Source organism: Oceanicola sp. 502str15 (assembly GCF_024105635.1).
Classification (GTDB): Bacteria; Pseudomonadota; Alphaproteobacteria; order Rhodobacterales; family Rhodobacteraceae; genus Vannielia.
Genome location: NZ_WYDQ01000001.1, coordinates 1,509,737 through 1,734,765, shown reverse-complemented (window position 1 = coordinate 1,734,765; position 225,029 = coordinate 1,509,737). Strand labels below are relative to the sequence as shown.

The 225,029-nt window shown below is 66.8% G+C and carries 200 protein-coding genes, 1 tRNA gene and 1 pseudogene (2 of these 202 running past the window's edge); 111 read left to right on the top strand and 91 right to left on the bottom strand.

Annotated features, from left to right (window positions below; all coding sequences use genetic code 11):
* Both GTH22_RS08310 and GTH22_RS08305 read left to right on the top strand, forming a co-directional pair.
* Nucleotides 1-2,546, top strand: the 3' portion of a protein-coding gene (locus GTH22_RS08310; RefSeq protein ID WP_252944678.1) for an ATP-binding protein. The gene continues 160 nt to the left of window position 1, outside the view; 2,546 of the gene's 2,706 nt are visible here — the last part of the coding sequence; its start codon lies beyond the left edge, outside the window; its stop codon occupies nt 2,544-2,546.
* A 98-nt stretch (nt 2,547-2,644) separates the two neighbouring features.
* Nucleotides 2,645-3,886 (top strand): FliM/FliN family flagellar motor switch protein, encoded by a 1,242-nt coding sequence (locus GTH22_RS08305; protein ID WP_252944676.1) that lies wholly within the window; start codon nt 2,645-2,647, stop codon nt 3,884-3,886.
* A 24-nt stretch (nt 3,887-3,910) separates the two neighbouring features.
* On the opposite strand, the gene GTH22_RS08300 is transcribed toward GTH22_RS08305, so the two are convergent.
* Nucleotides 3,911-4,336: a TIGR01244 family sulfur transferase gene (locus tag GTH22_RS08300; RefSeq protein ID WP_252944675.1), complete on the bottom strand. Its 426-nt coding sequence runs from the start codon at nt 4,334-4,336 to the stop codon at nt 3,911-3,913.
* A gap of 135 nt (nt 4,337-4,471) precedes the next feature.
* Between GTH22_RS08300 and GTH22_RS08295 the strand changes: the two genes are divergently transcribed.
* Together GTH22_RS08295 and GTH22_RS08290 are read left to right on the top strand one after the other, a co-directional pair.
* The gene (locus GTH22_RS08295) at nt 4,472-4,789 is read left to right on the top strand and encodes a TraR/DksA C4-type zinc finger protein (protein ID WP_252944673.1); all 318 of its coding nucleotides are present in this window, start codon (nt 4,472-4,474) and stop codon (nt 4,787-4,789) included.
* Nucleotides 4,790-4,883: 94 nt separating this feature from the next.
* A complete protein-coding gene (locus GTH22_RS08290; RefSeq protein ID WP_252944671.1) occupies nt 4,884-6,752 on the top strand; it encodes an enoyl-CoA hydratase-related protein in 1,869 nt (622 codons plus the stop codon).
* 18 nt (nt 6,753-6,770) lie between these two features.
* Here the strand turns inward: GTH22_RS08290 and GTH22_RS08285 are convergent, their stop codons facing one another.
* Entirely contained in the window at nt 6,771-7,013 is a 243-nt protein-coding gene (locus GTH22_RS08285) for a hypothetical protein (RefSeq protein ID WP_252944669.1), read from the bottom strand.
* A 102-nt stretch (nt 7,014-7,115) separates the two neighbouring features.
* Here GTH22_RS08285 and GTH22_RS08280 point away from each other — a divergent pair, with 102 nt between their 5' ends.
* Entirely contained in the window at nt 7,116-7,382 is a 267-nt protein-coding gene (locus GTH22_RS08280) for a DUF2312 domain-containing protein (RefSeq protein ID WP_252944667.1), read from the top strand.
* A 72-nt stretch (nt 7,383-7,454) separates the two neighbouring features.
* On the opposite strand, the gene GTH22_RS08275 is transcribed toward GTH22_RS08280, so the two are convergent.
* A complete protein-coding gene (locus tag GTH22_RS08275) occupies nt 7,455-8,519 on the bottom strand; it encodes a Hint domain-containing protein (RefSeq protein WP_252944665.1) in 1,065 nt (354 codons plus the stop codon).
* Between the two features lie 108 nt (nt 8,520-8,627).
* Nucleotides 8,628-9,506 (bottom strand): hypothetical protein, encoded by an 879-nt coding sequence (locus GTH22_RS08270; RefSeq protein ID WP_252944663.1) that lies wholly within the window; start codon nt 9,504-9,506, stop codon nt 8,628-8,630.
* Between the two features lie 132 nt (nt 9,507-9,638).
* Between GTH22_RS08270 and GTH22_RS08265 the strand changes: the two genes are divergently transcribed.
* Both GTH22_RS08265 and GTH22_RS08260 read left to right on the top strand, forming a co-directional pair.
* Complete coding sequence (locus GTH22_RS08265) at nt 9,639-11,300, top strand: iron ABC transporter permease (RefSeq protein ID WP_252944661.1); 1,662 nt, start codon at nt 9,639-9,641, stop codon at nt 11,298-11,300.
* 44 nt (nt 11,301-11,344) lie between these two features.
* Nucleotides 11,345-11,420 (top strand) — tRNA-Thr (locus GTH22_RS08260).
* Nucleotides 11,421-11,641: 221 nt separating this feature from the next.
* On the opposite strand, the gene drt3b is transcribed toward GTH22_RS08260, so the two are convergent.
* The 12 genes from drt3b to GTH22_RS08200 all read right to left on the bottom strand — a co-directional run bounded on the left by drt3b (nt 11,642) and on the right by GTH22_RS08200 (nt 26,168).
* Nucleotides 11,642-13,606 carry an antiviral reverse transcriptase Drt3b gene (gene drt3b, locus GTH22_RS08255; RefSeq protein ID WP_252944659.1) on the bottom strand — a complete coding sequence of 655 codons (1,965 nt, stop codon included), beginning with the start codon at nt 13,604-13,606 and terminating at the stop codon, nt 11,642-11,644.
* Entirely contained in the window at nt 13,599-14,906 is a 1,308-nt protein-coding gene (drt3a, locus tag GTH22_RS08250; RefSeq protein ID WP_252944657.1) for an antiviral reverse transcriptase Drt3a, read from the bottom strand. The genes drt3b and drt3a overlap by 8 nt, the downstream gene beginning before the upstream one ends.
* A 60-nt stretch (nt 14,907-14,966) precedes the next feature.
* Nucleotides 14,967-15,731, bottom strand: a complete 765-nt coding sequence (locus GTH22_RS08245) for a hypothetical protein (protein ID WP_252944656.1) — start codon at nt 15,729-15,731, stop codon at nt 14,967-14,969.
* Between the two features lie 651 nt (nt 15,732-16,382).
* Nucleotides 16,383-17,033: a recombinase family protein gene (locus GTH22_RS08240; protein ID WP_252944654.1), complete on the bottom strand. Its 651-nt coding sequence runs from the start codon at nt 17,031-17,033 to the stop codon at nt 16,383-16,385.
* A gap of 351 nt (nt 17,034-17,384) precedes the next feature.
* Nucleotides 17,385-17,990: a hypothetical protein gene (locus GTH22_RS08235; RefSeq protein ID WP_252944652.1), complete on the bottom strand. Its 606-nt coding sequence runs from the start codon at nt 17,988-17,990 to the stop codon at nt 17,385-17,387.
* A gap of 486 nt (nt 17,991-18,476) precedes the next feature.
* On the bottom strand, nt 18,477-19,679 hold the full coding sequence (locus GTH22_RS08230; protein ID WP_252944650.1) for a site-specific integrase: 1,203 nt from the start codon (nt 19,677-19,679) through the stop codon (nt 18,477-18,479).
* 534 nt (nt 19,680-20,213) lie between these two features.
* Entirely contained in the window at nt 20,214-20,375 is a 162-nt protein-coding gene (locus tag GTH22_RS08225) for a hypothetical protein (RefSeq protein ID WP_252944648.1), read from the bottom strand.
* Nucleotides 20,376-20,389: 14 nt separating this feature from the next.
* Nucleotides 20,390-21,739: an amidase gene (locus tag GTH22_RS08220; RefSeq protein ID WP_252944646.1), complete on the bottom strand. Its 1,350-nt coding sequence runs from the start codon at nt 21,737-21,739 to the stop codon at nt 20,390-20,392.
* Entirely contained in the window at nt 21,729-23,147 is a 1,419-nt protein-coding gene (locus tag GTH22_RS08215; RefSeq protein ID WP_252944644.1) for a TRAP transporter large permease subunit, read from the bottom strand. The genes GTH22_RS08220 and GTH22_RS08215 overlap by 11 nt, the downstream gene beginning before the upstream one ends.
* On the bottom strand, nt 23,144-23,728 hold the full coding sequence (locus tag GTH22_RS08210; RefSeq protein WP_252944642.1) for a TRAP transporter small permease subunit: 585 nt from the start codon (nt 23,726-23,728) through the stop codon (nt 23,144-23,146). Before GTH22_RS08210 ends, GTH22_RS08215 begins: the two co-directional genes overlap by 4 nt.
* Nucleotides 23,729-23,799: 71 nt before the next feature.
* Entirely contained in the window at nt 23,800-24,924 is a 1,125-nt protein-coding gene (locus GTH22_RS08205; protein ID WP_252944641.1) for a TRAP transporter substrate-binding protein, read from the bottom strand.
* 344 nt (nt 24,925-25,268) lie between these two features.
* The gene (locus GTH22_RS08200) at nt 25,269-26,168 is read right to left on the bottom strand and encodes a LysR family transcriptional regulator (protein ID WP_252944639.1); all 900 of its coding nucleotides are present in this window, start codon (nt 26,166-26,168) and stop codon (nt 25,269-25,271) included.
* A 102-nt stretch (nt 26,169-26,270) separates the two neighbouring features.
* On the opposite strand from GTH22_RS08200, the gene GTH22_RS08195 reads away from it, so the two are divergent.
* From GTH22_RS08195 to GTH22_RS08165, 7 genes are read left to right on the top strand one after another with little or no spacing between them, the layout of a single operon-like run.
* On the top strand, nt 26,271-27,245 hold the full coding sequence (locus GTH22_RS08195) for an ABC transporter permease (protein ID WP_252944637.1): 975 nt from the start codon (nt 26,271-26,273) through the stop codon (nt 27,243-27,245).
* Complete coding sequence (locus GTH22_RS08190) at nt 27,242-28,174, top strand: ABC transporter permease (protein WP_252944635.1); 933 nt, start codon at nt 27,242-27,244, stop codon at nt 28,172-28,174. The genes GTH22_RS08195 and GTH22_RS08190 overlap by 4 nt, the downstream gene beginning before the upstream one ends.
* The gene (locus tag GTH22_RS08185; protein ID WP_252944634.1) at nt 28,171-29,148 is read left to right on the top strand and encodes an ABC transporter ATP-binding protein; all 978 of its coding nucleotides are present in this window, start codon (nt 28,171-28,173) and stop codon (nt 29,146-29,148) included. The genes GTH22_RS08190 and GTH22_RS08185 overlap by 4 nt, the downstream gene beginning before the upstream one ends.
* Nucleotides 29,145-30,170 (top strand): ABC transporter ATP-binding protein, encoded by a 1,026-nt coding sequence (locus GTH22_RS08180; RefSeq protein ID WP_252944632.1) that lies wholly within the window; start codon nt 29,145-29,147, stop codon nt 30,168-30,170. Before GTH22_RS08185 ends, GTH22_RS08180 begins: the two co-directional genes overlap by 4 nt.
* Nucleotides 30,167-31,738, top strand: a complete 1,572-nt coding sequence (locus tag GTH22_RS08175) for an ABC transporter substrate-binding protein (protein ID WP_252944630.1) — start codon at nt 30,167-30,169, stop codon at nt 31,736-31,738. The genes GTH22_RS08180 and GTH22_RS08175 overlap by 4 nt, the downstream gene beginning before the upstream one ends.
* Before the next feature lie 14 nt (nt 31,739-31,752).
* Nucleotides 31,753-33,594, top strand: a complete 1,842-nt coding sequence (locus tag GTH22_RS08170) for a CocE/NonD family hydrolase (RefSeq protein ID WP_252944628.1) — start codon at nt 31,753-31,755, stop codon at nt 33,592-33,594.
* Complete coding sequence (locus tag GTH22_RS08165) at nt 33,594-34,604, top strand: CapA family protein (protein ID WP_252944626.1); 1,011 nt, start codon at nt 33,594-33,596, stop codon at nt 34,602-34,604. The genes GTH22_RS08170 and GTH22_RS08165 overlap by 1 nt, the downstream gene beginning before the upstream one ends.
* A gap of 14 nt (nt 34,605-34,618) precedes the next feature.
* Here the strand turns inward: GTH22_RS08165 and GTH22_RS08160 are convergent, their stop codons facing one another.
* From GTH22_RS08160 to GTH22_RS08130, 7 genes are all read right to left on the bottom strand, one after another.
* A complete protein-coding gene (locus GTH22_RS08160) occupies nt 34,619-35,005 on the bottom strand; it encodes a RidA family protein (RefSeq protein WP_252944625.1) in 387 nt (128 codons plus the stop codon).
* 78 nt (nt 35,006-35,083) lie between these two features.
* A complete protein-coding gene (locus tag GTH22_RS08155; RefSeq protein ID WP_252944623.1) occupies nt 35,084-35,887 on the bottom strand; it encodes a creatininase family protein in 804 nt (267 codons plus the stop codon).
* A gap of 55 nt (nt 35,888-35,942) precedes the next feature.
* On the bottom strand, nt 35,943-37,631 hold the full coding sequence (locus GTH22_RS08150; RefSeq protein ID WP_252944621.1) for an ABC transporter permease subunit: 1,689 nt from the start codon (nt 37,629-37,631) through the stop codon (nt 35,943-35,945).
* Entirely contained in the window at nt 37,628-38,671 is a 1,044-nt protein-coding gene (locus tag GTH22_RS08145) for a PotD/PotF family extracellular solute-binding protein (RefSeq protein WP_252944619.1), read from the bottom strand. The genes GTH22_RS08150 and GTH22_RS08145 overlap by 4 nt, the downstream gene beginning before the upstream one ends.
* A gap of 15 nt (nt 38,672-38,686) precedes the next feature.
* Nucleotides 38,687-39,715, bottom strand: coding sequence for an ABC transporter ATP-binding protein (locus GTH22_RS08140; protein WP_252944617.1), 1,029 nt, complete (start codon nt 39,713-39,715; stop codon nt 38,687-38,689).
* A 535-nt stretch (nt 39,716-40,250) separates the two neighbouring features.
* The gene (locus GTH22_RS08135; RefSeq protein WP_252944615.1) at nt 40,251-41,246 is read right to left on the bottom strand and encodes a LysR family transcriptional regulator; all 996 of its coding nucleotides are present in this window, start codon (nt 41,244-41,246) and stop codon (nt 40,251-40,253) included.
* Nucleotides 41,247-41,477: 231 nt separating this feature from the next.
* Nucleotides 41,478-43,211 carry a thiamine pyrophosphate-requiring protein gene (locus GTH22_RS08130; RefSeq protein ID WP_252944613.1) on the bottom strand — a complete coding sequence of 578 codons (1,734 nt, stop codon included), beginning with the start codon at nt 43,209-43,211 and terminating at the stop codon, nt 41,478-41,480.
* Nucleotides 43,212-43,319: 108 nt separating this feature from the next.
* On the opposite strand from GTH22_RS08130, the gene GTH22_RS08125 reads away from it, so the two are divergent.
* Both GTH22_RS08125 and GTH22_RS08120 read left to right on the top strand, forming a co-directional pair.
* On the top strand, nt 43,320-44,054 hold the full coding sequence (locus GTH22_RS08125; protein WP_252944611.1) for an IclR family transcriptional regulator: 735 nt from the start codon (nt 43,320-43,322) through the stop codon (nt 44,052-44,054).
* Between the two features lie 33 nt (nt 44,055-44,087).
* The gene (locus GTH22_RS08120) at nt 44,088-44,630 is read left to right on the top strand and encodes a 2,4'-dihydroxyacetophenone dioxygenase family protein (RefSeq protein ID WP_252944609.1); all 543 of its coding nucleotides are present in this window, start codon (nt 44,088-44,090) and stop codon (nt 44,628-44,630) included.
* A gap of 2 nt (nt 44,631-44,632) precedes the next feature.
* Here the strand turns inward: GTH22_RS08120 and GTH22_RS08115 are convergent, their stop codons facing one another.
* The 7 genes from GTH22_RS08115 to GTH22_RS08085 form a co-directional block, all read right to left on the bottom strand.
* Nucleotides 44,633-45,400 carry an SDR family oxidoreductase gene (locus tag GTH22_RS08115; RefSeq protein ID WP_252944607.1) on the bottom strand — a complete coding sequence of 256 codons (768 nt, stop codon included), beginning with the start codon at nt 45,398-45,400 and terminating at the stop codon, nt 44,633-44,635.
* A gap of 10 nt (nt 45,401-45,410) precedes the next feature.
* Nucleotides 45,411-46,862, bottom strand: a complete 1,452-nt coding sequence (locus tag GTH22_RS08110) for an aldehyde dehydrogenase (protein ID WP_252944605.1) — start codon at nt 46,860-46,862, stop codon at nt 45,411-45,413.
* A 12-nt stretch (nt 46,863-46,874) separates the two neighbouring features.
* Nucleotides 46,875-47,585, bottom strand: a complete 711-nt coding sequence (locus GTH22_RS08105; protein WP_252944603.1) for an ABC transporter ATP-binding protein — start codon at nt 47,583-47,585, stop codon at nt 46,875-46,877.
* The gene (locus GTH22_RS08100) at nt 47,578-48,306 is read right to left on the bottom strand and encodes an ABC transporter ATP-binding protein (RefSeq protein ID WP_252944601.1); all 729 of its coding nucleotides are present in this window, start codon (nt 48,304-48,306) and stop codon (nt 47,578-47,580) included. Before GTH22_RS08100 ends, GTH22_RS08105 begins: the two co-directional genes overlap by 8 nt.
* Nucleotides 48,303-49,217, bottom strand: coding sequence for a branched-chain amino acid ABC transporter permease (locus tag GTH22_RS08095; protein ID WP_252944599.1), 915 nt, complete (start codon nt 49,215-49,217; stop codon nt 48,303-48,305). The genes GTH22_RS08100 and GTH22_RS08095 overlap by 4 nt, the downstream gene beginning before the upstream one ends.
* 2 nt (nt 49,218-49,219) lie before the next feature.
* A complete protein-coding gene (locus tag GTH22_RS08090) occupies nt 49,220-50,083 on the bottom strand; it encodes a branched-chain amino acid ABC transporter permease (RefSeq protein WP_252944597.1) in 864 nt (287 codons plus the stop codon).
* An 89-nt stretch (nt 50,084-50,172) separates the two neighbouring features.
* Nucleotides 50,173-51,411 carry an amino acid ABC transporter substrate-binding protein gene (locus GTH22_RS08085; protein ID WP_252944595.1) on the bottom strand — a complete coding sequence of 413 codons (1,239 nt, stop codon included), beginning with the start codon at nt 51,409-51,411 and terminating at the stop codon, nt 50,173-50,175.
* A gap of 196 nt (nt 51,412-51,607) precedes the next feature.
* Here GTH22_RS08085 and GTH22_RS08080 point away from each other — a divergent pair, with 196 nt between their 5' ends.
* Nucleotides 51,608-52,465 (top strand): helix-turn-helix domain-containing protein, encoded by an 858-nt coding sequence (locus GTH22_RS08080; protein ID WP_252944593.1) that lies wholly within the window; start codon nt 51,608-51,610, stop codon nt 52,463-52,465.
* Nucleotides 52,466-52,533: 68 nt separating this feature from the next.
* On the opposite strand, the gene GTH22_RS08075 is transcribed toward GTH22_RS08080, so the two are convergent.
* The 8 genes from GTH22_RS08075 to GTH22_RS08040 all read right to left on the bottom strand — a co-directional run bounded on the left by GTH22_RS08075 (nt 52,534) and on the right by GTH22_RS08040 (nt 65,462).
* Nucleotides 52,534-54,378, bottom strand: coding sequence for an acetyl-CoA hydrolase/transferase C-terminal domain-containing protein (locus GTH22_RS08075; RefSeq protein ID WP_252944591.1), 1,845 nt, complete (start codon nt 54,376-54,378; stop codon nt 52,534-52,536).
* Nucleotides 54,371-56,446 carry a 3-hydroxyacyl-CoA dehydrogenase NAD-binding domain-containing protein gene (locus GTH22_RS08070; RefSeq protein WP_252944590.1) on the bottom strand — a complete coding sequence of 692 codons (2,076 nt, stop codon included), beginning with the start codon at nt 56,444-56,446 and terminating at the stop codon, nt 54,371-54,373. The genes GTH22_RS08075 and GTH22_RS08070 overlap by 8 nt, the downstream gene beginning before the upstream one ends.
* On the bottom strand, nt 56,443-57,741 hold the full coding sequence (locus GTH22_RS08065) for an acetyl-CoA C-acetyltransferase (RefSeq protein ID WP_252944588.1): 1,299 nt from the start codon (nt 57,739-57,741) through the stop codon (nt 56,443-56,445). The genes GTH22_RS08070 and GTH22_RS08065 overlap by 4 nt, the downstream gene beginning before the upstream one ends.
* Nucleotides 57,738-59,987, bottom strand: coding sequence for an acyl-CoA dehydrogenase (locus tag GTH22_RS08060; RefSeq protein WP_252944586.1), 2,250 nt, complete (start codon nt 59,985-59,987; stop codon nt 57,738-57,740). Before GTH22_RS08060 ends, GTH22_RS08065 begins: the two co-directional genes overlap by 4 nt.
* Nucleotides 59,988-60,069: 82 nt before the next feature.
* The gene (locus GTH22_RS08055) at nt 60,070-61,143 is read right to left on the bottom strand and encodes a PHB depolymerase family esterase (protein ID WP_252944584.1); all 1,074 of its coding nucleotides are present in this window, start codon (nt 61,141-61,143) and stop codon (nt 60,070-60,072) included.
* A 30-nt stretch (nt 61,144-61,173) separates the two neighbouring features.
* Nucleotides 61,174-61,590, bottom strand: coding sequence for a CopG family transcriptional regulator (locus GTH22_RS08050; protein ID WP_252944583.1), 417 nt, complete (start codon nt 61,588-61,590; stop codon nt 61,174-61,176).
* 126 nt (nt 61,591-61,716) lie between these two features.
* Nucleotides 61,717-64,107 (bottom strand): 1-deoxy-D-xylulose-5-phosphate synthase N-terminal domain-containing protein, encoded by a 2,391-nt coding sequence (locus GTH22_RS08045; RefSeq protein WP_252944581.1) that lies wholly within the window; start codon nt 64,105-64,107, stop codon nt 61,717-61,719.
* A 326-nt stretch (nt 64,108-64,433) separates the two neighbouring features.
* Entirely contained in the window at nt 64,434-65,462 is a 1,029-nt protein-coding gene (locus GTH22_RS08040; RefSeq protein WP_252944579.1) for a substrate-binding domain-containing protein, read from the bottom strand.
* Nucleotides 65,463-65,624: 162 nt separating this feature from the next.
* Between GTH22_RS08040 and GTH22_RS08035 the strand changes: the two genes are divergently transcribed.
* The 15 genes from GTH22_RS08035 (at nt 65,625) to GTH22_RS07965 (ending at nt 82,205) form a co-directional block, all read left to right on the top strand.
* On the top strand, nt 65,625-66,647 hold the full coding sequence (locus tag GTH22_RS08035; protein WP_252944577.1) for a sterol desaturase family protein: 1,023 nt from the start codon (nt 65,625-65,627) through the stop codon (nt 66,645-66,647).
* Nucleotides 66,648-66,679: 32 nt separating this feature from the next.
* The gene (locus GTH22_RS08030; RefSeq protein ID WP_252944575.1) at nt 66,680-66,991 is read left to right on the top strand and encodes a MocE family 2Fe-2S type ferredoxin; all 312 of its coding nucleotides are present in this window, start codon (nt 66,680-66,682) and stop codon (nt 66,989-66,991) included.
* 228 nt (nt 66,992-67,219) lie between these two features.
* Entirely contained in the window at nt 67,220-69,142 is a 1,923-nt protein-coding gene (gene iolC, locus GTH22_RS08025; protein WP_252944573.1) for a 5-dehydro-2-deoxygluconokinase, read from the top strand.
* Between the two features lie 149 nt (nt 69,143-69,291).
* On the top strand, nt 69,292-70,098 hold the full coding sequence (iolB, locus tag GTH22_RS08020) for a 5-deoxy-glucuronate isomerase (protein WP_252944571.1): 807 nt from the start codon (nt 69,292-69,294) through the stop codon (nt 70,096-70,098).
* A gap of 76 nt (nt 70,099-70,174) precedes the next feature.
* Nucleotides 70,175-71,533 (top strand): aminotransferase, encoded by a 1,359-nt coding sequence (locus tag GTH22_RS08015; RefSeq protein ID WP_252944569.1) that lies wholly within the window; start codon nt 70,175-70,177, stop codon nt 71,531-71,533.
* The gene (locus tag GTH22_RS08010) at nt 71,530-72,438 is read left to right on the top strand and encodes an AEC family transporter (protein WP_252944567.1); all 909 of its coding nucleotides are present in this window, start codon (nt 71,530-71,532) and stop codon (nt 72,436-72,438) included. The genes GTH22_RS08015 and GTH22_RS08010 overlap by 4 nt, the downstream gene beginning before the upstream one ends.
* Nucleotides 72,439-72,502: 64 nt before the next feature.
* A complete protein-coding gene (locus GTH22_RS08005; protein ID WP_252944565.1) occupies nt 72,503-73,822 on the top strand; it encodes an aspartate aminotransferase family protein in 1,320 nt (439 codons plus the stop codon).
* Nucleotides 73,823-73,928: 106 nt separating this feature from the next.
* Nucleotides 73,929-74,600: an HAD family phosphatase gene (locus GTH22_RS08000; protein ID WP_252944564.1), complete on the top strand. Its 672-nt coding sequence runs from the start codon at nt 73,929-73,931 to the stop codon at nt 74,598-74,600.
* A 12-nt stretch (nt 74,601-74,612) separates the two neighbouring features.
* On the top strand, nt 74,613-75,569 hold the full coding sequence (locus tag GTH22_RS07995; RefSeq protein WP_252944562.1) for a sugar-binding transcriptional regulator: 957 nt from the start codon (nt 74,613-74,615) through the stop codon (nt 75,567-75,569).
* Nucleotides 75,570-75,731: 162 nt separating this feature from the next.
* Complete coding sequence (locus GTH22_RS07990) at nt 75,732-77,036, top strand: sugar ABC transporter substrate-binding protein (RefSeq protein WP_252944560.1); 1,305 nt, start codon at nt 75,732-75,734, stop codon at nt 77,034-77,036.
* A gap of 197 nt (nt 77,037-77,233) precedes the next feature.
* The gene (locus GTH22_RS07985) at nt 77,234-78,100 is read left to right on the top strand and encodes a carbohydrate ABC transporter permease (RefSeq protein ID WP_252944558.1); all 867 of its coding nucleotides are present in this window, start codon (nt 77,234-77,236) and stop codon (nt 78,098-78,100) included.
* A gap of 15 nt (nt 78,101-78,115) precedes the next feature.
* Nucleotides 78,116-78,946 (top strand): carbohydrate ABC transporter permease, encoded by an 831-nt coding sequence (locus GTH22_RS07980; RefSeq protein WP_252944556.1) that lies wholly within the window; start codon nt 78,116-78,118, stop codon nt 78,944-78,946.
* A gap of 12 nt (nt 78,947-78,958) precedes the next feature.
* On the top strand, nt 78,959-79,972 hold the full coding sequence (locus GTH22_RS07975) for an ABC transporter ATP-binding protein (protein WP_252944555.1): 1,014 nt from the start codon (nt 78,959-78,961) through the stop codon (nt 79,970-79,972).
* Nucleotides 79,969-80,736: an L-iditol 2-dehydrogenase gene (locus GTH22_RS07970; RefSeq protein WP_252944553.1), complete on the top strand. Its 768-nt coding sequence runs from the start codon at nt 79,969-79,971 to the stop codon at nt 80,734-80,736. The genes GTH22_RS07975 and GTH22_RS07970 overlap by 4 nt, the downstream gene beginning before the upstream one ends.
* Entirely contained in the window at nt 80,736-82,205 is a 1,470-nt protein-coding gene (locus tag GTH22_RS07965) for a mannitol dehydrogenase family protein (RefSeq protein ID WP_252944551.1), read from the top strand. The genes GTH22_RS07970 and GTH22_RS07965 overlap by 1 nt, the downstream gene beginning before the upstream one ends.
* 12 nt (nt 82,206-82,217) lie before the next feature.
* On the opposite strand, the gene GTH22_RS07960 is transcribed toward GTH22_RS07965, so the two are convergent.
* Genes GTH22_RS07960 through GTH22_RS07950 form a run of 3 tightly spaced genes read right to left on the bottom strand, consistent with a single transcriptional unit; the run spans nt 82,218 to nt 85,307 of the window.
* The gene (locus GTH22_RS07960) at nt 82,218-83,249 is read right to left on the bottom strand and encodes an ABC transporter substrate-binding protein (protein WP_252944550.1); all 1,032 of its coding nucleotides are present in this window, start codon (nt 83,247-83,249) and stop codon (nt 82,218-82,220) included.
* On the bottom strand, nt 83,246-84,643 hold the full coding sequence (locus tag GTH22_RS07955) for a sensor histidine kinase (RefSeq protein ID WP_252944548.1): 1,398 nt from the start codon (nt 84,641-84,643) through the stop codon (nt 83,246-83,248). Before GTH22_RS07955 ends, GTH22_RS07960 begins: the two co-directional genes overlap by 4 nt.
* On the bottom strand, nt 84,636-85,307 hold the full coding sequence (locus tag GTH22_RS07950; protein WP_252944546.1) for a response regulator transcription factor: 672 nt from the start codon (nt 85,305-85,307) through the stop codon (nt 84,636-84,638). The genes GTH22_RS07955 and GTH22_RS07950 overlap by 8 nt, the downstream gene beginning before the upstream one ends.
* 200 nt (nt 85,308-85,507) lie before the next feature.
* Between GTH22_RS07950 and GTH22_RS07945 the strand changes: the two genes are divergently transcribed.
* The 3 genes and pseudogenes from GTH22_RS07945 to GTH22_RS07935 all read left to right on the top strand — a co-directional run bounded on the left by GTH22_RS07945 (nt 85,508) and on the right by GTH22_RS07935 (nt 88,651).
* Nucleotides 85,508-86,500: a tripartite tricarboxylate transporter substrate binding protein gene (locus GTH22_RS07945; protein ID WP_252944544.1), complete on the top strand. Its 993-nt coding sequence runs from the start codon at nt 85,508-85,510 to the stop codon at nt 86,498-86,500.
* Nucleotides 86,501-86,560: 60 nt separating this feature from the next.
* Nucleotides 86,561-86,983: pseudogene (locus GTH22_RS07940) on the top strand (tripartite tricarboxylate transporter TctB family protein); the annotation flags it as partial.
* Nucleotides 86,984-87,115: 132 nt separating this feature from the next.
* Nucleotides 87,116-88,651: a tripartite tricarboxylate transporter permease gene (locus GTH22_RS07935; RefSeq protein ID WP_252944542.1), complete on the top strand. Its 1,536-nt coding sequence runs from the start codon at nt 87,116-87,118 to the stop codon at nt 88,649-88,651.
* An 86-nt stretch (nt 88,652-88,737) separates the two neighbouring features.
* Here the strand turns inward: GTH22_RS07935 and GTH22_RS07930 are convergent, their stop codons facing one another.
* From GTH22_RS07930 to GTH22_RS07905, 6 genes are all read right to left on the bottom strand, one after another.
* Nucleotides 88,738-90,444 (bottom strand): hypothetical protein, encoded by a 1,707-nt coding sequence (locus tag GTH22_RS07930; protein WP_252944540.1) that lies wholly within the window; start codon nt 90,442-90,444, stop codon nt 88,738-88,740.
* Nucleotides 90,441-90,857, bottom strand: a complete 417-nt coding sequence (locus GTH22_RS07925) for a biopolymer transporter ExbD (RefSeq protein WP_252944538.1) — start codon at nt 90,855-90,857, stop codon at nt 90,441-90,443. Before GTH22_RS07925 ends, GTH22_RS07930 begins: the two co-directional genes overlap by 4 nt.
* 55 nt (nt 90,858-90,912) lie before the next feature.
* Nucleotides 90,913-91,467: a biopolymer transporter ExbD gene (locus tag GTH22_RS07920; RefSeq protein ID WP_252944536.1), complete on the bottom strand. Its 555-nt coding sequence runs from the start codon at nt 91,465-91,467 to the stop codon at nt 90,913-90,915.
* 12 nt (nt 91,468-91,479) lie between these two features.
* Nucleotides 91,480-92,130 (bottom strand): MotA/TolQ/ExbB proton channel family protein, encoded by a 651-nt coding sequence (locus tag GTH22_RS07915; RefSeq protein ID WP_252944535.1) that lies wholly within the window; start codon nt 92,128-92,130, stop codon nt 91,480-91,482.
* Between the two features lie 34 nt (nt 92,131-92,164).
* Nucleotides 92,165-92,539, bottom strand: a complete 375-nt coding sequence (locus tag GTH22_RS07910) for a hypothetical protein (protein ID WP_252944533.1) — start codon at nt 92,537-92,539, stop codon at nt 92,165-92,167.
* A gap of 281 nt (nt 92,540-92,820) precedes the next feature.
* Nucleotides 92,821-93,321, bottom strand: a complete 501-nt coding sequence (locus tag GTH22_RS07905; protein WP_252944532.1) for a hypothetical protein — start codon at nt 93,319-93,321, stop codon at nt 92,821-92,823.
* A gap of 112 nt (nt 93,322-93,433) precedes the next feature.
* On the opposite strand from GTH22_RS07905, the gene GTH22_RS07900 reads away from it, so the two are divergent.
* The 19 genes from GTH22_RS07900 (at nt 93,434) to GTH22_RS07810 (ending at nt 114,703) form a co-directional block, all read left to right on the top strand.
* Nucleotides 93,434-93,868: a DUF1036 domain-containing protein gene (locus GTH22_RS07900; RefSeq protein ID WP_252944529.1), complete on the top strand. Its 435-nt coding sequence runs from the start codon at nt 93,434-93,436 to the stop codon at nt 93,866-93,868.
* A gap of 156 nt (nt 93,869-94,024) precedes the next feature.
* Nucleotides 94,025-96,115, top strand: a complete 2,091-nt coding sequence (locus tag GTH22_RS07895; RefSeq protein WP_252944527.1) for a caspase domain-containing protein — start codon at nt 94,025-94,027, stop codon at nt 96,113-96,115.
* 32 nt (nt 96,116-96,147) lie between these two features.
* Complete coding sequence (locus GTH22_RS07890; RefSeq protein ID WP_252944526.1) at nt 96,148-97,755, top strand: caspase family protein; 1,608 nt, start codon at nt 96,148-96,150, stop codon at nt 97,753-97,755.
* 50 nt (nt 97,756-97,805) lie between these two features.
* Nucleotides 97,806-100,202, top strand: coding sequence for a peptidoglycan DD-metalloendopeptidase family protein (locus tag GTH22_RS07885; protein ID WP_252944524.1), 2,397 nt, complete (start codon nt 97,806-97,808; stop codon nt 100,200-100,202).
* A gap of 298 nt (nt 100,203-100,500) precedes the next feature.
* A complete protein-coding gene (locus tag GTH22_RS07880; protein WP_252944522.1) occupies nt 100,501-101,886 on the top strand; it encodes a bifunctional enoyl-CoA hydratase/phosphate acetyltransferase in 1,386 nt (461 codons plus the stop codon).
* Entirely contained in the window at nt 101,883-103,028 is a 1,146-nt protein-coding gene (locus GTH22_RS07875) for an acetate/propionate family kinase (RefSeq protein WP_252944520.1), read from the top strand. Before GTH22_RS07880 ends, GTH22_RS07875 begins: the two co-directional genes overlap by 4 nt.
* Nucleotides 103,029-103,157: 129 nt before the next feature.
* Nucleotides 103,158-103,457, top strand: coding sequence for a PAAR domain-containing protein (locus GTH22_RS07870; RefSeq protein ID WP_252944518.1), 300 nt, complete (start codon nt 103,158-103,160; stop codon nt 103,455-103,457).
* Between the two features lie 39 nt (nt 103,458-103,496).
* On the top strand, nt 103,497-104,504 hold the full coding sequence (dusA, locus tag GTH22_RS07865) for a tRNA dihydrouridine(20/20a) synthase DusA (RefSeq protein WP_252944516.1): 1,008 nt from the start codon (nt 103,497-103,499) through the stop codon (nt 104,502-104,504).
* Nucleotides 104,505-104,596: 92 nt separating this feature from the next.
* Nucleotides 104,597-105,652: a tRNA preQ1(34) S-adenosylmethionine ribosyltransferase-isomerase QueA gene (queA, locus tag GTH22_RS07860; protein WP_252944514.1), complete on the top strand. Its 1,056-nt coding sequence runs from the start codon at nt 104,597-104,599 to the stop codon at nt 105,650-105,652.
* Between the two features lie 81 nt (nt 105,653-105,733).
* Nucleotides 105,734-106,990, top strand: a complete 1,257-nt coding sequence (locus tag GTH22_RS07855) for an MFS transporter (RefSeq protein ID WP_252944512.1) — start codon at nt 105,734-105,736, stop codon at nt 106,988-106,990.
* Nucleotides 106,991-107,050: 60 nt separating this feature from the next.
* Nucleotides 107,051-107,647: a DUF924 family protein gene (locus tag GTH22_RS07850; RefSeq protein WP_252944510.1), complete on the top strand. Its 597-nt coding sequence runs from the start codon at nt 107,051-107,053 to the stop codon at nt 107,645-107,647.
* Nucleotides 107,648-107,768: 121 nt separating this feature from the next.
* Nucleotides 107,769-109,163: a dihydrolipoyl dehydrogenase gene (gene lpdA / locus GTH22_RS07845; RefSeq protein WP_252944508.1), complete on the top strand. Its 1,395-nt coding sequence runs from the start codon at nt 107,769-107,771 to the stop codon at nt 109,161-109,163.
* Between the two features lie 335 nt (nt 109,164-109,498).
* On the top strand, nt 109,499-110,707 hold the full coding sequence (gene pcaF, locus GTH22_RS07840) for a 3-oxoadipyl-CoA thiolase (RefSeq protein ID WP_252944506.1): 1,209 nt from the start codon (nt 109,499-109,501) through the stop codon (nt 110,705-110,707).
* Nucleotides 110,707-111,069 carry a hypothetical protein gene (locus tag GTH22_RS07835; RefSeq protein ID WP_252944504.1) on the top strand — a complete coding sequence of 121 codons (363 nt, stop codon included), beginning with the start codon at nt 110,707-110,709 and terminating at the stop codon, nt 111,067-111,069. Before pcaF ends, GTH22_RS07835 begins: the two co-directional genes overlap by 1 nt.
* Before the next feature lie 13 nt (nt 111,070-111,082).
* Nucleotides 111,083-112,069 (top strand): 1,2-phenylacetyl-CoA epoxidase subunit PaaA, encoded by a 987-nt coding sequence (paaA, locus tag GTH22_RS07830; RefSeq protein ID WP_252944502.1) that lies wholly within the window; start codon nt 111,083-111,085, stop codon nt 112,067-112,069.
* Between the two features lie 55 nt (nt 112,070-112,124).
* Nucleotides 112,125-112,409 carry a 1,2-phenylacetyl-CoA epoxidase subunit PaaB gene (gene paaB, locus GTH22_RS07825; RefSeq protein ID WP_252944500.1) on the top strand — a complete coding sequence of 95 codons (285 nt, stop codon included), beginning with the start codon at nt 112,125-112,127 and terminating at the stop codon, nt 112,407-112,409.
* Entirely contained in the window at nt 112,409-113,170 is a 762-nt protein-coding gene (paaC, locus tag GTH22_RS07820) for a 1,2-phenylacetyl-CoA epoxidase subunit PaaC (RefSeq protein WP_252944498.1), read from the top strand. The genes paaB and paaC overlap by 1 nt, the downstream gene beginning before the upstream one ends.
* A gap of 2 nt (nt 113,171-113,172) precedes the next feature.
* A complete protein-coding gene (gene paaD / locus GTH22_RS07815; RefSeq protein ID WP_252947606.1) occupies nt 113,173-113,640 on the top strand; it encodes a 1,2-phenylacetyl-CoA epoxidase subunit PaaD in 468 nt (155 codons plus the stop codon).
* Between the two features lies 1 nt (nt 113,641).
* Complete coding sequence (locus tag GTH22_RS07810; RefSeq protein ID WP_252944496.1) at nt 113,642-114,703, top strand: 2Fe-2S iron-sulfur cluster-binding protein; 1,062 nt, start codon at nt 113,642-113,644, stop codon at nt 114,701-114,703.
* Nucleotides 114,704-114,778: 75 nt separating this feature from the next.
* Here the strand turns inward: GTH22_RS07810 and GTH22_RS07805 are convergent, their stop codons facing one another.
* Together GTH22_RS07805 and GTH22_RS07800 are read right to left on the bottom strand one after the other, a co-directional pair.
* Entirely contained in the window at nt 114,779-116,092 is a 1,314-nt protein-coding gene (locus GTH22_RS07805) for a cytochrome-c peroxidase (protein WP_252944494.1), read from the bottom strand.
* Nucleotides 116,085-116,672: a DUF6151 family protein gene (locus GTH22_RS07800; protein ID WP_252944492.1), complete on the bottom strand. Its 588-nt coding sequence runs from the start codon at nt 116,670-116,672 to the stop codon at nt 116,085-116,087. The genes GTH22_RS07805 and GTH22_RS07800 overlap by 8 nt, the downstream gene beginning before the upstream one ends.
* A 227-nt stretch (nt 116,673-116,899) precedes the next feature.
* Between GTH22_RS07800 and ftsW the strand changes: the two genes are divergently transcribed.
* From ftsW to recN, 16 genes are all read left to right on the top strand, one after another.
* The gene (ftsW, locus tag GTH22_RS07795) at nt 116,900-118,066 is read left to right on the top strand and encodes a putative lipid II flippase FtsW (RefSeq protein ID WP_252944490.1); all 1,167 of its coding nucleotides are present in this window, start codon (nt 116,900-116,902) and stop codon (nt 118,064-118,066) included.
* A gap of 76 nt (nt 118,067-118,142) precedes the next feature.
* Entirely contained in the window at nt 118,143-119,252 is a 1,110-nt protein-coding gene (locus GTH22_RS07790) for a UDP-N-acetylglucosamine--N-acetylmuramyl-(pentapeptide) pyrophosphoryl-undecaprenol N-acetylglucosamine transferase (protein ID WP_252944488.1), read from the top strand.
* Nucleotides 119,253-119,317: 65 nt separating this feature from the next.
* Nucleotides 119,318-120,715: a UDP-N-acetylmuramate--L-alanine ligase gene (gene murC, locus GTH22_RS07785; protein ID WP_252947605.1), complete on the top strand. Its 1,398-nt coding sequence runs from the start codon at nt 119,318-119,320 to the stop codon at nt 120,713-120,715.
* 23 nt (nt 120,716-120,738) lie between these two features.
* Complete coding sequence (locus GTH22_RS07780) at nt 120,739-120,963, top strand: hypothetical protein (protein ID WP_252944486.1); 225 nt, start codon at nt 120,739-120,741, stop codon at nt 120,961-120,963.
* A complete protein-coding gene (locus GTH22_RS07775) occupies nt 120,960-121,400 on the top strand; it encodes a hypothetical protein (RefSeq protein ID WP_252944485.1) in 441 nt (146 codons plus the stop codon). The genes GTH22_RS07780 and GTH22_RS07775 overlap by 4 nt, the downstream gene beginning before the upstream one ends.
* Before the next feature lie 105 nt (nt 121,401-121,505).
* Nucleotides 121,506-121,751, top strand: a complete 246-nt coding sequence (locus GTH22_RS07770) for a DUF2484 family protein (protein ID WP_252944483.1) — start codon at nt 121,506-121,508, stop codon at nt 121,749-121,751.
* Entirely contained in the window at nt 121,748-122,017 is a 270-nt protein-coding gene (locus GTH22_RS07765) for a DUF2484 family protein (RefSeq protein WP_252944481.1), read from the top strand. Before GTH22_RS07770 ends, GTH22_RS07765 begins: the two co-directional genes overlap by 4 nt.
* 57 nt (nt 122,018-122,074) lie before the next feature.
* Complete coding sequence (locus GTH22_RS07760; protein ID WP_252944479.1) at nt 122,075-122,344, top strand: hypothetical protein; 270 nt, start codon at nt 122,075-122,077, stop codon at nt 122,342-122,344.
* Between the two features lie 87 nt (nt 122,345-122,431).
* Nucleotides 122,432-123,370 (top strand): UDP-N-acetylmuramate dehydrogenase, encoded by a 939-nt coding sequence (murB, locus tag GTH22_RS07755; protein WP_252944478.1) that lies wholly within the window; start codon nt 122,432-122,434, stop codon nt 123,368-123,370.
* Nucleotides 123,371-123,471: 101 nt separating this feature from the next.
* Nucleotides 123,472-124,389 (top strand): D-alanine--D-alanine ligase, encoded by a 918-nt coding sequence (locus tag GTH22_RS07750; protein ID WP_252944477.1) that lies wholly within the window; start codon nt 123,472-123,474, stop codon nt 124,387-124,389.
* A complete protein-coding gene (locus GTH22_RS07745; RefSeq protein ID WP_252944475.1) occupies nt 124,377-125,279 on the top strand; it encodes a cell division protein FtsQ/DivIB in 903 nt (300 codons plus the stop codon). Before GTH22_RS07750 ends, GTH22_RS07745 begins: the two co-directional genes overlap by 13 nt.
* Entirely contained in the window at nt 125,279-126,613 is a 1,335-nt protein-coding gene (gene ftsA / locus GTH22_RS07740) for a cell division protein FtsA (protein WP_252944473.1), read from the top strand. The genes GTH22_RS07745 and ftsA overlap by 1 nt, the downstream gene beginning before the upstream one ends.
* A 202-nt stretch (nt 126,614-126,815) precedes the next feature.
* Nucleotides 126,816-128,531, top strand: coding sequence for a cell division protein FtsZ (gene ftsZ / locus GTH22_RS07735; protein WP_252944471.1), 1,716 nt, complete (start codon nt 126,816-126,818; stop codon nt 128,529-128,531).
* Nucleotides 128,532-128,772: 241 nt separating this feature from the next.
* Nucleotides 128,773-129,705: a UDP-3-O-acyl-N-acetylglucosamine deacetylase gene (lpxC, locus tag GTH22_RS07730; RefSeq protein ID WP_252944469.1), complete on the top strand. Its 933-nt coding sequence runs from the start codon at nt 128,773-128,775 to the stop codon at nt 129,703-129,705.
* A gap of 154 nt (nt 129,706-129,859) precedes the next feature.
* Nucleotides 129,860-130,702: an outer membrane protein assembly factor BamD gene (locus tag GTH22_RS07725; protein WP_371928328.1), complete on the top strand. Its 843-nt coding sequence runs from the start codon at nt 129,860-129,862 to the stop codon at nt 130,700-130,702.
* A gap of 51 nt (nt 130,703-130,753) precedes the next feature.
* Nucleotides 130,754-132,397 carry a DNA repair protein RecN gene (gene recN, locus GTH22_RS07720; RefSeq protein ID WP_252944465.1) on the top strand — a complete coding sequence of 548 codons (1,644 nt, stop codon included), beginning with the start codon at nt 130,754-130,756 and terminating at the stop codon, nt 132,395-132,397.
* Nucleotides 132,398-132,436: 39 nt separating this feature from the next.
* Here recN and GTH22_RS07715 read toward each other — a convergent pair whose 3' ends face one another.
* The 4 genes from GTH22_RS07715 to GTH22_RS07700 all read right to left on the bottom strand — a co-directional run bounded on the left by GTH22_RS07715 (nt 132,437) and on the right by GTH22_RS07700 (nt 135,142).
* Nucleotides 132,437-132,733 carry a hypothetical protein gene (locus tag GTH22_RS07715; protein WP_252944463.1) on the bottom strand — a complete coding sequence of 99 codons (297 nt, stop codon included), beginning with the start codon at nt 132,731-132,733 and terminating at the stop codon, nt 132,437-132,439.
* Between the two features lie 145 nt (nt 132,734-132,878).
* Nucleotides 132,879-133,166 (bottom strand): hypothetical protein, encoded by a 288-nt coding sequence (locus tag GTH22_RS07710; protein WP_252944461.1) that lies wholly within the window; start codon nt 133,164-133,166, stop codon nt 132,879-132,881.
* Nucleotides 133,167-133,322: 156 nt separating this feature from the next.
* Entirely contained in the window at nt 133,323-133,619 is a 297-nt protein-coding gene (locus tag GTH22_RS07705; RefSeq protein WP_252944460.1) for a hypothetical protein, read from the bottom strand.
* Nucleotides 133,620-133,726: 107 nt separating this feature from the next.
* Complete coding sequence (locus GTH22_RS07700) at nt 133,727-135,142, bottom strand: FAD-binding oxidoreductase (protein WP_252944458.1); 1,416 nt, start codon at nt 135,140-135,142, stop codon at nt 133,727-133,729.
* A gap of 196 nt (nt 135,143-135,338) precedes the next feature.
* On the opposite strand from GTH22_RS07700, the gene GTH22_RS07695 reads away from it, so the two are divergent.
* The gene (locus GTH22_RS07695) at nt 135,339-136,958 is read left to right on the top strand and encodes a chloride channel protein (protein WP_252947604.1); all 1,620 of its coding nucleotides are present in this window, start codon (nt 135,339-135,341) and stop codon (nt 136,956-136,958) included.
* A 96-nt stretch (nt 136,959-137,054) separates the two neighbouring features.
* Here the strand turns inward: GTH22_RS07695 and GTH22_RS07690 are convergent, their stop codons facing one another.
* Genes GTH22_RS07690 through ccmI form a run of 3 tightly spaced genes read right to left on the bottom strand, consistent with a single transcriptional unit; the run spans nt 137,055 to nt 138,978 of the window.
* Nucleotides 137,055-137,291 (bottom strand): DUF1289 domain-containing protein, encoded by a 237-nt coding sequence (locus tag GTH22_RS07690; protein WP_371928327.1) that lies wholly within the window; start codon nt 137,289-137,291, stop codon nt 137,055-137,057.
* Nucleotides 137,291-137,761, bottom strand: a complete 471-nt coding sequence (gene ruvX / locus GTH22_RS07685; protein ID WP_252944456.1) for a Holliday junction resolvase RuvX — start codon at nt 137,759-137,761, stop codon at nt 137,291-137,293. The genes GTH22_RS07690 and ruvX overlap by 1 nt, the downstream gene beginning before the upstream one ends.
* Entirely contained in the window at nt 137,758-138,978 is a 1,221-nt protein-coding gene (gene ccmI / locus GTH22_RS07680) for a c-type cytochrome biogenesis protein CcmI (protein ID WP_252944455.1), read from the bottom strand. Before ccmI ends, ruvX begins: the two co-directional genes overlap by 4 nt.
* A 214-nt stretch (nt 138,979-139,192) precedes the next feature.
* Here ccmI and GTH22_RS07675 point away from each other — a divergent pair, with 214 nt between their 5' ends.
* The 5 genes from GTH22_RS07675 to GTH22_RS07655 all read left to right on the top strand — a co-directional run bounded on the left by GTH22_RS07675 (nt 139,193) and on the right by GTH22_RS07655 (nt 145,100).
* Nucleotides 139,193-140,437, top strand: coding sequence for a sarcosine oxidase subunit beta family protein (locus tag GTH22_RS07675; RefSeq protein ID WP_252944454.1), 1,245 nt, complete (start codon nt 139,193-139,195; stop codon nt 140,435-140,437).
* Between the two features lie 130 nt (nt 140,438-140,567).
* Nucleotides 140,568-140,909 (top strand): hypothetical protein, encoded by a 342-nt coding sequence (locus GTH22_RS07670; protein WP_252944452.1) that lies wholly within the window; start codon nt 140,568-140,570, stop codon nt 140,907-140,909.
* A gap of 291 nt (nt 140,910-141,200) precedes the next feature.
* Entirely contained in the window at nt 141,201-141,518 is a 318-nt protein-coding gene (locus GTH22_RS07665; RefSeq protein WP_252944450.1) for a sarcosine oxidase subunit delta, read from the top strand.
* On the top strand, nt 141,515-144,526 hold the full coding sequence (locus GTH22_RS07660) for a sarcosine oxidase subunit alpha family protein (protein ID WP_252944448.1): 3,012 nt from the start codon (nt 141,515-141,517) through the stop codon (nt 144,524-144,526). Before GTH22_RS07665 ends, GTH22_RS07660 begins: the two co-directional genes overlap by 4 nt.
* On the top strand, nt 144,519-145,100 hold the full coding sequence (locus GTH22_RS07655; protein ID WP_252944446.1) for a sarcosine oxidase subunit gamma: 582 nt from the start codon (nt 144,519-144,521) through the stop codon (nt 145,098-145,100). The genes GTH22_RS07660 and GTH22_RS07655 overlap by 8 nt, the downstream gene beginning before the upstream one ends.
* On the opposite strand, the gene GTH22_RS07650 is transcribed toward GTH22_RS07655, so the two are convergent.
* The 3 genes from GTH22_RS07650 to GTH22_RS07640 are packed head-to-tail and all read right to left on the bottom strand — an operon-like array spanning nt 145,076 to nt 148,409.
* Entirely contained in the window at nt 145,076-145,903 is an 828-nt protein-coding gene (locus tag GTH22_RS07650; RefSeq protein WP_252944444.1) for a hypothetical protein, read from the bottom strand. The genes GTH22_RS07655 and GTH22_RS07650 overlap by 25 nt on opposite strands.
* Nucleotides 145,900-146,892, bottom strand: a complete 993-nt coding sequence (locus GTH22_RS07645; protein ID WP_252944442.1) for a glycosyltransferase family 2 protein — start codon at nt 146,890-146,892, stop codon at nt 145,900-145,902. Before GTH22_RS07645 ends, GTH22_RS07650 begins: the two co-directional genes overlap by 4 nt.
* Entirely contained in the window at nt 146,892-148,409 is a 1,518-nt protein-coding gene (locus GTH22_RS07640; RefSeq protein WP_252944440.1) for a glycosyltransferase family 2 protein, read from the bottom strand. The genes GTH22_RS07645 and GTH22_RS07640 overlap by 1 nt, the downstream gene beginning before the upstream one ends.
* A gap of 278 nt (nt 148,410-148,687) precedes the next feature.
* Between GTH22_RS07640 and GTH22_RS07635 the strand changes: the two genes are divergently transcribed.
* The 3 genes from GTH22_RS07635 (at nt 148,688) to GTH22_RS07625 (ending at nt 150,084) form a co-directional block, all read left to right on the top strand.
* A complete protein-coding gene (locus GTH22_RS07635; protein WP_252944438.1) occupies nt 148,688-149,287 on the top strand; it encodes a superoxide dismutase in 600 nt (199 codons plus the stop codon).
* 138 nt (nt 149,288-149,425) lie between these two features.
* Complete coding sequence (locus GTH22_RS07630; protein ID WP_252944436.1) at nt 149,426-149,632, top strand: hypothetical protein; 207 nt, start codon at nt 149,426-149,428, stop codon at nt 149,630-149,632.
* Complete coding sequence (locus tag GTH22_RS07625; protein ID WP_252944434.1) at nt 149,629-150,084, top strand: host attachment family protein; 456 nt, start codon at nt 149,629-149,631, stop codon at nt 150,082-150,084. Before GTH22_RS07630 ends, GTH22_RS07625 begins: the two co-directional genes overlap by 4 nt.
* On the opposite strand, the gene GTH22_RS07620 is transcribed toward GTH22_RS07625, so the two are convergent.
* A complete protein-coding gene (locus GTH22_RS07620; RefSeq protein ID WP_252944432.1) occupies nt 150,081-150,629 on the bottom strand; it encodes a TIGR00730 family Rossman fold protein in 549 nt (182 codons plus the stop codon). The genes GTH22_RS07625 and GTH22_RS07620 overlap by 4 nt on opposite strands.
* A 149-nt stretch (nt 150,630-150,778) precedes the next feature.
* On the opposite strand from GTH22_RS07620, the gene GTH22_RS22080 reads away from it, so the two are divergent.
* Together GTH22_RS22080 and GTH22_RS07610 are read left to right on the top strand one after the other, a co-directional pair.
* Nucleotides 150,779-152,512, top strand: a complete 1,734-nt coding sequence (locus tag GTH22_RS22080) for a LysM peptidoglycan-binding domain-containing protein (RefSeq protein WP_256471564.1) — start codon at nt 150,779-150,781, stop codon at nt 152,510-152,512.
* Between the two features lie 77 nt (nt 152,513-152,589).
* Entirely contained in the window at nt 152,590-154,392 is a 1,803-nt protein-coding gene (locus tag GTH22_RS07610) for an ABC transporter ATP-binding protein/permease (protein WP_252944431.1), read from the top strand.
* 61 nt (nt 154,393-154,453) lie between these two features.
* Here GTH22_RS07610 and GTH22_RS07605 read toward each other — a convergent pair whose 3' ends face one another.
* Nucleotides 154,454-158,269, bottom strand: a complete 3,816-nt coding sequence (locus GTH22_RS07605) for an efflux RND transporter permease subunit (RefSeq protein ID WP_252944429.1) — start codon at nt 158,267-158,269, stop codon at nt 154,454-154,456.
* The gene (locus GTH22_RS07600; RefSeq protein WP_252944426.1) at nt 158,266-159,519 is read right to left on the bottom strand and encodes an efflux RND transporter periplasmic adaptor subunit; all 1,254 of its coding nucleotides are present in this window, start codon (nt 159,517-159,519) and stop codon (nt 158,266-158,268) included. The genes GTH22_RS07605 and GTH22_RS07600 overlap by 4 nt, the downstream gene beginning before the upstream one ends.
* A 290-nt stretch (nt 159,520-159,809) precedes the next feature.
* Here GTH22_RS07600 and GTH22_RS07595 point away from each other — a divergent pair, with 290 nt between their 5' ends.
* From GTH22_RS07595 to prfB, 6 genes are all read left to right on the top strand, one after another.
* Entirely contained in the window at nt 159,810-160,463 is a 654-nt protein-coding gene (locus GTH22_RS07595) for a hypothetical protein (RefSeq protein WP_252944425.1), read from the top strand.
* Between the two features lie 68 nt (nt 160,464-160,531).
* Nucleotides 160,532-161,860 carry a PQQ-binding-like beta-propeller repeat protein gene (locus GTH22_RS07590; RefSeq protein WP_252944424.1) on the top strand — a complete coding sequence of 443 codons (1,329 nt, stop codon included), beginning with the start codon at nt 160,532-160,534 and terminating at the stop codon, nt 161,858-161,860.
* Nucleotides 161,861-161,911: 51 nt separating this feature from the next.
* Nucleotides 161,912-163,369: a ribosome biogenesis GTPase Der gene (gene der / locus GTH22_RS07585; RefSeq protein WP_252944422.1), complete on the top strand. Its 1,458-nt coding sequence runs from the start codon at nt 161,912-161,914 to the stop codon at nt 163,367-163,369.
* Between the two features lie 207 nt (nt 163,370-163,576).
* Complete coding sequence (locus GTH22_RS07580) at nt 163,577-164,806, top strand: N-acetylmuramoyl-L-alanine amidase (RefSeq protein WP_252944420.1); 1,230 nt, start codon at nt 163,577-163,579, stop codon at nt 164,804-164,806.
* A 156-nt stretch (nt 164,807-164,962) separates the two neighbouring features.
* Complete coding sequence (locus tag GTH22_RS07575) at nt 164,963-167,482, top strand: PBP1A family penicillin-binding protein (protein WP_252944418.1); 2,520 nt, start codon at nt 164,963-164,965, stop codon at nt 167,480-167,482.
* A gap of 276 nt (nt 167,483-167,758) precedes the next feature.
* Nucleotides 167,759-168,883, top strand: a complete 1,125-nt coding sequence (gene prfB / locus GTH22_RS07570; protein WP_252944416.1) for a peptide chain release factor 2 — start codon at nt 167,759-167,761, stop codon at nt 168,881-168,883.
* Between the two features lie 2 nt (nt 168,884-168,885).
* Here the strand turns inward: prfB and GTH22_RS07565 are convergent, their stop codons facing one another.
* The 5 genes from GTH22_RS07565 to GTH22_RS07545 form a co-directional block, all read right to left on the bottom strand.
* Nucleotides 168,886-169,842 carry an AEC family transporter gene (locus GTH22_RS07565; protein ID WP_252944414.1) on the bottom strand — a complete coding sequence of 319 codons (957 nt, stop codon included), beginning with the start codon at nt 169,840-169,842 and terminating at the stop codon, nt 168,886-168,888.
* A 357-nt stretch (nt 169,843-170,199) separates the two neighbouring features.
* The gene (locus GTH22_RS07560; RefSeq protein WP_252944412.1) at nt 170,200-170,748 is read right to left on the bottom strand and encodes a polymer-forming cytoskeletal protein; all 549 of its coding nucleotides are present in this window, start codon (nt 170,746-170,748) and stop codon (nt 170,200-170,202) included.
* Entirely contained in the window at nt 170,738-172,036 is a 1,299-nt protein-coding gene (locus GTH22_RS07555) for a DUF5930 domain-containing protein (protein ID WP_371928326.1), read from the bottom strand. The genes GTH22_RS07560 and GTH22_RS07555 overlap by 11 nt, the downstream gene beginning before the upstream one ends.
* A 272-nt stretch (nt 172,037-172,308) precedes the next feature.
* A complete protein-coding gene (locus tag GTH22_RS07550) occupies nt 172,309-173,115 on the bottom strand; it encodes a ferritin-like domain-containing protein (RefSeq protein WP_252944408.1) in 807 nt (268 codons plus the stop codon).
* Between the two features lie 235 nt (nt 173,116-173,350).
* On the bottom strand, nt 173,351-173,812 hold the full coding sequence (locus GTH22_RS07545) for a peroxiredoxin (RefSeq protein WP_252947601.1): 462 nt from the start codon (nt 173,810-173,812) through the stop codon (nt 173,351-173,353).
* A gap of 104 nt (nt 173,813-173,916) precedes the next feature.
* Between GTH22_RS07545 and GTH22_RS07540 the strand changes: the two genes are divergently transcribed.
* Nucleotides 173,917-177,687 (top strand): AsmA-like C-terminal region-containing protein, encoded by a 3,771-nt coding sequence (locus tag GTH22_RS07540; protein ID WP_252944406.1) that lies wholly within the window; start codon nt 173,917-173,919, stop codon nt 177,685-177,687.
* Between the two features lie 81 nt (nt 177,688-177,768).
* On the opposite strand, the gene GTH22_RS07535 is transcribed toward GTH22_RS07540, so the two are convergent.
* The 3 genes from GTH22_RS07535 to cobT all read right to left on the bottom strand — a co-directional run bounded on the left by GTH22_RS07535 (nt 177,769) and on the right by cobT (nt 182,155).
* Nucleotides 177,769-178,110: a DUF427 domain-containing protein gene (locus GTH22_RS07535; protein ID WP_252944403.1), complete on the bottom strand. Its 342-nt coding sequence runs from the start codon at nt 178,108-178,110 to the stop codon at nt 177,769-177,771.
* 95 nt (nt 178,111-178,205) lie between these two features.
* The gene (locus GTH22_RS07530; RefSeq protein ID WP_252944402.1) at nt 178,206-180,005 is read right to left on the bottom strand and encodes an aminopeptidase P family protein; all 1,800 of its coding nucleotides are present in this window, start codon (nt 180,003-180,005) and stop codon (nt 178,206-178,208) included.
* Between the two features lie 275 nt (nt 180,006-180,280).
* Nucleotides 180,281-182,155 carry a cobaltochelatase subunit CobT gene (cobT, locus tag GTH22_RS07525; RefSeq protein ID WP_252944400.1) on the bottom strand — a complete coding sequence of 625 codons (1,875 nt, stop codon included), beginning with the start codon at nt 182,153-182,155 and terminating at the stop codon, nt 180,281-180,283.
* A 157-nt stretch (nt 182,156-182,312) separates the two neighbouring features.
* On the opposite strand from cobT, the gene GTH22_RS07520 reads away from it, so the two are divergent.
* The gene (locus GTH22_RS07520; RefSeq protein ID WP_252944398.1) at nt 182,313-182,897 is read left to right on the top strand and encodes an NADPH-dependent FMN reductase; all 585 of its coding nucleotides are present in this window, start codon (nt 182,313-182,315) and stop codon (nt 182,895-182,897) included.
* Between the two features lie 135 nt (nt 182,898-183,032).
* On the opposite strand, the gene GTH22_RS07515 is transcribed toward GTH22_RS07520, so the two are convergent.
* The 4 genes from GTH22_RS07515 to cobS form a co-directional block, all read right to left on the bottom strand.
* A complete protein-coding gene (locus GTH22_RS07515) occupies nt 183,033-183,410 on the bottom strand; it encodes a hypothetical protein (protein WP_252944397.1) in 378 nt (125 codons plus the stop codon).
* A gap of 24 nt (nt 183,411-183,434) precedes the next feature.
* Entirely contained in the window at nt 183,435-183,809 is a 375-nt protein-coding gene (locus tag GTH22_RS07510) for a hypothetical protein (protein ID WP_252944395.1), read from the bottom strand.
* Between the two features lie 119 nt (nt 183,810-183,928).
* A complete protein-coding gene (locus GTH22_RS07505; protein ID WP_252944393.1) occupies nt 183,929-184,207 on the bottom strand; it encodes a hypothetical protein in 279 nt (92 codons plus the stop codon).
* Entirely contained in the window at nt 184,204-185,175 is a 972-nt protein-coding gene (gene cobS / locus GTH22_RS07500; RefSeq protein ID WP_252944392.1) for a cobaltochelatase subunit CobS, read from the bottom strand. Before cobS ends, GTH22_RS07505 begins: the two co-directional genes overlap by 4 nt.
* 264 nt (nt 185,176-185,439) lie before the next feature.
* Between cobS and GTH22_RS07495 the strand changes: the two genes are divergently transcribed.
* Nucleotides 185,440-185,943, top strand: a complete 504-nt coding sequence (locus GTH22_RS07495; RefSeq protein WP_252944390.1) for a hypothetical protein — start codon at nt 185,440-185,442, stop codon at nt 185,941-185,943.
* A gap of 36 nt (nt 185,944-185,979) precedes the next feature.
* Here GTH22_RS07495 and GTH22_RS07490 read toward each other — a convergent pair whose 3' ends face one another.
* A complete protein-coding gene (locus GTH22_RS07490) occupies nt 185,980-186,615 on the bottom strand; it encodes a DnaJ domain-containing protein (RefSeq protein ID WP_252944388.1) in 636 nt (211 codons plus the stop codon).
* A 91-nt stretch (nt 186,616-186,706) separates the two neighbouring features.
* Between GTH22_RS07490 and GTH22_RS07485 the strand changes: the two genes are divergently transcribed.
* From GTH22_RS07485 to GTH22_RS07475, 3 genes are all read left to right on the top strand, one after another.
* The gene (locus tag GTH22_RS07485; RefSeq protein ID WP_252944386.1) at nt 186,707-186,952 is read left to right on the top strand and encodes a BolA family transcriptional regulator; all 246 of its coding nucleotides are present in this window, start codon (nt 186,707-186,709) and stop codon (nt 186,950-186,952) included.
* A 99-nt stretch (nt 186,953-187,051) separates the two neighbouring features.
* On the top strand, nt 187,052-187,333 hold the full coding sequence (locus GTH22_RS07480; protein WP_252944384.1) for a CopG family ribbon-helix-helix protein: 282 nt from the start codon (nt 187,052-187,054) through the stop codon (nt 187,331-187,333).
* Nucleotides 187,330-187,611, top strand: a complete 282-nt coding sequence (locus tag GTH22_RS07475) for a type II toxin-antitoxin system RelE/ParE family toxin (protein WP_252944382.1) — start codon at nt 187,330-187,332, stop codon at nt 187,609-187,611. Before GTH22_RS07480 ends, GTH22_RS07475 begins: the two co-directional genes overlap by 4 nt.
* 73 nt (nt 187,612-187,684) lie before the next feature.
* Here the strand turns inward: GTH22_RS07475 and GTH22_RS07470 are convergent, their stop codons facing one another.
* Nucleotides 187,685-188,170, bottom strand: coding sequence for a DUF4177 domain-containing protein (locus GTH22_RS07470; RefSeq protein WP_252944380.1), 486 nt, complete (start codon nt 188,168-188,170; stop codon nt 187,685-187,687).
* 232 nt (nt 188,171-188,402) lie between these two features.
* On the bottom strand, nt 188,403-189,914 hold the full coding sequence (gene gatB / locus GTH22_RS07465) for an Asp-tRNA(Asn)/Glu-tRNA(Gln) amidotransferase subunit GatB (protein WP_252944378.1): 1,512 nt from the start codon (nt 189,912-189,914) through the stop codon (nt 188,403-188,405).
* A gap of 250 nt (nt 189,915-190,164) precedes the next feature.
* Between gatB and GTH22_RS07460 the strand changes: the two genes are divergently transcribed.
* Entirely contained in the window at nt 190,165-190,893 is a 729-nt protein-coding gene (locus tag GTH22_RS07460; RefSeq protein ID WP_252944376.1) for a transglycosylase SLT domain-containing protein, read from the top strand.
* A 30-nt stretch (nt 190,894-190,923) separates the two neighbouring features.
* Here the strand turns inward: GTH22_RS07460 and pepN are convergent, their stop codons facing one another.
* Complete coding sequence (gene pepN / locus GTH22_RS07455) at nt 190,924-193,464, bottom strand: aminopeptidase N (protein WP_252944374.1); 2,541 nt, start codon at nt 193,462-193,464, stop codon at nt 190,924-190,926.
* A gap of 192 nt (nt 193,465-193,656) precedes the next feature.
* Here pepN and GTH22_RS22075 point away from each other — a divergent pair, with 192 nt between their 5' ends.
* Nucleotides 193,657-193,788 carry a hypothetical protein gene (locus GTH22_RS22075; protein WP_256471563.1) on the top strand — a complete coding sequence of 44 codons (132 nt, stop codon included), beginning with the start codon at nt 193,657-193,659 and terminating at the stop codon, nt 193,786-193,788.
* A 122-nt stretch (nt 193,789-193,910) separates the two neighbouring features.
* On the top strand, nt 193,911-196,088 hold the full coding sequence (locus GTH22_RS07450) for a malate synthase G (protein ID WP_252944373.1): 2,178 nt from the start codon (nt 193,911-193,913) through the stop codon (nt 196,086-196,088).
* Nucleotides 196,089-196,180: 92 nt separating this feature from the next.
* Here the strand turns inward: GTH22_RS07450 and GTH22_RS07445 are convergent, their stop codons facing one another.
* Both GTH22_RS07445 and GTH22_RS07440 read right to left on the bottom strand, forming a co-directional pair.
* Complete coding sequence (locus GTH22_RS07445) at nt 196,181-196,618, bottom strand: hypothetical protein (protein WP_252944371.1); 438 nt, start codon at nt 196,616-196,618, stop codon at nt 196,181-196,183.
* Between the two features lie 299 nt (nt 196,619-196,917).
* Nucleotides 196,918-197,295 carry a hypothetical protein gene (locus GTH22_RS07440; RefSeq protein ID WP_252944370.1) on the bottom strand — a complete coding sequence of 126 codons (378 nt, stop codon included), beginning with the start codon at nt 197,293-197,295 and terminating at the stop codon, nt 196,918-196,920.
* Nucleotides 197,296-197,890: 595 nt separating this feature from the next.
* Between GTH22_RS07440 and GTH22_RS07435 the strand changes: the two genes are divergently transcribed.
* The 6 genes from GTH22_RS07435 to GTH22_RS07410 all read left to right on the top strand — a co-directional run bounded on the left by GTH22_RS07435 (nt 197,891) and on the right by GTH22_RS07410 (nt 205,012).
* Entirely contained in the window at nt 197,891-198,670 is a 780-nt protein-coding gene (locus GTH22_RS07435; RefSeq protein WP_252944368.1) for a gamma-glutamyl-gamma-aminobutyrate hydrolase family protein, read from the top strand.
* Between the two features lie 173 nt (nt 198,671-198,843).
* Nucleotides 198,844-200,415 (top strand): Re/Si-specific NAD(P)(+) transhydrogenase subunit alpha, encoded by a 1,572-nt coding sequence (locus tag GTH22_RS07430; RefSeq protein WP_252944367.1) that lies wholly within the window; start codon nt 198,844-198,846, stop codon nt 200,413-200,415.
* Nucleotides 200,416-200,428: 13 nt separating this feature from the next.
* A complete protein-coding gene (locus GTH22_RS07425) occupies nt 200,429-201,856 on the top strand; it encodes an NAD(P)(+) transhydrogenase (Re/Si-specific) subunit beta (RefSeq protein WP_252944365.1) in 1,428 nt (475 codons plus the stop codon).
* Nucleotides 201,857-202,021: 165 nt separating this feature from the next.
* Entirely contained in the window at nt 202,022-202,609 is a 588-nt protein-coding gene (locus tag GTH22_RS07420; RefSeq protein ID WP_252944363.1) for an outer membrane beta-barrel protein, read from the top strand.
* Between the two features lie 10 nt (nt 202,610-202,619).
* Complete coding sequence (locus GTH22_RS07415) at nt 202,620-204,026, top strand: class I adenylate-forming enzyme family protein (RefSeq protein WP_252944361.1); 1,407 nt, start codon at nt 202,620-202,622, stop codon at nt 204,024-204,026.
* A gap of 110 nt (nt 204,027-204,136) precedes the next feature.
* Complete coding sequence (locus GTH22_RS07410) at nt 204,137-205,012, top strand: esterase family protein (RefSeq protein ID WP_252944359.1); 876 nt, start codon at nt 204,137-204,139, stop codon at nt 205,010-205,012.
* A gap of 44 nt (nt 205,013-205,056) precedes the next feature.
* Here GTH22_RS07410 and GTH22_RS07405 read toward each other — a convergent pair whose 3' ends face one another.
* Complete coding sequence (locus tag GTH22_RS07405; RefSeq protein WP_252944357.1) at nt 205,057-205,566, bottom strand: pyridoxamine 5'-phosphate oxidase family protein; 510 nt, start codon at nt 205,564-205,566, stop codon at nt 205,057-205,059.
* A 129-nt stretch (nt 205,567-205,695) separates the two neighbouring features.
* Between GTH22_RS07405 and GTH22_RS07400 the strand changes: the two genes are divergently transcribed.
* From GTH22_RS07400 to GTH22_RS07385, 4 genes are all read left to right on the top strand, one after another.
* A complete protein-coding gene (locus GTH22_RS07400; RefSeq protein WP_252944356.1) occupies nt 205,696-205,878 on the top strand; it encodes a hypothetical protein in 183 nt (60 codons plus the stop codon).
* A gap of 131 nt (nt 205,879-206,009) precedes the next feature.
* A complete protein-coding gene (locus tag GTH22_RS07395; protein ID WP_252944355.1) occupies nt 206,010-206,648 on the top strand; it encodes a helix-hairpin-helix domain-containing protein in 639 nt (212 codons plus the stop codon).
* 228 nt (nt 206,649-206,876) lie between these two features.
* Complete coding sequence (locus tag GTH22_RS07390) at nt 206,877-208,052, top strand: type III PLP-dependent enzyme (RefSeq protein WP_252944353.1); 1,176 nt, start codon at nt 206,877-206,879, stop codon at nt 208,050-208,052.
* A 295-nt stretch (nt 208,053-208,347) separates the two neighbouring features.
* Nucleotides 208,348-209,634, top strand: coding sequence for a DUF3422 family protein (locus tag GTH22_RS07385; protein WP_252944351.1), 1,287 nt, complete (start codon nt 208,348-208,350; stop codon nt 209,632-209,634).
* Here GTH22_RS07385 and GTH22_RS07380 read toward each other — a convergent pair.
* The 4 genes from GTH22_RS07380 to GTH22_RS07365 all read right to left on the bottom strand — a co-directional run bounded on the left by GTH22_RS07380 (nt 209,582) and on the right by GTH22_RS07365 (nt 214,550).
* Nucleotides 209,582-210,658 (bottom strand): YeeE/YedE thiosulfate transporter family protein, encoded by a 1,077-nt coding sequence (locus tag GTH22_RS07380; RefSeq protein ID WP_252944349.1) that lies wholly within the window; start codon nt 210,656-210,658, stop codon nt 209,582-209,584. The genes GTH22_RS07385 and GTH22_RS07380 overlap by 53 nt on opposite strands.
* Before the next feature lie 88 nt (nt 210,659-210,746).
* Nucleotides 210,747-211,760, bottom strand: a complete 1,014-nt coding sequence (locus GTH22_RS07375) for an ABC transporter permease (RefSeq protein ID WP_252944347.1) — start codon at nt 211,758-211,760, stop codon at nt 210,747-210,749.
* Entirely contained in the window at nt 211,753-212,760 is a 1,008-nt protein-coding gene (locus GTH22_RS07370) for an ABC transporter permease (protein WP_252944345.1), read from the bottom strand. Before GTH22_RS07370 ends, GTH22_RS07375 begins: the two co-directional genes overlap by 8 nt.
* A 71-nt stretch (nt 212,761-212,831) precedes the next feature.
* A complete protein-coding gene (locus tag GTH22_RS07365; RefSeq protein WP_252944343.1) occupies nt 212,832-214,550 on the bottom strand; it encodes a peptide ABC transporter substrate-binding protein in 1,719 nt (572 codons plus the stop codon).
* A gap of 406 nt (nt 214,551-214,956) precedes the next feature.
* On the opposite strand from GTH22_RS07365, the gene argE reads away from it, so the two are divergent.
* Both argE and GTH22_RS07355 read left to right on the top strand, forming a co-directional pair.
* Nucleotides 214,957-216,120, top strand: a complete 1,164-nt coding sequence (gene argE / locus GTH22_RS07360; protein ID WP_252944341.1) for an acetylornithine deacetylase — start codon at nt 214,957-214,959, stop codon at nt 216,118-216,120.
* Nucleotides 216,121-216,126: 6 nt separating this feature from the next.
* Nucleotides 216,127-217,290: an amidohydrolase gene (locus GTH22_RS07355; protein WP_252944339.1), complete on the top strand. Its 1,164-nt coding sequence runs from the start codon at nt 216,127-216,129 to the stop codon at nt 217,288-217,290.
* Between the two features lie 514 nt (nt 217,291-217,804).
* Here GTH22_RS07355 and GTH22_RS07350 read toward each other — a convergent pair.
* The 3 genes from GTH22_RS07350 to gap (GTH22_RS07340) form a co-directional block, all read right to left on the bottom strand.
* Complete coding sequence (locus GTH22_RS07350) at nt 217,805-217,963, bottom strand: hypothetical protein (RefSeq protein ID WP_252944337.1); 159 nt, start codon at nt 217,961-217,963, stop codon at nt 217,805-217,807.
* Between the two features lie 138 nt (nt 217,964-218,101).
* Nucleotides 218,102-218,731, bottom strand: coding sequence for a MarC family protein (locus GTH22_RS07345; protein WP_252947600.1), 630 nt, complete (start codon nt 218,729-218,731; stop codon nt 218,102-218,104).
* A gap of 111 nt (nt 218,732-218,842) precedes the next feature.
* On the bottom strand, nt 218,843-219,844 hold the full coding sequence (gene gap, locus GTH22_RS07340) for a type I glyceraldehyde-3-phosphate dehydrogenase (RefSeq protein ID WP_252944336.1): 1,002 nt from the start codon (nt 219,842-219,844) through the stop codon (nt 218,843-218,845).
* A 329-nt stretch (nt 219,845-220,173) separates the two neighbouring features.
* Between gap (GTH22_RS07340) and GTH22_RS07335 the strand changes: the two genes are divergently transcribed.
* Nucleotides 220,174-220,632 carry a hypothetical protein gene (locus tag GTH22_RS07335; RefSeq protein ID WP_252944334.1) on the top strand — a complete coding sequence of 153 codons (459 nt, stop codon included), beginning with the start codon at nt 220,174-220,176 and terminating at the stop codon, nt 220,630-220,632.
* A gap of 93 nt (nt 220,633-220,725) precedes the next feature.
* Here GTH22_RS07335 and GTH22_RS07330 read toward each other — a convergent pair whose 3' ends face one another.
* Both GTH22_RS07330 and gap (GTH22_RS07325) read right to left on the bottom strand, forming a co-directional pair.
* On the bottom strand, nt 220,726-220,869 hold the full coding sequence (locus GTH22_RS07330) for a glyceraldehyde-3-phosphate dehydrogenase (RefSeq protein WP_252944332.1): 144 nt from the start codon (nt 220,867-220,869) through the stop codon (nt 220,726-220,728).
* 95 nt (nt 220,870-220,964) lie between these two features.
* Nucleotides 220,965-221,963, bottom strand: a complete 999-nt coding sequence (gap, locus tag GTH22_RS07325; protein ID WP_252944330.1) for a type I glyceraldehyde-3-phosphate dehydrogenase — start codon at nt 221,961-221,963, stop codon at nt 220,965-220,967.
* A gap of 197 nt (nt 221,964-222,160) precedes the next feature.
* Between gap (GTH22_RS07325) and GTH22_RS07320 the strand changes: the two genes are divergently transcribed.
* A complete protein-coding gene (locus GTH22_RS07320; RefSeq protein WP_252944328.1) occupies nt 222,161-223,114 on the top strand; it encodes a DUF808 domain-containing protein in 954 nt (317 codons plus the stop codon).
* Nucleotides 223,115-223,163: 49 nt separating this feature from the next.
* Nucleotides 223,164-223,529 (top strand): DoxX family protein, encoded by a 366-nt coding sequence (locus GTH22_RS07315; RefSeq protein WP_252944326.1) that lies wholly within the window; start codon nt 223,164-223,166, stop codon nt 223,527-223,529.
* Between the two features lie 80 nt (nt 223,530-223,609).
* Here the strand turns inward: GTH22_RS07315 and tkt are convergent, their stop codons facing one another.
* Nucleotides 223,610-225,029, bottom strand: partial view of a transketolase gene (gene tkt / locus GTH22_RS07310; RefSeq protein ID WP_252944324.1) — the 3' portion only. It continues 596 nt past the right edge of the window; 1,420 of the gene's 2,016 nt are visible here — the last part of the coding sequence; the start codon falls outside the window, past its right edge; its stop codon occupies nt 223,610-223,612.

Here is a 225,029-nt window from a genome sequence, read left to right as displayed (position 1 = left end):
CCTTCTACGGCGCGGTGGGCTACGCCGCCCGCTCGGGGCTGGAGTACCTGACGATCTACCTCGGCCCGACGCTGGTGCTCACCGGCTGGTGGCTGGTGCTGCGCAAGCTGGTGCGGGTGGGGCGGACCCAGCGGATCACCTCGATTGCCGACCTCATCTCGAACCGCTACGGCAAGTCGAACGCGCTGGGCGTGCTGGTGACGCTGCTCGCGGTGATCGGCACCACGCCCTATATTGCGTTGCAACTTCAGTCGGTTACGCTCTCGCTCGATGTCTTTGCCCAGGCCTCCGGCTCGGGCCAGCCGGAGCTTTCGGCGCGCAATGCGCTCTGGGTTGCGGGCGGGCTGGCGCTGTTCACCATCCTGTTCGGCACCCGCAACCTCGATGCCAACGAGCGCCACCACGGGGTTGTCACCGCCATCGCGGTGGAGGCGGTCGTGAAGTTGGTCGCGCTGCTGGCGGTGGGGATCTTCGTGGTCTGGGGCCTTGCGGGAGGCGTGGGCGACATGCTGGCGCGGATCGACGCCTCGCCCATGGCCGAATGGCCGCTGGTGCCGAGCCGCTGGGCCGGGCTGATCTTTTTGAGTGCGGCCGCGATTCTGTGCCTGCCGCGGATGTTCCAGGTGCTGGTGGTCGAAAACTCGGACGAGGCGCATCTGGCCACCGCCTCCTGGGCCTTTCCGCTTTACCTGATGCTGATGTCGCTCTTCGTGGTGCCGATCGCGGTGATGGGCATCGACCGCCTGCCGCCCGGCTCCAACCCCGACCTCTTCGTGCTCACCCTGCCGCTGGCCGAGGGGAGGGGCGGGCTGGCGGTGCTGGCCTTTCTGGGCGGGTTGTCGAGCGCGACGAGCATGGTGATCGTCGCTGCCATCGCGCTGTCCACCATGGTGTCCAACCACATCGTCATGCCGCTCTGGCTGCGCCGCCAGCAGGTGGGCGCGGCGACGGTGGCGGGCGATGTGCGCGCCGTGGTGCTGACGGCGCGGCGGATCAGCATCGGCGGGGTGCTGCTGCTGGGATACTTCTATTACCGGCTCTCGGGCGGCTCGGAGGCGCTGGCCGCCATCGGCCTGATTTCCTTTGCCGGGGTGGCGCAGGTGCTGCCGGCGCTGCTGGGCGGACTGTTCTGGCGCGGGGCCACGCGGCGGGGCGCGATGGCGGGGCTGGTCATCGGCTTTGCGCTCTGGGCCTGGACGCTGTTCCTGCCGAGCTTCGGCACCGGCGGCCCGATCGGCGCGGCGGTTCTGGCCGAGGGCCCCTTCGGGCTTGGCTGGCTGCGGCCGCGGGCGCTGTTCGGGATCGAGGGGATGGACCCGCTGGTGCATTCGCTGTTCTGGTCGGTGGGGCTGAACACGCTGGCGTTTCTGGGCGTGTCGCTCACCAGCTTTCCGGGCCCGCTGGAGCGGTTGCAGAGCGCGCAGGTGGTCAATGTCTTTGCCCATACGGTGGGCGCGCGGGGCTGGGCGCGGGGGAGCGCGGAGGCCGAGGATCTGCTGATGATGTCGCAGCGGATCCTGGGGGCAACCGAGGCGCAGGCGGTGTTTCGGCGGGAGGCGGAAGATCAGGGGCGGGCCGGGCAACTGCCTGAGATCACGCCCGATTTTCTGGGCCGAATCGAGAAGGAGCTGGCCGGGTCGGTGGGCGCGGCAACGGCCCATGCCATGGTGGGGCAGCTCGCGGGCGGCTCCTCGGTGCTGGTGGAAGACCTGATGCGGGTGGCCGACGAGGCGCAGCAGATCCTGGAATACTCATCGCAGCTGGAGCAGAAGTCCGACGAGCTGACCCACACCGCCCGCCAGCTGCGCGAGGCCAACGAGAAGCTGACCCAGCTCTCGATCCAGAAGGACGCCTTCCTGAGCCAGATCAGCCACGAGCTGCGCACCCCGATGACCTCGATTCGCGCCTTCAGCGAACTGCTGAAGGGGGGCGATCTGGGCGAGGAGGAGCAGGTGCGCTTTGCCGGGATCATCCACGAGGAGGCGCGGCGGCTGACCCGGCTGCTGAACGATCTGCTCGATCTCGGCGTCATCGAGAACGCGCAGGTGAGCCTGAACCTCGCCCCGGCGCGGCTCGGCTCGCTGATCGACCGGGCGGTGGCCTCGGCGGCGCCCGACGGCGGGGGGATGCGGATCTTTCGCCAGCCCGAGAGCGAGGCCCGCCAGATCGTGACCGATGGCGACCGGCTGGTGCAGGTCTTCATCAACCTCATCGCCAACGCCGGAAAATATTGCGACGCGCCCGCCCCGGAGCTGCGCATCGAGGTGGCGGAGACGCCGGGGGAGAACGGCGACTGGCTGACGGTGGACTTCATCGACAACGGCAGCGGGATCGAGGAGCGCAGCCGCGAGATCATCTTCGAGAAATTCGCAAGGCTGACAGACACTTCGGCGGCGGGGGGCGCGGGGCTGGGGCTGGCGATCTGCCGCGAGATCATGGCGCGGCTGGGCGGCACGGTCGAATACCTGCCGGGGCGGGGCGGCGCGGCCTTCCGGGCGCGACTGCCGGTGGCCGGGCAGGCGGGAAGCGCGGGCCGCGCGGCCTGAGGGCGGCGCGCGGCGGGCGCGCGACAAAGGCAAGCCGGGGTTAACCAATTTCAAACCTCGGCGTGGCACAAACGGCTCGAACCCGCCCCCTGTGGGATATGCCCGATGGAGCCATGACCGACACCTCACGAGACTTCGTGCTGCGCCGGAAGCTTGACGCTGCCGCGCCCGACCCGGCCCTCGCCGTGGCCGGGCTTCCTGCGGTTGAGAAGGCGCTCGGGCTGGTGATGGCGCGGGTGTCGGACAAGCTGCTGCACCTCGTGGTTGCCGCGGAGGGCAGCGGGCAGGCGACGCGCTCGCTGGCCGAACTGCTGGACGAGCTGCCCGAAAACGGACTTTACGCCCTGCTCGAAGGCCCCGAGGAAGCGCAGGGGGTGATGGTGCTCGACAATGCGCTGATGGGCGCGCTGATCGAGCAGCAGACGGCGGGCAAGCTCGCCACCGGCACCCCGACCGCGCGCAAACCCACCCGCACCGATGCCGCCCTCTGCGCCGACTGGATCGACGGGGTGCTGGGTGCGGTGGAGGAGATCTTTGCCGAGGCGGCGGAGGCGAGCTGGCTCTCGGGCTTCGGGTTTTCGTGCCACCTGGCGGATGCCCGCCCGCTGGGGCTTATGCTGGAGGACGAGCCCTACAGGGTGCTGGAATTTGCGCTCGACCTCGGATCGGGCGCGCGCAAGGGCACGGGCAAGCTGATCCTGCCGGCGCTGGGGCGCGCGCCGGAAGGGCGGCCGGCGGCCAGCGGCGAGGCGGGGGCGGCGCCGAGCCTTGACGAGAAGGTGGCCTGGGAGCGGCGGCTGGAATCGCAGGTGATGGATGCGGAGGTGACGCTGCTGGCGGTGCTGCACCGCTGCGACCGGAGCATCGGCGAGGTGCTGGGATTCGCCCCCGGCGACCTGCTGGCGCTGCCCGAGGGCGTGGTTGGCAAGCTGCGGCTGGAAACGGCGGATGGTACGGCGATCTCGCGGGGTCGGCTTGGCCAGAGCGCGGGCGTGCGGGCGGTGCGGCTGACGGACGGGCAGGAGGAGGCCGAGCCCATGCCCGAGGTCGACCCGATGGGTGCGGCCATGATGTCGGTGGGCGATGAGGCGGGCGGGCTGCCCGACCTGCCTGCGATGCCGGAGTCCGAAGAGCTGCCAGAATTGCCCGACCTGCCGGAGCTGGACGGGCTGAGCAGCGGGATGGAGGGGCTTCCCGACCTGGACGGGCTCGGCGGCAACGCCTCGGACGACGACGAGCTGCCCGAGCTGCCGGAGTTGCCCGGCGGCGGAGGCGTGGGCGAAGACGGGCTGCCCGCGCTGCCGGATCTGCCCGACCTGGAGGGGCTGACCGGCACGTGAGGCCGCGCCGGGGCGCGCGGCGGATCAGCCCTCGTGCAGCGCCTCGAGACGGGGCGCAAGCGCGGCGAGGTCATAGCCGGCGCGCGCGGCGGTGGCGATCAGCTCGTCGGGCGGGGTGCTGGCGGCGGCGCCCAGCATCCAGAGCACGGTGCAGCGAGTGCCGGACTGGCAATAGGCCAGCACCGGGCCGGGCGAGGACTCGATGGCCTCGCGCTGGCTGGCCACCACCTCGGGCGTCATCGAGGAATGCACCACCGGGTTGACCACGAAAACCAACCCCGCCGCCTCGACCGCCGCGCCGATGTCGGCCGCCTGCAAGCCAGGGGGCACCTCGCCGTCGGGGCGGTTGCAGATGACGGTGGCAAACCCGGCCTCGGCCAGCGCCTGCACCTCCTCGGGCGAAATCTGCGGCGACACCGAGAGCTTGGGGGTGAGCTGGCGAGGGGGCATGGGCTGTCCTTTTTGCGCGGTTTGTTTCTGGCCGAGGGAACCAACCGGCCTGACCGATTGATATACCTCAAGGTGCCCTGCCTGCCAGCCGATTAGGGTGAGACAGGGCACAAGGAGAAGAAGGACATCCTGAAAATGAGCGAGATCGACACCAGAAAAGCGGCGCTGGAGACGCGCCTGGGCGAGCTGAGCGCGCGGTTGCACGACATCCAGGGCGAGCTGGTGAGCCACAACAGCGCCGACTGGGAAGAGCTGGCCACCGAGCGCGAAACCGACGAGGTGCTGGAGGGCCGCGGGGTGCAGGGGCAGGCGGAAATCGCGGCGATCCGCGCCGCGCTGGCCCGGATCGAGGCCGGGGACTACGGCTTTTGCACCCAATGCGGCGGCGAGATCTCGCAGCAGCGGCTCGACCTGTTGCCCCAGACCCCCTTTTGCAAGAGCTGCGCGACCTGAGCGCGCGCCCAACTGCTTGTCATTCCACCCCGGCACGGGTTTGATGCGGCAGGCCGCAGGGCAGGCGGCCGGGTGAAAAAAGAGGGGTGGGGCAATGGCATCTCCGGTCAAGCTCAACGTGTTGGACGGGGTGGCGCGCATCGTGATCGACGCGCCGCCGGTCAACGCGCAGTCGATCGCCGTGCGCCGCGGCCTGTGGGAAGCGGTGCGCATGGCCGAGGCCGACCCCAAAGTGGTGGCGCTGGCGATTCTGGGCGCGGGGCGCAACTTTTCGGCCGGAGCGGAGATTTCGGAATTCGAGGGGCCGGGGCAGGAGCCGTGGTTCGGCACGGTCTACAACCGGATCGAGGCCTGCACCAAGCCGGTGGTCGCGGGCATTGCGGGCGCGGCGCTGGGCGGCGGGCTGGAGCTGGCGCTGGCCTGCCACTTCCGGCTGGCCGCGCCGGGTGCGCGGCTGGGGCTGCCGGAAGTGACGCTGGGGCTGGTGCCCGGTGCGGGCGGCACCCAGCGCACCCCGCGCCTGATCGGCGCGGAGGCGGCGCTGCGGGTGATGCTGACCGGCCAGCCGATGAGCGCGAAATCGGCCGAGAAGCTGGGGCTGGTGGATGGCGTGGTGGAGGGCGATCTGGCCGAGACCACGCTGGCGCTGGCCCGCGAGCTGGGGCAGGGCGGCAGCGGGGGCGCACCGCGCCGAAGCCGCGATGCGCGCGCCGGACTGGAAGATCCGCAGGTGTTCGAGGCCGCGATCGCGCGCGCCCGCGCCGAGCTGAAGGCCGACCCGGCCCGCGCCCGGCTGGAGGCGCCGCATCGGGTGATCGACTGCATCGAGGGCGCGCTGCTGCTGCCCTTCGACACCGGGCTGGCCTATGAGCTGGACGCCTTCGAGGAGCTGCGCGAGAGCCGCCAGTCGGCGGCGCTGCGCCATGTGTTCTTTGCCGAACGCAGCGCCGCGCGGCCTGCGCGGCTGGGCGCCAACCGCCCCGAGGCGCCGGGCCGGATCGGGGTGGTGGGCGGCGGTGCGCCGGGCGCGGCGCTTGCGGCGGCGGCGGCCGGGGCCGGGCTGGATGTGCGGCTGATGGAGCAGGACGAGGCCCACCTCGAGGCGGCGCGGGCGCGGGTGGAGGCGCTGCTGGCGGGCGAGGGGCGGACCCCCGAAGCGGTTGGCGCGGCGATGGCGCGGATCGCGGGCACCGGCGACGAGGGGCTGGAGGGCTGCGACCTCGTGGTCGAGACCCTACCCGACGAAAGTGGGCTGAAGGGCGACCTGCTGGCGCGGCTCTCGGAGCTTTTGGGCGCGGGGCCGGTGTTGGCGACGCTGGCGCGCAGCCCCGACCTGTCGGAGCTGGCGCGGCCGCTGGAGCATCCGGCGCGCTTCATCGGGCTGCGCTTTTTCGGCCCGGTGCATCGCGCGGGGCTGCTGGAAGTGGGCGGCACGGAGGGGGCCGGTGCCGAGGCGCTGGGCTGCGGATTGGGGCTGGCGAAGGCGCTCGGGATGCAGGGCGTGCTGGCCGAACCGCCGGTGGCCGCGCTGGTGTCCGGCGCCGGAAAGGCCGCGGCGGAGGAGCAGGTGGCGCGCGGCGAGGCCAGCCGCGAGGAGATCAACGCGGCCTGGGCCGGGTTTGGCATGGGGCGGGCCTTTGCCGGGGTCGGGCTGGCCGATGTGGCGGGCTGGAAGCGGGCCGCGCTGATCCGCCCGGGCTGCCTTGCGATGGCCAACGCCGGGGCGCTGATGCTGGCGCAGGGCGCGGTGGCAGAGGCCGCGACGCTGGATGTGGCGATGATCGCCTGCGGGGCCTTTCCGCGCGAGGGCGGCGGGCCGATGCATTGGGCCGAGGCGGAGGGGCTGGCGAAGGTGGAGGCGGAGCTTTTGGCGCGGGCCGAGAGCCACGGGGCCGCGCTTTGGGAGCCTGCGCCGCAGTTCGCCGAGCTGGTGAAGAACGGGCAGGGCTGGGGCGACCTCTGAGGGCCGCGGGCGCTCCGCCTAGCCGAGCAGCAAGCCGATGACCACCAGCGCGAGGCCGATGGCCGAGACCCCGAGGGCGGCCATGTTCCATGCGCCCATCTTCTGCATGTGGGCGACCATGGCGTCGTTGTCGAGGCCGGCGTTGCGGGCCTTCATCACCGAGCGGACGCAGGCGAGGATGCCGAGCACCCCGGCCAGCGCGAGCGCGGCGCCGGGCCAGACGAGCAGGGAGAGGTCGAGGGCGGCTGTGGTTTCTTCCATGGGCGGGCAGGTACACCGCGCGGTGGGGCTTTTCAAGCCGCGCCGGCGCGGCTACTCAGGGCGCCAAGTCAAAGAACGAGACCGAGGCAGAAGGAGAGACAGATGAGCGATATGGACGAAGGCGGCGCCCCGAGCACCTACCGCGTGGCGGCTGACGAACTGCGGCAGTTCGTCGAGCGGTTCGAGCGGCTGGAAGCCGAGAAGAAGGACATTGCCGACCAGCAGAAAGAGGTGATGGCCGAGGCGAAGGGCCGGGGCTACGACACCAAGGTGATGCGCAAGGTGATTGCGCTGCGCAAGCGCGAGCCCGATGACATTGCCGAGGAAGAAGCCGTGCTCGACATGTACAAGCAGGCGCTTGGCATGTGAGCGGCCTGCCGATCGGCTGACACGACTGCGCCGCCTCCGGGCGGCGTTTTCATGTCCGCAGGCCGCGGCGGATCAGGCGGCGATGAAGCCCGGCGCCGCGCCGCGGGGCTGGGCGGGCAGCTCGACATCCCACATCAGCGCCGCCAGCATCCGGGCCTCGAAGTAGCGCAGCGCCGGCCGGGCGAGGTGCAGCGACACCTCTCCCCCCATCTCGCGCAGCCCGATGCTGCCCGGCAGGCCGGGGAAGACCGAGGCGATCTCGCGCTGCATGGCGCTGCCGAGGCGGGCGCGGGTTATATCTCCGAAATAGAGGCTTTCGCAGGCCAGCCCCTCGGCCTCGATCACCTCGTGCTGGGGCAGGAGAAAGTGGGCATAGGCGATTTCATGGACATCGACGAGGTCGATCCCCGGCAGGCCGACCAGCGCGCGGGCGGGCGCGAAGACCTCGGGCGCGCCGAAGTGCAGCTCTGCCAGCGGGTCGGCCAGCAGGACGCGGTGCTGCTGTGACAGGGTGAGCGGCGCGGCATTGCCGCAGGCCCCGGCGGCAAAGCGCACCGGCGCAGCATCGGCCCGGCCCGGCACGAGGCTCTGCCCGATCCAGATGACCGGCTGCGGCCCGTGATCGTGGGTGAGCACCTTCTGCCCGGCGCGCAGCCGCTCCACCGGCACGAGGCCGTCGGAGGTGGCAATGCGGGTGCCGAAGCCGAAGCATATATAGCCGTATTCCTGCGTGAGGTTCTGATCGACGGTGTAGAAGGCGGGCTGGGCGAGGGGATCGTAATTGGCCCAGTACCACCCCTCGAGGTCGAAATCGGGGGCCCAGATCACCTGCGCCGGGTCGCCGTTGGCATCGACCCCCTGAAAGGCCACCACGCCGCTGTCGGTTCCGATCAGGTCGGAGCGGATCACCACCGCGTCCTCCAGCGTGGTGGTGCCGTTGCTGGTGGTATAGGTCAGGTCGTACATGTCGCCGACCGAGAACTGGAACGGCGAGCTGTCGCCCGAATTGGCCGTGATCGACAGGTCGGTGACGCTGCTTGGCGGATTGTCGATTGTGGAGCTGCCCGGCGCACTGTTGATATTGGGGCCGGTCGATGTGGCGAACTCGTTGTCTACAGCATGGATGGTGGGCGGCATCCCGGGTCTCCGGTCGTTTCGGACCGAATGTGCCGCCCAGAGCCGAAGACTTGGTTAACGTCTGCTCCGATTTCTCTAAAATCTTAGGCTTTTGCGGCCCGCCCCGGCTCAGGGCTCGATGAAGGTGATGCCCTCGATCATGCGGATGCGCTCGAGATCCTCGATGTAGAGCGCGGTGAGCGCCTCGACGGTGGCCTCGTTCCAGCCCGGCAGGTCCATCTCGACCTCGACCGCTTCGGGGCGGGCGTATTTGTCGAGAAAGGCGGTGACGACGCGCTGGCGCTGCTGCGAGGTCTTGATCGGGTGGGTCGCGAGGTAGCTCTCCATCCGCTGCACCCCTTCATCGGACATGATGGTGGCCAGAAAGTCGTTTTCGCCGGCGATCGGCATGGTGGCGGGCATCGCGGCCATGTCGCGCAGGATGTCGGGCCAGATCAGGGGGGTATCCTCGTTGCACCAGGCCACGAGGCGGGCTTCGGGCAGGGCGGCGCGGATGGCGGCGAGGGTATCGGACCAGCGCAGGTCGGCCGGGGTGACACCGGCAAGGAAGCCAGCGAAATCTTCCTCTTCCCGGCAGCGGGCGAAGAGATCGGGGATGAAGGTGGCCGGGTTGGCGATGGCGATGTGAAACTCTGTGTCCGCCTCGGGAAAGAGGTTGCGGATCCACTGCACCTTTTCGCTCATCTGCGGATAGATCTGGTTGTCGGACAGGGCCGAGCGGGCGGCGCAGATGAACTGCTCGTTGGAAAACACCAGCCGTTCGGCGTGGTCTTCATCCATCACGGCGGCCAGCAGGTCTTCCTGCAGCTCGACGCTGGCGGGCTGACCCTTGAGCGCGTTGGTGGCCTCGCGCAGCACCCGACGGTAGCGGCCCGGCCCGGACACCATGGTGCCGATCCCCGCCAGCTCGCCCTTGTTCTTGAGCAGGCAGCGGAACAGCTTGTCGTCATCGGTGCAATGTGCGCCCAGGTGGTACACGACCTGCATTGGATCGTCCCCTTTTTACTCGTTTTGCCTCTTCGCCCCCAGCGTCGGGGCACATTATGGCGGTTTTGCACATAGATAAACCGCTTTCCACCGGCTGGGGAGGGGGTATTAACGGGGCATGACGGGGCGTTCATGACAGAGGCGAACACGGCAGCAGGCGCGCGGCAGGTCCGGCGGCGCTGGCGGGTCGACGGGTGGTCGGCCGGGGCGGTGGCGATTGCCGCGCTGGTGCTGATGCCGATTGCCGCGGTGGTGGTGATGGCGCTCACCCCGCGCGAGAACATCTGGCCCCATCTCGCCTCGACCGTGCTGCCGCGCTACCTCGAGAACACCGGCATTCTGATGGTCGGCGTGGCCGCGCTTTCGGCGGCGATGGGGGCGGGGGCGGCCTGGACGGTGGTGATGTATCGCTTTCCGGGGCGGCGCTGGCTGGAGTGGGCGCTGTTTCTGCCGCTGGCCGTGCCGGCCTATGTGGGCGCCTATGCGCTGGTGGACTTTCTGGAATATGCCGGCCCGGTGCAGACTGCGCTGCGCGAGCTGTTCGGCTGGAGTTCGGCGCGGGACTACTGGTTTCCGCAGATCCGCTCGCGCGGGGCGGCGGTGCTGGTGCTGTCGGCCTCGCTCTACCCCTATGTCTACCTCCTGGCGCGCGCCGCCTTCCGCGAGCAGCCCGGCGGCGCCTACGAGGTGGCGCGGGCGCTGGGGGCGGGGCCGGTGGCGCGGTTCTGGCGGGTCGGCCTGCCGCTGGCGCGGCCCGCCATCGCGGCGGCCACGGCGATCGTGATGATGGAGACGGTGAGCGACTTCGGCACGGTGGAGTTCTTCGCGGTGCAGACGCTGACCACGGGCATCTTCTCGGCCTGGCTGGAGGCGGGCAATGCGGGCGGCGCGGCGCAGCTGGCCTGCGTGATCCTCGTGCTGGTGCTGGTGCTGGTGGTGCTGGAGCGGGCCTCGCGCCGGAGGGCCAAGGTGCACCAGGGCGCGCGGGGCGTGCGCCCGGTGAGCCCCGAGGCGCTGGGCCCGGTGCGCCGCTGGCTGGCCTTCGGCCTCTGCATGGTGCCGTTTTCGCTGGGCTTCCTGCTGCCGGTGGGCGTGATGGCGCACCACGGGCTGGGCCCCAAGGCCGACTGGCTGGACCCCCGGCTGCTGGAGTCGCTGGGCAACACGCTGGTGGTGGGCGGCGTGGCCGCGGTGCTGACAGTGGGGGCGGGACTGTTCATGGTCTATGGCGTGCGCCTGTCGGGCCACGCGCTGCCACGCGCCCTGCTGCCGGTGACGACGCTGGGTTATGCCGCCCCCGGTGCGGTGCTGGGCGTGGGCGTGCTGCTGCCGCTCGCCGCCCTCGACCACCGGGTGGCCGACGGGGTGCTGGCGCTGACGGGCTGGGACCCGGGGCTGGTGCTGACCGGATCCTCGGCGGCGCTGGTCTTTGCCTACATGGTGCGCTTCTTCGCGATCGGGCAGGGGGCCGCGGATGCCGCCTTCGGACGGATCTCGCCCAACATTCCACTGGCCGCGCGCTCGCTCGGGCGCACCCGGCGCGGCGTGCTGGGGGCGGTCTACCTGCCGCTGATGCGGGCCTCGGTGGGCACCGCGCTGCTGCTGGTCTTCGTCGATTGCGTGAAGGAACTGCCGGCCACGCTGCTGCTGCGCCCGTTCAACTATTCGACCCTCGCGGTGCGGGTCTACGAGGAGGCCTCGCTGGAGCATCTCCCCCAGGCCGCCCCCGCCGCGCTGATGATCTGCGCCACCGGCCTCGCCGCCGTGGCGCTGCTGGCGCGGGCAAACCGCTAGGGGCTTGCACGAGTCGAAACGCCACGCTACGAGACGCCCCGAGTGCCCCTATAGCTCAGCTGGTAGAGCAACTGATTTGTAATCAGTGGGTCGGGAGTTCGAGTCTCTCTGGGGGCACCATGAAATCAATAGCTTAGCGGGTTATGCGCCGCTGCAATCGATTGCTAGGACGCATATAGGACGCAACTTTCGTTCCACGTTGGTCGTGAGGGAAGCGACGATGGAGAACGCGCTTATGTGTGTAGTATGCCTCCGCATCCGCTTTCACATCCGCTTCGGCTAAGCCGCAGGTGCAAGCACCGTTGGCGCTCTAGCACAAGAACTCCACCGCCACACGGATTCTACGACGAGAAGTACACTGGCGGCAACCGGCGAAAGAGGAGCTGAAACTTATCATCACTTGAGGTCCAGTTAGTATGCCGGAAGTGTTTGGTCAGTTCTTGGAAGTCCGCTTTCGACAGCTCTTGGCCACCTAACTTCTGGTTGAATGTAGACCACCTGATGTCGCTATCGAGCGCTGGGCAAGACAGGGCATCACAGAACAGAAGATAGTCCTCGCTGTCTACGACAGGATCACAATCTCCAGACCCAATGTAGTCTATCAACGCGACGACAAAAGCTTGTCGGCGGTCGGCCTCGCTAAGAGGATCGGAGGGGGCGACTTCAGTTGGGCTTGTGCTGTTGAGATAGTGTAGACCTGCCAGAGCTGCGAAGTAGCCGTGCTGGGTGCCCTTCATGACGTTGTCAATAAAGTTGCGCGCAGGCGACTGTAGGCAAAATGCCGTAGGGTCAACCATGAGGCCTAAAAGGAAGGTGTTCAAATTTTCCAACGAAACCGGGCCGCTCAAACCGTCATAGTTCGCGCCCAACAATTCACTGAGTTCATAGGCTAAATATGCGCGTGTTGCGAGCCGCTCCGACTGAGGCAGCTTATTCGACAGGCGTATTATGCCCTCCACAATAAAAGCCGCACGTATTAAAGGCGGGACTCGAAAATCCAGTGACAGTACATAGAATAACACCCTGATCAAAAGTTTTAGTCTATCAAGAAACTCGGTCCTCACTTCCTCGAGTTCCAAGCTGTCGCTCATATTTTCCTTCAGGCTTTTCAGCACTCTTTGTAGGGCGGTGAATACTTCAGAAAGTGATTTGAGTAGATCGCTTCGCTCGGAACCGCCCAAGTGACGAACTGCGTCAAGTGCCTTGCGGCCCAAGACCACTGATTCCGAGGGTGTTGCAGTCGCCTCTGTTGGTGGGACGAACTCTGACGTCAGTGACGTTACCAAGGACTCACATACGGACGTGACCTCATACTTGACTCTTGAGATACTAGTGATGAACGGGCGTTCTAAGTCTTGGCTCTTCTCCACATTGAGATAGAGCTTATATTCTTCGAGGACGTCTGAAAGAATATCCGTCAGGGTATCGCGATCGTCCATGTTGCGAGTAAAGATATGGAAATCATCTACGTACCTCCTTATTTCGTAGTGCCTGCCCGAAACAAGTTCCCTTTCCTCAGCCCGCCGCTCAACTTCTATGTCTACGGACTGAAGGATGACTTCAGCAAAGATCCTTGATACTTCCGGACCTACGACTATCCCGGCTGTCTCATTGTAGTTTGCCTTCTGCATAAGCTCGTCAAACCGCTGCTCAAAAGAATACTTACTACTATTGTCCTTTGAGAATCCCTTTTCCTTTCGTGCCCAAGTAATAGAGTGGCTATATATACTAGGGAAGCATCTTGAGATGTCCAATGTGCGCAAGAATCGGAATCGACTCTCGAGGCGAACCAGCTCGTTCGAAGTGAAGAATCTCTCAAGCAGCAGGTATTTTCGATACCCGAAGTAGGAGGGCGAATAGGGTGTAGTGATTCTATCCCCAACAGCTTGCTCCGGCAGGCCGAGTCTCCAGCGCTTGCGGACGTCAGATGTGCTGCCCTTGGTATATACTCGAATTGGCTCTGACGGAAAACGGATTGAGTAGGGGCTGCGCGTGCATGCTTGAACGATGGTTTGCTCAAAGTCAGGAAGAAACTCAGCGATGCGGAGTTGAGCATTAGGGTGAATAATTGCTAGCGTGTTTCTAGTGCGTGACGAGCGATTTATCTTGTAGAGAAATGGTCGAGTGTAATCACTGCGCTCTCGCCGGAGCTTCTTAAGCGCTAGCTTCTGTCCGTCGGAAAGTTCATCGATCCTGAGTTCTGATAGGAAGAGGTTCTCGTTGGTAAATCCGAGAGGTAACTCATATGGCAGTGTCTCGGTCAATAAGGCCCGCAGTAGAGAAAGTTTGTCGTCGATTTCAGTCATGGCCCCATACCTTGCAAATCTTTGCCACACGTGCCCTGCTGTACCGCTTCATAAGTCGCTTCCTAAAGCCTTGAGCAAAAGAGACCCTTGAGAGAGAATCGTAGGTTGCAGTCGGAAGTTTAGAGATGCCTTCCGCAAACTCACTGTTCTGACCGAACAACGCATTCTTCAACACGACATCCAATTCTACAAGCTCGGCTGCCAAGTGTTCCTCTTTTTTTCTCCTGTGTTTTGTGGACGGGTAAAAGCCACACCTCGCATAATTGTAGTGGATCCCCGTTCGGATTTTTTGCCTACGGCTACCTCGGGTGTGCTTTGTCTTAAACACAGATCGATTCACGCTTAGGTAGCTTAATCTGTCCAAGAGAATTTCTGCATCACCATCCTTTTTGAACGCGTGTAACGCATAGAAGAGTCGTGTTTTGCGCTTTGAAAGCTTGGCCCGGGAAATGGAAACGTTAAGCTCTCGGCTCTCGTAGCTCTTGACGTTCTCCAAGGTCCGAAAGTTGTATCCGAGATAGTTAAAGTGGCGATAAGACGTTGGTACATTCCGCGAGGTCTTTTGAGATGCAACGCTGCACTGCTCTGTCTTTTTGTTAAGCTCTAAGCCTAAGCTGGTGAGTTCTGCTTGTAAAATTTTCAGAACCGGGACATGCGGCAAAGAGAATACGAGAATATCGTCGGCGTATCGGAAAAATCGATGAATGCCTGGGGACTTCCGTATTTTCTTGTCAAAGTCGCGTAGAGTCATTTCTGCTATCACGGAGCTGAATGCCAATCCTCTGGGGGCAGTGCTTACTGGCAACCCTGTAGTGTCGTATACCGCTCTAAGCACATTTTTCAACTCAGTGCTTGTGCGTGTGTCGGCAAGGATCCTTTCGATATGCGGCTTCGCGTCTAAGCTTTCGTAGAAGGATTTTATGTCGCACCGAACTACATTGAAAGGAGATGCCTCGCTGCTTGCTTCTATGATGCCGCTGACGATTGCCTCTCTGTTTGGCAAGTATATGCCAAATCTCCGAACGAGCCGTCGGAATGTCGCTCTTAGGATTAGGTCGGTTTCGAAATCACCTGCAAAAAAGATGGTTTTGCCCGATTTGTCAAGTTTAGCTGAAATAGAGAGTGTCGGCTTTTCTGTCGTTGCGTTAGCAGCAGCAGACGATACTATAGTTTCAATGTCTGCTTCCAAATCTACGTGCCAGCGACCGGAGTCTCCTACCCTGACACAGTTTTTTAGAGCTTCGGTCGAATAAGGCGACGGTATCAATTTTCTGAACTCGACTGTTAGTAGAAGCAACATGGGCGGTAGGGTCTGACCCTGACGCGAGGACAGTAGATCAGGGAGTCGTTCAGCTAGCAACTATGTGTCAGTAACTACGCGCAGTCGTTGCAGTTGGTGCAAGGCTGAGCGGTACTGAGCCGTAACCACATTCACGCGGCTACGGCGACGAACGCTCTCCAGTACGCGAGTGCGCCTCAGGCGCGAGACCGCTGGATAGATCGGGTCATTGGCGTAGGGCTCAACTCGCCCAAAGTTCGCTAATGCGCTTGCTATGGTCTCAGCAATTCGGGCGTCCCCATCCGCGCAGACACCTATACGAGTTAGCAAGTCCATTACTTCAAGTGTGCTTTCCGGCGGCTCGCTAGGAAGGATGCGCGGTAGTGCTTCGTTGAAGTAGTCAGTGGCAGCGCTTTGGAGAACGGCGACCTTCTCTGCCAGCTCCTCTATGCCCGTGGCTGTGCGCCTCGGAGAGACCCTCCGCCTGCCAAGGCTATCTTCAATACCACGCTTTCCGAACGTAACTTCAAATCGGACGCGTTGCAGTGTCTTGGCGTAGGCCTTCAGCGTCACATCTCGCGCGAGCACAACCTTTACGCTGGGACTTTGAAACTCCACCGTATGCTCAGGCAATCTGACACGTTCCCCGCCGACATAAATTGTGCCACTCAGGCTGCTCATGGGCCTTGCAATCGCTTGCACGAAGTCAATGGCGTTTTCTGAGTCGAACTCCCAGTAGTACTCGATTTCGCGTAGAGAAAAATTCGGATGTTGAACGGGCGTGCTAGGAAGTTCCGAGAAGGCCCAGCAAACGCTATGATCGAGCTGTGCGGTCCAGAGGGCCATGAGGCGTGTGAAGTGCTCGCTGGCTGGTCGCCTCAACGCCTCACTGTATTTGAGGACACTGCCAGCGATCATGTTTGTGGACGGCACGAGGGGCGCTTCTTCACGGTACCAATGTTCGCGGGGAGACATGACCAATGTGGGGATATGGCGCAGCCTGATGCCGTTATCGCTCCTGACGGGCCGTGTTACTTGAGCTTGAATAAATCGGGTGATGTTGACCGTTGCATAAAATCGTAACTGTTTGTGTTCACTTCTCTGATCAACCGGGATGCTGCGCCGGGGAACCCAAGATATTCTGCCGCTTATTAGTGGCCTCTCCCCGGTGATACGATCATCCTCCTCTGTGCCGCTGTCGAAGTAGACTTCGGGGTGAAGTCGTCTTCCATCAACTAGTCCATGTCGAAAGAGCGGTATCTCTCGGTCGTCGTGGGTATGGAAGGGAAAATTTCTGAGCTGATTAAGGCCTTGAGTGACCTCTTGGATGGTGCCGGGTAGCTCCCAATTCCCGAAACTAACTTCTGCCCTGTCCACCATGCCGCTGGAGGGGGAGACCTGCAGGCCAGGTGTGAGTGGCCTAACGAAATCTTCTCGATGTCTTAGTGGGTACCGTGCCATTGGTAGTTGGGGGAGACCCTATAGTTGGGGGAGACCCTATGGTAAGGAACAAAAGCGCTGATAGGCCCGCTGAACTGATGTTGGGTGCCATTTGCCGCCATTTTCGGTGAGAACCTTGTCGAAATTGAGCCGATCTGCGATTTTTCTGATGGATAGGCCTTGATCCTTGAGTTCCGCGATTGCCGGGCCGATTTTCTGCGCCGCACGGTCTGCTTCCGCTGCATTCCGTGCCGCGAGCGCCCCGCAGGCCGTGCCCAGCGCTACGCCGCGTGCTTTGGCCGCTTTGAGGGCCTCCCGCGTCCGTTGGCTAATCCGGCGAGCTTCCTCTTCCGCCATTGCGGCGTAGACGTGGAGCATGAAACGGTCGGCGTTGGGCATGTCGGCGGCGCAGAAGGCGACACCGCTCTCTAATAGGCCCGAGATGAAGTGCACATTCCGGGCGAGGCGATCAAGTTTGGCGATAATGAGCTTTGCACCTGTGGCACGACATTGAGCGATCGCCCGGTTCAACTCTTCACGGTTGTTCTTCTTGCCGCTCTCGACCTCGACAAACTCTGCAAGAAGTTCGCCCGTGTTGGCCAGTAGGTGATTTTTCACGGCTGAGCGCTGGGCTTCAAGTCCGAGACCGCTTTTGCCCTGTCGATCAGTCGAAACGCGGATGTAGGAGATAAATCTAGGGTTTTCCATTCTTGTGCACCTATGAACGTTGGTTCGTGTGTGTACAGACCTGATAGCCTGATAACTTTGGTGCTAGGTTTCTTCTCCGGTTTTAGTATGTATGATACTCCACCGCATCATGTCAGGCGGCCTTGCGGTCAAGTGATTGATTTGGATGGAAATTTTTCCGCCGCTTGCAGTCGATTGCAAGGTTATGTGGTTCTAGGGGATAGGATTAATGTTTCTGAGTGGTTTGGCTGTCTTTTCAATTAGTTAGTCGGAAATCCGTTATACGCACTTTCCCTATAGAGCTAAGCTCCTGAACAGGAAGATCGCCAAACTTAACCTATCGCAAGCGAATTCAAGGAGGCCGTCTTTGTACTAGCGCAGCATTCGAAGTGATGCGGCTAGACCACATTTGCGTTTTACATTATTCAAAGTCGAGTCCCATTGACTGTCAGACTGACCTTCTGAAAGCGCTGGGAAAATCTCGACGTTGCCGAATGAGATGCGATTGTCAATGTCTTCCCCTATGAGGCCGATTGCAAACTCCTTCGGGCCTGCATAGCCGCCAAATCCATTTCGGGCGTTTACAGTGCCGCACACGAACCAGCGCCTGTTGGACGGGGCATAGTTAAACGCCATGTTTTCGAAGGTGGCGCTGTCTGGATCACGAAGCTGACTGCGAACTGACTCTTCTGCGGCTATCAGAACCGGTTCGGCGCGGGAAATACTACTGGCATAAACTGAGTCTAGGCTATGAGCGAAGTCTCTTTTAGTTGCCATGCGGGCGACAAGGGGGCGATCATCCCTGAAAGCTGCATCCAGTTCCGCCCTTGAGGTCCCCCCTATCGTGGCCATGTAGGCGATGGGTGCCCAGACTACGACGGCAAACAACAGGATTACTGGGCCACGTAGCTTGGCAAGGGTTAATCTCGGTTTAGCTGAGATTTCCGAAGATGTCGCCACCGGAGAATTGGATCGCATTTTTGGAACCTAAGGTTACGTTAACAGCCACTCAAAGTGAAACGGGAGATTGCAGCCAAAGTAGGGCGCGGGCCTGAAAAGGTTGGGGTGCCCGCCCACAATCCGTTATAAAGCCATCCGTTTACTGTCCCAAAATTTTCCAGACATTATGAGATGGGGGAGGGGGGGAATGCTTGCCTTATGACGAAATGGTTCCGTCGCGGTACCGCGTGGCCTTGAACTCATCCAGCGCGTCTCGACGATACCATACGGAGCGTCCGTGCTTTTCGTATCTTGGCGGCAACTGTTCGCTCCTACGGTTCTGTAGCCTGCTCACGCTCAAGCCAACGTAGGCTGCTGCTGCAACTTCGTTATAGAGACCGTCGTGAGTGATTTTTGGCGCTCGCCGACCTTTCTCGGGCAATGGCTTCTTCGGCTTACCTAGGCGTATTTTTCTGATGACTCTTCCGGTCTTGGGGTGACGACGTCGTGGCTGATCTTGCGTCATCATGTGTCTCCTGTATCGAAGAACACGCTCGCCGCGCGCCTTCCGGCTTGGGTGAGGGCCGTGTTCATCGTTGATTTCCGGGCATGAAGGTATCGCATGGTAGAGCGCATGTTGGCATGGCCGCCCACGGCCTGAGCCGTCGCCACGTCCGTTTCGCTGGCGATGTCTGACAAAACGTTGTGCCGGATGTCGTGCAACCGTAGTTCGGGTATGCCCGCTCGCTGGCGCACGAGGTCCCACGTCTTTTTAATGTCAGTCAGCGGTTTGCCGATACTTCTTCCGGGAAAAATGTGAGGGGTCTGAGCACGTTCTCTCAGCTCTAACAGCCAGTCGCGCAGATCTTCGGTTAGAGGTTGATCCCGGTCGCCTGTTTTCGCGCCGTAGAAGTGGACTAACCCACGTTCGAAATCCACATGGTCCCATTGGATATTGAACGCTTCACCACGCCGACAGGCAGTGAAGAACATGAAGACAATTGCGTTGAGCGCCGCTTCCCGACCGGGATGGTTCGCCCTTGCCCAATCGATCGCCTCCGCAACCCGGCGCATCTCTTCCGTTGAAAGGAGCCGCTCAACCAGCTTTTCCTTGTACTGCTTGATGCCGTTGGTTGGGTTGTCGCCCTTAGGATGCAAGCCGTTGTCTGCCGCCCAATTGTACAATCTTCCAACGAGCCCCAGTGTTCTGTTGGCCGCATATCTTGTTGCCTGCATGTCGCGCTGAAGCGCTTGCATGTCTTGCTTTGAAATCGACAGCAGGGGGCGGTTCCCGAAGCGGGGAAAGACATTGGCGCGTAAGATTTGCCAGTAGCTGGCTACAGTCGAAGGGCGGAGGTGAAGTTGCGCATGTTCTTCCATGAAACGCTCGCCAACTTCGCCAAGAGTAATGTTGCTGCGATTGCGACGGCGCACCTCCGACGGGTCGTTACCGTTGGCAACCTCTAGGAGCGTGCGCGCGGCAAGCCGACGTGCTGCTTGGATACTGAGGTCAGGGAAGTCGCCCAGCTTGTACTTTCGGCCACGAGAGAAAGTTGAGTTGTAGCGAAGCACGAAGGTCTTCTTACCCGCCGCGGACACCTTAATGTGCAGCTTGGGAACTTCGAGGTCGCGGATGTAGTACTCCCTGCCGACGACTGGCAGGGCCTCAATCGATCTTTTGCTTAGGCGAACCTCACCGTGTGGCGGTTCGAACCGCTTCGCACTCATCTCGCCTCCACCGTTTAGGACACGTATAGGACACACTCTGCCGGTAAATGGCGGTAAATTGCCATGGTGTTCTCCGGTAAATTGAAGGAATATTCGGTAAATAAGTCAACAGTTTGGCGGCTGTTTGGTAAATCACGGTGAAGTGCCGCGAAGGAGTTTGTAATCAGTGGGTCCGCGGTTCGAGTCCGTGTGGGGGCACCATTCAAACCTTCCAATGCAGGACTTCGATCTCTGTGTCTTCCGGGGCGGAGATTGTGAAGCTACTGATTTCTGCACGGGTATCCGGTGGCGGAGTTCCGGTAGCCGAAGGTTGTTGGCTTTTTCGGTGTGGTGTTCGTTGCGATCTGCCGGTCTTGTCGTACCGCTCTCTCCCGCTTGTCATGACCGCATTGCATTGATCGTCTGACTGCGCGCGGAACAGGTCTGGGAGTGGGCCAAGCTTCCTCTTGGCCACACCTGAGCCATGCTTAAACGCAGACAGCCGAGGTGCGCCATCTTAGGTCGACCGCCAAACCCTTGCGGCAAGCCGCGAGGCTAGTCGCGTCGGTTGAAGATGGTGGTGATGAAGTCGTAGGCGACGAGGGCCAGTGTCAGCAGGATGACCACGACGAGGTCCGGGCTGGGGACTTCGAAGGCGAGGATCGCGGCGAACGCGGCGAAAACCGCGAAGGCGAGGAAGGCGAGAATTGCGTTCATGTCCGTTCGTCCTTTCACGCACTCATTCGTTCATGGAGCCAGCGCGCCGAGCGCAGGAGGCGTCCGTCTTCTCCGCGCCGGGTCACCAGTTGCACGCCCATCGGCAGGCCGTTGGAGGCGGTCAGCAGGGGCAGGGTGACGGCGGGGGTGCCGCAGAGGGTCCAGAGGCCGTTGAAGATGGCATCTCCGGTCGAGGCGAGGCCCTCGGGGGCGGGGCCCGGAGCGGCGGGGCAGAGGATGGCGTCGCAGCGCGAGAAGATCTCGTCGAGGCCCGCGTTCAGGATGCCGGGCCAGTCGAGCGCGGCGAGGTAGTCGCGCGCGGGCAGGGCCGCGCCCTTGCGGATGGCCTCCAGCGTCGGCGCGCCGAGCCGGTCGGCGCCGTCGCGCTCGTAGCGATAGTAGTTGCGCGACATCTCGGCAAAGTTGATCCGCGCGCGCTGGTCGGCGGCCTCGTCGAAGAGCGAGGGCAGCTCCACCGCGAAGGCCTGCTCGCCCAGCTCCTCCTCGAGGGCCAGAAAGGCCTCCTTGAGGTCGTCATGCGCGCCTTCCCAGCCGGGCGGGCGGACCACGGCGAAGACCGGGGGCAGGGGCGGGGCAGAGAGGGCGGTGCGCTCCAGTGCCGGGTGGGGCGCGGGGCTTGTGGCGCTGTCGGCCGGGTCGTGGCCGAAGAGCACATCGGCCAGCAGCGCGGCGCCGGTGGGGTCGGTGGCGAAGACGCCGAGGGTGTCGAGCGTTTGGGACTGCATCAGCACGCCGCGCCGCGGGATCGCGCCGAACGTCGGCTTGAACCCGGTGATCCCGCAGAAGGAGGCGGGCCGGATCACGGAGCCGCCGGTCTGGGTGCCCACTGCCAGCGGCACCATCCCGTCGGCCACCGCCGCCGCCGAGCCCGAGGAGGAGCCGCCGGGCGTATGGGCGAGGTTGTGCGGGTTGCGGGTGCGGCCGGGGTGCATGAAGGCCAGTTCGGTCGAGACCGTCTTGCCCATGATGATCGCGCCCGCGGCCTTCAGCTTCTCGACGATCGCGGCGTCCTGCATCGGCACCCGGCCCGCGTCGAGCACGCAGCCGTTCTCTGTGGGCATGCGGGCGGTGTCGATCACGTCCTTGAGGGCCACCGGCAACCCGTGGAGCGGGCCTATGGGGCGGCCCGAGCGGCGCAGCGCGTCCATTGCCTTGGCCTGATGCCGGGCGAAACCGGGATCGAAGAAGGCCCATGCGCCGACCTCGGGTTCGCGCGCTTCGATCCGGGCGATGCAGGCCTCGACCAGCGTGATCGCGTCCAGCGCGCCAGTGGCCAGACGGTCCCTCAGCGCCAATGCGCCGAGGGCCATCAGGCTGGTGGGGTTTGCTCCGTCAGCGGCCATAGAACAGCTCCGGCAGGTAGAAGACGACCTGCGGGAAGACATACATCATGACCATCGCCACGAAGACGCAGAACAGGAAGGGCATGACGCCGGAGAAGATCTGCGTCAGCCGCACTTCCGGCGGGGCGATGCCCTTAAGGTAGTAGGCCGACATCGCCATGGGCGGCGTCAGGAAGCTGGTTTGCAGGTTGAGCGCCACGAGGATGCCGAAGAACAGCGGATCGACCTCGAAGATCGCCAGCAGGGGCAGGAAGATCGGCACGAAGATGATGATGATCTCCGACCATTCCAGCGGCCAGCCCAGCAGGAAGATGATGAGCTGCGCGAGGATCAGGAACATCAGCGGCGAGAGGTTGAGCGACTGGACGAACTCCGAGATGACCTGCTCGCCGCCGAGGTAGGAGAACACCGCCGAGAAGACGTAGGAGCCGACGAAGAGCCAGCAGACCATCGCTGTGGTGCGCACCGTCAGGTAGACGCTTTCGCGCAGGCGTTGCCATGTCATCGCGCGGTAGATGAAGGCGAGGAAGATGCCGCCGAGCGCGCCGATGGAGGCGGCTTCGGTGGGGGTGGCGAGGCCGAAGAGGATCGAGCCGAGCACGGCGAGGATCAGGAAGGCCAGTGGCAGGAACGATGTGAGGATCATCATCGAAAGCTGGCCGAGCGGCATGTCGGGCACCTCGTCGTCGGAGGGGCGGGGGGCGACCGAGGGTTGCAGGATGGAGCGGCCGATGACGTAGGTGAGGTAGAGCCCCACCAGAACGAGGCCGGGCAGCAGCGCCGCCGCGTAGAGCCGCACGATGGAAACGCCGGAGGCCGCCGCGTAGACGATCAGCATGATCGAGGGCGGGATCAGGATGCCGAGCGTGCCGCCGGCGCAGATGATGCCCGAGGCGAAGGAGGGGTTGTAGCGGGCCTTCAGCATTTGCGGCAGCGCCAGCAAGCCCATCAGCGTGACCACCGCGCCGACGATGCCGGTGGCGGTGGCGAAGAGGGCGCAGGTGATGAGCGCGGCCACGCCCATGGAGCCGGGCAGATCCTTGGAGGCGATGTTGAGCGTGGAGAACAGCCGGTCGACGATGTTGGCGCGCTCGACGATGTAGCCCATGAAGAGGAAGAGCGGCACGGCTGTGAGCACTTCGTTCGACATGACGGTGTAGGTCTGGTTCACGAAGAGGTCGAATATTCGGTTGTTTATGAACCCCTCGAACCAGGTCGACCAGGAGTCCCAGGTCGAGGCGGTCTCGTCCAATCTGTCGAAGCCGCGCCACTGCCGGCGGGCGTCGAAATAGGCGTAGTAGCCAAAGCCGATGCCCATGGCCATCAGGGTGAAGGCGATGGGGAAGCCGAGGAACACGAAGACGATGAACAGCCCCAGCATCAGCAGGGCGATTTGCGGGTCCGTCATGGATGTGCGTCCTTCTCGGCCTCGGCGGCCTTTTTCATCAGGAGGTCTTCGGTTTCGAAGACGTCTTCCTCTGGCTGAAGCCATTCGTTGGTGCGGATTGCCAGCAGGCAGCGGCAGACCTGTGCGATGCCCTGGATGAAGAGCAGGATGCCGGCCACGACGATCACGGTCTTGAATTGGTAGATCGGCACGCCGGCGGGGCTGTTGATGGAGACCTCGCCGTATTGCCAGGAGCGGGCGGCGTATTTCCAGCCCGAGATGATCAGGGCCAGAACGCCGGGAAAGAAGAACAGGAAGTAGAGCACGAGGTCGAGCTTGGCCTGGGTCTTGGGCTGCCAGAGCCGGTAGAGGAAATCACCCCGCACGTGCCCGCCGCGCGAGAGCGTGTAGGCGCCCGCCATCATGAACATGGTGCCATACATGATGAACGACACGTCCAGCGCCCAGGCGGTGGGCGCGTTCAGCACGTAGCGCACGAAGACTTCATACCCCGTGCCCACGGCCATCAGGATAATGAGCCAGGCAAAGGCCTTGCCGAACCATGCCGACAGGTTGTCGGCAAACCGAATGAACCCGATCAAGGTTTTCCCCTCCCCACAGTCGATTTCCCCGGCGCGGAGCCGCGCCGGGGAGTCTTTTCAGACCTGACGCCTCAGAGCGCCAGCTTGCCCGGGAAGTAGTGCTCGAACGCGAGGGCGTAGTCGGGCGCGTTCATCAGCTCGTAGTAGGCAACGCGTTCGACCCACTCGCGCTGGCTGTCGAGGCAGCGCTTCATGAACTCGTCCTGCTCCAGCTCGGGGATCAGCTCGTCCCAGGCGGCAAGCTGGGCGTCGAGGATCTCCTTGGAGGTGCGGCGCACGTTCACACCGGCTTCCTGAAGCTCGGCGAGGTCGGTCGAATACTGCCGCATGGCCTTGGCGGTGTTCGCCGTGGAGGCCGCTTCGACGGCGTATTTCATGATCGCCTGAAGGTCGGGGTCGAGGTCTTCGAGGAAGGTCTTGGAGAACAGGAACTCGAAGCTCTCGGAGGCCTGGTGATAGGACGACAGGTAGTAGTTCTGCGCCACGTCCTGCGCGCCGAAGCGACGGTCGGAGGTGGGGTTGTTGAACTCGAAGGCGTCGATCACGCCGCGCTCCATCGCCGGAACGATCTCGCCGCCGGGAAGCTGTGCCACCGACATGCCGAGCTTCTGCATCAGGTCCGCGGCAAGGCCCACCGTGCGATACTTGAAGCCTTGGAGGTCGGCCACGGTGTTGACCTCGCCCTTGAACCAGCCGAAGGGCTGGGCGAACATCGGGAAGCCCATGTAGCCCACGATATCGAGGCCCATGATATCCTGCGTCAGCTCGCGGTAGAGCTCGGCGCCGCCGCCCTCGTAGAACCAGCTCAGCATCGTGGTTGCCGAGCCGCCGAAGACCGGGCCGGTGCCGAAGAGCGAGGCGGCCTTGTTCTTGCCGTACCAATAGACCGGCACCGAATGCGCGGCGTCGAGCAGGCCGTCATTGACGGCGTCGAGCACCTGGAATGCGGCCACGACGGCGCCCGCAGGCAGCACGTCGACCTTGAGCCGTCCGCCCGACATTTCGTCGACGCGCATGGCGTAGTCCTTGGCGAATTCGTCCCAGATGTCGGACGCCGGCCAGGACGTCTGCATCTTCACGACGATGGGCGACTGGGCAAGAACGGCCGGGGCGGCCAGAACCGCGCCTGTTGCCGCGGTACCTGCCAGAGCGCTCTTCTTCAAAAACGAACGACGGTCATACTTTTGTGGTTTCATGTTGTCTCCTCCCTGAGAACACCCCCCGGAAGGCGCGACCTTATGGTTGCAGCAATCCGGCGTGTGCGCTTGTCATGTTAACTCATCGCGTCCACGTCTCAAGGAAAAGCTTTGCGGGGTGTTTGGGCGACATCTGGAGCGATGTCTGCGTGGCGATTGAGCCCGGGAGCGGACATGGCTCCTCTTCGGCCTCCCGCGCTTTGGTGGACCTATCCGGTGCGGGGAAGGGCGGGGGGCGGTGATCCGGTGTTGCGCGCTTTTGCCTGTGATGTGGCTCTCGGCCCGTTGGGACGGGTGCGAGATTTGCGAGAGATGTCATCGGGTGAGGCAGGGCGCAGGCGAGGTCAGCCGCTCGGGGCTGTCGCGGCTGAAATGCAGGCTTTCGCGAAGTCGTGGGCGAGCATGCTGCGGCGGGTGCGGCTGGGGAAGGCCACGGCGAACTCGTGTTCGATTCCGATGTCGAGCGGAAGGCCGACGAGGCCGGGCAGCTTGAGGCCGGTGAAAAGCCATTCGGGGACGATGGCGAGGCCAAAGCCCTGGGCCGCGAAACCGCAGGCGGATTCGACCGATTGGGTCTCGACGGAGACGAGGGCGGCGAGGCGCATTTCGCGGAAGCGGGCGTCGATCTGGTCTCTCCAGGGGCGGCCGCGCCCGAGCATGATGAGCGGTTCGCGCGCCACCTCCTTGAGGCTGAGGCCCGGCTTCTTTGCAAGCGGATGGGTCTCGGCCACCACGCCGACGAGGGGGGAGGTCATGATGGGGATGGTTTCGACGCCCACGGCCATGATCGGCAGCTTGGCGATGCCGATATCCACCTCGCGGGCGGCGACCAGCGCGATGATGCGCTCATAGGTGCCAAGAAGCACACTGATGCGGAGGTTTGGATGGCCCTCGACCAGCGTTTTCAGCGCGCGCGGCAGGTAGCTGGCGGAGAGGGAATGCGGCGCGGCGACCCGGATCACGCCACGGTCGAGGCTGCGGATGTCACGGGCCAGCGCGGTGACCCTGTCGAGCCCGTCGAAGGCGATCGTGGCCTCTTCGTAGAGGGTGAGCGCCGCCTCGGTGGGGCGGGTGCGGCCATGTTCGCGGACAAAGAGCGTGAGGCCGAGGGAGTCTTCCAGCTTGGCCATCTGCTGGCTGACCGCCGGTTGCGACAGGCCGATCTGGCGCGCGGCCGCGGTGAACCCGCCGGCCTGGATGACGGTGCAGAAGACTTCCAGGCCTCGGATGGTGGCAGAGCTCATGGACATAAGTCTGGCTTATGGCCCCGATGGTGACAACAATAAGATTGCGGCTTTCCGCTCCGGCAAGCGATCAATTCCCGAAACGACGAGAGGGGCCTTTTCATGGTCGTGTTCCTGCTGCGACGATTGATGCAGACTGCCGGCGTGCTGCTGGCCGTTTCGCTGGTCGTCTTTCTCGGCCTCTATGCCATCGGCAACCCGGCCGAGATCCTGCTGCCCGATGATGCGACCGCTGCGGAGCGGGAGGTGGCGATTAGGGCGCTGGGGCTCGATCGGCCGATCTGGGTGCAATACGGGGTATTCCTGAAGAACGCGCTGACCGGCGACCTCGGCACCTCCTTCGTTTACAACACGCCCTCCATCGAGCTTATCCTCCAGCGCTTTCCGGCGACCCTCGAGCTGGCCATCGCGGCGCTGCTCATCGCCATTGTCCTCGGGATTCCGCTGGGGCTCTATGCCGGGCTGAAGCCGGGCAGCCGCGCCGACCGGACCATCGTGACCGGCTCGATCCTTGGCTTTTCGCTGCCGAACTTCTGGCAGGGGCTGATGCTTATCCTCGTGTTCTCCATCGGGCTGGGCTGGCTGCCGTCGTCGGGGCGCGGTGAACTGGGCACGATCTTCGGGGTGCGGACCAGCTTTGCCACATGGGACGGGATCAGCCACCTGATCCTGCCGGCCACGAACCTTGCCCTGTTCAAGCTGGCGCTGGTGATCCGGCTGACCCGGGCGCAGGTGCGCGAGACCATGCCCCTGGATTTCGTGAAGTTTGCCCGTGCCAAGGGGCTTTCGCCCATGCGGATCGTGGGGCTGCACGTGGGCAAGACCATTGCCGCGCCGATCATCACCGTCATTGGCATGGAGCTGGGCTCGGTCATCGCCTTTGCCGTCATCACCGAGTCGATCTTTGCCTGGCCCGGCATGGGCAAGCTGATCATCGACTCGATCAACAAGCTCGACCGCCCGGTGGTGGCCGCCTACCTGCTGGTGATCACCTTCCTCTTCATCATGATCAACTTCGTGGTGGACGTGCTCTACACGGTGCTCGACCCGCGCGTGCGCCTGGGGGGGCGGACATGAGCGTTGTGGAGCCTGCATCCGCCCGCGAAGAGGTGGCCGCCGTTGCCGCTGCCAAGCCGCCGTCGCGCTGGCGCCCGGTCTGGCAGGAGTACCGCGAAAGCCCCGGTGCGGTGGTGGCGCTGGCGGTCTGCATGATCCTGCTGGCGCTCGCGGTGTTCGGTCAGTGGATTGCACCGCAGAACCCCTATGACCTGACCGAGATCAGCTTCTTCGACTCCCGCCTGCCGCCGCTCAGCACCACGCCGGAGGGCATTTTCTACCTGCTGGGCACCGACAACCAGGGCCGCGACATGCTGTCGGCCATGCTCTACGGGCTGCGCACCAGCCTCTTCGTGGGCGTGGCGTCGGGCATTCTCGCCATTGCGGTGGGGGTCTCGCTGGGGCTGGTTGCGGCCTACGCGGGTGGGGCGGTGGACGCGATGATCATGCGGGTGGTCGACTTCATGCTCGGCTTCCCGACGATCCTCGTGGCGCTGATGATGCTGGCGATCCTCGGGCAGGGGATCGAGAAGGTGATCCTTGCGCTGGTGCTGGTGCAATGGGCCTATTTCGCCCGCGCCGTGAGGGCCACGGCGCTCACCGAGCGCAGCAAGGAGTATATCGAGGCGGCACGGTCGCTGGGGCTGGGGCACACAAGGATCGTCTTTGGCCATCTTGCGCCCAACTGCATGCCCCCGGTCATCGTGATCGGCACGATGCAGGTGGCCAGCGCGATCTCGGCGGAGGCGACGCTGTCGTTTCTCGGCCTCGGTCTGCCGATCACCGAGCCCTCGCTGGGCCTGCTCATCTCCAACGGGTTCAACGTGATGCTGGCCGGGCTCTACTGGATCAGCGTCTTTCCGGGCCTGCTGCTGCTGACCCTGATCTTCGCGATCAACATCGTCGGCGACCGGCTGCGCGAAGTTCTGAACCCGAGGAATGCAAGATGACGGCGCTGCTCGAAGTGAAGGGCCTGAAGACCCACTTTTTCACCCGCGCCGGGGTGGCGAAGGCGGTGGATGGCGTGGATTTCACGCTGAACGAGGGCGAGGTGATGGGGCTGGTGGGCGAGAGCGGCTCGGGCAAGTCGGTCACCAGCTTTTCGATCCTCGGGCTGATCGACCCGCCGGGCAGGGTGGTGGAGGGGGAGATCCTGTTTCGGGGCGAGGAGCTGCGCACCGCTTCGGAGGCGCGGCTGCGCGCGCTGCGGGGCAAGGACATCGCGATGATCTTCCAGGACCCGATGATGACGCTCACGCCGGTGCTGCGGATCGAGACCCAGATGGTGGAGACGATCCTCGCCCATGAGAAGGTCAGCAAGAAGGCGGCGCGGGCGCGGGCGATCGACGTGCTGGGGCGCGTGGGCATCTCGGCGCCGGAAACCCGGATCGGGGCCTATCCGCACCAGTTTTCGGGCGGGATGCGGCAGCGGGTGGCCATTGCCATCGCGCTGCTGCACCAGCCCGCCCTGATCCTGGCCGACGAGCCGACCACCGCACTCGACGTGACGATCCAGGGCCAGATCATCTCGGAGATGCAGAAGCTGGTGGCCGAGACCGGTACGGCGATGATCTGGGTGAGCCACGATCTTGCGGTGGTCGAGACCATCGCCGACAGGGTGGCGGTGATGTACGCGGGCCGGATCGTGGAGAGCGGACCGGCGGGCGCGGTGATCGGCACGCCGTCGCACCCCTATACCGAGGGGCTGCTGAACTCGATCCCGAGCCGCACCACGCCGGGCCGGAAGCTCAACCAGATCCCCGGCATGGCGCCCTCGGTGGTGAGCCTGCCCGAGGGCTGCGCCTTCGCGCCGCGCTGCCGTTATGCCGCCGAGATCTGCCGGGCGGCACCGCCGCTCGCGGCGACCGGTCCCGAGCGCTGGGCGCGTTGCGCCCTGCCGCTGCGAGAAGGGGTGACGACATGAACGCGATGTCCCGAACGGCGCCGCATGTGCGGCTGGAACAGGTCGAGAAGGTCTTTCGGCGCAAGCCCGACTTTGCCGAGCGGCTGGCGATCTCGATGGGGTTGCATACCCCACGCGAGGTGCGGGCGGTCGATGGCTTTACCCTCGATATCGCCCATGGGGAGGCGGTGGGCCTCGTGGGAGAGTCGGGCTGCGGCAAGTCCACCCTCGGGCGGATCGTTGCGGGCGTGCACGACAAGACGGGCGGGCGGTTTTCGTTCGACGGCAAGGAGCAGGCCGAGTGGACGGCGGCCGATGCCAAGCGGGCAAGGCTCGACATCCAGATGATCTTTCAGGACCCGATGTCGTCGCTGAACCCGCGCAAGCGGGTGGGTGACATCATTGGCGAGGCGCCGGTGGTGCACGGGCTGATCTCGCGGCGCGAGCAGGAGGAGAAGGTGGCGGGGCTGATGCGCGAGGTCGGGTTGGACCCGGCCTATGCCCGCCGCTTTCCGCACCAGTTCTCGGGCGGGCAACGCCAGAGGATCGGCATTGCCCGGGCGCTGGCGGTCGAGCCGAAGTTTCTGGTCTGCGACGAGAGCGTGGCGGCGCTCGACGTGTCGATCCAGGCGCAGGTGCTGAACCTCTTCATGGATCTGCGCGAGACGCGCGGGCTTACCTATCTCTTCATCAGCCATGACCTCGGCGTGATCGAACACCTGACCGACCGGGTGGCGATCATGTATCTCGGGCGGCTGGTCGAGGTTGGCCCGACCGCCGAGATCTTCCGCCAGCCCGCGCATCCCTACACCAGCGCCCTGCTGGAGGAGGCGCCCCGGATCGGGCGGGGGCGGCGGGCCTACACGCCGCTGAAGGGCGAGATCCCGTCGCCGCTCAACCCGCCCTCGGGATGCCATTTTCACACCCGCTGCCCCCATGCCACGGACCTGTGCCGGCAGGTGGCCCCGGAACTTAAGGCAGTTGCCGCGAACAGGATCGCGGCCTGCCATCTCAACACGTCTGACATGGAGGCAAACGCATGAGACACCTGAAATCCCTGATCCTGGCCGCGGCCGTGGGGCTTGTGGCCCTTCCGGCCGCCGCCGAAACGCTGACGATCGGACGGGCCAACGAGCCGCAGTCGATCGACCCGCAGTTCTCGCGCACCGGCAACAACCAGATGACGGCGCTGCACATCTTCGACCGGCTGGTTCTGACCGATGCGAACGTGCGCTCGATGCCGGGCCTCGCGGTGTCGTGGACGAACGAGGATGACACGCATTGGCTGGTGAAGCTGCGCGAGGGGGTGACCTTCCACGACGGCTCGCCCTTTACCGCCGCCGACGTGGTCTACTCGCTCGAGCGCGCGCCCGACGTGCCGAACTCGCCCGCCTCCTTTGCCGGCTCGGTCTCGAACCTCGAGGCGATGGAAGTGGTCGACGACCTGACCATCCGGTTCACCACGAAGACCCCCGATCCGCTGTTCATCGAGAACATCGGCACCGTCTACATCCTGTCGAAGGCGGCGAGCGAGGGCATGGCCAACGAAGACTTCAACTCGGGCAAGGCTGCCATCGGCACAGGGCCCTACAAGTTCGTCTCCTGGTCGCCGGGCGACAACCTGGAGCTGGCGCGCAACGATGCCTATTGGGGCGAGGCGCCGGCCTATGAGAGCGTGAACATGCGGTTCATCTCCAACGACGCGGCCCGGGTGGCGGCGCTGCTTTCGGGCGCGGTCGACCTGATCGACCTGGTGCCGCCGGCGGACCTGCCCAACCTGCGCGCCAACGAGGATGTCACGGTTTACGACACCCCGACCGTGCGCCTGATCTACCTTGCGCTGAACCAGGCCGATGATGCGCCCCTGCTGACCGACACGGCGGGCAACGCGCTGGCGGAGAACCCGCTGAAGGACCCGAAGGTGCGGATGGCGATCTCGATGATGATCGACCGTCAGGCCATCATCGACCGGCTGTTCTACGGCGCGGGCGAAGCGGCCAGCCAGATCGTGCCCACGGGCGTGTTCGGCTTCAACGACCAGATTGGCGTGACCCCCTATGACCCGGAAGGCGCCAAGGCGCTGCTGGCCGAGGCGGGCTATCCCGAGGGCTTCGGCATCACCATCCACGGCTCGAACGACCGCTTCAGCCAGGACGCGGAGTTGGCGCAGGTGCTGGGCCAGTTCCTTGCCCGCGGCGGGTTGACGGTGAACGCGGTGGAGACCCTGCCGTATTCGGTGTTCTCCAAGGATGCAGGCAACAACGCCTATGGCGCCTTTGTCTTCTCCTACGGCAACTCCACCGGCGAGGCGTCGCGCGGGCTGCTCTCGGCGATCCACAGCTACAGCCCCGACCAGGATCTCGGCACGCTGAACCGCTTCCGCTACTCCAACCCCGCCTTCGACGAGGCCGTGGTGGCGGCAGCGCAGGTGTTCGGTGAGGCCGAGCGCGAGGCGGCGCTGGCCGATGCGATGGCGCTTGCGTTCAACGATACGCCCATCGTGCCGCTCTACTTCCAGGCTCTGAGCTGGGCGTCGAGCGCCAAGATCGACTACACGCCGCGCCGCGACGAACGCACGCTCGCCATGGGCGCGCGTCCTGCCACCAACTGAGAAGGGCGAGACCCATGCTGGGGACCATCGAGGATTGCGTTGTTCTGAAGGACGTGATGGTCCCCATGCGCGACGGGGTTCGCCTGGCGACGGATATCGTGCTGCCGGCCCGGGAGGGGCGCGCCCTTGCCGGGCCGTTCCCGACGCTGCTGCATCGCACGCCCTATGACAAGAACGGCACGCGGCTGTCGGAGGTTTCAGCGGCGGAGCCCACGCCGAAATCCAACCTCGAAGTGGCCAAGGTGCTGGCGCGGGCCGGGTTTGCCGTGATGAACCAGGATTGCCGGGGGCGCTATGGCTCGGAGGGGGTGTTCAAGAAATACATCGGGGAAGGCGAAGACGGCGCGGACTCGCTGGAGTGGGCGAGGGGGCAGGGGTGGTGCAACGGGCGGTTTGGCACCTTCGGCCTGTCGTACTCGGCCCATGTGCAGACGGCGCTGGCCTTGCAGGAGCCCGAGGGGCTGGAGGCGATGTTCATCGACTCGGGCGGGTTCTGGAACGCCTATCAGGGCGGGGTGCGCCGGGGCGGGGCGTTTGAGCTGAAGCAGGCGACCTGGGCACTCAAGCATGCCCGCCTCAGCCCGCGCGCCAGCGATCCGCTGGTGAAGGCGGCGCTTGAGGGCGAGGATGTGACCGAGTGGTTCAAGGCCATGCCGTGGCGGCGCGGGGTCTCTCCGGTGCGCCATGTGCCGGAATATGAGGAGTACCTTTTCGAGCAGTGGGAGCACGGCACCTTCGACGCGTTCTGGGCGCTGCCCGAACTCTATGCGGCGCCGCATTACCCGCGGCTGTCGCGGGTGCCGGTGTTTCTGGTCTGCGGCTGGTTCGACCCCTACGCCGAAACCATCCTCGAGCATTTCCGGGGCTGGCGCGCCCACGGGGGGCACGCCGAGGCGGTGATCGGCCCGTGGCTGCACGGCCGCCGCTCCGTCACCCACGGGGGCGATGTGGACTTCGGGCCCGGATCGGTGATCGACGGCCTGCTGGCGGAGGATTACGAGGCGCTGCGGGTGGACTGGTTTCGCCGCTGGCTGCTTGACGCGCCGGTCGGGGCCCGCCCGCCACTGGCGCATTGGTTTGCCATGGGGGGCGGGGCGGGGGAGCGGGATGCCGAGGGCCGGATGGGCCACGGCGGGGCGTGGCGCAAGGATGCCGCCTGGCCGCCCGAAGCCTCGCGGGAGATAGCGCTGTTGCTCACCGCGGAGGGCGGGCTGACGATGGGGTCTGCCTGCCCGGAAGGCGAGATGGTGCTGCGCACCGATCCGATGGACCCGGTGCCCTCCATCGGGGGCGCGGTCACCTCCGGGGAGCCGGTGATGGTGGGCGGGGCCTTCGACCAGGTGACTTCGCCCGCGATCTTCGGCGCGCGTGCGCCGTATCTTCCCTTGGCCGCCCGTCCCGATGTGCTGGTCTTCGCCACACCGCCCCTTGCGGAGCCGGTGGAGATTGCCGGGCCGGTGGTGCTCGAGATCGACCTCGTGACCGACGTGCCCGACATGGACCTCACGGCGAAGCTGATCGACTGGACGCCCCCCAGCGAGAGCGACCCCAAGGGCTTTGCCATGAACCTCACCGACGGCATCTTGCGGCTGCGCTACCGTGACGACTGGGCAAACCCGAGCCTGCTGGACCCGGGGCGGCGCTATGATGTGCGGGTGGAGCTGTTGCCGGTGGCCGCGCTCTTTGCAAAGGGGCACCGCATCCGGCTCGATATCTCGGGCTCCAACTTTCCGAAGTTCGATGTGAACCCGCAGACCGGCGAGCCGGAGGGGCGGGCGCGGGGCAGCCGTATCGCCCATTCGACGCTCTTTTTCGGCGGAGACCGCCCGGCGCGGCTGAAGATGCACCGGCTCTGATGCGGATCGTTCTTCTTGGGCAGGCGATCATCCACGCGCCGGTGGCATGGTCGGAGGAGCTGCGGGGGCTGGTGGCCGGAGCGGATGCGGTGGTGTGCAACTTCGAGGGAAGCCTGCCCGATGCGGGCTGCTGGCCGATGAAGTTGAAGACCGTGCACCCGATGCATGAGGGTGCTTTGGGGATGCTGCGGGATCTTGGCGTCACGCACCTCGCATTGGCCAACAACCATGCCTGGGACTTCGGGCATGCCGGGTTGCTCGCAACAAGGGCCAAGGCGCGGGCTGCCGGTTTTGCCGTGGCGGGCACCGGGCGGGATGGCGCGGAGGCCTGGTCTGCCGGGCGCGCGCAGGGGGTGGCGCTGGTGTCGGTCGATGCCGGGCCGACGCCGGATTGGGCGATTGCGGGCATGACCCCCGGCGTGGCTGCGCTCAGGCTGCGGCGGCGGATCGGGCTGCCTCAGGATGACATCGACCGGCTGACCGCCCTCGCGGAGGCCACGGGCGATTTGCGGCGCAGGGCATTGCGGGCGCAGGTGGGGTTTGATCCTGCGACGGATCGCCTGCCGCCCTTCGGGCTTGATCTGGAGGTGGCGCCGGAGCCGCTGGAAACCTTCGAGCCGGACCCCGAAGACATTGAGATGGCCCTGCGCGCCATCCGGGCGGCACGTGCGCAGGCCGAGCGCGTGATCGTGGCGCTGCATTACCACCACTGGTCGCCTGACTGGCTTTCACCGCCGGACTGGCTCGGGCCGGTTGCCGAAGCCTTTCTGCAGGCTGGGGCCGATGGGGTGGCCGGGACCGGGCCGCCCTGGGCCTTCGGGGTGGACGGCAGGCCGGAGGGGCTGATTGCCCCCTCTCTCGGCAATCTCGTCTTTCATACCCGCAGGGGCGAGCGCTACGACGCGATGGGATTGCCGGTGTGGAAAGGGGCGGCGGCGGTGCTGGAAGGGGGCGCGTGGCGAGGCGTTGAGGTTGCGGTTGCCCGGCCTGCCGGGACGCAAAGCCGTTAGGGCCTGCGCCCGGCTCAGAACACCGCCGTGGCCTCGATCTCCACGAGAAACTCCGGCCGGCTCAGCCCTGCCGCGACCACGAGGGTCGAGGCGGGTTTCTGGCGCAGGTCGGCAAGATACTCGTCGCGCACGGCCATGTAGGGGGCAAAATAGTCGTGGTGGGTGACGAAGGCGTTGAGGCGCACGACGTCGCTGAGGGTGAGCCCGCCCTCGCGGAGGATCGCGACGATGCTGTCCATGCAGATCCGGGCCTGCGCTTCGGCGTCGGCGGGCACCGTGCCGTCGGGGCCGATGCCGAGCTGGCCGGAGGCCACGAGGATGCCGCTGCCGGTGGCTTTGACGCCGTGGGCGTATCGGCCGAACGGGGGGTGGATGGTGCTGGGTGTCAGCGTGAGCTTCATTGTCGGGGGCCTTTGGAAAGCGGTGAAATCGTGAGCGGCGGAACCGGCGTGGGGGGAGGGGCAGGGCGGGTGCGGGTGTCAGCCCCATTCCGGCGGGTTGGCGACCTGGGAGAGCGGCACGCGGGCGATGTCTTCGAAGGCTTCGAGGAGGCGCGCGACGGCGTGATCCAGCGTGGCCTCGCCCTTCTCCGCCGTGGCGGCGGCGGCATTGCCGCAGGCGCCGGCGGGGTTCATGTCCTGCACCTGCCAGGCCGGCTTGATCGCGCCCTGGAGCGCCATGTTGCGGTAGTTTTCGTCCCAGTCCTGCGCGGTGGAGCGGAAATCGCGGGCCTTGTCCATGACCACGTTCTCCGGGTCGAGCGCCAGCATGACGGAGGTTTCCACGTCGCCGGCGTGGATGCCGTAGCGGCGTTCGGCGTCGGGGTAGAGCCCGTCGGGCATGCCGAAACCGGACCAGCTCATGCAGTAGACCAGCATGTCGCAGCGCACACGCAGCTCGCGGGCGACGATGTCCATCACGCTGATGTTGCCGCCGTGGCTGTTGAGCAGCACCATCTTGCGCACCCCGGCGCGGGCCACGCTCTGGCCGATCTCGAACCACATGGCGATGAGGGTTTCGGCGGTGTGGGTCAGGGTGCCGGGATAGCGCAGGTGCTCGTTGCTCTTGCCGACCGCCTGGAACGGCAGGAAGAGCACGGGGCTGTCCTCGGGCAGCCGGGCCGCGACACGTTCGACGATGCCCTTGCCGATGGTGGTATCGACCGAAACGGGCAGGTGCGGGCCGTGCTGCTCGGTGGCGCCCACGGGCAGCACCGCGATCAGGTTTTCATGGTCAAGCCTTGAGAAGGCCTCGCTCGTGTAGTCCGACCAGTAGTGTTTCAAGATATGTCTCCCGAGAGGGGCGCAAGGGGGCATGGCCCCGGGTGCGCCGTGATGTTCAGCGTGCGTAGAGCCGGTCGAGGCGCACCAGGCGGCCGACGATGGCGAGAGTTGCGATCGTGACGACGATCAGGATGGCCGAGATGGCATGTGCGGTGGGCTCGAGGGCGAAGGTGGCCTCGGAGTAGATCCGCACTGGCAGGGTCGTCATCCGGGCGGTGGTGAGGAAGCTGGTGACGGTCACCTCCCCGAAGCTCATCAGGAAGCCGACGATCCCGGCGGCGAAGAAGCCCGGCGCGAGCCCCGGCAGGATGATGAGCAGGAGCTTTCGGACCGGACCGGCGCCGAGGCTGCTTGCGGCCTCTTCCTGCGCCCGGTCCAGTTGCAGCACCGAGGCCGTCAGCAGGGTGATGACGAAGGGCAGCATGACCACGACGTGGATCGCCACCAGCCCGAGGAAGGGCGGGATCACGTAGTAGACCTGAAGCAGCTTGAGCATCCCCACGCCGACCGCGATGTGGGGCAGGGAGAGGGGCAGGAGCCAGAAGGCCATGAGCGCGGTGCGGCCCCGGAACGGGTAACGTGCGAGCGCGAAGGCGGCGGGCAGGGCGAGGACCATGGCGACCAGCGTGGCCACGACCGCGAGCTTGACCGAGACCATGAAGGCCGCCGTGTAGTTGCCGCCGAAGAGAACCGCCTCGTACCATTTGAGGGTGAAGCCGCGAAAGCCCGCCGCGGTGGCCAGCGGCACGTCGTTGAAGCTCTGGATGCAGACCAGCGCCAGCGGCAGCAGCAGGAGCGAAAGGCTGGCGGCGAGCAGCAGGCGCGACAGCACGGGCCCGGTGATTTCGGCCAGCAGGACGAACCAGCGGGGCAGGGCGATGGGGCGGCTGCGGCCGCCGTTGCTCCAGGGCATCAGCCGGTTGATCGCCAGGGTGCAGAGCGCGGCGAAGGCGAGGCCCACGATGGTCATGGTCAGCGCAAGGGCCGAGGCCATGGGGGCGTTGAGGTTGGAGATCGCCTCCTGCAGCACCAACATGCCGATGGTCCAGACCTTCTTGCCGCCCAGCAGGGTGGCCGAGACGTAGGCGGTGGTCGACATCAGGAAGACCATGATGATCCCGGCGCGCAGTCCGGGCAGGGAGAGCGGCAGGTCGACGGTGAGGAAGCGGGTGACGGGCGAGGCGCCGAGGCTCTGGGCGGCCTCGTGGACGCGCGGCGAGGTGCTTTGCATGGTGTCGTAGAGCGCCAGCACCATGAAGGGCATGAACACCTGCGCCAGCCCGACGGCGACGGCGCCGTGGGTGAAGAGCATGGTGCGCGCCTGGGGCAGGCCGAGGAAGTCGAGCGCGACGTTGATCAGCCCGTCGGGCGAGAGCAGCAGCATGATCCCCAGCGAGCGCACGACCACGTTGGTCAGCAGCGGGATCAGGATCACCCCGAAGGCGAGCGCGCGCCACTTGCCCGGCATCCGCGTGAGCCAGAAGGCCAGCGGATAGCCCAGCAGCGCAGAGATCACCGTGACCGCGGCGCCAAGAAGCACCGTTTCGAGGATGACCCCGAGGTAGAAGGTATCGCCGAGCACGAGCTTGAACTGTGCGAGCGAAGGCGGCTGGAACAGCGGGCCGAAAGGGTCGGGGACGGCGTGCATCGAGAGCAGCACCACCACGATCATCGGCGCCGCGAAGGCCAGCAGCAGCCAGAGTGTGACCGGCGCTGCAAGCGCCGGTCCCAGCCATTTGTTCATCCTGCGATTTCCCGATCGAACAGCGACTGCCAGGCCGCCCGGTTGGCGTTTATGTAATCCCAGTCGAAGTCGTTCATCTGCGCGACCTCCTCGGGGCCCATGACCTTGTCTTTCAGGTCATCGGGAATGGTCACATTGCTGACGGTGGGCGAGTAGTAGGTCTCGCGGGCGTAGGCCAGCATGCAGGGTTCGGAGAGGTGCAGGTTGATCCACTCCTCGGCGAGTTGCTGGTTCTGGGTGCCCTCGGTGATGCAGGCCACGTTCATCGCCATCGCGGTGCCCTCGGAGGGGGCGGCGATCTCGATGTTGGGGTTGCGGCTTTCCTGGTACTTGCGGGTGAAGCTGGAGAACTCCACCGACAGGTCGCAGATGCCCTGATCGAACATCTCGAAGAGCTGCGCCTGGCTCGACTGGATGGCGGCGAAGGGCTTCAGCTCGGCCACCTTGGCGATGACCTTGTCGAAGTCCTTCTCGGTCCAGCCGAAGGCCTTGGCCGTCATCATCAGGGCCGAGACGCCCTCGGCACCCAGACCCTGCGGCCAGGCGATGCGGCCTTTCCACTCGGGGTTCCACATGTCCTTCCAGGAGGTGATCGGCGCGCTGGCCTTGGTCTTGTCATAGACGATGGTGCAGGGGTTGAAGGCCACGCCGTAGCCGCCGAGCTTGGCCGCGTCGTAGAGGTTCTCGAACTGCGGCACGGCGGCGGTGGGGGCCTGCGTGACCTTGTCCTTCACCGCCTGCCGGCTCTCGTAGATGTTGAGGTAGAGGATGTCGAAGCTGGGGCGGCCACGCTCGGCATAGGCGCGGGCGCGGCGGTCGACGGTGCCGCCCAGCACATAGCTGACCTTGCAGCCGTATTTCTCGACCAGCGGCTTCTCGCAGTATTCCTTGACGAGGGCTTCCTGGGTGCCGCCCCAGATGCCGACGACCAGCTCGTCACCGGGTTTGGGTTGCGCGTTGGCGCTGCGGACAAAGTGGAACGGCCCGGCGAGGCCTGCGCCGATGACCAGCTTGCCGAAGGTACGTCTGGATAGTGCCATTGAGGTAGTCTCCTGTCAGATGAAGGTGGTCGCGCCGGGCAGCGCATTGATGCTGCACGTTGCGCCCACGGGGGGAGGGGGAAGGTCGGAAGGGGTAATGACGCGGATCGGACCGGCGGGTGTGATCACCTCGGTCTCGAAGGTTTCGCCAAGGTAGGCGACCGATTTTAGCTCGCCGCCGAGCGACAGCGGGCCGGTGGGCGTTTCAGCGAGGCGCAGGCGCGCGGCGCGCAAGACGAGGGCGGAGGCCCCCTCGGGCGCGCCCTCGCAGGTCAGCCCCGGCGCGGTGAAGACGCCGCCTGTGGCCGCGCCGTTCACCACGGTGCGGGCGCCCAGAAAGCTGGCGGTGAAGGCGGAGGCTGGCGTGTCGCAGAGCTGGCGCGGCGTGCCGATCTCGCGGATCAGCCCGCCCTCCATCACCGCGACCCGGTCGGACATGGCCAGCGCTTCCTGCTGGTCGTGGGTCACGAAGATCGTGGTGATGCCGAGGCGCTGTTGCAGCGAGCGGATCTCGTCGCGCATCTCGCCGCGCAGGTTGGCGTCGAGGTTGGAAAGCGGCTCGTCGAGGAGGAGCAGGTCGGGCTCGATCACCAGCGCCCGCGCCAGAGCGACGCGCTGCTGCTGCCCGCCCGACAGCTCGGAGGGGTAGCGATTGGCGAAGGCTTCGAGGCCGACGGTGGCCAGCGCCACCTGCGCCTTTTCGCGGCATGTTGCCCGCGGGAAGTTGCGCATCCGCAGGCCGAAGCCCACATTGTCGAGCGCGGTGAGGTGCGGGAACAGGGCGTAGGACTGGAACACCACGCCGATGTTGCGGCGGTGCGGGGGCTGGCGGGTGATGTCCTTGCCGTTGACCACCACGCTGCCCTCGGACGGGGGCACGAAGCCCGCGATCATCCGCAGGGTGGTGGATTTGCCGCAGCCCGAGGGGCCGAGCAGCGAGAGCAGCTCGCCCTTGGGGATCTCCAGCGTCAGCCGGTCCACGGCGCGGGTTTGGCCGTAGGTTGCGGTCAGGCCCGTGAGGGAGAGGTAGCTTTCAGTTTGCATGGGACGTGGTGTTCCTGAGGCAGGGGGATGTGCGGCGGGGCGGACAGGCGGCGCGGGCCTTGTGCAGGGCGGTCGCGCGGCGCGGGCTGTGTCGCCCGGCGGTGGCATGCGCCCGCCGGAGCGTGCGGGCCACGTGACGGCGCTTGGGCTGGTGGCGCGGAAACGGGGTTTCTCCAGCGGTGCCCGCGAATGCGCCAGTGTCGCCTATTTCATGGGCGTCGAGAAAACGGCTGTGGCGGCTGTGTGCAAGCGGGTTTGATTCGCTGAGGCCCGTCGCGGGACGCTCAATGCCTTGAATCCGGGCATGTTCCCGGCCGGAGATGCAGGGGGGTGCCTTCGCCGCGCCGAACGCGGCTGGCCGAAGGCCAGAAGGCATGCGGACCGGGGCGGGCTGTTGCAGAAGGGACGGGCGACGCGACATTCTTTTCTCACCGATCAGGTGCTCCGGGGAGGGGTCGGAGCGGTAGGGCAAGAATGCGCGCGGTCATCTGGCCCAACAACGCAGGCCAGCCTTATGTCGGGTATGGTCCGGGGCTTATACCTGCAGGGTGCGGGAGAGATAGTCGGGCGGAATTTCGGTTCCGGTGGTCTGCATGTGGCTGTCGAATCGCCGCGCCACGCCGCGCACCAGATCACGCAGCCACCGGTGCTGCTGCCCGTTCTGCATGCGCTCGTGCCAGAGCATGTGCACGTGCATCTCGTCGAACTCGGGGGGTGCGGCGCAGACATGGAGGTTTCCGCCGCCGAGCGTGTCGGCCACGTATTGCGCGTAGGGGGCGCCGGTGGTGAAGACGAGGTCGGTTTCCTGAAGCAGTTCGGGCACCTGCGCGTATTCGGGCACCGACATCATCACCCGGCGACGCAGCCCGACCTGGGTGAGCCTGCTGTCGATCGGGCTGTAGAGCGCATTGGTGATCGGCGTGGGCGAAACGTGGTCGCTTTCGAGATAATCCCGCATTGTGAGGCTCTTGTGGCGGGCAAGGGGGTGATCCTTGTTCATCAGGCAGGAAATGCTGCATTGGAGCAGGGGCGAGGAGCGGAGGCTGCCGCGCGGTGCGGGCCAGCTGGAGATGAGGAGGTCGACGCCGCGCTCCAGCTCCTTCGCCAGATCGGCATTCTCGTGGGGGGAGGAGAAATCCACCGCGAGGTCGGGCGCCTCACGCCGGATGCGGGCGCCGATTGCGGGCACGAGGAAGCCGCCGAAGCAGTTCACCACAAGGATGCGGACCCGCCCCTCGGCGCGGAACGGGTCGAACTGCTCCTGCGCGCCGATGAGCTTGTCCATCTTCTCCATCGCTTCGCCGAGAAGGGCCGCGATCTCTTCGCCGCGTACGGTCGGCACGAGGCGTTGCCCGGATCGCACCAGCAGGGGATCGTCGAAGATGGTTCTTGCGCGCTTGAGACTGGCGCTGACGGCGGGCTGGGTGTGGCCGAGCATCATCGCGACCCGGGAGACGTTCTGCTCGCGCAGGAGCAGAAGGGTGGTCCGCAGCAGGCGGACGTCGATCCCGTTGATCAGGTTCTCATCCATCTGACCGCCCCATGCCGGTGAATGTCGCGAGGATGCCGGGGCGCGTGCCGCCGGCCGTGGAGCCGCCCGGCGGGGCCTTTTCCGTGGGATCAGACTGAAGTGTGGCGGCATCTGCAAGCATTCGAGCATGCTTGTCATCCGGCGCCTTGCCGTCAAGGCGGTGTGTCGACGTGATGCCTGCGAGCGCACGCGTTGCGTGGCTCGGCGGCATGGGCCGTGCCGCCGGGTGCCTCAGTGGGGCGCAGCCCTTGCGATGGCGATGTTGAGCAGGACCTGTCGGCGCTCGGTGGTGGCCACCTCAATGGCGCGGTCCAGCGCGGCGGGAAGGTCGGGGCCGTTGGTGACGGTTTCGGTCCAGGCGCGGCTGGCTTCGGCGGTGCGGGTGAAGTCGGGGCTGGGGCGCAGCGAGGTCAGGGGCACCTCGTTGGAGGCGCGCGCGGCGCCGTCGGGGTAGAGGCCTTCGACCGAGTGGCGCACCGCGCCCCATTCCTCGTTGTTCAGGACGAGCACGATCACCGGCACGCCTTGGGCCTCGGCCACGAGATGGCAGGCGGTGGGGTTGGCGAACATGTAGCTGCCGTCGCCCATGGTGGCGAAGACCAGACGGTCGGGGCAGGCCATCTGGGCACCGATGGCGGCGGGAAGGCCCCAGCCAAGTCCGCCGGAATGGGGCTCCTGAAAGTAGCTGTCGGGCTGGTCGAGATCGAGCGGCATGAGCGGGCAGCCGAGTTCGTGGAAGACGGTGGCGCGGCGGCCGTGGGTTTCGGCCTGCGCCTTGATCGCGCGGCCGAGGCAGAGGCTGACCCACTCTTTGGTCATGGGCGCGCCGTCGCCTTTTTCGGCTGCTGCGACGGTGCTGTCGCGGCTGGAGCAGGCGGCCTGCGCGATGGTCTCGCGGCGGGCGGCGATGCGGTCGGGGTCCGGCTGTTGATTTGTCAGGGCGGCGTTGAGCGCGTCGATGACGCGGTCGGTCGGGCCGGCGAGGGTGATGTCTGCCGCGAAGTTGCGCACGGGCGTGCGGGTGAAGAGGGGGTCGGGTCCGGCGTGGATCACCGTGACGTCGTCGCGCAGGGAGACCTTGTCGGGAAACCAGGGTGCGAGCGCGTCGAGCACCAGCACCACATCCGCCTCGGCCAGCCATGGGCCGGGGTCGGCACCGACCTGACAGGGGTGGGACAGGGGCAGCGCCAGTTGATTGGACCAGTAGTGCGAGAGGGGCAGGGCGAAGGTTTCGCAGAGGGTCTGGAGGGCGGTAAAGCCTGCGGCGCTGCCTGCGCCCCGTTGCGCGATGATGAGCGGGTTTTCTGCGCGCGCCAGAGCCTCGGCCGCGCGGGCGAGGGCGGCGGGGTCGGGCGCGGCGATGACCGGGGCCATGCGGGAGGGGGCATCGAGCCCCTGGCGCGGGCAGGGCTCGCACAGCACTTCGCGGGGCAGGCTGAGGTAGACCGGGCCCCGGGGCGTCGACGTCGCGATGGCCCAGGCCCGGTCCATCAGCTCGGAGATCTGATCGGCAAAGCGCAGCTCGTAGTGCCACTTCGTCGTTTCCCGGATCAGAGACTCTTGGTCGAACATCTCCTGCCCCCAGCCGATCGGCACCGTGCGCGCGCCGAAGCGCGTGTGTTCGGTCACCGGCGTGCGGCCCGACATCAGGATCATCGGCACCTGATCGCACCATGCGTTGATTGCCGCCGTCGCACCGTTGGACAGGCCGACATTGGTGTGCAGCAAGACCGCCTGCGGGCGGCCCGTGACCTGCCAATAGCCATGGGCCATGGAAACGGCGGCGTGCTCGTGAGGCACGGTGACGGGCGTGGGGAGGTCGATGCCGGCGCGCCGGGCCTCGACCAGACCTTCGATGATCGGTGGGAAGTCGGTGCCGGAATTGGCGAAGACGTAATCGACGCCGAGCGCCTTGAGCTTGCCGAAGATTGCGCCACCGGCGGTGATAGAGGTGTCAGTCGTCATTCGGGGGGCCTTCTCCAGCGTGCAGGTCGTGCGGATAGTGAGATTCTAATTGCATATAATGAGGTCGTGCGGCAGTTTTGGTCAAGCCCGCAGCCGGAGACTTCGCCCATGGCCACCTCGCTCAACCTTTCAGTTCTGAAGGCTTTTGATGCGCTGGACCTGCTGGACGAAACGCGCCCGGAGCTGACCGTCGCCCTCGTGGCGCGCGAGTTGCGCCTGACCAACGCCACGGCGCACCGGTTCCTGACCACGCTCGAAATCGCGGGCGTGCTGAGCGTGGTGCGCCGGGGCGTCTATGCGCCGGGGCCGCGACTGTCGCGGTTGGGGCGGATGGCCGAGGAGCTCGCGCCCCTGCCGCCGGGTCTGCAATCGGTGCTCGACCGGCTTCAGCAGGAGCTGGGGGAGTCGGTGATGGCGTGCCGCTACACGCCGCGTGGGCCGCTCTGCGTGGCGGTGTCGCTCGCGCAGCGTCCGATCTCGGTTCAGATCAGGACGGGGACCACCTTGCCGATGACGCGCACCGCGCAGGGGCGGTTGTTTCTGGCCGGGCTGTCGCCGCGCGACCGGGCGCAATGGGCCTTGGCGCAGGGGGAGGCTGCCGCGGCCATGAAGGAATTGGAGCCGGAGCTGGAGCGTTTGCGGGCCGAGGGCTGCGCGGTGAACCGGGGCGACAACGAGCCGGACATTGCCGCCGTCTCGGTGCCGATCAGGGCAGGGGAGCGCACCGTGCTCACCCTCTCGGCCTTCGGCACGCTGAGCCGGTTCGAGGCGGGTTTTGTCGAGCGCGCGAAAGGGGTTCTGAAGGCGGCGGCCGCGGAACTGTCCGCCGAGGTCGCTGCGTGAGTGCGCCGGAGATACAGAAGGAGGAGCGTGGAAGTGACTGATGAGACAAAGACCGGGGGATCGGAATTCTGGCGCGATCTCAAACCCATAACCAAGGTCTTCCAGCCGGATGCCTCGCCCGAGGTCTATCTGCCCAATGTGGCGGATGACGACATGCGCTATTACGTGCCCTTCACCGAAACCGTGTTTTCCAAGCCGCTCTGGATCTCGCCCAGCAAGAACCAGTGGTGCGACATCCTGCTCGCCACCGGCCCGGGGCTGGTGAACCGGCACTACCACCCGCACGAGGTTTTTGCCTACACGATCTCGGGCAAGTGGGGCTATCTGGAGCACGACTGGATCGCCACGGCGGGGGACTTCGTTTACGAGACGCCGGGCGAGGGGCATACCCTTGTGGCCTACGAGCACGAAGACCCGATGAAGGTACACTTCAAGGTCACCGGGCCGCTGATCTGGCTGGACGAGGACGGGGAGCCGGATGGCTACTTCGACGTTCACCAGTACATCGCCATGTGCAAGGCGCACTATGAAGAGACAGGGATCGGGGCGACCTATATAGAGGGTCTCTTCCGCTAGGATCACACGGACATGCCGCCATCGGCCATGAGCAGATGGCCGGTGGTGAAGCCCGATTGCGCCGAGGCGAGATAGAGGATCGAGGCCGCGATTTCCTCGGGCGACCCATGGCGTCCCATCGGGATCATCTCGTTGAAGAATTCCGTGCCATCGCGCCCGATCTCGGCGCCCAGGCCATCCTCGACCCGTTGCTGGAAGCCATTGGAGATTGGCCCCGGCGCGATGGCGTTCACACGGATGCCGCGAGGGGCAAGGTCTTTGGCCAGAACGCGCATCAGGCCGGTGAGGGCGTGCTTGGCGGTGATGTAGGCATAGACCCCGGGATCGCCGCGGGTTGCCGCAACGCTGGAGGTCAGCACGATGCTACCGCCTTCCCGCATGTGGGGGACGCCGTGCTTTGCCAGCAGGAAGGCCCCGCGCACATGCACCGCCATGACGCTGTCGAAGATCTCGGTCGGGTAGTCCTGGATCGGGGCGACGGTGCCGAAGATGCCGGCGTTGGAGATCAGCACATCGAGCGCTCCGTATCGCTCCACCGTGCGGGCCACGGCGCGGCGGACCTGCGCCTCGTCGGAGACATCGGCCGCGAGGCAGAGAACCTCGCCGGCCGCCGCGCCGAAGGCTTCGGCGCAGGCGGTGTCGAGCGCGGCGAGGTCGAGATCGACCAGCGCCAGCCGCGCGCCATGGCTGTGCAGCAGGCGGGCGGCGGCCAGCCCGAGCGACCCGGCGCCGCCGGTGATGAGGCAGGTCTTGCCCTCGAGATCAAACACGGCGGCCTCCTCAGATCGGGTAGTGGGGTTGGCCGTCCTGCACCGTGATCCAGCGCAGGGTGGTGAACTCCTCTATCGCGGCCATGCCGCCGAAGCGTCCGTAGCCGGAGTCCTTGACCCCGCCGAAGGGCATTTGCGCCTCATCATGCACCGTGGGGCCGTTGATGTGGCAGATGCCGCTTTCGATCCGTTTGGCGACATTCATCGCGCGCACCGTGTCCTGCCCGAAGATGCTGGCGGACAGGCCGTATTCGGTGTCGTTGGCGACGCGAACGGCCTCGTCCACGCTGGCCACGCGGACCACGGAGGCGGTGGGGCCGAAGCTTTCCTCGGTGTAGATGCGCATCGACGGGGTGACGTGGTCGAGCAGGGTTGCTTCCATCAGGACGCCATCGGCATGGCCGCCGGCGAGGATGGTTGCGCCCTTGTCCTCGGCGTCGCGCACTAGGCCCATGATCCGGGTGACGGCGCCCTTGTCGACGACGCAGCCCAGCGAGCTGTTGCCCTCGCGCGGGTCGCCCAGGGTGAGGCTGCGCACCTTGGCGGCGAGCTTCTCGACAAAGGCATCGGCGACGGAGGACATCACCACCAGTCGCTCGGTCGACATGCAGATCTGGCCCTGGTTCATGTAGGCGCCGAAGGCGGCGGCGGCGACGGCGGCATCGAGGTCGGCATCGTCGAGCACGATCATCGGGGCCTTGCCGCCAAGCTCCAGCAGCGCGGGCTTGAGGTTTTCGGCGGCGAGCTTGGCGATGATCCGGCCAACGCGGGTGGAGCCGGTGAAGTTCACCCGGCGCACGGCGGAGTGACGGATCAGGGCCTCGACGATCTCGCTGGCGTTGTCGGGCGCGTTCGACAGCACGTTGAGCACGCCCTTGGGCAGGCCGGCTTCCTGCATCGCTTCGACGATCAGCGCATGGGTACGGGGCGAGAGTTCGGAGGATTTCATCACCACGGTATTGCCGCAGGCCAGCGGCATGGCGATGGAGCGCACGCCAAGGATGACCGGCGCGTTCCAGGGCGCCATCGACAGCACCACACCGGCGGGCTGGCGGATGGCCATGGCCATGGAGCCGGGTCGGTTGGAGGGGATGATCTCTCCCTTGATCATGGTGGTCATCGAGGCCGCCTCGCGCAGCATCCCCGCTGCCAGCATGACGTTGAACCCTGCCCAGGCGGCGGTGGCCCCCAGTTCTTCGGCCATGGCGCGGGCAATGTCGCCCCCGCGCGCCTCGAGATTGTCCGCCGCCGCCAGCAGAAGGCGGCGCCGTTCGCCGGGGCCGGTGCTGGACCACTCGGGAAAGGCGCGCGCGGCGGCATCGGCGGCGCGGTTGGCGTCCGCAACCGTCGCTGCGGCGGCTTCGGTTGCCACCCCGCCGGTCAGGGGGTTGTTGCGGGTGAAGGTGCGGCCATCCTCGGCCTGCACCTTCTCGCCCTCGATCAGTAGGTCCAAAACGCTCATGTGCTTCTCCATTTACATGTCGCCGCCCAGAAAGGCGTGCCTGACAGCCGCGTCGTTCATCAAGTCTTCCGAGGTGCCCGAGCCGGTGATCCGACCGGCCTCGAGCAGGTAGCCGCGATCCGCGTGGCGCAGGCTGATCTTCACGTTCTGCTCGACGATCAGGAGCCCCACGCCGGTTTTGCGCACCCGCGCCAGCGCCTTGAACATGTCGCCCACGACAATGGGAGCGAGGCCGAGGCTTGGTTCGTCCAGCAGGAGGAACTCGGGTTTGGACATCATCGCGCGGCCCACGGCGACCATCTGCTGTTCGCCGCCGGACATCGTGTGCACGAACTGCTTTCGCCGTTCGGCCAGCCGGGGGAAGATGTCGAAGACCTGCGCGAGGGTGTCCTCCTCGGCGGCGCGTGCGCGTGCGGGCGTCGCGCCGAGGCGCAGGTTTTCCTCGACCGACATGCGCCCGACGATGCCGCGCCCCTCGGGCACCAGCGCAATGCCGCGGTTGGTCACCGCGTGGGCCGGCACGCCTGTCACGGCCTCGCCGTTCAGCGCAACGGTGCCTTCGGCGGTCGGGACTATGCCGGCGATTGCTTTCAGCATCGAGGATTTGCCCGCGCCATTCGCGCCGAGGACAACGACGACCTCGCCCTTGGCGACGCAAAAGCTGACGCCATCCACCGCGAGGTGCTTGCCGTAGCGGACGGTTACGTCCTTCAGTTCAAGCATGGTCGTCCCCCAGGTAGGCCTTGATGACGGCCGGGTCTTGCAGCACCTCGGCCGAGGGGCCATCGGCGATCTTTTCGCCCGCGCTCATCACAATGCAGCGTGAGCAGAGCGCGCGCACCGCCTCCATGATGTGTTCGACCAGCAGCACGGTCATGCCCTCGCTCTGCAGGTGCCGGACGAGGTCGATGCCGATGCGCAGCTCGGAGGGATTGAGGCCCGCCAGCCATTCGTCGAGCAGCAGGAGGTCAGGCTCGGAGGCCAGTGCGCGGGCCATCTCGAGCCGTTTCTGGTCGATGTAGGTGAGGTTGCCCACCCGCTCGTCGCTGCGCCCGGCCAGCCCGACGAAGGCCAGCTTCTCTTCGGCCAGCGCCCGCGCCTCGCGGCCCCAGTGCCGTTTGTGGCCGAAGGCCAGCGACAGGAGCACGTTCTCGGCCACGCTCAGGGTGGGCAGGGGCCGCACGAGCTGAAATGTGCGGGCAACCCCGTGTTTTGCCACCTTGTGGGGCTTCATCCGAGTGATGTCGGTGTCGCCGATCCTCACTGTGCCGCCATCGCAGGGGAGGGCGCCCGAGATCATGTTGAGCACGGTTGTCTTGCCCGAGCCGTTCGGCCCCAGAAGGCCCACGACCTCGCCGGATTGCAGTTTGAACGACACGTCCCTGACCGCGACCAGCCCGCCGAAGCGCTTGTGCAGTCCGGCTATTTCAAGCGGTTTGCTCATGCCCGGCCTCCCTTTCGCAGATCTTCGATCTTGGCCAGAACGCCATTGGGCATGACGAAGACGATCAGGATGAAGAGCAGCCCGAGGATGATCGAGAAGTGGTCGGGGAAGCTGACGGAGAGCCATTCGAACAGCAGGAACAGCGGCACCGCGCCCACCAGCGGCCCCCAGAGCCGCATCGCCCCGCCCAGCAGTGCCATGATCAGCGTCATGAAGCTGACCGTCGGATTGAAGACGATGGAGGGCTCGATATAGGTCCAGCGCGGGGCCTGGATGGCCCCGACGAGGGTGATGATGGTGGAGGAGATGACGAAGAGCAGGAGCTTGATCCGGGTCACGTCGACACCGGTATGGGCGGCGACGACCTCGTCATCGCCGAGCGCCTTCAGCGCCAGCCCGATGCGAGAACGCCCGATGGCCCATGCGATGAGGAAGGTCGCCACTGCCAGAGCCAGAAGCTGCCAGTAGATGTGCCGTCCCTCGAAAGGCAGGAAGACGTAGCGGCCCATGGTGAAGGTCACGTTGACCTCCCACCAGCTCACGGTCTGGCGCACCAGTTCGGCCAGCCCGAAGGTGAAGATCACGAAGTAGACCCCCGCAAGGCGCAGGGTGGAGAGGCCGACCACCAGCGCCATGACCATGCCGATGCCCGCCGCGCAGAGCAGCACCAGCGGGTAGGGCATGGCCTCGCTGAGAACGGCGACGGTGTAGGCGCCGACCCCGAAGAAGGCGACCGTGGCCAGCGAGACATAGCGCGTGGGGCCGGAAAACAGCGCCCAGGCGGTGGCGAGCGTGACGTAGCCGGTCATGCCCAGAAGGACGCCGGTCCAGTATTCGGAGACGATCAGCGGTGCGAGAGCCAGAAGGACGAGCGCGAGACCCGCGAGGGCGAAACCATGCGAAGTCTTCATCGTCACGCCTTTCCGAAGAGGCCGTTGGGCCGCACCAGCAGCAGCACGAGGAACACCGTGTAGACGGCGGCCAGAGTCAGGCCGGGGTCGACATAGGCGGCAACGAAGGTTTCGACGAGGCCGAGGAGCAGCCCGGCGACGATGGCGCCCGGCACGCTGCCCTTGCCGCCGAGGATGACGACGATGAGGGCCTTCATGGTGAAGACGACCCCCGCGGTGGCGGTGAAGGTCTGGAACATCGAGACCACCACACCGCCGGTTGCGGCCATGGCGCCACCGATGGCGAAGGCGGTCCGGGCGGCGCGGTCGGTGTCGATGCCGAAGAGCGGCGCGCTCTGGGGCGCCAGCGCGACGGCGCGCAGGATCATGCCCCAGCGGGTGCGGAACAGGGTGATCACGAGCGCCCCGCCGATCACGAGGCTCAGGACGAGCGCCAGAAGCCGGTTGCCGGCGACCACCGTGCCCAACACGCTGACCGGCGTGTTGAGAAAGCTGTAGCTGGTGTAGCCGCCGCCGAAGAGCCACAGCAGCACACCCTGGATCACGAAGAGCAGCCCGAATGTGACGAGGATGCTGTCGACCTCCAGAGCGCCCTCGTCGGGCGCGCGCGCCACCAGCGGTTTCATCAGCACACGATAGACGGCATCGCTGACCAGATAGCCTGCGGGCACGAGGATCAGCAGCGCGACGATCGGGTTGACCGACAGGACGGTGAACAGGACGTAGGTGGCGAAACAGGCGGCGATGATCATGTCCCCGAACCCGAGGTTCATGATCCGCGCGATCCCGTACTGGATGGTCAGCCCCATGGCGACAAGCGCGTAGGTGCCGCCGAGCACGAGCCCGTTGACGACGTGTTCAAGCATGAATGCTCCGGGTTGCTTGAGTGAGGGGGGAGGCGGCGGAAGGGCCCGCCGCGCTCCGTTCGATGAGATATCTGGTCAGATGCGCGGGATCATTCCCAGCCCGGTTTGGGCAGCTTGACCGCAACGGTGCCTTCGCCGCCTTCAGGCGAGACTGCCACGAACTGGCCGTCCTGCCACTGACCGACCCAGTTGATCGCGCGCAACTGGTTGTTTTCCAGCCGGGTTTCTTCGCCCAGAACGGTCGAGAAGGTGCCGCTCGACAGTTCTGCGGCGATTGCCGCCTTGTCGAGGCCGACGCGCTCGATGGTCTGTTCGAGCATCTGGAGCGAGGCGTAGATCAGCACCGATCCCCAGAAGTCGGGTGCACGGCCCACGACCTCTTCGTGCTTGGCACGGTAGGCCGAGTTCAGCTCGTTTTCCGGGTCGATCCCGCCAAGGCTCATCACGCCTTCGACCGATCCGCCGGCGATGCCGGGATAGACCGGAAAGCCGGCGCCCACGCCGAGGTAGAACACCGGCGGGCTGTAGCTGGCCACCTTGGCCTGCTTGGTCAGCGCGAAGGTGTGGGGCGGGTAGCTGAAGGCCACGAAAGTATCGGCTTCGGAGCTTGCGGCCTCGTTCAGGATGGTGGCGAAGTCCGAGGTTTCGGGCGGGAAGCTCTTGTCATAGGTGACGTCGAAACCGGCGGCCTCGAAGCTGGGCCGGGCCGCCTTGACCAGGTCGATGCCGAAGCCGTCCGCGACCGAAACCATCGCGATCTTGTCGTTGATCCGGCCCGCTTCGCGCTCGGCCACGAGGATCTCGGTGAAGGCGGAGACGTAATCGACACTGCCGCCCATGAACCAGAAGCTGGTGTCCCAGCGCTCGACGAAGTCGGAGGCCTTGTCGGTCACGGCAGCGCCCGCGAGGTGGGGGTAGCCGAACCGTGCCATCAGCGGAGCGACGGCGAGGTTGAAGCCGGTGCCCCAGGGCGGAAGGATGATGTCGACCTTGTCCTGTGTGGCCAGACGCTCGACGGCGCGAACCACTTCTTCCGCCGAGGAGCGGTCGTCATAGGCGATGACTTCGATCGGAAGCTGGCTGCCGTCGGGCAGCTTCAGGCCCCCGGCGGCGTTCACCTCTTCGACCCAGAGTTCGTAGTTGGGGGTGACCGTCATGTCGGCGCCGCCAGCGTTGGGGCCGGACTTGGATATCGCGTATCCGATGGTCACCTTGTCGCGCTCCTGAGCCGCGACGCCATGCGCACCGGCTGCGATTGCCAGCGCCGCAAGGGCGCAAGTCGTCTGGCGCCGCGTCATGCGCGCCGCCTCGAAAAGCGATTTCTTCATTTTCTTCCTCCCAAAGGTTCACGGGGAATGCTGGCCATTTTGTCTCAAAGCGAGCCGATCTCCCGATCCCCGCCGTTCCACGGGCGGGGGGTGTGGTGAGCCTAAGCTGCGGCGATGTTCAGAATAATAGACATTTTGAGGATATAATTGTACTTTTGACGGGTCCGCTGACGACCAACTCGGGAAATCGCGCGCTTTGGAACGGCAAACCATTCAGGCAGAGCGCATCAAGAGTGCGCTGACCAAGACCGAGTTCGCCACTTCGGGCGGTCGGGCGACCTTCGTGATTCTGGAATCCGGACGCGGCGCGTTCATCTCTGACGAGGTCGAGCGGGACGTGGCCGGGCCTTGCCTGATCTGGTCGCCCACGGGCTGGTCGACCCGGATCACCCTGGCCGCAGGCACGCGGGGGTTCCTGATCCGGATGCCGGAACGCGCCCTCGGGCGGGCGCTGCCGACCGATGTGATCTCGGCCCATGTGCGCCAGGTGGTCAGCCGCCGGATCTTTCTGTCGGAGGTGACGCCCGCGATCATGCAGTCCTGCGTGGCGCTGTTCGACAAGATCGAGAGCGAGCTGCGCACCATGGCACCGGGCAGCGAAACCGTTCTGCACCATTGCGTTTCGCTTCTGATGATCGAGATCTGGCGCGCCGCCGCACCGCCCTTGCAGGCCAGCGAACCCCAGCCGCATCGCATCTCGGACAGCTTTCTCAACCTCGTGGAACTGCACCTGCAAAACCACTGGACCGTGGCGGAATATGCCCGGCGCATCGGCGTGTCGCGCGACCGTCTGAACGAGGCCGTGCGCCGCGCGATCGGCATACCGCCGCATCAGCACATGCAGCGCCGGTTGATGGAGGAAGCCAAGACGCTTTTGATCACGACCAACCTGCAGGTGGCCGAGGTTGGCTACAAGCTGGGTTTCAGCGATGCCGCCTATTTCACGCGCTTCTTTCGACGCCACGCGAGCCTTGCGCCGGCGCAGTTCCGGCGCACTTACATTCCGCTCTACCGCACCCGGACGAAGGAGGTTTCCTTTGCCGAGTGGCCATAGGGCGGGCGGCGTGGTGTGCGGGGCTGGAAGTGGAGGCAGGGGCCAGGGAGTGACCCGGCGTTTCGGCCTCAGGGGCTTTTCGACGCGCAGGTTCTGAGCGCACCGCGCAGGGCGCGGGCTTGCAGGGGCTCGGTCAGGCTTGGATCGGGCGCATAGCCCATCCGCGCCATTGCCTCGCCCTCCTGTGGGTGGCGCGGGGTGCGCAGGGAGGCCCAGAGGAGGGCGAGCAGGGCGGTTTTGGTTCCGGCCGCGTTCGACAGCTTCGACAGGGCCGGGAGCAGTTGCTTTTCGATTTCGGTGAAATCCGTGCCGAAGGGGAAGTCCGGCAGGACGGTGGCGCGGTGCGGGGCGAGCCAATTTGCAATCCCCTGAGGGGTGTTGTTGCGCTGCGCCTCGGGCACCTTGTAGCGCGGCGAGATCTTTCCGGCCTTGCGGGCCGCCTCCAACAGATCGTCCTGAAACCGGCTGTCGGCAATCGCGATCAGGCGCTTGATCACCTCCTCATCGCTTTGCCCGCGCAAGTGCGCCGCGCCGTATTCCGTCACCACGATATCGCGCATGTGGCGCGGAACGGTGGTGACGGGGAGCTGCCAGGTGATGTTGGAGGTCACCTTGCCGCCGCTCTGGCGGGTGGCTGGCAGGGTCAGGATGGCGTGGCCATCTTCCAGCGCAAAGGCCTGCTCGAAGAAGTTGAACTGCCCGCCCACGCCGCTGACGACCTGCCCGGGCTGGGCGGAATCCGACATCGCATCGCCCAGCAGGCTCACCTGCATGCCGCCGTTGACGAAGCGCGCATGGGTGCGGGCGGCGCGCTTGGCCGCCTCATCGCCATAGAGCGCGTTGGTAAAGCTGACGGGCATCATCGCGATCCTGGCACGCTGGTCGGGGGGCATGGCGCGCAGGCGCTCGTACATGTCGCGGGCGTCGACGAAGAAGCCGGCGTGGATGGCGGCGCCGCCGACCTCGCGCTTGATCACGCCCTCTTCGAACAGTGCAAGCATCCCGCCGACGAGCATTTCGGTAACGCCGTAGAGGCCTGCCTCGAAGGGGTCGGTTTCGGCGCCGGTGAGCGGGACGGGGGCCGTGGACCAGAGCGGGGCGAGGGTGCCACGGTCGCGCGCCAGAAGGGCATTGGCGACGGCATCGCCGATGGCGCCGATGCCGATTTGCAGGGTGCCGCCATCCTTGATCAGGCGGGAGACATGCAGGCCGATGGCGTGCTGGGCGTCGGAGACCGGGCGGCGGGGGGCGGAGAAGAGCTCGAACTGCGCGGGCGGTTCGAGGAGCATGTGCAGTGCGCCAGGCTCCAGAACCGCCGGGCCACCCATGAAGGGCAGGGCGTCGTTGACCTCGCCCACCGCGATGAAGTCCATCGTTCCATCGCGGCGAAACGCGAAGAGGTCGGCGGAGATATCGGTGTTGCAGGACAGGCTGAAGCGCTCACCGTCGCGGGCGAGGAGCTGGGCGAGCACATTGGGTTTTTGGGCGATCAGCACGTCGCGGGCGTGGGTGTAGTTGGCGGAGATGTAATGGCGCTGGGCGTAGTGATTGCCGAGCCACGTGCCGGCCTGAAAGAAGAACTCCGAGACCTCGATATTGTTAGGCAGCCCGTCGCCCTTGATCAACTCGGCGTAGTGGAGCGGCGGGTAGCGCCCGAAGAGCCTGTCGGCTGCGGGCTCCATGAAGCGGCGCTCCATGTCTGAGCCGGGGGTGGGGCGTTGCAGGGTGAGCGCGGTGAAGATCGACAGCTTCAGGCTCGGGTCCGCCACGGCCGCGCGGGTGAGCGCGTTGACCAGCGTGACCGGCTTGCCGAGGCCGAGGGGCAGCGCGAGGCGGATTTCGCCGCCGACCCGCTTATAGATGGCGCGGGCGATTGCATCCGCATCGGTGAAGGTGTCGGGCCCCTCAGCCAAGGGTCGACCAGCCCTCGTCAGGGGCGAAGCGCGGGCCGTGGGCCTGCTCGAGCGCCTTCAGCCGGTCGGTGATGTCGCTGGTGCCGCGGGCTTGGGCATAGTTCATCGGCCCGCCACGGAAGGGCGCGAAGCCGGTGGCGAAGATCATCGCGCCGTCAACCTGGTCCGCGCTCTCGGCCACGCCCTTGCGCAGCACCTCGACGCAGGCATTCAGCATCGGCAGGATGAGCCGGTCGGTCAGATCCTCGGGGGCATCTGAAAGGTCGGCATCGGGGTGAGGCGTACCGTCGGACCAGTCGTAGAAGCCCTGACCTGTCTTCTTGCCCAGCTCGCCTGCGTCGACCTTGGCGCGCAGGGTATCGGAGATCTCGGCCATCGGCGTGTCGAGACTGTCGCGCAGGGATTCCGCGACATGGAGGCCGATGTCGAGACCAACCTGATCGGCGAGCGTCACCGGCCCCATCGGCATGCCAAAGCGCAGGGCGGCACTGTCGATCACCTCCTTGGTAACGCCCTCATCCATCAGCACCATCGCCTCCATCAAATAGGGGGTGAGGGCGCGGTTGACGACGAAACCGGGGTATTCGGCCACGCGGGCGGGCAGCTTGCCGATGGCACCACAGAAGGCGGCGAGGCGGTTGGCGGTGGCGTCGTCGGTCGCGCTGCCACGCACCACTTCGACGAGGTCGACCTTGGAGACCGGGTTGAAGAAATGCAGCCCGGCGAAACGGGGTTTGTCGGGGGCGTGGGTGGCGAGGGAGTCGACCGAGAGGCTGGAGGTGTTGGAGGCGAGGATTGCGCCGGGTTTCATGCGGCCCTTCAGCCCGCCGTAGATTTTCTCCTTGAGGTCCAGTTTTTCCGGCGCGGCCTCGATGATCAGGTCGGCGCTGGCGATGCCATAGCCCTTCGGGTCGGGCATGAGGCGGTCGAGCGCGTCGCGGGTTTCGATGCGGCTGAGGTGCTTGTCCTTGCAGATCTCTGTGGCGTGCTTGAGGGCCTTGCCGAGCGGATCGGTTTCCACATCGCCGAGGGTCACGCGCTTGCCCTTGATCGCGGCCATGGCGGCGATTTCCGCGCCCATCGCGCCTGCGCCGATGACGTGGACATGGGCGATGCCATCCTCGCCGCGCCCCGCGTCCTTGAGCTTCTGTCGCAGGAAGAAGACGCGGCGGAGGTTCTTCGACGTCTCGCTATTTAGCAGTTCAGCGAAGGAGGCAATCTCGCCCTTCTGCATCTCGGCGCGGTCGTCGCCGTGCTCTTCCCAAAGGTCGATCAACGCGTGGGGGGCGGGGTAATGCGCCTTGGGGGCCTTTTTCTCGGTCTGGCTGCGCATCTGCCGGGCGACGAGGCTGCGGGCCTGGTCGAAACCGAGCGCGCGGGCCTTGAGGCCTTGGCTGTGTGGTTTCATCTCACCCTTCACGGCGGCCTGAACGGCGGCGGCGACGTGGCGCTCCTCGACCACCGCATCCACGATGCCGCGGGATCTGGCCTTCCTGGTGTGCGCCGTCTTGCCGGTGAGCATCAGGGTCATCGCCTCTGTGGGGTCGATGAGGGCGGGCAGGCGGAAAGTGCCGCCGAGGCCGGGGTGCAGGCCGAGTTGGACCTCGGGAAAGCCGAAGGAGGCGCCGGGGGTGGCGATGCGGGTGTCGCAGGCAAGCGCCAGCTCGAAGCCCGCGCCGAGAGCGGCACCATGGACGATGCAGATCGTCGGGCAGTTCAGCGCCTCGATCCGGTCTAGCACGTCATGGCCCTGTTTCAGCAGGTCCGCCGCGCCTTCGTCTGACATGGAGTTAAAGCTGGTGATATCGGCCCCGGCGGCGAAGCCCGAGAGCTTGGCGGAACGAATGATGAGGGCTTTGGGCAGGTTCGCTTCGGTGGCTGCGATGTGAGTTTCAAGCTCGCGGATCACCTCTTCGGAGATCGTGTTTGTACCGGTATCAGCCTTGTCGAGCGCGAGCCAGAGGATGCCATCACTGTCGCGTCCCGCGCGCCAGTTGCCCTCACGTGGGCCAGCGGCACCGAGTTCCAGCTTGGTTTCGCCGAGAAATTTCAAGACATGACCGGTCATTGCACCGCCTCCAGAAGCATCGCGCCGCCGAGGCCGCCGCCGATGCATTCGGTGGCGATGCCGCGCTTTGCCCCCCGTTCCTTCATTGCGTTGGCCAGATGCAGCACGATCCGGTTGCCGCTGGTCCCCACCGGGTGGCCGAGCGAGATGGCCCCGCCATCGACGTTGAGGCGGTCGCGGTCGATCCGCCCGAAGGCGGCGTCATAGCCGAGCACCTCGCGGCAGAACTCATCGTCGCCCCAGGCGGCGAGGCAGGAGAGTACCTGCGCGGCGAAGGCCTCGTTCAGCTCCCAGAGGTCGACGTCTTCGACCGAAAGCCCGTGGCGTTGGGCAATGGGGGTAGCCGAGAGCACCGGGCCGAGGCCCATGATCGAGGGGTCGAGCGCGGCCCATTCGCTGTCCTTGATCTCGGCCAGCGGCTCCAGACCGTGCGCCTCGACGGCCTGTTCGGAAGCGAGGATACACCAGCTCGCACCATCGGTGATCTGGCTGGAGTTGCCCGCCGTCACCTTGCCGTAGGGCTTCTCGAAGACCGGTTTCAGCTTGGCGAGCCCGGCCATGTCACTGTCGGGGCGCACGCCGTCGTCATGGTCGTAAACCGTGCCGTCGCGGTCGATTGCGGGCATCACCTCGTCGCTCAACCTGCCTTCCTTCTGCGCGGCGGCGAGGCGGTGGTGGCTCTGCATGGCGTAGGTGTCGGCAGTTTCTCGGGAGACGCCGAATCGATGGGCCAGCACCTCGGCGGTCTGGCCCATGTTGAGCTCGGTGATCGGGTCGGTCAGCCCGCGCTCCAGCCCGATGACGGGCTTGAAGAACTCGGGGCGGATGCCCGTCATCGCCTTGGCCTGATCGAGCGGGCCCTTTGCGGCGTTCATCCTGCCGAACCACTCGACGGCGGATTGGCGCAGGACCAGCGGTGCATGGCTGAGCGCCTCGGCCCCGCCTGCAAGGATCATCTGGTGGCTGCCATCGCGGATGTAGCGGTAGGCGGTGTCGATGCTCTGCATGCCCGAGCCGCAGTTGATCTGCATGGTGAAGGCCACCATCGCCTCGCCCAGTCCGAGGCGCAGCGCGGCAACGCGGGCAGGGTTCATCTCGTCGGCGATGACATTGACGCAGCCGAGGATCACCAGATCAAACGCCGTGCGGTCAAAGCTCTGGCGCGCCAGCAGCGGGCGGCCGCATTGCACCGCGAGATCGACGGGGGTGAAGGGGCCGGGGCCGCTGCGGGCCTTGATGAAGGGGGTGCGCGCGCCGTCCACGAGGAAGACGCGCTGGCTGTTGCGTGCGTTCATTCTGCGGCCTCTCTGGGGGCGGCGCTGGGCTGTTTACGGCTTGGGAAGAGCGCGGCGAGGGCTTCAGGGGTGAAGTCGTCCACCGCGACCACCTCCGCGACCAGGGCGTTCATTGCCTCGATCTCCTCTATCTCGGCGGCGCTCAGGATACCTGCCTCAAGCCCCTCCTGCGGGGTCTTCCGGGCATCGCGCAGGCGCTTCATCACCGGGGCCATCTCGACGACCTTGGCGTAGCATTGGTTCAGCACCTGCACGCCATCGCGGTTGCAGCCCTCGAAGACCCGCCCGGTGATCCGGTCGCGGCTGGCGGAGGGCTCGTAGATCAACTCGCTGACAGTTTCTGTAAGCCGGTCGGACGGGCTGCGGCGGGTGGCCCCGGGCAGGGTCAGCACCCGCAGCACCCAGGCGGCCCAGCGGGCGGGAAGGTTGGCGATGACCTCGTCGAGCGCGGTCTGGATGCGCTTGAAGGCCTCGGCGGCGGCGAACTCCACCACCGGCAGGTCCGCTTCCTGGCGTCCCTCGTCCTCCCAGCGTTTCAGTGCGGCGGAGAGAATGTACATTTCGGAAAGGATGTCGCCCATCCGGCCCGAGATCATCTCCTTGCGCTTCAGCGCGCCGCCGAGGGTGAGGAAGGCGAAATCGGCGGTGAGGGCGTAGGCGGCGGACCAGCGGGAAAGCTGGCGGTAGATCGGGGCTACGGCTCCTGCATCGGGGGCAGGGGCGAAGCGGCCGCCGGTGAGGGCACGGCCCCATGAGCGGAACAGGGTTTTGGTGGTGTGGCCGACATGGGCCCAGAAGCTCTTGTCGAAGGCCTCCAGCGATTTCTCAGGGTCCTCCTCCTGCAACGCGAGCATGTTGTCGAGCATATGGGGATGGGCGCGGATCGAGCCCTGCCCGAAGATGATCAACGAGCGGGTGACGATGTTGGCGCCCTCCACCGTGATGCCGATGGGCACGGCGCGGTAGAGCGGTTGGAGGTAGTTCGACGGCCCGTCGATCACCGCCTTGCCGGAGTGCACATCCATCGCGTGGTTCAGCGCGTCTCGCATCCGGTAGGTGGCGTGGGCCTTCATGATCGCCGAGATCACCGAAAGCGCCCGGCCCTCGTCGAGCCCGGCGCAGGTGAGGTGGCGGGCGGCGTCCATCGCGTAGGCATCGGCGGCGAGCGAGGCCATGGGCGACTGGATGCCACCGAACTTGCCGATCGGCAGGTTGAATTGCTGGCGGATGCGGGCATAGGCACCGGTCGTGTGGGCAGAGAGGGCGATTGCGGCGCAGCCCATGGAGGGCAGCGAGATCCCGCGCCCCGCCGCGAGGGCCGACATCAGCATCATCCAGCCCCGGCCTGCGTACTCCGGGCCGCCGATGATGTGGTCGAGCGGGATGAACACGTCCTTCCCGGTGGTCGGGCCGTTCATGAACATGGTGGAAGAGGGCAGGTGGCGGCGGCCGGTTTCGACGCCCTCCAGGTCGGTCGGCACGAGGGCGCAGGTGATGCCGATATCCTCGGTGTCGCCCAGCAGGCCCTCCGGGTCGCGCAGCTTGAAGGCGAGGCCCAGCACGGTGCAGACCGGGGCGAGGGTGATGTAGCGCTTGGCCCAGTTGAGGCGGATGCCGAGCACCTCCTCACCGTCCCACGCGCCCTTGCAGATCACGCCTTCGTCGATCATCGCGGAGGCGTCGGAGCCGGCCTCGGCACTGGTGAGGCCGAAGGCAGGCAACTCGCGGCCATCGGCGAGGCGGGGCAGCCAGTGTTCTTTCTGCTCATCGGTGCCGAACTGGTGGATCAGCTCGCCGGGGCCGAGGGAGTTGGGCACCATCACCGTGACCGCTGCGGCGACCGAGCGGGTGGAGATGAAGCGGATGATCTCGGAGTGGGCAAAGGCCGAAAAGCCGAGGCCGCCGTGGGACTTGGGAATGATCATGCCGAAGAACTTGTGCTGGCGCAGGAAGCTCCAGACCTCGGCGGGCAGATCGGCGTCCTCGTGATTGATCTGCCAGTCGTTGATCATGTGGCAGAGGTCGCGGCAGGGCCCGTCGAGGAAGGCCTGCTCTTCGGGGCTGAGCTTCGGGGGCGTCACGTCGAGGAGCTTCGACCAGTCGGGATTGCCCGAGAACAGCTCGGCCTCCCACCAGACCTCGCCGGCGGTCAGGGCCTCGCTTTCGGTCTGGGAGAGGGCGGGCAACGCCCCCTTGGCCCATTTGTGGATCGGTTTGGTCAAGAGCCGTGCGCGCAGTCCTGTCATGTAGACACCTCCACAGACCAAACGTGTGCCGGGCTGTCAGGGTTCCACGCGGCGCACGGAGGGGCAGGCGGGGCGGGCCAGTTCACGCCCCGGGGTCGAAGAAGAAGCGGACCATCTCAGCGCTGGCATCCGGCCCCTGCGCATCGGTGTAGGAGCCCTCGGGCTGGCCGCCCGACCAGGCATGGCCGAGGCCCTCGATCACCCAGTGCTCCAGGTAGGCGCGCCCGTCGGGGCCGCTGCAGGTGGTGGCGGTGTAGCTGCGGCCGTTCTCGGCGCCGCCATGGGTTGTCTCGACGCTTGGCGAGGGGCCGTTGCGCGCGGCGTCGCGCGCGATCATCTCGCCGTTGGAGGCATGCACGGTGCTGTCTGCCCCGCCATGAAAGACGATGGTGCGCAGGGCGGTCTGGCTGCGGGCTCCGGCGTGGCCCGAGGTCTGGCCTGCCATGGCGGAAAAGGCCGAGGCAACGTCCTTCGCTGCGCCGTAGGGCAGGCCGGAATGGGCGCCTGCGGCGGCGAAGACATCGGGGTAAGTCTGGCCGAGGATCACCGCCATCGCCGCCCCTGCCGAGAGGCCGGCCACGAAACAGCGGCTCGGGGGAACATCGTATTGCGCCATCGCCGAACGGGCGATGCCCGCGAGGATCTCCGGCTCGCCCCGGTCGCGGCGCTGGTCGTTCGGGCTGAACCAGTTCCAGCAGGTCTGCGCATTGGCGCCGCGCGATTGCTCGGGGTAGATCACGACGAAGCCGTCGCGCTCGGCCAGGGCATTCATGCCGGTGCCGATGGCGAAATCCTCGGGCGTCTGGGTGCAGCCGTGGAGCATCATCACGATGCCCGTGGCCCCCGCAGCGGCAGAGGCCGGTACATAGGTGCGATAGGCGCGGCTGCCGCTCTTGCCCTGATGGGTAGACGACAGGAACTGTGCCCCCTCGGCGAGGGTCGGGGGCTGCGCGGTGGCGCGGGCGCCGCCCGGGAGGGACTTTTGCAGCATGTCCATGAGGCCCCCGGTGGTGGCGCCGTTGGAGAGGGGCGTGGCGGAGGCGGCCAGCCCGTGCCGGGCGAGGGTGCGCTGCACGAGATCCTGCGCGGCGGTCAGCCGGTCGGCGCGTGCGGCGTCGTTCACCGGGCGCTTGGCGCCAGTGTTGAAATCAAACATCTGTGGTGTCCTTGGATAAGGTATGGCGGGTTAGCGTATGCGGTCTGCGAGGGCGTTCTTCACCTCGCGCGAGGCTTGCAGGGCGCCCAGCACGGTGATCGAGCCGATGGTGTCCAATGCGAGATCGGGCGTCACGTCGGGGTCGATGCGGGCGAGGCCGACGACCTTGACGTGAAGAACCTCGCCAACGTCGCGCAGCGCCTCGAGATCGGCGCGGGTGTAGTCGCGCAGGCCCAGCTCGAGGGTGTGGCGCTCGACCGAACTGCGGACCACGTCGGCATGGCTGTCGAGCTGGTTGCGGATCGCGGTGCGGATGAAATCGCTGCGGTTGGAATAGAAGCCTTCCTGCACCAGAAGGTCGATTCGCCCGAGATCGACATACCCGAGGTTGATCGTGATCTTTTCGCTATCTGGGGTCTTATCGCGCTGCGATCTGACGGCGTTCATTTCGATTCTCCATCCGTGTGGATGGTATATGGATGTTATGCGGCGTAGTTCAACCCCTGATGCACGTCACCCGCCGTCGCCTCACCCTTATCGCCCCACCGGGCCACCCATCCGGTGCCAATCCCCCTAAGCCCCGATCCGCAGGGAGTTCAGCGCGGCACCGGGGGATCTGTCTCCGACCGTCAGCTCACTGACCGAACGTGCAATCGCGGTGCGGTCGATCTGGAAATGGCGGGCGAGGTCGTCGATCGAGCCAGTCTGGCCGAAATGCTCGACGCCATGGGGCACCGTCTTGTGGCCCGCGACCGAGCCGAGCCAGGAGAGCGTGGCGGGGTGACCGTCGATCACCGTGACGAGGGTGCAATGGGAGGGCAGCGCGCCGAGCAGGCTTTCGACGTGCGACAGCGCCTTGGGCTTGCCGCGCGTGCGTTCGCGCTGGGCGGCGGTCCAGCCGGCGTTGAGGCGGTCGGCGGAGGTGACGGCCAGCACCGCGACGTCGCGGCGGTGCTCTCCGATCAGACCGGCGGCGGCGATGGCCTCGTCGGCAATTGCGCCCTGATAGGCGATCACGATGGCGCAGTTGGGCCCCGGCTTGCGCAGCCAGTAGGCGCCGTCGATCGCGCCCTGTCGAAAGTCGTCGTCGACCCGTTTGCCGGGCTGTTCGAGCGGCTTGGTGGTCAGCCGCAGGTAGACCGAGCCGCCGGTTTCGTCGCGCAGCCAGGTGCGCTCGTCGGGGTCGCCCTCGCCGTCACGCTGCATGTAGTCGAAGGCCCATTCCATGATCACGGCCAGCTCGTCGGCAAAGGCGGGCTCGAAGCTTGCCAGCCCGTCCTGCGCCATGCCCGTGAGCGGGGTGCCGATGGACTGATGCGCGCCGCCTTCAGGCGCGAGGGTGACGCCCGAGGGTGTGCCCGCGATCAGGAAGCGGGCGTCCTGGTAGCAGGCGTAGTTCAGCGCATCGAGACCACGGTGCACGAAGGGGTCATAGACCGTGCCGATGGGAATGAGCCGCTTGCCCCAGAGGCTGTGCGACAGTCCGGCGGCCCCCAGCAGCAGGAACAGGTTCATCTCGGCGATGCCCAGTTCGAGGTGCTGGCCCTCGGGGGCGAAGTTCCACTTTGCGGTGGAGGGGATGCGATGCTCGATGAAGGCGTCGCTCTCGGGCTTGCGGGCGAAGAGCTTGCGCCGGTTCACGAAGGCCCCGAGGCCGGTGGTGCCGGTCACGTCGGGGGAGGTGGTCATGATCCGGGCGGCAAGGTCTGTCCGGCCCTTTGCCAGCTCGTCGAGGATCTTGCCGAAGGCGGCCTGGGTCGAGATTTCGCGGTCGGTGGCAAACTCGATTGCGGGCACCGGCAGCTTGGCGTCGGCGTGGCGGCGGGTGCCCTTGGCGAAGAAGGGCACTTTGTCGAGAAAGCCTTGGAGGGCAGGTGCATCGGGGACGGCGGCGAAGGGCTCCCATTCCTGTCCTTCGGGCACGCCCATGTCGACCTGCCAGGCCGCCATCTGCGCCTTGGTCATCAGGCCGCCGTGGTTGTCCTTGTGGCCGGCGATTGGCGTGCCCCAGCCTTTGATCGTATAAGCCAGAAAACAGGTGGGCCGGTCGTGGTCGATGGCGGCGAAGGTTTCGGCCATGGTATGCACGCAGTTGCCGCCGAGGTTTTCCATCAGGTCGGCCAGCTCGTCATCGCTGCGCCGCTCCAGCAGCGCGGTGACATCGCCCTGATCGCCGAGATCGTCCATCAGCCGTTTGCGCCAGACCTCGCCGCCCATGTAGGTGAGCGCGGCGTATTCGGCGTTGGGGCAGGCGTCGATCCAGTCGCGCAGCTTGCTGCCGCCGGGCTCCTCGAAGGCGGCGCGTTGCAGGGTGCCGAACTTGACCTTCACCACGTCCCACCCGAAAGCGTCGAAGATCTTCTCGATCCGCGTGAACAGGCCCTCGCGCACGATCCCGTCGAGCGACTGGCGGTTGTAGTCGATGATCCACCAGGTGTTGCGCAGGTCGTTCTTCCAGCCCTCCTGCAAGACCTCGTAGATGTTGCCCTCATCCATCTCGGCATCCCCGACCAGCGCCACCATGCGCCCCGGGGTGATGTCGCCCCAGTCCTTGGCGGCGATGAAATCCTGCACCAGCGAGGCCAGCGCCGTGATCCCCACGCCAAGCCCGACCGAGCCGGTGGAAAAGTCGACATCGTCGACATCCTTGGTGCGGCTCGGGTAGCTCTGCACCCCGCCGAAGCCGCGGAAGTTCTCCATCCGCTCGCGGGTCTGGTTGCCCATCAGGTACTGCATCGCATGAAAGACCGGCGAGGCATGGGGTTTCACCGCCACCCTGTCCTCGGGGCGGAGCGCCGAGAAGTAGAGCGCGGTCATGATCGAGACCATGGAGGCGGAGGACGCCTGATGCCCGCCGACCTTGATGCCGTCCGCCTTGGGGCGGATGTGGTTGGCGTTGTGGATCATCCAGTGGGAGAGCCACAGCAGCCGCTGCTCGATGGTCTTGAGATGTGCGTTCGTCATGGGCGTCTTCCCTCCGGGTCGGGTGAGTGGCGTCGCGGGCGCGGTGAAGGTCAGCCGTCGTTCTGGTGGCAGCTGTAGCGTTGAGCGCAGATGCGCCACCGAGCTGGGCGCAGGGACCCCTCGAACCTTTCGGGAAGACGCCCGTCTTGGCAAGGTCGATCATGCCTTGCATGGATTTGCGCCCATAGACCGGGCCGATCATCATGGCCTCGGCGCGGGCCGCAAAAGGGGATCGCGGCGATGGTCGGCACGTCGGAGCCGCTCGATTGCCACCTTGTAGCAAGGAAAACGCGCCGTTGGCGTTCTGGCAGCCGCAGGGCAGGGGGTCAGATGTTTTCCGAGGTGTAGATTTCGAAAGCCAGGGCTAGCTGGCGGGCCCCGGCGTTGGGGCCGCCCTGCTTGGCCTCGATCATGGCATCCAAGGCGGCACGGGCAATGCGATCGAGCGGGTGGGAGATGACCATCTTCAGGGTGCCGTCGATCAGCGCGTCGCGGGTGGCCTCAAACAGCTCGTATCCGACCGCGACGAAGCCCTGGCGCTTGGGCACATCGCGCAGGGCGGCCAGCGCGCCGGTGATGCCACCGCCCGAAACGAAGAGGCCGCAGAGGTCGGGGTGGTCGTGAAACAGCCCCTCCACCATTTCGCGGGCCACGGCGGCGGATTCATGGGTGGCGCGGGGCTCGAGGATGGTGAAGGCGGTGTTGTGCTCGCGGAAATACGAGCGGAATCCGGCCTCGTTCAGCTCGTGGTTCCGGTAGCGGTGGTTGCCGATGAGCAGGCCGATCTCGCCGGGGCGGTGCACCATGCTGTCGAAGGCCCAGGCGGCGGTGCGCCCGACCGCGTAGCTGTCGAGCCCGACATAGCCCACGTTTGCGCGGGCGGTGAGCGGGGCGACGAGGGCGATGACCGGGGTGCCGCCTGCGGTGAGCGCATCAATCGCATCGGCCACCTTGGGGTGCTGCGCCGTGACGAGGGCGAGGGCATCGCAGCTCTTGCCGAGGGCGGCGAGCTGCGCGGCGATGTTGTCGGGGGAGAGGTCGTCGACATAGGTGAGGGTCAGCTCGACGGGGGCTTCCTGCCGGCGGGCGGCCTCCTGCCGCAGCGCCGCGCCGAGGTTGCGGTAGAAGGCGCGGCCCCCCTGTTGCAGCAGAACGCCGAGCCTGTGAGGCGCGCGCCCCTTTCGAACCGAGCGCTCCAGCGTGCCGACGCCGTAAAAGCCGATCTCTCCGGCGGTGGCCAGCACATGCTCGCGGGTGTGTTTGCGCACCGTCTCGGGCTGGTTCAGCACACGGTTCACGGTGGAGACCGACACATCGGCCGCCTTTGCGAGATCGGAGATTGTCTGGCGTTTCACGGGGGCAGCGTCCGTTTCATTTTGAATATACGCGTATCATTCTGGCACGATGTTAGCTCAAATTGAAACGAAATCCCGCGCCCTCCAGCGCCGGGATTGATCTGCCCTCGGGCGCGGTTCCACAACGGCCGCCATGGGAGGCCAGCCGGGGAGGGCGGCAAGATGGACGAGCTGGAGCTGGGGAGCAGGGACAAGCGGGGCAATTGGGCGCCCAATGCGCCGCTCCAACCGGCGCCGATCTGGCAGCGCCCGTTCAGCGCTCGCAAGGTGCTGGCCTGGATCCCCGATTACCTCTGGCCGTGGAACACCTTTCACCTCGCCACCGCGCTGCTCTGGGTGCTGGTGCTGATCCCGGCGTGGGACAGCCTCGCCCGCCTTTCGCTGGGCAACTACCTCTATCTCTACTCGCTGAACGCGCTGGGCATGTTCGCCTTTCTCGGCGGCTTCGAGTTTGTCTACTACGTGAAGCGCAAGCAGGAGAACCGCTTCAAATACAACGCGAAATTCCCTGCCGACCACCCCTCCGACGTGTTCTGGTTCAAGAGCCAGAACCTCGACAACTTCCTGCGCTCCTTCTTCGTGACGATCCCGCTCTGGACCGTGGTGGAGATCGTGATGCTCTGGGCCTATGCCAACACCTGGGCCGTCTGGTTGCCCTGGACGACCCACTGGCTCTGGCTCAGCGTGGTCATCCTGCTCGCCCCGGCTCTGCACGAAGCCTATTTCTTCTGCCTGCACCGGGCGATCCACTGGCCGCCGCTCTACCGGCACATCCATTCGGTGCACCACAACTCGATCAACCCGAGCCCGTGGTCTTCGCTCAGCATGCACCCGGGCGAGGGCTTTCCCTACATGGCCGAGGCCTGGATTCACCTGCTGATCCCCTCCAACCCGGTCTGCGCCTATTTCACCCTGCATGCGGTGGGCTTCGGCTCGGTCAACGGCCACCTCGGCTTCGAGAAGTTCGAGCTGACGGAGGGCGCCATGCTCGACAGCCACGCCTATGTTCATCACCTGCATCACAAGTATTTCGAGGTGAACTACGGCGGCGCGGGGCTGGTGCCGCTCGATAAGCTGTTCGGCACCTGGCACGACGGCAGCAAGGAGGCCGAGGCGCGGATGAAGGAGCGGTTTCGCCGCAAGAAGGAACGGCTGAAGGCAAGGCAGGCCGCCGCGGCGAAGTGAAACCACCCTGCATGACAAAAGGAGAGACAGCCATGGCCGACTGGGTCGACGCCTGCGCCATCGAGGACATCGAGGCCGAAGATGTCATTCGCTTCGATCACGGCGCGCGGACCTTCATCATCCTGCGCGATCACGACAACAACTACTATTGCACCGATGGGCTGTGCCCCCACGAAGAAGTGCATCTGGCCGGGGGGCTGGTGGTGGAGACGACGATCGAATGCCCCAAGCATGCCTCTGTCTTCGACGCCAGCACCGGAGAGGTCGAGACGCCGCCGGCCTGCGAGAATCTGAACACCTATGCCACCCGCATCGCGGACGGTCGGGTGTTCGTGCAGGTTTGAGGCCGCGCCGGGGGGCCGGAGGGGGTCTTGCAACCGGTGGCACAATTTGGTCGTGTCGGCCCGGAGGCCGTTTGCGCCCCATCTGCACTTTGATCGAACGAGAAAGACCACAGGACATGCTGAACGTTGGACAGCCGGGCGCGCGCCGCCGGGCCGCCGAGCCGGCCACCGCCACTTTCGCGAGCCCGGACGCCCTCGGGCAGAGCCTCAACCGGGTGAGGTGGGCCAATGTCTGACGCGCTTGACCTCATCACCATCGGGCGCTCGTCGGTCGATCTCTACGGCGCCCAGATCGGCGGGCGGCTCGAAGACATGGGCTCGTTCGACAAGTACATCGGCGGCTCCCCCACCAACATCGCCTGCGGCACCGCCCGGCTCGGCCTGAAATCTGCGGTCATCACGGCGGTCGGCGACGAGCACATGGGCCGCTTCGTTCGCGAGCAGCTCGAGCGCGAAGGGGTGAACACCGAGGGCGTCAAGACCGACCCCGAGCGGCTGACCGGGCTGGTGCTGCTGGGCATCCGCGACCAGGAGCAGTTTCCGCTTATCTTCTACCGCGAGAACTGCGCCGACATGGGGCTGACGGTGGAAGATATCGACCCCGCCTTCATCCGCCGCGCCCGCGCCGTCGTGGCCACCGGCACCCACCTCAGCCACCCGCAGGTGGAGGCGGCCACGATCAAGGCGCTCACCCTTGCCCGCGAGGGCGGCCAGAAGACGGCGCTCGACATCGACTATCGCCCCAACCTCTGGGGCGTGGCGGGCCACGGCGACGGCGAGAGCCGCTTTGTCGAGAGCGCGGCGGTGACGGCCAAGCTGCAATCGACGCTGCACCTGTTCGACCTGATCGTGGGCACCGAGGAGGAGTTTCACATCGCGGGCGGCAGGACCGACACCATCGCGGCCCTGCGCGCGGTACGGGCGGTGTCGGGTGCGGTGCTGGTGTGCAAGCGCGGCGCGGCGGGAGCGGTGGCCTTCACCGGCGCGATCCCCGACAGCCTCGACGCGGGCGAGGCGGGGCCGGGTTTTCCGATAGAGGTGTTCAACGTGCTCGGCGCGGGCGACGGCTTCATGTCGGGCCTGCTCAGGGGCTGGCTCGACGACGAAAGCTGGCCGGTGGCGCTGAAATACGCCAATGCCTGCGGGGCTTTCGCGGTGTCGCGCCACGGCTGCGCCCCGGCCTATCCGAGCTGGGAGGAGTTGCAGTTCTTCTTCGAGCGCGGGGTGAAGCGCCCCGATCTGCGCAACGACGCGGAGCTGGAGCAGGTGCATTGGGCGACCAACCGTGCGGGCGACTGGTCCGCGCTCAAGACCTTCGCCTTCGACCATCGCCAGCAGTTGGAAGAGATGGAGGGCTACACGCCCGAGAAGGGCGGGGCCTTCAAGGAGCTTTGCCTCGACGCGGCGTTGCAGGTGCAGGGCGGGCGGCCCGGCCATGGCATTCTGTGCGACAACCGCATCGGGCGTTCGGCGCTGCACCGCGCCTCGGGCAGCGGCCTCTGGATCGGGCGGCCCACTGAGCTGCCGGGATCGCGCCCGATCGAGTTCGAGCCGGACCTTGGCGAAGACCTCGGACGCCTGCGCGAATGGGCGCGGGAGAACGTGGTGAAGCTGCTGCTCTTCTGCCACCCCGACGATGACGCCAAAACCACCCGGACCCAGATCGAGCGCGCAAGGCGCCTGTTCACCGCGGCGCGGCGCAACACGCTCGAGTTCCTGCTCGAGATCATCCCCTCCAAGGTCGGCCCGGTGCAGGATGACACCTCGGCGCGGCTGATCCAGAGCGTCTACGATGCCGGCATCTACCCCGACTGGTGGAAGCTGGAGCCGTTCCGCACCGAAGAGGCCTGGCGCCTTGCGGTGGCGGCGATCGAGCGCAACGACAGCCACACCCGCGGCATCGTAGTTCTGGGGCTCGATGCACCCGAGGATGAGCTTGCGGCGAGCTTTGCGCTCGCCGCCCGGCAGCCGCTGGTCAAGGGCTTCGCCGTAGGGCGGACGATCTTTGGCGATGCGGCGCGAGGCTGGATGAAAGGTGAGCTGTCGGACGCGGCGGCGACCGCGCAGATGGCCGAGCGCTACGCCCGGCTCTGTACGATCTGGGAAGAGGCGCGGGCCGAAGCCCGGTTGAACTGGGAGGGGGCGCGATGAGCCGGGCGCGCAGGCACAGCGCGCTGCGCGGGTGCCGTGCCCCTGCGAAGCGCGCCCAAGCGCCCGCCACTACCCCGACGCCCCATCAAGAGCCCATCACCGACACCTGCGGCCAGTCCGGCCCGACCACCGCCTAGGGAGCGCCCTCCATGCCCGAACTTCTCAAAAAGCCCTTCGGCACCCGCGGCAAGGTCCACGCCATCACCCCCGAAACCGCCGGCTGGCGCTATGTCGGCTTTTCGCTCTACCGGCTCAAGGCGGGCGACAACGCAGCCGAGGTGACCGGCGCGCAGGAGGTCATCCTGGTGATGGTCGAAGGCAAGGCCCGGATCACCGGGGCCGGTCGGGACTGGGGGGTGCTCGGCGAGCGGATGGACGTGTTCGAAAAGACGCCGCCCCATTGCCTCTACCTGCCCAACGGCACCGAGTGGGAGGCCCGCGCCGAAACCGACTGCGTGCTCGCGGTCTGCGCCGCACCGGGGCAGGGCGGCCATGAGGCGCGGCGGATCGGGCCGGAGGGCATCACCCTCACCGAGCGCGGCAAGGGCACCAACACGCGCCACATCAACAACATTGCCATGGAGCACGAGGACTATGCCGACAGCCTGCTGGTGACGGAGGTCTTCACCCCGGCGGGCAACTGGTCGTCCTACCCGAGCCATCGCCACGACGAAGACGACTACCCGCGCATCACCTACCTCGAAGAGACCTACTATCACCGGCTGAACCCGGCCCAAGGCTTCGGCTTGCAGCGGGTCTATACCGACGATGGCCAGCTCGACGAAACCATGGCCGTGCGCGATGGCGACGTGGTGCTGGTACCGCGCGGGCACCATCCCTGCGGCGCGCCCTACGGCTTCGAGATGTACTACCTCAACGTCATGGCCGGCCCGCTGCGCAAATGGCGCTTCGTCGCCGCGCCCGAGGTGGAATGGATCATGGAGCGCGACGCCTGAATGGCCCCCGCGTCAGGCGATCCGGCGTGTGCGACCCCTCTGCCACCTCCGGGCCGGGAGGCGTATGCTCCGCGCCATGACTGATTCCCCCTCCACCGCCGACACCCACGACGCCGACCGTCACTTCCTGCACCCCTGGGAGGACGTGACCGCCATCGGCGAGACCCCCCGCACGGTTCTGACCGACAGTGAGGGCATCTACGTGACCGACAGCCACGGCAACCGGATGATCGACGGCCCCGGCGGCATGTGGTGCGTCAACGTGGGCCACGGGCGCGAGGAGATCGTGGAGGCCTGCGCCGATCAGATGCGCCGCCTGTCCTACTTCTCGCCCTGGTCGATGGCCTCCGACGTGGCCGCCGCGCTGGCCAAACGCCTCGCCGCGCTGGCACCGGGTGATCTGAACAACGTGTTCTTCACCACCGGCGGATCTACGGCGGTTGATAGCGCCCTGCGCTTTGCCTTCTTCTATAACAACTGCCTCGGGCGGCTCGAGAAAAAGCACATCATTTCAAGGGTAAACGCCTATCACGGCTCCACCTACCTGACCGCCTCCTGCTCGGGAAAGATGCGCGAGAAGGCCGAGATGGACATGATCGAGGATCACATCCATTTCCTCTCCTGCCCCAAGCCCAAGGACCGCCCCGAGGGGCAATCGCTGGAGGCTTTCGCCGCCGAAAAGGTGGCCGAGCTGGAGGCGATGATCCTCTCGGTCGGCCCCGACAAGGTCGCCGCCTTCATCGCCGAGCCGGTCATGGCCTCGGGCGGGGTGATCGTTCAGCCCGAGGGCTACCTCGCGGGCTGCGCCGAGGTCTGCGCCCGGCACGATGTGCTCTTCATTGCCGATGAGGTCGTCACCAGCTTCGGGCGGCTCGGGCATTACTTCGCCAGCGAGTCCGTCTTCGGCGTGCAGCCCGACATGCTGACCACCGCCAAGGGCCTCACCTCGGGCTACCAGCCGCTCGGCGCGCTCTTCATCTCCGACCGGCTCATTGCCGAGATCACGGCAGCCACCAACGAGGGCAAGGGCTTCACCTCGGGCTTCACCTATTCCGGCCACCCGGTCGCCTGCGCCGCCGCCATGGCCAACCTCGACATCTTCGAGCGCGACGGGCTGCTGGAGCACGTTCAGCGCATCGCGCCCCACTTCGAGGCCGCGCTGCGCTCGCTTTCCGATATCCCGGTGATCTCCGACATCCGGGTGAAGGGCCTGATGGCGGGGATCGAATGCGAGCTGGACCCGGCCAACCCCGATGAAGACCGCGACATGGCCTTCGCCGCCAAGGTCGATGCGATCTGCCAGCGTCACGGGCTGCTGCTGCGCCCGGTCTACAACGCCTGCGTCATGTCTCCGCCGCTCACCATCACCGAAAGCCAGATCGACGAGATGGTGCGCATCCTGCGCCTCGGCTTCGAAGAGGCACTCGCCGCGTGAGCTTTCTGCCGGTCCTGCTCAACCCGATCCTGCCGGTGTTTCTCATCCTCGGGCTGGGCTGGGGGCTGGGCCGTGCCGGCTGGATGACGGGGGATGACGCCCGCACCATCAACCGCTTCGCGATGACCGTGCTGGTGCCGGTGGTGGTGCTCAAGGTTCTCTGGCAGGCGCCGTTCCACACCTTCAGCCTGCCGCCCATCCTGCTCTACTTCCTGGCCGAGGTGATCCTCTTCGCGCTGGGCTACCAACTGGCACGACGGGTCTTCGGGGCCGGGCCGGGGGAGGGGGTGATCCTCGGCTATGCCGCCTGCTTCGCCAACAACGTCTTCTTCGGCCTGCCGATCGGCGTGCTGCTCTACGGCGTCGAAGGGGTGCTGCCGATCACCATGGTCGTGGTGCTCGACAGCACCATCACCTTCGGCGGCACCATGTTTGCGCTTCAGGCGATCCGCGAGGGCAAGGTCTCTCCCGGCAAGGTAGTGGCGATCATCGCCCGCTCGCCGGTGCTGCTGGCCATCGCGGCAGGCACCGTGCTGGGGCTGGCCGAGGTGCCGATGCCCGCCCCGGTGCAAACCTTCATGGATTTCAACGGCAGCGCCGCCGCGCCGGTAGCGCTCTTCTCCATGGGGGTGGTGCTGGCCGCCACCCGCTTTGGCTGGGATCCTGCGGTCGCGGCAATCACGGCGTTGAAACTGCTGGCCTTTCCCGCGCTGGTTTGGGCGCTGGTGGGGGGCTTCGGGCCGGGCTGGGAAGAGGGCCGCAAGTTCGCCTTTGCCGCCGCCGCGCCCACCGGCTCGATGGCCTTCGGCCTTGCGCTGCTCTACGATGTGCCCACCACGCGGCTGGCGCAGGTGATGGTCTGGACAGCCTTCCTCAGCCTCTTCGCCCTGGCCGTGCTGGCCTAGTCTTGACCTTGCCGAATGCCGGGCGCAGGCTCGCCGCGCAATTCTCACCCTTCAGGAGGCCGCCATGAACGTGCAATCCCCCAACGACCTCAGAGCCTTCTGGATGCCCTTCACGGCTAACCGCCAGTTCAAGGACAACCCGCGCATGTTCGTGGGCGCCAAGGACATGCACTACACCACCGCCGACGGGCGCGAGGTGCTCGATGGCACGGCGGGCCTGTGGTGCTGCAACGCGGGCCACGCCCGGCCCAAGATCGTGGAGGCGGTGCAGGCGCAGGTGGCCGAGCTCGATTATGCCCCCGCCTTCCAGATGGGCCACCCCAAGGCCTTCGAACTGGCCAACCGGCTGGTCGACATGGCGCCCGAGGGGATGGACCATGTGTTCTACACCAACTCCGGCTCCGAAAGCGTTGATACCGCGCTGAAAATCGCGCTGGCCTATCACCGGGTCCGGGGCGAGGGCACGCGCACCCGGCTGATCGGGCGCGAGCGCGGCTATCATGGCGTCGGCTTCGGCGGCATCTCGGTGGGCGGGATCGTCAACAACCGCAAGTTCTTCGGCGCGCTGCTGAACGGGGTCGATCACATGCCCCACACCCACCTGCCGGAGCAGAACAGCTATTCGCGCGGCGTGCCCGAGCATGGCGCCGAGCTGGCCGACGAGCTGGAGCGCATCGTGGCGCTGCACGGCCCCGAAACCATCGCCGCCGTGATCGTCGAGCCGCTGGCAGGCTCGACCGGGGTTATCCTGCCCGCCAAGGGCTACCTGGAACGGCTGCGGGCGATCACCGAAAAGCACGGCATCCTGCTGATCTTCGACGAGGTCATCACCGGCTTCGGCCGCCTCGGCGCGCCCTTCGGGGCCGATTACTTCGGCGTCACCCCCGACCTGATGACCACCGCCAAGGGCATCACCAACGGGGTGATCCCGATGGGCGCGGTGTTCTGCTCCGGCGCGATCCACGATGCCTTCATGCAGGGGCCGGACAACGCCATCGAGCTGTTCCACGGCTACACCTACTCGGGCCACCCCATCGCCGCCGCCGCCGGGCTGGCAACGCTGGAAACCTACCGCGAAGAGGGCCTCTTCGAGCGCGCCGCAGAGCTTGCGCCCTACTTCGAAGACATGTTGCACGGGCTGAAGGGCCTGCCCCATGTGATCGACATCCGCAACCTCGGCCTCGTCGGCGCCATCGAGCTGGAGCCGATCGCGGGCGCGCCCACCAAGCGGGCCTTCGAGGCGTTTCTGGCGGCCTATGACGCGGGGCTGCTCATTCGCACCACGGGCGACATCATCGCGCTCTCGCCGCCGCTCATCATCGACAAGGCGCAGATCGACCAGATCGGCGAAGTACTGGTCAAGGTGCTGAAGTCGCTCGCCTGACAGTGCCACCAACGCACCGTCATCCTCGGGCTCGACCCGAGGATCTCCTGGCCGCCGAGAGATCCTCGGGTCAGGCCCGAGGATGACGGCACCCAACGGAGACCCCATGCAACACATCGACCTGGTGATCTTCGATTGCGATGGCGTGCTGGCCGACAGCGAGGTGATCTCGGCCCGCGTGCTGGTCGAGGCGCTGGGCCATCACGGGCTGTCGGTGACGATGGAGCATGTGTTCCGCAACTTCGTCGGCCAGAGCTTTCCCAAGGTGGCGCAGAAGATCCGGCGCGACTTCGCGCTCGACCTGCCGGGCAGCTTCGAGGCCGAGTATCGCACCCGGCTGGTCGAGGAGTTCGCCGCCGGGCTGCGCGAGACCGAAGGGGTAAGCGCGATGCTCGAAAGCCTCGGGCGGCGCGCCTGCGTGGCCACCTCCTCCTCGCCCCAGCGGGTGGGGCGCACGCTGGCCCTGCTGAAGATGGAGCGGTTTTTTGAACGGGTGTTCACCGCCTCCGAGGTGCGCCATGGAAAGCCCGCGCCCGATCTCTTCCTCCATGCCGCCAAGCATCTGAACGTGCAGCCAAAATCCTGCCTCGTGATCGAAGACAGCAAGGCCGGTCTGCGCGCCGCACAGGCCGCCGAAATGGAGGTCTGGCGCTACACCGGGGCCGCCCATTTTGCCGGCTTCACCGCCGCCGATATCGACACGCCGCCCGGAATTCCCGCCTTTGACAACTGGTCCGCTTTCTATCAAATGGCCCCCGAGTTGAAAAAAGTCACTTAGCGGGGAGAGCACATGGCGCGGGCTGCGGGCGAGACGGCAAGGCTGGATGATGCCGCCCGTGCGGGCTGGCTCTACTACGTGGCCGGCAATACCCAGGACGAAATCGCCCGCAAGCTCGGCGTGTCGCGCCAGTCGGCGCAGCGGCTTGTCAGCCTTGCGGTGGCCGAAAAGCTGGTGAAGTTCCGGCTCGATCATCCCATCGCCCGCTGCATGGACCTTGCCGCCGCGCTGACCGAACGGTTCGATCTGCAATTCTGCGACGTGGTGCCCACCGACCCGGCCGCCCCCGAGCTGGCCACCGGCGTGGCGGCGGCAGGGGCGGCGGAGATGGAGCGCTGGCTGGCCGACCCGGAGCCGCGAGTGATCGGGCTGGGCACCGGGCGGATGCTGCGGGCCTGCGTCGAACAACTGCCCCGGATGGACTGCCCGCAGCACCACCTGGTCAGCCTCGTCGGCAACATGAGCCCGGATGGCTCGGCCACCGCCTACAACGTGGTGGTGCGCCTCGCCGAAAAGGTGAACTCGCGCCACAACCCGATGCCACTTATCGCGGTGGTGCGCTGCGCCGACGACCTCAAGCTGATGCATGCGCAGGAGCCGGTAGAGAACACGCTGGCGCTGGCGGCGCGGGCCGATGTGACCTTCGTGGGCGTCGGCCATATTGATGAAACCTCGCCGCTGGCGGTCGATGGCTTCATCAGTCAGGAGGAAAGCGCCGAGCTGATCGCGCAGGGCGCGGTGGGCGAGATGGTGGCCTGGGCCTTCGACGGCGAGGGCCGCCCGATCGAAGGGCTCACCAACGCGCGGGTTTCCTCGGCACCGCTCGACCCGGGCACCTCGCGGCGGGTCTGCGGGCTGGCGCTGGGGCACGCGAAACAGAAGGCGATTCTGGGTGCGCTGCGCGGAAAGCTGATCAACGCGCTCATCACCGATGAAGCCACCGCCGAGGCGGTTCTTTCGGTCGCCTGAACGGCAACCCTCTAAACTTTAAACAGAATTTTACGCTTTTCGGGCGGCGCGGCGCGCATTTGTGCAGCCGCAGGACGAGGGTATTGACAGAATCCTCGCGAAGGTGTGAGTATTTGCCCACTACGATAGCATTTGCCCGACAAGGGCATTGGGAGGACATCAATGACTTGCACGCTTCGCGCCCTTCTGGGCGCTACTGCCCTTTCCGTCGTCGGCGGAATGGCCGCCGCCGAAACCCTGACCATCGCCACCGTGAACAACGGCGACATGATCCGGATGCAGGGCTACACCGACGATTTCACCGCCAAGACCGGTCACGAAGTTGAGTGGGTGACGCTGGAAGAAAACGTTCTGCGCCAGCGCGTGACCACCGACATCTCCACCAAGGGCGGTCAGTTCGACATCATGACCATCGGCATGTACGAAACGCCGATCTGGGGCAAGCAGGGCTGGCTCGTGCCGCTCGACGACCTCAGCGCCGAGTATGACACCGACGACCTGCTGCCCGCCATGGCCGGTGGCCTCTCGGTCGACGGCACGCTCTATGCCGCGCCCTTCTACGGCGAAAGCTCCATGGTCATGTATCGCAAGGACCTGATGGAAGCCGCCGGCATGGAAATGCCTGAAGCTCCGACCTGGGACGACATCAAGGCCGCCGCCGAGGCGATGACCGACAAGGACGCCGAAGTCTACGGCATCTGCCTGCGCGGCAAGGCCGGCTGGGGCGAGAACATGGCCTTCCTCACCGCCATGTCCAACTCCTTCGGCGCCCGCTGGTTCGACGAAGACTGGAACCCGCAGTTCGACGGCGAAGCCTGGAAGGCAACGCTCGATTTCTACCTCGACCTGATGAACAACTACGGCCCTCCCGGTGCAGCCAACAACGGCTTCAACGAGAACCTCGCGCTGTTCCAGCAGGGCAAATGCGGCATGTGGATCGACGCCACCGTGGCGGCCTCCTTCGTGACCAACCCCGATGACTCCACCGTGGCCGACAGCGTGGGCTTTGCCCTTGCGCCCGACACCGGCAAGGGTCCGCGCGGCAACTGGCTCTGGGCCTGGGCCCTCGGCATCCCCGCCGGCACCCAGAAAGAGGACGCAGCCAAGCAGTTCATCGAATGGGCCACCTCGAAGGAGTACATCGAGATGGTCGCCGAGAAGGAAGGCTGGGCCAACGTTCCTCCGGGCGCACGCAAGTCGCTCTACGAGAACCCCGAGTACCAGAAGGTGCCCTTTGCCGAGATGACGCTGAAGAGCATCGAAACCGCCAACCCGAACCAGCCGACGGTTGATCCGGTTCCCTACATCGGCGTGCAGTTTGCCGCGATCCCCGAGTTCGCCGGCTTCGCCACCCAGGTCGGTCAGGAGTTCTCCGCAGCTCTGGCCGGTCAGCAGACCTCTGACGAGGCTCTTGCCAAGGCCCAGGACCTCGTGAACGAGGAAATGGAAGCCGCGGGCTACAAGTAAGCCTCGACAAGCGGGTCCTCCCGCGACCGCCGGGCGCCCTCTCCGACTGGGGCGCCCGGCACCTGGCCCCGGCTCGCGTGACATGACGCACGCTGGCCGTGGCCCCCTTCGGGCGAGGCGCTGCCCCCCGATCCCGACAGCTCGAACGAGCCTGCCGCGCCCAGAACGGCCCCGCGGCGACAGTGGAGGAGACACCAATGGCGACCCAGCATTCCCGCGCTGCAGCCCGGTTGATGAACGCACCCGCCGTCTTTGTGCTTCTGGTGTGGATGCTCATCCCGCTCTGCATGACGATCTACTTCTCCTTCATGGATTACCGCCCGCTGCGCGGCGTCGCCGATTGCTGCGTCGGCTTCCAGAACTACGAACGTTTCATCACCTCCTCGGCCTTCCTCTCCTCGGTGGCCACCACGCTTCTCATGGTGGGGGGGATCCTCCTCATCACCGTGATCGGAGGCGTGTTGCTGGCCCTGCTGCTCGACCAGCCGATCTGGGGGCAGGGGATCGTGCGAATCCTCGTCATCGCGCCCTTCTTCGTCATGCCCACCGTCTCGGCGCTGGTCTGGAAGAACATGTTCATGAACCCTGTGAACGGGCTCTTTGCCTACCTCTGGAAATTCTTCGGGGCGACCCCGATCGATTGGCTCTCCGAAATGCCGCTGTTCTCGATCATCTGGATCGTGAGCTGGCAATGGCTCCCCTTCGCCACGCTGATCCTGCTGACGGCGGTGCAATCGCTCAGCTCCGAGCAGCTCGAAGCCTCCGAGATGGACGGGGCGGGGGCGCTCAGCCGCTTCTACTACATCATCCTGCCGCACCTTGGCCGGGCAATCACCGTGGTGATCCTGATCCAGACGATCTTTCTGCTGTCGATCTTCGCGGAAATCTTCGTCACCACCAACGGCGCCTTCGGCACCCGGACGCTCACCTACCTGGTCTACCAGCGGGTTCTGGAAAGCCAGAACATCGGGCTCGGCTCCGCCGGCGGCATCCTCGCCGTCATCCTCGCCAACATCGTCGCGATCTTCCTGATGCGGATCGTCGGCAAGAACCTGGACAACTGAGGGAGGGCTGAAAACATGGCACGCGCCGTCACCACACAACGCAAGGTCATCGCCACTGCCGCCGCATGGACCATCGGCATCGCGATCTTCTTCCCGATCCTCTGGACGATCCTGACCAGCTTCAAGACAGAGGCCCAGGCCATTGCCGATCCGCCGATCTGGTTCGGCTTTGACTGGACGCTGGAGAACTACTCGGTGGTGCAGGAGCGCTCCAACTACTTCCGCTTCCTGATGAACTCGGTGATCATCGCCGTCGGCTCCACCGTGCTCGGCCTCGCCATCGCCATTCCCTCGGCATGGTCCATGGCCTTCGTGCCCGGCAAGCGCACCAAGGACGTGCTGATGTGGATGCTCTCCACCAAGATGCTTCCGGCCGTCGGCGTGCTCTTCCCGATCGTGCTGATCGCCCGGTTCCTCGACCTCTACGACACCCACATCCTGCTGATCGTGGTGCTGATGCTGATGAACCTGCCGATCATCATCTGGATGCTCTACACCTACTTCAAGGAAATCCCCGTCGATATCCTCGAAGCCGCGCGGATGGACGGCGCCTCGTTGAAGTCCGAAATCATCTACGTGCTCACCCCCATGGCGCTGCCCGGCATCGCCTCGACCATGCTGCTCAACATCATCCTGGCGTGGAACGAGGCCTTCTGGACGCTCAACCTCACCACCACCAAGGCCGCGCCGCTCACCGCCTTCATCGCCAGCTACTCCAGCCCCGAAGGGCTGTTCTACGCCAAGCTCAGCGCGGCCTCGACGATGGCGATTGCGCCCATCCTCATCATGGGCTGGTTCAGCCAGAAACAACTCGTGCGCGGCCTCACGTTCGGCGCGGTCAAATAAGGGACGGAAATCATGGGACGAATTACTCTGGACAAGGTCTCCAAGAGCTTTGGCGAGGTCAACGTGATCCCGCCGCTGGACCTGACCATCGAAGACGGCGAGTTCGTGGTGTTTGTCGGCCCCTCGGGCTGCGGCAAGTCCACCCTGCTGCGGCTGATCGCCGGGCTTGAGGATGTGTCGGGCGGCCAGATCCGCATCGACAGCCAGGACGCCACCCACACGCCCCCCGCCAAGCGCGGCCTGGCGATGGTGTTCCAGTCCTACGCGCTCTATCCGCATATGTCGGTGCGCAAGAACATCGCCTTCCCGCTGAAGATGGCCGGGATGGACCAGGCCGAGCAGGAAAAGCGCGTCGACTACGCCGCCAAGGTGCTCAACCTCGCCGACTACATCGACCGTCGCCCCGGCCAGCTTTCGGGCGGTCAGCGCCAGCGGGTTGCCATTGGCCGCGCCATCGTGCGCGAGCCCTCGGCCTTCCTCTTCGACGAGCCGCTCTCCAACCTCGACGCGGCGCTCAGGGTGAACATGCGGCTCGAAATCTCGGAGCTGCACAACAACCTGAAAACCACGATGATCTACGTCACCCACGACCAGGTTGAAGCCATGACCATGGCCGACAAGATCGTGGTGCTTCAGGCCGGTGTCATCGAGCAGGTCGGCTCGCCGCTGGAGCTGTATCAGACCCCGCGCAACCTCTTCGTCGCCGGCTTCATCGGCTCCCCGAAGATGAACTTCTTCGGCGGGGCAGAGGCCGCCAAGCATGATGCCGCAACCATCGGCGTGCGCCCCGAGCACCTCGATGTGAGCACCAGCGAAGGTCTGTGGAAGGCCAAGGTCGGCGTGGCCGAGCACCTCGGCTCCGACACCTTCCTCTACGTGCACCCCGAGGGCGTGGAGACACTGGAAGAAACCGTGACCGTGCGGGTCGACGGCGAAATGGCGCTGCGCCACGGCGACGAGGTCTGGCTCAGCCCGCAGGCTGGCAAGATCCACCGCTTCGACGGCGCCGGATTGCGCATCGGATGAACCGCCTCGCAGGCAAACGCGCCCTGATCACCGGGGCGGCCCGTGGCATCGGGCTGGCCTTCGCACGCCGCTACCGGGCCGAAGGGGCCGAGGTGGCGATTGGCGATGTCGATCTGGCGCGCGCGCAGGCGGCGGCGGCAGAGATCGGCGCGGTGGCGGTGCAGATGGATGTGACCCGTCAGGAGAGCATCGACGCCGCCATGGCCGAAACCGTCAAAGCCTTGGGCGGGCTGGATATTCTGGTGAACAATGCCGCCCTCTTCTCCGCCGCGCCACTGGTGGAGATCGAGCGCGCCGATTTTGACCGGCTGATGTCGGTCAATGTCGCGGGGGCGCTTTTCACCATGCAGGCGGCGGCGCGGCAGATGATCGCCCAAGGCTCGGGCGGCAAGATCATCAACATGGCCTCTCAGGCCGGGCGGCGCGGCGAAAGCCTCGTGGCGGTCTACTGCGCCACCAAGGCGGCGGTGATCTCGCTGACCCAATCGGCGGGGCTGAACCTGATCGCCCATGGCATCAACGTCAACGCCATCGCCCCCGGCGTGGTGGACGGCGAGCATTGGGACGGGGTGGATGCCTTCTTCGCCAAATACGAGGGCAAGGCCCCGGGCCAGAAAAAGCGCGAGGTGGGCGAGGCCGTGCCCTACGGACGCATGGGCACGGCGGCGGATCTTGAGGGCATGGCGGTGTTCCTTGCCTCGCAGGAGGCCGATTACATCGTTGCCCAAACCTACAATGTCGACGGCGGAAACTGGATGAGCTGATGCCCGTAAGTCTTTCTGATAAAACACTCGATACGCTGCCCGAGGGCATCGCCGTGCCGGAATACGACCGCGCCGCCCTGACCCCCGGCATCCTGCATATCGGGGTGGGCAACTTTCACCGCGCCCATATGGCATGGTATCTCGACCGGCTGTTCGGCGCGGGCGAGGGCCATGACTGGGCCATCGTCGGCGCCGGGATCAAGCAGTTCGACGCCGCCCGCCGCGAGGCGCTGAAGGCGCAGGACTGGCTGACAACCGTGGTCGAACTGGACCCGGCGGCACTGACCGCCCGCGTCACCGGCGCCATGGTGGACTTCTGCGAGATCGACGGCGCGGCGCTTGTGGCGCGCATGGTCGACCCTTCGATCCGCATCGTCTCGCTGACCATCACCGAAGGCGGCTACTTCGTGGATGCCGAAACCGGCGGCTTTGACAAATCGAACAATGAGATCGCCGCCGATGCAGAAAATCCGGATGATCCTGAAACTGTTTTTGGACTTCTCGTCAAAGGCTTGAAGGCCAGACGTGATGCAGGACTTGAACCCTTCACCGTGCTCTCCTGCGACAATCTCCCCGAGAACGGCCATGTCGCCAAGGCTGCCGTGGTGGGCATGGCCGAGCTGATCGACCCCGCGCTTGCCGCCTGGATCGCCGCCAATGTCGCCTTCCCCTCCGGCATGGTCGATTGCATCACCCCCGCCACCGGCCCGCGCGAGATTGCGCTGGTGCAGGACAGGTTCGGCGTGGCCGACAAGGCCCCCGTGGTCTGCGAGCCGTTCCGCCAGTGGGTGCTCGAGGACAACTTCCCGCAGGGCCGCCCGGCGCTGGAGAAGGTGGGGGTCGAGTTCGTGCCCGATGTCGCGCCCTACGAGACCATGAAGCTGCGCATCCTCAACGCGGGCCATGCCGCCATTGCCTACCCTTCGGCGCTGCTCGGCCATCACTTCGTGCATGAGGGCATGCAGGACCCCGACGTGGAGGCATGGCTGAAGGCGCTCATGCGCTCCGAGGTCATCCCGGTGCTGCCCGAGATCGCGGGCGTCGACTTCGACGCCTACCTCGAGAAATGCGTCGAGCGCTTCGCCAACCCCGAGGTGGGCGACACCATCGCCCGGCTCTGCCTCGATGGCTCCAACCGCCAGCCCAAGTTCGTGCTGCCGACTGTGCGCGAGGCGCTGGAGGCCGGCTCCGCCGTGCAGGGGCTTGCCCTCGAGGTCGCGCTCTGGTGCCGCTACTGCGCCGAGACCACCCGGGGCGAGATCACCCTGGAAGACGAGCGCGCCGGGGCCCTGCAGGCCGCCGCCCTCAAGGCGCAGACCGACCCCTCCGCCTTCCTCGCGCTCACCGACATCTTCGGCCGTTTGGGAGACGCCCCGCGCTTCGTCGAGGCTTTCGCCGCCGCGCTGGCCGATCTCGACGAGAAGGGCCCCCGCGCCGTGCTGCAGGAATATGTTGCCGCCCAGGCCTGAGCCGCGCCCGCCTCAGGGCAGCGGGGCGGGGTTGAAGCTTTCGGACCAGAACTGCAACAGCAGGGCGCGGCGGCCCGGGTCACGGGCCACCAGCAGCACCGGCGAGAGCGGGATGAACCGGCGGGCCGAGCTGGCCAGCCCCGACTGGTCGGCGCCCATGTCGGTCACCAGCCCCGCGCCGGCCAACAAGGCCTGTCCCTCCGGCCCGAGCAGGAAGTCGAGCAGCCGCGCCGCTGCCGCCGCCTGCGCCGCGCCCTTCGGGATCATGTAGCCGCGCGACAGGACCAGCGTGTAATCCTCCGGCAGGATCATGCCCACCTGCGGCGCGCCGGCGCTCGCCACGTAGGAGCCGAGCACGTTGTAGGCGATCAGGTAGCGCCCCTCCGCCACGCCCGCGATGATCTCGGCAGAGCAGCAGGTGGCCACCGCATCCACCCGGCTGAAGCTTTCCAGCAGCGCGCCGAATGTGGTGGCCTCGAGGCTGTCGGAATAGGCGAAAAGATAGCCCAGCCCGCTTTCGGCAATGTCGTAGGTGGCGATCCGGTTGCGATAGAGCTCGGGCCGGGCCCGCAGCGCGTCGAGCAGCGCAAAGCGCGAGCGCGGCACATCCTCGGCGGCCAGAAGCTCGGTGTTGTAGGCGATCACCGCGGGCTCGGTGGTGATGCCCCAGAGCTCGTCGCGCCAGCGCCGCGAGGCGGGCAGGGCGGCGGTGGCATCGGAGCGGTAGGGGGCGGCGCAGGCGGCATTCACCAGCCAGACCATCTGCTGCACGGCCGAGGACAGCACCGCATCGGCCTGCGCCCCGCCGCTGGCGCAGTCATCCCGGCTCAACTCGAAGAGGTCGTTCGAGCCCCATTGCTCGTAGCGTATCGTCAGCGCGGGGTTGAGCGCGGCGAACCGCTCCATCACCGGGCGGATGATGGTGATGTCGGTGGTGGAGCGCATGAGAAAATCGGTCTCGCCCGCGCCGAAGGTGGCGGTGGCCTCCTGCGCCGCGAGCGGGGCAGGGAGCATGGCAAGGGCCAGCAGAAGCGCCTTCATCATGTCTCCTCCTCCTCTGCAGGCAGCACCAGCGCGGCGCGGAAACCCTGCGCATTGCGCCCCATCTCAACCTTGCCGCCAAAGGCGCTGGCCACCTTCGCCACGATCGACAGGCCGATGCCGGTGCCCTGCTCATGGCTGTCGGCGGTGCGGTTGAAACGGTCTCCCAGCCGCGCAATCACCTCCGCCTCCGGGCCCGACCCGCTGTCCTGCACCCAGAGCACTGCGCGGCCGCCCTCCCGCGCCGCGCCGATCGCCACCGGCGGCGCGCCGTGTTTCAGCGCGTTGCCAAGCAGGTTCTGCGCCGCCTCCTGCAGCGAGAAGGCATCGGCCCGCACCAGAACCGGCGCGTCCCCGATCTCCAGCCGCAGCTCCGCCTCAGGGGCCAGCACCGCGTGGTCGTCGCGCTCCATCACCTCCAGCGCCACCTCGCGCAGGTCAACCGGGGTGCGCGGAACGCTGTCGGTCCGGTGCACCACGAGCGCGCGGCTCAAGAGCTGGTCGAGCAGGGTGCGCAGCGAGCGGGTGCGGGCCACAAGCCGGGCAAGGGCACGGCCGCGCGCCGCCTCGTCGGTCTCCTCCACCGCGCTCTCGCCATGCAGCTGGATCGCGGCGACCGGCGTGCGCAGCTGGTGCGCGGTGTCGGAAATCAGGGTGCGCATCGCCTCCACCTGCCCGTCGAGCCGCCCCATGAAGCGGTTCATCGCCCCCAGCATGACCCCCAGCTCGCGGGGCAGGGCATCGGCGGGCATCGGGGTCAGGTCGTAGGGGTCGCGCTGTGCGAGGTCAGCCACCAGCGCGTCGAGCGGGCGCAGCGCAGAGCGCACGACGAGCGCGGCGAGCAGGGTCAGCAGCAGGCCCGCGGCGGCCATCGGCAGCAGCGCGTCAAGCATCAGCCCGGTGGTCATCGCCCCGCGGGCCCGCAGCGTCTGGCCCACCACCACCTCGACCGAGCCCGCAAAGTCGCGCTCCACGAAGGCCCGGGTGACCCGAACGAACCGCGCCGCCTCGCCATCGAGCGTGTCATCGAAAAACCGCGCCTCGGCCCCTTCGCGGGTGGGCGGGGCAATGGCGCGGGCCGCGCCGAGGCCGGTGATGAGCCGCCCCTCGGGGCCGAGCACCGCATAATACACCCGGTCATCGGGAGCCTGCGCCAGCAGCTCGAAGGCCGAGACCGGCAGCTCCACCACCGGCGCGCCCTGCTGGATGCGGATCGATTCGGCAATGTCGCTGGCCGCGCCGAAGAGAATGCGGTCATAGGCCTGCCGCGCGGCGGCGCGGGTGTTCCACCAGATCGAGCCGGCCACCAGCAGCCCGCCCACCAGCAGGATCGCCAGCACCGTGCCGAGCACCCGCGCCGTCAGGCTGGGGCGGCGGAGGCCTCGGCGCTCAATCATCCAGACCGATCCGGTATCCCACCCCGCGCCGGGTGGAGATGCTCACACCCGAGCCCGCGAACTTCTTTCGCAGCCGCGCGATGTAGAGCTCGATCGCGTTCACCCCCACGTCGGCATCCTCGAAGCCGTAGAGCGAATCGTAGAGCCGCGCCTTGGAGAGATATCGCCCCGAATGGCGGATCAGCATGTCGAGCAGGGCGGCCTCGCGGCGAGTCAGGTCAAGTTGCTGGCCGCCGAGGCGCGCAGAGCGGTCACGCGGGGCGTAGCTGAGGGGGCCGAGGGTTATGGTCTCTTCCTTGCGGTCGGCCTCCCGGCGCACCAGCGCGCGCAGGCGTGCCTCGAGTTCGCGCTGGTCGAAGGGCTTGCCGAGGTAGTCATCCGCGCCCTGGTCGAGCGCGGCGATCCGGTCCTCGACCGAAGAGAGCGCGGTGAGCATGAGCACCGGCACCCGGTCGGCCTCGGCGCGCACCTCGCGCAGCAGCGCAAGGCCCGAGCCGTCGGGCAGGTTGATGTCGAGGATCATCGCATCGTAGCGCTGCACCGCGCGGCAATCGCGGGCGTCCGCCAGGGTGGGGGCGAGGTCGCAGACGATGCCCGAGCGCGCGAGGTGGTCCATCACCCCCTCCGCCAGATCGCCCGCATCCTCCACCATCAATATCCGCATCGCGCGCGCCTCCCCCCAGCGGCCTCCCCCGGGGCCGGCTCCGGCCCCTTTTTCCGCCCGGCGGCCCGCCTGACAGGTTCATGACAGGAACAAGGGTTACACATCCTCAACCCGCAGGGAAAGAACCGGGAGGTTCGGCCTGCGGGGCAAGTAGGACCGGCGCGTGGGAGTGCGCCGGCAACAACGTGAGGAGGATCACCATGAACACGTCTTTCATCCGCGCGGCCCTGGCCGTTGCGGCCCTTGGTGTCGCAGGCGCGGCCCACGCAGAGGGCCACGGCTTCAGCCCCGAGAACCCCGAGTGCATCGCCCCCGCCAACCCCGGTGGCGGCTGGGACTTCACCTGCCGTCAGGTTGGTAAATCCCTGCAGGATCAGGGTCTCATCGACAAGACCATGCAGGTCGTCAACCTCGCCGGTGGCGGTGGTGGCGTGGCCTACGCCGAAGTGGTCAACAAGCGTGGCGACGACAACGACCTGATCGTTGCCGCCTCTTCGGCCACCGCGACCCGTCTGGCGCAGGGCGCCTACCCGGGCAACACCATGGACCAGGTCCGCTGGCTCGCCTCGATCGGCGCCGACTACGGCGTGATCGCCGTGGCCGCCGACAGCGAGATCACCACGCTGCCCGCGCTGCTCGACGCCATCAAGGCCGACCCGACCAGCATTTCCGTTGCCGGTGGCTCCGCCGTCGGTGGCTGGGATCACCTCAAGGTGCTGATCGCCGCCAATGCCTATGGCATCGAGGATGTGCGCTCGGTCAAATACATCGCCTTCGACGGCGGCGGCGAGGCCGTGACCCAGCTTCTGGCCGGCTCCGTACAGGCCTTCACCGGCGACGTCTCCGAAGCCAAGGGCTTCGTGGAATCCGGCGACATTAAGGTGATCGCGGTTCTGGCCCCCGAGCGTCTGGGCGGCGACTTTGCCGACATGCCCACCGCCAAGGAGCAGGGTGTCGACGCCATCGGTGCCAACTGGCGCGGCTTCTACGCCCCCGCCGGCATGTCCGACGAGGCCTATGACGGCTGGGTGAGCAAGATCGCCGACCTCTACGCCTCCGACGAGTGGAAGGGCATCATGGAGGCCAACGGCCTCGCCCCGCTCGACCTTCAGGGCGCAGAGTTCCAGCAGTTCGTGTCGGACTCCGTGGCGCAGATCCAGTCGATCTCCAAGGAAATCGGCATCATCAAGTAAACTGTCACGGGTGGCGGGCAAGAAGCCTGCCACCCGTTTTCCATTCAGGGGGAGGTGGCCATGAGTGACCGCATATTTGGCGGGTTTGGCGTGTTGCTGGCGGTGTTCTACGCCTGGGCCGCGCTGCAGACCGAAGAGAGCTTCTTGAGCGATGCGGTGGGGCCAAAGGCCTTTCCCATCATCATCGCCGTGATCCTCGGCATTTCCTCGCTGGTCATTGCCCTGCGCCCCGACCCGGAGCCGGTCTGGCCCCCGCTCGCCCGCCTTGCCGAGATCGGCGCGGCCGTGGTGGTGATGGTGCTCTACGCGCAGTTCCTGCCCGAAATCGGCTTCATCATCGCCACCGCCCTGGCGGCCATGTACCTGACCTGGCGGCTGGGCTCGCCGATCCTGCAATCGGTTCTGATCGGGGCTCTGACCTCGCTCGCCATCTACTTCATCTTCCACGCCGTGCTGGGCCTGTCGCTCGCCCGTGGTCCGCTCGATGTCTACGTCGATGCGGTGGTCGACCCGGTGATCTCGGGCATCGGCAAATTCTTCGCGCTCTTTGGCGGAGGCGGGGCCGAAGAGGCCCTGCCGGATGCCAGTGACGCCATCGGAACGGGAGACTGACCCATGGATCTCTGGGCAAACCTTTATGGCGGCTTCGAAATCGCGCTCACCTGGCAGAACCTCGGCCTCGCGCTGCTGGGCTGCTTCCTCGGCACCATCATGGGCGCGCTGCCGGGCCTCGGCCCGTCCAACGGCGTGGCCATCCTGATCCCGCTGGCCTTCACCCTCGGTCTCGATGCGACCTCCTCGCTCATCCTGCTCACGGCGGTCTATTACGGGGCCATGTACGGCGGGCGGATCAGCTCGATCCTGCTGAACATCCCGGGCGACGAACCGGCAATGATGACCTGCCTCGACGGCTACCCTATGGCCAAGAAGGGGCAGGCCGGCGAGGCGCTGGCGCTCTCGGGCATCGCTTCGTTCGTCGGCGCCTTCCTCGCCACATGGGGCCTCATCCTGCTGGCGCCGCAACTGGTCAAGCTGGCGCTGCTCTTCGGCCCGGCCGAATATTTCGCCCTCTTCGCGCTGGCCTTCGCCACGCTCGGCGGGGTCTCCTCCACCAACCAGGCCAAATCCGCCTTCGCCGCCATGCTCGGCCTCGGCCTCGCGATGATCGGGGTCGATACGCAAACCGGCGTGCCGCGCCTGACCTTCGGCGAGGTGCACCTCTATGACGGGCTCGATTTCCTCGTCGCCATCGTCGGCCTCTTCGCGCTCTCCGAGGTCTTCGTCTTCCTCGAACACCGCCACGGCTCTGCGGATGCGGCGGAAGACAAGGTGAAGGTGGGGCGGATCATTCCGCCGATGGGCATGGTCATCAAGACCATCCCGACCATGCTGCGCACCTCCTTCCTCGGCTTCGTGGCCGGGGTGCTGCCGGGGGCAGGGGCCTCGCTTGGCTCCTTCATCAGCTACTCGATGGAAAAGAAGCTGGTCGACAAGGAAGGCACCTTCGGCACCGGCGATCCGCGCGGCGTGGCCGCGCCCGAGGCGGGCAACAACGCCGCCGCCGGTGGCGCGCTGGTGCCGATGCTGGCGCTCGGCGTGCCCGGCTCGGGCACGACCGCCGTGCTGCTGGCCGTGCTGCTTTCGCTCAACATCACGCCGGGGCCGCTGCTGTTCCAGAACAACCCCGATGTGGTCTGGGGCCTGATCGCCGCGCTCTTCATCGGCAACTTCATGTTGCTGGCGATGAACATCCCCATGGTCGGCCTCTTCACCCGCGTCCTGCTGGTGCCGCCGCGCATCCTGATGCCGGTGGTCGCCATGGTCAGCTTCGTCGGCATCTACGGCATCTCCGGCTCCTCCTTCGACCTGATGGTGATGATCGCCTTCGGGGTCGCCGGGTGGCTTCTGCGCAAGTTCGACGTGCCGCTGGTGCCGGTGATCCTCGGTACGTTGCTGGGCAACACCATGGAAAACAACCTGCGCCGCGCCGTGACCATCGACAACGGCGACTGGTGGACCCTGATCGACAGCCCGCTGGCCATCACTCTCTGGTCGATCGCGATTGCCGGCTTCATCCTGCCGGTCTTCGTCGGCAAGGTGGTGAAGGCGCGGATGGTCCGGCGCGACGAAGAGGGCTCGCTCTCTGACTGAAGGCACCGATGTCATCCTCGGGCCTGACCCGAGGATCTCCTGGCCGCAAGAGACCCTCGGGTCAGGCCCGAGGGTGACATCGGCGGCTACTCGACCGAAAAGGCGACCATCGAGAGGTCCGCGGTAATCCCGCGGGCCTCCAGCTCTGCTGCCAGCGCCTTGAAGAAGCTGGCCGCCTCGGTGCCATTGTCGCTCTGCACCACATCAAGCCGCGCCGGGGTGCCCACCGCCAGCAACAGCTGCTGCGTCACCACCGGCCCGGCGGTGAGGTTCATCGGGATCGAAAAGCTCGCCCCCGCCCGGGTGAACTGCAAGAACCCGTCGAGCGCCTGCACCGTGCCCTCATCGTCGATCAGCAGGAAGTGCACCACCTGGCCCGACACGTTGAGGATGCGCCCCTCAAGGTAGTCGCCCGAGGCGATCACCCGGTTCTCCATGTCGAAGTAGAGGTTGAACGCAGGGTAGGCCTTGGCCTCGCGGATGAAGGTGAGCGTGGCGCATTGGGCCTCGCTCACCGGCTTGAGGAACGTATTGGCAATCTCGCCCGTCTCGGCCTCCATCCCGGCGCGAAAGCCGTCGAGCGAGGCGGAGGTGGGGCCGAAGGCGTCCAATGTCAGCTGGGCGGTTTCCTCTCCCAGCGCAGGAAGGGCGGCAAAGCAGGGGCCGCCGTCATAGGTTTTCAGGTAGTCGAGGATGGCGGCGTAGCGGGTGCGGTCGGCCTCCGAGATGTCACTCTCCGGGGGGGCGGGCGCGGCGAGGCCGCCCTCGGTGGCGGGGCCGGGCAGCTCGCTGTCGCGCTCGGGGGGCGGGGCGGCAGCGGGCTCCTCCGCCTCCTCGGGCGCGGTGGGTGGCGCGGCGGTGGGCTCCGGCGCGACAGCGGCGAGGCGCTCGGGAGCCTCCGGTTCGGGCGTGGGGGCGAGGCGTTCGGGCACGGGCGGCGGGCTCGGCGCGGCAACGGTATCGGCCGGCGCCGCCTCGACCGGCTCTGCCGGGGCCTCCGGCATCGGGGCAGGGGTGGCGGCAAGGCGCTCTTCTCCGGTGTCGCGCACGGCCTGCTGCGCCTCCACCTCCTCTTCGCTGCGCAGCCGCTCGCGCCCCTCGTCCTGCCCTGCCACCACCCGGTCGTCGGCCACCCGCGCCGTGGTGGTCTCGGGCACCTCGTCGGGCACGCGCTCGGCACTGGCAATCTCCGCGCGGTTCACCTCTTCGGCCACCACCGGGGCGGCGGTGATCCGGGCCGGGGTCGCCTCGCGCGCCTCCTGCACCTCTTCGGCCCGGGCGGTCTGCGCGGTTTCGGCCTTCTCCGTCGGGGCCGCACCGGATTGCGCCGCGACCGGCGCGCCAGTGATGCGCGTGGCCCCCTCGCTCACCGGCTCTGCGGCGGTGGGGGCCGGGGTGGAGGTGGCGGAGTCGGGCGCAGGCGCGGGGGCCGGTGCCGGAGCAGGCGTCGCCTCGACCCGCTCTGCCGGGGCGGCGGTGGCGGCACGCTCGGGGGCCTCTGCCGGTGGTGTCGGGGCGGCAGGCTCGGGCGGGGCAGGGGCCTGCGCCGCCTCCACCGCCTCGGCCTCGGCACGGGTGGGCTGGGCGGCCTGGCTGGCCATCTCGATCATCTCCACCGTCACCTGCGTCTCCACCGGCGCCTCTTCGGGCGCAGGCTCGGGCAGGCGCTCGCGGGCATAGGTGAAGGCAGCCAGATGGGCGGCGACGGCCAGCAGCAGCGCCGCACCCCAGAGCACCACCTCGGTCTGGGCGCGCGGCTCGATGTATTGCACGGGGCCGTCGGCGTAGCTCATTCCGGCCCCCCCGCCTTCAGCGTCACCAGCTTCACGGTGCGGCCCGCGGGCAGCAGCACCTGCATCGCCCGCAGCAGCCTGTCGGCAGACATGTCCCGCGGGGCGAGGATGTAGACTGCATTCGGCTGGCCCTCGGGCGGCGGGGCCTTCAGCGCCTCCACCACCGCGGCCTCCTCCATCGGCGCCCCGTCCAGCGACCAGCCCCCCTCGGGCGCGATCAGCAGCAGCGGGCGGGGGAGGCGCTCGAGCGGGAGGTCCTGGGTTTCGGCGAGGTCGACGGCCAACTCGTCGGTCTCGACGATGGTGCCGACCACGAGAAAGAAGAGCACCAGCAACAGCACGATGTTCACCTGCGCCAGCCCGAAGTCGGGGCGGCGCCGGTGGCGTTGGGCGGCGAGCTTGGAGGCGAGCATCAGGCGGGCCTCCCCGGTGCAGGCGCCACGCCGGGCAGATGGGTCGGCCCGGCTCTCATATCCCCGGCTTCCCGATCAGGCGCAGCTTGGCAACCTCGCCCACCCGGATCGCCTCGATCACCGTGGCCACGTCCTGCGTGGTGGCGGCCGGGGTGGTGAACAGCAGGATCTCCTCCAGCCCCTTTTCCTTCAGCGCCGGGATCACCTGCGGCAACGCATCCAGCGGCAGCACGGCTGAGCCGGCCCGCAGCTCGCCCCGGCCGACATGCCAGATCACAATGCTCTGCGCTCCGCCGCCCGGTGCCTCGGGCGCGGCGCTGCTCTGGCCGGTGGGCGCGGCGGGGGTGCCGAGGGTGATGAGCGAATAGGGGGCGAGCGAGGTGGAAAGCATGAAGAAGATCAGCAGCTGAAACATCACGTCGGCCAGCGGCGTGAGCGCAAAGGGGGCCTTCCGGTCGCCCCTCGGGTCGGGCAGGTAGACATCGCCGGGGCGGGTGCCCCCGGTGGGCATGGCCGCGCCGATCACCGTGTGCCCGGCCCCGCCCGAGAGGCCGGCGGCGTGGGGCATGGGGCCGCCGATCACCGTCTTGCCCGCTCCCGGTCCGGCCACGGCCCCGCGCCCTCAGATGATCGTTTTGCCCGGCCGGGTCTCCACCCGCCCGTGCAGCACGGTCGAAATCAGCCGCTCCAGCGCCTCGCGCTCGCGGGCGATGCGGCCCTCGAGCCAGAGCGAGATGAAGTAGAAGAAGATCGCAATGGCAAGGCCCACCGCCGTGGTGATGAGCGCAGTCCAGATGCCGCCCGCCAGCACGCTTGGGTCCACCGCGCCCTCGGCCTTGGCGAGCTTCCCGAAGGCTTCGATCATGCCCACCACCGTGCCCAGCAGCCCCAGCATCGGCGCGGCCTGCACCACCGCCTCCAGCGCGTTCATCCGCCGCGCCATCAGCGCCAGTTCGTCAAGCGCAACCTGGGTGGAGAGCTCGCGGGCAAAATCGCGGTCGCCCGGATTGGAGCGCAGCGCCGAGAGCGCGGCGAAGAGCACGCGCACGGCAGAGGTGTTGCGCTTGTCGGCCAGCGCCAGCGCCCCGTCTCCATCGCCCTTAAGGAACTTCTCCACGATCTGCGTGGGCATGCGCCGCCGGCCCACGCCCAGCCGCATGAACTGGAAGATCTTGAACAGCGCCACGGTCAGCGCGACCAGCGAGGCCCCGGCCAGCACGGCCAGAATCGCCCATGCGTAGCCGCTCAGCCCCTCGGGCAGATAAGCGTCCATCGGTTACTCCCGTTGCCGGGCGCTGAGGCGGTGCTCAGAGCCCGAACTGGATTTCGGCGCGCGACGAGGTGGTCAGCCCGGCCATGCAGTCGGGCGAGGCACCACCGGTGCCGACGCATTCGCTGACCGAGTTGACCAGCAGCCGCGAGATGTTCGAGCAGGGCATATCGGCCAGATCGAACTGCACAACCTTGGTCTTGTCGGCCTGAAGCTGGCCGAATTCGAGGATCAGCAGCCGCGAGACCACGCCATCCTGATCGAACACGGCCACCTCGTAGGAGGCCTTGTCGAGCCCCTCACCGGTGTTGTTGGTGGCCACATATGTCAGCCGGCAGCCCTCGCCCACATCGCGGGCGGCGTTCAGCTCGAGGCCGAAGCTCCCGCCCTGCGCGAAGGCAGGAGCAGACATGCCAGCCGCCATGACCCCCGCGGTGATGGATGCCAGCAGCTTGGTAGAAAAGGATTTCAGAACAGGCACGTCGCGCCTCCCCCCGTTACGATGATTTCTTATGCTGAAAGTGCTAACACGGCCCCCGGCCTGCGCAAAGCCTTCGGTTCAGAAAATCGGGGGCGGCACCGGCGGGGCAGTGTTGTTGCGCCCTCGGGGGCGCTGCGCGGCGGGGCGCAAACAAAAAGGCCCGGCGGGCATCTGTGCCCCCGGACCTTCCGATCTGGTCTGATCTCGGCGTGTCAGCGGAACTCGCCGACGCTCCAGAGCGAGCCGGTCTTGATCTTCGAGCCGCCGCGCGGGCTCTTGGTGCGGGTCCGCACGATCACCTGGCGCCCGGTTTCGGGGCGGGAGGCGATGGCAGCCGGTTCGGCATCGATGGCCGCCATCTGCGGGCCTTCGGGGCGCGCCGGCGGCTTCTGGTAGACGCCGCCGAACAGGGTGTCGAGCACGCTGTCGTCACCGCCTTCATTCGGCGAGATGCCTTCGTTCCGGCCCGCGACAACATCCTCGGAGTCGCGCATCTGCTGCTGCGAGGCAGATTTGCCCTCGTCCATCGACGCGGTGGAGCCGACAAAATCGGATTGCGCTTCGTCGGCCGAGGAGATCCTGTCAAGTTGGACCAGCCCTGGAATGGCCGGGGCCATCACGTGGAATTTTGCGATTTGCGCAGATGCGGGAGCGACAAGAGCCATCGACATGGCGGCCACGGCCCCGAGCGGCATCACGAACTTTACAGTCATGTTCTCTCTCCAGCGTTGTTACCACTCTAGGCTGTCACGCGATTGTTTTCAATCTGCGGCCCAAAAGTGGCGATTTCTTGCCCATCCGCAAAAAAGCGGCTTAAGTCGCGCCATGTCGCGCCGATTGTTCCCGAGAACCGCAGTTTTCTCCCTTCTTGCCAGCGTTGCCAGCCTGTTGGGCGCAGGGGCCGCGCGGGCAGAATTTGCCGTGTGCAACCAGAGTTTCGACGTGATCAACGTGGCCATAGGGCAGTTGGTTGACAGCCAGTTCCAGACCGAGGGCTGGTGGACGATCGGCACCAACCAATGTGCCAACGTCATCAAGAACGAGCTGAACAACCGCTACATCTACGTCTACGCCACCGATGTTTTTGGCCAGCCGATCCTCGATGGCAGCGTGTCGATGTGCATCGCCGCCAAGGCCTTCGAGATCGAGGGAATCGAGAGCTGCTGGGACCGCGGCCACCGGGCCGCGATGTTTCACGAGGTCGATACGCAGGCCACGGTGCGATGGACCTTGTTTATCACGCCGCCCGGCGGTGGCTGAGGCGCAGAAAGCGCGGGGCAGGGGCTTGAAATGACCCCACGGAATTCACATCTTGTTGAAGATAAAGATTTGATCGGCTCGGGGTCGCATTCACGACCCCTTTCCGCTAGAGTGATATGCAAGTTTTTTTGACCCAGAGATGATTGGCGGCTGACCATGGCGACTTCGCCCGATACCCGAACCACTTCACCCCTGAGCTTTTCGCACTGCGTTGCCCGCGCCGGCCTCGGCCTGCGTTCGGCCTCCGCGCTGGTCGGCGGCGCTGCCCGCTCCGCCGGGCTCGGACGTGCCGCCCGCAGCGCACCTCTGGCGCTGATCTTCGTCACCGCCGCCACCCTGACAGCCGAGGCAAAACGCGTGGCGCTGGTGGTCGGCAATGCCGACTACGACAATGTCTACGCCCTCAAGAACGCGACCAACGACGCCAAAGATCTTGCCGCCTCGCTGGAGCGGCTCGACTTCGAAGTCACCCTGCTGACCGATGCGAGCGAAGCCGATTTCTGGACCAAGCTCGATACCTTCGCCGCCTCCGCCGAGGATGCCGAGAGCGCGATGTTCTTCTTCTCCGGCCATGCCTTTCAGCTTGGCGGCGCCAACTACCTCGTCCCCAAGGACGCAACCCTCGCCTCGCGCGAAGCCATCGAAAACGAGACATGGCGGCTCGACGAGATCGTCAAGCGCCTCTCCGCCAAGAACCGCCAGACCCTCATTTTCCTTGACGCCTGCCGCAACAACCCGCTGCCCGAGAGCATGCGCGGCGAGGGCACACAGGGCCTCGCGCAGATGGAAAAGGGCTCGGGCACCTTCGTGGCCTTCGCCACCCAGCCCAACAACGTCACCTCCGACGGCGCGGGCGAGAACAGCCCCTTCACCCAGGCCCTTCTGGGACACATCGAAGAGCCCGGAATCTCGGTCTCCGACCTGATGATCCGGGTGCGCAACGACGTTGAAAGCGAGACCTTCGGCCGCCAGACCCCCTGGGACCAGTCGTCCCTGCGCGCGCAGTTCTACTTCAACCCGCAAGTCGAACAGACCGCCGAACTCACCGACGCCGACTACGAGCTGATCGCCGCGCTCGATCCTGAAACCCGCAAGCGCCTGCTGGCGGCTCTGGGCAACTCGGGCACGAACATCGTGATCGAGGAGGTCGAGGAAGAAGTCGAGGAGATCCGCGAGGCGGTGGCCATCGTCGATATCGTCGATGTCCCCGACGAGAACGCCCCCGAGGTCCGCACCGACGTGCCCGAGCAGGCCGGCGGCGAAACCGTCGTGGCCTCCAATGACGCCGAGCGCGCCGAAAGCGGCGACAGCGCCGTGGTGGTGATCGGTGGCGAGCAGGCCCCCGAGCGCGTGGTCGCCAGCGGCGAGAGCGAAACCCCCGATGCCACCGGTGCCGAAACCGTGGTGGCCTCCAACGAGGCAGAGCGCACCGGCACCGAGAGCACCACGCCCGAGCGCGTGACCGGCACCGAGGTCGCCGGGGCAGAGCGTGTCACCGGCACCGAGCCGGCCGGCACCGAAACCGCCGATGCAACCCGCGTCACCGGAACCGAAGTCACCGGAACCGAAGTCACCGGCACCGAGGTGACCGGCTCCGAAGTGACCGGCGCACAGGTTGCCGAGGCCGTCGCCCCCGATCCCAACGCCGGGCGCACCAAGGTGATCGGCCCCGATGGCGAAGAGCGCGAGGCGGTGATCCTCGCCGGCCTCGCCCCGACCCGCTCGCTCGAGCCCTCCACCGCCGAGCCGCGCAGCCGCGTTGTGGGCACCGAGATCGACCGCAACAGCGACGAGGCCCGCGAAGCCGGGGTTGCCCCCGCCGCGCCCGAGCTGGAAGGCAAGGAACTGGCCTCGGCCGTGCAAACCGAACTCAGCCGGCTCGGCTGCTACCGGATGCGGATCGACGGCGACTGGGGCAAGGGCTCGCGCGTGTCGCTGTTCCGCTACTTCGCCGCCCGCGCCATCGCTACCGACGAGCTCGAGCCGAGCAACTCGCTCCTCCGTCGCCTTCAGGGCGATAACGAGGTGGCCTGCAAGGCGGTCCAGCAGGTGGCCTCCAAGAAGGCGTCCAAGGCCATCAGCAAGGTGCGCACCGCCGCCGCCACCAAGCGGCAGACCACGCCCACCAAGGCTGCGGCCAGCTCGTCGAAGCCGCGGATCAAGTCCAACACCACGACCAAGCGCACGGCCTCCGGTGGCACCAAGAAGACTGTCACCAAGAAGCTGCGGGCCGGGGTGTTCCGCTAAGGTCGTTTCTGCCAAAGGATGGGGAGGGCGCCATGTTCCCTGTGATCGGTGTGTTCCTGTCTGATGTGCCGCGCCGCCGTGCGCGGGGCCTGCTTGCGGCGCTCGTCACCATGGCAACCCTGCCGCTTGCCGCGCCGCTCTGGGCCGAGGGCCGGGTGGCGCTGGTGATCGGCAACGCCGCCTATACCGGGCTGCAACCGCTGGCCAACCCGGTAAACGACGCCCAGGGCATTGCCGCCGGGCTGGAGCGCGTCGGCTTCGAGGTCACCCTCGTGACCGACGCCCCGAAAGACCGCCTCGCCCCCGTGCTCGACGCCTTCGCCGCCCGCGCCGAAACCGCCGACACGGTGCTGTTCTACTACTCCGGCCACGCCTTCCAGCAGAACGGCCAGAACCTCCTCGTGCCCGCCGACGCCACTCTGCGCACGCCGGAGTCGATGACCGCCGAAACATGGTCCTTCTCCGATGACATCGTCGCCCGCCTCTCGGGCGAGGGCCGCCAAGTGCTGTTCTTCCTCGATGCCTGCCGCACCACCCCGCTGCCGCTGTCGCTGCAATCCACCGCCTCGGGGGGCGGCCTCGCCAAGCCCGATGCCGAAACCGGCCTTGGCACCGGCAGCTTCATCGCCTTCGCCACCCAGCCCGGCGCCGTGGCCCGCGACGGGATCGGGGCCAACAGCCCCTTCACCCTCGCCATGCTGAAGAACATCGAAACCCCCGGCATCTCGATCTCCGACCTGATGATCGCCGTGCGCAACGAGGTGGTCGAGGCCACCCACGAAACCCAGGTGCCCTGGGACCAGTCGTCGCTGCGCGCGCAGTTCTACTTCGTGCCGGTCGAGGAGGATGGGGCCAGCATCACCGAAGCCGACCTCGACGCCATCGGCGGGCTGGACGAAGAGAGCATCCGCAACGTGATCGGCGCGCTGGCCGACAACGGGGTGACACTGGAAATCCTCGTGGTCGAGGACGAGCCCGAAGAGATGGCCGATGCCACGCCCAACCCCATCGTCGCCATTGACGAGGTGGAGGAAGGCGAAGAGGTGGCCATGCTCGACGACACCCGCTCGGTCGATCCGCAAGACCCCGAAGAGGCCGGCGACACACCCGAAGGCGCCCCCACCCTGGCCGACAAGGTCGCCGCCGCCGAGGCGGTGGTGGCCGCCGCCGAGGCCAGCACCGCAACCGGCCCGAGCGCGGAAGAGCTGGCCTCCGTCGAGCTGCCCGAAAACCTGCCCCTCGGGCTCCAGCAGGAGCTGGCCCGCGTGGGATGCCACCGCGCCTCCGTCGATGGGGTCTGGGGCAAGATCAGCCGCATTTCCCTGCTGCGCTACTACACCGCCAAGGGCTCGGTCAGCGCCGAAGAGGCCAAGGCGGAGCCGAGCGAAGTCGCCTTCCGCCGCCTTGCGCTGGAGCCGGGCGTGGTCTGCGAAGGCGTGGTCGCCGCACCCGCCCGCGTGGCCGCCAAGGCCTCCGCCAGCAAGACCCGCGTGGTCCGCAAGACCTCGGCCCCCGCCGCCCGGACCCAGCCCAAGACCACCACCAAGCCCAAGTTTTCCACCCAGCCCACCACCGATGACAAGGGCCGCAAGGTTCCCGCCAAGATCAACCGGCTCTCGCCCGGCGCGATCCGCGGCTAGGTGGCGGGAGATCGTCTTGATTCGAGCAAGAAACCTGCGATCCTGACCCCGTGCTGAAAGACGAGATAGATCCGCGCTTCACCAAGGCCGCTTCCGCCGCCAAACGGCGCAAGCGGGCGGCAAGGCGCGGCCGGGTGCTGATCGGCGTCGGGGCGGTGCTGCCGGTCCTGCTGATCGGGCTCGGCATCTGGTTTACCTGGGACAAGTGGTCGTTCAACGGCGGGGGCGGAGGGACCGTAGCCGAGGAAGACCTCGAGGAAGGCTTCGCCATCTCCTCCGACGAGGACACCGCCGCCGCCTCATCGGCCTTCGTCGCCGCCTTCGTCGACCTAGCGGGCGACCCGCTGATCATCCGCTTTGCCGAGAACGGCGACGAAACCAAGAAGAAGCTCGAGGCCCCGGCCACCCTGCGCGGCGGCCGCGTGCCGCGCGGCGAGCTGCTGCTGGTCAGCGACGTGATGGTCTCGACCGAGGCGCGCTTCGTCACCACGCTGCCGTCGTCGCAGGAAGACTTCGCCTTCTTCCAGCTCCAGAAGAGCACGCCCCAGAAGGCCGAGGCCACCACCGCCGAAGAGACCCGCGAAGTGGCCGATGCGCTCGAGCAGGAGGGCGCGGAAGAGGCCGCCGAGGACCTGGCCGATGTCGCCGAAACCGAGGGCTACGAAGAGACCGCGCTCGACGATGAAACCGGCGGCTGGGGCGAGGCCGTGGGCGAGGACGACCCCGATGTGCCCGGCTTCACCGAAACCGTGATCGAAAACACCACATCGGTCGTCTACACCCGCCCGCAGGATCTGCGCGACAAGCTGGTGCGCGACATCTTCGTCAAGATCCAGCACGATCGCTCGCTCGAGGACCTGCTGGTCGACAACGGCTTCTTCGCTAACGAGGCCGAGAAAGCCGCGCTTGCGGCCAAGGAATACTTCGAGATGGAAGGGGTGAAGGCCGGGCAGGTCGTGGCCATGCGCGGCCAGCCCGAGCTGGGCGGCAAGCTGAGCTTCCGGCAGATGTCGATCTACGACAACGAGGTCTACTTCGGCACCCTGGCCCTGACCGACGAGGGCGATATCGGCCCCGGCTCGGACCCATGGGTCTATGACGAGCTCTTCGACTATGCCGGCGAAGAGGAGGAGGAGGCCGTCACCGAGCAGCGCTACCGGATGCTCGATGCCTTCTACTCCGCCGCCATCCGCAACGGCATTCCCTCCGTCGTGGTGGGCGAGGCGATTGCGCTGCTCTCCAAGGAGCACGACCTCTCGGCCTTCGCCAACCCCGGCGACAAGATGCGCTTTCTCTACGCGCCGCCCACCGAGGGCGACGAGGGGGGCGATGGCGCCAGCCGCATTCTCTACATCTCGATCCAGGGCGATGCGGTGGATATCGAATGCTTCGTTTATGCCACCAATGCCGAGGGCGACATGGGCTGCTTCGGGCTGAAGCCCAAGGCCGGCGGCGGCGGCGGTCTGGTCGGGGGCATGGTGACGCCGGTGAAAGGCGTGCTGACCTCGCGCTTCGGCCCGCGCCATCACCCGATCCTCAAGACCGTGCGGGTGCACAAGGGCGTCGACTGGGCCGCACCCACCGGCACCCCGATCTATGCCGCCTTCGATGGCACCATCGCCTATGCCGGACCGGGCGGGGGCTATGGCAACCTGCTGAAGGTAAGCCACGCCGGGGGAATGGAAACGCGCTATGCCCACCTGTCGAAGTTCGGCGCCGAGCCGGGCCAGCGGGTGAGCGCGGGCGATGTGGTCGGCTATGTCGGCACCACCGGCCGCTCGACCGGCCCGCACCTGCATTTCGAGCTCTACCTGAACGGCACCGCGATCGACCCGCTGGGCGCCTCGGTGCCCTCGGGCGGCGGGATAGTGGCCTCGGGCGACGGCTCGGGCGCCGTGGAGCAGCTGGTGAACCAGATCATCCGGGTGGAATCGGGGGGCAACGCGACGGCCAAGAACCCGCTGTCCACGGCCACCGGCCTCGGCCAGTTCATCGAGAGCACCTGGATCCGGATGATGAAGACCTACCGCCCCGACCTCGCCTCGACCCTCTCGCGCGCCGAGCTTCTGGCGCTGCGCAACGATCCGACGATCAGCCGCGAGATGGTGAAGCGCCTTGCGATGGAAGGCGAAAGCTACCTGCGCGCCCGCGGCCACGGCATCACCGCCGGGCGGCTCTATCTCTGCCACTTCCTTGGCGCGCAGGGCGCCGCGGTGGTGCTCTCCAACCCCGACGGCGCGCTGCTTGTCGACGTGCTCGGCCAGGGCGTGATCCGCGCCAACCCATTCCTCACCGGCAAGACGGTGGGCTACGTGAAGGCCTGGGCCGAGAAGAAGATGTCGGGGAGCAAGGGCGCGGTGGTGGTGACATCGGCCCCCGTGATACGTGAGCCGGGCGGGCTGCCCGACTACCGCAAGGAAATCGGCGCCCTCCTGACCCGGATCTGACCTCCTGTTCAATTGCGCGGCTTGCGCCGCATTTCCTTTTATTGTCCGCGGGTTGCGGGCCCTGCGCCTTTGTGGCGAGGGGCGCGGGTGGGGAGAGGGCAGGGTAGAGTATTTGCAGCAAGAAAATGGAACGGGTTGGCGACCTGGGTTGGCGGGCTGCGCAAAATGCGCTCGTTCGAGCCGCGTGTTTCGGCGCAGGGTGCGTCATGGCGGCGTTACCTCGCCGTGGCAGGCCGGGAAGGCTGGCCAAGGGGCGCGGCATGGGCCAGTCTGAAGCGGTATTTCGAGGGAGCCATTGATGATTCAGGAATTTCACAACACGCCCTATGACCAGCTCGAGGTGGGCATGGAGGCCGAGCGCACCCGTCTGGTGCTGGCCGATGACCTCTATGTCTTTGCCAACTCCTCGGGCAACCTGAACCCGCTGCACCTGCCGCGCGAGGATGGCGACGGAGATGGCACGCCCGAGGCGGTGACGCCCTCGATGTGGCTGGCGGCGCAGATCTCGGCGGTCTTCGGCAACCAGCTGCCCGGGCCCGGCACGCTCTATCGCAGCCAGAACCTGGAGTTCGTGGGCCGTGCCCATGCGGGCGACGAGGTGGTGACGAAGGTGGTGCTGGTGGCCAAGGAGGCGGACCGGGTGGCGCGGTTTCACACCACCGTCTGCCGGGTTTCGGACGGGGCGGTGATCGTGCGCGGCGAGGCGACGGTTTTCGCGCCCGAGCGGGCCCAGAGCTTCCGGGCCGATGACGTGCCGGGCCTCACCGTGCGCCGTCACAAGCATTTCGATGCGCTGATCGACCTTGCCGGCCCGCTGCCCGCGATCCCCACCGCCGTGGTGGCGCCGGAGGAGGCGAACTCGCTGGGCGGGGCGCTTCTGGGCGCGGATCACACGCTGATCACCCCGATCCTCATCGGCGATCCGGTGAAGATCATGGCCGCCGCCGAGGAGATCGGGCGCGATATCTCGGGCTTCGAGATCATCTCGGAGCCGGACCATGCCAAGGCCGCCAAGCTGGGCGTGGCGCTGGTGCACGAGGGCCGGGCGCAGGCGGTGATGAAGGGGCATCTGCACACCGGCCAGCTTCTGGGCGCGGTCTTTGCCCGCGAGGGGGGCCTGCGCACCGGACGGCAGATCTCCCATGTCTTCGTGATGGACGTTCCGGGGCTGGAGCATCTGCTGCTGATCACCGATGCGGCGATCAACATCGCGCCCGACCTCGAAACCAAGGTGGATATCGTCCAGAACGCCATCGACCTTGCCCACACCCTCGGCATCGCCGAGCCGAAGGTGGGCATCCTCTCGGCGGTCGAAACCGTGAACCCCAAGATCCCCTCCACCATCGACGCCGCCGTGCTCTCCAAGATGGCGGACCGCGGCCAGATCAAGGGCGGGCTGGTCGACGGGCCGCTGGCGATGGACAACGCGATTGATATCGACGCGGCCCAGACCAAGGGCATCAAGGGGCTGGTGGCGGGCCGCGCCGAAATCCTCGTGGCGCCCAACATGGAGGCGGGCAACATGCTGGCCAAGGAGCTGACCTTCGTGGCCCATGCCGAGGCCGGGGGCATCGTGATCGGCGCCGCCGTGCCGGTGATCCTGACCTCCCGCGCCGATGACGACGCTGCGCGCCTCGCCTCCTGCGCCGTCGCCGCGCTCTACCAGAGCAACCGCAAGCCATGAGCGCCATTCTCACGCTGAACGCCGGGAGCAGCTCGATCAAGTTCGGGCTGTTCGATGCCGAAAGCCTCGTGGAAGAGGCGGGCGGACAGGTGGAGCGGATTGGCGGCGAGGCCGAGCTGGACCTCGAAATTCCGGGCCGCCCGAAGGTGGAAACCCGGCTGCCGATCGCCAATCACCACGAGGCGGTCACTGCCATCCTTGCCGCCATCGCGCCCTATCTCGATGGCCGCGCCGTGGTGGGGGTGGGCCACCGGGTGGTGCATGGCGGGCCGGACCATGACGCGCCGCTGGTGCTGGACGAGGCCGCCATCGCCCGGCTGGCAAGGCTCGAGCCGCTCGCCCCGCTGCACCAGCCCCATAACCTCGCCGCCGTGCGCGCCGCGCGCGAGGCCTTCCCCGGCCCGGTGCAGGTGGCCTGTTTCGACACCGCCTTTCACCGCGGCCACCCCTTCGTGCAAGACACCTACGGCCTGCCGCGCCGGTTTTATGACATGGGCGTCAGGCGTTACGGCTTTCACGGGCTGAGCTACGACTACATCTCCGGCAAGCTGAAGGAAGATTGGCCAGCCCTTCATGCGGGCCGGGTGGTGGTGGCACATCTGGGCAACGGCGCCTCGCTCTGCGCCATGGAGGCGGGCAAATCCATCGCCTCCACCATGGGCTTCTCGGCGCTGTCGGGGCTCTGCATGGGCACCCGTCCGGGCCAGCTCGATGCGGGCGTTCTGCTCTGGATGCTCGATGATCAGAAGATGAGCGCGGCGGAGATCACCCGCGTGCTCTACAAGGAAAGCGGCCTCAAGGGGCTGTCGGGAGAGACCAACGACATGCGCGCGCTGCTCGCCTCGCAAGCCGAAGAGGCGGGGCAGGCGGTGGATTACTTCGTCATCCGGGTCGCGCAGGAGGTGGCCTCGATGGCGGCGGCGCTCGGCGGGATCGACGCGCTGGTCTTCACCGGCGGCATCGGAGAAAACGCTGCGCCCATCCGCGCCCGCGTGCTGGAGCAACTGGCCTTTCTCGGCTTTGCGCTCGATGCGCAGGCCAATGAGGCGGGCGGAACGCGCATCTCCTCTGGCCTTCCGGCACTGGTGCTGCCCACCAACGAGGAGCTGGTGATTGCCCGCGCCGTGCAGGCCGCACTCTGATCCTGCGCACCTGCCGGCGTCCCAAGCGCCCGGGATCGCTGCCGGAATTCGCTTCGCGCAGCCTCTTGCGGGTTCTCCCCCCGGGCGTCACTATGGGCACAGAACAGGCCCCGAAAGGGAGAACCCATCATGCCCAAGGTCACGCGCCTCGGTGATATCGGCTCAGGCCATGGCTGCCACTTTCCGCCCTCTCCGGCGATCGGGGCCTCTCCGGATGTCTTTGCCGAGGGCAAGGCGGTGGTGCGCAAGGGCGACCCCTACGTGCCCCATGCCTGCCCGACCTGCCCCGCACCGCCCCATGGCCGCGCGCTCTCGGCCGGATCGGGGAGTGTCTATGTCAACGGCAAGCCCGCCGGGCGGATTGGCGACTCGATCTCCTGCGGGGGCGCGGCCGATGCCGGGGCCTCCGATGTCTCCTTCGGAGACTGACTGGCGCAAACCGCCCGGGGGCGCTAAAGACTGCCCCCCATGACCCCGAGCGCCACCACAACCACCCAAGCCGCCCGCCTGTCGGTTGCCCCGATGATGGACTGGACCGACCGCCACTGCCGGTTCTTCCACCGCCAGCTCACGCGGCGAACCCTGCTCTATACCGAGATGGTCACGGCCCCGGCGCTGGTGCGGGGCGGGGCGGCGCATCTTCTGGCCTTCGACGCGGCAGAGCAACCTGTTGCGGTGCAGCTCGGCGGCTCCGAGCCCGCCGAACTGGCCGAGGCGGCGCGGATGGCCGAGGCGGCGGGCTACGCCGAGGTGAACCTCAACATCGGCTGCCCCTCGGACCGGGTGAAATCGGGCTGCTTCGGCGCGGTGCTGATGAAATCCCCCGCGCTGGTGGCCGAGTGCCTGTCGGCCATGCGCGAGGCGGTCGCGGTGCCGGTGACGGCCAAGTGCCGGATTGGGGTGGATGAGCAGGAGCCGCGCGAGGTTCTGCCGCAGTTCCTTGAAATGGTTCAGAAAACCGGGGTCAGCCGGGTCACGGTCCATGCCCGCAAGGCCTGGCTCCAGGGCCTCAGCCCCAAGGAAAACCGCGAGGTGCCGCCGCTCGACTATCCGCTGGTACACGAGACGAAGCAGGCCTTCGCGGGGCTGCACCTGTCGATCAACGGCGGGATTTCGCGTCTCGACGAGGCGCAGGGCCATCTCGACGCGGGGATGGATGGCGTCATGATCGGGCGCAGCGCCTATCACGATCCGGGCATGTTGCTTCAGGCCGATGCGCAGATCTTTCACGAGGCCCCGAGCGGGCGCAGCCGGCGCGATGCCGTGGACGCGATGCGCCCCTATATCGACGCGCACCTCATCGCGGGCGGCAAGCTGGCGCAGGTCACGCGTCACATGCTCGGGCTGTTCCAGGGCCGTCCCGGCGCCCGGGCCTGGCGTCGTATCCTCTCCGAGGACTCCCACCGCGAGGGCGCCGGTCTCGAAGTGCTCGACCGCGCCCTGTCGGCCCTGCCCGAAGCCAGCCTCGCCGCCTGATCGGCCTCTCCGACAGGCGGTTGCTGCCGATGCCGGCGATTGTGCGGCGATGGGGCTTGTGTTCGGGGCGCACTCGCTTGTAGGGCGCGGGCATGAAGCTGGATGATTTCGATTTTGACCTCCCCGAGGAGCTGATCGCGGTGCGCCCTGCCTATCCGCGCGGGGCCTCACGGCTGCTCGTGGCCGGTGCCGACTGGATCGAAGACCGGGCGGTGGCCGACATCTGCGACCACCTGCGCCCCGGCGACCGGCTGGTGCTGAACAACACCAAGGTCATTCCGGCGCGGCTCTCGGGTTTGCGACGGCGCGACTCCGCCCAAGGTCCGGTCGAGGCGCGGATCGAGGTCACGCTGCTGGAGCCGGGACAGGGCGGCGAGTGGCTGGCGCTGGCGCGCCCGGCCCGCAAGCTGAAGCCCGGCGAGCGCGTGGAGTTCGGCGCGGGGCTGTCCGCCGAGGTGCTCGCCCGCGAGGGCGGCGAGGTGCGGCTGCGCTTCTCGGCCGAGGGCGCGGCCTTCGACGCGGCGCTGGAGCAGGTCGGCGCCATGCCCCTGCCGCCCTACATCGCGGCCCGGCGCGCGGCGGACGAGGCCGACCGCGAAGATTATCAGACCGTCTTTGCCAAGCACGCAGGCGCGGTGGCGGCCCCCACGGCCTCGCTCCACTTCGATGCCGCGATGCTGGCGCGCATCGAGGCGATGGGCGTGGGGCTCACCGAGGTCACGCTGCACGTGGGCGCGGGCACCTTCCTGCCGGTGACGGTCGACGACGTAACCACCCACCGCATGCACGCCGAGCGCGGCGAGGTCAGCGCGCAGGCGGCCGAGGAGATCAACGCCACCAAGGCCGCCGGCGGGCGCATCATTCCGGTGGGCACCACGGCGCTGCGGCTGATCGAAAGCGCGGCAGAGGCAAAGGGCCGTATCGCGCCCTGGCAGGGGGAGACCGATATCTTCATCTACCCCGGCTTCGAATTTGCCCTGACCGACGCGCTGATGACCAACTTCCACCTGCCGAAATCCACGCTGATGATGCTGGTTTCGGCCCTGATGGGGCAGAGCAGGGTAATGGAGATTTACCGACACGCCATAGAGGCGCGCTACAGGTTTTTCTCCTATGGTGACAGCTCGCTGCTGTTGCCGGGCGAATAAAGACGGCAGGTGTCGCTCAGGAGCGGTTGCACCCCTTGGCCAACAGGCCATCTGGGGGCGGAATATTGAAAGGCCGAAACGATGATTAAGGTGATGTCCAGCACATGGGCGCTGCTCTTGGGTGTGATGCTGCTGATGGTGGGCAACGGCGTGCAGGGCACGCTGCTGGGTATCCGCGGGGCGCTGGAAGGGTTCAGCACCTGGGAGATGTCCTTCGTGATGTCGGCCTACTTCCTCGGCTTCCTCGGCGGCTCGCGGCTGGCACCCGAGATGATCCGGCGCGTCGGGCACGTGCGGGTCTTCGCGGCGCTCGGCAGCTTCATCAGCGCGGTGCTGGTGCTCTATCCCACCGTGACCGAACCCTGGGCCTGGATCCTCGGGCGGGTCATCATCGGCTTCTGCTTCTCCGGCGTCTACGTCACCGCCGAAAGCTGGCTGAACAGCTCGGTCACCTCCGACATCCGGGGCAAGGCGCTCTCGCTCTACATGATCGTGCAGATGGTCGGCATCGTCGCCGCCCAGGGCCTGCTGCTCACGGCAGACCCCTCGGGCTTCGTGCTCTTCGTCATCCCCAGCGTGCTGGTGTCGATCTCCTTCGCGCCGATCCTGCTCAGCGTGCAACCGACCCCCGCCTTCGACACCACAAAGCCGCTCTCGCTGGTCAAGCTCTACGCGATCTCGCCTCTCGGCTGCGTCGGCACCTTCCTCGTCGGCGGCATCTACTCGGCGCTCTTCGGCATGGCGGCGGTCTTCGGCGCGCAGGCCGGGCTGACGGTGGCGCAGATCTCGGCCTTCGTCGCCTCCATCTACATCGGCGGGCTGGTGCTGCAATATCCGGTCGGCTGGTTCTCCGACCGGATGGACCGGCGGATGCTGATCGCCATGCTCGCCGTCGCCGGCGGCGGCGGGGCGCTCTTCGGCCTCGTCTTCGGCGGGATCTTCAGCGCCATCCTCGTGTCCGGCCTTGCCATCGGCGGCATGACCAACCCGCTCTACGCGCTGCTCATCGCCTATACCAACGACTTCCTGGAACCAGATGACATGGCCGGAGCCTCGGGCGGGCTGATGTTCATCAACGGGCTCGGCGCCATCGCCGGCCCCCTCGTCACCGGCTGGCTGATGAGCGTGGCGGGGCCGGGGGGCTTCTTCCTCTACATCGCGGTGCTCATGGCGCTGGTCGCAGCCTATGCCTTCTGGCGCATGACCCGGCGCCCCGGCGTTGCGGTCGAGGACACCGGCCATTACGCGCCGGTTCTGCCCTCGGCCACGGCGGTGGCCGTGGACATGGCGCAGGAGGTCTTCATCGAAGGGCTGGAAGAGGATGAACCCGCCGCCTGAGGCCGCGTGCTGGTTGTGCGATGCCCCGCGCCGTGAGAGGCTGGGGCGGGAGGAATGCAGATGGTCGAACCCGAAGAGGTCGTTCGGTTCTGGGTCGATGAGGTCGGCACCAAGGGCTGGTACGTGCAGGAGGAGGCGCTGGACGCCGACATCCGGGCGCGCTTTCTCGATAGCTGGGAGGCCGTGGCGGCGGGCGATCTTCCGCGCTGGGGCTGGACCGCGCGCGAGGTGCTGGCCCGCCTGATCCTCGTCGACCAGTTTCCGCGCAACATGTTTCGCGGCGATCCCCGCAGCTTCGCCACCGACGGGCTGGCCCGCACATGGTCCAAATGGGCGGTGCAGGTGCGCAAGGACGACCGGGTCGACGGCCCGGCGCGCCAGTTCTTCTACCTGCCGCTGATGCACTCCGAGGTGCTGGCCGATCAGGATGCCGCCGTGCGCCTGTTTCTCGTGCGCACACCGGGCAGCGACAACCTGCGCCACGCCCGCGCCCACCGGCAGGTGATCCGAGACTTCGGCCGCTTTCCCTATCGCAACGCCGCTCTCGGCCGCGTCTCCAGCGCGGCCGAAGAGGCCTATATCGCGGCGGGCGGCTACCGGTGGTCGCTGAACCATGTCGACGACGAGGGCGGCGGTGGCTGGAACTCCTCTGCCTAACCCGATGGGAATCCGTGGCTTTTCGCCTTTGCACTCTGCGGCATCGCCGCGCGGATCGGGGGCTTTCGCCGGATGGCGAAAATAGTTTAACACTAAACCAGTTTTGAAACGGGAGAGAATCATGGCCTCGCAAAGCTTCGACCTGATCGTCATCGGCGCCGGCCCCGGCGGCTATGTTGCCGCGATCCGCGCCGCCCAGCTCGGGCTCAAGGTGGTGTGCGTCGAGCGGGAGAACCTCGGCGGCATCTGCCTCAACTGGGGCTGCATCCCGACCAAGGCGCTGCTGCGCTCTTCCGAAGTGTTCCACCTGATGCACCGCGCCAAGGAATTCGGCCTCTCGGTGGAGAAGGCCGGCTATGACCTCGACGCCGTGGTGAAGCGCTCGCGCGGTGTCGCCGCGCAGATGGAAGGCGGCATCAAGCACCTGTTCAAGAAGAACAAGGTGACCTCGATCATGGGCGAGGCCAAGATCACCGCGAAGGGCAAGGTGTCGGTCAAGACCGAGAAGGGCACCGAGGAGCTGAGTGCCAAGAACATCGTGGTGGCCACCGGCGCGCGCGCCCGCGAGCTTCCGGGGCTGGAGGCCGACGGTGATCTGGTCTGGACCTACCGCCACGCCCTCACCCCGAGCCGCATGCCCAAGAAGCTGCTGGTGATCGGCTCCGGCGCGATCGGCATCGAATTCGCCAGCTTCTACAACACGCTCGGGGCCGACACGACCGTGGTGGAAGTGATGGACCGGGTGCTGCCGGTGGAAGACAAGGACATCTCTGCCTTCGCCAAGAAACAGTTCGAGAAGCAGGGCATGAAGATCATGGAGAAAGCCATGGTCAAGCAGCTCGACCGGGCGAAAGGCAAGGTCACGGCCCATGTCGAGGTCGGCGGCAAGGTCGAGAAGATGGAGTTCGACACCGTGATCTCCGCCGTCGGGATCGTCGGCAACGTCGAGGGCCTCGGCCTTGAAGAGCTTGGCGTGAAGATCGACCGGACCCACGTTGTGACGGACGAGTTCTGCCAGACCGGGGTCGAGGGCGTCTATGCCATCGGCGATATCGCCGGCGCGCCCTGGCTGGCGCATAAGGCGAGCCACGAGGGCGTCATGGTGGCCGAGCATATCAAGGGGATGCACGTGCACCCGATCAAGCCCGGCAGCATTGCCGGCTGCACCTACTGCCACCCGCAGGTCGCCAGCGTCGGCATGACCGAAGCCAAGGCCAAGGAAGCCGGATACGAGCTGAAGGTGGGCAAGTTCCCCTTCATCGGCAACGGCAAGGCGGTGGCGCTTGGCGAGCCCGAGGGCATGGTGAAGACCGTGTTCGACGCCAAGACCGGCGAGCTTCTGGGGGCCCACATGGTGGGCGCCGAGGTGACCGAGCTGATCCAGGGCTACGTTGTGGGCCGCCAGCTCGAAACCACCGAAGAAGACCTGATGCACACGGTCTTCCCGCATCCGACTCTCTCGGAAATGATGCATGAGTCCGTGCTCGAGGCCTACGGGCGGGCGATACATATCTAGTTTGAAACGCCAAAGGCGTTTCAAACAGCGGGCGGCAGTGGATCGCGCAGCGATCTGCGAAAGCCCACACCGTTGAAGATCAGGGGCGTCCGGCGGGGCGCCCTTTTTGTTTGAGGTGCGGCCGGGCATGGCACAGCTCCCACCCACCCACCCCGCTGTGCCATGCCCGGCCTGCGCGGGGTGGCGGCGTTACGGGAAAGCTCCGGGTTCACCAAGGCAGGAACTGCGGTTTGGTTACGGAAATTTCTGATGTGGCAATATTCAGTAACGTATTGCTTGCGTCGAATCCCCCTGAGGCGTAGATTCCCTTTCGAGCGAGCAGGGAGGAGCAAGCCATGGCCGGAGAGGCTTTCATTTGTGACGGGGTGCGCACGGCGATTGGCCGCTATGGCGGGGCGCTGTCGCAGGTCCGGGCGGATGACCTGGCCGCCGTGCCGATCAGGGCGCTGATGGTCCGCAACACCGGGCTCGACCCCGCCGCAATCGACGATGTGATCTACGGCTGCGCCAACCAGGCCGGCGAAGACAACCGCAACGTGGCCCGCATGGCGCTGCTGCTGGCGGGCCTCCCCGAGAGCGTGCCGGGCGCCACCATCAACCGCCTCTGCGCCAGCGGCATGGATGCCATCGGCACCGTGAGCCGCGCGATCAAGGCCGGCGATTACGAGCTCGCCATAGCCGGGGGCGTCGAGAGCATGAGCCGCGCGCCCTTCGTGATGGGCAAGGCGACCACCGCCTTCTCCCGCGCGGCCGAGGTGTTTGACACCACCATCGGATGGCGCTTCGTCAACAAGGCGATGAAGGCGGCCTACGGCGTCGATTCCATGCCCCAGACCGCCGACAACGTCGCCGCCGACTGGGGCGTCTCCCGCGAGGATCAGGACGCTTTCGCCGCCCGCTCTCAGGCCCGCTGGGCCGGGGCCGATGCCGCCGGCGTGTTCGCGCAAGAGATCGTCCCGGTCGAGGTGCCCCAGCGCAAGGGCGACCCGCTGGTTGTGGCGAAGGACGAGCACCCGCGCCCCGGCACCACCGCCGAGCAGCTCGGGCGCTTGAAGGGCGTAAACGGCCCCGATCTGAGCGTGACCGCGGGCAATGCCTCTGGCGTCAATGACGGCGCCGCGGCGCTGCTGGTGGCCTCCGAGGCCGCCGCGCAGGCGCAGGGGCTCACCCCGCTGGCGCGGATCGTGACGATGCAATCTGCCGGGGTTGCCCCCCGCGTCATGGGCATCGGCCCGGTGCCCGCCGTGCGCAAGGCGCTGGCGAAGGCCGGTCTGACCATCGAGCAGATGGACGTGATCGAGCTGAACGAGGCTTTCGCCGCCCAGGGCCTCGCCGTACTGCGCGACCTCGGCGTCCCCGATGACGCCGAACATGTGAACCCCAACGGCGGCGCCATCGCCATCGGCCACCCGCTCGGCATGTCCGGCGCCCGGTTGGTGCTGACGGCGGCGCGGGAGCTGCAGCGGCGCGGCGGGCGCTATGCGCTCTGCACCATGTGTGTGGGCGTGGGGCAGGGGGTTGCCTTGATTATTGAGCGGGTCTGATGGGCTACGACCTCCACATCACCCGCCGCGAGAACTGGTTTGACGAGGGCGATGACATTGCCCTCGACGAGTGGCTCGCCGTGGCGCGGGACGACCCGGAGCTGACCGTGGCCGAGGATGGCTCGGCCGACATGCCGGGTCCGGACGGGCAGCTTTGGCCGCTCTGGTGGTATGATGGCGTGGTGCAGACGAAGAACCCCGAGGACGGGCTGATTGCCAAGATGGTGGCGCTGGCCGGGCTGATGGGGGCGAAGGCGCAGGGCGACGAGGGGGAGACCTACGGCGCCGATGGAACTTCGGACTGGGGCGACGAGGCCCCTGCGCCGAAGAAAGGCTGGCTGGCGCGAATTCTGGGCCGCTGAAGGGAGCGATGCGATGTATGCACAGATGATCAAATCCGAGGGCGGCAAACCCCGCGAGGAGATGAGCCCGGAGGAGGCCGCTTTCCAAGACCGGATCGACGCGGGCGAAACCATCGAGCCGCAGGACTGGATGCCCGAGGGCTATCGCAAGACCCTGATCCGCCAGATCGGCCAGCACGCGCATTCCGAGATCGTCGGCCAGCTTCCCGAGGGCAACTGGATCACCCGCGCGCCCACGCTGGAGCGCAAGGCGATCCTGCTCGCCAAGGTGCAGGACGAGGCGGGCCACGGGCTCTACCTCTACTGCGCCGCAGAGACGCTGGGGATCAGCCGCGACGACATGACCGAGCAACTGCTCAACGGCCGGATGAAATACTCCAGCATCTTCAACTACCCGACCCTGAGCTGGGCCGATATCGGCGCCGTGGGCTGGCTGGTGGATGGGGCCGCGATCATGAACCAGGTGCCGCTCCAGCGCACCTCCTACGGGCCCTACAGCCGCGCCATGATCCGGATCTGCAAGGAGGAATCCTTCCACCAGCGCCAGGGGTTCGACATCATGATGAAGATGGCGAAGGGCACCGAGGCGCAGCGCCGGATGGCGCAGGACGCACTGAACCGCTTCTGGTATCCCTCGCTTATGATGTTCGGCCCGTCCGACGCGGAGTCGGTCCATTCGGCGCAGAACATGGCCTGGCGGATCAAGATCAACGGCAATGACGAGCTGCGGCAGAAGTTCGTTGACCAGACGGTGCCGCAGGCGGAGTTCCTCGGGCTGACGGTGCCCGACGAACACCTGAAATGGAACGAGGAGAAGGGCGGATACGACTTCTCCGAACCCGATTGGGACGAGTTTTTTGCCGTGCTCAAGGGCGCGGGGCCGGAGAGTGCCGAGCGGATGAAGGCGAGGCAGGATGCATGGACCGAGGGCCAATGGGTGCGCGATGCGATGAGCGCCCATGCAGCGAAGAAGGCGGCGCGCCGGGAGGCGGCAGAGTAGCGACGTCATCCTCAGGTCAAGCCCGAGGATGACGCTTCACAGGAGGAAGATTGATATGAGCAGGGACTGGCCACTCTGGGAGGTGTTCATCCGCGGCAGTCACGGGATGAGCCATCGCCACGTCGGCTCGCTCCACGCCGCCGATGCCGAGCACGCGCTGCTCTCGGCGCGCGACGTTTACACCCGGCGCAACGAGGGGGTCTCGATCTGGGTGGTGCCCTCGGTGCAGATCACCGCCTCGAACCCCGATGACAAGGGGCCGTTCTACGAGCCCTCGCAGAGCAAGGTCTATCGCCACCCGAGCTTCTTCGACATTCCCGATGACGTGGGGGCGATGTGATGCTGGACGGCGGATCTGATCCGGTCGGCACGCTGGCGCTCCGGATGGGAGACAACGCGCTGATCCTCGGCCACCGGGTGTCGGAATGGTGCGGCCATGCCCCGGTGCTGGAGGAAGACATCGCGCTGGCCAATATCGCGCTCGACCTGATCGGGCAGGCGCAGCTCTGGCTGGGGCTGGCCGGGGAGAGCGCGGGCAAGACCGCCGACGAGTTGGCATTCCTGCGCGACGCATGGGACTTCCGCTGCCTGCTGCTGGTGGAGCAGCCCAACGGCGACTTCGGGCGCACGGTGATGCGCCAGTTCCTCTTCGATGCCTGGCATGTGGAGATGCTGCGGGGCCTCTCCGGCTCTTCCGAACCGAGGGTTTCGGAGATCGCACAAAAGGCAGTGAGGGAGGTGGAGTATCACCTTGAGCGGTCCTCGGCGCTGGTCATCGCCCTTGGCGATGGTACCGAGGAAAGCCACGTCCGGATGCAGGCAGCGCTCGATTGGCTCTGGCCCTGGGCGGGTGAGGCGCTGGCCGCCGATCCCGTGGATGCGGCGCTGGCGGAGGCGGGCATTGCGCCTGCACCCGAGGCCCTGCGCCCTGCCTGGGAGGCAACCGTGCGGCAGGTGCTGGCCGAAGCGACGCTCACCCTGCCGCAGAGCGATTTTGCCCATCGCGGCGGCAAGGACGGCAAGCGGCATTCGGAGGCGCTGGGGCATCTGCTGACCCAGATGCAATGGCTCCAGCGGGCCTATCCGGGGGCAACGTGGTGAGCATGGCGCAAACCCGGCTGTCGGAGGCCGAGGTCTGGCAGGTGCTCGGCGGCGTGCCGGACCCGGAAATTCCGGTGATCAGCCTCGTCGATCTCGGGGTGATCCGGGGCGTGGCCTATGAGGGCGACACCCTCATCGTCACCGTCACGCCCACCTATTCGGGCTGCCCGGCAACCACCATCATCAACCTCGATATCGAAACCGCGCTGCGCGCCGCGGGGGTGGAGCACCTCGAGCTGCGCCGCCAGCTCGCCCCGCCCTGGACGACCGACTGGCTCAGCGCCGAGGGACGGGCGAAGCTCGAAACCTACGGCATCGCCCCGCCCCAGCCCGCAGGCGGGCCGGAGCGCTGCCCGCGCTGCGCCTCCAGAAACCTCAACAAGATCAGCCAGTTCGGCTCCACCCCCTGCAAGGCCCAGTGGCGCTGCGGCGACTGCCTGGAACCTTTCGACTATTTCAAGTGCATCTGACATGGCCCAGTTTCTCCCCCTCACCGTGACCGACGTGCGCCCCACCACCCGCGAGGCCGTGGTGGTAACGCTCCAGCCCGACGACCCGGCGGCCTTCGCCTTCACACAAGGCCAATACCTGACCTTCCGCCAGCAGATCGACGGCACCGAGATCCGCCGCAGCTATTCGATCTGCTGCGGCGTAGGCGAGGGGCTTCAGGTGGGGATTAAGCGGGTCGAGGGCGGGGCGTTTTCATCCTGGGCGAACGAGACCCTCAAACCCGGGATGCGGCTGGAGGCGATGCCGCCTGCGGGCCGGTTCTTCACCCCGCTCGATGAGGGCGCAGCAAAGCACTACCTCGCCTTCGCGGGCGGCTCGGGCATCACCCCCGTGCTCTCGCTCATCCGCACCACACTGGCCGCCGAGCCGCTTTCGCGCTTCACCCTCGTCTATGCCAACCGCGCGGCGGCGACGGTGATGTTTCGCGAGGAGCTGGAAGATCTGAAGAACCGCCACATGGGACGGCTTCAGGTGGTGCATGTGCTCGAGCATGACGGGCAGGAGGTGCCGTTGTTCTCGGGCCGGGTGGATGGCGAGAAGGTGAAAGCGCTGTTTTCCGGGCTGATCGAGGCCGAGGGGGTGGATACCGCCTTCATCTGCGGGCCGGAGCCGATGATGCTGGCGATCTCCGAGGCGCTGAAGAGCGCGGGGCTGGCCGAGGATCAGATCCGTTTCGAGCTGTTCAAATCCGACCAGCCCGGGCGGCTGCCGCAGCGGGCGGCGGCCGCCATGTCGGCAGGCGCCAGCGGGGCGGAGGCGAAGGTGACGCTCGACGGCGTGACCCGCAGCCTCACCATCGAGCCCGGCCAAACGGTGCTGGAAGCCGGGCTTGCGGCCTCGCTCGACGTGCCCTTCGCCTGTCGCGCCGGGGTCTGCTCCACTTGCCGCTGCCGGGTGCTCGAGGGCGAGGTGGAGATGGCAGCGAATTACGCGCTGGAAGATGACGAAGTGGCAAAGGGCTACGTGCTCAGCTGCCAGAGCCACGTGATCTCCGATCGCGTGGTGGTCAGCTACGACGCGTGATGACCACGTAGGGCGGGACTTGTCCCGCCACCCCGAAGCGCTCCTGCCAAGGCGGGACAAGTCCCGCCCTACGACTCACTGATCCACCGGCAACCCGCTCGGCACGCGCTCGGGCACGCCGAGCCGCCCGTCGATGGCGGGCTGGTCCGTCAGCGCCTCCAGAAACGCCATGATCGCATCGGTCTCGTCCTTCAACAGCGGGCGGTCCTCGACCTCGATCGCCGCTTCCAGCGCGGCCCGGTCGGCGGCATCCTGCAAGGGGCCAAGGGCGTCATGCTCCAGCGCGGCCAACCTTGCGGGCGAGCCGTCATAGGCAGCCAGCGCGGCGCGGGGGGCGGCATGGGCCTCCACGAAATCGCGCAGCTCGGCATAGGCGCCCGAATGCCCGTAAGGCGCCGTGGCCACCACGTTGCGCAGGCTCGGCGTGCGAAAGGCATAGGCATCCTCGACATGGCCCGTCACCCCCATGCGCCCCACATCGCGATGGTGCGTTTCGAAGGCCAGCCGCTTGCCGGGGCCGATCTGCGGCACCCCCATCGCGTGAAACCCGTGGTCGGTTTGCAGCGCGCCGGAATGGCAGCCCGAGCAGCCCGCCGTGCCATAAAACAGCTCCGCCCCCTCAAGCGCCTGCGCCGAAAGCGCGTCCTCATCCCCACGCAGAAAGGCATCGAAGGCAGAGCCGTCGGCGCGCCACTCGAAGGCCATGAACGCGGCGATGGCGTTGGAAATATCGGTAAAATGCAACGGCCGGCCCGCCGCCACCTCAGGATAAACGGCCTCGAACCGCGCCTGATAATCGCCCGCCCCCTCAACCCGCCGCGCGATGATGTCCCACGCGCCGCCCGGCCCGGTGATGCGCCCCGAGCGCGTCGCCTTGGCCACGTCATTCTCCTTCACGTGGCCGGCCATCTCATCGGCCGACAGCACCGGAAACATGGTCTGCGCCGAGAGGATGCCCGAAAAGCCAACCTCCATGTCCTCGCCCATCGGCGTGCGGAAGCCGGAAGCGCGGCTCTCGTCCACCTCGATGCGCCCGTCGTGAAACAGCACGGTGAATTGCCGCGCGCCGAGGTTGAAGAGGGCAGGGGCGTTGCGGGGGATGAACTCGCTCGGGTAGTTCGCGGCATCCGCCACCCGCTCCGGCCCCAGCCCGTGGCCGCCTTCGCCCATCCCGAGCGAAAGCCCGTCGGAGGTGGCGAAGCGCGGATGGTGGCAGGTGGCGCAGGCGATGTTCTGGTTGCCCGACAGGATCGGGTCGTAGAACAGCAGTTGCCCGAGCGCGGCCTCGGCCGCGTCGATCTCGATGAAATCGGCATCGCTCAACGGCGCAGGAAACTCCTGCGCGGTGGCGGCAAGCGGAAACAGCAGGGCGAGGGCGAGGCTACGCATAGGCGGCGGCCTTCTCTTCAAGCGATATCACCCGCGGCTCCACCAGCGGCTCCCCGCCCGGAAACAGCGGATGGCGCTTCTGCGCGCCCTTCAGCCAGCCGCCGAACATGATCCGCCCGATCGACAGAAAAACCCCCAGCGTGCTGCCACTGGTCGGCGGAAGATCCTCCGGCAGGGCCTTGTCCTTGGGAATGTTCACCCGCGCCTTCACCGGCCCGAGCGCGTCCTTCCCGGCAATCCCGTAGGTCAGCGCCCCGAAGAAGGGGTAGCTCGGCGACGGCCCGGTATTGCCCAGAGGCGTGTTGCAGCAAGCGGCATACCAGCGGGCAAGGCCCTTGGGGCTGAGGCGCAGCGCGGCGATATGTTCGACGCCCTGCACAATCGAAAGCCGGTCGCAGCGGATCTGCACGATGTCGCTGCCATCCCCCGGCCCCAGCACATCGGCCCGGCCAAGAGCGCGCGGAAAGGCGCGGCAGCTGTCGCAATGACAGATCACCCGGTTGCCCTGAGGCGGGGCCGGGCGGGCGGCGATGTGCAGCTCTACCTTGCCGCAGTCGCATCTGAGCGTGATCGGGTCCATCCAGAAATCCTCCGCCGGCGAGCCTATGCCCGCAGGCGCGGGTTGCAAGAGGGATCACCGCCGCAAGGGCCCTCTGTTTCCCATCCCGCAACAATCGCGCCACCTGCAACCCTGCAAACCCGCCTGCTGCAAAAGTGATTCGAAAATCCCTTCCCATGCGAATCACCTTGCGTTACTGTGTTTCCAGACCCGGAAAACCGGGCGTTTCGAGGCAGTCAGGCAGTCTGATGACAGAGATGGTTTTTGGCACGGCCCCCGTTCGCACGGGCGAGCCGGTGCTACCCCGGTGGTGGCGGACGATCGACCGTTGGTCGATGTCGTCCATTTTGCTGTTGTTCGGCATCGGCCTGCTTCTGGGCCTCGCGGCCTCCCCGCCGCTGGCGGCCCGCAACGGGCTCGATCCCTTCTATTACGTGCAGCGTCAGGCTTTCTTCGGAGGGCTCTCGCTGGTGGTGATGTTCGCCTTCTCCATGATGAACCCCTCCCTCGTGCGCCGCCTCGCGGTGCTGGGCTTCTTCGTCAGCTTCGTGGCAATCCTGCTGCTGCCGATCTTCGGCACCGACTTCGGCAAGGGCGCCACGCGCTGGTTCTCGCTGGGGTTCGCCTCGGTCCAGCCTTCGGAGTTCCTCAAGCCCGGCTTTGTGGTGCTCGCGGCCTGGCTCATGGCGGCCTCGCAGCAGGTCGCAGGGCCGCCGGGCAAGAGCTTTTCCTTCATCATCGCCGTCACCATCGTCATGCTTCTGGCGCTCCAGCCCGACTTCGGGCAGGCCTGCCTGATCCTCTTTGCTTGGGCGGTGATGTATTTCGTCGCCGGGGCGCCGATCACCATTCTCGTGGTCGTCGCTGGGCTTGTCGTGGTGGGCGGACTGACCGCCTACGAGGGCTCCGAGCACTTCGCCCGCCGGATCGACGGCTTCCTCTCTCCCGACCTCGATCCGCGCACCCAGCTCGGCTACGCCACCAACGCGATCCGCGAAGGCGGCTTCTTTGGCGTCGGCGTGGGCGAGGGGCAGGTAAAGTGGTCGCTGCCCGATGCCCATACCGACTTCATCATCGCGGTGGCGGCAGAGGAATACGGGCTGGTGCTCGTCCTCGCCATCATCCTGCTCTACGGCACCATCGTCGTGCGCTCGCTCCTGCGCCTGATGCGCGAGCGCGATCCCTTCATCCGCCTCGCCGGCACCGGGCTGGCCTGCATGTTCGGCGTTCAGGCCATGATCAACATGGGCGTCGCGGTGCGCCTGCTTCCGGCCAAGGGCATGACGCTGCCGTTCGTCTCCTACGGCGGCTCCTCCATGATCGCGGGCGGCATCCTCGTGGGCATGCTGCTGGCTTTCACCCGCACCCGCCCGCAGGGGCAGATCGGCGATATCCTGCTGCGGAGGGGGCCGTGACGCGAAACCTGCTTCATTTTCTTGCGCAAAGTACTCACTCCCCCGGCTGCACCCCACGAAACGCCGGAGTACCCAAATGACGCAGCCTCTTCTCATCATCGCCGCAGGCGGCACCGGCGGGCACATGTTCCCGGCGCAGGCACTGGCCGAGGCGATGTTGGGGCTGGGCTGGCGGGTGAAGCTCTCGACCGATGCCCGCGGCGCGCGCTACACCGGGGCCTTCCCCGAGGCGGTCGAGATCGAGGTGATGTCCAGCGCCACCTTCGCGCGGGGTGGGGTGCTCGCCAAGCTGGCGGTCCCCTTCCGCATTGCCGGCGGCACCCTTTCTGCGGCGCTGAAGATGCTGCGCGACAAACCCTCCGTCGTTGTCGGCTTCGGCGGCTACCCCTCGATCCCGGCGCTGGCGGCGGCCACGCTGCTCAAGCGGCCCCGGGCGATCCATGAGCAGAACGGCGTGCTCGGCCGGGTCAACGAAATCTTCGCCAAGCGCGTCCATGCTATCGCCTGCGGCACATGGCCCACCGAACTGCCCGAGGGCGTCGAGGGCCACGACATCGGCAATCCGGTGCGTGCCGCAATCCTCGACCGGGCCGGCGCGCCCTACATTCCCCCGGGCGACTATCCCATGTCGATCCTCGTGATGGGCGGCTCCCAGGGCGCCCGCATCCTGTCCGACATCGTCCCCGCCGCCCTCGCCACGCTGCCCGAGTCCTCGCGCCGGCACATCCGTGTGAGCCATCAGGCCCGTCCCGAAGACGAGGCGCGGGTGGTGGAGTTCTACGAAAGCGCGGGCATCGACGCCACGGTGCAGCCCTTCTTCTCCGACGTGCCCGAGCGCATGGCCGAGGCGCAGCTCGTCATCACCCGCGCCGGGGCCTCCACCGTGGCCGACCTCTCGGTCATCGGCCGCCCCTCCATCCTGATCCCGCTCGCCGCCGCCATCCGCGACGAGCAGACCGCCAATGCCCGTGGCCTGGTTGACGCGGGGGCGGCCATCCTGATCCCCGAAAAACGGCTTGACCCAACCAGCCTCGCGGAGCAAATCCAGACAATTCTCGAAACCCCCGAGGGCGCGACGCAAATGTCGATCGCGGCGCTCTCCACCGGCAAGCCCGACGCCACCATGCGTCTGGTCGCCCTTGTCGAGGGGCTCGCAGAGCAGAAGACGGCGGCAACGACCGCATAAGATAAAGCCCACAATAAACGGGCGAGCAGTAAATGTGAGGCAGTGACATGGACGGAAGCAATATCATGCAGGGCGTAACCAAACTCCCGACCCAGTTGGGCGCAATCCACTTCGTCGGCATCGGCGGCATCGGCATGTCGGGCATTGCCGAGGTGCTGCTGAACTTCGGCTACCAGGTGCAGGGCTCCGACCTGAAGAAGAGCAAGATCACCGAGCGGCTCGAGAGCCTCGGGGCCACGGTCTTCGAGGGGCAGGCCGCCGAAAACCTCGAAAACGCCGAGGTCATCGTGATCTCCTCCGCCATCAAGCCGGGCAACCCCGAGCTCGACGCCGCCCGCGCCAAGGGCCTGCCGGTGGTGCGCCGCGCCGAGATGCTGGCCGAGCTGATGCGCCTCAAGTCCAACATCGCCGTCGCCGGCACCCACGGCAAGACGACGACCACCACCATGGTCGCCGCGCTGCTCGACGAGGGCGGCATCGACCCGACCGTGATCAACGGCGGCATCATCCACGCCTACGGCTCCAACGCCCGGATGGGGCAGGGCGAGTGGATGGTGGTCGAGGCCGACGAAAGCGACGGCACCTTCAACCGCCTCCCCGCCACCATCGCCATCGTCACCAACATCGACCCCGAGCACATGGAGCACTGGGGCACCGAGGAGGCGCTGCACAAGGGTTTCCTCGACTTCGTCTCCAACATCCCCTTCTACGGCCTCGCCGTCTGCTGCACCGATGACGCCGACGTGCAGGCGCTGGTGGGCCGCGTCACCGACCGCCGCGTCGTGACCTACGGCTTCAACGCCCAGGCCGACGTGCGCGCGGTGAACCTCAGCTACAAGGCCGGGGTGGCGCATTTCGACATCCGCCTCCAGACCGAGGACATGGTGATCGAGGGCTGCACCCTGCCGATGCCGGGCGACCATAACGTCTCCAACGCGCTCTCGGCGGTGGCCGTGGCGCGTCACCTCGGTATGAAGGCCGAGCAGATCAAATCCGCGCTGGCCAACTTCGGCGGCGTGAACCGCCGCTTCACCCGCGTCGGCGTGGTGAACGGCGTGACCATCATCGACGACTACGGCCACCACCCGGTCGAGATCGCCGCCGTGCTCAAGGCCGCCCGCCAGGCCACCGAGGGCCGGGTGATCGCCGTGCACCAGCCGCACCGCTACTCGCGCCTCTCCAATCTGTTCGATGACTTCTGCGCCTGCTTCAACGAAGCCGACGTGGTGGCCATCGCCGAGGTCTACGCCGCCGGCGAAGACCCGATCCCCGGCGCCGGTCGCGACGACCTCGTCGCCGGGCTCATCGCCCACGGCCACCGCCACGCCCGCGCGATCCTGTCGGAAGACGACCTCGTGCGCCTCGTGCGCGAGCAGGGCCGCGAGGGCGACATGGTGGTCTGCCTCGGCGCGGGCACGATTTCGGCCTGGGCCAACAACCTGCCGGAGAGGTTGAGGGGCTGAGGGGCGGTCGGATGGCCGCGCTGATGCTCCCGCTTCTCATCTGTGGCGGGCTGGTGCTTGCCGCTTTCGCCACCGGATGGGCGCTGGGTGAGGCCCGGCTGAAGCGGGTGGCGCAGGTTGCGCTCACGCTGATGCTGGCCGCCACGGCGCTGGCGCCCGCCGCCATCGGCCCCTTCGCCCTCGCGGGCTTCGTGCTCGTGATCATGGTCGCCCCGCTGCAGAACGGCGCGGGGAGGGCGGCAACATGAGCGCGCCCCGTTTCGTGCTGGCCGCCGGGCTGGCCCTGATCCCCTCGGTGTTTGCCGGGCAGGCCCAGGCCAACGAGCTGCGCCGCGTCTTCGAGCTGCGCGATGCTTCCCTCGCCAATGTCGTGGTGGCCGCCTACGAGGCCGAGGGCCTGATGGAAAGCCGCACCGCCCGGCGCGCGCTGTCGCTTCTGGCCCGCAAGTTCCGCGCCCAGCATCGCTCCGCCGAGGTGCACCTCTTCCTCTACCCGCGCGGCGCCGCCCCGCTGGCCCTGCCGACCGAGGCCGTCACCGGGAGCTTCCAGGCGCAGCAGTGGTTCCGCCGCGACACCGCCTCGCGCGGCTGGCGCTGGAGCCTGTCGCTCGATGCCTCCAACCGCGAAGCGCAATTCGTCGATTGCGACAGGGAGGCCGACGCCTGCCATGTGCTCGATGACTGACCCGACCGGGGGCCGGCCGAAGAGTCCTGCGCCCGTTAACACTTTCTTCCCCCGTCCCGTGCTAGGCTGGCGGCGGGGGCTTTCGTCGTCCAAGAGGACCGTTTCATGAGCCCGCTTCTGATCGCCGCATTCCTCTGGGTTTTCGCGGCAACCGCCACCGCGTTCCTGCCGATGCGCTGGCAACTCGTGCCCGGCCTCACCCTGATCGCCGGGGCGTTCGTGTTGATCTGGTTGATCTATGCCGAGTTCGGCCTGCTGCCGGGGGTTCTGGCGCTGGCCACCTTCATTTCGTTCTTCCGCCGCCCGCTCGGGCACCTGATGGCCAAACTCACCGGGAGGGCCCGCACATGACCCCCTCGCTCATCTGTTTCTTCGGCTGGGCCCTCTGCGCCAATGTCGCGGCGATGATCCCCTCGAAGGACAATCTCTGGACGCGCGCCTACGTGCTCATCGCCATCGGCATCCCGCTGCTCGGCTGGGTCACCTACCAGAACGGGCCGTTCATCGGCATTGCCTGCCTCGCGGCCGGGGCCTCGGTGCTGCGCTGGCCGGTGGTCTATTTCTGGCGCTGGGTCCGGGGCGAGCGCCGCGGCGAGAGCGAGGCGGCCGACGGCTGAGCGCCGACCGGGCCATGCCCCTTGCCACAGGGCGCGGGGCAGGGAAGACTGGCCCCCATGTTTCACGAGCTCCACGCCGTCGCCCTCTGCGCCGCCCTGATCTTCGGCCTCCTCGGCTTCTGGCTGCGCTGGATGTCGCCCCTCGGCGGGGCGATCTACCTCGGCGGCATGGCGGCCATCTGCCTCGGCCTCAAGCTCTGGCTCGGTCGCGGCCCGGTCGGCTGGGACAACGTGGGCCATGCATTCCTGCTGCTCTGGGTGCTGCTGCCCGGCCTTGCGGGCGCGGCCCTCGGCGTGGCGCTGGCCTGGTGGCGGCTGCGAGGGTAGGGCGCCCGGCGCGCGCGGGCGCAGTTCATGGCCCGGGCGTGAGCGCCCCGCCTTGCCTCCGCCGCCGCGCCCGGCAATAACCACCCCATGACCGATCTCCCCGAAGTGCGCGGCACCCTCACGCCTGACCGTCCCCTGAACGACCTCACTTGGCTGCGCGTCGGCGGGCCTGCCGACTGGCTGTTCCAGCCCGCCGACCTCGACGACCTGCAAGCCTTCCTCGCCGCCCTCCCGCCCGAGATCGCCGTCTTCCCCATGGGCGTCGGCTCCAACCTGATCGTGCGCGACGGCGGCATCCGCGCCGTGGTCATCCGCCTCGGGCGCGGCTTCAACGGCATCGAGATCGAGGGCCGCCGCGTCACCGCCGGGGCCGCCGCGCTCGATGCCCATGTCGCCCGCAAGGCCGCCGCGCAGGGCGTGGACCTCACCTTTCTGCGCACAATCCCCGGCTCCATCGGCGGGGCGGTGCGGATGAACGCGGGCTGCTATGGCACCTATGTCGCCGACCACCTGCAATCCATCGAGCTGGTGCTGCGCGACGGCACGCTCAAGACACTCCCCGCAGCCGATCTGAACCTGCAATACCGCCAGTCCACGCTGCCCGAGGGCGCGGTCATCGTCTCCGCCACCTTCGAGGCCTCCGAGCGCGAGCCCGCCACGCTCGAAGCGCTGATGGAAGAGCAGCTCGCCAAGCGCGACGCCTCCCAGCCCACCAAGGACCGCACGGCGGGCAGCACCTTCCGCAATCCGGCGGGCTATTCCTCGACCGGGCGGGCCGATGACACCCATGAACTGAAGGCCTGGAAGGTGATCGACGAGGCCGGAATGCGCGGCGCCACCCTCGGCGGGGCGGTGATGAACGAGATGCATTCCAACTTTCTCACCAACGCCGGCGGCGCCACCGCCGCCGACCTTGAAAATCTGGGCGAACGGATCCGAAAAAAGGTTTACGAAACCAGCGGTGTAACGCTACAGTGGGAAATCATGAGGGTCGGTGAACCGACCCCGGAAGACGCAGGCGGCTGAGCGGACAACCCCGACAACGGGGAGACGTCTCAAGCATCAACAAAACAAGGGCACCGCGCGAGATGATCGCGCAGGAACCGTGCCCGTTCACAGAGGCGGACATGTCGAGCAGGACAGTCCAGAATGTCGTCGTCCTGATGGGCGGCCCTTCGGCAGAACGTGAGGTGTCTCTCTCCTCCGGTCGCGAATGCGCGTCTGCGCTTCGGGCGGAGGGCTTCACCGTGACCGAGCTGGACGCCGGCGCCGATGTTGTTGAGCGCCTCAAGGCGCTGGCACCCGACGTGGTGTTCAACGCGCTGCACGGCCGTTGGGGCGAAGATGGCTGCATCCAGGGCGTGCTCGAATGGCTCGCCATCCCCTACACCCACTCCGGCATCCTGGCCTCCTCCACCGCGATCGACAAGGAGCGCACCAAGGCGCTCTACCGCGCCCACGGGCTCCCGGTTGTCGCCAGCCAGCTCGCGCCGCGCGAAGAGATCGAAGCGCGCCACGTCATGCCGCCGCCCTACGTGGTGAAGCCCTACAACGAGGGCTCCTCCGTTGGCATCTACATCGTCAGCAAGGATGCCAACACGCCGCCCAAGCTGGCCGAGGATGCCGCCGAGGTGCTCATGGTCGAGGCCTTCGCGCCGGGCCGGGAGCTGACCTGCTCCGTGATGGGCGGCAAGGCGATGGGCGTGACCGAGCTGCTCACCGACGGCTGGTACGACTACCACGCCAAATATGCCCCCGAGGGCGGGGCGCGTCACATCTGCCCGGCCGAGCTGCCCGAAGAGATCACCGCCGCCATCCGCGACCATTCCGAGCGCGCCCACGCGGCCCTTGGCTGCCGCGGCGTGTCGCGCACCGACTTCCGCTGGGACGACACCGCCGGCCTCGACGGCCTCGTTCTGCTCGAAACCAACACCCAGCCGGGCATGACCCCCACATCGCTCACCCCCGAGCACGCCGGGCTGGTGGGCATGAGCTTCGGCCAGCTCTGCCGCTGGATGGTGGAGGACGCCTCATGCGGAAGATGAAGGCCCCCGAAGCCGCCACCCCGCGCCGCGACCCGGCCCCCTCCCGCGTGGCCTACCGGCTGGAGCGGATGTGGCTCACCCCCTTCTACCGCCGCCTCCTGCGCGTCGGCCTGCCGCTGGCCGCCGTGGCGCTGGCGACCACGTGGTACTTCTCCGACGAAGGCCGCCGTGGTCAGATCACCGGCGCCATCGCCGAAGCCCGCCGCTCGGTCGAGGAGCGCCCCGAATTCATGGTCAAGATGCTGGCCGTCGAGGGCGCCTCCGAAGAGCTTTCGGGCGATATCCGCGCGCTGGTGCCCTATGAGTTTCCGCTCTCCAGCTTCGACATGAACCTCGACACCACCCGCGAGGCCATCGAGGCGCTCGATGCCGTGGCCCGCGCCCATGTGCGCATCCGCCCCGGCGGCGTGCTGCTGGTGGAGATCGAAGAGCGCATCCCGGCCCTGGTCTGGCGCAAGCGCGACGGCTCGCTGCTGCTGATCGACGGCGAGGGCCACCGCGTCGCGCCGCTCCTGTCGCGCGGGCTGCGCCCCGACCTGCCGCTGGTCGTCGGGCGCGGGGCCGATACGCCTCAGGCCGTGACCGAGGCCCGCGCCATCTTTGCCGCCGCCACCCCGCTTGCGGGCCGCCTGCGCGGGCTGATCCGCCGCGGCGAGCGCCGCTGGGACGTGGTGCTCGACCGCGACCAGGTGATCCAGCTCCCCGAGCAGGGGCCTGCCGCGGCGCTGGAGCGCGTCATCGCGCTCGACGAGGCAGAAGACATGCTGGGCCGCGACCTCGCGGTGATCGACATGCGCATTCCGGGCCGCCCCACGCTGCGGATGGCCCCCGGCGCGGTGGAGGAATTCCGCCGCATCAAATCTCTCGAACTCGGAGGCTCGAACGGCTGATGACCGACCTCTACGAAACCCAGCGCGCCATGCGGCGGATGCGCAAACAGGCGATGGACCGCGGCGTGATCGCCATTCTCGATGTCGGGACGTCCAAGATCGCCTGCCTCGTGCTGCGCTTCGACGGGCCCGGCCGGTTTCGCGAATCCGACGGCGTCGGCTCGCTTGCCGGCCAGTCGAGCTTCCGCGTCATCGGCGCCGCCACCACCCGCTCGCGCGGAGTGAGCTTCGGCGAGATCGACGCCATGCAGGAAACCGAGCGGGCGATCCGCACCGCGGTGCAGGCGGCGCAGAAGATGGCCGGCGTCCGCGTCGACCACGTGATCGCCGCCTTCGCCGGCGCGCGTCCGCGCAGCTACGGCCTCGACGGCTCCATCGAGCTGGCCGACAGCACCGTGAGCGAGGCCGACGTGGCCCGCGTGCTGGCCTCCTGCGTCGTGCCCGATTTCGGGGCAGGGCGGCAGGCGCTCCATGCCCACCCGGTGAACTTCGCCATCGACCACCGCTCCGGCCTGATCGACCCGCGCGGCCAGATCGGCAACCGGCTCACCGCCGACATGCACCTGCTGACGATCGAAACCTCGGTCGTTCAGAACCTGCTCTACTGCATCAAGCGCTGCGACCTCGAACTCGCCGGCCTCGCCAGCTCGGGCTACCTCTCCGGCCTCTCGGCGCTGGTCGAAGACGAGCAGGAACTCGGCTCCGCCTGCATCGACATGGGCGGCGGTGCCACCACGCTTTCGGTCTTCATCAAGAAGCACATGATCTACGCCGACAGTGTGCGCCTCGGCGGCGACCACATCACCCGCGACATCTCCCAGGGCCTCCAAGTCAGCCCGCAGAAGGCCGAATGGATAAAAACCCGCCACGGCGGCGTCGTCGCCACCGGCATGGACGACCGCGAGATGATTCCGCTCGGCGGCGATACCGGCGACTGGGAGCATGACCAGCGCAACGTGTCGCGCTCCGAGCTGATCGGCATCATGCGGCCCCGCGTCGAAGAGATCCTCGAAGAAGTGCGGGTGCGCCTCGATGCCGCCGGCTTCGACCATCTGCCCTCCCAGAAGATCGTCCTCACCGGGGGCGGTTCGCAAATTCTGGGCCTCGACGAGCTCGCCTCCCGCATCCTCGGCCAGCAGGTGCGCCTCGGTCGCCCGCTCCGGGTGCAGGGCCTGCCGCAAGCCGCGACGGGGCCAGCCTTTTCTACCGCCGTCGGCCTCTGCCTCTACTCGGCAAACCCGCAGGACGAGTGGTGGGACTTCGATATTCCGGCCGATACATACCCGGCCCGATCCTTAAAAAGAGCCATGAAGTGGTTCCGCGACAATTGGTGATCCCTAGATGCGGTGGCATACGCAAGATACCGCCGAAACGGCGAAACTTATCCACTACAAATTGTGGCATTTCTGCGTTTTTCGGATGACGCATCGCGGCCGAGGCGGTAGTGTGCCTTAAATTTCGAGTCATTTTTGGCGGTGGGGCGCTGAATCTGGCAGCCCCGGGGACACGAACGAACAAGAGACAGGCGGAACACAGATGACTTTGAACCTCACCATGCCCACCGACATGGACCTCAAGCCGCGGATCACCGTGTTCGGTGTCGGCGGTGCAGGCGGAAACGCCGTGAACAACATGATCGAAAAGCAGCTTGAAGGCGTGGAGTTCGTGGTTGCGAACACCGATGCCCAGGCGCTCCAGCAGTCGGCCGCGGCAAACCGCATCCAGATGGGTGTGAAAGTGACCGAGGGCCTCGGCGCCGGTGCCCGTCCGACCGTGGGCGCGGCCGCTGCCGAAGAGACCATCGAAGAGATCATCGACCACCTCGCCGGGGCGCATATGTGCTTCATCACCGCCGGCATGGGCGGGGGCACCGGCACCGGCGCCGCGCCGATCATCGCCCAGGCGGCGCGTGAGCTCGGCGTGCTGACCGTCGGCGTCGTCACCAAGCCCTTCCAGTTCGAGGGCGGCAAGCGGATGCGTCAGGCCGAGGAGGGCGTCGATGCGCTCCAGAAGGTCGTCGACACGCTGATCATCATCCCCAACCAGAACCTGTTCCGGCTGGCCAACGAGAAAACCACCTTCACCGAAGCCTTCGCGCTGGCCGACGACGTGCTCTACCAGGGCGTCAAGGGCGTGACCGACCTGATGGTCCGCCCCGGCCTGATCAACCTCGACTTCGCCGACGTGCGCGCGGTGATGGACGAGATGGGCAAGGCGATGATGGGCACCGGCGAGGCCGAGGGCGAAGATCGCGCCAAGGTCGCCGCCCAGAAGGCCATCGCCAACCCGCTGCTCGACGAGATCTCGCTGAACGGCGCCAAGGGCGTGCTGATCAACATTACCGGCGGCAATGACCTGACCCTCTTCGAACTCGACGAGGCCGCCAACGAGATCCGCGAGAAGGTCGATGGCGACGCCAACATCATCGTCGGCTCCACCCTCGACACCACGCTCGAAGGCTTCATGCGCGTCTCCGTCGTCGCCACCGGTATCGACGTGATGGACGAAGAACGCGAAATGCCCGTGCCGCGCCGCTCCATGGCCGCACCGCTGCCCCAGCCCGAGCCCGCTCCGGCCCCGCAGCCGGTCGAGGCCGCGCCGCTGGTTGCCGAGCAGGCTCCGATGGCCACCGACGAGGCCCCGGCACCCGCCGCCGTCACCGGCACCCGCCCGGCAGAAGCCCAGCCCGCACCGCAGGCCGAGGCCGAAGAGCCCTCGCTCTTCCCCGCCTTCCGCTCCGGCGCACGCGACGAGGCCGAAGTGGCCACCGGCGACGATCTCCCGCCGCCCGCCTACCGCCACGCCGCCGAGGCGCAGCCGCTCGAGGCTCCCGAGCCCGCGCCGCAGCCGGTCGCAGGCCGCTCCGCACCCGGCACCCCCTCCGCAGAGGCGCTCGCCCGTCTGCACCAGGCGGTGCGCAAGGTGCCCGGCGCCCATGCCGCAGCGCCCGTCGAGCAGCAGCCCCGTGCCGCGGCCCCCGCGCCGCAGCCCCAGCAGCAGCCTGCCGCTGCGGCCTCTGCCGCCGACCACAAGGCCCGTTTCGGGATCGGTTCGCTGATCACCCGGATGGCCGGAACCGGCGCCGAAGGCCACGCCCAGCAGCCCGCACACCGCGAGCCGCCGGTGAGCAGCGCCGCCGCGCCGCAGGCCCGTCCGGCCTACCGCCAGCCGCAGCTCGACCATGAGGAAGAGGTCGATCCCGAGCAGGAGCGCATCGAGATCCCCGCCTTCCTGCGGCGTCAGGCCAACTGAAGCGGGTAACGTTATCCAGACAGAAAAGGGGCCGGGCGACCGGCCCCTTTTTCGTTGTGGGGCAGGGGGTTGCGGCGCGGCCTTCATGCCGTCGGCACGGTCTTGCCACAGATGGGCAATGCCATGTTACAGACCGTTGCAAAGATTGAGTTGTCGCTCCCGGGCCACCCGCCTATCTCACTTGCAACCGGACGCACTCTGTCCGGAGACAGGAACTGAGGCAGTCTCGAAGAGGCATTTGGTGCAAACGACGCTGAACAAATCCGTAACGCTTTCGGGCGTTGGCCTGCATTCGGGCCGTCCGGCGCGGATCACCCTGAAGCCGGCCATGGCCGATCAGGGGATCTGGTTTCGTCGCACCGATTCCGTCGAGGGCGACGCCTTCCTGCCCGCCCGCTGGGACGCGGTGGTCGAAAGCCCCCTCTGCACGCTCCTGACCAACGATGACGGCGTGAGCCTCTCGACGGTCGAGCATGTCATGGCCGCGCTCGCGGGCTGCGGCGTGCACAACGCGCTGATCGAGGTCTCCGGCCCCGAAGTGCCAATTCTCGACGGCTCCGCCGCGCCCTTTGTCGCCGCCATCCTGCGGGCCGGGCTGCGCGAACTCGACGCTCCGATCCGCGTCATACGCGTGCTCAAGCCGGTCGAAGTCCGGCGCGGGCAGGGCGAGGGCGAGGCCGTGGCCCGCCTCGAGCCCTCCGAAAGCCTGCACATCGACTTCCAGATCGACTTTGCCGACGCCGCCATCGGCGCGCAGGAGCGCTCGATGAACATGGCCAACGGCGCCTTCGTCCGCGAACTCTGCGACAGCCGCACCTTCTGCCGCGCCGCCGATGTCGAGGCCATGCGCGCCGACGGCAAGGCGCTCGGCGGCACCTACGACAACGCCGTCGTCGTCGAAGGCGAGAAAATTCTCAGCCCCGGCGGCCTGCGCCACGAAGACGAGCCGGTGCGCCACAAGATGCTCGACGCCCTCGGCGACCTGGCCCTCGCCGGCCACCCGATCCTTGCCCGCTACACCGGCAGCCGCGCCGGTCACGCCATGACCAACGCCTTGCTGCACGCGCTCTTCGCGGACCCCGAGGCCTATGAAGTCGTCACCTGCGACGCCGAAATGGCGCGTCGTCTGCCCGGCACCGGCCTCAAGTCGCGTGACCTGCGGCTTGTCGCCTGAGCCTTTCGTGCCGTTGCCACACGGTCTCGCAAGCCGATTTGAACAGCCGATGTGCGCCAAAGCCATTTTGCCCCGCAAATTCTTGTGCTACACCCCTGTTAATCTCCGCGGCTCTTTCGCTGCGCGGGCAATAAAGACACGGGATTAGAGGCAAATGGCGGCTGAGACGGGGCGAGCGGGGCTGGCAGGGATCATGGCGCTTGCGCTAACGCTCTCGGGCTGCGGCTTCTTTCAGGCCAAGCCCGAGCTGACGCTCGAAGACCAGACACCCGAACAGATATACCGGCAGGGCGAAGCCACGCTGGAAACCGGCAAGCCCGATGACGCGGCCGCGCTCTTTGCCGAGATCGAGCGGCTCTATCCCTATTCTGTCTGGGCCCGGCGCGCGCTGATCATGCAGGCCTATGCCCATCACCGCGACCGCGACTACGAGAACTCCCGCGCCACCGCACAGCGCTACATCGACTTCTACCCCGCCGAGGAAGACGCCGCCTACGCGCAGTATCTCCTCGCGCTCTCCTACTACGACCAGATCGACGAAGTCGGCCGCGACCAGGGCCTCACCTTCCAGGCGCTTCAGGCCCTGCGCGAGGTGATCGAAAAGTACCCCGACAGCGAATACGCCTCCTCCGCGATCCTCAAGTTCGACCTCGCGTTCGACCATCTCGCGGCGAAGGAAATGGAGATCGGGCGCTACTACCTGCGCCACGGCCACTACATCGCTGCCATCAACCGCTTCCGCGTGGTGGTCGAAGAGTTCCAGACCACGACCCAGACCCCCGAGGCGCTGCACCGTCTGGTCGAGGCCTACCTGTCGCTCGGCCTCAGCGCCGAGGCCCAGACAGCGGGCGCGATCCTTGCGCACAACTACCGCTCGACCCAGTGGTATGACGACACCTACACCCTCCTGGCCCGGCGCAACCTGCAGGCCCAGGCAAAGGGCGACAGCTGGCTGCGCAAGATCTATCGCCAGACGATCCGGGGCGAATGGTTGTGACCCGCGGGCGGGGGTCTTCCCGCCCCGAAGCTAGCAAATAGGATCAGGCCCATGCTGCGCGGGCTCGACATACGCGACATCCTCATCATCGACCGGCTCGAACTCAGCTTCGCGCCCGGCCTCAACGTGCTCACCGGTGAGACCGGGGCGGGCAAGTCGATCCTGCTCGATGCGCTCGGCTTCGTGCTGGGCTGGCGCGGGCGGGCCGAGCTGGTGCGCGCCGGGGCCGAGCAGGGCGAGGTGGTGGCCGAATTTTCGCTCTCGCCCGACCACCCGGCGCATGCGGTGCTCGGAGAGGCCGGCATTCCGGCCTCCGACGAGCTGATCCTGCGCCGCATCAACACCGCCGAGGGCCGCAAGACCGCCTGGGTCAACGACCGCCGCGTCTCGGGCGAGGTGCTGCGCGCACTCTCCGACGTTCTGGTCGAGCTGCACGGCCAGCAGGACGACCGCGGGCTTCTAAACCCCCGCGGCCACCGCGCCCTGCTCGACGAATTCGCCGGCATCGACCTCGCCCCCGCCCGCGCCGCCTGGAAGGCGCGCCGCGAGGCCGCCACCGCGCTCGACAGGGCTCGCGAGGCCCAGGCCGCACTGGCCGCCGAGGAAGAGTATCTGCGCCACGCCGCCGGCGAGCTGTCGGCCCTTGATCCCCAGCCGGGCGAGGAGGGCGAGCTGGACGCCCGCCGCCGCCTGATGCAGGCCGCCGAGCGCATCCGCGATGACATCACCCGCGCCCACCAAGCCCTTGGCCCCTCCGGCGCAGAGGGCATGCTGGGCGATGCCGCCCGCTGGCTCGACGGTGCCGCCGAGGCCGCCGAAGGCCGCCTCGATGCCCCGATGGAGGCGCTCTCCCGCGCCGTCGATGCGCTGGGAGAGGCCGAGCAGGGGGTGGCCGATGCGCTCGATGCGCTCACCCACGACCCGCGCGAGCTGGAGGCCACCGAAGAACGGCTCTTTGCCATCCGGGGCCTCGCCCGCAAGCACAGCGTCGCCCCCGACGAACTGGCCGCCCTCACCGCCGAGCTGACCGCCAAGCTCGAAACGCTCGATGCCGGCGAAGGCGGGATTGCCGCGCTGGAGAAGGCCGCGCGCGAGGCCGATGCCGCCTTTACCTCAGAGGCCAAGGCCCTCACCGAAGCCCGCGCCAAGGCCGGCAAGCGGCTCGACAAGGCCATGGGCGCAGAGCTCGCCCCGCTGAAGATGGAACGCGCCGTCTTCACCACCGAGATCACCGAGGCCGAGCCCGGCCCCGAGGGCGTCGACACCGTCACCTTCACCGTGGCCACCAATCCCGGCGCCCCCTCCGGCCCGCTCAACAAGATCGCCTCGGGCGGCGAACTCAGCCGCTTCCTGCTGGCGCTCAAGGTCTGCCTCACCCGCCACACCACCGGGCTGACGATGATCTTCGACGAGATCGACCGGGGCGTGGGCGGGGCCACCGCCGATGCCGTCGGCCGCCGCCTCGCGGGGCTTGCGGCCTCGGGGCAGGTGCTTGTCGTCACCCACAGCCCGCAGGTGGCCGCCATGGCCGCGCATCACTGGCGGGTCGAGAAGAAGGTGGCCAAGGGCCAGACGCTCTCCACCGTCACCCCGCTCGATGCGCCCTCACGGGTAGACGAGCTCGCACGGATGCTGGCGGGCGAAACGGTAACAGAAGAGGCCCGCGCAGCAGCACGGGCCCTGTTGGCAGGCTAGGCGGGCGCCCTCCCGGACGCCCCTCTGGTTCCGGTGGCCTCAGCGGCGGCGGTAGTTCGCCAGCACGCGCTGGGTGCGCGCCCGCAGCTTGGCGGCATCGCCCACGGCGCTCATGTCGGCGCAGACGTAATCGGCAGCCGCCTTCGCGTCGACCGGGCTGATGCGATAATTCTCTTCGATGCTCTGGATGAACTGCCAGTTCGCACCGTTGATCAGCGACACCTTCGGCAGCGGCCCGCGCTTGCAGGAGATCTTGATCGTCGCGCTTTGGGCAGAGGCCGTGGCAGCGCCGAGCGCGAGGGCGAGTGCAGCGACGGGAAGAACAAGACGTTTCATGGCAGGCTCCAGGTTTTGAACGGGACACAATGAGAGTAACGCGAAGCCAACAGCGACTTCGTTGAGTCAAATTGCCCGGAAATTCTGCCGAAAATTTGTCAAAACCGGGCCGCAGATGCAGCAGCCCGGCGTGTGACGCTACGTCTCAACGACGCCGGTAGTCGGCCAGCGCAATGCGGGTGCGCGCCCGCAGCGTCTCGGCATTGCCCACGGCCTCCATGTCGTCGCACACGTAGTCCGCCGCGGCGCGTGCCTGCTCGGGCGTCACCACATAGGTCTCCTCGATGCTGCGCACGAACTGGGCGCTCGGGCCGTTGATGATCGACACCTTGGGCAGCGGGCCGCGCTTGCACGAAATCTTCACCTCGGCAGAGGCAGCAGCGCCGCCGAGGGCAAGGGCGAGGGCGGCGGTAGGGAGGATGAGATACTTCATGTGAGGCTCCTGGCGGTGCTCTGGGGCACAAAAGAAAAGAAGCGAAGCCGCAGAAGGCTTCGCTTCATTTTCTCTAGGACCAAATCGTGCCCAAAATGTGGACAGGATCGGAGATTCACCGCGCCGTCGCCCCCTTTCGGAAGCGCAGGCGCCGGTTCAGCGGCGCTCGTAGGGCGCTGTCGCCTCGTAGGTCAGATCGACCAGGTAATCGAGGTCGCCAACGGCCCCCATGTTGCCGCAGACCTGACGTGCGATGCGCAGAGCTTCCTGCTCGCTCATCACGAAGTTTTCCATCAGGCTGGCCACGAAATCCGTGTAATGCCCGTTGATCATCGGGTTCGACGGGATCGGCCCGCGGTTGCAGTGAATGAGCAGTCGCGCATCTGCCGATTGAGCCACGAGAATACCGCTCAACGCGAAGGCAAGTGTCGTAGTGATCGCTTTGAAGTTCATTGGTTTACCACCTCAAGTTCATGCGCTGCATCATAGCGATTCACTCGGCGTTAATCCACCGACTCCGTGCATTCGCAGTTAATTGCACGCAAATTTGAATTGAGTTCTCAGGCACCCGGTAGATTGTTGCCCGCCGCGCTCCCCCGGTTGCGCCCCAGCCGCACCATCTTGCCCGGGTTCAGAATATTGGCCGGGTCCAGCGCCACCTTCAGCGCCGCCATCACGTCCCAGGCCTCGCCGTGCTCCGCTTCCATCATGTGCAACTTGCCCATGCCCACCCCGTGCTCGCCGGTGATCGTGCCGCCAAAGGCAAGGGCGCGTTCGGCCATGGTGTCGGCAATATGCTTGGCCCGTGTCATCTCCTCGGGCTTCTCCGGGTCGATCAGCAAAATCGCATGAAAGTTGCCATCGCCCACATGGCCCAGAATCGGCCCTTCCAGCCCGGCCATCGCAATGTCCTGCGTCGTCGCCTCCACCGCTTCGGCCAGCCGGCTGATCGGCACGCACATGTCCGTCACGATCGCCTTCGCGCCCTTCCGGCTCGCCAGAATCGCCCAATAGGCGTGGTGGCGCATTTGCCAGAGCGCCGAGCGGTCCTCGGCCTGCTCGGCCCAGGTAAAGCTCTGCCCGTTCATGTCGCTGACCAGCTCGCCGAAAAACTGCGCATCGGCGGCCACCGAGGAGGCCGAGCCGTGAAACTCCACCAGCAGATGCGGCATCACCGGAAACGCCGCGCCCGAATAGGCGTTCACCGCGGCCACGGTCGGGCCGTCGACAAACTCGATCCGCGCCATCGGCAGCCCGGCCTGAATGGTGGCAATCACGCAATCCACCGCGTCCCCCATGTCGGGAAAGGCGCAGGTGGCGGCGGCCACGGCCTCGGGCTGGCCCTGCAGGCGCAGCGTCAGCTCCGTCATCAGGCCCAGCGTGCCCTCCGAACCCACCATCAGCCGGGTGAGGTCATAGCCGTTCGAGGCCTTGCGCGCGCCGCTGCCGGTGCGGATCACCGTGCCGTCGGCCAGCACCACCTCCAGCGCAAGCACGTTCTCGGCCATGGTGCCATAGCGCACCGCCGTCGTGCCGCTGGCCCGCGTGCCGGCCATGCCCCCGAGCGTGGCATTTGCTCCCGGATCGACCGGAAAGAACAGGCCGGTGGCGCGCAGCTCGTGGTTCAGCTGCTCGCGGGTCACCCCGGGCTGCACCACCGCCACCATATCCTCGGGGCGCACCTCCAAGACCTTGTCCATGCGCGAAAAATCCAGCACCACGCCGCCCTGAACGGCCAGCCCGTGGCCCTCCAGCGAGGTGCCCGCGCCCCAGCCGATCACCGGGCAGGCGGCCTTGGCGCAGACCCGCACGATCTCGGCCACCTCTGCCGTGCTCTCGGGGTAGGCCACCGCATCGGGCGGGGTCAGGGCAAAATGGGTCTCGCTGCGGCCATGGGTTTCGAGATCGCTCTTGGAGCGACTGAGCCGATCGCCTAGAACGGCCCTCAAGCCGGTCTGCGCCTCCTGGAAAGGCATCGCTCCTCCTCGCGCTGCACCGGATGCCACCCTAGGCGATACGGGCCGTCCGGGAAAGAGTGGCCTGACGGCACCCGGACCAGCGAGGCGAGGATTTCTCGTGAGCGAGACCGAAGGGCAGGGGAGTGAGGCCACGGCGGCGCAAAGCCCGCTGCAACGCCGCCTGTCGGAGTTTCGTGAAACCGCCGAAACCCTGATGCGGGTGCTGCGCCAGCGCGGACCGTCCCAGGTGCAGTTCTGGTTCATCGCCCTCGCGCTCGGGGTGGCCTCGGGCTATGCCGCCATCCTCTTCCGCCTCGGCATCGACTGGTTGCAGGGCACGCTCTACGGCACCGACGACACCCGGCTGATCCATTCCTTCGCGGCCAACCTTCCCTGGTGGTGGGTGCTGGTGCTGCCCATCCTCGGCGGGCTGGCGGTGGGCGTGATCCTCGACCGCTTTGCCCCCGGCGCAAGGGTGCGCTCGGTGGCCGATGTGATCCACGGCGCGGCACTCAACCGCGGCCGGGTCGAGCAGCGGGCCGGGCTGGCCTCGGCGCTGGCCTCGCTCATCACACTGTCCTCGGGCGGTTCCACGGGCCGGGAGGGGCCGGTGGTGCACCTCGCCGCCGTGATCTCCTCCTGGGTCAGCGAGCGAATCAACGCCAACGGGGTGACCGGCCGCGACCTGATGGGCTGTGCCGTGGCCGCCGCCGTCTCGGCGAGCTTCAACGCGCCCATCGCCGGGGCGCTCTTTGCGCTCGAGGTGGTGCTGCGCCACTTCGCGGTCCATGCCTTCGCCCCCATCGTCATCGCCTCGGTGGCGGGCACGGTGGTGTCGCGCAGCTTCTTCGGCGATGTCGCCGAGTTCACCCTGGGCGGCGACGGGGTGCTGAGCTTCTACGTCGAGCTGCCCGCCTTCCTGCTGCTGGGCCTCACCTGCGGGCTGGTGGCGGTGGTGCTGATGCGCACGGTGTTCTGGGCCGACAGCCTCGGCAACACGGTGATGTCGCGCAGTGGCCTGCCGCGCTTCCTGCGCCCGGCCATGGCCGGAGCGCTGCTCGGGGGCATGGCGATCTTCTATCCCCACATCATCGGGGTGGGCTACGAAACCACCTCCGCCGCGCTCACCGGCGAGCTGATGTTTCACGAGGTGCTGGTCTTCGTGGTGCTGAAGGTGGCCGCCGTCGCGATCACCATGGCCGGGCGGATGGGCGGCGGCATGTTCTCCCCCTCGCTGATGGTGGGGGCGATGGTGGGGCTGGCCTTCGGGGTCATCGCCACCGGCATCTTCCCCGAGGTCTCGGGCACCCCCACGCTCTACGCGCTCGCCGGCATGGGGGCTCTGGCGGCGGCGGTGCTGGGCGCGCCGATCTCGACCACGCTCATCGTCTTCGAACTGACGGGCGACTGGCAGACCGGCCTCGCGGTGATGGTGGCCGTGTCGATGTCGACAGCGATCTCCTCGAAGCTGGTGAATCGCAGCTTCTTCCTGACCCAGCTCGAGCGTCGCGGCATCCGCATGGCCGCCGGCCCGCAGGCCTACCTGCTCTCGGTCCATTCCGCCGCCGCCGTGATGCGCGGCGTCGGCAGCCCACGGGCCGCCGCCCGCGACACCTGCGACGAGATGATCGCCGCCGGGGTCATGCTGGCCCCCGATACCACGCTGGAAACCGCGCTGCCGATGTTCGAAACCGGCGGCCACAGCTTCATCCCGGTGGTCGCGCCCTCGGGCGACGGCGGCAAGGGCGAGCTGATGGGCGCGCTGTTCCACCTCGACGCCCTGCGGGCCTACAACCGCGCGCTGGCCGAAACCGCTGCCGAAGAGCACAGTTGACCCCGGTCTCCAGAAGAGATTCGAGGCCTCCGGCGGGAGATATTTGAAGCAAGAAAATGCGCAATTTGAGTTAAATTGTGCAGGTTTCGGAAAGGGTCAGCCGCCCTGTCGCCTGATCCGCGCCGCCCGGCCGCCCCGCCGCTTCCTGTGCGCGCCCTCCCGCTCGGGAAGGTCCGCCATCACCGCACGCCGTTCCTCGGCACTCATTCTGCCCCAGGCGGCGATCTCGTCGATCGAGCGCAGGCAGCCGGTGCAGAGCCGGGTTTCGGGGTGGATAACGCAGATCTTGATGCAGGGGCTTTCGATCTCGTCGCGGCGCCAGAGTTCGTCCATCAGGTCTCCAGGTAGCTGAGGCGGTCGAGGGCGCCTTGCAGGATGTAGCCCGCCGCCACGTGGTCGATCACCTCGGCACGACGGGCCCGCGAGGTGTCGGCCTCCAGCAGGGCCCGTTCGGCGGCGACGGTCGACAGGCGCTCGTCCCAGAAGCCCACCGGCCCCTCCCAGAGCCGCGTGAGGTTGCGGGCAAAGGCGCGGGTGCTCTGGGCACGCGGGCCTTCGGAGCCGTCCATGTTGCGGGGCAGGCCGAGCACGAGGCCGCAAATCGAACGCGCGTTCAATATGGCGATCAGCGCCTCGGCATCCTGGGTGAACTTCTTGCGCTTGATGGTTTCCAGCGGGCTGGCCACGTGGCGCATCCCGTCGGAGACCGCCACGCCGATGGTCTTGGTGCCAAGGTCCAGCCCGGCCAGCGCCCCGGCGCGGGGCAGGGCGGCGGCAAACTCCTCGAAGGCGTCGCAGATCATGGGTTGGCCTCCGCCGCCGCTTCAATCGTGGCCAGGGCCGCCGCATTGCCGGCAAAGACCTCGCGCGCCTCGGCCAGGATCTCGGCCTGCCGCGCGTGCTGGCCCAGCACCCCGAGCGCCCGCAGGAGCTGCGCCCATTTCTCCGGCGTCCCGCCTTCACGCGCCAGCTCGCCCGCCAGCCCCTCGACCATGCCCTCGATCATCGCCTGCCGGTCCTCGGGCGACATGTCCTGCGCCGCGGCGATATCGGCCGCACTCGGGCCGCGGGTGGTTTCGGGCGGGGTGTAGTCGACCCCGGCGGCGCGGGCCGCGGCGGCGATCTGGGCGGGCAGGTCCTCGGCCCATGGCGCATCGGCGGGCCGGGCGTCGACCACGCTGCGCCAGACGTTGAAGGCAAGGTCCGGCCGCCCGGTCTGCGCCCGCATCAGGCCCCAGTAGTAGCGGGCCGTCATGTTGCCCTCTTCGCGTTGCAGCGCCTGTTGCAGCGCCCGCTCCGCCTCGGGCGAAACATAGCCCCCCGCGGCCGCGATCATCAGCTCGGCCTGCATCACGTAATCCGCCGCGCCCGCCGCTTCCGCCTTGATCCGGATCACCCCGCGCTGCGCCTGCGCGGCAGCGCCGTAATTGCCAAGCGCCGCCTCGTTGCGCACCAGCAGCACATGGCCCTGAAGGTCATCGGGCCGGGCCGCCACCGCCTCGCGCAGCTGGGCCATCAGGCTCTGGAAGTCCTCCGGCACCGTCGGATCTGGCCCCTGCGGCAGTTGCGCGGCAAAGCGCTCCTCCGCCTCGGCCTGTCCGGGCCGGTTGGCATGGAACTCCTCCGCCGCCGCCAGCCGCGCCCCGATGGGCGCATCGCGGTAGCCCGGCACGCCGAGCGCAAGGTAGAGCCCGAAGGCCCCCGCCAGCACCACCACCGCCACGCCCACGGCCCCGCCGAGCCGCACCGCACGCGGCGCCCGCCCGCTGCGGCCCGCAGCCTGCGCCGCCCGGTCCGCCTCCAGAATGCGCCGCTTGATCTCCAGCTCCAGCCGCTCGGCCTCGCCCGGCTCGATCCGCCCGGCCTCGGCATCCCGCGCCACCGCTGCCAGTTGCTCGCGATACAGCGCAATCCCCGCCACGCCGCCCTCCGCCGCTCCGCCGCGCCCGCGCAGCAGAACCCGCAACATCAGCGCCAGCACCACCAGCACCAGCCCCAGGGCAAAGATCCAGAACCCCATGGTCCCTCCAACCTCGTTGCCCCTGCCTTAGCGTCCCGCGCCGCGCCCTTCCACCCCTCGGAGCGTCGCAGGCGGTCACATGGTTGCGGGGCGGGGGGCAAAGAGCGGGCCGGGGTCGCAATCCGGGGGCAGGGTGTCGTTTCGACGCGTTTGCTTCGTCCCGCCGAATTGCATTAACTCGGAAGGCAATCACCCGCCCCGAAAGGCCTTGCACATGCGTCGCTACTCCGCCTTTGCCATCGCCCGAGAGGCGCTGCGCCACCACACCGGCTGGGGCCGGGCCTGGCGCTCGCCCGAGCCGAAGAAAAACTACGACGTGGTGATCGTCGGGGCAGGGGGCCACGGCCTCGCCACCGCCTATTACCTCGGCAAGAACCACGGCATCACCAATGTCGCCATCATCGAAAAGGGCTGGCTCGGCGGTGGCAACACCGGGCGCAATACCACCATCATCCGCTCCAACTACCTGCAAGACGCCTCCGCCGCGATCTACGAAAAGGCCCGCGGCCTCTACGAGACCATGAGCCAGGACCTGAACTACAACGTCATGTTCTCCCCCCGCGGCGTGATGATGCTGGCCCAGACCGAGCACGAGAAGCGCGGCTACCTGCGCACCGCCCACGCCAACGCCCTGCAAGGGGTGGCGACCGAGTTCATCTCGCCCGCCCGCGTCAAGCAGATCGCCCCGATCATCAACCTCGACGGCCCCCGCTACCCGGTGCTCGGCGCGCTCTGGCAGCCCCGTGGCGGCACCGCGCGCCACGATGCGGTGGCCTGGGGCTACGCCCGCGCCTGCTCAAACATGGGGATGGACATCATCCAGACCTGCGAAGTCACCGGCGTGCGCGCCGAGGGCGGCAGCGTCACCGGGGTCGACACCACGCGCGGCCATATCGGCTGCAAGAAACTCGGCATCGTCGTCGCCGGTCACTCCGGCCAACTTGCCGAAATGGCCGGCTTCCGCCTGCCGATCGAGGCGGTGGCCCTGCAAGCCTATGTCTCCGAGCCGATCAAGCCCGCGCTCGATTGCGTCATCATGGCCAACACCGTCCACGGCTACCTTTCGCAATCCGACAAGGGCGAAATGGTCATCGGCGGTGGGGCGGACAACCACAACAACTTCACCCAGCGCGGCAGCTTCTCCCATATCGAAGAAACCACCCGCGCCCTAATCGAAACCTTCCCCATGCTCTCCCGCCTCAAGATGCTGCGCCAATGGGGCGGCATCGTCGACATGACGGGCGATCGCTCCCCGATCCTGTCGAGAACCCCGCTCGGCGGCTGCTTCATCAACTGCGGCTGGGGCACCGGCGGCTTCAAGGCGATCCCCGGCTCGGGCTGGGGCTTTGCCGAACTCATGGCCAAGGGCCACGCGCCCCTCACCGCAGAGTTTGGCCTCGAACGCTTCCGCGAGGGGCGTTTCATCGACGAAAGCGTTGCCGCCGGGGTCGCGCACTGATGACCCTCGGCAATCTCCCGCTCAAAAAATCCCCCCCGGGGAACCATTCGCCCTTCTGCGCCGTTCTCTCCCCAATCACGGCGTGCGCTGCTGCACGCCACCTGGAGAGACAAACCACAGGAGGCCCAAAATGGCCCAGTACGAAGATCATTCGACCCACACCACCGTGCCCCGTGAACCCGTGCGCGAAAGCTCCGGCACCGGCACGATGGCCTTCATCATCGGCGGCCTCGTGGTTGCCGTTGGCATCATCGCCTGGTTCCTCATGGGCGGCGACATGGACAGCTCCGTCACCACGGTTCCCGCTGACGGCGGCGACGCGTCCGTCACCATCGAGAACACCCCTGCGCCCGCCAATGACGGCGCGGCCATGGAAAGCGCCCCGGCCACCGATGGCGACGCTGCCCCGGCGACCGATGGCGGTGACACCGCTCCTGCCGCGACCGACGCCGAGACCGCTCCGGCAAACTGATACGACCCGGCCCGCCCGTGACCGGGCGGTTGCCACCACTCCAAGCATGGCCGCGCCTCTCCCTCGGGGTGCGGTCATGTGCGTTTCCGGCGCAAGTGTCTTAACAGGGCGTGCGGGCCAGAACCTTTCTGCGCCGCCCCTTGTGTTCACACATCGCCCTCCCCACAAAAATCGAAAAAAGCGTATGCACGAGGTGTGTACGGGTTGTGCACGGGATGTGCCCCACAACTTTTTCGCCCCCGTCGGCGCAATTAACGATTTCGCCCCATTCCGCAAACAGGGTTAACGCCGATGCTCAAATTCACCTGCCCCTATTGCGGCATCGAGGCCTCCGAAACCGAGCTGTCCGCCGGGGGCGAGGCCCATCTCAAGCGGTTCGGCCCGGGGGACTCCGACGAGGATTTCGAGGCCTATCTCTTCCTGCGCAAGAACCCCAAGGGCGTGCATCTGGAGCGTTGGCGCCACGCGATGGGCTGTGGCAAGTGGTTCCTCGCCGCCCGCCACACTGCCACGCTGGAGGTCTTCGGCACCTATCCCGCGCAAAGCCATGAACCGCCCGCCGAGATCCTCGACAGGATCCGCGCCAAATACCCGGAGGCCCTCAAATGAGCACCCGTCTTCCCGCCGGTGGCCGCCTGATCGACCGATCCAGAACCATCGGGTTCTCCTTTAATGGCAAGCAATATCAGGGCTTTGCCGGTGACAGCCTCGCCGCCGCCCTTCTGGCGAATAACCATGTGGTTATGGGCCGCAGCTTCAAGTATCACCGCCCGCGCGGCGTGGTGGCGTCCGGCGCCGAGGAGCCCAACGCGCTCGTCGGTCTGGGCGAGGGGGGCCGGTTCGAGCCCAACCAGCGCGCCACCACCACCGAGCTGTTCGACGGCCTGAAGGCCATCAGCCAGAACCACTGGCCCAGCCTCGATTTCGACATCGGCGCCATCAACGCCGCCCTCTCCCGCTTCCTGCCCGCGGGCTTCTACTACAAGACCTTCATCCACCCCCGCGCCGCCTGGAAACACCTGTTCGAGCCCTTCATCCGCAAGTCCGCAGGCCTCGGCAAACCGTCCAACCCCGGCGATCCCGACCGCTACGAGCACGCTTTCGTCCACACCGACCTGCTGATCATCGGCGGCGGCATCGCGGGCCTGCAAGCGGCCCTCACGGCCGCCGGCACAGGCGCCAAGGTGCTGCTGCTGGAGCAGGAGGCCCACTGGGGCGGCCGCGCCCCCGTCGATGGCGCCGAGATCGAGGGCGCGCCAGCCCAGGAGTGGATCAACGACGCGATCCAAACCCTTGAATCCGCGCCAAATGTCACCCTGCGCAATCGCTGCATGGGCTCCGGCGTCTACGACCACGGCTACGCCCTTGCCTACGAGCGGTGCACCGATCACGCCCCCGGCGCCGCAGGCCCCCGCCACCGTCTCTGGCGCATCCGCGCAGGCCAGATCATCACCGCCACCGGCGCCCTAGAGCGCCCTCTCAGCTTCCCCGGCAACGACCGCCCCGGTGTCATGCTCGCCTCCGCCCTGCGCGACTACATCGTCAACTACGGTGTCTCTCCAGGCGACCGGGTGGTCATCGTGACCAACAACGATGACGCGTATCGCACCGCCCTGGCGGTTAAGAACTCGGGCCTCACGGTGCCCTGTATCCTCGATGCAAGACCCTCATCCGAGGGCCCGCTGGCCCAAGCCTGCCGCGAGGCCGGCATAAGGGTCGAATCAGGCAAGGCCATCGCTGCTGTAGGAATGCGCGGTAAGCGACTGAAATCCGTCGATATTTGTGCCCAGGCCGGCGAGGGCGCGGTGCTCGAAACAGTCGAATGCGAGGCCGTCGCTATGTCGGGCGGCTGGTCTCCCGTGGTCCACCTCTGGAGCCACTGTGGCGGTAAGCTATTGTGGTCAGAAGAAAATTTCCACTTCTACCCCGATGTCACCCGCTTCCCCACCGGCGATGGGGGGCAGCAATACGTTCGCACCGCCGGCATCGCCTCCGGTGCGATGCTCACCCATCAAGTGCTTGAAGACGCGAGCAAAAATGCCGTCGCTGCTCTCGCAGACCTCGGCCATGCCGCCCAAAGCTGGCGCCCCTCCCGCACCGGTCAGGAAGAGGCCCCAATGGCCCCGGTCTGGGTCATGCCGCAGGGTGCATCGAAGGCCAAAAAATCCAAGATGTGGCTGGACTTCCAGAACGACGTTAAAGTGTCCGATGTGGAGCTTGCCGCGCAGGAGGGCTATCAGTCGGTCGAGCACACCAAGCGCTACACCACCCTCGGCATGGCGACAGACCAAGGAAAACTCAGCAACATCAACGGCCTCGCCGTGCTCTCCGGCGCGCTCAACCAGCCCATCCCGCAGACCGGCACCACCACCTTCCGTCCGCCCTATACCCCCATTTCAATGGGCGTCATCGCCGGGCCCGGCACCGGCAACACCTTCCAACCGTTGAGAAAAACCCCGATGCACGACTGGCACGAAGCCCATGGCGCGGCCTGGGAGCCGGTAGGCCAGTGGCGGCGGCCCTACTGCTACCCGAAGGCGGGCGAAAGCCGCGAGGCCGCCGTCTCAAGAGAGGTCCGTAATACCCGGGAATCGCTCGGACTTCTCGATGCCAGCACCCTCGGAAAGATCCTCGTCACCGGCCCCGACGCGGGCAAGTTCCTCGACATGCTCTACACCAACATGATGAGCACCCTGAAGCCGGGCAAATGCCGCTATGGGCTGATGTGCAACGAAAACGGCTTCCTGATGGATGACGGCGTGGTCGCAAAGCTCAATGAAAACAGCTACCTGGTCCATACCACCTCGGGCGGTGCCGATCACATCCACGCCCATATGGAAGACTGGCTGCAATGCGAGTGGTGGGATTGGAAGGTCTACACCGCCAACCTCACCGAGCAATATGCCCAGATCGCCGTGGTCGGCCCCAACGCGCGGAAACTGCTCGAAAAACTCGGCGACATGGATGTCGGCAAGGAGGCGCTGCCCTTCATGGCCCATGCCGAGGGCACCCTCGCCGGCCTGCCGGTGCGCGCCTTCCGCATCAGCTTTTCCGGCGAGCTCAGCTACGAAATCGCCGTGCCCGCCAACCGGGGCCTCGAGCTATGGGAAAAGCTCGTAGAGGCCGGAAAAGAATGGAACATCACCCCCTACGGCACCGAGGCGCTGCACGTGATGCGCGCCGAAAAGGGGTTCATCATGATCGGGGACGAGACCGACGGCACCGTCATTCCACAGGATCTTAACCTCCATTGGGCAATCTCGAAGAAGAAGGCCGATTTCCTCGGCAAACGCGCACAGGAGCGCAGCCACATGGCCAGCCCGGACCGCTGGAAGCTGGTCGGGCTCGAAACCATTGATGGCTCGGTGCTGCCCGACGGCGCCTATGCGCTGGGGGAGGGCACCAACGAGAACGACCAGCGCGTGACCCAGGGCCGCGTGACATCGACCTACCACTCGCCCACCCTCGGCCGCGGTATCGCCATGGGGCTGGTCCACAACGGACCGGACCGAATGGGTGAGGTGCTGGCCTTCGGAAAGGTCGATGGCGGCACGGTGGAAGCAAAAATCACCGATCCGGTGTTTTATGACAAGGACGGGGAGAAGCAGAATGTCTGATCCGCAGAGCGCCCTCACCGGCGCGGTTTACCAAGGTTACGTAAAGGTTGCCGAGGCGGGCGCTCAAGGCATGCTGACCCTGCGCGGCGATCTGCCGAGCGCCGCGATGGCCGAGGCGGTCAAGGCCGCAACCGGGCAATCGGTCCCCGCGGCTCGCCAGATCGAAGGCGGCCTCGGCACCGGCGCAGCCTGGGCCTCGCCCGACGAACTGCTGCTTTTTTGCCCCTACGGCGCCAGCGCAGAAGCCTTCAGGCATGTGGGCAAGGCTCTGGAAGGAAACCATTTTCTGGCGGCGGACGTCTCCGATGCTCGGGCGGTCTTCACACTCGAGGGCAGCGCCATCCGCGACCTTCTCGCCAAGCTCTGCCCGGCGGACATGTCGCCCGACGCCCTGCCCTTGGGGGAATATCGCCGCAGCCACATCGGCCAGATCGCCGCGGCCTTCTGGCTGGAGAGCGAGTCGAAAGCCACCGTGGTCTGCTTCCGCTCGGTCGCCGCCTACATGTTCGATCTGCTGAAAACCGCCGCCGAGCCGGGCGGCGAACTGCGCTACTTCGCGCCCACCGTCACCTGAGGCGCGTCGAGCGTCTCGTCTTCGGGGCAGAGCTCGACCCAACTGTCGTCCGCCGCATAGCCAAGCGCGGCCAGCGCTGAGCCGTAGCGCTCAGCATAGATGCGCGCGATGGAGCGCGGCATCCTGGTCTCCCATTGCGCCGTCTTGCGGCCTCCTGACGTGACGTGGGCGGCAAGACGATCGGGCCGGTTCTCTTCTTTCTTCAGGCCCCCGAAGAGGCTGAGATCCCAGTAGTTTTTCACGGCCCGGTCTATGTCGAGCCCCTCGATGGCAAAGCCTTCCAAAACAGACCGAAACAGCGCGCAATCTTCGTCCTCGATGAGATTCTCGAACCGCAGATCGGCGGCATTGGGGTTGCCGTAGGGCCAGTTCACCATCTGCTTCAGGGTGAGATCGTGCTTGTTCTCCATCTCGAACATCAGGCGGGCGTTGTCATCGGGGAGGGCGTTCAAATGATCCTGGTAGTTCAGGCCATCCCATTCCTCGCGGGTCTCGCGCAGGAACTTCTCGTTCCCCAGCGGCGCGATCCGGTGGTAGCGCATGCCTGAGAGCAGAACGTCGCGCGGGTCGCGGATGATGTGGATAAACCGCGCCTCTTCCATCTCGAAGAGCTTCGCGGGAAAGCCCGAAGACCAGTTGACCACGATCTGCGGCCCGGATTCCGGCAGATCCTTCAGGCGCTTGGGGCGATAGCATTGCATGAACGGAATGCCCTGCTCCTCGGCGATCCGCCGAAACACCTTTCGCATCCAGATCGTGCCGGTCTTGTGATGGGTGCCGATGCAGATAAACCTCGCAGTCACTCCGCTGCCTCCTTCCAGATGCCCTCGTTCACGAAGTTGGCCAGCTTGGGGTCCTGCATCTGGTAGGCGATGGCCCGGCGGCAGGTTTCGAGGCAGGCGCGGTGGAGCGCGGCGAGGTCTGCGTCTTGCAGCAACTCGGCCACGGCCTCGGCCAGCCCCTCGGTGCGGATCGACTTGTCTTCATGGGTGTTGATGTCGTTCTTTTCCCAATAGCCCATGTCGATGCGGTCCTTGTTCTTGGAGTTTGCCGTGCCGCGCAGCCGCTTGAGCAGAAACTCCTCGCGGCTCTTGACCGCGTAGTGGTTCACCTGGGCGCTGTCATAGCCGATATCGTCGGCGCTGGAGCGCCAGCCCTTTTCAAGGATGCGGTCCTGCATCGGCTTGCCATCGGCATTGACCCAGAGCCGCATGCCGGGGATCACCTCGGTCTCCTTGCGGAACTTGGGGCGGTGCACGCCGAAGTAGTCGAAGCGGGCAGGGCGGAAGAGGGTTTTGAAGCCCCAGATCAGCCCGTTCTCCGGGTCTTTGAAGCTGGAGCCGCGCAGGAAGCGGCGGGTCACAAGCCCGTCCGGCTCCATATGGGCGGCGCCGCCAGAGCCCATGAAACGCCAGTTGACGCTGATTGCATCGGCCTCGGCGGGGCAGTTGGCGATCAGCGCATCGACCGAGCCATCCCCGACCTTCACGTTGAGGAATTCGTCAGCGTCGATGATCATCACCCAATCGGCGCTTTTGACCTCCTCCTGCTTGTTGGCGCGGGAGTAGGCGGCGCGCTGCGGGTCCATCCGTGGCCCGAGCGGGTTGTCGAAATGGCGCACCACGCCCATCTGGTCGAGCCGGTTGAGCATCAGGTTGGTGCCGTCGGTGCAATCGTTGGAGAAGATCGTGAACTCGTTGAAGCCGATCATCCGGTGAAAGGCGATCCACTCCAGCAGGTAGGGGCCTTCGTTTTTCATGGTCGTGACGACCATCTTGCGCGCGGTGTCCATCAGCCCTCGCTCCCGACCTTGCCAGCCGGGTCCTGCTTCAACTTGAGCTTCACGCGGCGCTGCGGGCTCGGTGTCGCCCCGGCTTCTGAAGGCGTCTTGGCCTTCGCCCCGGGGCGGTCCGTCTTTGTCGACGCATCTCCGCCAACAGGCACAAGCGTTGGAGGCGCCTTGCCCTTGGCCCGCGCCATCTCGGCGTGGCCCTCACGGATCTTCTGGGCGATCACCGCCTTCATCTCGTCCGACAGCACGAATTCCTCGGCGGATTCGGCTGAGGTTTTCTTTTCGCTCTCCACCGCGCGGCCCTCGGCGGCGGCGCGCATGGCCTCGCGGGTTTCGGCCTTCTTGGCGGTCTGCGAGGCGTTGATGAGCTTGGCGATCTCCTTGGGAGGCACCCCGGCCTCCTGCATCTCGCGCACCTTTTCCTGCCAGATCTTCGGCAGGTGCTGGGTAAAGAGGATCTCGTCGAGCCGGTCGATCGGCACCTGACTGGCCTCTTTCAGCTCGGTCAGCCACTGGTCGTATTCGCCGGTGGTGCGCAGCATGTCGACCCGACCCTTGTGATACTCCAGCGCGCCCTCGTAGAGCCCGCGCAGCTGATCGTCTTCCAGCATCTTGTCCATCAGGCGGCGGGTGCCGCGGGCGTGGCGCAGGGCGTTGGTGGCCTCTTTCTCGTTGCGGTCGAAAAGGGCGAAATAGGCGGCGTCATACTTGCCGGCCTTGTTGTTCACATTGCCCCTGATGCGGCGCAGCAGGTAGGCCTCGTAGCTCTTCACCCCGTAGTGGTTGAGCTCCACCAGCTTGTAGCCCAGCGTCGGCTTGGTCGAGCGCCAGCCAGACAGGTTGAAGTCGGTCGGCATCGGCTCGCCCGAGCCGTTCACCCATTTCTGCTTCAGCATTTCCTGAGCGCGCTCGGGGATTTGCTTGGCCTTCTTCATGTGAGGGCGATGGATGCCCAGCTTCATGTCATCGAAGGGTTTGAACAGCGTCTTCACGCCCCAGCCCTTGCGGAACTTGTCGGGCGCGGCGTTGCGATAGCTCTCGATCACCATGCCGGGGTTCCAGTCGGTCAGCTCCGAGGAGCCGAAGAACCGCCATGTGATCGCCACCGCGTCGGTATCCTCGGGCAGGGCCTCCAGCAGATCGGTGATCTTGCCGCGCCCGGCCTTGACCGAAACGAACTCGTCGGCATCCATGGTCAGGATCCACTCGCTGTTCATCACCGCCGGGTTCTTTTCGGCGAGCGAAAGCGCGTTGGGCTGGGGCTTCTTGCCTTCGGGCACGTCGTTGCGGAAGTGCTTGCAATAGCCCAGCTCTTCCAGCCGCATCAGCATGGCGTCGGTGCCATCGTTGCAGTTGTTGGTGTAGACGCAGATGTTATCGAAACCGATGTGGTTGTGGTAGGCGACCCATTCGATCAGGCAATGGCCCTCGTCCTTCATCATCGACATGATGGTGAAGGTCGCCTTCTTTTCGCTCTTGCTGTCTGGCTCTCCGTCCGGAGAGGTGGAGTTGGTCATGTTCTGCCCTGTGTCTGCTCTCTGGCACGCGAGCCTAGAGAGGGCGGGTTAACGCGCGTTCAATGGCCGTCCGGTGCCCCGTCCGGCTCGACCGGCCGGTTCGCCATCACCATACGCACCGGGGCCATGAAGTCACCCCTTGGCTCGGCATAGTTTCGCTTTGCGCGCCAATAATTGCGTAGCCGCCACAGCGTTTTGCGCGGTGCTGCCCTTGACCTCGCCCCCCAGCGCGCTCTTTATCCCGGTAACGAAATTTAAAGGACTGAGAGGAACCTCCAATGGCTTTCGAACTTCCCGATCTCCCCTATGCCCACGATGCGCTCGCTGATCTCGGCATGTCGAAGGAAACCCTCGAGTATCACCACGACATCCACCACAAGGCCTATGTCGACAACGGCAACAAGGCGATTGCCGGGACCGAGTGGGAAGGCAAATCCGTCGAAGAGATCATCAAGGGCACCTACGATGCTTCCGCCGTTGCCCAGAACGGCATCTTCAACAACGCTTCGCAGTTCTGGAACCACAACCAGTTCTGGGAGATGATGGGCCCCGGCAATTCGGCCATGCCCGGCGAGCTTGAGAAAGCGATCACCGAGAGCTTCGGCTCCGTCGACAAGTTCAAGGAAGAGTTCTCCGCCGCCGGTGCGGGCCAGTTCGGCTCGGGCTGGTGCTGGCTGGTGAAAGACACCGATGGCGGCCTGAAAGTGACCAAAACCGAGAACGGCGTGAACCCGCTCTGCTTCGGCCAGACCGCGCTGCTGGGCTGCGATGTCTGGGAGCACAGCTATTACATCGACTTCCGCAACAAGCGCCCGGCTTACCTCAGCAACTTCCTCGACAAGCTGGTGAACTGGGAAAACGTCGCCTCGCGGATGTAACACCCTACAGCGCGCCGCGCCCCTGCGCGGTGCACCGCTGACCTTCAGGCGCGATGCCCCGAAACGGGCGTCGCGCCTTTCATTTCGAGGAACCCGCCCTGCCGCCCGCCCGTTGAACTGTCAAAGGAGGATAGTTCAATGGCAGAACGCAAGAGATCCAACGACATGAGCCGCGATACCGACAATGTGCTGGGCGCCGAGGGCGAAGTGTCCCACGGCGGCCGCAAGGGCGGCGAGCTGGCGCGCAACGTGGCCAGCCTCGACGAGTACAAGCGCGCAAACGAGCGCCCGGCGGGCAAGACCCGTGTGACGAAGTCGATGGAGAAAGAGGAGGGCGATCAATGACCGGTTTGGCGCAAGGCACCTGGGTGATGGTGGCCGACAGCGAAAAGGCCCTGTTCCTGCACAATGTCACCGACGCCGAAGATCCCTATCTCGTCGTCTCCGGCAAGGAAAAGCAGGACAACCCCTCCGACCGTGAGCAGGGCGCAAACCGCCCCGGGCGCATGGCAGACGGGGGGCAGGGGCAACGCTCGGCCCTCGATGACACCGATTGGCACGAGCTGGCGAAGCACCGCTTTGCCTCCGACCTCGCCGACCTGCTCTACGAGAAGGCCCACCGCGGCGAGTTCGACCGCATCGTGCTGGCGTGCAGCCCGCAAGTTCTGGGCGATCTGCGCAAGGTGCTGCACCAGGAGGTGACGGACAAGGTCGTGGGCGAGGTGCCCAAGACCCTCACCAACCACCCGGTCGAAGAGATCGAGAAGATCGTGAAGGGTGAGCTGGCCGCCGCCTAGGCCCGATCGAGCTCCGCCAGCAGCGCATCCACGCTGTCGACCGGCGTGAGAAACCCCCGAATGTCATCACCGGCAAACCCGCTGGTGATGACATGATCCACCAGCTCCAGCAGCTTGTTCCAGTAGCCCTCGACATTGAGCAGGTAGATCGGCTTCTGGTGCAGCCCGAGCTGGCGCCAGGTGAGCACTTCGAACAGTTCGTCCAGCGAGCCCGCGCCCCCCGGCAGCACCACCACAGCATCGGCGTTCATGAACATCACTTTCTTCCGCTCGTGCATCGTTTCGGTCACGATGAAGGTGGTGAGGTCGCGTTTGCCCACCTCGCGTTGCAGCAGGTGGGTCGGGATGACGCCGAAGGTCTCGGCCCCGCCAGCCTGCGCCGTGCGCGCAACCCGGCCCATCAGCCCCACGTCGCCCGCACCATAAACCAGCCGCCAGCCGCGCTCGGCAATCGCGGCGCCAACCGCTTCGGCGGCCTCGGCATAGGCCGGGTCGGCGCCGTCTCGGGAGCCGCAGTAGACGCAAAGCGAGAGGGGGGCTGTCATGGCAATGTCCTGTATTGGGGAGTTTGGGGCGCAGTTCTGAAAAGAACCGTTATATCGGTGGAGTGTTTTGACCCGTGATAGCCCTGTGTCTATGGTTGCTCAACCCGCCCCGGAAGGCGGGCGCAACGAGATTGTATCGAGGAAGGGCAATGTCGGCTTGGAATTCCCTCTCTCCCGTCTTTCGGGGAGGTCTTACGGCTGCCGCACTCGCGCTGGCCGGGCTTGGCCTTTGGCTCTGGCAGGGCGGCGGTCTGGCCCCTGAAACGCCGCAGCCGGTGGAAGAGGCGGCTGGCGAAACCGGGCCTGCCGAAGTGACCGGGAGTGGGGAGGGCATTGACGCCGCTGATGCGGCTGCTCAGGGTGATAACGCCGGGGGCCCCGAGGATACCGCCACCGCAGAGACACCTGCCGAAACCGCAAGCCCTGAAGCGGTGGAGAGTGCCGCAGCAGAGACCTCCACCGATAAACCAGCTGACAATCCCACCGTAGACGCACCCGCCGAAAGCACCGCCACCACCCTGCCGGGCTTCGACCTCGTGCGGATCGAACCCGATGGCGCCTCGGTCATCGCCGGCACCGCCGCGCCGGGCGACAACATCTCGCTCCTGCTCGACGGCACCGCCATCGCCGAAGCCGAGGCAGACGGGCAGGGGGCCTTCGTGATCCTGACCACCATCCAGCCCGGCCCCGCCCCCCAGATCCTGACGCTGACCGCCAACGGCGAGCGCCGCTCGGAGGCCAGCGTGATCGTCGCCGCCGCGCCGCAGGTGTCCGAGGCGGTTGCCAGTGCAGATGCCACAGGAACCTCAGCGGAGGACAGGCCCGCGGGCACCGAGGCTGAGGCCGAGGTCGAAACCGCCGAAGCCAGTCAAACACCAGAACCCGAGGCGCAGGACACACCGCCTGCCGCGCAGCAATCGCAGGCCACAGGGGCCTCCTCCCTCGATACCGGGCTTGCCGCCGCCACGGATGCCGCCCCCGACACCGCGCCAAGCACGCCCGCCAGCGATGCGGCGGAGGCCACCGAGCTTGCCACGCCGACGCAGGAAGATACGGCCCCGGTCAACACCGGAACCACGGAAACCATCGCTCAGGATACCCCGCAGACCCAGCCCGCCAGCACCGGCGCCGTCACGGCATCGGCCGAGGTCGCCGCAACCGACACCACCACGCCCGAGCCAGCCGCCGACCTTCCGTCCGAGCCCACGGACCTGCCTGTCGAAACGCCCGCAAGCCCCCCAATCGACACCGCCGCCGTGCCCGCCGAAACCCCGCAGGCCGCCCCGGCCGAGCCCGTTGCGCAAAGCCAGACGGCACAGACCGCGCCCACTGTGACCTCCACCGCGCCCCAGCTTCTGGTGGCCTCCGGCGAAGGGCTGAAGGTGATCCAGCCCTCGTCCAGCGCCGCCACTGTGCCTCTCAGGGTCGAAACCATCGGCTATTCCGACAGCGGCGTCACTCTCGCCGGGCGCGGCACCGGCGGGCCTTCGGATCTGCGGATCTATCTCGACAACGCCCCCATCGCCATGGCCCCGCTCGAGCAGGACGGCACATGGGAGGCCGAGCTGAACGGCGTCAGCCCCGGCACCTACACCCTGCGGGTGGACCAGCTCGCCGGCGATGGCAGCGTGACAGGGCGGTTCGAAACCCCTTTCCTGCGCGAGAGCGAGGCGGCCCTTGCCCGCAGCGCGCCCGCCGCAACGGACCCGGAAGGGCTGGCCGTGTCGGTGATTACCGTGCAGCCGGGTTACTCGCTCTGGGCCATCGCCTCGGACCGCTATGGCGACGGCATGTCGTGGCACAAGGTGCTCGAAGCCAACAGCGGCCAGATCCGCGACCCGGACCTGATCTACCCCGGTCAGATCTTCGACCTGCCCGATTGAACCTTCGGGCTGGACGCCACCGAAACACACCCTAGGTTCGGGCGAACGTTCACGACCCTGAGAGGTGCGCCAGGCCCATGGCCAAGCCAAACCCCAAGACCCCCGGAAACGGGTGGGAGATCATTGCCCGCGTGGCGCCCTACCTCTGGCCGGAGGGGGAAACCGGGCTGAAAACGGGGGTGGTGCTGTCGTTGGTCGCCCTGCTGACCTCCAAGCTGATCTCGGTCGCCACGCCGTTCTTCTACAAGGCCGCGGTCGACCAACTTGCGGGCGATGCCCCCTCCACCGGCCTGCTGATCGGGCTTACGGCGGTCTCTCTCACGGTGGCCTACGGCATGGCGCGTCTGCTGACGGTGGGCTTCCAGCAGCTCCGCGATGCCTTCTTTGCCCGTGTCGGGCAGCGGGCGCTGCGGCGTCTGGCGCTGGAAACCTTCAACCACATCCACGCCCTCAGCCTGCGCTACCACATCACCCGCCGCACCGGCGGGCTCAGCCGGATCATCGAGCGCGGGGTGAAGGGGGTGGAATTCCTGCTGCGCTTCATGCTGTTTTCCATCGGCCCGCTGATCCTTGAGCTGCTGCTGGTCTGCATCATCCTCGCCTGGGTTTTCGACCTGCGCTATCTCGGCGTACTGGTCGTCACCATCGCTCTCTACGTCTGGTTCACCTTCAAGGTCACCGAGTGGCGGGTGAAGATTCGCCAGCAGATGAACGACAGCGACACCGAAGCAAACCAGAAGGCGATCGACAGTCTGCTGAACTTCGAAACCGTCAAGTACTTCGGGGCCGAGCGGCGCGAAGCCGAGCGCTACGACAGCGCGATGGCGGGCTACGAGAACGCCGCAATCCGCACCAACTACTCGCTCGGGTTCCTAAACTTCGGGCAATCCGTGCTCATCACCGGCGGCCTCGTCGGCGTGATGGTGATGGCGGCGCTGGGCGTGCAGAACGGCACCCTGACAGTGGGCGATTTCGTCATGGTCAACGCCTACATGATCCAGATCACCGTGCCGCTCAACTTTCTCGGCTCGGTCTACCGCGAAATCCGCCAGGCGCTGGTGGACATGGGCGAGATGTTCACCCTGCTCGGCCAGCCCACAGAGGTTGCCGACAAGCCCGGGGCAGGGGCGCTGGCCGTGAAGGGGGCCGAGGTGCGGTTCGAGGATGTGCGCTTTGGCTATGACGCCGAACGCGGCATCCTGAAAGGCGTCAGCTTCACCGTGCCTGCCGGGCGCAGCCTTGCCATCGTGGGGGCCTCGGGCGCGGGCAAGAGCACCATCGGGCGCCTGCTGTTCCGCTTCTACGACGTCACGGGCGGGGCGATCCTGATCGACGGGCAGGACATTCGCGATGTCAGTCAGGAAAGCCTGCACGATGCCATCGGCGTGGTGCCGCAGGATACGGTGCTGTTCAACGACACGATCCTCTACAACATCGCCTACGGTCGCCCCGAGGCGAGCATGGAGGAGATCGTGGAGGTGGCCAAATCCGCCCGCATCCACGACTTCATCGAGAGCCTGCCCCAAGGCTACGAGACAACCGTGGGCGAGCGCGGGCTGAAGCTTTCGGGCGGGGAAAAGCAGCGGGTCGGCATTGCCCGCACCATGCTGAAGAACCCCGCCATCCTGCTACTCGACGAGGCCACCTCGGCGCTCGACACCGAGACCGAGCAGAAGATCCAGGGCGCATTGGCGCGGGCGGCAGAGGGGCGCACGGTGCTGACCATCGCCCACCGCCTCAGCACCGTGGCCGGGGCGGATGAGATCATCGTGCTCGATGCGGGCGAGGTGGTGGAGCGGGGCAGCCACGCCGAACTTCTGGTGCAGAACGGCAAATACGCTTCGCTCTGGGCGCAGCAATTGCGCGACGAGGCCGCCTGAAGGTTGCGCTCTTGGCTAAGGCGAATGTGCAGGGCGCGCCTTCATGGCGCGCCCTGAGCGGTTACTCGGCTGCGCGGATGTGGGGTGGGGTGGACTTGTCCTCGCCGTCCTTGTCGCTGTCATCCCCGCCCGCGGCGTCCTTGGCCTCTGAGCCGGCGTCGGCAGGCTTCTCGGGCGCGGAATCTGCGGCCTTCTCCTCCGCTTCCTGCTTGGCCTCGGGCGCCGCCTGAGGCTCCGCGACCACTTCGGGCAGGGCCTCCTCCGACCAGATGATTTCGGGGCTCTTCACCCGATGCGCGGCCCGGGCCAGCGAGGCGTCGCGGGCGATCCGGCTGGAGCGGCCGAGCGTGACCGAGCCGATCCCGCGCAGGCCCCAATAGGCGCCCTTGGAGGCCCAGATCCGCAGGGCCAGCATCGAGGGGGTGAACACCAGCGTCAGGATCGTTGCCGTGCCGAGCCCGAAGACCACCGCCGTTGCCAGCTGCTTCCACCAGAGCGCGGTGGGGCTGTCGAGCGAGTAGCCGCCATTCACGAAATCCAGCGACAGACCCAGCATCATCGGTGTCAGGCCGGCCATCGTGGTGATGGTGGTCAGCAGCACCGGACGCAGGCGCGCCTCGGCGGTGCGGATCACCGCCTCGAGACGGGGCATGTAGGCCGAGAACTCCTGATAGGTGTCGATCAGGACGATGTTGTTGTTCACTACGATCCCGGCCAGCGCCACGATCCCGGTGCCGGTCATGATGATCGAGAAGGGCTGACCGAGCAGCAGCATCCCCCAGAGCACCCCGGCGGTCGAGAGCACCACGGCCAGAAGCACCAGCACCGAATTATAGAAGCTGTTGAACTGTGCCAGCAGGATGATGAACATCATCCCCAGCGCCATGCCGAAGGCGCTCATCAGGAACTGGCCGCTCTCTTCCTGGTCTTCCTGGTCGCCGGTCCACTCCCAGTCGATCCCGAGGGGCAGGGGGCTTTCCTCGCCCGAGAGCCATTCGGTGATGACCCCGATGCGCTCGTTGGCGTTGACGGCGATCTTGCTCGCCCCGGCATAGCGCCCGCCCGGCGCAATCAGCGCATCGGCCTCTTCGGCGGGAACGACGGCCAGCGTCTTGGCCTCTTCGCCTTCACCCTCGACCAACTTGGTCAGCCCGGCGGCCACATCGGCCTTCACGTCGTAGACCCGGCGCTGATCGACCCGGTCGATGCGGCCGATCTTGGGCACCGGCTGGCGGCTGATGAAGTTGGACAGCGGAACCAGCCCGCCCGCGGTGCGCACCTTCAGCTCATCAAGCGTGGAAAGCACGCGATCTTCATAGGGCAGGCGCACCCGGATCTCGATCTCTTCGTCCGAGCTGTCGACCCGCATGGTGTCGAGCAGGATGCCGCGCGTCACCAGCTGCACCATCGCGCCCACGGTGGCCACATCGGCTCCGTAGCGCCCGGCCTTTTCCACGTCCACGTCGATCTGCCAGTCGATGCCGGGCAGGGGGGTGGTGTCTTCGAGGTCGATGATGCCGGGCAGGCTTTCGAACTCCGCGCGCACGGTGCCCACGGCCTCTTCGAGCGCGGCAAAGTCGTCGCCCGACAGGCGCAGGTGAATGGGCTTGCCCGAACCGGGGCCCATGGCGAGGTTGAGGATTTCGGGTTGGATGCCAGGAATGTCGAGCACGGCCTGCTCGATCTTCTCGAGGATCACGTCGCCATCAAGCTCGGCCAGCGGCACATCATGGGTGCGGGCATATTCGGGGCGATCTTCCCACGGGATCAACTCGAGCTGGATCTGCCCCACCGTATCGAGCGGCGCCTGGCTGCCGCCGGTGTTGGAGTTCAGCCCGCCCTCGCCGGCGAAGGAAAACGCGCTTTCGATGCCCGGGATGTGGGAGATCGTATCTTCGACCTCCTTCACCATCAGGTCCTTCTCTTCGAGCGACAGGTTGCCCCGGGCGCGCACATAGACGATCGCCTGCTCGGGCTCGCTCTCGACAAAGAAATCGACGCCGTTGTTGTTCGCTCCGTAGTAGCCGAAGGTGAAAACCACAAAACCCACGACCGCCGCCACGGTGACGAGCGGCATCACCGGGTTGCCCGCGATCAGCTTGATCAGCCAGCCGAAGGCGGTGCGGCGATGCCCCGAGGAGACCCGCTTGGGTGCCCGCTCGAGCTTGGCGGCTGTCAGGGTGATGGTGGCAAGGAAGGCGGCCAGCACGAACAGCACGAGGCCCGGCAGCATGGCGGCCATCCCGGGCAGGGGAGACTCGCCGCCGAAGAGGTAGCCCGGGTTGATGCACTGGAGAGCAGCGATGAACAGCAGGTAGAGCGAAGGCACCACCAGCACCGCGCGCACCCACCACGGCAGGCGCCGAAGGGCCTGCGACGCGCCGTGGAACGAGCGGCTCATCCGGCCCGAAACGCCGCCCAGCACCGGCAGGTAGACCAGCGCCACCAGCAGCGAGGCCGAGAGCACGAAGATCAGCGTGACCGGCAGCATCCCCATGAACTGCCCGGCCACACCGGGCCAGAACAGCATGGGCAGGAAGGCGCAGAGCGTGGTCGCCGTAGAGCTGACGATGGGCCAGAACATCCGCTTTGCCGCCTCGACATAGGCATGCATCGGCCCGACGCCCTCGGATATTCGCTTGTCGGCGTATTCCACCACCACGATGGCCCCGTCCACCAGCATCCCCACCGCGAGGATCAGGCCGAACATCACGATGTTGGACACGGTGATGCCCATGATCGAGAGGAACACGAAGCAGAGCAGGAAGCTGATCGGAATGGCGATGCCCACCAGCATGGCGGGGCGGATGCCGAGCGCGGCCAGCACGACGATGGCCACCAACGCGATGGCGGTCATCACCGAGCCCTCGAGCTGGGCCACCATCGACTTCACCACGCGGCTCTGGTCGTTGGAGGTGCCGACCTGGATCGCGTCGCGCAGCTCGGGCGGCCACTTGGCCATCTCGGCATCCACCGTGGCGCGGATCGCGGCGGCGGTGTCGATGATGTTGTAGCCCTTCTTCTTGGAGACCTGCAGCGCAACGGTGTTGACCCCGTTGAAGCGGGCGGTGCCCACGCGGTCTTCGAAAGTGAGGCGGATATCGGCCAGATCGCCAAGGGTCACGATGCTGTCGCCGTTCACCTTGACCGGCAGGTCGTAGACGTCCTGACCGTCTTCGAAACTGGCCGGGATCTTCACCGAGAAGGCACCGCTCGGGGTTTCGATCTCGCCGGCGGCGATGAGCTGGTTGTTGTTGACCACCACGTTGATCAGCTCGGCGGCGGTGACGTTGTAGCTTTCAAGCTTCAGCGGGTCGATCACGACCTCGAGCATCTCGTCGCGGTGCCCGGCCAGCGAGGCCTCGAGCACGGGCTCGAGCCCCTCCAGGCTGTCCTGCAGATCCTTGGCCACCTTCACCAGCGTGCGCTCGGGCAGGGCGCCGGTGAGGTTGACGATGATGATCGGGAACTCGGAAAAGTTGATCTCGCCGATGGTGTAATTGTCTGCCCCGGAGGGAAAGTTCGCCTCTGCCGTGTTCATGGCGGCGCGCACATCGGCCAGCGTGGCCGACTTGTCCCAGCCGAACTCGAACTCCAGCACCACGTTGGCATAACCCTCGGTGGCCACGCCGGTCATGGTCTTGAGGCCGTCGAGGTCGGAAAGCTCGGTTTCCATCGGCTTGACCAGCATTTTCTCGGCATCGGTGGCCGAGATGCCGGGGAAGGGGACCGACACGAAAACCGCCGGAATTTCGATATCCGGCTCGCCCTCCTTGGGGAGGCTGAGGTAGGTGGCCCAGCCCACGAGGATCGACATTGCCACGAAGGCAAGGATCATCCGGGCGCGGGCGGCGGCCCAATCGACAATGCCGGTCATTGCGTAAGCTCCTCGAGCGTGACCTTCACCGGAACACCCTCTACCACATATTCCTGCCCACGGGTGATGACCCGTGCCGTCTCCGGCAGGCCCGTCACCCAGATGCCGTCGACGGTGTCGCGCAGCACCGTGACCGGGGCAAAGCGCGCCGTGTTCTCCTCATCGACCCAGCGCACGCCGAGCGCGCCGCCGTCATCGAGCGTCAACGAGGATTGCGGCAGCAGGTGTGCCTTGGCGCCCGCGGCGGAGATCACGATTTCGGCCGTCTGGCCGTCGCGGATCTCGAGGTCGGCATTGGGCACCTGCACCTCCACGCGGAAAGTGCGGGTCTGGGCATCGGCGGAGCGCGACAGGAAGGTGACCTCGCCCGTGACCTCCTCGCCCGTGGCCAGCCGCGCGCCGGCCTTGGCCCCGACCTTGACCCGCGACACCTCGGTTTCGGGCACGAAGCCCACCAGCTTGATCGGGTCGAGCTGGAGGATGGTGGCGCAATCGGAGCCAGACTGAAGCAGCACGCCCAGCTCGGCGCTGTCGCTCTCCAGCAGGCCCGAGAAGGGCGCGGTGATGGTCAGGCGGTCGATGTCCTTCTGGGCCGTCGCCACGGCGGCTTCGGCGGTCTGGACCTGGCTCTTGGCCCCCTCGACGCCCGATTGCGCGGCCTGAACGGCGGCGCGGGCCGAAGAGACCGCGGCCTTGGTCGCGGCCACGCGGGTTTCGGAGGCGTAGCCGCCCTCGGAAAGCTGGCTTGCGGCGCGGTCGTTGATCTCGGCCTCTTCCAGCGCGGCCTCGGCCTCGGCCACGCGGGCCAGTGATTCCGGCAGGCCGGCGCGGGCGGAGGCAAGCTGGGCCTCGGCCTGCGCAAGCTGGGTCTCGCGGGTGCCGGCGTCGATCACGCAAAGCATCTGCCCGGCCTCCACGAAAGCGCCCTTGCGCAGCGGCTCCGAGACAATCTGGCCCGGCGTTTCGGCCCGCACCGTCACCTGCCGCGCCGCCTCGGTGCGGCCCCGGGTGATGACCGCGCTGTCGACCTCGCGGGCCTCGCTGTCGATCGCCATGACCGAAACAACCCGCGTCGCGCCCGCGCCGGTGCCGTCTTCCTCGACCGATCTCGGCGCTTCGGGCGCCGTTTCGGAGGCCGGAGCCTCGGCCTCGCCGCCTCCTGCCACAGAAAGCAACACATCGCGCTGCATCACCACGAGATAGAGCGCCGCTGCAACGCAGAGCGCGAGGAGGATCGAAAACAGCCGCATTGGCGGTCCTTCCTTGCAACAATGGGGCGCACTGCGCCCCAACATTCCTTCGCTGGTGCAGAAAGCCCGGGCGGATTGAAGCCTGAGCTGTCCTGAACCGTTTGGTTTAGTTTAGCGATGTCATTCCCGCCGCGCAAGCGGCAGTTGGCCGCGCCCCGCGCCCTGCTGACATCGGGCAACAGCGGCCGCCCGGGCGGCGTGCCAAGCCCCTTGGCATTGGGGCGCATTTCCGGGTAAGAAGCAGCGATCTTGCGGGGCGCAGACCCGGCAGCGGGGAAGAAGGCAGGCAGATGAGCGAAAGCGAAAGCTTCATCGACGAAGTCAACGAAGAGCTGCGGCGTGACAAGCTGTTCCGGCTGATGCGCCGGTATGGCTGGATTCCGATCCTTGTGATCGTGGCGCTTGTGGGCGGCGCGGCCTGGTTCGAGTGGCAGCGCGCCACCGCCCGGGCCGAGGCCGAAGCCCGCGGCGATGCGGTGCTGGTTGCGCTGGAGGCCGAAGAGGGCGATGCCCGGCTGGCCGCGCTCGAAGGCATTGATGCCACCGGAGAATTTGCCGCCGTGCTCGACCTGCTCGAAGCCGCCGAGGCACAGGGCAAGGACGATCCGGCCGGGGCAGGGGAGAAGCTGTTGGCCGTGGCCAATGACGCCAGCCTGCCGCAGCCGTGGCGCGACCTCGCCGCGTTGAAGGCGGTAATGCTCGGCCCCGACGCGCTGGAGGCCGACACCCGCAAGACCCTGCTCGACGGGCTGGCCAGCTCGGCCTCTCCGATGGCGCAGATGGCGCGGGAACAGCAGGTATACGTGTTGATCGAAGCGGGCGAACGCGACGCGGCACTGGCCGCGGCAGAGGCGCTTGTGGAGGAGGACGGGTTGACCCGGGGCTTGCAAGAGCGCCTCCTGCAAGTGATTGTGGCATTGGGAGGAAAGCCCGAACAGGGCTGACCGGACCGGCGCCCGCGACCAAGAGGCGCGGCGCAGGAACGTGTGACGGGGCAAGGAAGGCAAAAGCCGTGAGAGCAGCAACGACGTGGATCACCACAGGCGCGATCCTGGCCCTTCTTTCGGGCTGTGGCGGCGGCGAACAGCCCTTGCCCGGCAAACGCATCGGGATTCGCGAGGCGGTTGGCGTCTCGGACCCGAAGGGCGGCACTGCCCCGATTTATCGCGGATCCGCTCCGATCTCGCTGCCCGCCCCCGTGAACCATGGCGAATGGACCCACCGTGGCGGCGGCCCGCAGCATCGCATCCAGCACCCGGCGCTCGCGCGCTCGGTGGCGTCGGTCTGGCGGGCCAACATCGGGCAGGGCAATAGCCGCAAGGCGCGGATCACGGCCGACCCGGTCGCTTCGGGTGGCCGGATCTTCACCATGGACAGCCGGGCGCAGGTCTCTGCCGTGTCGACCGGCGGGGCCGTGCTGTGGTCCACCGACATCACCCCGGCCCGCGACCGGACCCAGGACGCCTCTGGCGGCGGGCTCGCGGTTTCGGGCAATACCCTTTATGTTGCAAGCGGTTACGGCCAGCTCCTGGCGCTCGACGTGGCCACCGGCGGGCTGCGCTGGCGCCAGCAGTTCGACGGGCCTGTGCAGGGCACGCCGACGGTCGAGGGCGGCACGGTTTACGTTGTCAGCCGCGACAGCCGGGCCTTTGCGGTCGACGCCTCCAACGGGCGGCTCAAGTGGGAAATGCCCGGCACGCCGACGCCTTCGGTGATGGTCGGCGGGGCCGGTCCGGCCCTGACCGGGAACAGCGTGATCTTTCCCTTCGGCTCCAGCGAAGTCATTGCTGCACTTAAGCTTTCGGGCGTGCGCACTTGGGGCGAGATCGTTGCCGGCGAGCGGCGCGGGCGGGCCTACACGGGCTATACCGACGTGACCGGCGATCCGGTCGTGGTGGGCAACACGGTGTACGCCGGCACCCAGTCGGGGCGCACGGTGGCGCTGGATGTGAACACGGGCGAGCGGCGCTGGACGGCGCAGGACGGGGCCTATTCGCCGGTGTTCCCGGCGGGCGACTCGGTGTTCTTGGTCTCGGACGCAAGCCAGCTCGTGCGGCTGAGCGCGGCGACGGGCGAGACGATCTGGTCGGTGAAACTGCCCACCTTCTCGGCCCGCAAGACCCGGCGCCGCAAGGCGGTTTACGCCCATTACGGCCCGATTCTGGCCGGGGGGCTGCTGCGGGTGGCCTCGGACGACGGGCTGCTCCGCAGCTTTGACCCGGCCTCCGGCGCGCTGGTTTCGGCGGTCGAGCTGCCGGGCGGGGCGGCGTCGCACCCGATCGTGGTGGCCGGAACGCTCTACGTGGTGAACCGCAAGGGCCAACTGGTGGCTTTCCGTTGAGCTGAAAGCCGTGTATGAGGCGCTCTTACCGCCCCGCACCGGACCGTTAACATGAACTTCACACTTGCCATCGTTGGTCGCCCCAACGTTGGAAAATCTACTCTTTTCAACCGCTTGGTTGGCAAGCGGCTGGCGCTGGTCGATGACCAGCCAGGTGTGACGCGCGACCTGCGCGAAGGCGAAGCCCGGCTGGGCGACCTGCGCTTTACCGTCATCGACACCGCCGGACTCGAGGAGGCGACCGACGAAAGCCTTCAGGGACGGATGCGCCGCCTCACCGAACGCGCGGTGGAAATGGCCGACGTCTGCCTCTTCCTGATCGACGCGCGCACCGGTGTGACCCCGACCGACGAAGTCTTTGCCGACATCCTGCGCCGCAAGAACGCCCATGTGCTTGTCGGCTGCAACAAGGCCGAGGGCCGGGCGGGCGAGGGCGGCATGATCGAGGCGTGGAGCCTCGGGCTGGGCGACCCCATTCCGCTGAGCGCCGAACACGGCGAAGGCATGTCGGACCTTCTGGCTGCCTTGATGCCCGTGGTTGATGAAATTTCGCTTAACAAGCCGGATGAAGACCCCGAAATCGAGGTGTCGGTGGAAGAGGGTGACGAGGCAGAGACCTGGAAACCCACGAAAAAGAAGCCGCTTCAGGTGGCTGTGGTCGGCCGTCCGAACGCCGGTAAATCCACGCTGATCAACGCGATTGTCGGCGAAGACAGGCTGCTGACCGGTCCCGAGGCCGGCATCACCCGCGACTCGATTTCGCTGGCGCTCGACTGGGACGGCGTGCCGACCCGGATGTTTGACACCGCCGGTATGCGCAAACGCGCCAAGGTGCAGGAAAAGCTGGAAAAACTCTCGGTGTCCGACGGCCTCCGGGCGGTGAAGTTTGCCGAGGTCGTGGTGGTGCTGCTCGATGCGGCGATCCCGTTTGAACAGCAGGATCTGCGCATTGCCGACCTTGCCGAGCGCGAGGGCCGCGCCGTGGTGGTGGCCGTCAACAAATGGGACCTGGAGCCGGAAAAACAGGCCAAGCTCAAGGGCTTGCGCGTGGCGTTCGAAAAGCTGCTGCCGCAGCTCAAGGGGGCGCCGCTGGTGACCGTTTCGGCCAAGACGGGCCGGGGGCTCGACAGGTTGCAGCAGGCGGTGGTGAAAGCCCATGAAACGTGGAACCGCAGGATCACCACGGCCAAGCTAAATGACTGGCTTATCAGGATGTTGGAGCAACATCCTCCACCGGCTCCGGGGGGGCGCCGGATCAAGCTGCGCTACATGACCCAGGCCAAGACCCGGCCGCCGGGCTTTGTGGTGATGTGCTCCTTCCCCGACAAGCTGCCCGAGAGCTACAAACGCTATCTGGTCAATGGCTTGCGCGAGGATTTTGACATGCCGGGCACGCCGATCCGGCTGTTCTTCCGTGGGCAGGGCGACGCCAACCCCTACAAGAACAAGACCAAATCGACGCCCTCGCGTCTGCGCAAGCATTTGGGAAAGAAACCGTTGGGCGACTGAGGGTTACGTGGTTAACGCACCATATGATACCCCAGAGGCACAACCCGTACACAACCCGTACACAGCCTGTGCATACGCGATTTTCGCACAGAAGCGCCGGTTAACCCGCCGCACTCTCTCAGCCTGCGCAGCCTCCCGAGGGCGTGATGCGGCAGAGCTTGGTGGCGCAGCGGGGCTCGTGTAGAACGGGCAAAACGGGCGGACAGAATGCGGGCAGCTCTCACCATCATCTTCGCGGCGCTGTGCTGCGCCATCCTTGCGAGCGCCGCGACGGCGCAGGGGTTCTCGGGGCTTGCACGGGTGGACCCGGCGCGCTCGGGGCTGGAGGAAAGCGGGCAGGGCGTGACGCTGCGCCTGACGATCTCGCAGCCTGTCGCCTACCGGGTGCGGTTGCTGGCCGATCCGCCGCGCCTGGTGGTGGACTTCCGCGAGGTGGACTTCGCCCCGCTCGGCACCCCCGACCTCGCCACGATGGAAACCGTCACCGCCCTGCGCACCGGCCGCGTCGGCCCGGGCTGGACCCGGCTGGTGGCCGAACTCGCCGCCCCGCTCGGGCTCGACACCGCACAGATGATCACCGGCGCCGCCGACGGCTCGGCGCGGGTGGAGGTTGTGCTGGCCCCGGTCAGCGAGGCGGAATTTGCCGCGCAGGTTGCCCGCGGGCAGGGCGGCAGCGAGGCCTTTCCGGCCCCCTCGGCCAGCACCCCGGCCAAGCGCCGCCCCGCACCGGGCGGCAAGCTGGTGGTGGTGCTCGACCCCGGCCACGGCGGCGTCGATCCGGGCGCAACCCGCGACGGGATCACCGAGGCCGACCTGATGCTGACCTTCGCCCGCGACGTGCGCGAGGCCCTGCTGCGCGCCGGCGACTACGAGGTGGTGATGACGCGGGAGGACGACAGCTTTGTGTCGCTGGAAACCCGGCTGACCATCGCCCGCCGCGCCGGGGCCGGCCTGTTCCTGTCGCTCCACGCCGACGCGGTGGAGGAGGGGATTGCGCGGGGCGCGCAGGTCTACACGCTCTCCGACGAGGCCTCGAGCGAGGCGCTGGCCAAGCTGGCCTACCGGCACGACCGCGACGACATTCTCGGCGGGGCCGACCTGAGCGGCACCGACGACGCGGTGGCCCAGGCGCTGCTCGAGATCGCCCGGCGCGAGACCGCCCCGCGCACCATGGCCCTGGCCCGGGCGATGGTGGGGGGCCTGCGCGGCAAGGGGGTGCGGCTGCACAAGCATGCGCTCGGCTCGGCCGACTTCTCGGTGCTGAAGCTGCCCGACATTCCGGCGGTGCTGCTGGAGGCGGCCTTCCTGTCGACCACCAGCGAGCTGGAAAAGCTGCAAAAGCCCGAGTGGCGGGCGCAGGCGGCGGAGGGGATCGCGCAGGGCGTGGCGGCCTGGGCGGCGGAGGATGCCCGGCTGAAGGCGCTCATCCGGCAGTAACCGGGCGCCGGCAACCGCGCGCCCGCAGCGCCGCGAGCCTCGCAAAACCGTGACCCGCCAAGCGGCAAATGGCCGAATTTGTCATGCAATCTCTTTTGCTTCGCGCCGCCCCTTCGCGTATACACTTGGCCTCGGAGCAGCAATGGAGCAGGCAACGTGCTCAGATTCTTTACCGGCATCTTCGGCGGACTTTTTGCGCTGATCACCACGGGGGCCGCCTTTGGTGCCCTGATGCTTGGCGCGATCTTCTGGATCTATGGCCGCGATCTGCCCAACCACGAGCAGCTGGCGCAATACACGCCGCCCACCATCAGCCGGATCTACTCGGGCGAGGGGCAGATCATGGACGAGTTCGCCCATGAGCGCCGCCTGTTCGCCCCCTCCAGCGAAATCCCCGACCTGGTGAAGCAGGCCTTCATCTCGGCGGAAGACAAGAATTTCTACACCCACAAGGGCTATGACCCGATGGGCATGATCGCCGCGGCCGTCGATGCGGCCAAGGGCGGGCGCCTGCGCGGCGCCTCGACGATCACCCAGCAGGTGATGAAGAACTTCCTGCTGTCCTCCGACCGCTCCGCCGAACGCAAGATCAAGGAAATCATCCTTGCCAGCCGGGTCGAGACCGCGCTGAGCAAGGAAAAGATCCTCGAGCTCTACCTCAACGAGATCTTCCTCGGGCAGAACAGCTTTGGCGTGGCCGCCGCCGCGCAGACCTATTTCAACAAGACGCTTGGCGAGCTGGCCCCCCATGAGGCGGCCTATCTTGCGGTGCTGCCCAAGGCGCCCTCGAACTACCACCCGGTGCGCGACAAGGAGCTGGCGACCAACCGCCGCAACTTCGTGCTGAAGGAGATGTACGAGAACGGCTACATCTCCTACGAGACCTACCAGTCCGAGCGGCTGGAGCCGCTGCGCTCGGTGCAGAACGGCGATTACGACAGCTTCAAGGGCTCGCTCCCGCCGCGCGACTACTTCACCGACGAGATCCGCCGCCAGCTCAGCCGCAACTTCGGCGAGGACGAGTTTTTTGGCGGCGGCCTGACCATTCGCGCCACCGTCGACCCCGAGCTGCAGCAGAAGGCGGCGGCCGAGTTGCAGCGCGCGCTGGAGCGCTACGACCGCGGGCTGGGCCGCTGGAACGGCACCGGCAAGACCATCGACACCGCGCTGCTGGGCGACGAGACCGCCTGGCGCGAGGCGCTGGCCGCGGTGGAAGTGGCCCGCGACGTGGAGCTTGAAAGCAAGTGGCTGCCCGCCGTGGTGATGACCGTCGGCGACCAGGAGCTGGGCCTCGGCATCGAGGGCATCCCGATGGACGGCGCCGAGCCGCCCGTGGTGCCGCGCAAGGACATCGCCTGGCTGCGCGGCGACTTTCACGACAACTTCGAGGTCGGCGACGTGGTGCACGTGCGCCGGATGACCGAGGATGGCGCCTTCATCCGCTGGACCCTGCGGCAGGTGCCCTCGGTGCAGGGTGCCTTCATGGCGATGGACGTGGAAAACGGCCGCGTGCTGGCGATGCAGGGGGGCTTCTCCTACCAGCATTCGGTGTTCAACCGCGCCACCCAGGCCACGCGCCAGCCCGGCTCGTCGTTCAAGCCCTTCGTCTACGCGGCGGCGCTCGATTCCGGCTACACCCCCGCCACCATCGTTGTGGACGCCCCGATCGAGATCAACACGCCGCAGGGCGTGTGGCGGCCCAAGAACGCCAGCCACAAGTTTTACGGGCCCACCCCGCTGCGCACCGGCATCGAGCAGTCGCGCAACCTGATGACGATCCGCCTCGCGCAGGAGGTCGGCATGGAAACCGTCGCCAGCTATGCCGAGAGCTTCGGGGTCTATGACCGGCTCGATCCGTTCCTCGCCAATGCGCTGGGGGCGCAGGAGACGACGCTGTTCAAGATGGTCTCGGCCTATTCGATGTTCGCCAACGGCGGCCAGCGGGTGGAGCCCACGCTGGTGGACCGGGTGCAGGACCGCTGGGGCCGCACGATCTACCGCCATGACCAGCGCATCTGCGACGGCTGCGAGATGGCCTCTCTGGCGCCGGGCGAGCTGCCCCACATCAGCGCCAACCGCAAGCAGGCGATCGACCCGATCACCGCCTACCAGCTCACCTCGATGATGCAGGGCGTGGTCGAGCGCGGCACCGCGCGGCGCGCGGTCAGCCTCGGCGTGCCGGTGGCGGGCAAGACCGGCACCACCAACGATGCCAAGGACGTGTGGTTCATCGGCTTCACCAATACCATCGCGGCGGGCTGCTACATCGGCTACGACCGGCCCCGCACCATGCCGGGCGCCTCGGGCGGCGGCATGTGCGCGCCGGTGTTCAACAGCTTCATGAAGCAGGCGATCGCCAAATACGGCGCCGGCAAGTTCCAGGTGCCCCCGGGCGGCTACTTCGTGAAGATCGACCGCTTCACCGGCGCCCGCCTCTCCGACAGCGCCTCGGGCCCCAACGTGGTGGCCGAGTACTTCCGCGAGGGCGAAGAGCCGATCTTCGGCATGGCCGCCATGCTCGACGGCGGCTTCGCGATGGGCGCCAACCTGCCGCTCTTCGCCGAGGGCGAGGAAGATGCCGGCGAGTCCCGCACCGTCACCACCTCGACCGGCAAGAAGGCTCGTATCGCCCCCAAGGCCAGCTTCGGCTCGCTCAGCTCGGGCGGTCTCTACTGAGGGCAGGGCACCGCCCCCCGCACCACGCCTGTTCATTTTCTTGCTGAAAATATCTCCGGGGGGTGTGGGGGGCTGGCCCCACTGAAGGCCGCGGTGTGGGGGGCTGGCTCCCCACTGAAAGCCGCGGTGTGGGGGGCTGGCCTCCACTAAACGGTGCGGTGAGGCGGACTGGACCTGAACTGCAAGGCGCACCCAACCACATCCCCCTCCACCATTCTTGCCCCCCGCCGCCCCACGCGGTATCAGGCACATCGAACCACAAGAAAGGGCAGACCCATGCGGGCCGAGGCGCAAAACGCAGCAGACGCGGTACGAAAATCGCTGGAGCTTCTGGGCCAGCGGCTGGGGCTCGACACCGCCCAGCACCGGCTGGAAGAATTCAACGCCCGCACCGAAGACCCCGATCTCTGGAACGACCCGGCCAAGGCGCAGAAGCTCATGCGCGAACGCCAGATGCTGGTCGACTCCCTCGATACCTATAACGCCATCTCCCAGGAGCTCGACGACAACCTCGAGCTGGTCGAGATGGGCGAGGCCGAGGATGACGCCGAGGTCGTCACCGAGGCCGAGAACGCCCTTGTCGCGCTGGAAAAGCGCGCCGCCGCCAAGGAGCTCGAGGCGCTGCTGAACGGCGAGGCCGACGGCAACGACACCTTCCTCGAGATCAACGCCGGCGCCGGCGGCACCGAGGCCTGCGACTGGGCGCAGATGCTCCAGCGGATGTACGTCCGCTGGGCCGAGAAGCGTGGCTACAAGGTCGAGCTGCAATCCGAGGAAGCGGGCACCGAGGCGGGCATCAAGTCGGTCTCCTACAAGATCAGCGGCACCAATGCCTATGGCTGGCTGAAGTCCGAGAGCGGCGTGCACCGCCTCGTGCGCATCTCCCCCTTCGGCAAGGGCACCCGCGAAACCTCCTTCGCCTCGGTCTGGGTCTACCCGGTGGTCGATGACAACATCGAGATCGAGGTGAACCCCGCCGACATCCGCATCGACACCTACCGCTCCTCGGGCGCCGGCGGCCAGCACGTCAACACCACCGACTCCGCCGTGCGGATCACCCACGCCCCCACCGGCATCGTCGTGACCAGCTCGGAAAAATCCCAGCACCAGAACCGCGACATCGCCATGAAGGCGCTGAAATCGCGCCTCTACCAGATGGAGCTCGACAAGCGCAACGAGGCGATCAACGCCGCGCATGAAAGCAAGGGCTCTGCGGGCTGGGGCAACCAGATCCGCAGCTACGTGCTCCAGCCCTACCAGATGGTGAAGGACCTGCGCACCAACCACGAGACCTCCGACACCGGCGGCGTGCTCGATGGCGATCTCGATGGCTTCATGGCCGCAACCCTTGCAATGGATGTTTCCGGCAAGAGCCGCAGCGAGGCCCAGGCCGAGGGCTGATCTCAGGCCGGCAGGCCGAGCAGCGCCAGCAGTGCGGTGAGCGTCACAAAGCTCGCCAGCGTCTGCAACAGCAGCACCGCGGCGGGGGTCGTCACCTCGCCGTAGCGCCGCGCCAGCACCGGGTAGATCGACATCGCCGGCAGGGCGGTCATCACCAGCAGCGCCGGGCCGAGGGAGGCCGGGGCAGGGGCGAGGCCGAGCGCCGCGAGCCCGGTGAGCAGGGCAAAGGCGATGGCCGGCATCACCAGCAGCTTGGTGGCCGTCACGGTCCAGGCCAGCGCCCCGAGGTCGCGCAGGGTCAGCGCCGCAAGCCCGCCCCCGATCACCACAAGCGAAACCGCGGCCGAGGAGTTGGCGACAATGTTCACCGGCCCCGTCACCACCTGCGGCAGCGGCACCCCCAGCGCGGCCACCGCAAGCCCGGCAAAGAGCGCCAGGATCACCGGCGAGCCCGCCAGGCGGCGCGCGATGAGCGGGCCGATCGCGGTCGTCGCCCCCGCCGCGCGCGCCTTCTCGGCTTCGGCCAGCGCCAGCACCAGCGGGATCATCACCAGGTTTTCGAAGCTCATGTTCAGCGCCAGCGCGTGCTCCGCCACCCCCGGCAGCGCCAGTCCCAGCATCGGGTAGCCGACGAAGCCCGAGTTCGCACAGCTCATCCCCATCGCCCCGAAGGTCGCCGCCGTCGGCGTGCAGCCGAAGCCGCCCCGCAACAGCCAGTAGCCCGCCCCGAAGAGCGCCAGCGAGGTGACGAGCAGCACCAGCAGGTAGGCCGCGTCGAAGGTCTCCCCCACCGGCCGCGACGAGACCGCGCGAAAGATCAGCGCGGGCAGGGCGCAGGTCACCACGTAGCCGCCGAGCACATCGAGCGCCTTGCCGTCGAACACCCCGCGCCGCACCAGCACCCAGCCCAGCGCGATGAGGGCAAAGATCGTGCCGGAGATCGAAAGAACCTGAACCATGGGCCCGAGGTATGAGCGCAGATCAACGCGGCTGCAAGGCACTACACATGTTCATTTTCTTGCTGCAAATATCCCAGACCACCCGACGCCCCAAGCACAGCAGCAGTTCCGGCACGCCCGGCCGCCCCCAGCTCCCCTTCCGAGCGCAGCGAGGCCACCGAGAGCCATCCCCGAGCGCAGCGAGGCCACCGACAGCCCGCCGCGCGCAGCGCGGCCACCGACAGCCGACTCCGAAACGCAAAGAGGGCGCGCCATCCGCCCCCCGGGCGCCTCTGCCGAACCAAAGGACACCAATGCAAAAGGGCGCCCCGCGGGACGCCCTTTCGAAATTCCGGTGAAGCGCGTCGGGCGCTCCGATCAGCCCTGTGCCTTGGCCTCGGGGCCGGGGGAGGGCAGGGGCTTGGGCGCGGAGGTGTTGCCGGAGGCGAGCGGGTCGTCCTGGCGTTGCACCGAGCCCTCGAAGTGGGCGCCGCTCTCGATCGCGATGGTCTTGTGGATGATGTCACCCTCGACGCGGGCGGTGGAGGTGAGGCGGACCTTCAGGCCACGGACCCGGCCCACGACGCGGCCGTTGACCACGACGTCATCGGCGATGCACTCGCCGCGCACGGTCGCGCCTTCGCCTACGGTCAGCAGGTGGGCGCGAATGTCGCCTTCCACGGTGCCTTCGATCTGGATGTCGCCGGTGGTCTTGATGTTGCCGACGATGGTGAGGTCGCTCGACAGCGTCGACGCGGGCGGCTTGGCCTTGGGCGCGCTGGAGGCGGAAGAGGGTGCCGGGCTGCTCGAGGGCGGCGTGGTCGCCTGCTTGCCGGTGGGGGCCGAAGACGACTCGGGCGTGGAGGGTTTGCCGGCATCGGCGCCAGCGCCGGCGCCAGGCTCGTTGATCCTGGATTTAGAAAACATCTTGTCCTGCCTTGATGTAGGTCATCGGGTTCACCGGCTTGCCGCCGACCCGCACTTCGTAGTGGAGGTGGACGCCGGTGGACCGTCCGGTGCTTCCCATATCACCGATACGATCCCCGCGCGATACCCTTTGGCCAACTTTAACGCGAACGGCGCTCATATGCGCATAGCGGGTTTCGATGCCGAACTCGTGCTGGATCTTCACCAGGTTGCCATAGCCCGACTGGCGTCCGGCGTGGATCACGACGCCGTCACCGGTGGCGTAGATCGGGGTGCCGTAGCCGGCGGCGAAGTCGGTGCCGTTGTGCATCCGGCCCCAGCGCGGCCCGAAGCCGGAGGTGAAGCGGAAGGCCGATTTGACCGGCACCGCGAAGGGCGCCTTTTGCGCGGCGATACGGTAGTAGTCCATCCGCTCGAGGCCGCGCAGGATGTTGTTGGCCCGGTTCTGCCCCATGTTCAGCGGCAGGCCCTTGGTCGAGAAGGTCAGCGGTGTCAGCGGGCCGCCCTGGCCCGAGTAGCCGCGCTTGACGGTGTTGATCAGCTGGTCCGGCGGCAGGCCGGCATCGCGGAACATCTTGTCGAGCGGGGCGACCGACACGGTCAGCGCCTCTTCGAGCTGGGTGAAGATCTGGTCGTTGCGATCGAGGATCAGCTCGCGCTCGAAGGCCAGCGCCTGGGCCTCTTCGCGCGCCGCGGCGGCGGTGGAGGCCATGGCGTCGCGCTCGCGCGCGGTGCTCTCGAGCGCCACGGTCAGGAAGTCGACGGTGCCCTCGACATCGCTCAGCCGTCCGTCGGTGGTCTTTGCGGAGCCGGTGGCGCCTTCGAGCGTGGCGATGGCCTCGGCCTGCCCCTCGAGCGCGGCGTCGCGCTCCTTCATGGTGCGGCGCAGGGTGCTCTGCACCACGCCGATGCCGGTTTCCAGCTCGCGGCGGCGGTCTTCGGAGGCGAGCAGTTGCGACTGCATCACCGAAATCTGGGCCAGCGCGGCGTTGAAACGCTCCTGCGCGGCGGCGGCCTCTTCGGCGCGGGCGTCGCGCTGGCCGGAGAGGGCGTTGAGGCGCATTTCGTAGCTGCGCTGCTCGCGGGCGGCCTGTTCGCGGATCGAGCCCGATCCGATGGAATCCATCAGCAGGACGGCGGTGGCGATGATCGCCCAGCCGACCACCAGCGCAGATCCCGCCAGCGCGATGAGCTGGGTTTCGGGACGCAGCCGGATGAACCGGGTTTCGGTATCCGAGCGCAGAAACAGCCGCTGCTCGGGCAAGTGGCGCTCAAGGGCGCTGTGCATGCGATGCAAGACGCGTGCTTTCAATGATCCGTTCCTGTTCCCCGTACCCCAATTACACCGAAAGGCCCCCCAGCGACCCATCGGATGCAGTCCTGTTAGCCCAACCCTCTGCCGGATGGCAAGTTTTGCAGGCCACACAGTGTAGTTAACCCATGGGTGTGGCGGGTGATTCGGCGGTTTTCTGCCGAGATGCGGGCGTGTTTTCGCGTGCTGCGGCACGGGCTGCGGCGGGCGGTCGCAGGGGCGCGGAGGGGGTGCGGGGCCCCCCGGCCTCAGGTGACGAGGGGCCAGTAGAAATCGGGGGGCATCCCGGCTTCGGCGCGTTTTTCCTCGTTGAAGGGCGGCTTCGGACCGCCCGGGAAGTACTGGCGCACGAGGCTGTGGAAGGCCTCTTTCGGGTCCAGCCCGTCGCGCCCGCAGAGCCAGTTGAACCACTTGGACCCATAGGCCACGTGGGCGACCTCCTCGGCGTAGATGGTTTCCAGCGCGGCCACGGCGCTGGTGGCGCCCGCCTTGGAAAACAGCGCGATCATGCCCGGCGTCACGTCGAGCCCGCGGGCTTCCAGCACCATCGGCACCACGGCGAGCCGGGCGGGCAGGTCATGGGCGGTGTCGGAGGCGGCGCGCCACATGCCGGCGTGGGCATCGAGGCTGCCATAGCCCATGCCAAGCTCTGCGAGGCAATCGTCCATCAGCATGAAGTGGCGGCTCTCGTCATCCGCCGCGCGCACCCAGTCGTCGTAGAAGCCGAGCGGCATGGGCGTGTCGGTGAAGCGGGCGATGATGTCCCAGTGCAGGTCGATGGCGTTCAGCTCGATATGGGCGACGGCATGGAGGATCGCCTTGCGGCCCGCCTCGGTGCCGGGGCGGCGGCGGGGCACGTCGCGCGGGTCGAGCAGGGCCGGGCGCTCGGGGCGGGCCGGGGCCTCGGGCGGGGCGGCGGTGCCGATGTCGAGCGGGCTGCCGGCCTCGCGGGAGGCCAGCCAGAGCGCGGCATTGCGGCGCGACAGCTCGGCCTTGCCCCGGCCTTCGGGGCAGGTGAGGACTTGGGTGGCGAGGGCGGCGAGGGTGCTGGTCATGGGGCGGTTCTAGGGGAGGCGGGCGGCGGGGGGAAGCCGTGCGCCCGGTTTGGCTCTGCCCCCGCACGGAGCCAAGGCGAAGCCGCCGTGCAGCGCCGTCCCGCCCCCCGGGGCGGCGCTTCGGTGAGGCTGGTTGCTGCCATCGAGGGAAGATGACCACGGCACCATAAAGTGGCACCGACAAAGGGTGCATGCGCCACCCCGCGGGACGGCGCTGCACGGCTTGCCGCGACGCTCAGAGCCCCTTCACCGCCTCCAGAACCTCGTCGACATGGCCCTTCACCTTCACCTTGCGCCACTCGCGCACCACCGTGCCGTCGCCGCCGATCAGGAAGGTGGCCCGCTCGATGCCCATGCTCTTCTTGCCGTACATGTTCTTCTCGACCCAGGTGCCATAGGCCTCGCAGACCGTGCCCTCCTCGTCGGCCACCAGCGGGATTCCGAGCCCGTGCTTGGCGATGAACTTTTCGTGCTTGGCCACGGTGTCGCGGCTGACGCCGACGATCTTTGCCCCGGCGGCCTCGAACTCCGCCAGCGCGGCGGTGAACTCGATTGCCTCGGTGGTGCAGCCCGGCGTGTCGTCTCGCGGGTAGAAATAAAGCACCACGGGCGCGGGGCGCAGGGCGGAGAGGGTTACCTCGCCGCCGCCGTCGCGGGGCAGGGTGAAGTCGGGGGCGTGCTGGCCGGTCAGGTCCATCGGGGTCTCCTCGCTGTTGTCCAAGGCGCTTCTCAAATCGCGCGGCTCCTGCGAATATGGCGCACAAGAGCAGAGGGACCAGAGCTGAAGGACCAATACGGCCGATGAGCCCGCCCAGAGAAAAGCCTCAAGGGGCCGCAACGGAGACGGATGCGGAACCTGCTGCGCGGTGGTTCGATGCCGCCGCGGAGGCCGAGCGGCTGGCTGCGGAGGCGCGGGAGGCCGGGCGGCTGGGGCCTGCGGCGACCGAGGGCGCGGCCCCGCCGCTGGGGGTGCCCGAGCGCGACCCCGATGTGCCCGAGCGCCTGCCGGTGCTGCTGCTGACCCCCGAGCGGGTGGGGTTGGAGGCCGAGCTTCCGGCCGAAAGCGCCGCCCCGGCGCTTGGCGCGGCGGAGGTGCCGGTGACGGGCGGCGCGGCGGTGGTGGAGGCGCTGCGCGAAGGCGGGGCGCTGGAGCCCGAGCCCGAGCCCGAGGATGGCGAGGAGCCCGAGGGCGCGCCAAGCCCTGCCGCCGACCCGAAGGCGCGCAAACGCAGCCGGGGCCGCAAGCGGCGGCTGCTGGCGCGCCCGATCGTCTGGGCCTTCGACATCGCGGTGCTCTGCGTGGTGGCGGTGATCCTTGCCATCCTGCTCACCGCCGGGCGCGAGTTGCCCGCGCCCGCATGGCTCGCCGAGCGGGTGCAGGCGCGGCTGAACGAGGGGCTGGGCGGCGCGCAGGTCAGCGTGGGCGGGCTGTTCGTGATCTTCCAGCGCACCGCGCTGCCGCGCGTCACCTTCCGCGATGTCGATATCCGCGCCGCCGACGGCACCCATATCGTGCATGTGCCCGCCATGGGCGCGCGGCTCGACAAGGGCGCGCTGCTGCACGGGCGGGTGCAGCCGCGCGGCATCACCATCACCGGGGCGGCGATGCGGGCAACCCGCGACCGCGAGGGCAACTTCGACCTCCAGCTCGGCGACGTTGAGATGAGCTGGGAGGGCACCGGCAACCTTGCCGGGCTGCTCGGCGCGCTCGACGACATGCTGGCGCTGCCGAGCTTTGCCCCGATCGAGGAGATCGCCGCCGACAATCTCGTGCTCGAGTTCTTCGACGCCCGCACCGGGCGGGAATGGGTGCTCTACGACGGCACCCTCAGCATCACCCAGACCGACAGCGAGGTTTCGGCCCGGCTCGGGTTGCAGCTGGCCGCCGATTCGGTGGGCCCGGCCGGCACCGCCGCGCCGGAGCGCGACGCCGATGGCAGCGAGCTGGCGGGCGGCGCGGCGGGGTTCGAGGTTGCACCGGCGCAGGTGGCGCTGTCGTTCTCCTCGCGCAAGGGCGCGGTCTCGGCGGAGCTGGCGGCCAGCGTCGACGGGGTGGCGGCGCAGGACATTGCCACCCTCAGCCCGGCCACCGCCTTCCTCGATCTCATAGCGGCGCCGATCTCTGGCTCGATGCGCGCGCGGGTCGACGAGGCGGGCAGCCTCGACGAGCTGGCCGGGCGACTGGAGATCGGCGCGGGCGCGATCGAGCCGGGGCAGGGGCAGGCGCCGATCCGCCTCGACGGCGGGCGCAGCTACTTTCGCTACCAGCCCGAGGCGGCGCGGCTGGTGTTCGACGAACTCAGCCTCTCCGCCCCCGACGGAAGCTTCAGCGCCAGCGGGCAGGCCTACCTCGAAGGCGTGGAAGAAACCGGCTGGCCCACCGATCTTGTCGGCCAGCTCGCCTTTTCGGGGGTCACGGTCGACCCCTCCGGCGTGTTCGAGCGCGGGCTCGACTTTCAGTCCGGGGCGCTCGACCTGAAGCTCTCGCTCGACCCGCTGCGGCTGCGCATCGGGCAGATGGTGCTGGAGGGCGAGGAGGTGGTGCTGCGGGCGCGGGGCGGCGCGCGCCCGGTGCCCGAGGGCTGGGAGGCCTCGCTCGATCTCGAGGTCGACCGGATCGACCACAGCCAGCTCCTGGCGCTCTGGCCGCTCGCCCTTGCCACCAAGACCCGCGAATGGATCGAGGAACGGGTGCAGGCGGGCGAGCTGTTCAACGTGAAGGGCGCGCTGCGGGCGAGGCCCGGCGAGGCGCGCCCGCTGCTGAGCCTGGTCTACGAGTTCCGCGACGCGGTGGTGCTCCCGCTGCCCACGCTGCCGCCGGTGGAGGGGGCCTCGGGCTACTCCTCGATCTCGGAGGACGCCTATACGCTCTCGCTGGACGCGGGCTACATGGACGCGCCGGAGGGCGGGCGGATCGACGTGGCCGGCTCGGTGCTGCGGGTGCCCGACGTGCACCAGGAGCCGGCGGACATGGAAATTCAGCTCACCTCGCAGAGCACGGCGACGGCGGTGCTTTCGGTTCTCGACCAGGAGCCATGGAACTTCATGAGCAAGGCCGGGCAGCCGGTGGACCTGGCCGAGGGGCAGGCGGCGCTGGAGGGGGTGATCCGGTTTCCGCTGATCGAGAACGTGCCCAAGGAGCAGATCGAGTTTCGCGTCGGCGGGGTGCTGACCGGGGTGCGCTCGGAGAAGGTGGTGCCGGGGCGCACGCTCACCTCGGAGCGGCTGGAGGTGCTGGCCCATGGCGAGGAGATCGTGATCAGCGGGCCGGGGCGGATCGAGGGGCTGCCGATCACCGCCGCATGGGTGCAGCCGATCGACAGGCCGGGGCCGCAGCCGAGCCGGGTCGAGGGCACCATCGAGCTGAGCCAGGCCTTCGTGGACCGCTTCAACATCGGGCTGCCCAAGGGGATGGTCTCGGGCGCGGGCACCGGGCAGTTCACCATCGACCTCGCCCGCGGGCAGGCGCCGCGCTTCACCCTGCGCTCGGACCTCAACCGGATGGGGCTGTCCATTCGCGAGTTGGCCTGGAGCATGGGGCAGGCGGCGACCGGCTCGCTGCGGGTCGAGGGCCAGCTCGGCGAGCCGCCGGTGATCGACCGGCTGGAGCTTTCGGCCCCCGGTCTCTCGGCTGAGGGGCGGGTGAGCCTGAACCCCGGCGGGGGCCTGCGCACCGCGGAGTTCAGCCGGGTGAGGGCGGGCGCATGGATCGACGCGCCGGTGACGCTCACCGGGCGGGGCAAGGGCGCCACCCCGGCGGTGAGCGTGCGCGGCGGCTGGGTCGACATCCGGCGCACCTCCTTCGCGCAGGGCGGGGGCAGCGACACGGCCGGCGCCCCGATGAGCCTTGCGCTCGACCGGCTGATCATTTCGGACTCGATTGCGCTGACCGGCTTTCGCTCGGAACTGAAGACCCGGGGCGGCCTCAACGGCACCTTCCGGGGCGCGGTGAACGGGGCGGCGCAGGTTTCGGGCTCGGTGGTGCCGGTGCGGGGCAAGACGGCGGTGCGGATCGCCTCGGATGACGCGGGCCGGGTGTTTCGGGCGGCGGGGCTGTTCAAGAAGGGGCGGGGCGGGGCGATGCAGCTCACCCTGACGCCGCGCCCGGAGCCCGGGCAGTACAACGGCGAGCTGCGGGTGAAGAACGTGCGGGTGCAGAGCGCCCCCGGCCTTGCGGCGCTGCTCAACGCCATCTCGGTGGTCGGGCTGCTGGAGCAGGCCAACGGGCCGGGCATTCTGCTGTCGAACACCGAGGTCGACTTTCGGCTCACCCCGAACGCGGTGCAGATCAGCCATGGCTCGGCGGTCGGCCCCTCGGTCGGGATCTCGATGGCCGGGGTCTACGACATGAACCGCGACTACATGCAGATCCAGGGCGTGTTTTCGCCGATCTACGTGCTCAACGGCATCGGGCGGATCATTTCGAAAAAGGGCGAGGGGTTTTTCGGGTTCAACTACAAGATGACCGGGCCGACCTCGGGGCCGAAGGTGAGCGTGAACCCGCTCTCGGTGCTGACGCCCGGCATCTTCCGGGAGATCTTCCGCCAGCCGCCGCCGAAGCTGGCGAACTGAGCGGTGGTTTCACTGGGGGGGCGGCGGCGACGGGCTGTGCGCCAGCAGGGGCGGCGGCGTGCCGCGCCCCCGCCTTCGGGGTCAGACCTGCTCGACCGTGACCTTCTCGGCGTAGAACGCCATGTGGTCCTTGATCCGCGCCATCTCGGGCTTGGGGTCTTCATAGGACCAGCCGGCATCGTGAATGGTGCCCGACTTGATCTCGATGTCGTAATGCGTGGCATCGCCCTTGTGGGGGCAATGGGTGACGGTCTGCGACTTGTCGAGGAAGGCCATGGCGATGTCGCCACGCGGAAAATAGATGACAAAGGGCATCTCGCCTTCGGTCAACTCCAGCGCCTTCGAGCTTTCGCCCAGCACGGCGCCCCCGGCCCGGACAACCCATGTGCCCTCGGCGTCGCGTATCTTGATGTGATCGGCCATCCCTTGCCTCCCTTTATCGTTTGTTGACGCGGTTATATAGGGCTGCGGTGTGACAGGTAAATGTCGCCTGACACCTCCGCGCTGCTATGGCGCACTCACCCCAGCGGCGCGGTGGCCTGTCGCAGCCAGTCGCGCACCTCGCCCTGCACCCGCGAACCGACCCGCTGCCAGACCTCGGCATGATAGGCATCGAGCCAGTCGCGCTCGCCCTGCGAGAGCATCTCGGTCACGATCAGGTGACGGTCGATCGGCACGAAGGTGAGGGTTTCGAAGGCCAGCATGGCGCGCGCGTCGGCCCCCTCGAGCGCGGGCGCGGGCTCGACCACCACGAGGTTCTCGATGCGGATGCCCCAGTGCCCCTCGCGGTAGTAGCCCGGTTCGTTGGACAGGATCATGCCCGGCTCCAGCGCAATTTCCGACAGGCGGCTGAGGCGGGCGGGGCCCTCGTGAACGCTGAGGTAGGCCCCCACGCCATGGCCGGTGCCGTGGTCGTAGTCCTGCCCGGCGAGCCAGAGCGGATAGCGCGCGACCGCCTCGATGTCGCGGCCCGCGCGGCCCTCGGGCCAGCGGATGCGGCTCATGGCGATCATGCCCTGAAGCACGCGGGTGAAGGCCTCTGCCGCGCCCTCGGGGGGCGGGCCGACGGTGACGGTGCGGGTGATGTCGGTGGTGCCGTCGAGATACTGGCCGCCGGAATCGACCAGCAGCAGCTCGCCGGGGCGGACGGTGCGGTTGGTGTCATGGGTGACGCGGTAATGGACGATGGCGCCGTTGGGGCCGGCGCCGGAGATGGTGTCGAAGCTGATCTCGCGCAGCTCGTTGGCCTCGCGGCGAAAGCCCTCGAGCTGCTCGACCACGGCGATCTCGGTGAGGGTGCCGCCGGGCGCGGCATCGTCGAGCCAGGCGAGAAATTTCACCATCGCCACCGCGTCGCGCAGATGGGCCGCGCGCATCCCGTCCAGCTCGGCGGCGTTCTTGCGGGCCTTGGGCAGCAGGCAGGGGTCGGGGCCTTCGACGACCTCCGCCTTGCCGCGCAGGAGCGCGGCAACGGCCTCGGGGGCGCTGTCGGGGTCGATCCGCACATGGCCGCCCAGCTCGGCAAGGGCGGCGGCAAAGCTGGCGCGCGGCAGCACGGCCACATCGGCCCCGAGGTCCAGCCCTTCGACCTGGGCCGGGTCGCAGAAAAGATCAACCTTGCCAGAGGCTTCGAGCACGGCGTTCACGCGGGCAACGGGGTTGCGGGCAATGTCGGCGCCGCGAATGTTGAGCAGCCAGCAGACGGAATCGGGCAGGGTCAGCACCGCCGCGCCGACCCCGGCCTCGCGCAGCTCCGCCCCAAGGCGGGCGCGCTTGTCGGCGCTGCTCTCGCCGGCAAATTCCAGCGCATGGGCGACGATGGGCGCGGCGGGCTCGGCGGGGCGGCCCTGCCAGATGCCGTCGACCGGGTTCTGTGCGACCGGGACCAGCGCCAGCCCCTTGGCCTCCAGCGCCCGGGACAGCGCGGCGACCTCCTTGACGGTGTGAAGCCAGGGATCGAAGCCGATCTTCGCGCCCGCCGGGGCCTGCGCGATGAGCCAGTCGGCCAGCCGGGTTTCGGGCCAGTCGACGGGGGTGAAATGGGTGGTGTCGACCTGCGCCTTCACCTGCACCCTGTAACGCCCGTCGATGAAGACGCCCGCCACATCGGGCAGCACGGCGGCAAAGCCCGCCGAGCCGGTAAAGCCGGTCAGCCAGGCCAGCCGCTCGTCGCAGGGGGCGACATACTCGCCCTGGTGCCGGTCGGCGCGGGGGACCAGAAAGCCGGTGAGGCCGAGGCCGGAGAGGGCGGCGCGCAGGGCGGCCAGCCGGGAGGGGCCGTCGGCGGGATTGGTGGTGGCGTCGAAGGTCTGGAACATGGGCGGTCTCCTTGGCGCGGAGAGTGCATCGGGGGGGCGGGAATGGCCAGAGGGGGAGGCCCGGAGTTTGCCCCTTCTTCGGTTGCCATGATCGCATCGCAACCCGTGCAGCGCCTGACCGCGGGGAGGCGCATGCAACGGCACGTCGGCTGCGCCTCAGGGTGCGGTTGTCATCTGACGGTCGAGGGAGGCGCAACCTTCAACGGAGCGCCTGCCCGGGGGGCGGGCAGGCGCTGCACGGCGGCTTCGCCTTGAAGTCCGTGCAGGGGTGCGGCTCAACTGGCCTTCTTCATCCCCATGAACCGGGCCCGCGCCCGGGGGTCGGAATCAAACAGCGAGGCGAGTTGCTCGGTCATCGCGCCCGCAAGCTGCTCGACATCGGTGATGGTGACGGCGCGGTCGTAGTAGCGGGTCACGTCATGGCCGATGCCGATGGCCAGAAGCTCCACCGCGCGGCGCTTCTCGATCATGGCGATCACGTCGCGCAGGTGCTTCTCGAGATAGTTGGCGGGGTTCACGCTCAGGGTCGAGTCATCGACCGGCGCGCCATCGGAGATGACCATGAGGATCTTGCGGACCTCGCGGCGGTTCACCATCCGGCGGTGGGCCCATTCGAGCGCCTCGCCGTCGATGTTTTCCTTCAGCAGCCCCTCTTTCATCATCAGGCCGAGGTTGGCGCGCGCGCGCCGCCAGGGGGCATCGGCGCTCTTGTAGATGATGTGGCGCAGGTCGTTGAGGCGGCCGGGCACCTGGGGGCGGCCATCGGCCAGCCACTTCTCGCGGGCCTGCCCGCCCTTCCAGGCGCGGGTGGTGAAACCGAGGATCTCGACCTTGACCTGGCAGCGCTCGAGAGTGCGGGCGAGCACATCGGCGCAGATCGCGGCAATGCTGATCGGCCGCCCGCGCATGGAGCCGGAATTGTCGAGCAGGAGCGTGACCACGGTGTCGCGGAACTCGGTGTCCTTCTCGACCTTGAAGGAGAGCGGCGTGGTCGGGTTGGCGACGACGCGGGCGAGGCGGCCGGCGTCGAGGATGCCCTCTTCGCGGTCGAACTCCCAGCTCCGGTTCTGCTGCGCCTGAAGGCGGCGCTGGAGCTTGTTGGCAAGGCGCGAGACGGCGCCCTTCAGCGGCTCAAGCTGCTGGTCGAGGTAATCGCGCAGTCGCTCCAGCTCGGCGGGCTGGGCCAGCTCCTCGGCGGGGATCTCCTCGTCGAAGGTGCTGTCGTAGATCACGTAGTTCGGGTCGGCCTCGGAGGCCGGGGCAGGGGGCGGGGGCTCGAGCGGGCTTTCGCCCTCGGGCATCTCGGCCTCTTCGCCCTCTTCGCTCTCGGCCATGTCGTCCATCGAGACGGTGGCCTCGGAGGGGTCGTCGGTCTGTTCCTGGTCCTGCTCGGGGGAGGCGTCGGTCTCTTCGTCCTGATCGCTGTCGTCCTGGCCGGTGCTGTCGGCGTCGTCCTGATCTTCCTCGGCCTCGTCGCCCTCGGCGTCGTCGTCCTCCATGTCGGGGTCGTCGCCGAGCTGGTCGCCGTAGCCGAGATCCTCGATCACCTGGCGGGCGAACCGGGCAAAGGCCTGCTGGTCGGAGAGCACGCCCTGCAGATCGTCGAGCGTGCCGGCGGCGGAGCCTTCGAGGTGGTCGCGCCAGAGGTCGAGCACGTTCTGGGCGCTGGCGGGCAACTGCCGGCCGGTGGCGAGGTTGCGCACGAGGTAGCCGGCGGCCTCGGCCAGCGGGGCTTCGGACATCTGGGTGAGCGAGCCGTAGCCGCGCCGGTCGGCCTCGGCGGCGATCTTGGCGTCGATGTTCTTGGCGGTGCCGGGCATGACGCGCGCGCCCACCGCCTCGCAGCGGGCGGTTTCCATCGCGGCGTAGATATCACGCGCAAGCTGGCCCTGCGGGGCGTAGCGGGCGGCGGTGCCCTCGTCGTGATACTTGTGGCGCAGCGCCAGCGCATCGGCGGTGCCGCGGGCCAGCAGCACCTCTTCGGCGCTCATCCGGCGCGAGACCTGCGGCAGACGCAGCCCGTCGCCGGTGGTGCCGGGCGGGTCGACCGAATAGGTGACGCCAAGCTCGGGATCGTCGGCCATGACCTTGGTGGCCTCTGCGAGCGCCTTCTTGAAGGGGTCTGCCGGGTTATCGGTAGGTTTAGCCATGGGATCGGTAAACCACCGGGCGAAGTCTTGCGCAAGAGCCGCGCGAAGCGGAGTTGCCCCCTGTGCAGATGCGCGCAGAACTCCCCGTTGATTGGGGAGTTGGTTGGGAAACATATAAGACAACAGCAAACACAACGCCCCACCCCAGGAGACAGACATGACCACCCCCAAGATTGCCATCATCATCGGTTCCACCCGCGACGCCCGCTTTGGCGAGAAGCCCGCCAAATGGCTGCTTGAGCGCGCCCAGAAGCGCGACGATTTCGACGTGGAGCTGGTGGACCTGAAGGATTTCGACCTGCCGCTGTTCAACGAGAAGGCCTCCAACATGTGGGTGCCCTCCGAAGACCCGGCCGCGATTGCCTGGCAGGAGAAGATCGCCGAGTTCGACGGCTACATCTTCGTCACCGCCGAATACAACCACTCGGTCACCGGCGCGCTGAAGAACGCGCTCGACCAGGCCTACACCCAGTGGGTGCGCAAGCCGATGGGCGCGCTTGGCTACGGCGGCGTGGGCGCGGCCCGGGCCGTGGAGCACCTGCGCGGGATCGGTGTGGAGCTGCAGATGGTGCCGGTGCGCAATGCCGTGCACATCGCTGCCGGTTCCTTCATGAAGGTGCATCCGATGGGCGAGAACGCCGAGATCAGCGAGATCGAGGATGCGATCGGCGGCTCGGCGGATGCGCTGTTTGACGATATGGCCTGGTGGGCCAATGCGACCAAGGCTGCGCGCGAGGCGTGATCGCCGCGCCGTGGGAGTGGGGGGCCAGCCCCCCACGCCGCGACGTTCAGTGGGGGGCCAGCCCCCCACACCCCCCGGAGATATTTGCAGCAAGAAAATGAACGGGGACGGGGGCTTTGCGGCCCCCGTTTCGCGTTAGTGGAAGCCCCATTTGGCGGGCAGGGCGAGGCCGACGGACTGGCAGAACTGTTCCTGTTCGCGCAGCTGCCGTTCGGCGGCGGTGATCTGGGCGGCGTCCTTCAGCATCTGACGGGCGCGGATGCGGGAGGTTCGGGCGATATAGGTGATGTCGGGGGCGAGGGCGGGGGCTAGGTCGCGGGCGGCGGCGAGGTAGAGCTCTGCGAGCTCTGCCGCCATGCCGTCGTCGCCCGGCGCCGCATCGGCCACCCCCTGCCAGTAGCCGGCGCAATCGGCGGCGAGGTAGGGCAGGTCGTCGTGTTGCGAGAGGTCATGCGCCGACGCGGGGGCGGCGGCCGTGGCGAGCAGCAGGGTGAGGCGGGCGGTGGCGCGCATGGGGGCCATCTGGCCCGGCGCGGTTCAGCCCGTCAAGAGCGCCGCGCAGCTGGCGATGGCGGCCTCGGCGCGGGTGGCGGCCCAGCGGGCATCTTCGGGGTCGTCGTTGAAAGTGGCGCGGGTGAGCAGCACCGCCTGCGCGTATTTCGCCTCGATCCGGCGGGCCAGCACCTCGCGCCCGGTGTCGGGCGGCATCACCGCCTCGAGCAGCGAGATCATGGCGGCGCGGCGGCGGGTGGTTTGCTCGACCGCGGGGTCGGGCAGGAGCCATTGATGCTCCATCAGCGCCGAGAAGCGCCCGGTACAGGCGGCAAACTGCATTTCGAGCGGCTCGGCCCTCGCCGGCAGGGCGAGGAGAAGGAGCAGCCCTGCACGGGTTGTCGTTTTTAAACTGCTCATGTTGTGACCATTGCGCCTTTGATTGCGCCTGTCAAATGGGCAGTTTGAAAACTCGAAAGGGCCTGCCCTTGCGGGGAGGCTGACCGATAAAGGTTAATTCCGGGTGAGGAGGGCGGGGCTCAGCCCGCGTCGGAGCACTCGGCCAGCCGGGTGGGCAGGCGGGCAACCGGGGGGGCCATTTCGGCGGCGGAGGTGCCGAGCAGGTTGAGCCCTTCGAGCGCCTTGTGCATCAGGTCCAGATCGGCGGCCAGCGCCTCGCGGCGCGCACCGCTCGCGCCCTCGAGCGCGGCTTCGGTCAGGGAGATGCAGGCGGCGACGACCTCTTGCGGGCTGGGGGCCTGGGCCAGCGCGGGAGCCGCGCCGGCAAGCAGGAGGGCGAGGGCGGCGGCGGCCCTCATACCGCCATCGAAACGGCGCTCTCCGGCAGCTCTTCGTCAAAGCAGCGCTGGTAGAACTCGGCCACGGTCTGGCGCTCGAGCTCGTCGCATTTGTTGAGGAAGGTCAGGCGGAAGGAATAGCCGACATCGCGGAAGATCTCGGCGTTCTGGGCCCAGTTGATGACCGTGCGGGGCGACATGACGGTGGAGAGATCGCCGTTCATGAAGGCGGTGCGGGTGAGGTCGGCCACGGTGACCATCTGGGAGATCTGCTTGCGGCCCTTGTCGGTGTTGTAGTGGGGCGACTTGGACAGAACGATCGCGGTCTCGGCGTCATGGCTGAGGTAGTTCAGCGTGGCGACGAGGTTCCAGCGGTCCATCTGGGCCTGGTTGATCTGCTGGGTGCCGTGGTAGAGGCCGGTGGTGTCGCCAAGGCCAACGGTGTTGGAGGTGGCGAAGAGGCGGAAGCTCTTGTGGGGCGTGATGATCTCGTTCTGATCCAGCAGGGTCAGCTTGCCGTCATGCTCCAGCACGCGCTGGATGACGAACATCACGTCGGCGCGCCCGGCGTCATACTCGTCGAAGACGATGGCGACGGGGTTGCGCAGCGCCCAGGGCAGGATGCCCTCGTGGAACTCGGTGACCTGCTTGCCGTCCTTCAGCTTGATCGCATCCTTGCCGATCAGGTCGATCCGCGAGATGTGGCTATCAAGGTTGACGCGCACGCAGGGCCAGTTGAGGCGGGCGGCGACCTGCTCGATATGGGTCGACTTGCCGGTGCCGTGGTAGCCCTGGATCATCACCCGGCGGTTATGGGAAAACCCGGCCAGGATGGCGAGCGTGGTGTCGGGGTCGAACTTGTAGGTGCTGTCGATCTCGGGCACCCGGTCGGTGCCCTCGGCGAAACCCTTCACCACCATGTCGCTGTCGATGCCGAACGCCTCGCGGACCGAGATTTCTTCGGTGGGTTTCATTGCCTGATCGCTCATGCCGTCTGCCTTCGTCGTTGGCGCCGCCGGGGGCGCGCGTGATCCATCAGGGTGGTGGTGCCCGATATCGCGGGGAGGTGCAAGGGTGGGGGGCGCCTGGGACACAGGCGGAAAAGCACCGTTGAAGCTGCCCTAAACAATCCGTCACGTGACACTGCTTTTACTTGGCGTTACGTTGTGAAGGATTTGCTGCCACAGGTCAGAACAAAAATGCCTTTTTCAGGAGTTTTTTCCCGGTCGACATCCGTCGTGTGCCTATTGGCCATGCTGTTCGGGATGGTCGATGCGCGCCCCGCGCGCGCGGAATTCACGCTCATCGACAATCTCGGAGCCTGGCTCTTCTACACCCAGCGAGGTGTGGGGGTGAGCTATGCCGCCTGTCAGGTGGTGAGCTGCGTCGATGGCACCTGCGGCACCGGACGTGGCGGGCGCACGCAGTTCTCGCTCTATGATGCGCGCGACGGGCGCGGCATCTTCCCCGAGTTCATCGCCCCGCGCCGGGTGCCGCCCGGCGGCATGGCCCGGCTCGAGATCGCGGGCCGCGAGTTCGTGATGAAGAACCTCTTTCCCTCGCCCCAGTTCTACCTGCAGATCGAGAAGGTGGAGGATGCCAAGGCGGTGCTCAACCGGCTGGTGGCGCTGGAGAAGGCCGACAGCAACGGCAAGTTCACCGTGGTCGACCCCTTTGGCTCCAAGTACGAATTCACCGCGCGCGGTGTGACGGGCAGCCTCGACAGGATGGTGCGGCGCTGCACGCCGAAAGGCTGAGGGCGGGCCCGCCGCTAAGGCCCGCGCAGCCGCGCCTCAATCCTTGAAGCTGCGGCTTTCCTTGATCTGATCCCAGGCCCAGACGACCTCTTGCAGGCGCTCCTCGTCGGACCGGTCGCCGCCGTTCATGTCGGGGTGGAGCACCTTGATGAGCGCCTTGTAGCTCTTGCGGATCTCGGCCTTGGACATGTTGTCGCGGGCTTCGAGGATCTCGAGCGCGCGGCGCTCGGTGGGGGGCAGGCGGCGCGTGGTGGCGCCGGTGCCGCCGCGGCCGGGGTTCTGGGTGGCATTCTCGCCCAGCACCTGATGCGGGTCGTCCACGCCGAGCCGGGCCCAGGCCTTCTCTTCCGCCGAGCGACGGAAGGGCTTGGTGTCGCGGTTCCAGACCCGGTCGCTGTCGATCTGGGCTTCCATCTCTTCCTCGGTCGCGCCGTTGAAGAAATTCCACTTCAGATTGTATTCGCGCACGTGGTCGCGGCAGAACCAATAGTAGTCGTCCAGCGTGTCGGGATTCTTGGGCGCACGATACTGCGCCGACTCGTCACAGCCTTCGTGCTCGCAGGTCCGCTTTGAGGTTTCGAAAGCGCCAGACATGCCACGGCGGCCGCGCTGGCGCTTCTTCTTGTCCGAAGAAACGGACATATCGAACCCGAATGGATCGTCTTTGTTCATGCCTGCAGCCCCATTTCGCTTGGCAACCTTCTCGACTCGGACCATGAAGTTTAGTGTTTTCAGGCCGGGTGAGAAGGGGGCAGACGAAAAAATGACGCTTGCATTCGAGATAGAGACGCGCTTGCGGGAGGTGTTCGCGCCCGAGAGCCTAGACGTGCTTGACGAAAGCGAGGCTCACAGGGGGCACGGCGGATATTCGCCCGATGGCAGCCACTTTCGGGTTCGGATGGTGGCGGAGGCGCTGGAGGGCAAGAGCCGGGTGGCCAAGCACCGCGCGGTGAACGCGGCGGTGGCCGACCTGTTTCCGCGGATTCACGCTCTGGTAATAGAGGTTTAGGGGCGGGTTGCGGCTGATCTGCGCGGTGACGCGCAGGCTTGCCGGTGTGCCGATGTGGGTGTATTCTTTTGTAATACACCCCTCAATCGGGAGAGCACCATGGCCACCGCCCCCTACACCATCCGGTTGGACGATGCCCTGAAGCGCGAGCTCGAGAGCGAGGCCGCGCTAGACGACCGCCCGCCGGCCCAGCTTGCGGTTCACGCAATCCGCGCCCTGATCGAAGCGCGGCAGGCCAAACGCACCGCCATCGAGGCGGCCTTGGCCGAGGCGGAGGAAGGGCGGTTCATCTCGCAGGAGGCGATGATGACCTGGGTCGACAGTTGGGATAGCGCCGAAGAGACCGACCTGCCGGACGCGGACATCCTCCCGGGCAAATGAGCGTTGTCTTTCTGCCGAGTGCCGCGCGCGATCTGGTGTGGTTTCGCCAATATTATCGCTCCGTCTTCCCCGGTGGCAGCCCGAAGGCGTCGGCCCATTTCCGCGCCGCCGTGGCGACGCTGGAGGCCAACCCCTACGCGGGGCGGCGGGGTGAGGGGTGCCTCCAGGTGCGCGAGCTGGCCATTCCGCGCACGCCCTTCCTCCTGATCTACCGGGTCGCGCCAACGCGCATCGAGGTGCTGCGGCTCTGGGACACGCGGCAGGGCGGCGGCTACTGAGCAAGGGCGCCATTCTCCCAACAAAAAACCCGCCCCGAGGAGGGCGGGCTGCAGTCTTGCGCAGGCGCGGGCCTTACTCGGCCGCAACGTCTGCCTTGCTGGCGGGCTTGTCGCCCGGGGTGGCCGGGCCGAGGGCCGGGGCCTTGCCTTCGCGGGCACGGGCCGAGAGGGCGGCGGCCACGTCGCGGGCGGCGGCCACGGCATCGCGCTTCTCTTCGGGCTGGTCGGGCAGCTCCGTCACCTCGGCCGGGGCCTCTGCGGGCGCGGCTTCGGCCTTGGGGGCCTCCAGCAGCGCCGTCACCTCGGCGTCGCTCACGGCCTCCTCGGCCAGCTCGCGGCGGAACACCAGCATGTGCTGAAAGGTGGTCTGCTTGCCGGTCAGGCCGACGCGCTCCTGGCAGGGCAGGGTGTCGGTGCGCTGGTACTCCCAGCCCGCCGCGCCCATCTCGTTCATCAGCTCCTCGAGCGCCACGGCAAAGCGGCCCGAGGTGCCCTTGGCGCCCTTGGCCTTCTTGCCACGCTCCGGCGCGGGCACAACTCGATATTCGTAACGCGGCATCGCTGCCCCCCAGAAGTCAGAAATATTCATGCAACAGGGCGCACCCTAGCGCGGCCCTCGCGCCGAGTCCAAACACGGGAGCGAAAGCCTGTCCAATTCGAAATTTCTGTGGCGCTTTTGCCTAACCGATCATCAACTTTTGCGCGATTCACGGAGGCACCGGATGTGTACGGGATGTGTACAGCCTGTGCCCATGAATTTTTGCTATAGCCGACGCGGCGATAGAAAGCCGTTATAGCCCCAGCTTGGCCGCAACCAGCTCGTTCACCGCCTTCGGATTGGCCTTGCCGCCGGTCGCCTTCATGACCTGACCCACGAACCAGCCGGCCAGCTTGGGGTTGGCCTTGGCCTTCTCGACCTGGTCGGGGTTGGCGGCAATCACCTCGTCCACGGCGGCCTCGATGGCGCCGGTGTCGGTGACCTGCTTCATGCCCTCGGTTTCCACGATCTCTTCGGGCTCGCGGCCCGAGGTGTAGCAGATCTCGAAGACATCCTTGGCGATCTTGCCGCTGATGGCATCCGACTTGATGAGGTCCACGATCTGGCCGATCTGGGCGGGGGACACGGGGCTGTCGGCCAGCTCGGTCTCGTCCTTCTTCAGGCGGCCGTAGAGCTCGTTGATGATCCAGTTGGCGGCCAGCTTGCCGTCACGCCCCTTGGCGGCTTCCTCAAAGAAATCAGCGGCTTCCACCTCGGCCGTCAGCACGGAGGCGTCGTAGTCGGTCAGCCCGTAGGCCTCCATGAAACGCGCCTTCTTGTCGTCGGGAAGCTCGGGCAGGCTTGCCTTGATATCGTCCACCCAGCCCTGCTCGATCTCCAGCGGCAGCAGGTCGGGGTCGGGGAAATAGCGGTAGTCATGCGCCTCTTCCTTCGAGCGCTGGGTGCGCGTCTCGCCGGTGTCGGGGTTGAAGCCGCGGGTTTCCTGATCGACGGTGCCGCCGTCTTCCAGAATGGCGATCTGGCGCTTGGCCTCGTAGTCGATGGCGGCCTGGATGAAGCGCATGGAGTTCATGTTCTTGATCTCGCAGCGGGTGCCGAGGTGCGAGAAATCCTGCGTTTCCATGTACTTCTCGTACTGCCCGGGCTTGCAGACCGACACGTTCACATCGGCCCGCAGGTTGCCGTTCTGCATGTTGCCGTCGCAGGTGCCGAGGTAGCGCAGGATCTGGCGCAGCTTGGAGATGTAAGCGGCGGCCTCTTCGGGGCCGCGGATGTCGGGGCGGGAGACGATCTCCATCAGCGCCACGCCGGTACGGTTGAGGTCCACGAAGCTCATGTTCGGGTCCATGTCGTGGATCGACTTGCCCGCGTCCTGCTCGAGATGGATGCGCTCGATGCGCACCGTGCGGGCCACGCCTTCGCCCATTTCCACCAGCACCTCGCCCTCGCCGACAATCGGGTGATAGAGCTGCGAAATCTGGTAACCCTGCGGAAGATCAGGGTAAAAATAGTTCTTCCGGTCGAAGGCGGACATCAGGTTGATCTCGGCCTTCAGCCCCAGCCCGGTCTTCACCGCCAGCGCCACGCAGCCCTCGTTGATGACCGGCAACATGCCGGGCATGCCCGCGTCCACGAAGGCCACGTTGCTGTTGGGTTCGGCCCCGAACTGGGTGCTGGCGCCGCTGAAGAGCTTGGCCTTGGTGGAGACCTGCGCGTGCACCTCCATCCCGATCACCAGCTCCCAATCGCCGGTCGCACCGGAGATGATCTTGGGCTTGGGGGCGGTGTAGGAGAGGTCGAGCATGGTGGCACCTTGGGCTGTTTAGGCCCTTCTAGGCCCTTGCGCAGAAGGGGGCAAGACGGTCGGTTTACGCGGGATTTGCCTGTTTGTGCGAGGATGGGGTGTGTGTGGGGGCGGCGCGATAGAATTGTGTTAGAGCAGGGCCACAATAGGGCGGATTGCCGGGAATTGTTGCCGGATCGGCGTTAATACGCCGTTTACCAACCTCAAGACCCCTTGCTAAACCCTTGCAATATTGCACAGATTACGGCTGATGCCGGGGGTGTTCCAGATATGTGCAGCGGGTTTGGTGCTGCTGCTCGCCATTGCGCGGGCTGAAGCCGAGGCGCCGGCCCTGCGGCCCGTGCCGCGCATCTCGGCCATGGGCGGCGTGCTGCCGGCGGGGTTGACCCCGGCGGTGCCGCAGGTGACCCGCCTGCGCCCCAAACCCCGGCCCGTCACCATTCCGCGCACCCGCTGGGAGAATGTGCCCGGCAGCACCATCTGGACCCGCGCGGCGATTTCGGCGCTCAAGTCCCACGGCCGCCCGCTGCTGGAGTTCGAGCCCGAGGACATTGCCACGTGGTGCCCGAGCTATGCCCAGCAACCGATTGAGAAGCGGGCCGAATTCTGGGTTGGCTTCCTCTCTGCCCTGGCCAAGCATGAAAGCACCTATCGCCCCCGCGTGGTGGGCGGCGGCGGGCGCTGGCACGGGCTGCTCCAGATCACTCCGTCGACGGCGCGGCTCTACGGCTGCCGCGCCCGCACCGGAGCGGCGCTGCTGCACGGCCCGACGAACCTGAGCTGCGCCATCCGCATCATGACCCGCACCGTGCTGCGCGACGGCGAGGTGGGGGCCTCGGGCCGGGGCGGGGTGGCGGCCGACTGGGGGCCGATGGTCTACCGCAAAAAGCGTGCGGACATAGCGGCTTACACCCGAAACCAAAGCTACTGCCGCCCGCTGTCCTCGGTCCGACCCAAGCCCAGCCCGCGCCGGGGCTGAGGCTGGGCCAAAGGCCGCCCGCCTCGGGCGCTACCCGAGGATCCGCCCGACCATTTCACCGGTGTTCTCCGAAAGCCCGGGCAGCGCGGCGATGCGCTCGAGCTGCTCGCGCATCATCTGCTGGCGATCGGCATCATAGCGCGCCCATGTCTCGAAGGCGGTGGTCATCCGCGCCGTGGTTTGCGGGTTCACCGGATCGAGCTTGAGGAGCCAGTCGGCATAGAGCCGGTAGGCCGCCCCGTCGGCGCGGTGGAAGCCCGCAGGGTTGGCCTGCATGCCGCCCAGGACCGAGCGGAAGCGGTTGGGGTTTTTCCAATCGAAATCAGCGTGTTCGGTGAGAGACTTCACGGTTTCGGCCATGGTCTCGGGCGAAGATTGCACGACCTGGAGCATGAACCACTTGTCCATCACCAGCCGGTCGTGACGCCACTTGTCGTAGAAGGCCTGAACCGCGGCCTCGCCCTGGCCATGGCGGATGAGCACGGCGAGCGCGGCGAGCTCTTCGGTCATGTTGTCGGCGGCCTCGAACAGTGCCTTGGCGCGGGCGCAACCGTCGCGTCGCGACAGGAGCCCGAGGCAGGCGCCCCGCAGGCTGCGCTTGCCTGCGGCCTCGGCATCGGGCGAGTAGGGCGCGGGGGTTTCCATTTGTTCATAGAGGCTTGCGAGAATGGGCTCCATCTCGGCTGCCATGGCATCCTGCAACGCGTCGCGGGCCGCGTGGATCGCCGCCGGGTCGGGCACGTGGCCGCTATCGAAAAGCGTTTGAGCAAGGTCGTCTTCGGACGGCAGCCCCAGCATCAGCGCCCGATAGGCCGGCTCGAGGCTCTCGTCGGCAACCACGCGGGACAGGCCGGTGAGCAGGTCGGGCGCGGGGGCGGTGCCCTCGGTGATCATCTGGGTGAGCACCTCCTTGCCCAGCACGCGGCCCGCTTCCCACCGGTTGAAGGGGTCGGTGTCATGGGCGAGCAGGAAGGCGCGGGAGGCACTGTCGAGCTTGCGGTCGAGCACCACGGGGGCGGAGAAGTTGCGCAGGATGGAGGAAACGGGCTTGGCAGAAAGGCCTGTGAATTCAAAGCTCTGCTCGCTCTTGTTCATCTCGAGAACGCGGGTTTCGGCCACCTCGTTGCCGTTCGGCCCGATGAGGCCGACGGCAATGGGGATCACCTGCGGCTGCTTTTGAGGCTGGCCCGGTGTTGGCTTGGTTTCCTGTTTGAAATCAAGGGTCAGGGTGCCGTCTTTGAAGTGCTCTTCCACCGTGAGGCGGGGCGTGCCGGCCTGAGAGTACCAGCGCGAAAACTGCGACAAGTCGCGTCCGGTGGCGTCTTCGAAGACCTTCAACCAATCCTCGATGGTCGCGGCATCGCCATCGTGCCGCTCGAAGTAGAGGTCGAGCGCCTTGGCATAGCCCTCGTCGCCCACCAGCGCCTTGAGCATGTGGATCACCTCCGCGCCTTTCTCATAGACGGTCGCGGTGTAGAAGTTGTTGATCTCGATATATTCTTCCGGGCGAACCGGATGCGCCAACGGCCCCTGGTCCTCGCGGAACTGGCGGGCGCGGAGCTGCATGACCTCGGTGATCCGCTTCACCGCCGCGCCGCGCATGTCGGAGCTGAACTGCTGATCGCGGAACACGGTCAGCCCCTCTTTCAGGCAGAGCTGGAACCAGTCGCGGCAGGTGATGCGGTTGCCGGTCCAATTGTGGAAATATTCATGGGCGATGATGCCCTCGATGAAGTCGTAATCGGTGTCGGTCGCGGTCTCGGGGGAGGCCAGAACATACTTTGAATTGAAGATGTTGAGGCCCTTGTTCTCCATCGCGCCCATGTTGAAGTCGTCGACCGCCACGATGTTGAAAATCTGCAAGTCGTACTCGCGGCCATAGACCTCCTCATCCCAGGCCATCGAGCGCTTCAGCGCGTCCATCGCATATTCGGCACGGGCCTCGTCTCCGGGGCGGACCCAGATGTTCAGCTCCACGTCCTTGCCGGACATGGTTTTGAATTCGCCCGGAAAATTGCGCAGGTCGCCCGCGACGAGCGCGAAGAGGTAGGCGGGCTTGGGCCATGGGTCGTCCCAAACGCCCTCTTCCACCATGTTCCCGTTGGAGAGCCTGACCGGCATGTCGCTGTCGATCTGCACCCGGAAGGGGGCCATCACGTCGGGGCGGTCGGGGTAGAAGGTGATCTTGCGGAAGCCCTCGGCCTCGCATTGGGTGCAATACATGCCGCCCGAGGTGTAGAGCCCGTCGAGGGATGTGTTGGTGGTCGGGTCGATCCGCACCTCGGCTTCCCAGGTGAAGGCGCCGGAGGGGACCGGGCAGGTGAGGCCCCGGGTGGTGACCACAGGCGACACCTCGGCCCCGTCGATGCGCGCCGAGATCAGCTCCAACTCCTTGCCATGCAAAAAGATTTCGCCCGCCGGTTCGGCCGCCGGGTTGGGGGCGAAGCGGACTTTGGAGTGCACCCGCGTCTCGGCTCCGGCGAGGGTGAAGCGGAGGTCCACCTGCTCCACGACGAAGGGAAAGGGCGTGTACTCGGAGAGGCGAACGGGCTGGGGGGCGGCGTCTTTCATGGGGCTCCTGTGGGGAAATGAACCAAATCGGCTTCACGGACGTTAGGCCTCTGAAGCGGGCTCATCAACCTGTCAAACCCGAGCTCTAGGGTGCCTCCAAGGGGGCACCAAAGTTTGAACCGTAGAGGAGAGACCATGTCGGCCCCCGACACCAACGTTGAAAAACAAGCGAAAAAGCACGGTGCCCCCCTGATGGGCATAGCCCTCGCCGTGGGCACCGGCATTCTGGCCATCGCGGCCTGGCTCATCTGGTCCTCGTCCGAAGGCCAGAGCCCGCGCGAGGCCACCCCCGAAGGCGGCGTGATCGCGCCCGAGGGCAACTGAGCCGCCCCACGCCAGCCCCTGCCTCAAATTGAGCCTTGGCCAGATTGCGACACCCTCGCATTTGGCCTAGGCTGCCTCCGTCGGTCGGAACGTGGCCGCAGATTTGAGAACAGGGACAATTCATGACCGACCGCATTGAGAAATCCGGGTTGCAGTGGAACGCTGGCCTGGCCGCCTTCATCGAAAACGAAGTGCTCCCCGGCACCGGCGTAGAGGCCGATCTGGTCTGGGAAAACGTTGCCAAACTGGTGAAGGTCTTTGCACCGCGCAACGCCGAGCTCTTGGCCAAACGTCAGGAATTGCAGCAGAAAATCGACGCATGGCATGTCGCCAACCGGGGCGTGCCGGATATGGACGCCTACATGAAGATGCTGGGCGAGATCGGCTATCTGGTGGAGGAGCCGGAGGAGGTTGCGGTGGAGCCCGAGGGGATCGACCCCGAGATCAGCTCTGTTTGCGGCCCCCAGCTCGTGGTGCCGATCACCAACGCCCGCTTTGCCCTGAACGCCGCCAATGCCCGCTGGGGCTCGCTCTATGATGCGCTCTACGGCACCAACGCGATGGGCTCGCTGCCGCCGAAGGGCGAGTTTGACGCCGAGCGTGGCAAGCAGGTGGTGGCCTGGGCCAAGGCGCATCTCGACAAGGTTCTGCCGCTGAAGAAGGGATCGTGGGCCGAAGTGTCGACCATGGCGCCGGGCGGGCAGGGCAAGCTGATGGTGATTGCCGGCAAGAACTCGACCGAGCTGGCCGACCCGAGCCAATATGCCGGGTGCAACCGCGACGAGAAGGGCAAGATCACCGACGTCTACTTCCGCGCCAACGGCCTGCATATCGTGATGTTCATCGACCGGGCCGACCCGATCGGCAAGAACGATCCGGCGGGCATTGCCGATATCTTCCTCGAAGCCGCCGTCAGCACCATCATGGACATGGAAGACTCGGTGGCCGTGGTGGACGCCGAGGACAAGATCGTGGCCTATCGCAACTGGCTCGGGCTGATGAAGGGCGATCTGACCGCGCCCGTCGGCTCCGGCGACAAGGCCTATATCCGTGAGCTGAACCCCGATATCGGCTTTGAAAGCAAAGAGGGCCGCCCCGCGCTGCTGAAGGGCCGGGCGCTGATGCTGGTGCGCAATGTCGACCTGCTGATGTACACCGACGCGGTGCTCGACGAAGAGGGCAACCGGGTGCCCGAGGGGCTGCTCGATGCCTTCATCACCCCGCTCTGCGCCCTGCACGACATCATCGGCGGCGAAGACAAGGACCGCCCGCGCAACTCGCCCAAGGGCTCGATCTACATCGTGAAGCCCAAGATGCACGGGCCGGAGGAGGTGGAGTTTGTCTGCAAGACCTTCGAGGTGGTCGAACTGATCCTCGGTCTGAGGCCCAACACCATCAAGATCGGTATCATGGACGAGGAGCGTCGCACCTCGGCCAACCTCAAGGCCTGCATCGCCGCCGCCAGCAAGCGGCTGGCCTTCATCAACACCGGCTTCCTCGACCGGACCGGCGACGAGATTCACACCTCCATCGAGGCCGGGCCGATGGTGCCCAAGGGCCGGATGAAGGCGGCAGCCTGGCTGGGCGCCTATGAGGATCGCAACGTGGATATCGCGTTGCAGTGCGGCCTCAAGGGGCGGGCGCAGATCGGCAAGGGCATGTGGGCGATGACCGACGACATGGCCGGGATGCTGGAGCAGAAGAAGGGCCACCTGCAGATGGGCGGCACCACCGCCTGGGTGCCGAGCCCGACGGCTGCCGTGCTGCATGCCACCCACTACCACGAGGCCGATGTCTTTGCCCGGCTGTTCGAGATCAACGAGCAGGCCAAGGGGCAGGTGCGCAACGATCTCAGCGAGCTGCTGACCATTCCGCTGCAGGAGGGCGAGCTGCCTGGCGCCGAGATCCAGACCGAGCTGGAAAACAACTGCCAGAGCCTGCTGGGCTACGTGGTGCGCTGGGTCGATCAGGGCGTTGGCTGCTCGAAGGTGCCCGATGTGCATGACGTGCCGCTGATGGAAGACCGCGCCACCCTACGGATCAGCGCACAGGCGCTGGCCAACTGGCTGCTGCATGACGTGGTGAGCCAGGACCAGGTGCTGGAGGCGCTGAAGAAGATGGCCGTCGTGGTCGATCAGCAGAACGCGGGCGATCCGGCCTACAAGCCGATGGCGCCGGGGTTTGACGGGGTGGCGTTTCAGGCGGCCTGCGACCTTGTGTTCAAGGGGCGCGACGAGCCTTCGGGCTATACCCAGAACATCCTTCAGGCGCGGCGGATCGAGGCCAAGGCGCAGGGCTGACCGCGCCACGGGGCCGACCCTTCACAGCAAAAAAGGTGCGCGGGCGAGCCGCGCACCAGTTGGGGAGACAACCGGAGAGGTTGAGGAGCGGGTCAGCTGGCGCCGGGGCCAGCTGGGTGGGCGAGGATGTAATCCAGCACCGCCTGATCGCCGTTGCCGCCGTTTTGCAGCGCCCCGATGCGGATCAGCTGATCGGTCGAGTAGAGACCGGGGCGCACCCCGACGCTGTCGGCCAGTTCATCCTGCCCGGTGGGCGTGCCGCCCTGAGGCCTGGACTGGTGGATGACGTAGAGGGTCCGCGTCACCTCGGGGGCGGGCTGGGCGTCGGGGTTGGCCGGATGGGCGAGGATATAGGCGCGTTGGCTGTGCTGGTCGCCGTCGAGGGCTTTCAGCTGGGCCAGCTGCTGCACCGAGTACTTGCCGGGTGCAACGCCGACATCCCGCGAGAGCGAGGCTTCGGAGGCCAGCGCCGGGCCTGCGAGCATGGCGGCGGCGGAGAGGGCGAGCAGGGTGGATTTGACGGGTTTCATGACAGAACTCCTTTTGAGTGCCCCGGTTTGGGGGCGTTGAAGATCTGGGGCGTCGGGGGGGTCTTTGTGGCCTCTTGGCGTCCCGTTCGGGATGACTTGCATATGGGGTCGGGCAGGGCAGGGTAACAGGCGGCCAAGTGCCCCATGCCCTGTGCGGATCTGCGCGGAACCAAGCGGGCTGTTCCGGGGTTTGAAACGCGTAGCGGTAACGCTGCGATTTCCCTCGAGACCACGAAAAAAGGCGCACGAACCTGCATGGTTCGTGCGCCCCGGGGAGGAACCGGTCTTTCCGGTCGGGCTTAGTTGCCGGCCGGGTTGTCGAGGATGAAGGCGCGGCGTGCCTGGTCACCATCGTCGAGGCTGGCCAGCTCGATCAGCTGTGCGGTCGAGTAGACGCCGGGGGCCACGCCCACGGAGGCGGCCAGCTTGTCGGTGCCCGAAGCGCCGATCATCGACTTGGAGGACACGGCGGCGGAGGCGCCTTCGGGGTTGTCGAGGATGAACTGGCGCTGCGCGTTGTCACCGTCGTCGAGGGCTTTCAGCTGGATCAGCTGCTCGACGGAGTAGACGCCGGGCTCCACACCGACCGAACGCGACAGCGAGGCGTTGTCGGCGAAGGCGGGGGCGGTGATGGCGACGGCGGCCAGGGCGAGGATAGAGGTTTTGGTGAAAGTCATGATCATGTCTCCTTATGCATCATATGTGCGGTGCCCGTTTTGGGCTGTTGGGTTTGGTGTCCGGCGGGCTGCCCTCATCCCGAGAGCGTCGGTGTCCGCTGGTCGTGATTAGGAAATGGGTCATCCAACCGTCTGGAAAAATGGCAAAACTTGCGGTGGTTGCTGTGCAGTTGCGCGCATCACGAAAACACGAGCGGGGCTTGTCGCGCGGGGCGGGGCGTTTAGCGGAGACGCAATGAGAAAAGGCAGGCGATATGTCCTGAGACAAATCGGGGGCCGAAAAACCGTTGTGTCACAATATCCTCCCGCCGGGGCCTGCTTGCTCGCGGGCGATCACGGCGCCGTGTGTGCTGGTGTTTCAACCGGCTGACTGCGGCGTGATGGATCGGGCCGGTCTGTGTCACGCGGGCGTGGTGAATGTTGCAGGTTTGGCGGGGGAAGGGCGGTGGCGGCTGCGCGTTTTGGGGCCAATTTCTGCCCGCCGGTTGCGCATATGGGGCCCATAGTGCTGTGCGCCTGTGCAATAGACACGCGACTTTAAGCCTTCATCGCGCAAGTCTATAGTCTGGCCAAGGCATATGGCAGGATCACGCTCATGACACGTCCCATCGTTGGTATCATCTGCAACTCTCACCTGATGAACGAGCAATACCCCGTTCACGCGGGCGGGACGATGAACAGTGATGCGGTGGCGCAGGTGACGGGCGCGATGCCGGTGCTGATCCCGGCCGATCCGCGCTTCGTGAGCGTGGCGGAGCTGATGGAGATGTGCGACGGCTTCGTCTTTCCCGGCGGGCGGCCCAATGTGCACCCCGAGGAATACGGCGAGGCCGAGACCGAGGCCCATGGCGCCTTTGACCGGGCCCGCGATGCGGTGGCGCTGCCGCTGATCCGCGCCTGCGTGGAGAAGGGCCAGCCGATCCTGGGTATCTGCCGGGGCTTTCAGGAAGTTGCCGTGGCCATGGGCAGCACGCTGCACCCCGAGATCCGCGAGCTTCCGGGCCGGATGAACCACCGGATGCCCCCAGACGGCACCATCGAGGAGAAGTTCGCCCTGCGCCACAAGGTGACGCTGGAAGAGGGCGGGCAGTTCGAGAAGGTCTTTGGCGCGCGCGAGGTGATGACCAACACGCTGCACGGGCAGGGTATCAAGAACCCCGGGCCGCGCATTCACATCGAGGGGACGGCCCCTGACGGCACTCCGGAGGCGATCGTGGTGCGCGATGCGCCGGGCTTCACGCTCTCGGTGCAATGGCACCCCGAGTACAACGCCGCGGAAGACCCGGTGAGTCGCCCGCTGTTCGAAGCCTTCGGCTGTGCGGTGCGCGAGTGGCGTGCCGAGGGCCGCCGTCCGGGCCTCAAAAGCGTCGGCTGACGCCGCCGATCCGCCCCGCGAGGCGCCTTCGTACCGCTTTGGCTCGGTGGAACGCAGACTTTCGGGGCGATATGCAGGGATCGGCTTGTAACAAAATTACCCTGAGTGATAGATAGACCCCGCTGCCAGACGCTGCGGAAAGCGGCGACATATGAGGGAAGGGGGACCATCCGTTGAAAATCGGAACGCCCAAGGAAGTTCTCGACGGCGAGAACCGCGTGGCCATGACGCCGGATTCGGCGACACAATTGCAAAAGCTCGGACATGAGTGCCTGATCGAAACCGGAGCCGGCGAAAAGGCCGGGTTCTCCGATGCGGCCTATGAGGCGGCAGGTGTCACCGTGGTGAAGACCCCGGCGGCACTGTGGAAAGAGGCCGATGTGATCGCCAAGGTGCGCATCCCGACCGACACCGAGGCCAAGCGGATGCGCGAGGGGCAGACCCTCATTTCCTTCTTCGCTCCGGCCGAGAACGAAAAGCAGATGAGCGCGCTGGCCAAGAAGGGCAGCACCGTGGTTGCCATGGAGATGGTGCCCCGCATCAGCCGCGCCCAGAAGATGGATGCGCTTTCGTCGATGGCCAACATCGCCGGCTATCGCGCCGTGATTGAGGCGGGCAACAACTTTGGCCGCTTCTTCACCGGGCAGGTGACGGCGGCGGGCAAGGTGCCCCCGGCCAAGGTGCTGGTGGTGGGCGCAGGTGTGGCCGGGTTGGCCGCGATCGGCACCTCCACCTCGCTCGGCGCGATCACCTATGCCTTCGATGTGCGCCCCGAAGTGGCCGAGCAGATCGAGAGCATGGGCGCAGAGTTCGTCTTCCTCGACTTCGAGGAAGCCCAGCAGGACGGTGCGGCGACGGGCGGCTATGCGGCCCCCTCCAGCCCCGAGTTCCGCGAGAAGCAGCTCGAGAAGTTCCGCGAGCTGGCCCCCGAGATCGACATCGTCATCTGTACCGCGCTGATCCCGGGCCGCGCCGCGCCCGTGCTCTGGACCGCCGATATGGTCGAGATGATGAAGCCCGGTTCGGTGATCGTGGACCTTGCCGCAGAGCGCGGCGGCAACTGCGAGCTGACCAAGGCCGACGAGAAGATCGTGACCGACAATGGCGTGACCATCGTGGGCTACACCGACTTCCCGAGCCGGATGGCGACCCAGTCCTCCACGCTCTATGCCACCAACATCCGTCACATGCTGACCGATCTCACCCCCGAGAAGGACGGTGTCATCGACCACAACATGGAAGATGACGTGATCCGGGGCGCGACCGTGGCCCATGCGGGCGAAGTCACCTTCCCGCCGCCGCCGCCGAAGGTTCAGGCGATTGCGGCCGTGAAGCGGGAAAAGCCCAAGGAGCTGACGCCCGAGGAGAAGCGCGCCGCCGAGGTGGCCGCCTTCAAGGCGCAGACCAAGCAACAGGTGACGCTGATCGCCGTGGGTGCGGCGCTGCTGCTGGCCGTGGGTCTGGTGGCCCCGGCGAGCTTCATGCAGCACTTCATCGTTTTCGTGCTCTCGGTCTTCGTCGGCTTCCAGGTGATCTGGAACGTGTCGCACAGCCTGCACACGCCTCTGATGGCCGTGACCAACGCGATCTCCTCGATCATCATCCTTGGCGCCCTGATGCAGATGGGCTCCGGCTCGTTCATCGTGGTGCTGCTCGCCGCGCTCTCGGTCTTCATGGCCGGGATCAACATCTTCGGCGGTTTCCTCGTCACCCGGCGCATGCTCGCCATGTTCCAGAAATCGTAAGGGGGCCTGAGCAATGGATTTCGGATTCACTACGGCCGCCTACGTTGTCTCGGCGGTTCTTTTCATCCTCTCGCTGGGCGGGCTTTCGGGCCAGGAAAGCGCCAAGCGAGCTGTCTGGTACGGCATTGTCGGCATGGGGCTGGCGGTTGTCGCCACGCTCATCGGCCCCGGATCGGGCCTGTGGCTGCTGACGCTGCTGCTCATCGCGGGCGGCGGGGCGATCGGCTACATGGTCGCCACCAAGGTTCAGATGACGGAGATGCCGCAGCTTGTGGCGGCGATGCACTCGCTCGTCGGCCTGGCGGCGGTGTTCGTCGGCTTCAACGCCCATTTCACGGTGAAGGCCGTGGAAGGGGCGCATGGCGCTGAGGTGGTTGGCACCTTTGCTCAGCTGGTTGCGCACAAGTCTGCCGTCGAGCTGAACATTCTGGCCGTCGAGCTGTTTCTGGGCGTGTTCATCGGCGCGGTGACTTTCACCGGCTCCGTCGTCGCCTATGGCAAGCTGGCCGGCAAGCTGACCTCGGCGGCCACCAAGCTGCCGGGCGGGCATATGCTGAACGCGGGCGCGGCGGCGCTCTCGGTCATCTGCCTGCTGTGGTATGCCAACACCGGCGGGTTCTTTCCGCTCTTCGTGATGACGCTCTGCGCGCTGTTTATCGGCTACCATCTCATCATGGGCATCGGCGGCGCCGACATGCCGGTGGTTGTTTCGATGCTCAACAGCTACTCGGGCTGGGCGGCGGCGGCGATCGGTTTCAGCCTCGGCAACGACCTGCTGATCGTGGTGGGTGCCCTCGTGGGCTCCTCGGGCGCGATCCTGAGCTACATCATGTGCAAGGCCATGAACCGGCAATTCGTGAGCGTGATCCTCGGCGGCTTCGGCGGCGGGGGCGGCGAGCAGATGGCCGTGGAAGGCGAGCAGGTGGCGATCGAGGCCGATGGCGTGGCCAACGCGCTGAACGAGGCCGACTCGGTGGTGATCGTGCCCGGCTACGGCATGGCCGTGGCGCAGGCGCAGGGCGCGGTCAGCGAGCTGACCCGCAAGCTGCGCGCCGCCGGCAAGGAGGTGCGCTTTGCGATCCACCCTGTCGCGGGCCGACTGCCCGGGCACATGAACGTGCTGCTGGCCGAGGCGAAAGTTCCTTACGACATCGTGCTGGAGATGGACGAGATCAACGACGATTTCCCCGATACCGACGTGGTCATCGTCATCGGCTCGAACGACATCGTGAACCCGGCCGCGCAGGACGACCCGAACTCTCCCATCGCGGGGATGCCGGTGCTTGAAGTCTGGAAGGCCAAGCAGGTGTTCGTCTCCAAGCGGGGGCAGGGCACGGGCTACTCGGGGATCGAGAACCCGCTGTTCTTCAAGGACAACACGCGGATGTTCTACGGCGATGCGAAGGACTCGGTGAACAAGCTGCTGCCGATGATCGACTAAATAGCCACATAAGCTGGCAGATATGGCCGCCGCGAGAGACTCGCGGCGGCTTTTGCTTTGTTAACCGAGGGTAAAGCGGGTAGAAAAACCGGGTCCGAGTGATGGGGCGTCGTGCCCTGCGAGCCGTATCGCCAATCTGGCCCATAAGGGCCCTCTGGAGCCGACATGAAAAGACCTTCCCCCAAGCTTGCCGCCGTTTCCATCATTGCCCTTGCCGCCGCCCTGCCTGCCGCTGCGCAGGAGTTCAGTTTCGGCACGGCGCTGGAGTACGGCGAAGGCACCTTTGGCACCGAGTTCCTCGGCAGCATCGATGACCGGGGCAGCGACAGCTACCGCCTGTTCAAGCTGATCGGGGATGTGAAATACCCGCTGGGGCAGCGCGGCTTCTACGTGGGCGGCGATCTGTCTCTCGGCTTTGCCATCGGCGGCACCGACAATTTCGGCAACTCCTCGGGCGGCTCGCTCGACCAGTTGCACCGCGCCCGTCTGCTGGGCGGCTTCCGCACCGGCGATCTCGATCTCTACGCGGCCACCGGCTACGCGATTGCCAAGGGCGATTTCTACCCCGGCTCCGACAATGAAGCCTCGACCTTCGAGGGCCGCACCCTCGCGCTCGGCATGGGCTACAGCGTGAATGACAAGTTCGATGTGGGCATCGAGATCATTCACGACGACATGGAAACCACCGACGGCGAGAAGGTGGCAGAGTGGAAGAACCGCGCCATCAGCGCGAACGCGACCTACAAGTTCTGATCCGATGCCGATGAACGCGGCGCTCCGGGCGGCCTTTGCCAAGGCCGGTGACGCTCCGGCCATGCATGCGCAGGACGGGCAGGTGGTGAGCTATGCCCGGTTTGCGCAGCTCGTGAGCGGGTGCACCGCGCGGCTGGAGGCGCTGGGCGTGGTGCCGGGCCAGCGGGTTGCGCCGGTCTCAGAGAACCTCGTGGTGCGCGTGGCGCTGATCCTTGCGGTCTGGCGGCGCGGGGCCGATGCGATCCTGACCGACGCGCCTTCGCGTCCGATGGGGCGGGGCATCAAGGTGGATCACGTGATTGCCGACCCCGGGCAGGCGCAGGTGGCCGGGCCGGCGTGGCATGTGTTCGACGAGAGCTGGATGACGCCCGCAGAGGGCGCCGAGCCGGAGGACATCGACGGCGGCGGGCTGCTCTTTGCCACCTCCGGTTCGACCGGCCTGCCCAAGTACATGTGGCAATCTGCCGACATCTGGTATGCGCAGACCCTCGGGTTTTTGCAGCTGAGCGGCAAGGGGCATGGCGCGAGCCTCGTGACCTATGCCCCCACCACCTCGGCCTTCCTGATGGCGGCGCTGATGTGCTTTGTCACCGGCCATGGCATGTGCCTCCAGCGGGGCACGGTCGAGGAGACGCTGGCGGCGGCCAAGGACTTCGGCGCGGAGATCCTCCATGCGCCGCCGGCGGTGTTGCAGGATATCGTGACGGCGGCCGAGCAGGGTGCCGAGGGGCCGGCCTTCGGGTTCATCCGCGCGGTCGGCGGGGCGACGGGGCCGCAGCTTCTGGCGCGGCTTCATGCGCAATACGGGCCGGTGGTGACGGTGGTGGGCGGCTCGAACGAGACGCTGCTGTTCTCGATGGGAGACCATGACGGGAGCGAGGTGCCTGCGGGTTGGGCCGGAACGGTGATGCCCCATGTGACCTACGAGCTGCGCGACCCGGAGCTTTACGCCGACCTCGCCCCGGGGGCCGGGCGCATCGCGGTGAAGGTGCCCGAGCAGCTCAGGGTGCAGGGCTACATCGGCGGTGGCGCGATCTACGACCCGGAGGGCTGGGTGGAGACGGGGGATATCGTCTCTGTCGCGCCGGACGGGACGCTGTGCTTTCTGGGGCGCGACGACTTCATCATCAGCCTTGGTGGCAACAAGTTTGCGCCCGAGCTGATCGAGGCGCTGGCCGAGACCGTGCCGGGGGTGATCCAGGCCGGGGCGGCGCCGATCCGGGGGCCGGAGGGAGACAGGCTGGCGCTGCTGGCGGTGTTGGAGCCCGGCGGCGACCTTGAAGCGCTGCGCGCGCGGGTGGCAAAGCGCGTGGTGGTGGCCGATGCGCTGGTGCTGGCGGAGGCGGGAGAGATCCCGATGCTGCCGAGCGGCAAGCCGGACCGTCCTGCCATTGCGGAGCGGGCGCAGAAGGGCTGACCGGCCTGATCACAGCTTCCGGTTGCAAGTGTGCCATTGACATGCAATCCGCCGAGGGGCGATCCTTCCCTTGGGGCAGCCACTTCCGTCTGCCTGCAAGGGAGGTTTTCATGAAGATGATGCTTTATGCCGCTGGTGCGGCGGTTTGTGCGTTTCCGAGTTTTGCCGGTGAAATTGCGACCTACAGCTTTGCGTCCGAGACGCTCGGGCGGGATTATGCCTATACGGTCTATCTGCCCGAAGGCTACGAGGAGAGCGGGCTGAGCTATCCGCATATGTACCTGTTGCACGGCTCGGGCGGCAACGAGACGAGCTGGGTGGTGGATGGCCATGCCAAGCAGATCCTCGACAAGGCGATTGCCGATGGCACAATGCCACCTGCCGTGGTCATCATGCCCGGCAGCCTGAGCTGGTGGGTCGATGGCTACAACGAGGCAGCGGAAACTGCGTTTTTCGACGATCTCATCCCGCATATCGAGGCCACCTGGCGGGTGATCCCCGAGCGCGAGGGTCGGGTTGTGGGCGGGCTCTCCGCGGGGGGCTATGGCACGGTCAATTTCGTGCTGGAACACCCCGAGATGTTTGCCGCCGGGGCTGCCATGTCGCCGGCCGCCTATGTGCCGCAGCCGCCTGCGAGCTCTTCGGCCAATCGCCACGCCACCTATCTGGACGCGGAGGGCAACTATGACCCCGAAAAGTGGACCGAGCTGAACTACACCGCCTATCTCGATGACTACCTCGCCGGGGATGTGGTGGTGCCGATGTATATCAACTCGGGCGACCATGACGTGTTCGACATCGCCTACCACGGCGCGGTGCTTTACCAGAAACTGCGCGAGCACCAGCCGAACGATGTGGAATATCGGGTGATCGACGGCGATCACGAGTGGCAGGTCTGGATCGACACGCTGCCCGAGGCGCTGAACTACGTGTTCTCGCACACCGTTCTGCCGCGCGGCGAACTGCCGATGGCGGCCAGCCAGTAGGCGGAGGTCTGGCGGAGCCGCTGCTGCGGGCTCCGCCAGCCCGGTCAGGCGGCGAGGTCGATGACGGCGTGATCGCCGAGGTCGGGTTTGTGCTCGCCGAGATTGGCACGCAGCATCTCGATGCCGAATTGCAGGGCGTTTGCATCCACCGTCCAGACGGCGGCCTCGCGCAGCGGCATTTCGAGCAGCAGCACCTTGGGGTCGTCGATCCCGTCTTCGAACCACATGCCGGCGGCGGGGGACCACAGGCTTTCGAGCAGGGCGCGGTCTTCGGAGGCCACGATCGGGCCGGTCATGCAGGCGTAGACCTGGCCGTCGCGGCTGGTGAGGGTGAAGTGGGCCTGCGCCCCGGTGCCTACATCGCGGGCCAGGCCGGTGTCGCTGGCGGTGATGAAGCGAAGGGCGCGGGCGTTCTTGTCGAAGTAGTGGGTCATGGGCTGCGCATGGGAATCGCGGTCGTTGATGGCGAGCATCCCGGTGCGCTCATCCTCGAGCGCGTCGAAGAGCGCCTTGCGCAGGGCGGTGATGTCCTTGTCGGTGTGGGAATGGGTCATGTGAGTCTCCTTTGGGGACCAACAGAGAAGGGGCGAGGGCGGTTCCGTGCCGGGGGGATGAAAAAGTGTATATACAATGGCTATGCATTGTAGTAACAAAGCTGCACTCAAGAGAGGGAGCCAACCCGCGTGGCCAAGAGCACCAAACCCAAGAAGGACCGCAAGGACAGCCAGCTCATCATTCGGATCAAGAAGGATGAGCGCGATGCCTTTGTAGACCTTTGCGAAGAGCTCGACACCAGCGCCGCACGCGAGATCCGCCGGTTCATCCGCGGTTTCGTGAAGGAAAACGGCTCTGACAAAACTGACTGAAAGGACCGAGCAATGGCCAAGAAAGCCAAGATCAAAGAGCTGAAGAAAGAAGTGAAATCCCGCAAGGCGAAGGTTGCCAAGCAGGAGAAGAAGCTGAAAGTCGCCAAGAAGGCGCTGAAGAAAGCCGCCTGATGGTGCGCCTGACCGACATTCCGGGCATCGGCCCTGCCATGGCGGCCAAGCTGGTGGGGGCGGGCATTTCCGACCCTGCCGGCCTGGCGGCGGCCACGGTGGCCACGCTCACCGCGATCCCGGGCATCTCGCCCGCCCGCGCCGGCGCGTGGAAAGCGGCGGCGGCCGGCAAGCTCGCAGCGCCGGCGTCGCGCCGCCCTGTCACGCCTGCCCGCGCCCCGATCAAGCGCCGAGTGACCAAGCCCGCGCCCGCCGCCAAGGCGGTTCCGATCGAGGAGAAGCCCTCTGCCGGGGCCGTGGGCCAGGCTGTCGCGCTCGCGGAAAAGAAGGCCGAGCTGGAGAAGGCGGAGCCGCAGGCGAGCGAGAAGAAGGCGGCGGACAAAAAGGCGGCGGCCAAGAAGGCCGGGGCCAAGGGAAAGACGAAGAAGGCCGATAAGAAGGCCGCCGAGAAGAAGGCCGCCGAGAAGAAGGCCGCCGAGAAGAAGGCGGCCCGGAAGGCCGAGAAGAAGGCGGCCGAAAAGGCCGCTGCCAAGAAGGCCGAGAAGAAAAAGGCCGCAAAGGCCAAGGACGACAAGAAGAAGGCCGGCAAGAAGGCCGCTTCGAAGAAGTCGAAATCAGGCAAGAAAAACAAGAAGTAACACCTGGGGTCGGGCAGGGCGGTTGATGCCGTTTTGCCCGGCCCCGAAAATCTTTGCCCGGGACGGAAATTTCTCTTGATCCGAATCCGGAAAAGCCCCAAATGCGCGGCCATAGACGCCAACGCACGCGCCTCTGGCCGGCACATCATCGCCTGTGTTTACGTAGCGACGGTAACGTCTCCCTTGGAAGTGAGCGGTCATGTATGGCCGGGTCTATTGGAGATGACCATGACGATGATGTTTGACGCCGGCCTGCCGGCCGTTCCCGTATCCCTGCCTGCAACCAACCGCGCCGAGGCTTTCATCCTCGCCAATGACTTCGACAAGCCGACGCTGGTGATCGACACCGATGCGGTGGCCCGTCAGTTTCATGCGCTGAAGGCCGGTCTGGGTGGGGCTGCCATTCATTATGCCGTCAAGGCCAACCCGGCCCGCGAGGTGATTGCCCGCCTGCTGGACGAGGGCTCCAACTTCGATGCCGCCTCGCGCGGCGAGATCGAGCTGTGCCTGTCGCTGGGGGCCCGTCCCGAGCAGATCAGCTTTGGCAACACCATCAAGCGCGTGTCCGACATTGCCTTTGCCCATGCTGCGGGCCTGACCCTCTTCGCCGCCGACAGCGACGAAGAGCTGGAGAAGCTCGCCGAGCATGCGCCGGGTGCGCAGGTCTACATTCGCCTGCTGGTCGACAACCCCGAGGCCGACTGGCCGCTGTCGCGCAAGTTCGGCTGCTCGCGTGAAACCGCGCTGCGGCTGCTGGGCGTGGCCCGCGAGCTGGGTCTGGACCCGGTGGGCTTCTCGTTCCACGTGGGCTCGCAGACCAAACGCACCCGCATGTGGCAGGGCGTGCTCGACTATGTTGGCGGTATCTGGGCCGATGCGCAGGCGGCCGGTCATCAGCTGACTCTCATCAACATCGGCGGCGGCTTTCCGGCCTTCTACGGCGAAGAGATCGACGCCCCCACGGCCTATGCAGAAGGCGTTCGTAAGATGGTCGAGGCCCGTTTCCCGGGTGCCCGCATCATGGCGGAGCCGGGCCGTGGCATGGTGGCCGAGGCCGGTGCGATTGCCGCCGAAGTGCTGCTGGTGAGCCGCAAGTCGGACAACGACATTCACCGCTGGGTCTATCTCGACATTGGCCGCTTCTCCGGCCTGGCCGAGACCGAGGGCGAGGCGATCCGTTACCAGATGCTGACCCCGCATGACGGCGAGGCCACCGGCCCCTGCATCCTTGCCGGGCCGTCCTGCGACAGCGCCGACGTGCTCTACGAGAAGCGCCCGATGCCGCTGCCGATGAGCCTGAAGGCGGGCGACAAGGTGGTGATCCGCAACTGCGGTGCCTACACCTCCTCTTACTCGTCGGTCGGCTTCAACGGCTTCCCGCCGCTGGACGTGGTGGTGATCTGACCGCCTGAGGTTGCGGGCTGGCCTCGCGTTCCAGCGTGTCGAGGAGGACGGGGTGCGGCCGGGTTATCACGGCAGCAGCCTTTGCACGGAACGTTTGAATGGCCGCCTCGGATGCCGCCCGGTCGAAAGGCCGGGCGGTGCCTGTTTGTGACATTGCCCTCCGATTGCCCCTTCATAACCGGCAAATGGCGCATTCGGTGCACCGCGGTATGCCGATAAGCGACTGATATTGCGACATTCTTTCACTTTACAGAAGGGGGCGCAGCGCCTAGCAGGGAGGAAACGAGGGGCGAGAATGGCTGAGATCAACGATCACCCGCTGCGCTACCAGCTGGCCAACGAGCTGCATGCGCGGCCGTTTCCGGCGCTGGAGGTGCCCTGCCGCGCGGCCTATCTGGCGCTGAAGCCCGCCGAGGGCGCGGCGGGTCGGGACCGGGAGGCGGAGCGGGCGCATCTGATCGACCTGCTCGATCGCCACGGCGCGCCGCATCCGCAGCCCGATGCCACCCATTACTCGGGCCAGCTGGGCCGCCATCAGATCAAATGGGAGAGCCACACCGAGTTCGTGACTTACACGATCTTCGGTCCCGGCGTGGCGGACACCCCTTTTGATGCGGCCACTTTCGGCATGTTCCCTGAAGATTGGCTTGCGCGTGCGCCCGGTGTTCGGGTGACCTCGGCGCTGGTGCGGGTGGAGCCGATGCCCGACAGCCCGGAAACCGCCTCGAAGAAGCTCGACTCCTGGATGGTGGCCGAGAGCATTGCGGTGTCGGAGGTGGTGGATGGCGATGTGATCGTGGGCACCGATTTCAGGATCGACCCGCGCGGCCATGTGCGCTTTGGCTGCTTCGTGAAGCCCGGCGTGGGGCCGCAGCGCGTGGGGCGGGTGGTGCAGCGGCTCACCGAGATCGAGACCTACAAGGCGATGTCGATGCTCGGTCTGGGCCGGGCGCGGCGGCTTTCGGGGCCGCTGTCGCAGCTGGATGACGAGCTGTCCGAGCTGATGGCGGCAATGACCGGCGAGCGCGCGCGCCCGGCGGAGGCGGAGCTGGAGAAACTGCTGAAGGTGGCGGTGGAAATCGAGACGCTGCTGACCCATGCCAGCTTTCGATTTGGCGCGACGCAGGCCTATGAGGCGATCGTCTGGCAGCGAATCGAGGTGCTGCGGGAGCAGCGGTTCTTGGGGCGGCAGACGCTGAAGGAGTTCATGACGCGGCGCTATGACCCTGCGATGCGCACGGTGAAAAGCACCGAAGGGCGGTTGCAGGCGATGGCGGCGCGTTCGGCGCGGGCGAGCGACCTGCTGCGCACAAGGGTCGACGTGGAGCGGCAGGCGCAGAACCAGGCGCTGCTGGCGTCGATGGACAAGCGGGCCGACCTGCAACTGCGGCTGCAACAGACGGTGGAAGGGCTCTCGGTGGTCGCGATCAGCTACTATGCGGTGAGCCTTGGCACCTACATGCTGGAGCCCTTCGCCAAGAGCGCAGGCATCGAGAAGGGCTGGTTGACGGCGGGGCTGACGCCCGTGGTCATTGCGCTGGTCTGGCTTGCGGTGCGGCGGATCCGGAAGAGGTTGCATTAGCCTCGCCCAGCAGGCGGACGGTGACGGTGGCCCCCAGCGCGATGGCCGCCAGCGCGAGCAGCGCGGCGAGCGACAGGGTGCCGACGCCCGACAGCCCGGCACCTAGGGTGCAGCCTCCGGCCAGCACGCCGCCGAGCCCCATCAGCACCGCCCCGGCCATGTAGCGCCCGGTCTGGCGCGGTGAGGTGAAGCTTTGCAGGGCGAACTCGCGGCGGGTGAGCGCGGCGAGCAGCGCCCCGGCGAGGATGCCCCCCATCAGCCCTGCGCCGAAGCCGGGCGGGATGGAGGAGGAGGCGATCAGCCAGAACAGGCTGTCAGCCGAGGGCAGGGTGGTGGAGAGGCTCTCCATGGCGATCGGGTCGAAGTCGTCATAGAGCAGAAAGCCGGTGCCGACCCAGGCCAGCGGGGCCAGCAGGCCGATGAGCGCGCCGAGGGCAAGGTCGCGCGGGCGGGCGCGGGAGAGGGCGGCGAAGGCGAGGCAGGCGGCGGCGATCAGCCCGGTCCAGAGCCACGTGCCGCCGGGCAGGGCGGCGAGCGAGGCGGTTTCGCCCACGGAGAGGGTGGCGCTGCCGAGCGTGGTGCGCAGCGGCGCGAGGATGCCCTTGAGCGTGGCATGGGCGGTGACGGCGAAGACCAGCAGCACGGTGAGGGCGCGCAGGTTGCCGGTGCCGCCCAGCACGGTCAGCCGCGAGACGCAGCCCCGCGTCAGCACCATGCCCGCCCCGAAGGCCAGCCCGCCGAGGGTGACGGCGAGCCATGGCAGGTCGGGGGCAAAGAAGCGGTGGCCCTCGAAGCTGATCCAGCCCATGGCCACGGCCCCTTGGGTGCCCAGCACCGAAAGCGCCAGCGCGGCGGCCCAGACCCCGGCGGCGCTGCGGCGCTCGTCAAGCGGCCCGGCCACGGCGCGGCGGAAGCAGAAGCGGCTGATCTGGGCCATCACGCCGAACAGCACCCCGATGCCCAGCCCGAGCCAGACAGATGCCTGCCGTGCAGTCAGTTCTTCGAACCCGAAGCTTTCGAACATGGCGCCTCTCCTTTGCCCACGGCCCTTGGACATGAGGCTTTAGCGCCCCATGGCAAGGGGTGGCAAGCCGGCCCGAGGGCCCGCCGCCTCAGCGGCCGCGAATGCGCGGGTCGAGCGCGTCGCGCAGGCCGTCTCCGATGTAATTGACCGAGAGCACCACCAGCGAGATCATCAGCCCCGGCCAAAGGGCGCGTTCGGGGAAGTTCTGGATCCGGTCGGTGGCGTCGAACAGCAGCTTGCCCCAGGTCGGGAAGTCGGAGGGGAAGCCGAGGCCGAGGAAGGAGATCGCGCTTTCGGTGATGATCGCCGTGGCCAGCCCCAGCGTGGCCGAGACCATGATGGGGGAGAGCACGTTGGGCAGAAGGTGGCGGGTGACCATCTTCAGCGGCGGGGTGCCGATGGAGCGGGCGGCGAGGATGAACTCGCGTTCCTTCAGCGCCAGGATATCGGCCCGCACGATCCGGGCGGTCTGCATCCAGGAGGTTGCGCCGATGACGCAGACGATCAGGATGAAGATGCCCATCTCCGGCCCGAAGGCAGCGCGCAGCGCATCGCGGAACAGCAGCATGATGACCAGCAGCAGCGGCAGCAGGGGCAGGGCGAGCACGAGGTCGGTGAAGCGCATAAGCAGACCGTCGAGCCACTTGATGTAGCCCGAGGCCACGCCGATGGCGGTGCCGATCAGCATGGCCAGCACCATCGCCACCCAGCCGACCGAGATCGACACCCGCCCGCCGTGGATCAGCGTCGAGAGGATGTCGCGGCCGAGGTTGTCGGTGCCGAGCGGATGGGCCCAGCCGTATTTCATGCCTTCGAGCGCCTCGGGCGGGATGCACAGGCTGGTCCAGGAGCAGGAGAACAGCGGCATGTAGACCGGCCGCCAGTTCTTGTTGCGGATGTCGAGCTTGGTGGGCTCGATATCCCAGAGCCAGGGCCCGAAGATCACGCCGAAGGTGATGAAGAGCAGCACGAAGGCCCCCATCATCGCGCCCTTGTGGCTGCGGAACTGGCGCCAGACATCGGCCCATTGCGACTGTTCCTTGCCGCGGGGCTGGGCCTCGGTGATGATTTCTGCCTCGATGGGGGATGCCGGGTCAGTCATAGCGGATCCTCGGGTCGAGCACGCCGTAGAGCACGTCTGCGATCAGGTTGAAGAGCACGATCAGCACGGCGAAGATGAAGGTGATGGTCTGCACCATGGGAATGTCGTTGGCATAGATCGCGGTGATCAGGAGCTGGCCGATGCCGTTCACCTTGAAGATCTGCTCGGTGATGATGGCCCCGCCGAAGATCGAGGGGATGCCGAGCGCGATGACGGTGACGACCGGGATCATCGAGTTGCGCAGCACGTGGACCATGACCACCGACCATTCGCCTAGGCCCTTGGCGCGCGCGGTGCGGACGTAATCCTGGTTGAGGTTGTCGAGCATGGCCGAGCGCATGTAGCGGCTGATCTGGGCCGTGGTTTGCAGGGCCAGCACCATGACCGGCATGATCATCTGCTTGAGCTGCACCTTCATCGAGGCCCAGTCGTTGACGACATGGGTGGTGTCGTAGATCGAGGGCAGCCATTCGAGCTTGACCGAGAAGATCACGATGACCACCACGCCGGAAAAGAACGGCGGCACGGAAAAGCCGATCATCGAGACCAGCGTGCCGACCTGATCGAAGGCCGAATACTGGCGGTAGGCCGAGATGATGCCGATCGGGATGGCGATGATGACACCCACCGCATAGGCCAGAGCCACCACCCAGAGGGTCTGGGGCAGGCGCTGCACGATGATGTCGAAGACCGGCGAGCGGAACTGCCAGGAGACGACGCGCTGGGTGCCGTCCATCATGTTGGTGCCGAAGAGCCAGTCGAGAAAATAGCCGGGCTCGACCACGAAGAACTGGTAGAGCCATTTGAGGTAGCGGATGTGAACCGGTTCACCGACGCCAAGCGCCTCGCGCATCTTCTGTTTCACCTCGTCGGGGATGGTGAGCGGCATCTGCGCCATCGGATCGCCGGGGGCGAGATCGAGCAGCAGGAAGAGCACCAGCGAGATGAAGAGGAGCGTGGGGACCGCGAGGATCAGCCGTCGGATGATGAAGGTAATCATGCAGGGGAGCCCGAGAAGGAGAGGGGGCCGCGCGGGCGCATGCCGCGCGGCCCTGTTTCAGTTGCGCCGGATCAGTTGGTCTTGATCCGATACCAGTCGGCAGCGTTCCAGATTTCGCTGTCCCAGACGTTCAGCTTGACGCCGCCGAGGCTGTTGGCGTGGGCCGAGAGACGGCCACGGTGCACCAGCGGGATCATCGCGCCGCCCTCGATGACCATGTCATTGAGTTGCTTGGCAATTTCAGCCCGCTCGGCCGCATCTGCGGTTTCGGCCAGCTTGGCGTGAAGCGCGTCATACTCCTCGGAGCACCAGCGCGAGATGTTCTCGCCCTGCCACTGGGTGGCGGGAGAGGGCGCGTGGTCGCAGAGCGCGTTGCCGAGGTAGGTCTGCGGGTCGGTGCCGTTGAAGGTGTTGGCGTACATTTCAACGTCGGCGTAGAACTTCTGGAAGGTGTCGGGCGAGCCCGGATCACCGCCGAAGAAGACCGAGCTGTCGGCGTTCTTCAGTTCAACTTCGAAGCCGATCTGCTCCCACCAGTCCTTGATCAGCGCCTGGAAGTCCTGACGCACGGCGTTGGTGGAGGTGGCGTAGAGCATCTTCAGCTCGACACCGTCCTTCTCGCGGATGCCGTCGCCGTTGCTGTCGACCCAGCCGTTCTCTTCGAGCAGCGCCTTGGCGCCTTCGATGTCCTGCGTGTCGCAGGTGAACTTCTCGGAGACCACCGCCGGCGGGGCGGGCACCCAGTTGCAGGTCACCTTGCCGGCCTGACCGTAGCCGACTTCGACGAGGAGCGGACGGTCGATGGCCATCGACATCGCCTTCACCACGTTAAGATCGGAGAGGTAAGGGTGGGGTTTGATGACCGAACGCTCGTCCGGGCCGAGGGCCGGGTCGGGGTTGGTCTGATTGATCATGATCCGCTCGAGCAGCGGGCCGAAGCCGGCAACGGGCGTGCCTTTGCCTGCGGCTTCCATCTCGGCGATCACGTCGGGGGCGAGCTGGAGGTTCCAGGCGTAGTCGAATTCGCCGGTTTCCATGACCGCACGGCCAGCCGCCGTGGCATCGCCGCCGCCCTTGAAGGTGATGGAGGCGAAGGCGGGCTTGCCCTCTTCGCGGTAGTTGTCATTGGCCTCGAAGGTGATCACGTCGTTCGGCTTGAACTCCACAACCTTGAAGCCGCCGGTGCCGATCGGGTTGAAGTTGGCATCGGTGCATTCGGGCGCCTTGGCGCCGAGGCAGTCGGCAAACTGCGCGGCCTGGAGCACCGGGCTTTCACCGCCCACGAAGGGGCCGTAGGGGAAGGGGGTGGGCTTGTCGAAGGTCACCACCACGGTCATCTCGTCCGGGGTTTCGACCGAGGTGACGCCGCCGAACTTGGTGAGCTGGGCGCAGCCGCCTTCGGGGTGGGTGCAGTACTCGTAGGTGAACTTTGCATCCGCCGAGGTGAAGGGCGTGCCATCGGACCAGGTAATGCCGGGGCTGATCTTCCAGGTGATGGTGGTGAGATCTTCGCTCACGCCGCCGTTTTCGACGGTGGGGATCTCATCGACCAGCCAGGGCACGAGGGTGCCGGTCTCGTCGTAGCGGGCCAGCGGCTCGAGCACGAGGCTGGCGCTTTCGATGTCCTTGGTGCCGCCCGAGAGGTAGGGGTTCAGGATGGAGGGGGCCTGCCAGTAGATGATACCGACATTGCCGTCACGGCCGCGCTCGCCCTCGTGGGCTTCGGCAAAGGCCATGGGGGCCAATGCACAGGTCGCGACCGCTCCGAGAAGAGCTGTTCTGAGTTTCATGAGGTTCTCCTTGTTGGGTGCTCGACGCCTCGCGCCCTCTGCGGGGCTGCTTTTTTGGTCGTTGGGAAACGCCGGACGGGTGGGAACGGTGCCGGTAAGCCATGTGACGGCCCGGTCATGCACTTGTTTCCCTGAGCAGAGCAGGTGCCTTTGCGGGCCATGCGCTCTCCCTGTCCAACCTTGCGTTTATGGGTGTTTTCACGCCACCGCCTCCGCGGTCGCGCCATCCCCTGACGATGACGGTAACATGAAACTTTCGTGGCGCAATGGAATCGTCGCATGACCCTGCGACGCAATTGAGCAAGTGCCTGCCGAATGGGCAGGGGGCCTTGACCTCTGCGCGGCTGCGCACCACCCTTTGAACAAGGCCCGGTGTCCGGGCCGATCAGAAGGCTCTCATCCTCCCGTGACCCCGCGCGACATCCTCGACAAGCTCGTTTCCTTTCCGACCGTCTCCTCGGCCTCCAACCTCGACCTGATCGACTGGGTGGAGGGCTGGCTGGCGGAGCGGGGCATTGCGGCGACGCGGGTGCCCGATGCGACCGGGCAGAAGGCGGCGCTGTTTGCCTCTGTGGGGCCGGATGCACCGGGGGGTGTGCTGCTGTCGGGGCATACCGACGTGGTGCCGGTGGAGGGGCAGAACTGGGCCAGTGACCCATGGGCCGTGGAGGAGCGCGACGGGCGGCTCTATGGCCGGGGCGTGGCGGATATGAAGGGGTTTGACGCGCTGGCGCTCTGGGCGATGGGGCAGGCCGCCGAGCGGGGGGTGTCGCGCCCATTGCAGATTGGCCTCAGCTACGACGAAGAGGTTGGCTGCTTTGGCGCGCCGCCGATGATCGAGGCGTTGCAGGCCAGTGGATTGCCGCGTGCCGAGGCGGTGGTGGTGGGCGAACCTTCGATGCTGAAGCCGGTGACCGGGCACAAGGGGAACCTTGGCTTTCGGATCGAGGTGAAGGGCTTTCCGGTGCACTCGTCGATGATGCACGAGGGGGTGAGCTCGATCATGGAGGCGGCGCGGCTGATCGGCTGGGCCAACGAGGTGAACGCGGCGCAATTCGCGCGCAAGCCAAGTGCCGAGGAGGCGGTGTTCAACCCGCCCTGCACCACGTTGCACGTGGGCCGGATCAAGGGCGGCGAGGTGCATAACATCACCGCGGAGCATTGCGAACTTCTGTTTGATTTCAGGGTGATGCCGGGCGAAGCTACAGCGGATTGGCGGGCGCGGCTGGAGGCCAGGGTGGCCGAGATCGAGGCCGGGATGCAGCAGACGCACCCCGAGACCGGCTTTACCCTGCATGAGCTGTTCGACGTGCCCGGGCTTGCCCCGGAAACCGGCCCCGAGGCCCATGCCGAGCCGCTGGTGCGCCGCCTCACCGGCGACAATGCGCCGGGCGGGGTGGTGAGCTTTGCCTCGGAGGCCGGGCAATTTCAGAATGCCCGTTACTCCACCGTGATTTGCGGGCCGGGAGACATTGCGCAGGCCCATAAGGCAGACGAATATATGACCATCGCACAGTTTGACGAAGGCCGCCGCTTCATGGAGCGCCTTCTCGACCACCTCAAGGAGTAACCAGACGTGCCCATCAAGAATCGCCTCTCCGAGATGCAGCCCGAGATCGCCGAATGGCGACGGGACTTTCATATGCATCCGGAAATCCTGTTCGAGACTCACCGGACCTCGAAGGTGGTGGCCGACAAGCTACGGGATTTCGGTTGCGATGAGGTTACCGAGGGGATCGGGCGGACCGGCGTGGTGGCGGTGATCAAGGGCAAGGCGAATGGCTCGGGCAAGGTGATCGGGCTCAGGGCCGACATGGACGCGCTGCCGATCCACGAGCAGACGGGCCTCGACTATGCCTCCAAGACCGATGGCGCGATGCATGCCTGCGGCCATGACGGGCACACGGCGATGCTGCTGGGCGCGGCGAAATACCTGGCGGAGACCCGCAATTTCGACGGCACGGTGGTGGTGATCTTCCAGCCCGCCGAAGAGGGCGGCGGCGGTGGCCGGGAGATGTGCGAAGACGGGATGATGGAGCGCTGGGGCATCCAGGAGGTCTACGGGATGCACAACTGGCCCGGCGTTCCGACCGGGCAATTTGCCATCCGCCCGGGGCCGTTCTTTGCGGCGACGGACCAGTTTGTCATTGAAATCGAAGGAAAAGGCGGCCACGCGGCCAAGCCGCAGGAGACCGTGGACAGCACGGTGGTGGCCTCGCACACGGTGCTGGCGCTGCAGACCATCGTGAGCCGCAACTCCGACCCGACCAAGGAGGCGGTGGTGTCTGTCACCAGCTTCGAGACCTCGAGCAAGGCCTTCAACGTGATCCCGCAGCGGGTGGAGCTGAAGGGCACGGTGCGCACGCTGAGTGCCGACACTCGGGCGCTGGTGGAGGAGCGGCTTCCGGCGATCGCCGAGAAATGCGCCGAGATGTTCGGAGCCAAGGCCAAGGTGAACTACATGCGGGGCTACCCGGTGATGGTCAATTCCGAGGAGCAGACCGAGTTTGCCGCCGAGGTGGCGCGGTCGGTTTCGGGGGATTGCGCGGATGCGCCGCTGGTGATGGGGGGCGAGGATTTTGCCTTCATGCTGGAGGAGCGTCCGGGGGCTTACATCCTTGTTGGCAATGGCGACACCGCGGCGGTGCATCACCCGGAATACAACTTCAATGATGAAGCGATTCCAGCGGGTTGCAGCTGGTGGGCCGAGATCGTGGAAAAGCGGATGCCGGCCGCCTGAGGCGCGTTTAACGGGGCGTGCGCGGCGGCGTTAAGTGGTTTTGAGATCACAGGCACAAGCCGTGCACATCCCGTACACAAGCTGTGCAGACATCAAATGACATGATTGGCGGGTGTTACCGCAGCGTGCGGTGACGCGATTGTGAGCGGCTGGGCTGGCCGACTGGTGGAGGTCATCCTCGGGCTTGACCCGAGGATCTGCTGGCAGCCGAGAGATCCTCGGGTCAGGCCCGAGGATGAAGGTGGGGTTTGTGGCGGGAGACCCTCGGGGCGGGCCCGAGGATGACGGTTGCGGCTCGCGGATGGCGGTGGGGCGCGTGGCGGGAGATCCTCGGGGCGGGCCCGAGGATGACGGTTGCGGCTCGCGGATGACGGTGAGGGGTGTGGCGGGAGATCCTCGGGTCTAGCCCGAGGATGACGGTTGCGGCTCGAGGCGAACGTTGGGGTTTGTGGCGGGAGATCCTCGGGGCGAGCCCGAGGATGACAGCCGGATGGGTTGGGAGGGGGCGCGGGCCTCAGCCGTAGACGGCGAGGCGGGCGGTTTTGGTGGCGTCTTCGGGGAAGAGGCCGAGATCGATCGCGGTTTGCCGGGGCATGGCGACCAGTTCGGCGCGGGTGCGCAGGTAGGCGAGGCGTTTGGCGACGGCGTTGCTCAGGGCGGTGTAGATGGTCATTGCTGTGGTCCTTTCAGAACTGTCATGTCTCCTCTCACCCCCATCAAATAGGCATGCTGCGCCGCAGCACAATTGACAGTTTGCGCTAACGGGGTTGTGTGGAATGCATGGCTTCGGGGGGCGCGCGCCCCGGCGCGCTCAGAAGGGGGCGAGGGCTCCGATCTCGACGAAGCCGCGCAGCACGGCATCGACCGCCACGGCGGCGAGGATCATGCCCATGACGCGGGAGATGATCGAGGCGCCCGCCGGGCCGATCAGCTTGAGGATCGGCGAGGCGAGGTAGAGGAAGCCGAGGGTCACGCCGAGGATCAGCAGCAGCAGAACCGCGGTCTGGGCCTGGTGAACCATGGAGAAGCGGTCATTGTCGGTCAGCACCACCACGGCGAGCATGGCGCCGGGGCTGGCGATGGAGGGGATGGCGACCGGGTGGATGGCGGTTTGGGTGGTGCTCTCTTCAGCCTCGGCGATCTCGGCCTCGGGCTTGCCCGGCCCGAAGATCATGGTGAGCGCGAAGAGAAACAGCACCAGCCCGCCCGCGATCTGGAAGGAGGGCAGGCCGAGCCCCAGCGCCTCGAGGATCACCTGTCCGGCCAGCATGAAGGCCAGCAGCACCAGCGCCGCCACGGCCACCGCCTTCAGCGCCACCTTGCGGCGGGCGCGCACGGTCATCCCGGCGGTGACGGCGAGGAAGACGGGCACGGTGCCGATCGGGTCGATGACGACCCAGAGGGTGATGAATTCTTGCAGGAGTTGGGTGAAGGAGAGCATGGCGGCCGGGTTGGAGTGGTGGGTTGGCACCCACCCTACGGGCGGTCAGCAAAGCAGAGGGGCTACCGTTGATGTAACGGCAGCCCCCTGGTTCTGCAATGCGGCGTGGTGTCAGATGAGCTTGCCCATGGCCACCGCGGTATCGGACATGCGGTTGGAGAAGCCCCATTCGTTGTCGTACCAGGAGAGGATGCGGCACATGGTGCCCTCCATCACCTTGGTCTGGTCGAGGGCGAAGGTGGAGCTGTGCGGGTCGTGGTTGAAGTCGATCGACACGTTGGGCTGGTCGGTCACGCCGAGGATGCCCTTGAGCGGGCCTGCGGCGGCGGCTTTCATCGCCTCGTTGATCTCTTCGACGGTGGTTTCGCGGGCGGCCTCGAAGGTGAGGTCCACGACCGAGACATTGGGGGTGGGCACGCGGATGGCCACGCCGTCGAGCTTGCCGTTCAGCTCGGGCAGCACGAGGCCGACGGCCTTGGCGGCGCCGGTGGAGGTGGGGATCATCGACATGGCCGCCGCGCGGGCGCGGTAGAGGTCCTTGTGCATGGTGTCCAGCGTGGGCTGGTCGCCGGTGTAGCTGTGGATCGTGGTCATGAAGCCCTTGGCGATGCCGATGCTGTCATTGAGCACCTTGGCCACCGGCGCGAGGCAGTTGGTGGTGCAGGAGGCGTTGGAAACGACGATATGGTCTTTCGTCAGCGTGTCGTGGTTGACGCCGTAGACGATGGTGTTGTCGGCGTCCTTGCCCGGTGCTGAGATGAGAACGCGGGAGGAGCCGTTTTCGAGATGCGCGGCGCAGGCTTCCTTGGAGGTGAAGATGCCGGTGCATTCGAGCACCACGTCGACATCCTTCCAGGGCAGGTCGGCGGGGTTGCGGATGGCGGTGACCTCGATGGGGCCGCGGCCGACGTCGATGGTGGAGCCCGACACGGTGACCTCGCCGGGGAAGCGGCCATGCACGCTGTCGAAGCGGATCAGGTGGGCGTTGGTCTCGACCGGGCCGAGATCGTTGATGGCGATCACCTCGATGTCGGTGCGGCCCGACTCGATGATGGCGCGAAGCACGTTGCGGCCGATGCGGCCAAATCCGTTGATGGCGACTTTGACGGCCATGGGAACCTCCTGGTTGGGTGTTAACGCTAACATTGCGATTGCGGGGCGCATGTCAAGTCGAGGCGGGGCCATTCCGCTTATGGATGTCAGCATACACACCGGCGCTCAAAGCGCGAGAGTCGGGTGACATGGGGCGGGGGGTAGGCGCGGTGAGAGGGCGGGGGCCCGGCGGCGCCTCGGAGCGATTGCGGAAAGTTTTTTGGAACGATCCGGGCCGACAGCGTGTTGTAGAGGCAATGACGGTGCAGCGGCAGGCCAATGACGGCCCCGCGAGCCACCGACCCTGCCGATAGGGCCGGGGAGAGAGAAGACGAAGGAGTAATTCTGATATGAAACGCCTGATGATGACCGTAGCCGCTGTTGCCATTTCCGCCACCTCGGCTTTTGCCATGGCGCCCGAGCAACTGCGTGACAGTGTGAAAGCCCAGCTGACCGAGTACGCCCCGGAAGTTGAGATCGAAACCCTCACCGATGACCAGGTCGTGCAGATCTACATGATCACCGCCGACTCCAGCACCTCTGCCTCGCAGAAGTCCGGTGCCATCAGTGAAGTGATCGAAGGCACCCGCGCCGAATACTACGCCGAGCTGGCCGAAGCCGACATCGACCTGAACCTCGACGTGAACAACATGCGCGAGATCCTTCAGGCCAAGCTTGACGTGCGTGGCTGGGACTACGACGTCTCGACCCTCGACGACCAGGAAGTGGCGTCGCTGGCACAGGCCTTCAACAATGGTGACTCCCCCGCCGAGATCGAGTCGGCCGTGAAGAGCGCCTTTGAGGGCTAACGACTAGCCGTCACACCATGTGACAGAAGGGCCGTCCCTTGGGGCGGCCCTTTGCTGTTTGGGGTGCGGGGTGGCGCGCCGTGGCGGGGGCGGTCAGCGCCAGAAGGCGAGCCACTCGGTCAGGTCGGAGAATTTCTTCAGCATGAAGAGGGTGGCCGCGCTCTCGTTCAGGGTCGCGTCCGCCACGAGGGCGAGGATCGCGATGATGAAGAGGATGATGGCGAGCCGGTTGGTCATGGGCCCTTCTTAGCGGGCAACCGTGGCGGCTGGAAGGCGTGGGTTTGGCGCAGGGCGGGCACCGCAGTGCGCCGCGCCGCGCGGGGTTTGGGGCGTCAGTTGAGGCGGCCCATGTGGCCTGCGACATCGGCCATGCGGGCGGAAAAGCCCCATTCGTTGTCATACCAGGCCAGCACGCGGACCATGCGGCCCACGACCTTGGTCTGGTCGGGGGCGAAGATGGAGCTTTGGGGGGTGTGGTTGAAATCGACCGAGACCTTGGGCTCGGGGTCGTAGGACATGACGCAGCCCATGTGCCCGGCGCAGGCCTCGGCCACCACCTCGTTGATGGTGTCGCGGGTCACGTCGCAGCCGGCTTCGAAGGTGAGATCGACCGCCGAGACATTGGGGGTGGGCACGCGCATGGCGGTGCCGTCGAGCTTGCCGGAGAGTTCGGGCAGCACCTCGCCAAGGGCCTTGGCGGCGCCGGTGGAGGTGGGGATCATCGCCATGGCGGCGGCGCGGGCGCGGTAGAGATCGGGGTGGCGGCGGTCGAGCGTGGGCTGGTCGCCGGTGTAGCTGTGGATCGTGGTCATGATGCCGCGCTCGATGCCGACGGTGTCGTTGAGCACCTTGGCCAGCGGGGCGAGGCAGTTGGTGGTGCAGGAGCCGTTGGAGACCATGCGGGTGTCGGCGGTGAGGGCGCGGTGGTTGACGCCGTAGACCACGGTGCGCTCGACGTTGGAGGCGGGGGCGGAGATGAGCACCTTGCCGGCGCCGCGCTCGAGGTGGATGGCCGCCTTGCCGCCGTCGTTGAACTTGCCGGTGCATTCGAGCACCACGTCGCAGCCGCCCCAGTCGAGGGTTTCGGGGTCGTAGCTGCTCATCACGTCGATCGGGCCGCGGCCGAGGTCGATGGCCTTGTCCTTGACGCGCACTTCGCCGGGGAAGCGGCCATGCACGCTATCGTAGCGCAGCAGGTGGGCGTGGGTCTCGATATCGCCGGGCGCGTTGATCTTCACGACCTGCACATCGTTGCGCGCGCTCTCGGCGATATGGGCCAATGTGCAGCGCCCGATGCGGCCAAATCCGTTGATCCCGATGGTGACTGTCATCTTCCTGCTCCTGCACTGGCCCGTTGGAGAGCGGGTAACATAGGGATGCGGGGGGCGGAAAGTGCGGGAAATCAGCGTGTTAGCGTAAACATCGCCTGTTAGCGGTAGCAGTTAACGCAAACGGCGCCGGGGGCGGGCCCCGGCTTGCCTCTGCGGGCCGAATCCCTAGGTTGGGGGAGTGAACATAGGGAACGGGCATGAGCGGACTTCTGGCACTTCTGGACGACGTGGCGGCGATTGCAAAGCTGGCGGCGGCCTCGGTGGACGACATCGCCAGCCAGGCGGCGAAGGCGAGCGCCAAGGCGGCGGGCGCGGTGATCGACGACGCGGCGGTGACGCCGAAATATGTGCAGGGGTTCGAGCCGAAGCGGGAGCTGCCGATTGTCTGGCGGATCGCGCGGGGCTCGATCTTCAACAAGCTGGTGATCCTGCTGCCCGCTGCGCTGCTGCTTCAGGCCTTTGCGCCCTGGATGATCTATCCGCTGCTGATGGTGGGTGGGGCCTACCTGTGCTTTGAGGGGGCGGAGAAGATATGGCATCTGATCCACCCCAGCTCGCACCATGTGGACATACACATCGAGGGGGACAAGGCGCACCTGGAGGAGCAGAAGATTCAGGGCGCGATCAAGACCGATTTCATCCTGTCGGCCGAGATCATGACGATCATCCTGTCGAACCTAGATCCGGATGCGGGCATCTGGTTTCAGGGTGCGGCGCTGGGGCTGGCGGGGGTGATGATCACCGCCGCCGTATATGGCAGCGTGGCGGTGATCGTGAAGGCCGATGACGTGGGGCTGCACATGGCCGACCGGGGCCGGCTTGGGCTGACGCGGGCGCTGGGGCGCGGGATCGTGGTGGGGATGCCGTGGTTTCTGAAGTTTCTGATGATCGTGGGCACGGCGGCGATGCTTTGGGTCGGCGGGCAGATCATCATTCATTCGCTGGCGGTGATGGGCTGGCATGACCCGGAGCATTGGGTGCATGACGCGGCGGTGGTGGCGGCGGCAAAGGCGCCGGAGAGCTGGCACGGGGTTGTGGAATGGATCGCCGGGGCCGGGCTGGCCGGGGTGGGCGGGCTGCTGCTGGGCTTCGTGCTGATCCCGTTGGTCACCTTCGTGCTGGCCCCCGCCTGGAAGGCGGTGCGCGGGTGAGCTTTTTGACAACAGGCGGCGGGACAAGTCCCGCCCTACGGAGGCGCTCATGATGTGGCAATCGGTGGCACTGCTGGTGGCGCGGCTGTTGATCGCGGCGCTGTTCATCGGCGGGACGGTGCAGAAGTTCAACCCGACGCCGGTGATGGAGCTGCTGGCGGGGAAGGGGATGCCGGGATGGCTGGTCTGGCCTGCGCTGGCCTTCAACGCCGGTGCGGCGGTGTGCCTTGTGCTGGGCGTCTGGGTGACGCCGGTGGCGCTGGCGCTGGCGGCCTATTGCGCCTTTACCAGCATGTTCCACTACATCCCGAGCGACCCGTGGCAGATGACCATCTTCGTGAAGAACTGGGCGATTGCCGGTGGCTGCCTCGCGCTGGCGGTGGCCGGGCCGGGGCGGTTTGCGCTCGGGGGGTAGGAGGTGTCCTCGGGCTTGACCCGAGGACCTCGTAGGCGGGAGATCCTCGGGTCAGGCCCGAGGATGACCGTTTGTGCGGATCAGAGCAGGCTCTTGACCTTCTCGGCCACGTCCTTGGCGGTGATGCCGAAATGCTCGTAGAGCTCCTCGGCCGGGGCGGAGGCGCCGAAGCTGGTCATGCCGACGAAGCCGGCCTTGGCCTCGCGGCCACGCTCGCCAAGCAACCAGCGATCCCAGCCCTGCTGCACGGCAGCCTCGACGGCCACGCGCACCGGACCGGCGGGCAGGACGCGCTTGCGGTACTTCTCGTCCTGCTTGGCGAAGAGCTCCATCGAGGGCATGGAGACCACGCGCGTGCCGATGCCTTCGGCTTCGAGCAGGGCCTTGGCCTCCATCGCGATGGCGACCTCGGAACCCGTGGCCATGAGGATGGCGCGGCGCTTGTTCTCGGCCTCGGCCAGCACGTAGGCGCCCTGTTCGGTGAGGTTCTTGGTCTTGTGCTCGGTCCGCACGGTGGGCAGGCCCTGACGCGAGAGCGCGAGCACCGACGGCGTGCCGGTCTGGCTCAGGGCGATTTCCCAGGCTTCGGCGGTTTCGACCGCATCGGCGGGGCGGAACACCAGCATGTTGGGCGTGGCGCGCAGCATGGCGAGGTGCTCGACCGGCTGGTGGGTGGGCCCGTCTTCGCCGAGGCCGATGGAGTCATGGGTCATGACGTAGACCGGGGCCACCTTCATCAGCGCGGAGAGGCGCATGGAGGGGCGGGCGTAGTCGGTGAAGCACATGAAGGTGCCGCTGTAAGGCTTTGATCCGCCATGCAAAGCCATGCCGTTCATCGCGGCGGCCATGCCGTGCTCGCGGATGCCGTAATGCAGGTAGCGGCCCTTGCGGTCCTCGGCGGAGAACACGCCGAGATCGGCGGTCTTGGTGTTGTTGGAGCCGGTGAGGTCTGCGGAGCCGCCGATGGTTTCGGTCATCACCGGGTTGATCACCTCGAGCGCCATTTCGGAGGCCTTGCGGGTGGCGACCTTGGGGGCCTCGTCGGAGATCTGCTTTTTCAGGGCGCGGACCACGGCGGCAAGCTTCTTGGGGGCCTCGCCGCTTTGCTGGCGGTCCCATTCGGCGCGTTTGCGCTCGGAGAGGGCACCGAGGCGAACCTCCCAGTCCTTGCGGTCCTGCGCGCCGCGCGACCCGATGGCTTCCCAGGCCGACTTCAGATCCTCGGGGATGGTGAAGGCGGGGGAGGTCCAGCCGTAGGCCTTCTTGGCGGCTTCGAGCTGGTCGGCATCGGTCAGCGCGCCGTGGCCCTTGGAGGTGTCCTGCGCGGCGTGCCCCAGCGCGATGTGGGTCTTGCAGGCGATCATGGTGGGCTTGTCAGAGGTCTTGGCCGCCGTCAGCGCGGCGTCGATCGCCTCGGGGTCGTGGCCGTCGCACTGGATCACGTTCCAGCCGGAGGCCTCGAAGCGGGCGCATTGGTCGGTGCTGTCGGAGAGCGAAACC

Excerpts from the sequence above, each read along its gene's own strand:
- GTH22_RS07380 (WP_252944349.1), bottom strand. The coding sequence starts at position 210,658 with ATGTTCGAAAGCTTCGGGTTCGAAGAACTGACTGCACGGCAGGCATCT.
- GTH22_RS07660 (WP_252944448.1), top strand. The coding sequence starts at position 141,515 with ATGAGCACCCGTCTTCCCGCCGGTGGCCGCCTGATCGACCGATCCAGA.
- prfB (WP_252944416.1), top strand. The coding sequence starts at position 167,759 with ATGCGGGCCGAGGCGCAAAACGCAGCAGACGCGGTACGAAAATCGCTG.
- murC (WP_252947605.1), top strand. The coding sequence starts at position 119,318 with ATGCAGGGCGTAACCAAACTCCCGACCCAGTTGGGCGCAATCCACTTC.
- GTH22_RS07980 (WP_252944556.1), top strand. The coding sequence starts at position 78,116 with ATGGCACGCGCCGTCACCACACAACGCAAGGTCATCGCCACTGCCGCC.
- GTH22_RS07875 (WP_252944520.1), top strand. The coding sequence starts at position 101,883 with ATGAGCGCCATTCTCACGCTGAACGCCGGGAGCAGCTCGATCAAGTTC.
- GTH22_RS07540 (WP_252944406.1), top strand. The coding sequence starts at position 173,917 with ATGAGCCCGCCCAGAGAAAAGCCTCAAGGGGCCGCAACGGAGACGGAT.
- GTH22_RS07530 (WP_252944402.1), bottom strand. The coding sequence starts at position 180,005 with ATGTTCCAGACCTTCGACGCCACCACCAATCCCGCCGACGGCCCCTCC.
- GTH22_RS07480 (WP_252944384.1), top strand. The coding sequence starts at position 187,052 with ATGGCCACCGCCCCCTACACCATCCGGTTGGACGATGCCCTGAAGCGC.
- GTH22_RS07350 (WP_252944337.1), bottom strand. The coding sequence starts at position 217,963 with ATGACCATCTACACCGCCCTGAGCAACGCCGTCGCCAAACGCCTCGCC.
- GTH22_RS08230 (WP_252944650.1), bottom strand. The coding sequence starts at position 19,679 with ATGAGTGCGAAGCGGTTCGAACCGCCACACGGTGAGGTTCGCCTAAGC.
- paaB (WP_252944500.1), top strand. The coding sequence starts at position 112,125 with ATGAGCAGGGACTGGCCACTCTGGGAGGTGTTCATCCGCGGCAGTCAC.
- GTH22_RS08055 (WP_252944584.1), bottom strand. The coding sequence starts at position 61,143 with ATGTTTGATTTCAACACTGGCGCCAAGCGCCCGGTGAACGACGCCGCA.
- GTH22_RS07450 (WP_252944373.1), top strand. The coding sequence starts at position 193,911 with ATGACCGACCGCATTGAGAAATCCGGGTTGCAGTGGAACGCTGGCCTG.
- GTH22_RS07345 (WP_252947600.1), bottom strand. The coding sequence starts at position 218,731 with ATGCTCTCCTTCACCCAACTCCTGCAAGAATTCATCACCCTCTGGGTC.
- GTH22_RS08300 (WP_252944675.1), bottom strand. The coding sequence starts at position 4,336 with ATGCCCCCTCGCCAGCTCACCCCCAAGCTCTCGGTGTCGCCGCAGATT.
- GTH22_RS07335 (WP_252944334.1), top strand. The coding sequence starts at position 220,174 with ATGAAACGCCTGATGATGACCGTAGCCGCTGTTGCCATTTCCGCCACC.
- GTH22_RS07565 (WP_252944414.1), bottom strand. The coding sequence starts at position 169,842 with ATGGTTCAGGTTCTTTCGATCTCCGGCACGATCTTTGCCCTCATCGCG.
- GTH22_RS07955 (WP_252944548.1), bottom strand. The coding sequence starts at position 84,643 with ATGATTGAGCGCCGAGGCCTCCGCCGCCCCAGCCTGACGGCGCGGGTG.
- GTH22_RS07420 (WP_252944363.1), top strand. The coding sequence starts at position 202,022 with ATGAAAAGACCTTCCCCCAAGCTTGCCGCCGTTTCCATCATTGCCCTT.
- GTH22_RS07715 (WP_252944463.1), bottom strand. The coding sequence starts at position 132,733 with ATGAAACGTCTTGTTCTTCCCGTCGCTGCACTCGCCCTCGCGCTCGGC.
- GTH22_RS08000 (WP_252944564.1), top strand. The coding sequence starts at position 73,929 with ATGCAACACATCGACCTGGTGATCTTCGATTGCGATGGCGTGCTGGCC.
- GTH22_RS08100 (WP_252944601.1), bottom strand. The coding sequence starts at position 48,306 with ATGAGCAAACCGCTTGAAATAGCCGGACTGCACAAGCGCTTCGGCGGG.
- ftsZ (WP_252944471.1), top strand. The coding sequence starts at position 126,816 with ATGACTTTGAACCTCACCATGCCCACCGACATGGACCTCAAGCCGCGG.
- murB (WP_252944478.1), top strand. The coding sequence starts at position 122,432 with ATGACCGATCTCCCCGAAGTGCGCGGCACCCTCACGCCTGACCGTCCC.
- GTH22_RS07315 (WP_252944326.1), top strand. The coding sequence starts at position 223,164 with ATGATGTGGCAATCGGTGGCACTGCTGGTGGCGCGGCTGTTGATCGCG.
- GTH22_RS07675 (WP_252944454.1), top strand. The coding sequence starts at position 139,193 with ATGCGTCGCTACTCCGCCTTTGCCATCGCCCGAGAGGCGCTGCGCCAC.
- GTH22_RS07555 (WP_371928326.1), bottom strand. The coding sequence starts at position 172,036 with ATGCACAGCGCCCTTGAGCGCCACTTGCCCGAGCAGCGGCTGTTTCTG.
- GTH22_RS07775 (WP_252944485.1), top strand. The coding sequence starts at position 120,960 with ATGAGCGCGCCCCGTTTCGTGCTGGCCGCCGGGCTGGCCCTGATCCCC.
- GTH22_RS07470 (WP_252944380.1), bottom strand. The coding sequence starts at position 188,170 with ATGCCGCGTTACGAATATCGAGTTGTGCCCGCGCCGGAGCGTGGCAAG.
- queA (WP_252944514.1), top strand. The coding sequence starts at position 104,597 with ATGAAGCTGGATGATTTCGATTTTGACCTCCCCGAGGAGCTGATCGCG.
- cobT (WP_252944400.1), bottom strand. The coding sequence starts at position 182,155 with ATGGCTAAACCTACCGATAACCCGGCAGACCCCTTCAAGAAGGCGCTC.
- GTH22_RS07390 (WP_252944353.1), top strand. The coding sequence starts at position 206,877 with ATGACGATGATGTTTGACGCCGGCCTGCCGGCCGTTCCCGTATCCCTG.
- GTH22_RS08005 (WP_252944565.1), top strand. The coding sequence starts at position 72,503 with ATGAACGTGCAATCCCCCAACGACCTCAGAGCCTTCTGGATGCCCTTC.
- GTH22_RS08205 (WP_252944641.1), bottom strand. The coding sequence starts at position 24,924 with ATGAAACCACAAAAGTATGACCGTCGTTCGTTTTTGAAGAAGAGCGCT.
- GTH22_RS07800 (WP_252944492.1), bottom strand. The coding sequence starts at position 116,672 with ATGGACCCGATCACGCTCAGATGCGACTGCGGCAAGGTAGAGCTGCAC.
- ftsW (WP_252944490.1), top strand. The coding sequence starts at position 116,900 with ATGACAGAGATGGTTTTTGGCACGGCCCCCGTTCGCACGGGCGAGCCG.
- GTH22_RS07505 (WP_252944393.1), bottom strand. The coding sequence starts at position 184,207 with ATGAGGGCCGCCGCCGCCCTCGCCCTCCTGCTTGCCGGCGCGGCTCCC.
- GTH22_RS07710 (WP_252944461.1), bottom strand. The coding sequence starts at position 133,166 with ATGAAGTATCTCATCCTCCCTACCGCCGCCCTCGCCCTTGCCCTCGGC.
- GTH22_RS07515 (WP_252944397.1), bottom strand. The coding sequence starts at position 183,410 with ATGCGCGCCACCGCCCGCCTCACCCTGCTGCTCGCCACGGCCGCCGCC.
- GTH22_RS07780 (WP_252944486.1), top strand. The coding sequence starts at position 120,739 with ATGCTCCCGCTTCTCATCTGTGGCGGGCTGGTGCTTGCCGCTTTCGCC.
- GTH22_RS07855 (WP_252944512.1), top strand. The coding sequence starts at position 105,734 with ATGATTAAGGTGATGTCCAGCACATGGGCGCTGCTCTTGGGTGTGATG.
- GTH22_RS07640 (WP_252944440.1), bottom strand. The coding sequence starts at position 148,409 with ATGACCAACTCCACCTCTCCGGACGGAGAGCCAGACAGCAAGAGCGAA.
- GTH22_RS22080 (WP_256471564.1), top strand. The coding sequence starts at position 150,779 with ATGTCGGCTTGGAATTCCCTCTCTCCCGTCTTTCGGGGAGGTCTTACG.
- GTH22_RS07550 (WP_252944408.1), bottom strand. The coding sequence starts at position 173,115 with ATGACCAGCACCCTCGCCGCCCTCGCCACCCAAGTCCTCACCTGCCCC.
- GTH22_RS07930 (WP_252944540.1), bottom strand. The coding sequence starts at position 90,444 with ATGAGCTACGCCGACGGCCCCGTGCAATACATCGAGCCGCGCGCCCAG.
- GTH22_RS07490 (WP_252944388.1), bottom strand. The coding sequence starts at position 186,615 with ATGAACAAAGACGATCCATTCGGGTTCGATATGTCCGTTTCTTCGGAC.
- GTH22_RS07535 (WP_252944403.1), bottom strand. The coding sequence starts at position 178,110 with ATGGCCGATCACATCAAGATACGCGACGCCGAGGGCACATGGGTTGTC.
- GTH22_RS08150 (WP_252944621.1), bottom strand. The coding sequence starts at position 37,631 with ATGAACAAATGGCTGGGACCGGCGCTTGCAGCGCCGGTCACACTCTGG.
- GTH22_RS08090 (WP_252944597.1), bottom strand. The coding sequence starts at position 50,083 with ATGCTTGAACACGTCGTCAACGGGCTCGTGCTCGGCGGCACCTACGCG.
- GTH22_RS07690 (WP_371928327.1), bottom strand. The coding sequence starts at position 137,291 with ATGGACGAACTCTGGCGCCGCGACGAGATCGAAAGCCCCTGCATCAAG.
- GTH22_RS07835 (WP_252944504.1), top strand. The coding sequence starts at position 110,707 with ATGGGCTACGACCTCCACATCACCCGCCGCGAGAACTGGTTTGACGAG.
- GTH22_RS07445 (WP_252944371.1), bottom strand. The coding sequence starts at position 196,618 with ATGAAACCCGTCAAATCCACCCTGCTCGCCCTCTCCGCCGCCGCCATG.
- GTH22_RS07985 (WP_252944558.1), top strand. The coding sequence starts at position 77,234 with ATGGCGACCCAGCATTCCCGCGCTGCAGCCCGGTTGATGAACGCACCC.
- gap (WP_252944330.1), bottom strand. The coding sequence starts at position 221,963 with ATGACAGTCACCATCGGGATCAACGGATTTGGCCGCATCGGGCGCTGC.
- GTH22_RS08175 (WP_252944630.1), top strand. The coding sequence starts at position 30,167 with ATGAGACACCTGAAATCCCTGATCCTGGCCGCGGCCGTGGGGCTTGTG.
- GTH22_RS07970 (WP_252944553.1), top strand. The coding sequence starts at position 79,969 with ATGAACCGCCTCGCAGGCAAACGCGCCCTGATCACCGGGGCGGCCCGT.
- GTH22_RS08265 (WP_252944661.1), top strand. The coding sequence starts at position 9,639 with ATGACAGAGGCGAACACGGCAGCAGGCGCGCGGCAGGTCCGGCGGCGC.
- GTH22_RS08060 (WP_252944586.1), bottom strand. The coding sequence starts at position 59,987 with ATGACAGGACTGCGCGCACGGCTCTTGACCAAACCGATCCACAAATGG.
- GTH22_RS08045 (WP_252944581.1), bottom strand. The coding sequence starts at position 64,107 with ATGACGAACGCACATCTCAAGACCATCGAGCAGCGGCTGCTGTGGCTC.
- GTH22_RS07595 (WP_252944425.1), top strand. The coding sequence starts at position 159,810 with ATGAGCGAAAGCGAAAGCTTCATCGACGAAGTCAACGAAGAGCTGCGG.
- GTH22_RS08225 (WP_252944648.1), bottom strand. The coding sequence starts at position 20,375 with ATGAACGCAATTCTCGCCTTCCTCGCCTTCGCGGTTTTCGCCGCGTTC.
- GTH22_RS07425 (WP_252944365.1), top strand. The coding sequence starts at position 200,429 with ATGGATTTCGGATTCACTACGGCCGCCTACGTTGTCTCGGCGGTTCTT.
- GTH22_RS08170 (WP_252944628.1), top strand. The coding sequence starts at position 31,753 with ATGCTGGGGACCATCGAGGATTGCGTTGTTCTGAAGGACGTGATGGTC.
- GTH22_RS07765 (WP_252944481.1), top strand. The coding sequence starts at position 121,748 with ATGACCCCCTCGCTCATCTGTTTCTTCGGCTGGGCCCTCTGCGCCAAT.
- GTH22_RS07750 (WP_252944477.1), top strand. The coding sequence starts at position 123,472 with ATGTCGAGCAGGACAGTCCAGAATGTCGTCGTCCTGATGGGCGGCCCT.
- GTH22_RS08160 (WP_252944625.1), bottom strand. The coding sequence starts at position 35,005 with ATGAAGCTCACGCTGACACCCAGCACCATCCACCCCCCGTTCGGCCGA.
- GTH22_RS07645 (WP_252944442.1), bottom strand. The coding sequence starts at position 146,892 with ATGGACACCGCGCGCAAGATGGTCGTCACGACCATGAAAAACGAAGGC.
- GTH22_RS07770 (WP_252944483.1), top strand. The coding sequence starts at position 121,506 with ATGAGCCCGCTTCTGATCGCCGCATTCCTCTGGGTTTTCGCGGCAACC.
- GTH22_RS07880 (WP_252944522.1), top strand. The coding sequence starts at position 100,501 with ATGATTCAGGAATTTCACAACACGCCCTATGACCAGCTCGAGGTGGGC.
- GTH22_RS07705 (WP_252944460.1), bottom strand. The coding sequence starts at position 133,619 with ATGAACTTCAAAGCGATCACTACGACACTTGCCTTCGCGTTGAGCGGT.
- GTH22_RS07910 (WP_252944533.1), bottom strand. The coding sequence starts at position 92,539 with ATGTCTGCTCCTGCCTTCGCGCAGGGCGGGAGCTTCGGCCTCGAGCTG.
- GTH22_RS08105 (WP_252944603.1), bottom strand. The coding sequence starts at position 47,585 with ATGCTTGAACTGAAGGACGTAACCGTCCGCTACGGCAAGCACCTCGCG.
- GTH22_RS08180 (WP_252944632.1), top strand. The coding sequence starts at position 29,145 with ATGAACGCGATGTCCCGAACGGCGCCGCATGTGCGGCTGGAACAGGTC.
- GTH22_RS07805 (WP_252944494.1), bottom strand. The coding sequence starts at position 116,092 with ATGCGTAGCCTCGCCCTCGCCCTGCTGTTTCCGCTTGCCGCCACCGCG.
- paaD (WP_252947606.1), top strand. The coding sequence starts at position 113,173 with ATGGCGCAAACCCGGCTGTCGGAGGCCGAGGTCTGGCAGGTGCTCGGC.
- pepN (WP_252944374.1), bottom strand. The coding sequence starts at position 193,464 with ATGAAAGACGCCGCCCCCCAGCCCGTTCGCCTCTCCGAGTACACGCCC.
- GTH22_RS07700 (WP_252944458.1), bottom strand. The coding sequence starts at position 135,142 with ATGCCTTTCCAGGAGGCGCAGACCGGCTTGAGGGCCGTTCTAGGCGAT.
- ruvX (WP_252944456.1), bottom strand. The coding sequence starts at position 137,761 with ATGATCTGCGACGCCTTCGAGGAGTTTGCCGCCGCCCTGCCCCGCGCC.
- GTH22_RS08125 (WP_252944611.1), top strand. The coding sequence starts at position 43,320 with ATGGCCACCTCGCTCAACCTTTCAGTTCTGAAGGCTTTTGATGCGCTG.
- GTH22_RS07435 (WP_252944368.1), top strand. The coding sequence starts at position 197,891 with ATGACACGTCCCATCGTTGGTATCATCTGCAACTCTCACCTGATGAAC.
- GTH22_RS07850 (WP_252944510.1), top strand. The coding sequence starts at position 107,051 with ATGGTCGAACCCGAAGAGGTCGTTCGGTTCTGGGTCGATGAGGTCGGC.
- GTH22_RS07605 (WP_252944429.1), bottom strand. The coding sequence starts at position 158,269 with ATGACCGGCATTGTCGATTGGGCCGCCGCCCGCGCCCGGATGATCCTT.
- cobS (WP_252944392.1), bottom strand. The coding sequence starts at position 185,175 with ATGAGCGATCAGGCAATGAAACCCACCGAAGAAATCTCGGTCCGCGAG.
- GTH22_RS07895 (WP_252944527.1), top strand. The coding sequence starts at position 94,025 with ATGGCGACTTCGCCCGATACCCGAACCACTTCACCCCTGAGCTTTTCG.
- GTH22_RS07695 (WP_252947604.1), top strand. The coding sequence starts at position 135,339 with ATGCGGGTGCTGCGCCAGCGCGGACCGTCCCAGGTGCAGTTCTGGTTC.
- recN (WP_252944465.1), top strand. The coding sequence starts at position 130,754 with ATGCTGCGCGGGCTCGACATACGCGACATCCTCATCATCGACCGGCTC.
- GTH22_RS07600 (WP_252944426.1), bottom strand. The coding sequence starts at position 159,519 with ATGCGGCTGTTTTCGATCCTCCTCGCGCTCTGCGTTGCAGCGGCGCTC.
- GTH22_RS08240 (WP_252944654.1), bottom strand. The coding sequence starts at position 17,033 with ATGGAAAACCCTAGATTTATCTCCTACATCCGCGTTTCGACTGATCGA.
- GTH22_RS07440 (WP_252944370.1), bottom strand. The coding sequence starts at position 197,295 with ATGACTTTCACCAAAACCTCTATCCTCGCCCTGGCCGCCGTCGCCATC.
- GTH22_RS08065 (WP_252944588.1), bottom strand. The coding sequence starts at position 57,741 with ATGAACGCACGCAACAGCCAGCGCGTCTTCCTCGTGGACGGCGCGCGC.
- GTH22_RS08030 (WP_252944575.1), top strand. The coding sequence starts at position 66,680 with ATGGCCGACTGGGTCGACGCCTGCGCCATCGAGGACATCGAGGCCGAA.
- paaC (WP_252944498.1), top strand. The coding sequence starts at position 112,409 with ATGCTGGACGGCGGATCTGATCCGGTCGGCACGCTGGCGCTCCGGATG.
- GTH22_RS07945 (WP_252944544.1), top strand. The coding sequence starts at position 85,508 with ATGAACACGTCTTTCATCCGCGCGGCCCTGGCCGTTGCGGCCCTTGGT.
- gap (WP_252944336.1), bottom strand. The coding sequence starts at position 219,844 with ATGGCCGTCAAAGTCGCCATCAACGGATTTGGCCGCATCGGCCGCAAC.
- GTH22_RS07745 (WP_252944475.1), top strand. The coding sequence starts at position 124,377 with ATGCGGAAGATGAAGGCCCCCGAAGCCGCCACCCCGCGCCGCGACCCG.
- GTH22_RS08085 (WP_252944595.1), bottom strand. The coding sequence starts at position 51,411 with ATGAAGAAATCGCTTTTCGAGGCGGCGCGCATGACGCGGCGCCAGACG.
- GTH22_RS07925 (WP_252944538.1), bottom strand. The coding sequence starts at position 90,857 with ATGCTCGCCTCCAAGCTCGCCGCCCAACGCCACCGGCGCCGCCCCGAC.
- GTH22_RS07610 (WP_252944431.1), top strand. The coding sequence starts at position 152,590 with ATGGCCAAGCCAAACCCCAAGACCCCCGGAAACGGGTGGGAGATCATT.
- GTH22_RS07915 (WP_252944535.1), bottom strand. The coding sequence starts at position 92,130 with ATGGACGCTTATCTGCCCGAGGGGCTGAGCGGCTACGCATGGGCGATT.
- GTH22_RS07520 (WP_252944398.1), top strand. The coding sequence starts at position 182,313 with ATGACCACCCCCAAGATTGCCATCATCATCGGTTCCACCCGCGACGCC.
- GTH22_RS08130 (WP_252944613.1), bottom strand. The coding sequence starts at position 43,211 with ATGACGACTGACACCTCTATCACCGCCGGTGGCGCAATCTTCGGCAAG.
- GTH22_RS07665 (WP_252944450.1), top strand. The coding sequence starts at position 141,201 with ATGCTCAAATTCACCTGCCCCTATTGCGGCATCGAGGCCTCCGAAACC.
- GTH22_RS07510 (WP_252944395.1), bottom strand. The coding sequence starts at position 183,809 with ATGAGCAGTTTAAAAACGACAACCCGTGCAGGGCTGCTCCTTCTCCTC.
- GTH22_RS08135 (WP_252944615.1), bottom strand. The coding sequence starts at position 41,246 with ATGGATGAGAACCTGATCAACGGGATCGACGTCCGCCTGCTGCGGACC.
- ftsA (WP_252944473.1), top strand. The coding sequence starts at position 125,279 with ATGACCGACCTCTACGAAACCCAGCGCGCCATGCGGCGGATGCGCAAA.
- GTH22_RS07975 (WP_252944555.1), top strand. The coding sequence starts at position 78,959 with ATGGGACGAATTACTCTGGACAAGGTCTCCAAGAGCTTTGGCGAGGTC.
- GTH22_RS22075 (WP_256471563.1), top strand. The coding sequence starts at position 193,657 with ATGGGCATAGCCCTCGCCGTGGGCACCGGCATTCTGGCCATCGCGGCC.
- GTH22_RS08220 (WP_252944646.1), bottom strand. The coding sequence starts at position 21,739 with ATGGCCGCTGACGGAGCAAACCCCACCAGCCTGATGGCCCTCGGCGCA.
- GTH22_RS07630 (WP_252944436.1), top strand. The coding sequence starts at position 149,426 with ATGGCAGAACGCAAGAGATCCAACGACATGAGCCGCGATACCGACAAT.
- gatB (WP_252944378.1), bottom strand. The coding sequence starts at position 189,914 with ATGCTCGACCTCTCCTACACCGCCCCCAAGCCCAAGATCATCTCCGGT.
- GTH22_RS07405 (WP_252944357.1), bottom strand. The coding sequence starts at position 205,566 with ATGACCCATTCCCACACCGACAAGGACATCACCGCCCTGCGCAAGGCG.
- GTH22_RS07995 (WP_252944562.1), top strand. The coding sequence starts at position 74,613 with ATGGCGCGGGCTGCGGGCGAGACGGCAAGGCTGGATGATGCCGCCCGT.
- GTH22_RS08140 (WP_252944617.1), bottom strand. The coding sequence starts at position 39,715 with ATGCAAACTGAAAGCTACCTCTCCCTCACGGGCCTGACCGCAACCTAC.
- GTH22_RS07370 (WP_252944345.1), bottom strand. The coding sequence starts at position 212,760 with ATGATTACCTTCATCATCCGACGGCTGATCCTCGCGGTCCCCACGCTC.
- GTH22_RS07960 (WP_252944550.1), bottom strand. The coding sequence starts at position 83,249 with ATGATGAAGGCGCTTCTGCTGGCCCTTGCCATGCTCCCTGCCCCGCTC.
- lpdA (WP_252944508.1), top strand. The coding sequence starts at position 107,769 with ATGGCCTCGCAAAGCTTCGACCTGATCGTCATCGGCGCCGGCCCCGGC.
- GTH22_RS08070 (WP_252944590.1), bottom strand. The coding sequence starts at position 56,446 with ATGACCGGTCATGTCTTGAAATTTCTCGGCGAAACCAAGCTGGAACTC.
- GTH22_RS08270 (WP_252944663.1), bottom strand. The coding sequence starts at position 9,506 with ATGCAGGTCGTGTACCACCTGGGCGCACATTGCACCGATGACGACAAG.
- ccmI (WP_252944455.1), bottom strand. The coding sequence starts at position 138,978 with ATGGGGTTCTGGATCTTTGCCCTGGGGCTGGTGCTGGTGGTGCTGGCG.
- GTH22_RS07395 (WP_252944355.1), top strand. The coding sequence starts at position 206,010 with ATGGTGCGCCTGACCGACATTCCGGGCATCGGCCCTGCCATGGCGGCC.
- drt3b (WP_252944659.1), bottom strand. The coding sequence starts at position 13,606 with ATGACTGAAATCGACGACAAACTTTCTCTACTGCGGGCCTTATTGACC.
- GTH22_RS07385 (WP_252944351.1), top strand. The coding sequence starts at position 208,348 with ATGGCTGAGATCAACGATCACCCGCTGCGCTACCAGCTGGCCAACGAG.
- GTH22_RS07655 (WP_252944446.1), top strand. The coding sequence starts at position 144,519 with ATGTCTGATCCGCAGAGCGCCCTCACCGGCGCGGTTTACCAAGGTTAC.
- GTH22_RS08185 (WP_252944634.1), top strand. The coding sequence starts at position 28,171 with ATGACGGCGCTGCTCGAAGTGAAGGGCCTGAAGACCCACTTTTTCACC.
- GTH22_RS07375 (WP_252944347.1), bottom strand. The coding sequence starts at position 211,760 with ATGACTGACCCGGCATCCCCCATCGAGGCAGAAATCATCACCGAGGCC.
- GTH22_RS08165 (WP_252944626.1), top strand. The coding sequence starts at position 33,594 with ATGCGGATCGTTCTTCTTGGGCAGGCGATCATCCACGCGCCGGTGGCA.
- GTH22_RS08200 (WP_252944639.1), bottom strand. The coding sequence starts at position 26,168 with ATGAGCTCTGCCACCATCCGAGGCCTGGAAGTCTTCTGCACCGTCATC.
- GTH22_RS07725 (WP_371928328.1), top strand. The coding sequence starts at position 129,860 with ATGGCGGCTGAGACGGGGCGAGCGGGGCTGGCAGGGATCATGGCGCTT.
- GTH22_RS07670 (WP_252944452.1), top strand. The coding sequence starts at position 140,568 with ATGGCCCAGTACGAAGATCATTCGACCCACACCACCGTGCCCCGTGAA.
- GTH22_RS08215 (WP_252944644.1), bottom strand. The coding sequence starts at position 23,147 with ATGACGGACCCGCAAATCGCCCTGCTGATGCTGGGGCTGTTCATCGTC.
- GTH22_RS07625 (WP_252944434.1), top strand. The coding sequence starts at position 149,629 with ATGACCGGTTTGGCGCAAGGCACCTGGGTGATGGTGGCCGACAGCGAA.
- GTH22_RS08245 (WP_252944656.1), bottom strand. The coding sequence starts at position 15,731 with ATGGCCCTCTGGACCGCACAGCTCGATCATAGCGTTTGCTGGGCCTTC.
- GTH22_RS08190 (WP_252944635.1), top strand. The coding sequence starts at position 27,242 with ATGAGCGTTGTGGAGCCTGCATCCGCCCGCGAAGAGGTGGCCGCCGTT.
- GTH22_RS07965 (WP_252944551.1), top strand. The coding sequence starts at position 80,736 with ATGCCCGTAAGTCTTTCTGATAAAACACTCGATACGCTGCCCGAGGGC.
- GTH22_RS07810 (WP_252944496.1), top strand. The coding sequence starts at position 113,642 with ATGGCCCAGTTTCTCCCCCTCACCGTGACCGACGTGCGCCCCACCACC.
- GTH22_RS08290 (WP_252944671.1), top strand. The coding sequence starts at position 4,884 with ATGGCATCTCCGGTCAAGCTCAACGTGTTGGACGGGGTGGCGCGCATC.
- iolB (WP_252944571.1), top strand. The coding sequence starts at position 69,292 with ATGCCCGAACTTCTCAAAAAGCCCTTCGGCACCCGCGGCAAGGTCCAC.
- GTH22_RS08050 (WP_252944583.1), bottom strand. The coding sequence starts at position 61,590 with ATGAACGCCGTCAGATCGCAGCGCGATAAGACCCCAGATAGCGAAAAG.
- GTH22_RS07935 (WP_252944542.1), top strand. The coding sequence starts at position 87,116 with ATGGATCTCTGGGCAAACCTTTATGGCGGCTTCGAAATCGCGCTCACC.
- GTH22_RS07410 (WP_252944359.1), top strand. The coding sequence starts at position 204,137 with ATGAAGATGATGCTTTATGCCGCTGGTGCGGCGGTTTGTGCGTTTCCG.
- pcaF (WP_252944506.1), top strand. The coding sequence starts at position 109,499 with ATGGCCGGAGAGGCTTTCATTTGTGACGGGGTGCGCACGGCGATTGGC.
- GTH22_RS08295 (WP_252944673.1), top strand. The coding sequence starts at position 4,472 with ATGAGCGAGATCGACACCAGAAAAGCGGCGCTGGAGACGCGCCTGGGC.
- GTH22_RS07890 (WP_252944526.1), top strand. The coding sequence starts at position 96,148 with ATGTTCCCTGTGATCGGTGTGTTCCTGTCTGATGTGCCGCGCCGCCGT.
- GTH22_RS07580 (WP_252944420.1), top strand. The coding sequence starts at position 163,577 with ATGCGGGCAGCTCTCACCATCATCTTCGCGGCGCTGTGCTGCGCCATC.
- GTH22_RS08015 (WP_252944569.1), top strand. The coding sequence starts at position 70,175 with ATGACTGATTCCCCCTCCACCGCCGACACCCACGACGCCGACCGTCAC.
- GTH22_RS08275 (WP_252944665.1), bottom strand. The coding sequence starts at position 8,519 with ATGCCGCCCACCATCCATGCTGTAGACAACGAGTTCGCCACATCGACC.
- dusA (WP_252944516.1), top strand. The coding sequence starts at position 103,497 with ATGACCCCGAGCGCCACCACAACCACCCAAGCCGCCCGCCTGTCGGTT.
- GTH22_RS07905 (WP_252944532.1), bottom strand. The coding sequence starts at position 93,321 with ATGACTGTAAAGTTCGTGATGCCGCTCGGGGCCGTGGCCGCCATGTCG.
- GTH22_RS07460 (WP_252944376.1), top strand. The coding sequence starts at position 190,165 with ATGCCGGGGGTGTTCCAGATATGTGCAGCGGGTTTGGTGCTGCTGCTC.
- GTH22_RS07760 (WP_252944479.1), top strand. The coding sequence starts at position 122,075 with ATGTTTCACGAGCTCCACGCCGTCGCCCTCTGCGCCGCCCTGATCTTC.
- GTH22_RS08035 (WP_252944577.1), top strand. The coding sequence starts at position 65,625 with ATGGACGAGCTGGAGCTGGGGAGCAGGGACAAGCGGGGCAATTGGGCG.
- GTH22_RS08145 (WP_252944619.1), bottom strand. The coding sequence starts at position 38,671 with ATGGCACTATCCAGACGTACCTTCGGCAAGCTGGTCATCGGCGCAGGC.
- der (WP_252944422.1), top strand. The coding sequence starts at position 161,912 with ATGAACTTCACACTTGCCATCGTTGGTCGCCCCAACGTTGGAAAATCT.
- GTH22_RS08285 (WP_252944669.1), bottom strand. The coding sequence starts at position 7,013 with ATGGAAGAAACCACAGCCGCCCTCGACCTCTCCCTGCTCGTCTGGCCC.
- GTH22_RS07475 (WP_252944382.1), top strand. The coding sequence starts at position 187,330 with ATGAGCGTTGTCTTTCTGCCGAGTGCCGCGCGCGATCTGGTGTGGTTT.
- GTH22_RS08195 (WP_252944637.1), top strand. The coding sequence starts at position 26,271 with ATGGTCGTGTTCCTGCTGCGACGATTGATGCAGACTGCCGGCGTGCTG.
- GTH22_RS07330 (WP_252944332.1), bottom strand. The coding sequence starts at position 220,869 with ATGACCAACCGGCTCGCCATCATCCTCTTCATCATCGCGATCCTCGCC.
- GTH22_RS07365 (WP_252944343.1), bottom strand. The coding sequence starts at position 214,550 with ATGAAACTCAGAACAGCTCTTCTCGGAGCGGTCGCGACCTGTGCATTG.
- GTH22_RS07415 (WP_252944361.1), top strand. The coding sequence starts at position 202,620 with ATGAACGCGGCGCTCCGGGCGGCCTTTGCCAAGGCCGGTGACGCTCCG.
- GTH22_RS07495 (WP_252944390.1), top strand. The coding sequence starts at position 185,440 with ATGCTGTTCGGGATGGTCGATGCGCGCCCCGCGCGCGCGGAATTCACG.
- GTH22_RS07950 (WP_252944546.1), bottom strand. The coding sequence starts at position 85,307 with ATGCGGATATTGATGGTGGAGGATGCGGGCGATCTGGCGGAGGGGGTG.
- paaA (WP_252944502.1), top strand. The coding sequence starts at position 111,083 with ATGTATGCACAGATGATCAAATCCGAGGGCGGCAAACCCCGCGAGGAG.
- GTH22_RS07635 (WP_252944438.1), top strand. The coding sequence starts at position 148,688 with ATGGCTTTCGAACTTCCCGATCTCCCCTATGCCCACGATGCGCTCGCT.
- GTH22_RS08095 (WP_252944599.1), bottom strand. The coding sequence starts at position 49,217 with ATGAAGACTTCGCATGGTTTCGCCCTCGCGGGTCTCGCGCTCGTCCTT.
- GTH22_RS07900 (WP_252944529.1), top strand. The coding sequence starts at position 93,434 with ATGTCGCGCCGATTGTTCCCGAGAACCGCAGTTTTCTCCCTTCTTGCC.
- GTH22_RS07485 (WP_252944386.1), top strand. The coding sequence starts at position 186,707 with ATGACGCTTGCATTCGAGATAGAGACGCGCTTGCGGGAGGTGTTCGCG.
- GTH22_RS07790 (WP_252944488.1), top strand. The coding sequence starts at position 118,143 with ATGACGCAGCCTCTTCTCATCATCGCCGCAGGCGGCACCGGCGGGCAC.
- GTH22_RS07560 (WP_252944412.1), bottom strand. The coding sequence starts at position 170,748 with ATGTTTTCTAAATCCAGGATCAACGAGCCTGGCGCCGGCGCTGGCGCC.
- drt3a (WP_252944657.1), bottom strand. The coding sequence starts at position 14,906 with ATGTTGCTTCTACTAACAGTCGAGTTCAGAAAATTGATACCGTCGCCT.
- GTH22_RS08110 (WP_252944605.1), bottom strand. The coding sequence starts at position 46,862 with ATGAGCGTTTTGGACCTACTGATCGAGGGCGAGAAGGTGCAGGCCGAG.
- GTH22_RS08305 (WP_252944676.1), top strand. The coding sequence starts at position 2,645 with ATGCCCGATGGAGCCATGACCGACACCTCACGAGACTTCGTGCTGCGC.
- GTH22_RS07320 (WP_252944328.1), top strand. The coding sequence starts at position 222,161 with ATGAGCGGACTTCTGGCACTTCTGGACGACGTGGCGGCGATTGCAAAG.
- GTH22_RS07990 (WP_252944560.1), top strand. The coding sequence starts at position 75,732 with ATGACTTGCACGCTTCGCGCCCTTCTGGGCGCTACTGCCCTTTCCGTC.
- GTH22_RS07545 (WP_252947601.1), bottom strand. The coding sequence starts at position 173,812 with ATGGACCTGACCGGCCAGCACGCCCCCGACTTCACCCTGCCCCGCGAC.
- GTH22_RS08280 (WP_252944667.1), top strand. The coding sequence starts at position 7,116 with ATGAGCGATATGGACGAAGGCGGCGCCCCGAGCACCTACCGCGTGGCG.
- GTH22_RS08235 (WP_252944652.1), bottom strand. The coding sequence starts at position 17,990 with ATGCGATCCAATTCTCCGGTGGCGACATCTTCGGAAATCTCAGCTAAA.
- iolC (WP_252944573.1), top strand. The coding sequence starts at position 67,220 with ATGTCTGACGCGCTTGACCTCATCACCATCGGGCGCTCGTCGGTCGAT.
- GTH22_RS07620 (WP_252944432.1), bottom strand. The coding sequence starts at position 150,629 with ATGACAGCCCCCCTCTCGCTTTGCGTCTACTGCGGCTCCCGAGACGGC.
- GTH22_RS07870 (WP_252944518.1), top strand. The coding sequence starts at position 103,158 with ATGCCCAAGGTCACGCGCCTCGGTGATATCGGCTCAGGCCATGGCTGC.